The organism is Microthrixaceae bacterium (assembly GCA_023957975.1).
In the GTDB taxonomy this organism is placed as follows: domain Bacteria; phylum Actinomycetota; class Acidimicrobiia; order Acidimicrobiales; family Microtrichaceae; genus JAMLGM01.
Genome location: JAMLGM010000002.1, coordinates 115,344 through 346,029, shown reverse-complemented (window position 1 = coordinate 346,029; position 230,686 = coordinate 115,344). Strand labels below are relative to the sequence as shown.

Here is a 230,686-nt window from a genome sequence, read left to right as displayed (position 1 = left end):
GCCGGTGCGCCCGCTCAGCATCGTGACGGTCGCGTCGCTCGCCGACCTCGGCTATTCGGTCGACCTCAACGGCGCCGATCCGTTCTCGACCGCCCCATCGATGCGAGCGTTCGGCCTCCACGGCGAGCGCCACGACGAAGTCGCCCACGTGGAGTTGTTCAACCCACAAAACCGCCCCTGACCACGAGTCAGGTCGGGCGCACCGCCAGCGTCGAAATGATCCCGCGGTGATCGCTGCCCGGCGTGTCGGTGTCGCGCACCTCAACCGCCCAGGCGCCCTCGCTCAGCAACACGTGATCGAGGCGCATGATCGGCCCCAGCCAGCGCAACGGCACCACCGGCGAGGTCCACGAACGAGACAACCCCTGGCCGAGTTGGCCGTGGGCCTCGGTCAACCCCCGATCGAGCAGACGCCGAAACGGCCCGTGCCACACCGTGCTGTTGAAGTCGCCGGCGAACACCATCGCAAGACCATCGCGCGCCTCCACCTCGCGCCCGACGGCGTCGAGATTGGCCCGCCACTTGTGGCGATCATCTCGATTCTTCGGCGCCTGAATGTGCACCGTATGCACCCGCACCTGAGCGTCGCCCACCTGCACCGTGGCCCACGGAACGCCCATCCTGGCGAGATTCGACACCCCCGAATCGACCACCGGCAACCTGGTCAGCAACATCTCGCCGAAGGGCCTGCCGCGCCAATACACCTCCGTGTCGTACCGCTCGAACACCCCCGCCTCCTCAAGCGCCGCCCGCAGCGGATCGGTCATCTCGTTGAGCACGACCACGTCGGTGTCGACCTCCATGACCTTTGCGGCCATCTCGTCCACCCGTTCGCTTCGATACAGCACGTTCGCGCTGTACATCGTGAACGTGGGGGCGTCGCGCACCCATCCGGGTGCGGTCTCGGCGGTGGCGGCGGGCACACAGAACCACAGGTGCGACACCGCCACGAACGCAGCGACCGCGGCCATGCCCCATCGCCGGCCGAGGACCGCACCGACGAGAATCGGCCACGCCGGAGCCAACAACACCATCTGAAAGCCGGTCAACACCAACGTCGGAGACGGCCGGCTCAACCCGAAGTGAATCCACAGGCTCACCAGCACCATCGGCACGAGGCTCGCCCAGGCGAGCACCCGCACCACCGTCCATGCCCCATCGGGACGCGGCAACACCGCCAACACCGATCCCATCGCCGTCAGCGCTCGACCGGGTCCGACGCCGCGCCAGCCGCGCCAGCCGCGCCAGCCCCGCCAGCCGCGGCGGCACCTCCACCCCCGACGGCATCGATCACCGTCTCGACGAGGCCATCGAGGTCGTGCACCGCGCTTTCGACCACGCGTCCGAACCCGGCCTCGAGCGCCGTCGCCGCGGTGAGCGGTCCGATGGCCACGGCCGTTCGCGGCCACGAGTCGGCGGGCACCCCGGCGACGAACCCCTTCACCGCCGATGACGACGCGAACGCCACCGCGTCGGCACGGGCGATGTCGGCGCGCCGCGAGTCGTCGAGCGTCGCCGGCACCGTGCGGTAGGCGGCGACGACGTCGACCTCCCACCCGGCGTCACGCAACCCCGCCACCGTCACCTCCCGGGCCGTCGCAGCCTGAGCCACCAGCACCCGGCCCCCACCCTCCGGGGCGGGCGGAAACGCCTCGAGCAACCCCTCGGCCACGTACCGCGCCGGGATCAGATCCGGTTCGATCCTCGCCGAGCGAAACACCTCGGCGGTCCCCGGCCCGATCACCGCAACCCCGACCCCGGCGAGGCGACGCACATCGCCGAGCGCGTCGAGCACGCGGGTCGCCCCGTTCGGCGAGGTCACCACCAGCCAGTCGTAGCCGTCGATCCGTTCCAGCGCAGCGGCCAACGCCGATCCCCCATCGGCCGGATCGTGAATCTCGATCGTCGCCACCCCCACGACCGCGGCTCCCGCATCGCTCAACCGTTGCGTGAGACGCGAGGCCTGATGTGCGGCGCGAGTCACCACCACGGTGCGCCCGAACAGCGGACGGTCGGTGAACCAGTCGAGCGCGTCGCCCGCCACGTCGCCCACCACGATCACCGAGGGCGCCGCCAGCTTCTGCTCGGCGATCGTCGCCAGGGTCGCGCGCACCACGCTCTGTTCGGGGCGAGTCCCCCACCGCACCGCCGCCGCAGGGGTGTCCGGGGACAGCCCCCCGGCGAGCAGGCGTTCGGAGATCTGCGCGATGTTCGCAACCCCCATCAACACCACGATCGTCCCGCCGACCTTCGCGATCGATTCCCAGTCGACATCGGTTCGGCCCTTGGTCGGGTCTTCGTGGCCCGTCACCACCGTGAACGACGTCGACGAGTACCGGCGGGTCACCGGGATGCCCGCGTAGGCGGGAGCGGCGATCGCGGACGTGATCCCCGGCACCACCTCGGCGGCGATCCCGGCTTCGCGCAGCACCGCAAGCTCCTCGGCACCTCGGGCGAACACGAACGGGTCCCCGCCCTTGAGACGCACCACCGTGGCGGAGCCGCGACCGTGTTCGACGAGCAGCTGGTTGATCCGATCCTGGCTGACGCTGTGCCCGCCCGATCCGTGCTTGCCGACGTTCACCCGAAGCGCATCCGGCGGGGCGAGATCGAGCAGCGACACCGCCGACAACCGGTCATAGATCACGACATCGGCCCGACGCAGCACCTCGGCCCCGCGAACGGTGAGCAATCCGGGATCACCGGGGCCAGCGCCAACGAGGTAGACGGTCATGATCGTGGGTTTAGCGGAGCTCGACCCGTTGCGACAGCTCGTGCGCCGCGTTTGTGCCCATCTCGACAGGATCTTCACCGACGAGCTCGGTTCGACACACCTCACCCGTTTCGACCGCCAACAGCATCGCCCGGAGGCGCACCGCACCGTCGACGAGCGTTGCGTACGCCCCGGCCGGAAGCTCACAATCGCCGCCGAGGGTCTCGAGAAACGAACGCTCCGCCGTCACACACCTTCGAGTGTCGGCGTGGTCGAGCTGCGCGACCAACGCCGTCAGGTCGGTGTCGTCGGCACGGGTCTCCACCGCCAACGCCGCCTGACCGACCTGCGGAATCATCGTGTCGACCCCCAACCGGTCGACCACCTCGGGGGTTCGGCCCAGCCGATCGAGCGCGGCTGCCGCCACCACGATCGCGTCCACCTCACCCACCTTCGCCAGCCGGGTATCGATGTTGCCGCGAAGCTCGACGAAGCCAAGGTCGGGCCGCAACGCAGCGAGTTGGGCCCGCCGTCGCGCCGAACCCGTCGCCACCGTCGCACCCGCCGCCAGGTCATCGAGGCGAACCCCCACGAGCGCGTCGCGAGGGTCGGCCCGTTCGGGAAGCGCAGCGATGACCAGCCCATCGGGCGTCAACGCCGGGAGATCCTTGGCCGAATGCACCGCCAGATCGGCGCGGCCATCGAGCACCGCCGCCTGCACCTCCTTGACGAACACCCCCTTGCCGCCGATCGCCGACAGTGCGACGTCGAGGCGCCGGTCGCCCTCGGTGCTCACCGTCACCAGCTCGACCTCAGGCAGCAGGCCACGGGCCTCCGCCTGCACCGCCAACAGCTCGGCGACGTGATTCGCCTGCCACAGCGCCAGCGCTGACGCGCGTGTTGCGATGCGGAGGGTAATCGTGTGGGGCAGCCGCATCGACGCTACTCCGACAGGCCGAACAGCTCGCGCAACGTCCCGACGAGACGATCGCCCCGCGGCGATCCCGCCGAACTCTTCAACGCCAGGATCGGCTCGTGCAACAACTTGCCCACCGTCGAGTTCAACAGCGCGTCGACCGCCGCGAGTTGCTCGTCGTCGAGCGAGGCGAACTTGGAGGCGTGGCGATCGCGCTCGGCGGCGACGATCTGTTCGGTCCGCCGACGCAACTCGACGATCAACGGCGCAACCTCTCGTGCGGAGGTCTCCGACAAGAACCGGTCGAGCTGCTCCTCGACGAGCAGGCGCACCGCCGGGATCTCGCGACGTCGCTTCGACAGGCCCTCGGCGGCGAACCGCGACAACGCGTCCATATCGAGCAGTGACACCCCGGGGATCTGCGACACCTCCGGCTCGACATCGCGCGGCATCGCGATGTCGACCAGCAACAATTCCCGTCCCTCGCGAACCGCCATCGCGTCTTCGAGTTCTCGATACGACAGAACGTGACGCGGTGCCGCGGTGGCGAAGAACACCGCGTCGACCGTCGCCAACACCGAATGCAGTTGATCGAGTCCGCCGCTGCGGCTCACCGCCGCGCCCAACTGCGCGCCGCGGCCCGGGGTGCGGTTCAACACGATGATCTCGTCCGCACCGTCGGCGGCCAGGAAGTCGACCACCCCGCGGGCCATCGACCCCGCACCGACCACCGCCGCGGTCCGGCCGGGAAACCCGCCGAGGTGCCGCTCGGCCATGATCACCGAGGCATGGCTCACCGACGTGACGTGACGCGAAATCGCGGTCTCGTTGCGCGCCCGCTTACCGACCTCGACCGCGTTGCGAAACAGCAGGTTCAGCGTCGGACCGACCGAGCCGACCTCCTGAGCCGCCTGCCAGGCGTTTCGCACCTGCCCGAGAATCTCGTGTTCGCCGATCACCACCGAATCGAGGCCGGCAGCGACGTCGAACAGGTGGCGGACCGCGTCGGCATCGTGGGTGACGACGAGCGAATCGACGAACTCCTCGGGCAGCAGGAACGTCACGTCGCTGATGAAGTTGCGCACGTCCTGATAGCCACCATGGAACTTCTCGGCGCTCACCACGATCTCGACGCGGTTACACGTCGACAGGATCACGGCCTCATTGATGTGGTCGCGCTCGACGAGGTCACCGAGATATTTGGCGAGCTGCGCCTCGTCGAACGACAGTCGTTCAAGCAGGGCGAGCGGCGCACTTCGATGTGTTGCTCCGATTGCCACGATGGTGGACACGGCATCACCTGGGCCTTCCTCGGGGTGTCAGGAACCCATGGGGAGTATTGAACACCGTGTCAAGGAGCCGATCAAAACGGTGCCCCGAACGGCTTGGCTGTTCGGCGGTCACGAGTCGGCTGTCACGAGTCGGCGGTGTCGCGACGCTCCTGATAGAAGCTGAGAATCTGCAACTCCACCGCCAGGTCGACTTTTCGCACCTGAACGTCGACCGGGGTGGCGATCGTCGTCGGCGCGAAGTTCAAAATGGAGGTGATGCCCGCCTCGACCATGCGGTCCGCCACGTCTTGGGCCGCAGCCGCCGGCGTGGCGATGATCCCGATACTGATGCCGTGTTCGGCCACCAACGCCGCCAGGTCTTCAACCGGGGAGATCGTGATTCCATAGAGCTCCGTTCCGACCTTGTCCGGGTCGGCGTCCACGAGGGCCGAAATCACAAAGCCCCGGTCGCTGAACCCGCCGTAGTTGGCGAGGGCCTGACCGAGATTTCCCAACCCGACGATCGCACACGGCCAGTCGTGGGTAAGCCCGAGTTGGGCCCGGATGTGGCGCAGCAGGTACTCGACCTCGTAGCCGACCCCGCGGGTGCCGTACGACCCGAAATAACTCAGATCCTTGCGAACCTTGGCAGCGTTGACCCCGGCGAGTTCCGCCAAGCCCTCCGATGACACCGTCGCCATGCCGTCGTCCACCAGTTCCTGCAGACTCCGCAGGTACAGCGGCAGGCGTGACACGGTTGCCTCGGGGATCGAGTGTTCCGACGATCCACCCACGACGCCCAAGCTAGCGATCTCGTGCACGAATTCACAATGTGGCGAGACGCCACGGAACGCCGCCGACGGCGCGAACCTTCAGCGCAGCGCCCGCCGAAGCACCTTTCCGCCGAGGCCGACCGGCACCTCGTCGACGAACCACACCTTGTCCGGGCACTTGTAACGGGCGAGGTGATCCGCGCAGTACGCCACCACCTCGTCCTCCTCGATCGAAGACCCCTTCACCCCCACCACATAGGCCTTCACGGCCTCACCCGAATAGGGGTGAGGAACCCCCACCACCGCACATGCATCGATCGACGGATGGGTGATCAGCACCTCTTCCACCTCGGCCGGATAGACGTTGAACCCCGACACGATGATGAGGTCCTTCACCCGATCGACCAGGTAGATGAAGCCGTCGTCGTCGACGGTCGCCACATCGCCGGTGTGCAACCATCCGTCGGCATCGATCACCGACGCGGTCGCCGCATCGTCGTTCCAATAGCCCTTGAACACGTTCGGCCCGCGAACCAACAGTTCCCCCGGGTCTCCGATCAACACGTCGTCGCCCGACTCGTCGATCAGGCGCACCTCAAGGCCCGGCACCGGCACTCCGACCGACCCGTACGGCGCATCGGTGCCCATGGACGCGGTAACGATCGGCGACGCCTCGGTCAGGCCGTATCCCTCCTGAATCCGCACCCCGAATCGCGCCTCGAACGCCCGTCCGGTCTCCTCCGGTAGGCGCGCCGCGCCCGACACCGCCACCCGAATCGAGTTGAACGAATCCGGCGAAACCCCCCGCATGTTCGCAAAGGCCGACCACATCGTCGGCGGCCCCGTCACCACCGTGACCCCGTGCTTCTCGATCGCTTCGATCGCAGAGACCGGGTCGAACCGCTCGATCAACAGCACCCGGGCGCCGATGGCGAACGCCAGGCCCAACACGACGTTGAGCCCGAAGATGTGAAACATCGGCAAGATGCCGAAGAACACGTCGTCAGCGGTGTAGGCGTTCTCGCGAATCGACAGCGCCTGAGCGATGTTCGACCTCAGATTGCCGTGGGTCAACATGGCGGCCTTCGGGGCGCCGGCCGTCCCGCTGGTGAACACCATCAACGCCACGTCATCGTCGTCGCGTTCGACGATCGGCGCCGGATCCGACTCCGCGAGGTCGTCGAAGGTCAACCCGCCGTCGGGGAGAAACCCACAACCGATGACGACGTCCACCGACGTGAGCGGGTTGTCCTCGGCCTGTTCGAATACCGAGCGTGCCGTCGGCCCCACCACCGCCGCCCGTGCCGACACCGTCGAAAGCTGGGCGACCAACTCGACCGGAGGGCTCAACGGATTGAGCGGCACCGCGATCATGCCGGCCCCGACCGCGGCCAGGTACGACGCGACGAAATAGATGTTGTTGCCGCAGATGATGGCGACCCGATCTCCCGGAACCAACCCCTGCGCAGCCAACCCGCCCCGCACTCCTGCGACCAGCGAACCCAACTCGCCATAGGTCGTCGGGCGACCGCGACTGATCAACGCGACGTTGTCAGGGTCATGACGATCGAAGATGGCTGCAAGGTTCACAGCGCCTCCCCACGGTTCGGGCGTTGTGTCAGGGTAGCGCCCGCGATCGCTCACCTTCGTCGAATGTGTAGTTTCGGTCCGGCGCGGGGCGTTCGACCCAGCCCCGGCGTTCGCGCCTTTCTCAAGGAAATCGACGCCGTGCCCGATCAACCTTGAGACGCCGCCACCCGGGCACGTCGCAACGCTGGGCCATATCGACGATGCATCTGCTTCGACCACGAGTCTCGATACTGATCGCCGCGCTCGCGATCGCCGTTGCCGGCCTCATCCTCGCTCCGGTCCACGCCTCGGCCGCGCCCCGAGCCGTGTTGCAATGGTCCAGCACCGACGAGGAACGATTCGTCTCCAAGATCAACGAGTTGCGCACGTCGCTGGGCCTCGTGCCGTTGAACGTCGATGCGGAACTCACCGAACGTTCGCGGATCTGGTCCGAGACGATGCGTCAGGCCGGTTCGATCTCCCACGACCCCAACCCCGGCACGGCGATGAGCGCCGATTGGAAGACGATCGGCGAAAACGTCGGTGTGGGCGGCGACGTCGACGCCCTGTTCGAAGCGTTCGTGAGGAGCCCTGCCCACTACGCCAACCTCATCAACCCCGAGTGGCGTTTCGTGGGCGTGGGGGTCGTGATGGACGGCGACCGCATGTTCACCACGCATCGATTCATGTCGCTGCGGCCCCCGCCCGCCCCGACTTCACCCGGCGCGTCGCCAGCACCAGGTCGGCGCTCACCGCAACCCGCGCCCGCTCCTGCCCCGGCTCCGGCTCCGGCTCCAGTTCCGGCGCCTGAACCGGTTCCCGCCTCCCCGCCGAACGATCCAGCCTCGGTGCCGCCGCCATCTCCGGTCGAGCCGCGCCGCCTGGAGTTGCTGCTCAGCGCCATCGGCGACGACGTGAACGGTTGAACCTCCGGCCCTCAGCGCGACAGTCCTCAGCGGCAGCCCTCAGCGCGACGGTCCTCAGGGCGCAGTCCTCAGCGCGACACCATCGACAACTGCAGCGCGGTCGCCGCCACCAGCACCGCCAGCAACACGATGATCACGATCGCCGTTCCTTTGCGCATCATCCACCTCCCAGGCGCCGAGTCGGACCGAGTGCAACCGTCGTCGAGGTCGCGGTGCCGTCGTCGGAGATCGGACGCAGCGACACCGCGTCGCCCCTCGACACGACGAGTTCCGTCGAGGCAGAACGCCCGTAGGTCACGAGGCTCAACAGTCCGTCGCTGTCGACGAGCAGCCCGATCGCTCCGTCCGCGAGGTCGGAATAAGTCGAAACGAGCGATACCGTGCGGGCTCCCCGAGTCGTTCGCACCTCGAGCAGGTCGCCGAACTCGGCTACGTCGTCGAGTTCGGCGTTGAGCTGAACGTTGCCGAACCGATCGACCCACAGCGCCTCGGCCTCGAGCACCGGCGTCCCGTCGGCGTCCTGCTCGGTCCGGCTGAGCGGCACCAACCCCGGGGTGAGCGTGGCCGGGTCGACGAGCGTGCCGAGGTCCTCGAATGCCACGCCGGCGCACAGATGCGCCGCCACCGGAGCGAAGATGTCGCGAGCGGCAAAGGTCGTCGCGTCGCTCCGGAGGTGATAGTCGACGTTGTCGAGCACGACCGCCCGCTCCGCGCCACCGATCATGCCCACCGCGGAGGCCAACAACCCGTTGTCGGGACCGACCAGGACCGCAGCGCCACCCGCCACTTCGAGCGCTATTGGCCGCCGATCCGAGCCGACCCCCGGGTCGACGAGCCCGACGATCACCCCCGGGCACAGATACTGCACGCTTCGTGCCAACACGAGGGCTCCGGCCTGGACGTCGCAGGCCTCGATCTCGTGAGTGAGATCGACCACGCCGACACCTGGTGCAAGCTGTCGAACGATCGAATGCAACACCCCGACATACCCGTCGGTGGTGCCCAGGTCGCTCAGCAGGGTCACGGTGTCGTAGCGACTGATCCCTGCGCTCAATGTGCCATCTCCCGCGAGCGTTCGAACGCGGCGTGCACCGCATCGATGAGAGCTGCCCGCACGGCGCGTTGTTCCAGAACCCGCACTCCGGCCGCCGTCGTCCCGCCGGGCGAGGTGACCGCGGCGCGAAGCTCCGAGGGCACCAGGTCGCTTTGAGCCATCAGTTGGGCCGAACCCACCAGGGTCTGAGCGGCGAGGGTCGTGGCCAGGTCGCGGGAAAGCCCTGCCGACACCCCGGCGTCGATCAACGCCTCACCGATCAGGAAGACGTACGCCGGGCCGGAACCCGACAACGCCGTGACCGCATCGAGTTGCGACTCGTCGACCCGAACGACCACCCCGACGGCGCCGAGCAGCCCCACCGCCCAGTCGACGTCTGCATCGGAAGCATGGGTTCCCCCGGCGACGGCCGAGGCGCCCTCGCCGATCAGGGCGGGGGTGTTCGGCATGGCCCGCACCACCGCAACGCCCGGGCCGGCCGCCGCCTCGAGTTGCGCGAGGGTGACCCCCGCGGCGATCGAGAGGATTCTGCCGCCTCCCGCCGCGGCCACCGCCGCCGCAACCGCCGCCGCCCCGGCGGGCTTCACGGCGATGATCGTGCCCGAGGCCGGCCCAATTTCGGTGGAGATCTGCGCACCGGGAAACAGCTCTGCGAGTGCCTCACGACGCTCGGCCACCGCCTCCACGACCCGAACGTCTCCCGGTGCCAGATCGCCGCCGCGAAGGATGCCGCCGATCAGGGCCTCGCCCATCTTTCCGCCGCCGACGATTTGCAGGATGGTCATGCGGTCAGCCTACGCGAGCCGATGCCGGAGGCTGCATGTGGGTGGCGGCGGCGTGTTGGTGGGCGCTGTAAGCGGCGCTCGGAGGTGCATATCGAGGTGGCGAACATTTGTTCTGGATTCATGGGTTTCAGCTTGCAAACCGAACTGTCGTTCGATACCATGAACACATGTTCGAGCACGACAGGGCATCCCAACACACCAACAACGGTGACAGCGACGGTGAACGCGGCGGTGACGGTTGGGGTCTGCTCGACACAGCAACCACCACCGGCAACACCCTCGCCACACAACTCGAACAACTCCTCGACCACGTCCAAACCGGCATCGACACCCTCAACACCACCCCAGGCGACACAACACCGTTCAACGGCTCAAGCGGTGGTCAACGCGAACACATCGCCCGCGAACTGTCCCTCACCGCAGCCCGCCTCAACCACCTCGCCCAACGCCTCCACGTCGCCACCGTCAAAATCGCTCAACACGAAAACGTCCACCTCCACGACCGCATCCCCACCATGAGCCACTGGCTCGCACTACACCACGGCATCGCCCGCCGCGACGCCAACCGGCTCCTACGCGCCACCACCACCATCGAACGATTCGAACAAATCGCCACCGCCTACAACAACGGCACCATCACCCTCGGCCACCTCGACGCCATCTCCAAAATCATCCCCACCCGCTACACCCACCAACAAACCCTCGACGCCATCGAAGCCATCCGCAACGTCGAACAACTCCTCATCGACACCGCCACCCACACCAGCATCAACCGATTCGAACAATTCTGCGACAACGTCCGCGACCGCCTCGACCAAGACGGCCCCAGCGACCCCAACACCGAACCATCCCACATCACCCTGTCCAAAACATTCAACGGACGCTGGCACCTCCACGGCAACCTCACCCCCGACGACGGCGCACTCCTCGCCACCATCCTCCACGACCTCATCAACCGCCAAACCCACACCACCACCAACGAAACCAACGAAACCGACAGCGACAGCTGCAGCGACAGCGGCAGCGGCAGCGGCAGCGCACCCACAGGCGCCAGCCCACCCACCGAACCGGAGCCCGCCGAGCCCGGTGAGCCCGGACCTGAACCCGGACCTGAACCCGGGCCTGAGCCGGCGGAGCCTGACCCCGCCGAGCCCGGTGAGCCCGGACCTGAACCCGGACCTGAACCCGGGCCTGAGCCGGCGGAGCCTGACCCCGCCGAGCCCGAACCGGAACCCGAGCCGGCGGAACCTGCCGAGCCTGAACGCGGGCCCACCATGGCCCAACGCAGAGCCAACGCCCTACGCGACGCCCTCATCACCGCAGCAGGCGCCACCAAACCCGGCCGCGTCGGCACCTACCTCCACATCGACCTCGACAAACTCAACCGCGTCCACGAAGGCCTCACCGCACTGTTCACCCAACGCCACGGCCAACCCGACATCTCCGGACCCACCCACACCGAAACCAACCTCGACATCACCGACGAAACCCTCTGGGCCCTTCTCGCCAACGCAGACATCACCCCCACTTTCACCCGCAACGGCACACCCCTGTCCTACGGACACACCCGCCGCCTCGCCCCCGACATCTTGCGACGCGTCCTGGCCCACCGCGACCGCGGCTGCCGCTTCCCCGGATGCGAACGCCCCACCATCGGCTCCGACCTGCACCACCTCACCCACCACAGCAACGGCGGAACCACCGACCCCAACAACCTCACCCACCTATGCCGCTACCACCACACCCGACACCACACCGGCCACGCCACCATCACCGGCAACCCCAACCAACCACTCCAAGCCACCCGACCCGACAACACCACCATCACCAACACCCCCCGCCACAAAGAGCAAGAGGCCGGGTAGCAAGAGCCCGGGTAGCAAGAGGCCGGAGGGTGCATGCATCGGTCCGCTTCCCCGACGTCCGGCGCCGCACCCTCCGGCCGTGGCGTTACGTTGCCGAACTCCCCGCGGAAAAGCAACCACTTCGTCGCACAAACTTCCACGCCTTCGCTGATCGGCCGGGAGGTCGGCCGGATTGGGAGCGGGTCAGCCCTTGAACTTCGAGCCGAAACCCAGGCGCATGGCCGGCCGAAAGCTCTGCTCGGTCTCCATGTAGGCCGTTCCCAACAGGCGGTCGAGTTCGGCGTCGCAGACATCGTCGTTGTGAATCTCGGCCGTGAGATACACCGCGTCCTCGTTGCCGATTGAGAACTTCATGCCGAACATCCGCAGATTCCGCCTCAGGAGATACTCAAACACCTCGTCGCGGCGCTCCTCGGGCGACGGCATGACGTAGCACTCGATGAACAGCGATCGCTGCCGAAGCATGAACCACACGGTGAACACGCCCTTTTGCTCCCCGAGCGCCCGGATGAACCACAGCGGCTTATCGGGTTCCGGTCGCTCGACCGCAGCGACCCAGTCCTCGTCGATCTGTCGCTGCGCCCAGGCATCGATCGAGGCCGCTATCCGTTCCAACTCTTCGGGGGAACTGGCTGGTCGATCATCATGCATCAGGCCACTCCACACGTCGCCGGGACCTTCGAACTCGACAGGTCTGCGTACACCCGTCGAAGCCGGGCCGCGGTCGTCGACCACGTGAAGCGCCGACCGCGTTCACCCGCCACGATAGACATCCGGCGAAGCCCCGCCGGATCGTCCAGCAGCTCGTCCAGCACACACGCCCACGCGGCGGGGTTCCGGTCGGCCAGGAGGCGCCCGATCTCGCGATCGTCGACCAGCGCCGACAACCCTCCGACGTCGGTCGCGACGATCGGAGTTCCGCACGCGAGCGACTCTGCCGCGACCAAACCGAAGCTCTCCGATCGGCTCGGCACCAACGTCAGATCGGCGGCCCGGTAGTAGGTCGACAACATGTGGTGCGGCTGAGGCGGAGCGAAAATCACCCGCCCGCCCAGGTCGTAGCGACGGATCATCGCATGAACCCGGTCGAGTTCCGCCGCTCCGTCGACCCCGCTCGGGCCTCCGACCACGACCAGGCGGGCCGACCGATTCGCCATCTTCGCCAAGGCCTCCACCGCCACCGTCAGTCCCTTGAGCGGCTGAATGCGACCCACGAACAACAACACCGGGTACTCGCCCAGACCGAGCGCGTACCTGGCGCCACCGCGATCACCGGGAGCAAAGAACGCCCGGTCGACCCCCGGGGGCACGATCTCGATTCGGCTCGGCTCAGCGTCATAGAGCGACAACAGCTGATCGACTTCCACCGGATTCGACGCGCACACCGCATCGGAACAGCCGATGATGCCCCGCTCCGCCTCCTCGCGCTCGGACGATTCAAGATCGCCCGTCGAGCTCTTCACCGCTGCCAGCGTGTGAAACGTCGTGACGAGCGGCAGCTCCAACTCGTGCTTCAGGCGGTGGGCGGCGACTCCACTCAACCAGTAGTTGGCGTGCAGCACCGACGCTCCGACCCGCTCGATGTCGTTTCCGACCCAGTCCGCGAACGAACCGACGACCCCGACGAGATCCTCCTTGGCGAGGTCGAAACGCCCCGCCGGGACGTGCACGACCTCAAAGCCCGGCTCGACGTCGACCCGACGAGGCAGCGAACGGTCCCAGGCGCGCACGTACACCGTGGTGGGAACCCCGCCCTGGGCCAGCGACGCCGCCAGCTCCCGCACGTACACATTCATACCCCCGCTGTCGCCCACGCCTGGTTGCGCGAGCGGCGACGTGTGCATCGAAAGCATCGCCACGGAGGTCACGCAAGCCTCCAACACGCAACGCGCCCGGTTGATTCCCGTCGCGAAATCACCGCTGACGGCCCTACGCCGACCCGGCGGCCTCGTTTTCACGCCGGAACGACTCGTAGATCCGCACGAGGGTCTTCTTCTGTTCCTCGCTGAGCTGCGGATCACGACGGATCTCGGCGGCGAGATCGGGGGTGGTGTCGGGTTCGTCAAGAATCCCGGCGCGCACGTACAACGTCTCGGAACTGATCTCGAGCGCGCGGGCGATCTGCTGAAGGATCTCCGCTGACGGACGCCGCAGACCCCGTTCGATCTGGCTGAGGTACGGGTTCGACACACCAGCGAGTTCGCTCAACTTGCGAAGCGACATCTGACCGACATTTCGCTGCTCGCGAATGAACTCACCGAGGTCATGCCAACGCTTGTCGATCTCGTCCTTCATGGCGTCAACGTTAGAAGATGGGGGCGTCGCGGCCGAACCGAGCCGAGGCGGAGTCACGGCGATGCTCAGTCGGAAAGCAGATCGTCAACCGAGACAACGCCCGAACGGTATCGACCGATGATCTCCTCTTGGACGTCGTCGATGAGCCGGTGCACCTCGCTGCGACGCACCGAAATGTTGCGCTCGAACTCGCCGATCCGCTGGGCGATGTCGTCGAGGGCGTCGATTTCGAACTCGTGCAACTTCGCGAGTTCGATCGCGTTCACCATCTCGTCGAGCGCTGCGATGATCTCATCGGCGAACGGGGCGAGATCGCCTTCACGAACCGGCCGAGGCGATCCGGCGCCCCGGGTCTGTGGCGCCAACACGTCCGGCAGACGTTCGACCAATTCCGCCGCAGCATCGGCGCGGCCCTGCACCCGCGAATGAAACTCGGCCAAGACGATGTCGAGGCGGCCCTGGGCCAAACGCCGGCCGAAGGACAACCCACCCTCAATTTCGGTCAAACGGTCGCGCAAACTGCGCAGTTCCTCGATCGGAAGCGAGGCGAACGACCCCACGTCGGTGGAGTGAACGATCTCGTCGAGTTCGGTGATCACGATGTACTGCTCCTGGGGACCGTCGGTGTCGCTCAACAGATTCTCCATCGGCAGGCCGGGCGAGAACCTGAGGTGACGCGCCGGTGAGAGGTTGCGGGTCTCATGATCGCTACGACGCTAGTGCCGCACACGCCCACACCACGGGAGCCGCGATCAACCACGAATCGAGGCGACGTAACGCCGGGGCCTTCGCCGCCGCACTCGGCAACATCCAGCTTCCCAACCATTGCCCGAGTGGACATGACAACGCCGCGAGCACGACCACGAGGGCCACCGAACCGTCGGAGGTGAACGGATCGGGGTTCATCGTCAGCGTGGAAAACAACACGACGGCCTGACCGGCCAACCCGGCCCACACTCCGGCAAAGCGTCCCCGCAGCGTGGTGCCCAGGAGGAAGTGCCCGCAGTCGTAGACACTCACCACCATGACCAACAGCACCATGGCCATCAGATCGATCCGCTCGAGCTGAACCACCGCGGCACCGCCGAACCCGAGCGGCAACCCCACCCGCAACGTCGCCGATGCCACGACCAGGTTGTTAGCGACCGCTCCACCACTTGCCACCGTCGGCTTGCCCATCGACTCACCCAAGACGACGGCGGCGATCACGGCGACGACGATCGACAGCGCCAACACCCGATTGTTGAACGTCGCGGCACACGGCAGCACGAGCGCGATCAACGCCGCAAGCGGCTGGTTCATCCGCGCCCGCGCCGAACGCCACGCCACCCCCGCCTGCAACGCCCCGAGCGCCCCCAACAGACCAAACAGCAGGGCCAACCCCCACGATCCCGCCAGCGACGCCCCGACCAACAGGCCGAACCAGACAACCCCGAACAGCATCGTCGGGCCCTTCGGCCGTTGACGCACCAGGTAGGTCCGGGCCAACCGGTCGACCAGTGTGGGCACGAAACGAGCGTAGTCCGCGGCCCTGGCCCTACCGTTGCTTCGATGACGCGACTTCTGTTGATCCGACACGGACAATCCGAATGGAACGCCGATGGCCGCTGGCAGGGCCAGGCCAACCCGCCGCTGACCACCCTCGGGCGTCGACAGGCCGCGGAGGCCAGCGCATCGCTCGGTGCGGTCGACGGGATCTTCTCCTCCACCCTGAACCGGGCCCATTCGACCGCGGAGATCATCGCCGCGGAGATCGGGATCGGTCCGGTCATCGCCTTGCCCGGGCTCATCGAACGCCATGCCGGCGAATGGCAGGGGCTCACCCGCTCTCAGATCGAGGCGCAGTTTCCCGGGTACCTCGACGAAAATCGGCGTCCGCCGAGTTGGGAGAGCGACGATTCTCTCGCCGAGCGAGCCTTTGACTCACTCGATCGAATCGTGCGTGCCCTCGCCGAGTTGGGTGCCCGCGGCGAAGAACGCTCCGGGGTCGATGTCGAAGCCATCGTCGTGACCCACGGCGGGTTGGTCTACGAGGTCGAGCGGCGTCTCGGGGCCACCTTCGAGCGGATGGGCAACCTCGACGGCCGTTACGTCAACCATGTCCGCGGCTCGTGGGTCCTCGGCGAGCGCGTCGACCTGTTGCACGGCGTCGACGTCACCATCCCCGACCAGATCTGAGTCAGTGGGCTCCTGCACGGCGAAACGTCCGTCGTCGAGGAGCCCGCGAATCGCTGCGGCCGACTCGGCACCGGTGAGCTCGCTGGCAACGATCCGCTCGACCTGTTCGAGCGTGTCGGCGGCGTCGGCAAGTTCACGCTCGAGGCGCTCGAGGAGTGCTTCGTCGATGATGGGCTGATCCTGCACGTCGCCCAGCGTAGGACACCCCCGAACCGCCCACACCTCTGGGTAGGATCCCGCGAGATGTTCGCCATGTCCGCCGTCGCCGTGTCGGCAGCGCAGTCCGCAACCGACGTCACGACGAGCGACCGATTCTCAGAGTTGGTGACGTTCTTCCTCATCGCGCTCGCGATCGTTGCGCCGTCGACCCTGATCGTGTTTCGGCGCATGAACCGCAAGGGAGCCGGGCTGCGGGGGGAGGAGACCACGGCCGACCCCGCCGACGCCGCGACCGGCACGACGGCCGACACCGCGACAGGCCCCGAGCCCGACCCGGCCGAGGTCGGGTCGGTTATCGCCCTCATCGACCTGGCGGCCGAACGGTTGGGTCCCGGCGAGTCATCGAACATCGAGGTCCCCGAGCCCCTCCTGCTCGACGGCAAGCCCGCACCGCAGGCCATCGCCGACGCGCTCCTCGCCGACGCCGTCGCCAGGCATCGCCTGAGCGCCACCTGGGCTCACCGCGACGGCGTCCGCACCGTCACCCTCACCCGTTGACCTTCAGCCGCCGACCCACCGCGTCACGCCTTCACCGCTGCGGGTCCAGCCTGGTACTGTCGTCGCGCCCCTATGGCGCAGCTGGTTAGCGCAGTGGACTTTTAATCCATTGGTCCTCGGTTCGAATCCGAGTGGGGGCACCGACACACCCGACCATGACGTCCAAGGCTCCCCTCATTCTGTTGCCCCCCTCGGAAGGCAAGTCGGCCGGCGGAACGGGCCCCGCTTTTTCCGAGGCATCGTTGTCATTCGACGAACTCGACCCCCTCCGGGTTCGAGTTGCAGCTGCGCTGAGCGACGCCATGGCCGACGACGCGAAGGCCGCCAAACTGCTCGGGGTCAAGGGCGCGGCGCTCGAAGCGGCACGCACCGCCAACCGCAACGTGATGGTCTCGCCGACGCTACGGGCCGTCGAACGGTACACCGGCGTGCTCTACGACGCCCTCGACTTCGCGACGCTGTCGGCGACGGCGAAACGCCGGGCTGCCAAGCAGGTCATCATCTTTTCGGGTCTCTGGGGCGCGGTCGCCGCAGCCGATCCGATCCCCGACTACAAACTCAAGATGGGCGCCTCGCTCCCAGGGGTCGGAAAGTTGGCAACCACCTGGCGTCAGCCGCTCACCGACGCCCTCGCCCCGGTGGTCGCGGGGCGCACCGTGTGGGACCTGCTCCCCAACGAACACGCGGCGGCCTGGGCGCCGGACCCAGCGTCGATGCGCTCGAGAATCTCGGTGAAGTTCATCGACGAGACGACCGACCGCGCCACCGGCGAGACCAAGCGTTCGGTCGTCAATCACTGGAACAAGCTCCTCAAAGGCGCCCTCGTTCGCCACGTCCTCGACACCCAGCTGTGCGATCACCGCGGGCTCGCCGACTTCGACCACCCGCTCGGTTACCGCTACGACGACTCGCTGACGGTCGAGCGCAAGGGCGTCATGCAGGTGAGCCTCATCGCGCCGCGCTGACCGCGCCGCGCTGACCGGGCTGGCGGCACCGTACGGTTACGATCGACCCCGATGAGTTCCCCCCACCAGCGAGGCATTCTCTCCAGCCTCGACGACATCGACAACGGGCCGTCCAAGCGCAAGCAGTACCCCAAGGTTCCGGCGAATCTCGGCACCGACGTCACCCATCAGGCCACCGGCATCGTCGGCGCGATCGTCGAATACAGCGACAACGTCATCACGATCCGCGACGACTACGGCAAGGACCACCGCTACCGGAACATCCCCGGCAGCTTCCTCGTCGACGGTCGGCCGATCCAACTGAGCCGACCCACCCCCTCGGCAACCGCCGAGCGGCGCATCACCGCATCGGGATCGATCGCCGATCCGCGCAACGCCCCGGCCAAGGTCGCGAAAGCCAGCCGCATCCTCGTCGAGGGAACCCACGACGCCGAACTCGTCGAAAAGGTGTGGGGCGACGATCTGCGGTCGGAGGGCATCATCGTGCAACCCATCGACGGCGTCGACGACCTCGGCGAGATCGTGGCCGCGTTCGGGCCGCGCCCCGGCCGGCGCCTCGGCGTGCTCGTCGATCACCTCGTCGACAACTCCAAGGAGTCCCGAATCGCCGCCAGCGTCGATCATCCCGACGTTTTGATCTGCGGTCACGTGTTCATCGACATCTGGGCCGCGGTCAACCCGCGCCGGATCGGCCTCGAGGCCTGGCCCGACATCGAGCGCGGTACCCCGTGGAAAGAGGGTATCTGCGCTGCCGTCGGGGTCGAAGAGCCGTGGCAGTTCTGGAAGCTGCTGTTGTCAAAGGTGGACAGCTACCGAGACCTCGACCCCAGCTTGGTGGGGGCGGTCGAACAGCTCATCGATTTCGTCGCAGAGCCCGCCGAGCACTGATCCCCGATCAGCTCGCCAACGCCGATCAGCTCGCGCAATCGCTGCTCGCGGGCCTCCTCGTCGCGCTCGAAGCGCTCCTCCCACCGGGGGTCCTCCTGTGGCAACTGGCGATAGGTCGACACCAGCCAGGCGCCGACACAGATCCCCCCGTACACCGCGATCGCAGCCGTCGCATGGAGTTCGAACGGATGCGCCGCGTGACGGGCCAGCGCGATGCCAAAGGGCCACGAAGCCAGTGCGGTCACCGCCACCTGCCGACGTGGAGAGTGGGCCCAGATGCCGAGGTGTTCGGCGACCCAGTCGACCACGAGCGGGATCGGAGCGAGCCACATCACCCACAGGTCCCACCCCTGCGCCAACGCTCCGAACACCGACGCGACAGCGAAGCCGACCGACAATGGATACAGCACGAGGCACCGGCGACACACGTGGCGTCCGGCGATGGTCACGCACTTGTGACGTTCCGATCGATGATGGTGGGCGAGCCACATCGGCGTCTCGAGCCCTACGGCGCGGTCACGTCCCATGGGCTCCCATCGGCACGACGACCGCGGGATTGAGGGCTCAGCCTCGAGCGTTCGGGCGACCGCGCAGCCGATGAGTCGGCTCGGCCATCACCCGGTCATACACCGCGGCGTAGGCGGCGACGTTCACGGCGCTCGTGTACTGCTCGAGCGCACGGGCCTGCCCGGCGGCGGCAAGGCCGTGCCGACGCTGCCCGTCGTCGATCAACGCGCCGATGGCCTCGGCCAACGCCGGTGCATCCCCCGGGGCGACGACGACGCCCACCGCGTCGGAGTCCAACACCTCGCGCACGCTGCCGACGTCGGTGGCGACCACCGCCACCCTGGCGTGCATGGCCTCGAGCAGCGACATGGGCAGGCCTTCGAGGCGCGACGGCAAAACGAACAGATCGAAATCGACCAGCTCCTGTCGGGCGTCGTCGACCCACCCGACCAGCGTGACGAGGTCGCGAATGCCAAGACGATCGATGTGCGCCTCGAGTTCGCCGCGTTGTGGTCCGTCGCCGATCACGACGACCTCGAACGGCGAAAGCGAGCCCCGGTCGAGCAGCGCCACCGCGTCGAACAGAACGTCGAGGCCCTTGACCGGATCGAACCGGGAGATCGCCACGATGCGCACGGGGCTGTCGCTCCCTGCCGGCGCACGGTGGGCCGGCGAGCGGTGTTCGACCACCGGCACCGCGTTCGGGATCACCTCCACGGCCCCCGAAGCCAACCCGACGTCGGCCTCGACCAGTGCCGCGGCCCGACGGCCTACCCCGATGTGCGCATCGAACCTCGGAGCCGAGAACCGCTTGATCCGGCGCGATAACCCCGAACGGACCCCCATCGGAGAGTTTTCGGTGGCGACGACTCGCAGGCCCGGAATCGACAGTGCCACGAGCAGGCCGTACTGACACGAGGATCCCTCGCTCAGATTCGCGTGGAAGATGTCGGGTCGCAGCGCCCGCAGCACTCGGCGCAACTTCACCATCGCCGCGACGTCGCGGCGATCGGTGATCGGCGGCACCAGCACCGTGTTCGCCGACGGTCGCACGGCTGCGATGTGGTCGACGACCGACGCGTCCGACCCGACGATGGTGACCTCGAACCGATCGTCCAACTCGGCGAGCAGCGTGCGTGCCACCGTCTCCGCCCCGCCGATCTGCGCGGCGTCGGTGTAGTAGACGACGGTGCGAACCGAGTCGGTTCCCACCTGGTCACGGCGACGTGGACTGGCACTCATGGAACACTCCGTGATCGGCGGGCGGGGCGCTCGACAGTGTGCCAGAGGAGGCGCCGATTCCGGTGCGCCACGTCCGCGAGCGCGACACTGAGACCATGGCGTTGGCCGCTGAACCCCTCGACGAACGTATCGAATCGATCCTGCGGTGGGCCAAGGCCATCGACCGACGGCGCGCCCACGACCAGTCTGCGCGAATCGGCGCACTCGCCACACTGTGGGCATTGCTCAAATTCCTCGTCCTCGCAGTCGGCGCACCGCTGTGGGTTCCGTTCGCCCTGTTCGTCGCGAACACCCACCACCGGCGAGCCAAGCGAGACATCCGCGAGTTTCCGACCGCCGTGTCGAGCATCTCGCGTGGCCGGACGCCGAGCACCGGCGCCGACGTCGTCGTGCGCCGTCCCCACAGCGAACGCATCGTCATCTTCTCCGACCTGCATCGGTGCGTCCCCGGGCGTCTCGACTGGCCCCGACGCCAGGGCACCAAGTCGCTCTATGCGGAGGTGCTGCGCCGCTACGCCGACGACGGCTGGACCTTGTGCGAGAACGGCGACGTCGAAGACTTCTGGATGGTCGGCGGGTCGACGCTTGGCGCGACCTATGACGCACTGCGGCTCCTCGGAGGGGCGCTCGGCGACGACCGCCTGAGCACCGCGCTCTATCGGCAATACCTGGCCGCGATCATCGACAACAACGACGAGATCTACTCGGTGATCGCATCGCGCTTCGCTGCGGACGGTCGATACCTGCGCACGGTCGGCAACCACGACGACCCGCTGCATCACCACGAGGTCGCCCGAGTGCTCACCGATCGGCTCGGACCGTTCCCGCTGGCCGACTTCATCACCCTCGACGACGAGCACGGCACGATGACGGCGCTCATCGCCCACGGGCACCACACCGACGGCTGGAACGCTCCCGGACGCGACCGCCTGGGCAAGTTCTCGACCTGGTTGGGCAACACGATCATCGACACCCCGGGCCTCACCCTGCCCGAGGGATTGCCGCCCGCCGGGGTTGCCGAACGCCTTCGCGCCGAGGGCCCACGCGATCGCCTCATCGAACTGCACCCGCTCATCGGTGCCACCACCGACTACGACTCGCTCGACGAGGAACTGCTGTTCGCGTCGATGCGCCGCGAACGCCTGCTCGACACATGGCTGATCCTCGGCCACACCCATGTCCCGATGCAGGGGCCCGGCTCACGTTTCGGCGGCCGTTGGGACCGCTACGTGAACGGGGGCAGCGGTATCGGCGAGCGCCTGATCACCGGTATCGAGTGGGACGGATCGCTCGACGACCCGCGCCCGGTCCTCGTCGGTTGGACTCCGGGCGGCACGGGCCAGGGCAGTCCGGAACGGTTCGAGATCGTCCCGACCCGCTAACCGCGTCCGGTGTGACCGAACCCTCCGGTGCCCCGGTCGGTGTCGTCGAGCGAAGCCACTTCCACAAACACCGGACGTTCGACCGCCTGAATCACCAACTGGGCGATGCGCTCTCCGCGCACGACGTGGAACGGTTCGGAGGGGTCGGTGTTGACCAGCACCACCTTCAACTCGCCGCGGTACCCCGAATCGATGAGGCCCGGGGTGTTCAACACGGTCACCCCGTGCTTGAGGGCCAACCCGCTGCGAGGCTGAACGAACCCCGCATACCCGTCGGGAATCGCGATGGCGACGCCGGTCGGCACCAACTCGCGGTGCCCTCCCGGGGCGATGACCACGTCGATGGTCGAACGAAGGTCGACGCCGGCATCGCCAGGCTTCGCCGCCTCAGGCACCTCGATGGACGGGTCGACACGCATCAACGGAATTTCCACGGCGACGACCCTACCCGAGCGCCGGAACGGCGATTCTTAACCGGTGCCGGTAGCCTCCAGCCCATGCTCGTGTGGATGGACCTGGAGATGACCGGACTCGACGACCGAACCGACGTCATCGTGGAGATCGCGACCCTGATCACCGACGACGACCTCAACATCGTCGCCGAAGGACCGGATCTGGTGATCCACCAGCCGCCCGAAGCGCTCGCGAACATGGACAAGGTCGTGCTCAACATGCACACCTCCAGCGGCCTGCTCGACGCCATCCGCTCGTCGGAGATCACCCTCGAACAGGCCGGCGCCGAAACCCTGGCGTTCATCAAGGAACACGCCCCTCAGCCACGCAGCGTTCCGCTGTGCGGCAACTCGATCGGCATGGACCGACGCTTCCTCAACGCCTATCTCCCACAGATCGAGAACCATCTCCACTACCGCTCGGTCGACGTGTCCACCATCAAGGAACTCGCCCGCCGGTGGTATCCCGAGGCGCTCGCGGCGGCGCCACACAAGGCGACCGCCCACCGGGCGATGGACGACATTCGAGAAAGCGTCGCCGAACTGAAGTACTGGCGAGACAACGTTTTCGCCGCGGCAACCGAGCCGAACCTATGACCGAGATCGAGCGCCAGGAGCGGCTCCCGGCATCGGAGGAGGTCACCGCTGTCGCCGAGGGTATCTACCGTCTGCAACTGCCGATCAACCTGCCCGGCCTCGGCCACGTGAACTGTTACGCCCTCGAAGACGAGCGCGGCTTCACCGTCATCGACCCCGGCTTTCCCGACCCGGCAACCGCTGCCGCACTTGAGCAACGCTTCGCACAGATCGGCGCGCCGACCAGCCGGATCCACACGGTCTTTGTCACCCACAGCCACCCCGACCACTTCGGCGGGGCCGGGCGCCTCCGCTACACCAACGAGGCCGACATCGTCGCCCACCGGCATTTCGCCACCCACTTCGACGGCGACGACGACACCGAACTCCAACTCGCCGATGCCGCACCGGGCGCGAGCTTCGAGCAGCTTCGCGGCGCGCTTGAACAGGCGGTGCTCGGCGACGGCCCCATCCCCGACCTCGGAGCGTTGCGCGCCCCGTGGGGCGGTTCGGTTCCGATGCCGAGCCGCGCCGAGATCGAGGTGGTTCGCTCCTGGGATGCCGATACCCGCTGGGGCTTCATCCACAACGAGCCCAACGTCCGGCTCGACCACGACGACGTCATTCGCTTGGGGCGTCGCGAATGGGTGGCGGTGCACACCCCCGGCCATACCGGTGATCACCTGTGCCTGGTCGATCTGGCCGAGGGCATCTTGTTCAGCGGAGATCACGTCCTGCCGACGATCACTCCCCACATCTCCGGCCTGCGTTCCCACACCGACGCCCTCGCCGAATTCTTCAACGCTCTCGATCTCGTGCGCACCCTTCCCGACATCACGCTCACCCTGCCGGCCCACGGGCACCCCTTCACCGACCTGGTCGGCAGGGTCGACGCCATCGAACGTCACCACATCGATCGCCTCGAACGCATCGAACGCATCGGCGCAACCCTCGGCATCGCCACGGTCGAGGCCTTTTCACGCGAGCTGTTCGCCGAACGCTCGTGGGGGTCGATGGCCGAATCGGAGACCTACGCCCACCTCGAACATCTCGTGAATGTCGGCCGGGCAACCCGCCACCACCGCGACGGGTTCCCGGTCTACGAAATCACCGTGTGAGACCGGACTTTTGGAATCTTCTGCGAAATTCGTTTGACGGGTTCCGCAGCGGTGTGGTGCCCTTGACACCGGTTTCGCAGCGAACTCCGCCATACTGGAACCCACATTCAGCCAACGCTGAACCCACCGCTGAACCCACCTCAGGGCCCGAAGGACGCACGGCAATGCGCACCGCAACGAACAACAGCATGACCGGCGAAGCCACGACTTCGTCGCGCGCGCATGTTCGGGTGTCGCATCTCGCCTGCCGTGCTGTGCGCCACGGTTGGCAGTCGGGCACCGCAGCCATCGCCACTCCGGCGACCCGCATTGCCACCTGCGCCGCCTATGCGACCAAGTGCAATCTGTCGGCCCTTGAGGATCACCGCATCGAGTAACGCACTCGACAGCGAAACAAGATTCTCCGAACGGGCCGCCTGGAACACTCCAGCGGCCCGTTCGGCGTTTCACGACACCTTCACCGCAGCCACCGCCCGCCCACTCCCACACCCCTACCAACACCCAGAAGGACATCCCATGTATCCCACCTCGAATCCCCATCTCACCACGCTCACCACGACCACGTCGACCACCTCGACCGCCGGTGCGGCCAAGCGCCGCCACGACGCCCAGCTACGTAGCACCTGACCTGCCAGGGGAACCTGGCGAAAGGATTCGAACCCAAATGTCCGCACTTCCGCTCACCCTCGAACCCGATACCTCCTGGCACCTCGACGCCGCGTGCGCCGCTGCCACCCCGGGTACCGCTCGACTCTTCTTCTCCGATGATCTGTCCGACATCATCGCCGCCAAAACGATCTGCTCCACCTGCCCCGTCATCTCCGAGTGCCTCGACACCGCACTTGCCCGTCAAGAGCAGTGGGGCGTCTGGGGAGGGCAGTTGATCGTCGCCGGAAAGGTCGTGATGACCAAGCGTCGGCGAGGGCGACCCCCGAAGACTCCACGCCCTGAGGACCAGATGCCTCAGATCCCGTTCCCCGAACACCTCCGCCACCTGCAGCCGGCCTGATCTCACCCGCTGCACCTCCGCCACAGTCCACGACCCCACACGCACCGGTGACGCTCGACGAGCCGGAGCAGTTGTGGCGAGGGGTCCCGTCAGACCCCGCCGGACGGTGGCGGATCGGCCAGATCGCGAACCGCCCACGGCTCCCCTCCCGGCCGTGGGCGGTGACGCGTCCGGGCCCGGCACCCGAACGCCGGGTGGCTCCGACACGATTCACAGGTCCGATTCCTCGCTACGAGAACACCCTGGGTACCGTTGATGCGTGACCGCGCCCGACGTTTCACGCCGCCCCCGCTCAACCGTGCGCCTCGTTCTGATCTCGACGATGGTGTCGATGAGCGTCGCGCTCTTGGTGACGTGGGTTTTCGTCGTGCGCCCGGCGGCCCGCGACTCGGCGACCATCTCACCAGCCGATCTCGTCACGAAGCTCGAAACCGGCGTTGCCAAGGTTGGCGAACCGGCTCCGGTGGTGGAGTTGACCACCTTCGACGGCACGACCGTTTCGAGTTCAACCTTCATCGGAAAGCCGACGGTCATCAACTTCTGGGCGTCGACCTGTGTCCCCTGTGTCACCGAGATGCCGATGATCGAATCGGTGTACAACGACCTCGGAGACGAGGTGAATTTCGTCGGAGTCGACGTGTTCGAAGCGGCATCGCTCGGCGCCGAGATGATCGAGCGAACCGGCGTCACCTATCTGCAGACACGCGACGAAACCCACGAGGTGCTCGGCAAATTCGCCGGCACCGCGATGCCCCACACCGTCGTGTTGGATGCCGAAGGCCGGGTGACCGCGATGAAAAGCGCTGCGCTTCGCGACGAGGCCGAGCTGCGAGCCATGATCGACGACGCACGATGAAGCGTCGGCTCACATGAACGGAGCGGCACTCACCTTTGCCTTCTCCGCCGGGATGGTGGCCGCCATCAACCCGTGTGGGTTCGCCCTGTTGCCCGCCTACCTCTCCTATTACCTCGGCCTCGAATCCGCAACGGGCCCCGAATCCGCCGCCACCGGCACCGGCACCGATGCGCCGTCACGGAGCGGACCTCAGCCCGTCATTCGAGCACTCTCGGTCAGCGCCGCAATGACGGCAGGGTTCGTCCTGGTGTTCGGACTCATCGGGGTGGTGTGGACCTCGGTGTCCTCAGCGATCGGACACCGGTTGCCATGGGTCGTGGTCGGGGTCGGGGTCGCGCTCGTCGTCCTCGGGGTAGCGATGCTCTTCGGGTTCGTTCCGGTCGTTCGCATCCCGAAAATGTCCACCTCGTCGGGGTCACAATCGGCGTTGAGCGCCTTCATCTTCGGGGTCAGCTACGGCGTCGCCTCGTTGAGTTGTGCGATCGGCCCGTTCATCGCTGCGGTCACCACCACGTTTCGGCAACACAACCTCCTCGACGGGTTCATGACCCTGTTGATGTACGCACTCGGCATGGGAGTCATCATCGGTGTTCTCACGTTGGCGGTGACCTTCGCCAAAGTCGGAATCATCAACCGGCTGCGCTCACTGATCCCCCACATGACCCGTCTGAGCGGCGTGCTGTTGATCATCTCCGGGTTCGTCGCGATCTACTTCGGCTGGTACGAGGCTCGAATTCTCACCGGAGCCACGCCCGACAACAGCCTCGGGCGTCTGGTGACGTCTTGGCGTGACTGGGTTGCCGAGTTCATTCACAACACCGGCGAAGTACGAATCGGTGTCATCGTCGCCATCGTCGTCCTCGCTGCTTTGAGCATTTCGCTGGTGTTGCGCCACGCGACCCCACCCGAAACCGACGCGGGCGACTCGTCCCCCGCTTCGTGACGATTGATCGGCCCGCTTGGCGCCGGCGCGTGCCACGGGTTCAGACTGGATATTTGATGACACTCGAATTTCGTACCGCCATGCAAGCAGCGTTCCCCGGCTCGATTCCCGCAGCCGACTATCTCGACACCGTTCGGTCGTCGTTGGGGGCGGTCGGATTCGATCCGGAGACCACGTTGCCGCTCGTCAGCATCTGCCGCGACGAACTCACCACGAACTTTTTCGCCCGGGTCCAGGAGCAGTGGGGTCCGGCCTTCACCCTCGCCGGCCTCGGCGGAGTTCCGGCACTGGGCGCGACCGGGTGGGGGGCGGCGTTCGCTCATATTCCGTACACGAGCGGACGCGGAAGCCTGCTGGTGTTCGGACTTCCCCACATCGGCATCGAAGATGACGGCACCGTCGGCATGACCGTGCGCGAGGGGCAGGACTCCCCCACGTCCACCTGCGGCGCACTCACCGCGATCTACGACATGTCACAACGAGGCACCATCCCGAACGAGGTCGACCTCGACGACTTCGAAGCGACCAAGCTCGCCCTGCGCCTCGTCGTCGATGGCCACAAGCCCGACTCGCTCGTCGACCTGACCGTCGCCGCGCTCGACGCGACCGAAGTCGACCTCTGGGCAGCGATCGACGCACAGGAGATCTGGAAGGACCACAACGTCGCGGTCTGTTGCGGCGTGCAGATCCACGGCCACGGCGGCAAGGACTGGGTGTGGCCGCGAAGCATCTCCCTGACCGACGCCACCGGTGAGCGCCGTCAGATCGACGCCTTCACCCCGACCGCCTAACCGACCCCAAGGCTGTCGAGCACCTCTGCGGGCGAGGCAACCGTGCCGATGTAGAAGGTGCCGAACTCGCCGTACTGGGCCGAGGCCTCGTCATACCGCATCGTGTAGACGATCTCCTTGACGTCATCCACATGCACGCAAAACAGGGTGACACCCCACTCGTAGTCGTCGAGGCCGGTGGAGCCCGTGATGAGTTGGGTGACCCGTCCGGCGAAGCTTCGCCCGCTCTTGCCGTGCTCCATCATCAGCCGCATCCGCTCGTCGTAGTCGAGCGCATACCAGTTGGCTCCCACATTTCGACGCTTCGACATCGGATAGAAGCAAAAGACGTCCTTGCCGACGATCGGCAACTGTGGATACAGGCGCGCCTGCTTGGCTTCCTCGGGGACGTGGGTGGCGTACTCGGAGGTTTCGGTGACGGACTGGTAGCTGTCGACGAGATCGAACCCAGCCGCAGCCATCGCCGTTTGGAACGCTCGAATCCGCCACAAATCCCGGGAGAGCACGAGGGTGCACAGGTCGGACTTGTGTCCGAGCATCGACACGGTGACGACTTGGTCGTCGCCCGCTTCAAGCGTGGCGATGGCCTCGAGCGCGGCGTCGGCGTCCGCCAGCGGCGACGACATCCAGAACAGATGAGACACACACAGGCCGACCGAGGGAGTGGAAGGTTCCATAGGCCTTGAGCCTACGTGAGCGCCGCCGCCGGCTCGGTGCGCAGCGTGGGCTGGCCTGGGACGGGCCCCACCTTTAAGTCGAACATTTGTTTTGTTTTTCCTCGTTTTCGCTTGCTGATCGTACTGTTGTTCGATATTCTCGTACCATGTTCGAGCGCGACGGGGCCTCCCAACACAACCCAGATTCGATGAACCCAGATTCGATCCGCCCCGACGAGATCAGCGACCCTTCGGGCGGTTGGGGTCCGCTCGCCGACGCCGTCGGCTCCTGCGATGCACTCACCGCGCAAGCTGCCGACCTTGCCGCCGACGTGTTTGCCTCCCTGCGGATGATGGAGACCGTGAACAGCTCCTTGCCGACGGGATGTCGGGAGTCGATCGCTGCCAAACTTTCCGTCGCCGCTGCCCGGCTCGCCCACGCCGCCCAACGGCTCCACGTCGCCGCGGTCGGGGTCGCCGCATCCGAGCAGGTCCATCATCGCGACGGGGTCACCACCATCGCCTACTGGGTCGCGTTGCACCATGGCCTGACCCGCCGCGACGCTCAACGACTGCTCCGTGCCGGGCTCACCACCGAACGCTACGAGCAGGTACGCGCCTCGTTCGAAGCCGGCGACATCACACTCGGCCACGTCGACGCGATCTCATCGATCATCCCCGACAGGTATACGGGTGAGCGTCTCGACGCAGCCATCGACGCAGTTCGCGACATCGAACCGCTGCTGCTCGGCACCGCATCTCGATGCTCACTCAACCAGTTCGAACGCTTCTGTCGCTCCATCCGCGACCGACTCGACCAGGACGGCCCCAGCGACCCGAACGCGGAACCCTCGCGTATCTCGCTGTCGCGGACGTTCAACGGACGTTGGCACCTCAACGGCGACCTCACCGCCGACGACGGGGCGATCGTGGCAACGATCCTTCACGACCTCATCAACCGGCAGGCCCGCGACAACACCAACGACACGTCGCCCAACAGCACCCCGCCCAACGACACAACGCCCAGCGAAACCACTGCCGGGCCTGAGCACGCGACTGCGGCTGAGCCGGAGGCTGGTGCTGGCGACTCTGGAGCTGGCGAGGCCGGTGCTGGCGAGGCCGAACGCGGACCGACGATGCCCGAACGCAGGGCCTCGGCGTTTCGCGATGCGTTGATCGCCGCTGCCGGAATCACACGACCCGGGCGCGCCGGGGTCTACGTCCACATCGACTTGGACAAGCTCAACCGAGCCGATGAAGGTCTCGCGCGGCTGTTCAGCGAACGACACGGCGAACCCGATGTTTCCGGTCCCGCGCACACCGAAACCAACCTCGACATCACCGACGAGACCCTCTGGGCCCTGCTCGCCGACGCTGATGTCACGCCCACCTTCACCCGAAACGGCACACCACTTTCCTACGGGCAGACGCGTCGCCTCGCCCCCGACATCTTGCGGCGAGTTCTTTCATATCGCGACCGCGGGTGCAGGTTCCCCGGATGCGAACGCGACACGGTTGGCTGCGACGTGCACCACATCGTCCATTTCAACGATGAGGGCCCCACCGACCCCGCCAATCTCACCCATCTCTGCCGGTTCCACCACTCGCTTCACCACCGCGGCGGGGCGGTCATATCGGGCGCCCCGAACGAACGACACCGAGCCGTTAGCCCCGACGGAACGACCATCACCAACACCCCGCACTACCTATGACCTCACAGCGCCATGAGCTCACAGCGCCATGAGCTCGCGCCCGCAACTACCGGGCCGCTGGGTAGACCGTCGCCGTCGCACCCCTCGCAAAGCTGACCAACGTGAGGTTGGCTCGTTCGGCCACCTCCAACGCCAATGAGCTCGCGGCGCCCCCTGCGGCCAGGACCACGAAACCGCCGGCCCACGCCCGTCGTGCCAACTCGAAACCCAACCGCCCCGAAACCCACAGCCCGAGCGGCTCGCCCCCGGCGATGAGCGCAGGAAGCCTGCCGTCGAGCAGCAGCCGACCGACGACCTTGTCGACGGCGTTGCCGAGGTCGATGTCTTCGCGCACCACCAAAACCCGGCCGTCGCGAACACCAAACACCGCCGCCGAGTCGCTTCCATCCGTCTCGGCCAGCAGCGTGCGCTCCCGCTCGGCCCGGTGTTCAATGCGTTCGAGCAGCGCGATGTCGAACGGAGTCGCCACCAGCGGGTCGAGCCGCTCGCTCAGCGACTCGACCGCCCCCGAACCCGAGAGGCCACAACCGTTGGAGTTCTGCTCGGTCGCCGACTCGGTCGCCGGTTCCGGGGCCCACCCGCCGGTGGCCACGCTGACGACGTTGAACCCCGTCTGCACCGCCGAGCCAGTTCCGCAGTAGCGAACCGACTGCACCGCCGCCCCGCCGAGGAGGCCTTCGCCGTGACAGAACCCGACCGCCAATTCGAAGTCGTGGCCGGGGGTGCGCATCGTCGTGGAGACGGGGTGCCCGTCGAGACGGATCTCCATCGGCTCCTCGACGACCACCTGAACGGGCTGGCGCGTCGAGGCCCCGTCGTGGTGTCGCAGCGCCATCGTGCGCACGAAACGTCGTCGAGCCATATTCCCAGCGTACGTCGGTCGCATAACGCGACGGGTCCCCCACGGCACACGCCGTGAGGGACCCGTGAGCGAGGATCGCTGGTGGCTTAGAAGCCCATGCCGCCCATGTCGCCCATGCCACCGCCTGGCATGCTGAGCGCTGCTGGCTCGGGGATGTCGGTGATGACCGCCATCGTCGTGAGGAACAGCGCCGCGATCGAGGCGGCGTTCTGCAGGCCGGAACGGGTCACCTTCGCAGCATCGATGATGCCGGCATCCACCAGGTTGACGTACTCCCCGGTGGCCGCGTTGAGGCCCTCGGCCGGGTTCGACAGGTTGCGCACCGCGTTGACCACGACGCCGCCGTCGAGGCCGGCGTTCTCCGCGATCTGGGTGAGCGGGCCTTCGAGCGCCTTGGCGATGATGCGTGCACCGGTCGCCTCGTCGCCTTCGAGGGACTCGACGACCTTGTTCACGGCTTCCTGGGCACGAAGCAGGGTGACGCCGCCGCCGGCCACCACGCCCTCTTCGATCGCAGCCTTGGTGGTGGACACCGCGTCTTCGATGCGGTGCTTCTTCTCCTTGAGTTCCACCTCGGTCGCCGCGCCGACCTTGAGCACCGCGACACCGCCGCTGAGCTTGGCGAGGCGCTCCTGGAGCTTCTCGCGGTCATAGTCGGAATCGGTGTTGTCGATCTCACCCTTGATCTGAGCGACACGACCGGCGATCTCGTCGGAGTCGCCGGCGCCGGAGATGATGGTGGTCTCGTCCTTGGTGATGACGACTCGTTCGGCCTGGCCGAGCAGGGCGAGATCGGCGGTGTCGAGCTTGAGGCCCACCTCTTCGCTGATGACCTGGCCGCCGGTGAGGATCGCCATGTCGGCGAGCATGGCCTTACGGCGGTCGCCGAAGCCCGGCGCCTTGACGGCAACCGAATTGAAGGTGCCGCGGATCTTGTTGACCACGAGCGTGGCGAGGGCCTCGCCTTCGACGTCCTCGGCGATGATGAGCAACGGCTTGCCGGTCTGCATCACCTTTTCGAGGACGGGAACCAGGTCGCGGATCGCCGAGATCTTCGACGACACGAACAAGATGTAGGGCGACTCGAGCACCGCTTCCATGCGCTCTGCGTCGGTGACCATGTAGGGAGCGATGTAGCCCTTGTCGAAGCGCATGCCTTCGACGAAATCGAGGCCCATACCGAAGGTGTTGGATTCCTCGACGGTGATCACGCCGTCCTTGCCGACCTTGGTGATGGCTTCGGCGATGAGCGCGCCGATCTCGCTGTCGGCCGACGAGATGGAGGCGACCTGGGCGAACTGCTCCTCGGTCTCAACCTCGATAGACACCTCGACGATCTTTTCGACCGCAGCGGCCACGGCGGCCTCGATGCCCCGCTTGACCGACATCGGGTTGGCACCGGCGGCGAGGTTGCGGAGGCCTTCGCGCACCATCGACCAGGCGAGCACCGTCGCTGTCGTGGTGCCGTCGCCAGCGACGTCGTCGGTCTTCTTGGCGACTTCCTTGACGAGCGCGGCGCCCATGTTCTCGAGCGGGTCTTCCAGCTCGATTTCCTTGGCGATCGAAACGCCGTCGTTGGTGATCGTGGGGGCGCCCCACTTCTTGTCGAGCACGACGTTGCGACCCTTGGGGCCAAGCGTGACGCGCACGGCATCCGCGAGCGTGTTCATGCCGGCCTCGAGCTTGCGACGCGCCTCGTCGTCGAACGTGATCTGCTTTGCCATGTCTGCTCAATCCTTGTGGTGATGAGTCGGGAGTGGACGACCGGCGGGCGGATCGAGACCGTGGCCCCGAAATCAGCACTCGACCGGTACGAGTGCTGATTGTTTTAGCACTCGTACCGGTCGAGTGCTAACCACCCCTGCTCCACGCCCGCGCCTCACCCTCAGGATTGGCTCACGACCTCCCGACAACGGCCGATAGGACGACATGAACGACGTGGCCGACTCAACGTCCGACCGATCGTGGGCACGCCTGCTTCGAACACCGACCGGCATGGCGCTGATCGGAGCCGTCGTCCTGGCCGGTGCCAGCCATTTGATCTTCGGCGGGTGGCACTGGGTGCCGATCCCGCTCGCCGTCATCACCGTCGGCCTGTTGGCGGACTGCGTGAGCGGCGCTCGACCGAGCGTCAGCGTGCGCATGTCGGTCGTCACCGTCGCCTCGATCGTGGCCCTTCTCGCCGCGGTCACGATGACCACCGATGACCTGAGTGGCAAGCCGGGTACCGCCGACAGCACAGTCGACGTGGCCCTCGGTCCGGCCGCCACCACCACACCGGAGGCGGCGGTGGAAGCCGCAACCCTCGATCGCGACAGTTGGGAACGGCTCGTCGCGTGCGAATCGGCCCTCGAACAGATCCGCGTCGCGATCTCCTCGACCCCCGGATTCGTCGCGCCCGAGGCCGTCGCCGCAGCCGGCTCCGCAGCCGGCTCCGCAGCCGGCTCCGCAGCCGGCGCCAGCGAAGCGGAGGAGTACTCGGAGCTGCGACTGCGCAGCTGCGAGGTGCGGCTCAGCGCGATCGCCTCGTCACTGCAGCCCTAACACTGCAGCCTCAGCACTGCAGCCCTAACACTGCAGCCTCAGCAGCCGCCGGCGACCGCCGGGATGATCGACACCTCACCGCCGTCGGGCACCTCGGTGTTCACGCCGTCCATGAAACGCACGTCGTCGTCGGACACGAACACGTTGACGAACCGTGCGATGTTGCCGTCCTCGTCGAGGATGCGGGTGGCAAAGCCGGGGTGCGCCGCATCGAGGTTCGCGAGCACCTCGGCGACGGTGGAGCCGTCGACGCTCACCTTGTTCGCACCGCCGGTCAGGGTGCGCAGAGTGGTCGGGATGCGAACGGTAACGCTCATCGTGTGGAATCCTTCGGTGGTGGGCAGCCGTCGATCCTAAAGCGATCGCGGTGACCGTCCCAACCAACCGGGACCGGCCGACATTCCCGCCCTCAGGGCCGGAGCTGATCCGACGCGTCCCGGACCGATCGAATCGGTGGGCGCTCGGCCAGGTTCAGCAGCCGTCGTTCACCATCGGGGGTGACCAACGCCGGATCGTCGTCGGGCAACTCGACGCTGCGGCGCGACAGGAACGTCGCCATCACCTCGGTCGCCTGCAGGCGCAGGTCGAGCAGGTCGTGGTGACGGTGGCGACGCTCACCGAGATCCGCCTGCGCCAGCGCCCCCGGCCCAAAGGTGTCGGCGACATCGAGGATCATCGCGATCTCCACTCCCCACCCCTGCGCGAACGGGACGGCTTCGATCATCGAACGCCGCACCCCCACCTCGCCCGACAGCGGCTGGGCCAGCCAGGCGAGCTCGGAGGCGAGCAACGACATGAGCGGCCGAATGACCAACTCGGTCGTGCGCCCCCCGCCGCCCTCATCCTGGGGACGGTGATAGGTCGCCTTGACCAGCGCTACCTGGGGATCTTCCAACATCGGCTCGACGAGTCCGGCAACCCAGCTCAGGTCGACCGTGCGAACGTCCGCGTCGATCCACACCACCAGCTCGCCGGTGCTCGCCAGCATCGACGCCCACAACACGTTGCCCTTGCCGCGACCCGCCCCGTACCGATCGTGGATCTGCGAAATCGCCACCACGGTCGCACCCGCGGCCTCGGCGAGTCGCGCCGAGTCGTCGGTGGAGCCGTCGTCGATCACGATCAACTCGTCGATGAGGTCACGGGCGTTGTCCTCACGCAACAGCGCCCGGACGACCTCGCCGACCGAATCGGCCTCGTTGCGGCACGGCAGACACACCGACACCCTGGTCTCGCCCTTGCGCGAGATCACTCGGCGCACGACCTCGGCGCGGTCGTGCGAAAGCCGTTGTGGAGCCCCCGTCATCGGAGGGTCCCCGTTCGGCCCGCTGGTAGGGTCGCCGCCATGATGCTTTTCGGTGTCGTCAATTGCTCGTCCGACTCACTGAATACAGATTCGTACGTTCGTGACGAAGCGGAGGCACGTACTCGCATCGACACACTGCTTGTCGACGGCGCACAGGGCGTCGATATCGGCGGACAAGGCAGCACTGATCGTGCGATCCTAGCGGACTGGAAAACCGAGTGGACCCGCGTCGAGCCGGTGATCGCCGCGGCCCTCGAACGCACCAGCGACGTGTCGATCGACAGCTGGCGTCCCGAGGTCGTTCGACGGGCGCTCGAGGCCGGGGCCAACACCATCAACGCCGCCAACGGGATGCAGAACGACACCTTCTGGGAACTGGCGGCCACATTCGAAGCGGCGGTCGTCGTGCCGTTCATGAACGGTCCCAACCCGCTCGAGCTGCGACACGTCGACGGCGACCCGATCGACGCCATGATCGCCTACTTCACCGAACGCCTCGCGACCGCCGATCGTTTCGGGGTGCGCTCACGTTGCCTGCTGGACCCCGGCACGGGTTTCGGACCGCACGGGTGGGAGTGGGAAGACCGTTACCACTACCAGAAGCACGTGTATTCGAACCTCGAACGACTCCGGGTCTTCGACCTGCCGCTGTACATCCCATTGCCGTGGAAGCGCACGGCCCAACACGACGAGCTCCTCGAAATCGTGCTGGCCAGGAGGCCCGACTACGGCCGGGCGCACTATCCCGCGCACATCCGCAGCGTCGAGGCCTCCGTGGTCGGATCCGCCACACCGAACGCCTGAACCGACTCCATGCTCGGACCGCGCCAACACATCACCGACTCGCTCAACACCGAGTTCGCCGCGCTGCGCGAGGAGGTCGGGGTACGCGACGCGTTCCCTGCCGAGGTCCTCGAACTCGCCGCCACCAGAGCGCAGCGGCCGAGCGACTTTTTCGACTCCCACCTCGACCGCCGAGACCTCGAGTTCTCCTCGATCGACCCGCCCGGAGCCCGCGACCTCGACCAGGCATTCCACATCGCCTCCGACGGCGACGGGTTTCGGCTGCACTACGCGGTCGCGGACATGGGTTCGTGGGTCGACCTCGATGATGCAATCGATGTCGAAGCCCGCCAACGCGGCACGACCATCTACTCCCCCGACCGGCGGATCCCCCTCCACCCACCGACGCTCAGCGAGGGAGCGGCGAGTCTGCTCGAAGGAGTCGACCGGCCGGCGATCGTGTGGGATCTCCGCATCGACTCGGCGGGCATCACCACCGCCATCGACGTCGAGCGTTGCCTCGTGCGCAACCGGCGAGCGCTCACGTACGAACACGTGCAGCGCGAACTCGACTCGGGTTCCCCCGATGAGCAGTTCGTCCTCCTCCGTCGCCTCGGCGAGGCGCTGATCGACGCCGAACAAGCCCGCGGCGGAGTCAGCCTCGAACTCCCCGAACAGTCGGTCACCCTCGTCGACGGTCATTACGAACTGCGCTACGACGCCGCGCTCGACGTCGAGTCCTTCAACGCGCAGCTGTCTCTCGCCACCGGGCGGGCCGCGGCGCAACTCATGATCGACGCAGGGTTCGGCATCCTGCGAACCCTTCCCAGAGCAGACCCTTCGGTGTTCGACTCGCTGAGGCTCAGTGCCCGTTCGCTCGGCGCCGATTGGCCCGACTCGATGAGCTATCCCGAGTGGGTGCGCACCCTCAACCCCCGTACCGCCGAAGGCGCCGCCCTCATGAACCTGGCCGGACGGACGCTGCGCGGGTCGAGCTATCTCGCGTTCACCGATGGGCTGTCGAACCTCGACGGCGACCCATACGCCCACGAGCACGCGGCGATCGCCGCTCCGTACGCCCACGTGACCGCTCCACTGCGGCGTCTCGTCGATCGGTTCGCGAACGAGTGCGTGCTCGCCGCAGCCGCCGGCGAGGAGCCGTCGCCGCGACTGCGGGAGGCGATCGGCGAGATCCCCTCGACGATGGGGCGCACCATGCAGGTTGCGTCGCGGGTCACCAAGGCCTCGATCGATCTGGCGGAGGCGGCCGCGATGTTGCATCTGGTCGGCCACACCTTCGATGCGATGGTGATCTCCTCGGCCCGGGGCTCGGCCACGTTGCAGCTGCGGCACCCGGCGGTGATCGCCTCGGTCGACGCCGAGCTACCGATCGGCCACGACGTGCGCGTCCGGCTCGAAGCGGCCTCCCTCGATGGGCCGGTCATGCGTTTTCGCCCGGTCTGAGCTCAGCCGGCCGACACGTGCTCAACCGGCCGACACGTGCTCAGCCGGCCCACACCTCGGGACGCCGATCCGCCCAGGGCTGTGCGACCTCGAGTTCAGCGGCGACGCGCACGGCCAGATCGTCGCGCCCGAACGCAGCGATGAGTTGCGCACCGATCGGCAACCCGCTGCTCGACGGCGTCGCCGGCACCGACATCGCCGGTTGGCCGGTCATGTTGAACGGCATCGTGTTCGCCACGATCGGGGTCGCCCGGAAGATCCCGTTCAACGGGTTGTCCTCGGTCGCGCCGAACTGTCCGAGGGTCGGAGGCAACTCGGGAATCGTCGCGGTCAACAACAGGTCGAACCCCTCGGCCCACCACTGTTCGATCTCACCGCAGCGCTGGCGAAGTCGATGCATCGAGTTGGCGAAGTCGACCCCGCTGATCGCACGCCCCGCCTCGGCCAACGCCCACGTCGCCGGTTCGACCGTTTCGGGGGTGGCGGCCACGCCGGTGAGGGATTCCAGCTCGTCCACCGACTGCGCCGTCCAGACCGGAAACAACCCGAGGAAGTGCCCCGACAGCTCGGCGAAGAACGCTTCGTCGCCGATCTGGCGCGGCGCCGCCTCGGTGACATGGTGGCCCAACGATGCCAACACCTGGGCGGTGCGCTCGATCGAGGCCGCGACCTCGGGGTCGGTGGGGGTTCCGTCGGCGCTCTGGGTCGTGTAGCCGATTCGAAGCTGGCGGTGGGCGACGTTCAACTCGGCCACATAGGGCCGCTCGGGCTGCGGGGCTCCGTAGACCTCGCCGAGGCGCGGGGCGCTGACGGCATCGAGGATCGCTGCGGTGTCGCGCACCGAACGGGTGAGCACCAATCGGGCGACCAGACCTCCCCAGGCCTCGGTTTCGACCGGACCGAGGGGGATGCGACCACGCGTCGGTTTGAGTCCGACGAGGCCGCATTCGCTCGCCGGAATTCGAATCGAGCCGCCGCCATCGCCGGCGTGGCCCACCGCCACCATTCCCGAGGCCACGGCCGCCGCCGACCCGCCCGAGGACCCCCCGGTCGAGTGCGAACGATTCCACGGGTTCCGTGTCGGGCCGTAGGACTCTGGCTCGGTCGTCGGAACCAGGCCGAACTCCGGAGTGTTGGTCTTGGCGATGACGATGAACCCCGCCGCCTGCAGCCGTGCGAACAGTTCGCTCGTCGCGTTGGCCCGATAGCCGTGAAGCCGCAGGTGCTTGGTGCCGGCGTGATACGGCTCGTCGGCCAACGTGCCGTCGAGGTCCTTCAAGACGATCGGAACCCCCGCAAACGGAGCCGTCCGCGACATGTTCGCCGCCTCGCCCAGGGCACGTTCGAACCGCTCATGGATCACCGCGTTCAACGTCGGATTCACCGCTTCGACCGCCTCGATCGCAGCGGTGACCAGCTCCGTCGGCGACACCTCGCGGCGTTTCACGAGACGGGCCTGGTCGGTGGCATCGAGCGCGGCAAACGGGTTCATCGCGGCATCGTAGATCCACCGAGCCAGTCGATGACGGCGTCGGTGATCGCCGCGCCGGTCTCGGTCATCGCGCGCTGGCGCCCCACGGTCTCCACGAGGTCGATGACCTCGACATCGGGGGTGATGGCGCGGGCACGGACGAGCGCGTCGTCGAACACCTCCCCGGCGACGATCAACACCGGGACCCCGGCCTGGGCGGCCCACTGCAGGACGCCACCGACGACCTTGCCATCGAACGAGCCCTCGTCCACGAACCCTTCGCCGGTCACGATCAGGTCGGCGCCGACCAGCGCCTCGTCCAACGCGACCTCCTCGGCGACCACCTCGAATCCGCTCACGAGCGTCGCCCCCACCGCCGCCAGGCCGCCCGCCAGCCCGCCGGCCGCCCCGCTGCCGACCATGTCTCGAACATCGACGCCATACTCGTCGGCGTAGAGGCCGGCGAGGCGTTCCAGGCGCCGTTCGAGCAGCCGTACCTCGGCCGCGCTCGCGCCCTTTTGTGGAGCGAACCGCCTCGCCGCGTCGACGAAGGTGGTCCGCACGTCACACGCGACGGTGAGCTCGACCCCGCTGAGCCGACCGACCAGCAGTTCGCGGACCGCTCCGAAGCCGCCGTCGGTCGTCGCCGACCCGCCGACACACACCACGATGCGTGTCGCTCCCGCCTCGAGCGCGGCGGTGATGAGCTCTCCGACCCCGACGCTCGACGCGGCGACCGCATCGTTTCGGTCGGCCCCACCGACGAGCGCCAATCCGGCCGCCTGGGCCATCTCGATCCAGGCGGTGCGACCGTCGAGGCGCCACCGTGCCGCGACATCGTCTCCGAGCGGCCCCGACACCACCGTCACCCGGTTCGACCCGCCGAGCGCGTCGAGGGTGCCTTCACCACCGTCGGCCAACGGCTTGAGCACCGCCTCGTGACCGCAGGCGACCACGGCCGCCTCGATCGACGCCGCAACCTGCGCTGCGGTCGCTGTCGAGCGGAACTTGTCGGGGGCGATGACGACTCGCATGAGGTCGAACGGCTACCGGTCGACTCAGCCCGCGTCGCCGACGATCAGTTCGTCGCGGTCGCCGCGCCCCATGCGGCGGTGCCCGGATCGAAGTCGGGGCCGATCAACACGATCACCTGTGCTGCGGGGTCCGGGGTCTGAAGGGGTTGGGCGGCGGGCATCAGCGCCGTGCGGTCGGGGCCGAACCCCATCACACCAGCGACGGCAACCCCGTCGGCCTCCATGCCTTCGACGTAATAGATCACCGTGGTCGCCGTCGAGGTCCCGTCGACCGCTGACGCCGCATATCCCAAACCGTTGAAGCGCTCCGCCGTCGCTCCGGCTCGACCCTTCACACTCGAACCGTTGGCCACGACCAACTTGAGTGCTGCCGGCGGGGTGGTCGTCACGGTTTCGACCTCCGGCGTGCTCGTGGTCGTCGCGCCCTGCTGCACCTGGTCCGCCGCCGTGAGATCGTCATCGGAGGAATCCGAACCACCGCCCACGGTGAACAACAGCAAGGCCACCACCACTGCGACGACGACGAGGATCACCCCCAGCTGCGTGGAATTCTGTGGAGTCTGGTGCGCACGTGCCGGGCGGCGTCGCTGCTGAGTCGCCATTCGTACTCCTCGGGGAATCGGCGTCGGACGCAACGGTCAACTGCGTCAAACCCTAGCCGCCGCGGCCCCGTCGACCGGGTCAGTTCGTCGGCCCCAGCGCGATCTCCGCTCCCGCGCTGTCGATCGCAGTGACCGTGCGTCGGTCGCCAGGGGCCCCCGCCAGCGACAACACCGCCAGAACCTCGAAGGCGATCGACGCCGCCTCGGCACCCGGCAGGAACCGGGTGCTCGCGCCGTCGCAGTCTTCGTCGATCAGCCAGTCGCGGGCGACCAGCGCCTTGGTCACGTTGTTGGCCCGCGAGGTGGTCAGATCGACAAAGCGCACCCGCAGATTCACGTTACCAGTCGGGCTGCAGTTGACCACGACGCGGTGCCAGCCCTGCGGAGCGGACACTTCTGCGGTGGTGCTGACCTCGTGTTGGAGTGCGTGGGCGCGGACCGCGACGATGATGTCGGCGGCGATTCCCATCGCGTCGAAGTCGGTCAGGTCGAGGGTTGCGGCGTCGGACGACATGGTTGCAGCCTGACACAGCCGCGACCGAGCGATGGCGACATTCCGGGTCGTTGCGCTCCGGTTTGGCTTCACTGTCAGTGGAGACAATTAGGGTGTCTCCCATGTCATTTAATGCAGACACCGCCGGCGGGCCTCGAGACGGGCTCGTCTGTTATTACGGAGAACCCGAGTGGACCAATGCCAGGTTCACCCTCGTCGATGTCATGGACAATCTCGGCGGAACAGGAGCGTTGGTCATCGCGCGCCAGCAGAACGGATCGGTCGAGACCCGACGCGTCGATTTCGAGGACATCACCGGTCTCGACGAGCTCACCGACGGTATGGATTCTGAGTCCCTCGCCGGGTACCAACGTCTCGAGCTCAGCGTCAACCGCTCGATCTACTGCCAGATCATCTGGCCGCAAGCGTCGACGGAGCGGTTGCTCGCCTCGCTGACCCACTCGAATCGACAGTCACAGACCGTCTGATCCGGAGGCCGGTTCGTCGGCGATCTCCACGAGCGGCTTCGCGGTCGATCGCCGGCTGCGACCCCGCGCGGCTCGGGAAATGATGCGTTCGGCGTCGTCGTCGGGCTGTCCCGTCGCGATTCCCACCGTGACCTCACAGGTCGAGATCCCGGTGCTCAACGAGTGCGGCCCGCACATGGCCGCGGCAATCCGATCAGCGACCTCGACCACGACGTCGCTGTGGGCAACCGGATCCAGGAGGACAGCGAACTCGGCGCCGCCGAGCCGCGACGCACAGTCACCCGCGCGAATCGAGCGGTGAAGCACCTTCGCGCAGCAGCGCAACAGCTGGTCGCCCGCATCGCGTCCCAGCTGATCGGCGAGCTGTTGGAACCCTACGATTTCAAAGCTGATCACCGCGATCTGCGACCCGGTTCGCCGAAAGCGTGCGATGGCCGGGGTCACCCGTTCCGCCAGCAGGTGGCGGTTCGGCAACTCGGTGAGCGCGTCGTGGGTCGCCTGAAAGCTCACCAGTTGCGAGAGTTGGTAGCGATCGGTGATGTCGTGCATCGTGAGCACCGTTCCACCGACGGCCGGGTCGTTCGCGTAGCTGGCAGCGACACATTCCATGCGGCGAATCGTGCCGTTGCCCGCGAGCACTCGCACCACGAACGGATCGCCGATCGCGTTGCGGTCGACGACATCGCGGATTTGGGCTCGGGCGAACTCCCGGTCCTGCGCGTGCACGATGCTCAACGCCCCACCCGGAGCCGTGAACGGCTCGGGATGCCCGAGCATTCGGCCCAGCGACGGGCTCTGCGAGGCAACCTTGCCGTCGGGAGCGATGACGATGACCACGTCCGCGCTGTGTTGGGTCATCACGGCCTGTCGACGCACCAGCGCTTCGAGCGCACTCGCCTCGACCGCGCTCGCGACCACCGATTCCGCCGCTGCGACCGGTTCGCGAACGGGTTCGCCCGGCGCAACGACATCGAGATGCGGATCGAGCGCCGGGTTCAGCCCGTGGTTCGGCCCTGTCGTTGCGGCGAGTTGTCGTTCGCCAGACCAAGCCGCCACCGTCGTTTCGAAATGCGCCTCGACAACCCCGGCGAGATCGCAGAGCGCGATTCGATCGTCGGTGTCGAAGTCGCGGGGGTCGGGGGCGGCGACGGTGACCGCCCCGACGATGCGACCGTCGATTCGCAACAGGCGAGTGGCGAACGAACGGATCGACAACGCGGCGTCGATGAGCCCCGGACGCTGCGCACCCTGAGCGACGCTGGCCTCGGCCGCCTCGACGACCAGCTGTTCGCCTCCCGAACGGACCAACGCGGCGCAGGGAGAACGGTCGAGTTCAAGTTCGCGAACCGAGGTTCCGACGGTCGCCACACACAGCGTTCGGTCCGAGTCGAGCAACTCGACGATCACGACGGGAACCCCCAGGGCGACCGCGGCAAGGCGTGTCAGGCGTTCCATCGTTGGATCGGTCGGGCCGCCCACCGCCTGGAGCTGCCGAACGACTCGCAGCCGTTCGAACTCGTCATCAGAAGTCTGCGCTGTGCTCACATCTCCTTATCGACCGAATCCGAGCCTTTCTGAGCGATCTCCCCGCACCCGCGAATCTCCCCTGCGGTCCACGGGTGGAGGGGCCCTCACCGTCGAGTCAGTAGTTGACCGCGATGCTCAGGCGCTCGCCCACCGCATGAACGTGAGCCGTGTGCACGCCGTCGATAAAGCGATGTACAAGAATCGCCGCCGGCTCATCGGACACCGTCAACGGAGTGGCCGGGTCGAGATCCATAGCGATCGAAAAGGCGGGGCTCGGGCAACTCAGCAACAGCGAGCCGCGCCAGCCGGTCGCCGAGGCACGGTGTACGTGACCGACGAGCACCGTGTCCACGGCGTGGTCATCGACGAGGTCGCCGAGGCGCCCTGCCGAGGCATCGTCGAGCCTCATGGCGTCCATCGCCGCAAGACCGAGCGCGACCGGCGGATGATGCACCACCACGACCGCCATGCGGTCACCGCGCCCGGCCAACGCGACGGCGGTCGCCTCGAGATCGCGCGGGTCGAGCACACCTGAGGGTTCGCCTTCGCAGACCGAGTTGAGCCCGATGATCCTCACCCCGTCGAGGTCGACCACACCGCTACATGGCCCCCATCCGCCGTCATCCTGGGAGAAGCAGTGGTTGACGAGCACCTCCGCGGCGACCTCCGGCACGTCGTGATTGCCCGGGATGGCCAGCCATGGTCGATGGAGCTCGTCGAGAATCTCGATGAGATGGTCATAGGACTCGGCCGCACCGTCGTTTGCCAGGTCGCCGCTCACGATGACCAGGTCGGGCTGGGGGTTCAATGCGTTGACCGTCGAAACCGCTCGCCGCAACGCGGTGGCGGAATCGACGATGCCGTAGAGGAGTTCGCCACGTCGACAGATGTGCGGGTCGGAGATCTGCGCTACGAGCGTCATCGGACCCAGAGTACGCCGTGGCGATCGATCGATTCCGAGTCGGGAAGAACTGCGGGCGCGGATACACTTCCCCCCGGCACCGACCCACCCGCGGCGCCACCCGTTAGCCCGAATAGCTCAGCTGGCCAGAGCAGCTGTCTTGTAAACAGCAGGTCCTCGGTTCGAATCCGAGTTCGGGCTCCTGGTCACCCCTGACCATCGCCATATTTCTCGGGGTTTTGGCCGCATGGTCAGACTCGTGTTCAGACGGTCCCGTCACCGTGTCCCACGGAATCTCACCGACGTCTCACGGATCGGTGAGACACGGAGGACGCGGGATGCGAGGCAGCAAACGAAAAGGCCGACGGCCCGGCACATGGGAACTCCGCGTCGACGCCGGGCGCGACCCGTTGACCGGCAGCCGTCAACAGAAGTCCGTCATGTTCGAGGGCACCTCACGCGAGGCCGACCTCGCGCTGGCGGAACTGATTACAAAGGCCAGCCGGGGCGGCGTGTCAGTCCGGACCCGCACCGTCGCCGACGCTGTCGAAGCCGGGCTACAACAGGCCGAGTTCGAAGGGCTCGAGCCGACCACCGTGCGCAACTACCGGACCGCAGCGAACAACCACGTCCTCCCCGCCCTCGGATCGAAACGCTTGTCGCATCTCACCGCCGAGCACCTCGACCGCTTCTACGGCGCCCTGGTAGAGGCCGGGTACTCCCGCTCCACCGTCCGTGGCTGTCACATCCTCGTGTGCCGTGTCCTTGACCAGGCGCAGCGGTGGGGATGGGTGGCGGTCAACGTCGGACGGGACGCCCGGCCGCGACGTCAAACAGGGCCAAACCCGAAACCGGTCCCGGTCGACGTGATGCTCACGATGCTCGACGCTGCTGCCGGGACGAACCCGACGCTGGCGATGCTGATCGCGCTGGCCGCCGACACCGGCGCCCGGCGGGGTGAGCTGTGTGCGTTGCGGTGGCGGCACGTCGACTTCGACGCGAGAACGCTCCGGATCGAGGCGGCGATCGGCGAGACGAACGTCGTCTACGAGAAGGACACCAAGAACCACCAGCACCGAACCGTCACGCTCTCGGAGTTCGCCGTCGAGTGGCTGCACGAGCACTGGACCCGCCACGCCAAAGCGTGCGCACTCTGCGGCACCGAGCTGGCCGACGACGCGTACGTCCTCGCCCCCGAAACCGGTGGTCTCACGCCGTGGCATCCATCGAACGCCACCCGAGCGTTTGGCCGGCTGCGCGACCGATTGGAGCTACCGACGTGGGTACACCTCCATGGGCTCCGCCACCTCCAGGTCACCCAGCTCCTCGACGCCGGCATCCCGCTGCGTAGCGTCTCCGGTCGAGTCGGTCACCTGAACATGTCGACCACGGGCAACATCTATGCCCACTGGATCCAAGAATCCGACACCCGCTCCGCCCAAGTAGTCGAAGACCGAATCTGGCGACGGTCGGCCGATGGTCAGGGGTGACCATCAGCTCGCGTAAGCGGCGCTTGTAACCTCAAGCGCGTGACCCTGGATCCGCGCTATGACATCATCGGACACGGCTACTCGACCACCCGTCGCGAGGACCCTCGACTGCGTGAGCGCATCGACATCGCCCTCGGCGACAGCCGGACGCTCGTGAATGTCGGCGCGGGGACAGGTTCGTACGAGCCACGCGACCGCCATGTGATCGCAATTGAGCCCAGCGACGTCATGGCAGATCAACGATCAGCCGACCTCGCGCCAGCATTGCGGGGAACCGCAGCCACGCTTCCCCTGCGAGACCTCAGCGTTGATGCAGCGATGGCTGTCCTGACGATTCACCACTGGGATGATCAACAAGAGCGCGGCGTTTGCGAACTCCGCCGCGTTGCCCGTGGCCCGGTCGTCATCGTGACCTACGACCCGGATGTTTGTGCCCAGATGTGGCTGTACCGCGATTACCTCGCCGAAGCCGCAGCACTCGACCGAGCAACATTTCCGCCAATCGACGTGCTCACGAGCTGGCTCGGTGGTTCCGTCTGCGTCGAACCGATCCTCAACTCCCGAGACACGCCCGACTGGACCCTCGGTTCGTTCTGGGCTCACCCTGAACGTGTCCTCGACGGGCGAGCGCGCAGGGCAACATCCGCATTCGCACGTATGGAACCAGCGGTAGTGAACCGTGTCGTTTCTGCTGTCGAGACAGATCTCCGGGACGGAGCGTGGGATCGACGCAACGGCGAGCTTCGCGATCTTGCGGACTACGACGTCGGGATGCGGCTGATCGTCGCAGAGCGCTGACCAGACGCCGGGTCACACCTCGACCACGGGAGCGCGCTGCGCTCGGGTTCGACCCTTATCCGATGAGCTTCGGACGAGTGCCCGCGAATCTTCGACCCACACCCGTGACGCCGGAGCCGGGCTTTCGCCAACCGGGCGAACGTTGCCGGATGCCTCACGAGTTGTGTTCCTCAAGTGCGGTCGGTTCTCCGACCAAGTCGACGGCGACCACAGCTGAACGACCGTGCGACCAACATGTAGCTGTGGTGGCGCCAGGCGGCCACCATCTCCCAGCTCGTTGCGCTTGCGCAACAAGCCAGTCTGTGCCGTCTCCTGACCACCGTGATCACGCCGAGATCGAGCGAGCAACAACGTGCGTCGCCTTCGGGCGCGACGCAGGGCACAATGGAGCGATGACGAAAGGCGAGCAACTCCTTGCGGACATGCGCCGAGCGCGACGCAGCGGCGACCCTCGCCTCGACGACGCCGACCGAGCGATCCTCCGCCGACTCACCTCCGGCGACCTGGCCGATGAGTTCGCCGAGGCGCTCGCTCAGGACCTGGCCGACGACGATCTCCTCGGCGGCACCTCGCCGGACGACAAGTAGCGGTCTTCAAGCCCGTTGATCGTCGTCGACGAATACCTCGCGATCCGCTCACTCGTCGGCGACACGCCGAGCGACCTTCCCGACGACGTCCTCGCCATCACCACCTCGGTCCACTGGCGAATCCTGCAACGCCTCCACTTACCCCGCGGCGGCCAGCTCTCCCAAGCCATGGCGGCGCTCTCCGAGCCCGGCCGTGCGGCCTTCCGCCGACCAGCACCGGAGATCCTCGAGATCCTCGACCCACGACCGCTCCTCGACCAGGCCGCCGAGATCTCAGCGGCCTACGGCGGGACTGGGCTGCTGATCGCCGAGATGCTTACGGCGAGTCTCCACCACGGCCGGACGCTCTGGTACGGCAGCGAACGCAACGTCGGGCGACGAACCCGCGACATCGCCCGGGATCTCGGGATCACCGTCAACGTCGTCACGTAGCGGCCATTCGGTTCGCGCTCTGTCTAGGATCTCGACGTGGCCTCGCCTTCCATTCCCGTCGACCGTGCGAAGGTCGAGGACACACTCCTGACCGAGTTCGACTGGGCGACGGCCGACGGCGCCCACGAGCGATTCAAGCAGCTCCTAAACGAGATGCCCCGTGCGAAAGCGCGATTCGCCGAGGTGCTCGCCGAGCTCAACGACGGCCGCTGAGGCGTGACCCGCCTGCCGGGCCGACGGCCGGGCGGGTACCGTCGAGCCAGTGAGCGATCTGCCCTTCATCGGTGTCGAAGAGCTCGAACGCAATTCGCCTGACGAGAGGCGGGATTCTCTGGGCGATCGTGTCGTCACCGACCTCGACGATCTCCCCGGCGACTTCCGTCACCGCGTCATCGCAACTGCTGAGTCGCTCTGACGCCGGCCGGCGACGTCGGCCTGGACCGCGCCGCGCAGTCTCGAATCGGTGGTCATTCGACGTGGTCAGGAAGTGGCACAGACTGGCTTGTTCCGCAAGCGGAACAAGCTGACGCTTCACGGCGACAGGTACTCGACGGTCTGGACCGCGCCCCGGACAGCTACTTCACCCCACTCCCCCTCAAGGTGGTCCACGTCACCCTCGCTGAACCAGACATCGATCCCACCGAAGTCCCGTTCACCATCGGCGCCGATGGCCGGCCGATCGAGATGCGGGCCCTCGTTCCACCACACCTCGCCCCGTAGGCACCAACGGAGATGCGCGTATGCCCCGTTCTCACCGGGCCGAGGTGGCTCGTAGAACCTCTCGTGGGCGGTCTCGAGAGCGGCATCCAACTCGAAGGCGACATAGGACTCATCGGACTCGATGCTGAGAACGAAGCTGTCGACCAGGCTCACATGCTCGAGTTCCATCACGCCAAGCCTTGCACGCCGTCCGAGCACACGAGTCGCCCCCTCGCTCACCCAAGTGCGCTGATGCACCTACCGCTCTCTGATCTGCACCGCTCCGGTCACGTAGAAGCCGCCCTCAGCGATCTGGGTGATGAACTCCAGCTGTGGGCCCGCCGACTCGGCGGTCCAAATGTGGGCGGCGTCGTACCCGTACCGGAGCTGACTGTTCCAGAGTTCATCGACACCGCTCACGACCTCCTCGATCGTGGCCGTCGCTGCCGGCGAACAGCTCGCCACTATCAAGCGCTCGGCGTGGGGCTGTGTCCTCGCCTCGACGCTGTCCTCGTCGATCGCATCGAGTTGACCGAGCAAGATGAACACGTCCATCTCCATGCCGACGAGGTTGTCGCCGCTGCTGGGGAAGCCCGACTGCATCATTCGCTGGCGCGCCAGACGGAAGTCATCCACGAGGGAGACCGTAGGGGCAGCGTCTCACCATTTGTCTCACCAACGTGGCGGACACCCCCGGATAAGGGCGGTATTGTACGTGAGACGTTGGTGCGAGACCCGTGACGGGACGGACGCTGGCGGCACTTGATGGACATTCGAATCGCGGCTTGTAAACAGCAGGTCCTCGGTTCGAATCCGAGTTCGGGCTCCACACGGATTGCCCTAAGCGGCGGGCCTAGGTCGCGATCCTGAATGTTTCGGGGATCCGCGAATCTCCGTACGTGTGTCGTAATGGGCCGCCATGTGCTGCGAATCGAGTGCACAGGCTCGGGGCGACTGGGTAGCGCTGGACAGCGCCGCTCAGGGCGACGACTCGTCGTCTTCGGGAGAGTCCGGCTCGACGACTGCGTCCTCGGCGACGGAGCCCTTCAGGCCCTTCAGACAGGGCGCTGCCTTGTCTTCCCACAGCCTGGCGCCTTCGTCCCTCTGAGAGCGTCCCGTGCGACGTCGACACCGTTCAGGGTGTGGCGTTGAACGGGTTACGGTCGCGAAGGAGGGCGAGGTAGCGCTCTGCAGGACCTCGGTCCCGAGTCAGCGGGCCCTGTGAAGCCGGCTTTATCCAGCCGGTAGCCAAGTCGACATAGCCGAGATCCAGGATGCCGTCGGTCGGGTTGATCAAGGTTCCGTACAGGAGGTCCTTACCCTTGGACTGCCAGCGGAAACCGACGATCGCCGAGCAGTACAGGCGGCCGAAAAGTCCCAACAGACGTCCTCCCACGACAGGGATCCTCAGCTTGGGGACATCGCGCTGGGCGAGCTTGAGCCCGGTCTGGGTAGCAGAACGCAGCACTACCTCGACCATCTCGTCGTTCGGGTGATCCAGGTGGAGGGTCCCGTCGAGCACATTCTTGAATCCGTACTGCTCTCCATCCTCGTCTCGCAGGTAGATGCGGTGCTTCCCGTAGCGTTTCCACTGGTTGAGGAAAAAGAATCGATTGGCTCGATCGAACAATTCACCTACCTCAACCCCGTCCACCTGCTGCAGCCCAGTCGCTGCCGGCGGCACGGTTCCCGCTGCCGGGAACGCGTCGAGCAGGATCGAGACCATCGAGTCGACCTGTGCGGAGGAGTAGCTCGTACGGCTGGACTGCACCGCTTCGAGGAGGTGCCCGACTCCCAGCACCACGGCCTCGCCTACCGCTTGAGGACCGAACGCTGGCTGGGTGGTGATGACCAGCGCCATGTCGACGGGGCCGTCGCTCCCCAGCGCTGCGCTCACCGCCTCGCGCTGGGCGGCCAACTTCGCGAGAGCCCTGTCCTGGTTCCAGGTGCCGTTGTAGAGCCGGCCGTTGCGAACCGAGAGTTCGCCGTTCCACGCCTTGGCGTCCAGCACGATGACCGACCCGGGGCCGACAACGATGTGGTCGATGTTGCCGCCGGCTGGCATCACCCGGTCGTGCAACATGAACCAGCCCTCGGCGCTCAGCGGGGAGATCGCCTGGGCAACCGCTTCCTCGCCCGCAGCACCCGCGGCCCAATCTTTCGAGACTTTTCGAGCGTTCGTCGCCTTGCGTTCCAGGTGCTCAGCGGCGCGTGCCGCATCCTCGGCCTTCTTGCGAGCCGCGTGACCTGGTTCTCCGTGTTCCATGAGCCCTCCCTATGGGCACGTTAGAAGAACACTGACGAGCCAACTAGCCGGCACATCTGGTGATCAGGCATTCGCGACGCCGCCGCGTGTGGCCGGTGAAGAACGCCCCATGCGCAACCGCCGTGGTGCGGCAGTACGACGAAGACCGCGACCTGCCGCGTTTGGTTCGGTTCGACTACCGGCTGTACCCGGCAGTCGAACAGATCGCCGACAAGGTGTGCGCCGCGATGCAGCTCTACGACGGCAAGCGGTCGAGCCGGGAAAAGGACCTGGTGGACCTGGTCGTGTTGGCCGTTACCCAAGATATCGACGGTGCCGCCCTCGCCCACGAACTCGCGACGGCCCTCGTCGACCCTGCTCTGGACGTCACAGCCAGCGGCTCGGGGTGTCTGCAAATCTACGGTGGCGTACGGCTGGTAAACAGCAGGTCCTCGGTTCGAATCCGAGTTCGGGCTCCGCTGGCACCACCGAATTCAGCGAGGCACCGTGGCTGTCGAACTGCGGTTCAGGCGAAGTACCCCTCGAAGGCGCGCACGATCGATTCGGCGATCCGGTCCTGCCCCTCTGCCGAACGAAGCATGGCGAGGTCGCCGGAGTTGTGCATGTTGCCCGACTCGAGCATCACCACAGGGACACCCGCGAGGTTCAGCGTCCCGAGGTCGCCACGCTGGTTGAGCCCCTGGCGCCCGATGTAGTTCGACGGGCTCAAGCCGCTCGCCACCAACTCGTCACGCAACAACCCTGCAAGCCGTTGGGAGGGCTCGACGATCGCCTCGGTATGGTTCGCCACCACCGCGGGGTGGATGATGTGGAACCCGTGATTCGAGGCGGAGGAGCCATCCGCATGAATCGACACCATGGCGTCGGCACCGTTGGTGGACGCCGTCCGGCCACGTTCGTCCACGCACGGACCCCAGCCGTTGTTGTCGGGACGCGTCAGGATCACCGTCGCCCCACGCGACCGCAACAGAGCCGCGACACGGGTGGCAACCTCCCAGTTGAACTGATGCTCGGCATACCCCGCCGCGGACGTGCCCGTCGTGTTGCACGCCTTCTTGAACCCTCCCGCGTCCACCTGCCGATTGATCTCGGAACTGTGCGACCCGTTCGCGCCGTTGTGGCCGGGATCAACCACGATCACCCGCCCCGCCAACGAACCCGCCGCGCTGGACGTCGACGTCGCCGGCACCGCGGTGGTTGCGGCTGCCGTGGTGCTCGTAGCCAGAACCGTCGTCGTGGTCGTGGTGGAGGTCGCCACGGTCGTCGTGGTGGAGGTCGCCACCGTCGTCGTCGTAGTGGGACTCGAGGTCGTCGTCGCAGTCTCGGCCTCGGTCGAAGCGTTGGACCCACACGCACTCAGCACCGCGACCGCCGCCAGAACCAGGACCGTGCGCTTCAACGGGTCACCGCCAACGCTCGCACCGTCACGAAACCCGCTGAACCCGTTGCCGGTGTGAAGCATGGTTGTCACCGTCGATGCTCGACTTCTTGGTTCCCTTGACCTCGTTGACCTTGCGATCGCTGCCGGTGATCGGTTGGGCATCCACCCGGGTTTCGCGTTCGAAGCTGTGTGACTTGTCGGTGTTTCGGTAGTACCGCCACAAGGTGAAGTACAGGCCTGCACCACCGGCCGGTCCGAGTAGCAACAGCCAACCCGGGTTGCTGTCATCGGATTCGGCGAGGAACCCGGCCAGGTGAGTTGCCAACAGCGTGGCGAAGTGCGCCGTCACGAGGTCGCCACCAGGAACCCGATGACCAGGGACTCCAGCACGGTGCCGACGGTCAGCGCTGCGGCCAACAACCGCGGCTTTGACACCGGCACACTGCCCATCACCTCGCCCGTACGTCCGTTCACCGCGATGTAGTGAACCATGCCCTTGCCGTTCTTCTCGTGGTAATAGGAATAGAGCCACACCGGCAGACACATGGCGAGCCACCGGGTGCCGTGGACCTCGAGGCGTTCGCGTTCCCAACGCACCCCACGGTCATAACGCTCAACACTGCCCTCCACCTGGGACCGGGCAATCGACAACAGCTGGTTTTCGAGGTCCGGGGTGACGTGAACGACGTCGCGGTCGCGCTTTTCCGAGGTGAACCCGTTCAGATAGTTCGCGTTCCACTTCACGGCGTTCTCGGTGTCGAACGGCAGAATCGTATTGATGATGTTGTTGGTGTTCAGCGAGGTGTTCATGTTGGACCGCTCCGAGGACGCCTCGATCGTGAGGTCGTCGACGATGAGGTCGACGTGGCGCTCCACCGCATACACGTCCGCGTCGTAATACGTCTCTTTGTTGTCTCCCGAACCACGGGTGTACCGGCGGGTTTCCACCTCGCCGAACCCGGCGACGTCCGCGCTCATGTTGGCGTCGACCACCATGTAGGGCATGTACACCCCGACCACGTTTTCGGGGGTGAACTCCCGCACGAAGGTCCGGTCCGCAAAGGTCCGGCGTTTCCCTGCGAACTCGGCGATGATCGCAACCGCCTTGTCGTGGGTGATCGTGAACGGCAACACCGCGTCGGGCACCGCGCCGTTGGGTACCTGCTCGTTGATGGTGAGCACGTGGCGGCACCAGTGACACCGCGCGCCCATCTCGACGTCGGTGTTGATCACCACCTCCGCGCCGCAACCACCGCACTTCAACGTGATCGTCGTGTCCGCGGCGGCGTCGATGTCCGCGGCGCCAGACCCCACGACGGTGCCGCGCAACGAGCCGATATCGCCGGTCGCAACCGACTCGTCTAGGCGCGCCTCGGCCCACTCATGTCGACAGAACAGACACATGAGCATGCCGGCCGACGCCCGCAGCTGGATGTCGGTCGAGCCGCAGCGCGGGCACCGGTTCACACCATCGTCGAGTCGCGCGTTCTGCGTGTCGACCGTGGCGTCCTCAACCGGCACGCCGGGCATCCCGGGTATCTCGAGCGGCGCGTTCGGAACTGCCGGTGGCACCGGCGGCGCATAGGGAGGGGGACCCGCGGTCGTGGGCTGAGCGCCAAGTTGACCCGCGGTCCCCTCCGGAGGGGGCATCGATGACATTTCGTGCGCGACCGTCGAGGGCGGCGGAGACTGCGAGGCCTGAGGGCCTACAGCCCGAGCACCTTGTTCTTGGCGGCGTCGTAGTCGTCCTGAGTGATCAGGCCGGCATCGAGCATCTCTTTGAGCTTCGTCAACTTGGCCACCGGATCCTCCTCAGCCGCCGCAGGGGCCGGAGCCGCTACGGGAGCGGGCGCCGCCGGCGGCACCGGAGGCGGTGTGCTTTGGGCCCCGACTCCGGGCACCGGCTGTTGCAGTCCGCCGAGACCCGCTCCGCCTGCGGCAACGCCGAACCCGACCAGGCCTGCCGCTCCGGCATTCTCGCCGGCCGCTTCGAAACCAGCGGCGACCGAGGCCTGCAGGTTCGAATTGCCGCGGGCACCGGACAGCGCGTCGGCACGCTGCACGTTCTTGAGCAGTTCACGGGTGTTCTCGTCGTATTCGATCGCGATGATCGCGGTGGAGATGATCTGCAGGCCGCGCCCGCTCCACTGGTAGTTCTGCTCGACTGCCGCGGAGAGGCTCTGGGCGAACCCGATCGAATCCTGCTGGATCTTGGTGATCCGGTTCCCCTTCGACGGGTCGTTTGTGTACAGCGAGAACGCTGGGGCCAGCGACCCGACGACCTCATTGAAAAGCTGTCCGGCGGCGTCGTTTTCGATATCGGTGAAATCGAACACCTCACCCGGGGCGAGGTACTTGGCCGGCACCCAGGTCTTGAGGAACAGGATCGGATCGACGATCTTGAGGGTGTAGGTGCCGCGGGTGATCGCGCCCACCTGGGCGTTCATGTAGGCGTCGTCCCAGTAGATCTCCGATTGAGTGCCGAAGCGGTTGTTCGGAAGTTCCTTGAGGGTGACGAAATACGCGCGCTGTTCGGTGCCCGGACGGCCACCGAACTTGAATCGCTCCCACGACGTGGTGATCAGCGGGCTCACGATGCCGTTGCCGGCAAAGATCGACTTCGAGTCCTGCGCCTCGCTGTTCCATTCGTAGGCACCGGGTTCGGCAGCAAAGCCGGTGATCGCACCCTGTTCCATGAGCACCAGGCCGTACCCCTCGGGCACGACGATTCGGCTGCCGTTGGTGATGACCCCGTCGGAACCCTTCGTGTTGGAGCCCCGGCCCGCGTTTTGGCCACGCGGCACCGCGGCGAAAAGGGCGGCGGTCGGCGTCAGCCCCTCGGGAACGGTGTAGAAGTCCTTCCACTGATCGGCCATCGTGCCGCCGAGCGCACCGATTGCTGCCTGAATAAGCCCCATGGTCAGATCCCTCTTGTGTTGGTCGCGGATGACAACGTGAGCCTATCGAGCCGTCGTCGAATTTCGACGCCAACTTGGGCGTGATCGGTCGGGTAGCCATCCGCGGACAGCCACCCGACCGGCAAGCCACCAGTGCCGTGGCTAGACCGCGAAACGAAGGATTCCCGCGGCCGCGTCGCCGTCGGGCAGGTCGTCCGAGCGAACGGCGAGCACCCGACCACCAGCGGTGAATACCCGCCGGGCGATCTCGTCGGCGACACCGTGGTTGGTGGCGTCGTCGGCCTCGTCAAAGGTGACAACACCGGCTTCGTCGATGGAGCCCGGAATCGACCGATCCATGTCAACGAGCAGTGTGTCCACCGCTCCCAATGTCGAGAGTCGAGCCAAGTCCGACAGGTCGACCGCGGTGCGGCCTTGCGAACGCATCGCGTCAAACCGTTCAGCGAGTTCAGCGAGTTGATCTGCGTACACCTCATCCAAGATGGTGCGTGCACCATCCGCCAGCTCGGCGTCGGAGGCCGAACTGGGGTTGCTGTGATGACGTTCACCCGCAAGGTGGGGGTAGGTATTCACAGACCGGAACAACGCGGCCATCGGCTGGGAGGCCGCAAGGATCAACGGAAGGGTCGAACCCGACAGGACTCCGCGAATGGCGGTGTCGACCTTGCGGGCGTAAGCCGCTTCCCTCGCCTTGTGGATCTTGTTGCCGTCCGACTCCCACGCATCACGAGGCATCCCGTCGACGCGAACCTCGCGGACCGGCCCCGACGAGGCGAGTTCGAGGAGCCGCACGTCTCCCTGTGAGATGGCGAGCACCCACGCGGCGTGCGGAAAGGTGACCGCACGCATGAGCGGCGTGACATAGAAGCGGTCCGAAACCTCAAGGGCCTCGCTCAAGTGGTTCGGCAAGCGGTGAGTCTCGAAACGCCCGGGTGCCGCGAAGATCGCCAAGCTGTCCGCCTGCTCCAACCAGAAGTCGTCATCGTCGTCGACGAGGTGCAGGAGGTGCTCCTCGATGTCCGCGATGTCGTCGCCCGACGCTCCGGCCGCATGGAGCTGCTCAACGGCTTGCCCCGTGAGATCGCGAAGGCGAAGCCGGTCCTTGGCTGTCTCCTGGGTGACGCGGTGGGTCGGGAGGTAGATCGACACCGCAGGTTCAGCGGTACTGCCGATCAGACGCTCGATCTCGTCACGGGTGGGGATGTCGGTGTGAAGCGCCATGTGGTGGCCTTCCTTTCAAAGTGGAGAGAGGGAACCTTCGCGGGCTGTCGGGGAAGCGGTTGCGCATCGCGCTGCGTGCGCGCTCCCTCGCTGAGAACTCCACCGACAAACAAGCCGTTACGGCTGTCGCCCCGCACCAGCAGTCTTACCCAACGACCGCTCTTTCGCACGCCGGGGGTGCGGCAGTACGTTGCCGCTCAGCCCTCACCATTCAGCCCTCACCTCGGTCGCTGCGAACTCGTGACGGCGCTGCGAGAAACCCGGAACATAAGGAGTACTCGGTTGGCAAACGACCTGGACAAATTGGCCGACGTCTGGGCATGGGTCCGCGACCCTGGAACCGTGCGGGGCTGGATCATCGACGCAAACGACGGGATCATCGCCACCGCCGGAATACTCCAGGGCTTCGCCGGCGCGGGGGCCGGAGACCGCCTGTTGATCTTCACCGCCACCGCAGCGACCATCGCCGGCGGGATCAGCGCGGGCGGCGCGAAATGGGCCGAGGACGCATCCGAACGCGAATCCCAGCGACGGCTCGCCCGGCTGGAACTCGCCGACATCGAACAGAACCCCGAGGGCGAGATCGCGGAACTCACCGCCCACTGGTGTGCCCGCGGCCTCGAACCCGAACTCGCCCACGTCGTCGCCGAACGGCTGACCGCACACGACGCGCTGAGCGCCCAACTCGAGTCGGAGTACGGGTTCGACAAGCCGATGCCAGCCCTCATCCCGGTGCTCTCAGGCCTGGGCACCTGGCTGGCCTTCGTCGGCGGTGCGATGATCCCGTTGCTCATCACCTACTTCGCTCCGTTGAACATCGAAACCTGGGCGATCCTCGGGGCCGTCATCGTCGCCTTGACCCTGACCGCGGTCGCTTCGTCCCGGGCGGCCCACCTCTCTGCCGCCAGCACGCTCGGCCGAAGCCTGATCGTGGGCGCGCTCACGCTCTCCATCAGCTACGTGGCCGCCGAACTTCTCTTGAACTGACCTCGAACGCGTCGATGAGTCGAGTCGGTCGCCGTTCGTCGATGGCGTTGCGGTCACCGCCGACATTTCCAAAGATTCCCGCCGCGTTCCCACTACGCTGTGCCAACCACGGAGCCGGACCGGGTTCGAGGATCGAGGAGAGGGGGACAGCTTGTCGTTACTCGACGTCACCGACATCGGAGTCCAATTCGGCGGGGTGACGGCCCTCGCCGGGCTCTCGTTCACCATCGACGAAGGTCAGATATGCGCGCTCATCGGGCCCAACGGTGCCGGAAAGACCACGCTGTTCAACGTCGTGTCGCGCCTCTATCAACCGTCGGAGGGAACGGTGACCTTCGACGGCACCGACCTGTTGGCTCTGCCGCCGCATCGCATCGCCCGGCTCGGAATCGCCCGCACCTTCCAGAACCTGGCGCTCGTGCCCGGGCTTTCGGTGCTCGACAACGTGATCATCGGAGCGCACCCCCGCACGACCGGCGGGTTCTGGGCGGCAGCACTGCGGTTCCCGGTGGCGGCACAGGAACGCAGAACCCGCGAGGCCGCCATGTCGCTGCTCGCCGACCTGGATCTCGCCAGATTCGCCGACCGCCCCTGCGAAGGCCTCCCATTCGGCACCCTCAAACGCATCGAGATCGCCAGATCCCTCATGTCGCAACCGCGGATCCTGCTGATGGACGAGCCGGCCAGTGGCCTCACCCACGGCGAGGTCGACGAGCTCGGAGGGCTCGTACGGATGATCCGCGACCGCCACAACCTCACGGTGCTGCTCGTCGAACACCACATGGGGATGGTGATGAGCGTCTCGGACAAGGTCGTCGTGATGGAACTCGGACGAAAGATCGCCGAAGGCGACCCGGCCGCGGTCCAAAACGATCCTCGCGTCATCGCTGCCTACCTGGGCGAACCCGTCGCGGGAGGCGAATGATGTCGCTGTTTCAGGTCACCAACCTCGAAGCCGGCTACGGCATCGTCGACGTGCTCTTCGGCCTCGATTTCACCGTCGAAGCCGGCGAGGCGGTCGTCATCCTCGGTGCGAACGGCTCGGGAAAGACCACCACGCTTCGGGCGGTCTCGGGCATGTTGGCGGCCAAGGGTTCCATCCACTTCGCCGGCTCCGAGGTGCTGGGAAAGCGCCCCGATCAACTGCTGTCGCTCGGCATCGCCCACGTGCCCCAAGGCCGTGGAACGATCGTCGACCTCACCGTCGAGGAGAACCTTCGCGTCGGCGCCTACACCCGCACCGACGGCAACGTCGAGGCCGAGATCGCCCGCTGGTACGACGTCTTTCCCCGGCTCGCGGAACGCCGGACCCAACTCGCCGGCTCTATGTCGGGTGGCGAACAGCAGATGCTCGCCATCGCCCGCGCGTTCGTGAGCAACCCAAAGCTGGTGTTGCTCGACGAGCCGTCCCTCGGCCTCGCCCCACTCGTCACCCGAGAGGTGTTCGAACGGGTGGGCGACCTTGTTCGCGAGACCGGCACCGCCGTCCTACTCGTCGAACAGAACGCCAACCTGGCGTTGGACTTCGCCAGCCGCGGCTACGTGCTCGAAGCCGGGCGGATCGTCTCGGCCGGCTCCGCCGACGAGCTTCGAGCCGACGACTCGATTCGCAAGGCGTACCTGGGAGGCTGAGATGGGCCAGTTCATGAACTACCTCTACATCGGCCTCGGCAACGGCGCGATCTACGCCACTCTCGCCGTCGGGCTCGTCGTCATCTACCGGGCGTCGGGGTTGATGAACTTCGCGCAGGGCGAAATGGCGATGTTCACCACCTATTTCGTCTGGATGTTCTCCGATCTCGGGCTGCCCCTGTGGCTGGCGGTGTTGGCCGGCATGGCGGCCGCGTTCCTCCTCGGTGTCGTCACGTTCCAACTCCTCGTGCGACCGATCGGAGACCCGGCACAAAAGCCGCTCGCCGTGGTGATCGTGACCATCGGCATGTTTCTGGCGTTCAGCGCGGCCGCCCTGCTCATCTGGGGTACCGACGATCGTCGCATTCCGACCTTCTGGTCCGGGAGCTTCGGGCTGCTCGGCGGCACCATGCAGTGGCAGAAACTCCTCGCTCTGCTGGTGCTCGCCGCCGAGTCGCTGGTGCTGTTCATCTTGTTCAAACGCACCAAGATCGGGCTTGCGATGCGAGCCGTCGCCTCCAATCCCGAATCGGCCGGGCTCTGCGGGATCCCCGTTTCTCGCATCCTCATGATCGGTTGGGGAATCGCCGCGGCCCTCGGCGCCGTCGCCGGGTCGCTGTGGGCGTCCAATTCGCTGGCCGTCAACGTCAACCTGATGCCGATCGTGCTCATCTACGCGTTCGCCGCGATCATCATCGGCGGTTTCGACTCGATCGCCGGAGCGGTCGTCGGGGGCTTGGCCATCGGAATCGTCACCGATGTCCTCCCCAAGTACCTGTCGGTCTTCGAAAAGATGCCGCTCGCACCCGCGTTGATCGTGATGTTGCTGGTCCTGCTCGTGCGTCCACAAGGGTTGTTCGGCACCAAGAAGGTGAGCCGCGTATGAACGATGCAACGACGACCGCCGCCACGTCGACAAGCAGCGACACGACCTCGGTGTCTCGTTCGAACCCCGCACGAGCGCGTTGGCTCAGCAGCGGGGTCGTGCTCATCGTTTTGTTGATCCTGCCGAACGTGTTGAGTTCGACCTGGACCACCAAGGTCTCGGGTTGGTTTCCGATGGCCATCGCCGCGCTCGCGCTCGCCCTGCTCACCGGCTTCAACGGTCAGATCAGCCTCGGTCACGGGGCCCTCTACGGCGTCGGGGCCTACGCCGCCGGCATCTCCATCAACGAATGGGGCTTCCCTTACCTGGGGGCGATGGTCTTCGCCACGGTCGTGACGTTTTGTGTCGGCATCGTGATCGGGCTTCCGGCGTTGCGGATCAAGGGCATGCACCTCGCCCTCGTCACCGTCACCGTGGCCGTGCTGTTCCCGCAGTTTCTCAACCAGTTCGATTCCATCACCGGCGGCACCACCGGGCTCACCGTCGGTTCCATGCAGCTCAACAACCGTGGGGTCGAGGTGCTGCGCTCGATCGAGTTCACCGCCCCCGAATGGACCGGACTCGCGTCGGATCAATGGCGCTACTACTGGCTGTTGGCCTTCGCCGTGCTCGCTGTCTTCGTCGCACGAAACGTCGTGAACAGTCGAACCGGCCGGGCCATGGTCGCCATCCGCGACAACGAGACTGCGGCCGCGGTGTCGGGCATCAACGTGGCCGCCACCAAGGTGTTCACCTTCGGTCTCAGTTCGGCACTCGCCGGACTCGCGGGTTCGCTGTTCATGTTGCAGCTCGCCACGAACAAGGCCAACCTCGCCTCGGGCTCGTTCGGCCTTCAGCTTTCGCTGTACCTGCTCGTCGCCGTCGTGATCGGCGGCAGCCAGAGCATCGCCGGCCCGCTCATCGGCACCTTCATCATCGTGTTCTTCCGAGATGTGATTCAGCCCGAGTTGCCGAAACGCATCCACGAGATCATGCCGTTGCTGTTCGGCATCTCACTGATCACCACCATGTTCGCCGGCCCCGGGGGTATCGTCGGACAATTCCGTCACGGCGTGCACAAGATCCACGCACGACGGCACAAGAGCTGAACCGCGACACCGTCGCACCAGCAACAACCGTTAGGGAGGAAACCATGATGAAGACGCGTGCTGTTCGTGCAGCTGCGCTCGCCACCACCTTGTCGCTCGTGCTCGCCGGATGCGGTCGAGACGACGATGAGGCGGCCAACGACAGCCCCACCACCGTTGCCGATGGGGAGTCGGGCGGCGAGAACACCGAGTCCGCTGGTTTCATCGACCCAGCGACCGACTGTGCCGCCGACTACAACGCCACCCAGGGCATCAACGGCGACACCATCACCATCGGCAACGTCCGTCCGGAAACCGGCAACTACAGCATCTACGGAACCGTGGCCAAGGGCCTCGAAGCGTTCGTCCAACACGCCAACAGCCAGGGGGGCATCACCGCCGGCGACGGCAAGCAGTACAAGCTGCAGCTCGAAACCGCCGATGACGCCTACGACCCGGCCCTGACCCCCGGCGTCGTCCAGACGCTGGTGGAACAAAAGGGCATCTTCGCGATGGTCGGCCAGATCGGCACCGCAACCAACCTCGCCGTTCGTCAGTACATGAACGACAACTGCGTCCCGTCGGTTGCCCTCGCCACCGGCGCCCGCGACTGGGGGGAGGCGGCCAAGTACCCGTGGTACATCGGCGGGTTGCCGCCCTATGCGACCGAAGCGGTGGCATTCATCGACTACCTCAAGACCGAGAAGCCCGATGCCACCATCGCCCTGCTCTACCAGGACGACGACTACGGCAAGACGTATCAGCAGGCGATCGCTCAAGCGATCGAAGGCACCGATATCACCGTCGTGTCCGAAAAGCCGTACAACCCGCTCAACGAAACCTCACCGGAGTCAAAGGTTGCCGAGCTCGCCACGTCGAACGCGGATGTGTTCTTCGTCGGCCTCGGCGGCACCCCATGCCCGGTCTCGTTGACGAAGGTGCCCGACACCTGGACTCCGATGACGTTCGTGTCGGTGACCTGTTCGGCGAAGACCGCCATGTCGCTGCTCGGCGACAAGGAAGCCTCGATGAACGTCTTCGCTGCTCAACCGGCGCTCGACCCGGCCAACCCCGAACATCAGGCAGACCCGGCGATGCAGGAGGTGTTCGCCGCCGGCCGTGCCATCGGTCTCGACGAAGCCACCCTTGAGGGCGGCATCTTCGCCGTTGGCTGGAACTTCGGTGCGTTGTTCGCACGCGGCCTCGAAAACGCCGAGACCGTCACCCGCCACGACGTCATGAATGCCCTCTGGAGCCTTGAAGACGAGGAGATCGGCATCGCCCTGCCCGGTGCTGTGGCCAATACCAACGGCGCCGAAGATCCGTGGCCCTTCGAGGACATGCGCATCGTTCACCGCGTCGACGGCCTCTGGACGCCGGTCACCGAGGTCATCTCCTACGACGGTAAGGGGAACGAGTTCGGCGGCATCGGCTGACGCCATGCCTGCGGGCCCAGTGCCCTGAACCACCTTTTGGTTGAACGAGGGGGAGGGCCGGATCTGTGATCCGGTCCTCCCCCTCGTTGTTTCGCGACGCCAGCGTCCGGTAGCGTGCTTCGCCGATGTCCGCCAAACGTTTCGCGCTCGGCAGCGTCGCACTCATCTGTCTGTTGCTCGCGGGCTGGTTGGCCACCACCGACGTTCACGTCGATAACGCGACCTGCGGGACCGCCCTGTTGCGTCGGGACCCGCTCGCATCGCTCGTCGTCACCGGCGATATCGTCGAGGATGCTCTGACCGAGGACCGGTTGACCTCGATCTGTGGCCGCAACATCACCCGCCAACGCATCCTCACGGCGATTCCGCTGGCAGTCGGTGTCGCAGCGATCATCACCGGTAGCCGCGAGCGCGCCCTCGACGAGGCCGTCAACGCCCGTTGAGTTCCGCCGCGGTCACCCTTCGGCGTACGGCAGCGGCATCTCGGCAGAGTTCGGCGAGCGCAGCGCGGTTTCGATGATGTCGGCGGCGACCGGGAAGTCGATCGTCACCGTCTCGGCGCTCAACGAGACGATCTGCACGCGAAGGGTCGCGTCCTCGCAGGTCACCGACGGGTACTCGGCGTTGGGCCCGGCTTGAGGGAATCCGATGATGACGTTGCCGCTGAGCACGGCGTTGACCGACAGAATTCCATTCGGTTCCCAGGTCGACCCCTCCGCCCATTCCCCAACAGCGACACGGTCGGCGCACACCAACGAAACATTCGGGTTGCGCTGCGAGACGCCAGAGAGGTTCTCGCTGCGCACCTCGGCAATGATCTGGGCGCGGTCCTTCGGCGAGTGATAGGTGGGTGCGATCTCCAGCACCTCGACTCGTACGCCGCCGGATTCCACCGGCTGTGCGATCAGCCCCGCTTGGGGAACCATGGTCGTCGGCGTCGGGTTGAGATCGGTCGTCGCCGGACCGTCCGACTCTGCGTTGTCTCCCGCGCACCCGGTCGTCACCGCAGCGATCATGAGCCCCGAGGCAACCAGGGCGCAGACCGGCTTCATCACCGTCCTCCCGCCGCACCGGCGGGCCCCTCGGCGCGGGCCTCACTGCCGCGCCGTCGCACCACCTCATAGATCGCCAGGGCCGCCGCCGTCGACACGTTGAGCGAGGACAGTTGCCCTGCAAGCGGAATTGACACCACCTGATCGCAGCGTTCCCGCACGAGCCGCGATAACCCCGCCCCTTCGGCCCCCATCACAAGACACACCGGTTCGGCCCCGAGCGCCACCTCGTGGATCGACACGTCGCCGCCCATGTCGAGGCCCAGAACCCACACCCCTGCTCGCTGCATCTCTTCGATCGCCCTGGGAAGGCCGCCGACCAGCGCCATCGGCACGTGTTCCACCGCTCCGGCCGCGGCCTTGGTCACCGTCGGGGTGACGTGCACCGCTCGATGCTTCGGAAGCACCATGCCGCTCACCCCGGCACACTCGGCGGTGCGGATAATGGCCCCGAGATTGCCGGGGTCGGTGACCCCGTCGACCGCCACGAGAAACGGGGCCATTCCATTCTGGGTCTCGCAGAGCTCCTCGAGGGGTCGCTCCTTGATCGGGTCGGCAACGGCGACGACGCCCTGCGAGGCCTCCGTGCGACTCACGCCATCGAGTTTTTTCTTCGAGACCTCCCGGACGGGGACCCGCAGGTCCTGGGCCAGCTCCACGATGTCGTCGAGAATGTCGGCGCGGTCCATGCCCTCGGCGATGAGGATCTCCTTGGCCTTACGGGTGCCGGCCAGCAGTAGTTCCCGCACGGCGTGTCGGCCCTCGACCTGGGTGCCGCCCAACCCGCGCTGTTCGGGAGCCTTGCGATTCGTCCGCGACCGGTCGCCGCGCTGGGCACCAGATCCACCAAATGCCGGCCCGGCTCCGGCCGATCCGCTACGCGGCGCACCACCGCGACCCCTCCCCGGAGCGCCGGAGCGGCCCGATTTCGCGCCCGCTGCCCGCGAACTGTTGCGCCCTTGGCCTCGCGCCCCACCGGACGCTGCGCCTCGCTTTTTCGGTCCACTCATCGTCGGCCTCTCATCATCGTGTCCGGCGAGTCTGCGTTACCCGTCGGAATCCATCAACAGCGCCGTCGCCATCGCCGCAATTCCCTCGCGTCGACCCAGCCCGCCGATCCCCTCGGCACGGCGCCCCTTCACCGATACCGGTGCGCCGATCACTGCCGACAGGTTCGCCTCCATCTGCGCCTTGTGCGGCGCGAGCTTGGGTGTCTCCGCGATCACCGAACAGTCGATGTTGATCGCCACCTTGCCTTCGGCTGCGACCATCCGCACGACCTCGGCCAACAGCGTCATCGAATCCGCACCTCTCCAGCGCTCATCGGTGTCGGGAAAGTGCGAGCCGATGTCGCCGAGCCCGACGGCACCGAGCAGGGCGTCGGCGCAGGCGTGGGCGACGACGTCGGCATCGCTGTGGCCGTGCAGCGCCCGCTCCCCTTCGAACACGACCCCGCCCATCACCAAGGCCCGCTGCGGGTCGTCGCTGAACCGATGAATGTCGAATCCGTTGCCGACCCGAAGTCCGTCAAGTCCCATTTCCACTCCTGAACCTTCATGTTCCCCGCCGCGGCCCACGCCCAGCTGCTGCGCCGCGACCACAAGATCGACACGTTCGGTGATCTTGAGATTCGTCGACTCACCGTCCACCAACACCACGACACCGCCGTTGGCCTCGACCACCGTCGCGTCATCGGTGGCGTCGATCCCGCCCGCATGAGCGGCCCGCAACGACGACGCACGAAACCCTTGCGGGGTCTGTACGGCAACCAGCTCGTCCCGGTCGACCGTTGAGCCACCACGGCGACGGATCGTGTCGGTCACCGCGATCGCCGGCACCGCCGCGTCCGCGCCGGAGCGGACCGCCTCGATCACCCGGCGAAACAGCGCATCGCCGGCCGCCGGCCGTGCAGCGTCGTGAACCAGCACCACCTCTGCGGTCGACGGCACCGCGGCGAGCCCACGCCGAACCGACTCCGAACGCGTCGAGCCGCCGCCGACGACGACGTCGGCATCGAAGTTGCCCAGATCCATGCCGTCGTTTGAGGTCACCAACACCACGCCGTCGCTGTTTCGTCGCGCCGCGGCAAGCGAGTGATCCACCACCCGCCGGTCTCCGAGGAGCTCGAACTGCTTCGGTGCGCCGAATCGCTGACCGCTCCCGGCGGCGACGACGATGGTCCACACGTCGGTATGCATGACCGGCACAGCCTACCGGCCGAGCGTCGCCCCGTTCTGCGGCCACCGCCGAGTCGACCTCCCCGGCATTGCGCCGATCGTGTGACGAATTTGACTCGATGAGTCCCCGAACCCGGCGAATGTCGATACCGTGGATGCGTGATCGACGCTGAAAAACTGGCATCCATCGGACTGTTCTCCGATCTCGGACCCGATGTTCTCGACCAATTGCTCGCCCAATCCTCCACCCTCCGTCTGGTTCGTGGAGATGTGATCTTTTCCGAGGGCAGCACCGCTGATTCGCTCTACATCGTCGAATCCGGACGCATCGCCATCGGCAACAAATCCTTCGACGGCCGCGAATCCATGGTTGCACTCATGACCGAAGGCGACCTCTTCGGCGAGATGAGCCTGTTCGACGAACTCGGCCGCTCCGCCGAAGCCCGGGCGCTGGAACCCTCGATGGTCGTATCGATTCCCTACCAGCCGTTGATCGACCTGTGGCGTGCTCAGCCCGAGTTGTTGTGGCGGGTGGTCGGGCTGTTGTCGCAGCGGCTCCGCAACATGGACGAAGCGCTGGCAGATTCCTTCTTCCTCGATGTCACCGGCCGCACCGCCAAGCACCTGCTCGAGATGGCCGGCGACCGCGACGAGTTCGAGATTCCGATCACCCAGGAGGAACTCGCCGGCCTGGTCGGAGCATCGCGCGAGCGGGTCAACAAGGCGATCTCGAGCTTCGTTCGGCTCGGTTGGTTGCAGCAGAACGACCGCACCTACCGCATCATCAATCGACGGGAACTCGAAATCCGCTCGATGTAGCGCGTCGACGGCGAACTTCGCGACCCCAGCGTCTCAGACCGGATCGAGAAACGCCTCTGCCCGGGTGAACGCGTCGGCCGCATCCTCGGGTCGATAGTTGTCGCGGGCCGGGTCTTGTGCCCACCCGTGTCCGGCGCCCTCGTACACGACGACCTCGGCCGAGGTCGTCGTGCGCAACTCGTCGATATCGGATTGCGGGCACCACGGATCGTCGGTGCCGAAGATCGCCAGCAACTTCAGTTGTCCCTGCGCGTCCCGGCTCCGCACCGTGTCGATCGCGTCGCCCATGGTGCCGTCGGCCCACCTCTCCGGAAGGCGCACCATCCCGTAGAACGAAGCCGCTCGTTCGAACCGCTCCGACGCGAGACTCTTCATCGCCCACATCCCGCCCATGCAGAACCCCATGACGCCGACACGGTCGAACCCGGTTGCATCAGCGGCGGCCTCGGCGTCGGCCACCTTGTCGGCGTCGACGAACATGGCGGTGCGTTCGAGGCGCTCGGCGACGTCGAGGTGCTGTTCGCCGGGGAACAACTCCGGGCACACGACGACCCACTGGTGCGCATCGGCGAGACGTTGGGCCATCTCGTCAAAGAGCGGCCGGATATCGAACACATCTGCCCACAGCACCAGGCCACCCACCGCGTCACCGCTCGTCGGGCGGGCGAGTTCCGCAGCGATTCCGGTGGACAGGGTGATTCTCATAGGACCTCAGGTGTAGCGATCGAGGATCGACGACTCGGCGATTCTGCCGAGCGCGTCTTTCACGGTGACGGCCCACTGCTCGTCCACCCCGTCGACGGCGCACAGGTCGGCCACCGTCGCTCGCATGAGTTTGTCGAGGGTTCCGAAGTGACCGACGATGGTCTCGGCCATGTCTCCGGGGAGGCGGGGCACCTTGGACACCATGCGGTATCCCCGGGGTGACAGGCTGCCACCGGCGTCTTTCACCCCGAGGTGCAGCGCACTCGCCACCGCGTCGGGTTCGAGGAGTTCTTCCATCTCGAGATCCGACAGCGTTTCCATCGCCTGTTCGAGATTCCAGGTGGCGTCGGGCTCGAAGTAGTCGAGCAGCACCATTCGCCGATCGTCTTCCACTCCCGCCATCAACTCGCGCAACTGCAGCCGGACGAGGCGGCCGTCGGTTCCGAGTTCGACCAGGTACCGCTCGATCTCCTCGGCGATTCGCACGACGATTTCGGTGCGCTGCAGCACCGCGACGACATCACGAACCGTCACGAGATCTTCCACCTCGGCGGTTGCGAGGTTGGCGGCCACCTCGTCGAGGCGGCTCTTGTAGCGCTCGAGCGTCTGAAGCGCCTGGTTGCAACGACCGAGCAGCCCTGGAATCGGTTCGAGTTGGTGCTTGTCGTCGTGGATGTACACGGTCAGCACCGCCATGTCCTCGGACACCGAAATCACGGGAACCCCGATCGAACGGGCGACGCGCTCGGCGGTGCGGTGGCGAGTGCCGGTTTCGGTGGTCGGAGTATTCGGATTGGGAACGAGGTGCACATTCGCTCGGGCAATCCGGCTGGCGTCGGAAGCCAAGATGATGGCCCCGTCGGTCTTTGCCAACTCCGACAATCGCTGGGCGCTGAACGCCGTGTCGAGCAGGAACCCGCCTGAACAGATATTGAGGACCTCTGGCCCGTCTCCGACCACGATGAGCGCGCCCATGGACGCCTTCACCACTCGATCCAGGCCTTCGCGCAACGGTTGGCCCGGTGCCACGATGGCGAGAGCGTCGAGAAGAGCTTTGCTTCGACGGGCTGCCATGGCGGCAGTCTAGTGGCGCGACCCAGCCGCATCGGGCGTGGGTCCGACATGCGGGGCAGTGGCGGCTGTAACCGGGATCATCGTTCCAACCCGAACAGCGAGAGCGCCGCCCCGATCGTCGGCACCCGCGACACCTCGAGCCCGCACGACAACGCAGGGGTTGAGCGGGGCACCACCGCGGTGGTGAACCCAAGGCGTGCCGCCTCGACCAAGCGCCGCTCGATGCCGCCCACCGAACGCAATTCGCCACCGAGACCGACCTCGCCGATGGCGACAAGCCCTGCCGGCAACGGGGTGTTGCGAAACGACGAGACCATCGCCATGCCCAAGCCCAGGTCGGCTCCCGGCTCCATCACCCGAACGCCACCGACCGCCATCGCGTAGGTGTCGAGCGCGATCAACGGAATCCGGAGTCGACGATCGAGCACCGCCAACAGCAACCCCACCCGGCCAGGATCGACCCCGCTCACCGATCGACGAGGATTCCCCGCCGCCCCTTGGACACACAGCGCCTGCAACTCGACCACGAGTGGGCGCTGCCCTTCGAGGGTCGGCACCACGATTGAACCCTCGATTCCGGGGCGTCGATCGGCGAGGAACAACGCGGATGGGTCGACGACGGCATCGAGGCCCTGCTCGCCCATCGAGAACAGGCCCACCTCCTGGGTGGATCCGAAGCGGTGCTTGGTGGCGCGAAGCACCCGCAGCGAGTGATGCCGATCTCCGTCGAAACTCAGCACGGTATCGACGATGTGTTCGAGGACGCGCGGCCCCGCCAACGCGCCCTCCTTCGTGACATGGCCCACCAGTACCACAGCGATGTTTCGCTCCTTCGCAACGGTCACGAGACGGTGTGCGCAATGGCGGACCTGCCCCACCGATCCGGGGGCGGAGGACAATTCGGGGTCGAACACGGTTTGCACCGAGTCGATGACGACGACCGACGGCGAACAGGCGTCGATATGGTCGAGCACGGTCGTCAAGTTCGTTTCGGCGGCGAGGAACATCGAGGGATGCAGCGTGTCCAACCGCTCGGCGCGACGTCGGACCTGCTGGGCCGACTCCTCCGCCGAGACGTACAACACCGTGCGACCACCGCTCGCGGGGCCGTGCAGAACCTGCAACAGCAACGTCGACTTGCCGACCCCGGGTTCGCCTCCCAACACCGTGACCGATCCGGGGACCAACCCACCGCCAAGGACGCGGTCGAACTCGGCGACCTCGGTGGGAAAGGGGACCGCATCGAGTGCGCTGACGTCGGTGATGGGCAGGGCCGGCATCGCCGGAGCCAGCGAGGACGACCGACTCGAGGTCATTCGCTCTTCGACGAGCGTGTTCCATTCACCGCACGCGTCGCAGCGGCCGACCCACTTTGCGACCACGGCACCACACTCGGTGCAGGCGAAGCGGGACTTCTTGGAGTTGCGGGTGAGGACCGGGCTCGATGCCATGTGAGAGAGGTTAGAAACGACCCCTGACACTCGAGGTTCGAGGTGTCCGATCGACGGCCGCCACGGAGCGCCAGTCATCGGGCAGGCTCACACCAACGAGGCCTCGTCGGGCACCGGGTGGTGGCCCGAATACAACGAGTGGCGGCCCGAACACACCCGGGCAATCAGGCACGCGCCGACGATCGCCGCGGTCCCACCGACCCCGAAGTACTCCACTCCCATCGCCGCACAGGCGAGCGGCGCGTTGAGCGCCGAACCGACGGTTGCGACCATTCCGACCGCGGCGAACAACGCGATCGGACCGCCGACCAACGAGGCGATGGCGACACCGGAGGTTGCGCCGATCACACACAGCGGGGTGACCTCACCACCGAGAAATCCCGATCCGACCGTGACCGCGGTGAAGATCAGTTTGAGCAGCCACGACCCTGCGCCCACGTCCTCGCCACCGGCCAGCGAGCGGGCCAACAGGTCGAGCGACAGTCCGTTGTACTGCCGGCTTTGGACCGCGATGCTCAATCCGACGATGACGACCCCTCCGACCAGTGGCCGCAGCGCCGCATTGGGAACCCACCGTTGTAGGAACTCCTTGATCGTCTCGGTGACCCGAAGAAAGAGCCAAGCGATCAGCCCGAACGCCGGGGCCGCGGCGATCACCGCCAGCACCTGCGACGGGGACACACCGCTGAGAATCGGACTCGACTCCGCATGAACTCCGAGCCACGCGACCTCCCGATCGGCGCACCATACGGCAACGGCGCACGCCAGCGCAGCAATAGAGCGACGGCGGTACGACACCGGCGCAACCTCCATCGCGAACACCACCCCGGCGACCGGCACACCGAAGGTCGCCCCGAAGCCCGCCGCTAGCGCGACGATCAGCATCATCCGCCGCGCCTCACCGTCGAAGGAAAGCCGACGTGCCGCGGCGTCGGTCAGGCTCGTCGCGATCTGCAACGCTGCCCCCTCGCGTCCGGCGGATGCACCGAGGAGATGGGAGACCGTGGATCCGCCGAACACGACCGGAGCCGTCGTCGCCGCCACATCGACGTCCTCGCCGCGCATACGGCGCAGCGCGCTCGTCAACCCGCCGGACGACCCCGCAGCGAATCGAGTCTGGATCATCGCCACCGCCGCTCCGCCAAGCGGCAGGAACCACAGCAGCCACCCGTGGCGGTGCTGAACGCCGGTCGCCCACTCCAGCGACGCCAGAAACGCCGCGCTCGCCATGCCGACGACCAACCCGATCGGCACGCCGAGGAGCGCCAGGGTGACCGCATCTCGAATCGGCCCGAATCCGTTCGCCCCCCGAGGGGCGTTGCAGGCGACCGGTTCAGAACCGGTCGGGTCAGAACCCATCGGTGCCATTGGAGCCACGACGGCGTTGTGGACGCCGCAGCGCAGCCACCATGACCACAAGACCGCCGACCATCAACACTGCCGCGCCGATCATCCAGGCCACCACCGACCGGTTGTTCGACCGCGTCGACACCGAGAACGCCTCGTCGATGGGCGCGCCGGTGCCCAACACCTCACCGCTCGCCGCCGTGCCGTCGGTCAGCGTGAACCGCTCGGAGGCCTGAACGCTTCCGGGCATCGACACCTCGAGCACTAACTTCAGCGCCTCCGGGTGTTCCTGCAGCGCCGCAGCGATCTCTTCGGGGGTTCGTCCGAGCGGATAGCCGTCGAGTTGGGCGGCGACTTCGTTGTCGCTGAACTGATCGAGCGACCCCGTGAGCTTCCACCGGCCGCTCAGTTCCAGGGAGGAACCGGCAAAGCCGTTGGCGTGGGTCAGCGTCACGTCCTGGAACGGCCCGTCCGGGCCGGAGACCTCGGCGATGACCCGGGGAAGGTCGTCGGCATTGGCGAACGGCTTCGAAGCGGCGAGGGTGGTGTGTTCACCTTCCGCGTTCGGACCGTCGATCGTCCAGCCGGCGTCGCGAAGGTCGTCGACGGCAAACGCGGTCTCCGGATCCCCGAGCTGGCCGGCCGCCGAAGCGTCGAGATCGACCGTGACGGTGACCGTGCCCGAACCGTCGAGTTCAGCATCGATCGCCACCGTTGCGATGGCCTGGCAGGCGGAACTCAACACCGTCATGGCCCCCACGACGACGGCGACGAGGGTCGAGCGGATCCGGCGCAGGGCAATCACGGCATCACAGCCTACCGGTGAGCCTCTCGGCCTCCGACGACCGCCGATGACACACGATGACACCCGACGAGCGTCGGGAGCCTGAAACGCGACGACGTCGGGTGCGCCGGGCCTTGTCGGCCGTGCACACCCGACGTCGTCGGGACTCGGGAAATTCGGGGTTGGGGGTCGCAGGCTCGACCGGGAGCGCTGCGGCCCGTCTCAGGCTTCGGCGGCCGAATCTCCGCCGGCGGCAGTGACGGCCGGCGGTGCTGGCGGAGCCACCTCGAGCAGATCATCCGCTTCGAGGGTCGGCGGGATGAACCCTTCCTTGCCTGCGAAGGTGAGGATCTGATCGCCCGGGTTCTCCGGATCGTCGGCGACGTCGATGCTGATGATCTGACCGGCGCGGAACTCCTTCCACAGGAGCTTCTCCGACAGCGGATCCTCGACGAGGCGCTGAATCGCACGACGAAGCGGGCGAGCGCCCATCGTCGGGTCGTAGCCGCGGTCGGCGAGGAACAACTTGGCCGGGTCGCTGACCTCGAGGCCCATGCCCTGACCGCTGAGCTGTTCGGCCACGCGAGCGACCATGAAGTCAACGATCTGGATGACCTCGGGCTTGGACAGTTCGCCGAACACGATGGTCTCGTCGATGCGGTTCAGGAACTCGGGGCGGAAGTGCGCCTTGAGCGCCTCGTTGACCTTCGCCTTCATCTTTTCGTAGGAGACGGCCTCGTCGCGCTTGGAGAACCCGACCACGGCCTTGCGAAGATCGGCGGTGCCGAGGTTCGAGGTCATGATCAACACCGTGTTGCGGAAGTCGACCGAACGACCCTGACTGTCGGTCAGACGGCCTTCCTCAAGGATCTGCAGGAGGGTGTTGAACACGTCGGGGTGGGCTTTTTCGATCTCGTCGAACAACACGATCGAGAACGGCTTACGGCGAACGGCCTCGGTGAGCTGACCGCCCTCGTCGTAGCCGACGTAGCCGGGAGGCGAACCGACGAGACGGCTCACCGTGTGCTTTTCCATGTACTCGGACATGTCGAGGGTGATCATCGCCGACTCATCGCCGAAGAGGAACTCCGCGAGCGTCTTGGCGAGCTCGGTCTTACCGACACCCGAGGGGCCGAGGAAGATGAACGAACCGCTGGGACGACGAGGATCCTTGAGTCCGGCGCGAGTGCGGCGAATCGCCTGGCTGACGGCCTTGATGGCCTCGTGTTGGCCGATGACCCGCTTGTGCAGCTCATCTTCCATACGCAGGAGCTTGGCGGTCTCCTCCTCGGTGAGCTTGTAAACCGGAATGCCGGTCCACAGAGACAACACCTCGGCGATGGCCTCCTCGTCGACCTCGTCGAACAGGTCGACTCCGGACGCCTTCATCTCGGCATCCTTCGCGTCCTTGCGGGCGAGGAGTTCCTTTTCCTTGTCTCGCAGGCGACCGGCCTCTTCGAAATCCTGCTTCTCGACGGCTTCCTTCTTCTGCCGGGTGACCTCGGCGATCTCGGCCTCGAGTTCGCGGTAGTCGGGCGGGCTCTGAAGCCGACGAATGCGCAGACGGGCACCTGCCTCGTCGATCAGGTCGATGGCCTTGTCCGGAAGCTGGCGATCGGAGATGTAGCGATCGGCCATGTTGGCGGCCGCGACGAGCGCCTGATCGGTGATCGTGACGCGGTGGTGGTTCTCGTAGCGTTCGCGCAGGCCCTTGAGGATCTCGATGGTGTGAGCCACCGAGGGCTCCTCCACCACGATCTTCTGGAAGCGTCGCTCGAGTGCCGCATCTTTTTCGAGGTACTTGCGGTATTCCTCGAGTGTGGTCGCACCGATGGTCTGCAACTCGCCACGGGCCAGCATCGGCTTGAGGATGCTGGCAGCATCGATCGCGCCTTCCGCGGCGCCCGCACCGACGAGGGTGTGGATCTCGTCGATGAACAAGATGATGTCGCCGCGGGTCTTGATTTCCTTCAGCACCTTCTTGAGGCGCTCCTCGAAATCGCCGCGATAGCGAGAACCGGCGACGAGGGCACCCAGATCGAGGGTGTACAGCTGCTTGTTGAGCAGCGTCTCGGGCACGTTGCCGGCCGCGATCGCCTGGGCGAGGCCCTCGACGATGGCGGTCTTGCCGACACCCGGCTCGCCGACCAGAACGGGGTTGTTCTTGGTGCGGCGGCTGAGCACCTGCATCATCCGTTCGGTTTCCTTCTCGCGCCCGATGACCGGGTCGAGCTTCTTGTCGCGAGCGAGCTGGGTGAAGTTGCGGCCGAACTGATCGAGCACGAGCGAACCGGACGCGTTGTCGCCCGAACCGCCACCGGTCGACGCCTTCTCCCCACCCTGTTGCGGCTGGCCGGATTGACCGGAAGCGCCGGCCGGGCCGGGATAACCGCTCAGCAACTGGATCACCTGCTGGCGCACCCGCGACAGGTCGGCGCCGAGTTTCACCAACACCTGTGCCGCAACGCCCTCACCCTCGCGGATGAGACCGAGCAGGATGTGCTCGGTGCCGATGTAGTTGTGGCCGAGCTGCAACGCCTCTCGCAGCGACAACTCGAGCACCTTCTTGGCACGCGGGGTGAAGGGGATGTGCCCAGACGGCGACGAACCGCCCTGGCCGATGATCTCCTCCACCTGCTGGCGCACGGCCTCAAGCGAAATCGCCAGCGATTCAAGCGCCTTGGCAGCGACGCCCTCACCCTCGTGGATCAGGCCGAGCAGGATGTGCTCGGTGCCGATGTAGTTGTGGTTGAGCAAGCGCGCCTCTTCTTGCGCGAGGACTACGACGCGGCGGGCTCGGTCGGTAAATCGTTCAAACACAGAGTGCCTCCTGCGGACTCTCCGCCAGTCTACCCGGGGACCCTGACATTCAAAGGTGCGGGCGTGGCAAGTGGTTCAACAATCACCTCGCCGCGATTCTTCCGACCCGGGTCGGTTGACCCAAGAAGTTCTCAGCCGAGGCCCGACTCAGCCCCGCCTCCACACGAGACGTGGGGCACAGCCCCTCGCATGGGGCAACGCGCGCCAGACCAACTACCTTGGGCGCCGTGGCTTTGAGCAACCCTCTCGACATCATGCCGACCATGGCTGCCGACCTCGCACGCGTGGAACTCGAACTCGCTGCCTCGGCGAGCTCCGATGACCCCTATCTCACCGAGATCGCCTCGCACCTGATCTCCGCCGGCGGAAAGCGGGTTCGTCCGGGCTTTTGCATCGCCGCGGCCGCCACCTCGCCCAACGACCCGTCGTTCGGCGCCGGCGCATCGGGGGCACACATCGACATCGTGCGCGCCGCGGTGTCGGTCGAATTGGTGCACCTCGGCTCGCTGTACCACGACGACGTGATGGACGATGCGATCATCCGGCGCAACGTCGAATCGGTGAACGCCAAGTGGGGCAACCTCAAGGCCATCCTCGCCGGCGATTTCCTGCTCGCCCGAGCGTCGGAGATCGCGAGTTCGCTCGGAGTCGAGGTCGCCGGGCTGTTGGCCAGCACCATCGCCCGTCTGTGTGAGGGTCAAGTCCTCGAACTGCGTTACACCTACGACACGTTCCGCTCCGAGGCCGACTACCTCTCCTCGATCGACGGCAAGACCGCGGCCCTCCTGGCGACCGCCTGTCGAATCGGGGGCATCGTCGCCGAGTTGCCCGACGCCCAGATCGACGCGCTCACCACGTTCGGCTCGGCATACGGCATGGCGTTTCAGATCGTCGACGACGTGTTGGACCTCGTGGCAACCCCCGAGGAGCTCGGCAAACCCTCCGGCCACGACATGTTGGAGGGCGTCTACACCCTGCCGGTGTTGCGGACCCTGCAGAGCGACAGCGGTCCGGAGTTGCGGCCACTCCTGACCGACTCGATGAGCGACGCCGACCTCGCCACCGCCGTCGCGCTGGTGAAGGAGGCCGGTTGGATTCACGGCGCCATCGACGTCGCTCGCTCGTACGCCAACGATGCGGTGTCGGCGATCGGGTCACTGCCGGAGTCGATGGGGGTCGTGGGATTGCAGGCCGCGACCGCCCACCTCGTCGACTCGGTCGAGTCGCTCGCCGCGCGCTGAGGTCCAAGCGCTACCACGGCCGTTCGGCAACCTCGATTCCGCCGGCGGCCGCGAGCGCGACGAGGTCGGCATGGTCGGCATGGGTCTGGGCGGCATACGCCCGGCTGAAGTCGACGATCGAGCGAGAAAAGGCCGCGCCCTTTCCGATGTAGTCGGCGATATCGCCGGGTTCGCCGCTGCGCGCGTGCGACTTGGCCAACGCCAGGCCGCACAGACGGCTGAACTCCGTGAGCGACCCGGCAATCCGGTCGCCGTCGGGAATGACCTTCATGTCGCGGAACTGCCGGAGGTAGTAGTCGTGGCCACCTGCGCTGAGGTGCCCCAGGAACATGTCGCTGGCGGACTGCATCAACCGCTGACCGACCACCACCCGCTCGCCGTGGCTCGCGAATCGGCTCGGTTCGAGCACATCCTCAAACACCGAGTGCGTGGCTTGTTTGATTTGAAAGAACACCGGAACCCCGCTGTCGCCCTCCATGAGCAACAACCAGACCCGCATTCCGACGCTGCCGACCCCGACCACCTGCCGAACGGCATCGAGGCGTTTGAACCGGGAAATCAGACGTTCCAGATGAGCCGGTATCGACGCCAGATACATCGAATACACCTCCTCAAACCCACCGGCGGCACCGATCGAGTTCGGCGCGACGCGTTGGCGCTTCGGTAGCTCCTCGATGATGCGGCGGCGCCCGTTCACCACTTCGGTGAACTGCTGTACCGCCCCGGCCTGGCTCCGCTTGCGCGCCTGTTTACGAACGACTCGCTCGACCTTCTCGATAGCATCCGGAGCCAGTTCGTCGCGGACGGCGTCGGCATCGATCCGGTCATACCAGACCTCCAACTCCCCCATCTCGGCGTAACGGCCGATTGCCTCGCAGTAGCCCTCAACCGCGGCGGTGACCGCTGCCGCACTCCTGGATTCGGGCAGGCCGACCGAATCGGCGAGCACGAACACGCTCGCGCCGAGACGCTTGAGATCCCACTCGAACGGGCCCGGCAGCGTCTCATCGAAGTCGCGGACGTTGAACAACAACCGTCGTTCCGGTGAGGCCCACAGACCGAAGTTGAGCACGTGTGCATCACCACACATCTGCACCGTCAACCCCGAGTGCGGTCGGGTCGCCAGATCCGAGGCCATGACCGCGGCGGCACCGCGCAGATACGCCCACGGCGACGAGGCCATCCGCGCATAGCGAAGCGGCAGCAGGTCCTGATCCCGTACCGGCTCCTGGGCGCGGAGGCGTTCGATCGCCGGTGCCTGCCGGGCGGCCGGGTCCCACACGCCAAGCCCCTTGCGCGGCGCCCGCTTTCGCGCCGCCCGACCCTCGGACAGATCCGCCCGTCGATGGGCCGCGTCGTCGACGGCCCGGCCATGGAGATCTTCGTTCATGGCAACAGCGTGACGCATCGCCGCCACCAACGCTCGCCGGTAGCATCCACAGACGTTCACCGGACAAAGGCCGATGACCACGAGCGAGGAGGAGCCGGTGACACAGCACGCCTTGGACCCTGACGCCACGGCGGTCGCGACTCGGCGCGTCACGCTGCGAGATCGCATCATCACGATTGTCGCCGGGTTGCTCACGCGAGCGTTCTTCCGTTCCGTCGAAGTCGAAGGGTCGCCACCACCGCCCGGCCCGGTCGTGCTCGCCGCCAGCCATCTGTACGGCTTCGTCGATCCCGTTCTGTTGGTGGCGGAGCTCGGAATCCTGCCTCGTTTCCTGGCCAAGGCAACGCTGTGGGACACCGCAGTCGCGAGGCCGTTGCTGGGGTTCGCCCGCGTCATCCCCGTGCATCGGCGGGCCGACGGCGCAAGTGGGGACGACAACGCATCGATGTTCGCCGACGCGGTGGCCGCACTCGAAGGCGGGTCGATGCTCGCGCTCTTCCCCGAAGGCACCACCCACGACGATCCGTCGATTCGACCGCTGCGCACCGGAGCCGCCCGCATTGCGATCCAGGCTGCGGGGTCAGGGGTGCAGGGAGTGAGCATCGTGCCGGTGGGGGTCACCTACGAAGACAAGGTGGCGGTTCGCGGACGGGCGATCGTCAGCTACGGAACACCGATCGAGGTCCCGAGCGGCGCCCTGCTCGGACCCGACGGGGAACCCCTCCACGAGCAGGTGCGCGAGCTGACCGACCATCTCCAGCGCGAGATTCAGGCATTGACCCCGCACTTCGATACCACCGAGGAGGCACTCGCCCTCGGGGCCGCGGCAACCATGACGTTGCACGAGGAACGCGCCGCACAGACAGCGGTGCCGCTTGCCGAGGTGAATTCGACCGCCCGCCGTTTGGCCCTCGTCGAGCCGGCGCAGCGCAATGCGTTGGTGTCGCTGGTGGCTCGGTACAGAATGCTGCTCGGGTTCGTCGGCATCGATGATGTCGACGTGCAGCGCGGAATCAGCCTGACCGCGCTCGCCCGAAAGATTGCGGTGATCGCGGTCGTCGTGACGTTCCTGTCTCCCGTGGCACTCGCCGGCCTGCTGGCGAACATCGTGCCGGTGGCCCTGGTGTTGATCGCCGGGCTCATCCCGAAAGCTCCGGTTTCGAAGGGCACCATCCGCGTTCTCGTCGCCGCGGTGGCGTTTCCGGCGACCTGGCTCACGCTGGCCTTCGCCGACGCCCGACCCGGAGCGTTCGGCGACCTGTTGCGCAGTATCACCTTGCCGGTGGAGACCCTGTTGGGTTCCGCTCATCACGACCGGCTCGGCGCGGTGGCGAACCTGGTCGTGTTGGTGGCCGTCCCGCTGATGGGCGTTCTCGCGATGTTTGTCGTCGAGCGGATCCGCGTCCTGGTCGACACCATCGTTCGTTGGAGGACGTTCCTCGACCGTCGCGGCCAGATGGACGAGGTGCGCGAGCGACGTCGCGAGGTGGTGGAGCTCACTCGCCGCATGCTCGAGCAGGCGTCGTGAGCGGGCGCCGAGTCGGCCACGAGCCCACCGGTCACATCGCGGCATCGGATTGCGAGCGGTGTCGTCGGGGCCTCGTCGCTCAGCCGGTCAACACCGTGTCCAGCCTCGCGTTCGTCGCCGCGGGTGCGCTTGCCATTCGATCGCTGCGGCGGCGCCAGGCCGACACGCCCGGCGAAACCGCTGTGGGGTGGGCCGCGATGGCGGCAGGGCTCGGAAGCGTCGCGTACCACGGGCCCGGCACCGCGTTCGGCAGATACGTCCACGATGCGTCACTGCTGAACCTGCTCGCTTCGTTGACCTTGGCCGATGGCTCGCGTGCTTCGGGTCGGCCGGTACCGAGGTCGGCACTCGCGATCGTGCCGGTCGTGTCCTCGGTGGCGGCCCACCCGCGAACGTCCATGGGAGCACAGGCGGCGTTCGGCATCGCGGCGGGGGCGGCGGAGGCGGCCCGGGTTGCGACCGAGGACTCGAGTCGGGCGATCCGGGTGAGGGACGTGGCCGAGGCCGTGACCGTCGGGGTCGGGGCGCTCGCTCACGTGTTGGGTCGAAGCGGCGGACCGTGGTGTCGGCCCGACAGCCTCGTGCAGCCGCACGCGCTGTGGCACGTTGCAATGGCGGCGACGGTGTACCTGCGCAGCAGCGCGACCTGAGCAATCGCCGAGCGAGCCATCTCCTGTGCACCGACACCCACCACGGCTCTACACTTCGAACGAGATATTCGACATCGACGTCAATTTTGAGGAAACGCCGATGCAGTCCACGAGGAGGTCCTATGTCGCAGGTCGCGTTCGCCCCCGAGGTGTTCACCTGGCCGTCGGATTCGCCACAACTCATCAGCGGCAAGTGTGATCAGCGCGCCTCGGTGACCTTTCCCAAGCCGAGCTCATGTGCGCGCTGCGGCTCGGTCGACGTCGCCGAGCACCTGTTGGCCCGCACCGGCACGTTGTGGACCTTCACCACCCAGGAGTTCCTGCCCAAGGAGCCCTACGCCGGCGGCGAGACCCCGGAGACCTTCCGCCCCTATGGGGTCGGACTCGTGCAACTCGGCGACGAGGTCCGCGTCGAGGCGCGGCTCACCGAAAGCGACCCGAAGCGTCTGCAGATCGGCATGGAACTCGAACTCGTCATCGTGCCCTTCCGAACCGACCCCGACGGTACGACCGTCATGACCTTCGCCTTCGCTCCCATCGATAAGGAGAACTGAGATGAACGACGTCGCCATCATCGGGGTCGGCCTGCACCCGTTCGGTCGCTTCGGCGCCAAGTCCGCGATCGACATGGGCGCGGACGCGGCGCGGGCCGCGCTCGCCGACGCCGGGGTGGCCTGGTCCGACATCCAGTTCGGTTTCGGCGGCAGCTTCGAGGTCGACAATCCCGACCCCGTGACGAGCCGACTCGGGCTCACCGGCATCCCGTTCATGGACGTCTACAACGGATGCGCCACCGCCGCGACGGCACTGAACCTTGCGGCCGACTCGATTCGATCGGGCCAATACGACATCGGCATCGCGGTCGGCATGGACAAGCACGGCTACGGGGCGTTCACCTCCGACCCGGTCGACTACGCGGCCCCCGAGTGGTACGGCGAGATCGGCCATTTCCTCACGACCAAGTTCTTCGCCATGAAGATCAACCGCTACATGCACGACTACGGGATCAGCCACGAAACCCTGGCCCGGGTCGCCAACAAGGGGTATCGAAACGGCGTGCTGAACCCGAACGCGCTGCGACGTAAAGAGATCAGCGTCGAGGACATCTTGTCGTCGCGCATGTTGAACTACCCGCTGACCCAGTACATGTTCTGCAGTCCCGACGAGGGCGCCGCCGCGGTCATCTTGTGCCGGGCGGATCGGGCGAAGCAGTACACCTCGACGCCGATCTATCTGCGCGCCACGACGCTGAGGACCCGCCGCTACGGCGCCTTCGAGGTGCACGCGAGCTGGGCTGCTGTCGAACAGGACGCGGCACCGACCGTGTACGCATCAAAGGCCGCGTACGAGATCGCCGGAATCGGGCCGGAGGATGTCGACGTCATCCAGTTGCAGGACACCGACGCCGGGGCCGAGGTCATCCACATGGCCGAGAACGGGTTCTGTGCGGATGGTGATCAGGAACGGCTCATCGCCGAGGGTGCGACCGAGATCGGCGGGTCGATGCCCGTGAACACCGATGGTGGGCTCATCGCCAACGGCGAACCGATCGGCGCGTCGGGCCTTCGTCAGGTGTACGAGCTGGTGCAACAGCTCCGCGGCACGGCGGGCGACCGCCAGGTTCCGGGCGACCCGAAGGTCGGATACGCCCAGCTCTACGGCGCTCCCGGCACGGCCGGGGTGTCGATCCTGTCTCGCTGAGGGCCGGCCGAGCGGAGCAGTCGCTAGCGAATCGGTTGAAGCGAGCGCTCGACAGATCGGGCAACGTATTGCGTCGCCACGCGCTGCTGATCGGGATCGAGCGCTGCCCAGATGTTGTCGCCGCTGCAGGCTTCGCCGATCGCACCGGCCACCTCACGAACGAGCGACAACACCTCGTCGACATCGAGTCCGACGCTCTGTGCGAATTTGCGCCAGTGGTTCGGAGTCACCGCCTTCGCCGACCGCGCCCCACCGATGGCCATGGAGAGTCGTTGGTCGACCTCAGGAAAGAGGAATACCGGCACAAGGTCGTACAACGGTGTCATCGCAACCCCATCGGGGCGTAGATACAGCGAGTAGTTCTTGGCGTGGGCATCCGCGTTCCCGACGATGACGTTGAACGCCAACTGGCGGAGGAACTCCGACGTTACGCCACCGCCGGTGTCGATTGTTCGGAGCAGCGAAACGACCTCTCGTGCCGTCACGTCGTACTTGCCTTCCGGCGAACGACCGAGGCTCTGAGCGAGATCCTCCATGTGCACGCGAGCTGCAAGTGGCCCCACAGAGGGCTCACGATCGAACCGCCTCACGACATACGCGCTTTGATCGGCGAAGGTCTCGACACCGGCGGCGGCAACCGACAGCCCGGCCCGCTTCGCCAGGTTCATCGCCGCCGCCTCCGCTGCCTCGATCCCTCGATAGGTGGGGCTCCCTGGCTTCACGATGTGAGTCGATGGCACCGATTCATTCGGCCAATACCAGTCGTCCTCCACGAGCGAGAGTGCGAACTTGCCTTGAGCCCCGGCGAGCAAGAATCGTGCTGGAACGCCGGCCGGTGTCGTGTCGCTGTCATCGCGCTTGATGGCCGCAACCCGTTTCGCGATGTCTTGCTCTGCTGCTGGACTGATTTCCGAAGCGCGCTTGGTCGGCTCCTGGTCTTCGGGCAAGAGAACGAGCCCACCGGCCATATCGCCTCCGGCGGCGTGGATCAGGTCGAACACGCCCGCACTGGCCGCGCCGTAGACCGAGGCCATGCGCGCTCGCGTCCGCTCCTGTTCCGGAAGCAGGTTTGCCAGAAAGTTGAAGGCGGCCTTCTTCTTTGCTGGCCGGTCACGAGGCAACGAGAGAGAAATCGGTGTGGCCGATGCCCCTTCGTCGTAGTCGAACGACACCCCGTCGGCTGCGACGACGAACTGCCCCACATGGCGACCTTCTCGCCAGACTTCGATGCGACCGTTCATGTGATGGCCATATCGGGCAACGCTCTGGGTTCGATGCCAATCGAACGGAGTACCCGTCGCACGTCACCGGGTGCGCGCAGCGGCAGGGCGCGTTCCATCCGGCGCACGACATCGACGTCCACACCCGCCATCGCCGCCAGATCGTCGCAGCTCAGCTCGCGAACGACCCGCTCGGCGTAGCCCACGTCGGCCAGCCTACGCGGGTCCCGCAGGTAGGTCGTGCGCTGACCGAGCAACGCATTGATGCGAACGTCGTCTCCGGCCATGCCCTCGGGCCGCCGAGGCTGTGGGCTCGATTTCGTTACCTCCGCGACACCGAGCCGATCTCCTCCCGCTTCTCGACCGTTAAGCCGACTTACAGGTCAGAGGCCGACCATAAAGAAAGCGCCCAAAACCTTTAAGGTCGATGGGCTGACGTCGTGGACCTCGCGCGATACGAGCCAACGCTGTTCGAAAACGGGCGTCACACAGGCGGCCCGCACGGATACGTCGCGTACTTCCCATCACCCATCCCCCGAGATGTCGAGGCAACCAATACCGCACCCAGCGACGACGTCCAAGAAGTCGTGAACTATGTCAACGCGTTTCATCACGGGGTCGAGCGGTCACACTCGCTGCCGCTAAGCATCCGACTTATCCGGGAGATGCACGCGATCATCCTGGCCGGCGCACGAGGGCAAGAACGGCATCCTGGCGAGTTGCGTACATCGCAGAACTGGATCGGGACGGGAGGGGCAACCCTCGCTGCACCGCTGCTCTACCTCTCCCCCTACCTGGAGGCTCACAGGCAGGCGTACTACGACGCGCTCCAGGGCGTACGCGAACGGGGCGACCTTGAGACGTGGCTCCAGCTCATCCTCGAAGGCATTCGGGTTCAGTCAATCGACGCGGCCACCCGTGCTCAGGAACTGTTGGCGCTACGGGAGCACTACCGCGCGATCTTCGCGGCAAGGAACTCGTCGAGCGTCATCGCCACCATCGACCTTGCGTTCCAGTCTCCGGTCCTCAACGCCGCCATGGTGGAGCACGCGTTGGGGGTCTCGACCGACAGCAATTGCTGCGCTGAACAAGCTCGCTAGCGCAGGCACGCCCAGCGAACTGCCGCCCGGTCCACGCGGCGCTCGCCGCTGGAGTGCAGCGTCGGTCATCGGAATCCTTGCCGCCGATGAACCCGGTGCGCCGGCGTAACCCCCAACCGTACGAGTCGGTGCAACAACTCCGAGTTGCGACCGGTTCAGCACCTCAGGTGAAGCAGGTCGCGAGGAACGCCTCAAATCCTGTGAGGTCGCTCGCCGCCACGAGGTGACCTTCGTCGTTTCGGCCGATATCGAGGGCCGGGCAGAAGAACGAACCCGCCGGGGTGAAGAAGTGCGGCGAGCCGATGACGCCTCGCTCCGCTCCTTCTCGATGATCGCGTTCGGGCGCGCTCAGGTCGGTCGGGTCGTACGCGATCGCATGGGCGGCTGCGATGTCGGCCAAGACAGCCGGATCTGCGATGTTCTCGCCACGTTCGAAGAGCCGGTCGCGCAACTCAAGGCTGACCGCTTCGCCGACCGTCGAATCGACTCCATAGGCGGCGGCCTCGAGCGCGAGCGCCGGCAGCGACGTCGACGGGAACGCCGCCGCGGCGAATCCCACGAACAGGTCCTGGGCGACCTGTGGCCGGATCTCGTCGATCTCGTCGGCGATGAACTCCGGATCCATCGGCGTGGCGTTGACGAGCTCGAGTGGCCACGCCCGGACGTGGAGACGCACGTCACTGCGGCCCATTTCCGCGCGGCGCGCCACGAACCGGTGGAGGCTGATGTGTGCGAACGGACAGCCGACGTCGGCGAACACTTCGATGGTGGTCATGGCAACCTCGTTTCCTCGCGCGTCTCCGCGTGCGAAAGTATACCCCGGAGGGTATGGTCGATCGAGCGGGTCCTGCGCTTCGATACCTGGCTCGATCTGTCGCCCACAGCTGCGGCGGAATTGAGGTTCGTGACGCGCTCCGACAACACCAGAGCCTCACCACATGACCGTCCATGACACGACGCTGTCGCGCCAACAGATCGCCGACGACCAGCACCACCCGCTGTGACCGGGACTTCAACATTGCGGCCTCCCGGGACGGGGCGGAGGTACTCGGCGTGGACATGTACCAGGGCGGTGCGATGCCAGCCGATCACGAAACGACAGCGGCGGAGGAGGGTGGGGACGGCGGCCACGTCGGCCCCCAACCCTGGACCGCCATGACCGACCCGAAACAGTGCGCTCAACTCGAAGATGAGCTGGCCGAGGCCCGCGAGGTCGCCCTGTCGATGCCGAGTCGACGCAGGGCTTCACCGGAGCGAACGATCACGGGCACCGCCACCTCGGCCTGTGCCAGGGAGTCGGCGGGGTGATCGGCGACAGTTCGTTGAGCGCCGAGGAGTGCGCCGAGCGTGGAGGCCGTAAGACCGGCGGCGAGTCCGGGTGGATGATGCACGCGTGGGTCGTGCCCGGATGCAAGAGCCCGTGGGGCGTGTTCAGCGCCGCGACTCCGTTGTTGGACTCGGCGTTGCGTGAAACCTCGGGAGCCGACGGCGGTGCGCGCGCAGGGGTTCGGTGCGCGACCGCTACGGGCTCGACGACCGCCGAAACGAGTAGCGCTGATCGACCATTCGGTTGGATATAACAATATTGTTGCATCCAAGCCAATTCGGCAGATGTAACGGTATTGGTACATGAGGCGATATTCTGGCGATGTAACGGAATTGGTACATCAAGGGGTGCCGATGGTCGAACGTAGCGATCCAGCACGAGTGGTCAGGGTCCGCTCTGAACGCGACCTCGGCTTGGCACTGCGTGAGGCCCGCAGATCGCGGGGACTGACCCAGGCCGACCTGGCGGAACAGATCGGCATCGAACGCGCCTACCTCGCTGCGCTTGAGGCCGGGCGAAGCACCCGCCTGGTGGGTCATCTGCTGCGTTCCTTTCGTCGGTTGGGCGTCAACGTCACGATCTCGTGGGACGTCTCGGATAAACGGTCGGAATCGAACGATGACTGACCACCTTGAGTTGCGACACGGCCCCACGGTCATCGGTGTGCTGGAACGTTCGTCGGGGTCATCGGTCACGTTGCGTTACAGCAACGAGGTACTCGATTCTGTCGAGACCGGCCGCATCGTCGTGTCGTGCTCAGCGCCGGTTCAGCAGGCTCCGGTCAATGTCACGGCGTGGTGCCGCGGCCTACTTCCAGAGGGGCAGCACTTGCACGCTTTGGCAGCGCGAGCCGACGTCGCTGCGTCCGACACCTTCGGCCTCCTGCGACGGTATGGACGCGACATCGCCGGAGCCTTTGAGATCGTGACGGTCGATCCGCCACCCAGGGACCCGGACATTGCGATCTATGGCCCGGGCGAGCTCGATGCGGCGATCCTGAACCTGGAGGATGAACCGCTGGGAATCGCCGACGATTCGGAACTGTCGCTCGCTGGACTGCAGGACAAGATGACCGCTGTTCGGATTGAAGATCGATGGGCTCGCCCGATCCACGGATACCCCTCGACACACATCCTGAAAGTGGATTCGGCGACCCACCGTGGGATCGTGGCAGCAGAGGCCGCGTGCCTCCGCCTGGCGCTCGCCGTCGGACTCACAACGATCGATGCGAGCGTGACTGTCGTGGGCGACCGTGACGTGTTGATCGTGCCGAGATACGACCGCTCGATCGAGCGCAATGGCACGGTCGTGCGGCTACACCAAGAGGATCTCCTTCAGGCACTGGGCGTCAACCCTGCTGATCGGCGAGAAAAGGCGAAGTACCAACATTCATCCTCCGCACCGAGTTGGTGGCATTGCGCCGATCTGTTGGACTCCTACAGCGACAACTGGAACCACGAGGTGAGTCGACTCATCGCTGCGATGACGTTCACGACGGCGATCGGCAACGGCGATTGTCATGCAAAGAACGTCAGCCTGATGATCAACGACGGCACCGTCACGCTTGCCCCGCTCTACGACACGGTACCCACGATGCTGTGGCCTGCACTGCGTGATCGGGCGGCACTGTGGGTCAACGACGTCCGCCGGAATTCGGCGATCACTGGCGCTGATCTTGTCGAGGAGGCCGTCCGGTTTCGTGTGCCTGTGGGCCGGGCGGCGTCTGCAGTCGAAGACACGCTGGAGGAGATGACGGCGAATCTCCGTGTGCTCGATCACGAAGAAGCGTTCGAGGCGATCACGGCGAACATCGACCGGCTGCGTCGATCGCTCTGATTCCGCCTTGCGGGGCGACCCGAGGCCATCGCTTGAGTTCTACTGAACGACACTCGCGGGACTGGCCCACGGCACCCAGCGGCGCGCGACGGCCGGCAGCGATCTTCGCCAACCCCAACAGCGGCGACTATCGCCTCACCGGCACGTGGACCTCCGGTGGAGGCACCGCACTGTCCACGGCGGGCAAATCGGCACTCGGCCTCAGCGACACCACCGAGGCCTCCGGAAAATGGCCCATCACACCCAGCTTGAAGACTGCGCAATCGTTGTAGTCACGAGGAAACGGCTGAAAATCCCACGAGGTGGTGGCATGACCGTTTCGGTCGATATCGAAAACCTCCTCGTTAGGGTACGCATAGACCTGGATTCTGCCGGACGTCCAATTCGTTGCGTCGAGCGGGTACTCGTCGGGGTCGCGGATGCCGTTGAGGTTGTCGTCCCACCACAGTGTGTAGTTGACAGTAATCCTCGTTGTTGGTTCGCCTGTTGTTGGTTCGTCTGGGGTCGCGGAACCCTCAGACCGGTGCACCAGGCCAGCGTTCCAACCAGACGGATCATCATCAGTGACGTGTCGTATCGCCGAGGTGGCGTCATCCCCCAGGATCGAATCGCCCCCAGACTTCGTTGCAGTAAACCCTCCCGGAGGGACAAACCGAAGCCGGTAGCCTTTCGGGTTACCAGCGGCATCGCTTGGCTCCACGTGCAGACCCCACCAGCCACACCGCCGCCAATCACTCCGATCGGCGCGCGACGGCCGGGTTCAGCGTTCGGGGCGGTCGTCGAGGCCGTGGGTGCGGATGAAGCGGCATCGACGAACGGCGAATCGCCATCCGGCCTCGGTGCGCACGAGATCGTCGTCGTAGACCACGCTGCGCAACACGTCGGTGCCCGCCTCGACGAACAGCAGGTTCGAACGCACGCTCGCCCGGTCGTCGCCGACGAGTTCGATGAACGGCTGCCCGCCGAGATGCAGGCCCTTGGGCGCACCCGTCGGGATCTTGCGGATGCCATCGTGGCCAGCAAACACCCGCCCGTACACGTGATACTCGGCATCGTCGGTGAACAGCTCTACCCACGCGTCGACATCGTCGACGTCGAGGTGAAGGTTGTAGTTCGCCAGGAGTCGGCGGATGTTTTCGAGGTCGTCGTGGCGGTGCTCGGTCATGACACGTTGGTCCTTTGGTCGTTCTGGCTTGCTGGTCGTTCTGGCCCGTTGGTCTGTCGGCGTCAGGCCCGCGGCAACCCGAGCAACTGTCGAGCGATGAGGCCGCGCATGATCTCCGACGCCCCGCCGGAGATCGTGAGCGCACGGCCCCACATGAAGTTGTGATGCCACCGAGCCACGAGATCGCCGAGTTCGTCGCCGTAGCTTGCCGTCGCGATCATCGCGAGTGCCGCCTCGGTGAGCGCGACGTCGAGTTCGGTGTACGCGAGCTTCGCGACCGGGCCATCGCTCGGGTGCTCCTCGTCGTCGAAGATGCGCTGCACGGCGTCGCGCACGATCGCCTTCACCCCCTCGACTCGCGCGAGCAGCCGGGCGAGGTCGATGCGCACCTCCGGCTGGTCGATCGGCGCAGTGCCGTCCTCGTAGCGAAGCCCGACCGCCAGGGCCACGAGGTCGTCGAAGAGCCGTTGAAGCTGGATGGCGTTGGCTCCGACAAACGCCCGCTCGGAGGCCAATCCGGCGGTGACCACCCGCCAGCCGTCGTTCAGGTCTCCGAGGACGTGCTCCGGCCCGACGCGCACCTCGTTCAAGAACACCTCGCAGAACTCGGCGTGGCCGGTGATCTCGCAGATCGGACGGATCTCGATGCCGGGCAGGTCCATCGGAATCACGAAGGCGGTGATACCGGCGTGGCGCTGCGCCTCCGGATCGGTACGGGCCAACAGCACACCCATGTCAGCCCACTGGGCGTCGGTGCTCCACGTCTTTTGTCCGCTCACCAACCAACCGTCACCGTCGGCCACCGCCTTCGTGCGAAGCGAGGCGAGGTCGCTGCCGGCATCGGGCTCGCTGAACAACTGGCACCACACGTGACGACCCGAACGAATCGCCGGCAGCAGTTCGGCCTTCTGTGCCTCGGTGCCGTGGGTCAACACCGCATGGCTCGCCAACATCACTTGATCGAGCGGGCGATACGCACCGCCGACAATCAGTTCCTCCATGGCGACGAGGTCGTGCATCGGGTGATGATCCGACGAGCCACCCCACTGCGTCGGCCACCCGCCGCCGAGGACCCCGTGGTCGTACATTTCGGCGAGCCAGGTTCGGATCGCCGCCTCCTCCGCATCGTCGACGGGCACGCGCACCCCTTCTGCACGCATCGGGTGGGCGCTCTGGGAGATGATGTCGCGTACCTCACGCCGGTACGCGGCGAACGAGTCACCGGTCGCGCCTTCAGCGCCGTCAAGCGAGCTATCGGCGTCGCCAAGGCCCAACCCGATCAACGAGGTCAACGCCCGCCGAGGGTTCGCTCCGAGCGCGTTGTTGGCCTGGGCACGTCGCTCGACGAAATGGAGTCCGTACTCCCAGGTGAAGCCGATTCCCCCGGTGAGTTGCACAAGGTCGTGGGCGAGATGCAGCGCGTGGTCGCTCACCGCGACCTCTGCGAGCAGCCCCAACCGCAGCGCCTCGGCCCGGCCCGAAGCGAAGGCGTCGGCAGCCGCGTCGACGAGCAGGCTCATCGCCCGCAGGCTGACCGCATGGTCGACGAGGCGGTGTTGCACCGCCTGGAATGCGCCGATCGGTTTGCCAAACGCGATGCGCTGTGCGGCGTACGCGACGGTGACGTCCAATGCTCGTTCGAGTCCGCCAACGGTGTCCGCAGCGAGAAGCAGGCCAGCCACCGCACCCACCGACGGATCCGATCCAAGCGCGATGCCGGCGTCGAGGTCGGGCACCGACACCTCGCCGATCGAGCGGCTCACGTCGAACGGCGCTACGACCGGTCGAACGGTCCACTGGGCCGGATCATCGAGGAGCACCAGACGCGACCGGCCGAGGTCCTCCAACAACAACGCGCTCGCGATGTCGGCCCCGTGCACCCGGCGGGCCACACCGGCGGCATCGATACGTCCGTAGGCGACGAGCGTGTCGCCCGAGGCGATGCCGGCGAGCACCGACCGAACGCTGTCGAGCGCATCGTCTCCCAAGTCGGTCGAGTCGACCAGCACACGAGACAACATTCTCGAGACAGCGGTCGTCGCAGCGAAGGGCACCGGCGACAACGCCGCGCCGAAATCGCGGGCGATCGCCGCCGCACCGTTCACAAGGTCTTGGCGCTGACCCTCCGCCATGCCACACAGCGTCGAGGCGCCAAGGTCGACCAGTTCGTGCCAGCGCGCCAAGCCGTCCGGGTCCGGTTCATTCAATTGGTCGGTTCCGACGCCGAGCACCGAGCGCACCGCGTTGCGAAACTCGCGGATGTCCTCAGCGCTGACGTCGTTCGCCGACGCACCTGCCGTTGGTTCGCTCACGTCGATCTCCTCCGCAAGATTCACATCGCCCTCGAATCGAACCCGCGACGCACCGATGAGCCGTGAAACCCACGTTGACGGCCGCGTTCACCCCGATATTACTGAAGATTACGACCAAAATTGACTTTGGCGTCAATGTTGGTATTCTGCCGAGTGGAGGCGTGGAGCGTCAAACGAAGTGCTCGCGCCACCTCCCCGAAGGAGCAGCACCACCATGACGGATCAGCCGTTCTTCGACTTCGACAACCACTATTACGAGGCTCCCGACGCCTTCACCCGCTACCAGGACCGTGCGTTTCGCAGCCGGGGTGTGCGGTGGGCCGAGATCGACGGGCGCAAGCGGCTCCTCGTCGGCGGGACGCTCAACTCCTATGTCGCCAACCCCACGTTCGACCCCGTCGCCAAGCCCGGCTCGCTGTTCGACTGGTACCGGGGCAACCCCCATCAACAAAGCATCGTCGAGGCGTTCGGCGAACTCGAACCGCTGCCCGCCGAATACCACGACCGCGACGCCCGCCTCGCCGTCATGGACACCCAGGGCGTCGGCGCCACCCTCATGTTCCCGACCCTCGGCGTGGGCATCGAAGAGGCGCTACGCCACGACTCCGAAGCGGCCGCAGCCGCCTTCACCGCGTTCAACCGCTGGCTCGCAGACGACTGGGGATACAACTACCAAGGTCGCATCTACGCGGTGCCCTATATCCAGATGCTCGACCCCGATGCAGCGGCAGCCGAGTTGCAGCGTGTTATCGACCTCGGCGCCATCGCCGTCAACATTCGCAACGCCCCAGTACCGGTGCCCGGCGGGTACCGTTCGCCGTTCGACCCGGTCTACGACAAGGTCTGGGGATTGGCTGCAGAGGCCGGGATCGTCGTTGCGACCCACGCTGGCAACGACGGCTACGACGCGCTGATCCAGATGTGGGAGCCGGGGGGCGCCGAGAGTTCACTGTTTCGCTCGCCGTTACGAGGGGTGGTCACCAAGGCCCGAGCCGTCAGCGACTTCTACGCGGCAGCGCTGTGTCACAAGGTGTTCGAACGATTCCCGACGTTGCGTCTGGCGAGCGTCGAAAACGGCGCGTCGTGGATTCCCGAACTCCTCCACCGCCTCGACGACGCAGCGAATCGCAATCCCGGCTTCTTCGCCGAGCACCCGGTCGAGGTTTTTCGCCGTCAGGTGTGGGTCACGCCGTTCTGGGAGGACGACGTCAGCGGCCTAGTCGACCACGTCGGAGTCGACCGGCTCCTGCTCGGTTCGGACTGGCCCCACGCCGAAGGAACCCGCGTGCCCGCCGAGTTCATCACCGAAACGTTGGCGGGGCTCGACGCCGCGACCATCGAACGCATCTCGACGAACAACGCGCTCGAGTTGCTGGGCGTGAGCATGCCGTGAGTGCGCACGGCGCTCATATGACCGAGCAGACCTCGCCCGACCCGACGCGGTTCGGCGGCTATGGCGGAGCGACGATCGACACGTTGATCGGGTTCCCCACCGATCCCGATCAGCTCTACGCATCGGTGCGTCAGCGGGTCCGCGACGACGAGTCGAAGACCATGGCGATGCCGGCGAGCTACATGTTCCACGACGTCCCCGAGCTCCACGGCGACCGTTTCGATTCCGTCGCCGTGACCCTCGCGGAGATGGACCGTTTCGGCGTCGAGGTCGGCCTCGTCAGTCTCGGCGCCAACCCCGAGGCGGTCGCCACCGCACTCGAACGCCACCCCGACCGCTTCGTCGCCTCGATCACCCTCGATCCCGACGAAGGCACCGGGGCACTCCGGCGTCTGGTGGATGCCCACGAGCGATACAACCTGCGAGCGGTGTCGTTGTTTCCCCACGGCACGGCGTCGCGTACGCCCATCGACGGTGCACGGATGTTTCCGATCTACGCCAAGTGCGTGGAGCTCGGCCTGCCGGTGTTCATCACGGTCGGAATCGCCGGGCCGCGGGTTCCGTCGGATGCACAAAAGGTCGAACTGCTCGACCGGGTGGTGTACGAGTTTCCCGAGTTGGTCGTCGTCATGCGACACGGTGCCGAGCCATGGGTCGACCTCGCCGTGAAGCTCATGGTCAAGTGGCCGAACCTGCACTACTCCACCTCCGCGTTCGCCCCGAAGCACTACCCCACCGAGATCGTGCAATACGCCAACACCCGCGGCGCCGATCGAATCATGTACGGCGGCTACTTCCCGATGGGCCTCAGCCTCGAACGCATCTTCGGGGAACTGCCAGCGGTCGGGTTTCGCGACGAGGTGTGGCCGAAGTTTCTCTACGGGAACGCCGCCCGGGTTCTCCGCATCGAAGGACCGTCATGACGAACGAGAACGACGAACAGGGCGCGACGCAGCGCTCCACCAGCGAGCGCGACGCCTTCCGTGCCGAGGTCAGGGCCTGGCTCAACGCCAATGCGCCAGCCAAGGGCAGCGCCGAGGACTTCTCGGCGATCCACGTCGTGTCGGCTCCGACCCGCGAGGAGTTCGAGTCGCGCGAACGCCGCGCGCTCGAGGTCACGCGCGCCTGGCAACGGCGCCTCTTCGACGCAGGGTGGGCCGGCAGGTCGTGGCCCGTCGAGTACGGCGGCCAGGGCGCACCGAGTTGGCAAAGCGAGATCATCGCCGAGGAAGCCGCGCAGTTCGGGGTATCGACCAAGATGTTGTCGATCGCCTTGGAGATGGTGCCGCCGGTGCTGTTGCGCTTCGGTACCGACGACCAACGCCTGCGCCACCTTCCCCACATCGTGCGGGGCGACCAGTCGTGGTGTCAGTTGCTGTCCGAGCCCGACGCCGGCAGCGATCTAACCAACGTGCAGACACTCGCCACGCCGACCGATCGCGGCTGGACGATGAACGGCCAAAAGGTCTGGACCTCCGGGGCGGTGAGTGCCGACTACGCCATTCTCATCGCCCGCGCCGACCGGTCGATCGCCGGCCGTGGCGGGTTGAGCTGTTTCGCACTCGACATGAACCAACCCGAGGTCGTTGTGCGACCCCTGCGCCAGATGTCGGGTGGGTATCACTTCAACGAGGTGTTCCTCAACGACGCATTCGTTCCTCACGACGCGTTGATCGGCAACCTCGGCGGTGGCTTCGACGTTTTGCGGGTCATGTTGACGAGCGAACGCTCGGCGATCGGCGGCGGCACGAGCGCACGGTCCTCGACCGCATTGCAACAGCTCGCCCGCGACCTCGGCCTCGACCGCGATCCGATCGTCCGCCAGAACCTCGCCCGAGCGCACACACGCGAGAAGCTCCTCGATCTCGTCGGCGCACGAATCGCGGCGATACCCGCAGGAGCCTCAGTCGCAAAGCTCTCCTACTCCGAACATGCCCGGCTCAGCGCCAACACCGCGCTGGACCTGCTGGGCGCACGAGGAATGGTGACCGACGACGAGCACGCCGAGGCCTTCGCTGACCGCTTCTTGTTCGCCCCCGGACTCCGCCTCGGCGGCGGCACCGACGAGATCCAACGCAACACCATCGCCGAGCGAGGGCTTGGCCTCCCACGCTGACGTTCAGCGTCTACTGCAACAGGTCCTGGAACATCTACTGAAACAAATGTTCCAGTAGGTCAGCGCAACGTCCACGCAGCGCGTGGGTCGCGAGGGCTCTGCCCGTCCCAGTCGACCAGTCCGAGGTCACGAAGCGTTTGCAGATGCCGAGATGCGGTCGGGCGCGCCACCCCGGCGAGGTCGGCCACCTGCCCAGTGCTCAGCGGCCGGCCTTCGAGGCGAAGCACGTCGAGAATCTGGCGGGCAGCCTTGCTCAGGCTTGCGCGGACTGTCTCGTCGAGGGCGTCTGCAGCAGACAGTACGAGGCGGACCGATCCACTGCCTTGGGTGTAGATCGGGTCGGCGAGGCCGAGCATCCGCATGTCGGCGAAGATGCGTCGAATGCCCTCGCCGAGTTCACGGGCAATTCCAAGGTCGGAGCACACGCGAACGATACGGGGATTGCGGGCATAGCGGCTGATCGACAACGGTTCGGACGGATCGGCGAGACCCGGAAAGCGGCCCGGGTTCTCGATCTCAATGCGATTCGGGAAGATCTCGACACGAACGTGGTCTCCGGCCATGGAGTACGAGCGATGGAGCACCGCGTTGACGAGTCCTTCGAGCCAGACATCCCGAGGAATGATCGAGCGTGGTTCGAATCGGCCGCTACGAGCGAGTGCCTCCACCTTCGGCACCCATCGTTCGATCACTTCTGCGGCCTGACTGATCTGCTCCGGGATTGAACCAACACATCGGGTGTCACCGCCTTCATACAGCGACATCGCCGACCCGGTACCACGACGAACGGCCGCGTATCGCAGCACACGCACTGAGGCGCTCGGAAACAGTGATTGAGGACGCTCCGCAAAGAGCAGCCATCCGGCGACCGTCAAACGACCGTCACGGGTCAGGAGATCGCGGGCAGCAAGCATGTCTCTGGGCGTCTGTGAACCAATCGACGTCTGATAAGCACCGACCTGGTTCTGGTCGAGGTCATCGACGTGGGCCTCGACAGCGGTTCCGTCGAAGGGGGTGCTGCCTCGATCGAACTCCAGCTCTCGGCGTTGCGAATAGCCGAGCTTTCGCGACTCGTCGCCCACTCGGAGATAGACGTCTCCCTTGGTCGTCTCGTGGACATGCTCGCCGGGATCGATTCGAAACACGAGCACCACCCGACCGTCCGAGACCTCAAACTCGGTCGCGGTACACCGCACGACAGGGGACGTAAAGTCCTGCGCCGCCTGTCGCAACGCGTTGATATGGGGTGCTGCGACTCCATCGACAACGCCGTCGTGAATGCCAACAGCGACGTAGCCGCCCTCGGCATTCGCCATCGCTATCAACGGAACTGCAAGGTCTCGCGCGCTGATGCGACCTGCCTTGCGTTCGAACCACTGATCCTCGGGCAAGACGCTCAGCCGCTCCGCCGCCTCGTCTGGGGGAAGGGCAAGCGCACGGTCGACATCGCCAGGAACCATGGATCTACTGTAACATTTTTACAGTAGGTTTCAGTATCAGCCGTCGAACTGTCACGCGTCCGAAACGCTGGTCGCCGGCTGCGTGACGTTGCAGGTCTCGAACTCCGAAGAACCGACCGGGTAGTGGATCGTCTTGCGCTCGGCCAACAGTTCCTTGCACTCAGCGAAGGTCCTGTAGCCGTAATGGTACGAACTGAGCGAGGGCTTGGCCAGCCGCGTTGGGGTTCAGCGTCTACCACAACACGAACGCCCTACTGCAACAAATGTTCCGGTACGTCAGCGCAACGTCCACGCAGCGCGTGGGTCACGACGGACAGCGCTACGGCAGCAATTCATCATCGGCTGCAGCATCGCTATAACTATCCAACGGTTCGTCGCCACCAATCTCTCGCCGCTGTCCGAGCCTCAGTCATCGTCGGAGTCCAGATAGCGGCAGAAGTAGATGTCCTTGAGGCCCAGGACCCGTTGCCGAGCATTGCCGCTCCATTCGCTATCGAGACGAGCACGGGACAGCTCCACGATACAACTGGTCAATCCTTCGTAGAAGTACTGCGCAGTCGAAATCTGGCGAAGACTTGCTACGAGCGTCGACGGACGCGAGTTCACTTCTCAGGCTACATCCTTTGGAGTAGCGCAACACCAGCGATTCAATCGACGGATCGTCGTGGTGTAGCACTCGACCCCACGTCATGAACGCCGCCTCGTTGCCATCGGCATCCCGTCCGATCAACCCCACAATCTCATCTATCATCCCGAAAACTCTCCAAGTCTACACGAGAGAGATTCTCCTGTTGGGGCACTCTCACTCCTGACCGAATGGCGGTGTCAATGGATCTGCAGCCGATTCCTGTCGCTGGAACTCAGCCCTCCATGTCGGATCCCAATCGATACCAAATACTCGATTCTCTTTCCTGAGCCGGCTGATCACGGCCGAGAGCACCTCTGGGCGATCAGCGACGTCGGACATGCGTCCCGCGAATACAGAATTGATATCCGCTTCACTATGGGCGCACCGGACTGATGCACGGAATAGTTCATATTTATATATATATCGTTTGGATTGCCGAACAGCGACACCTCTAGATGTCTGCCGTAGTTGTCCGATCCAGCGATTGCTGTCCCGAGGGAATCATTACCAGCGCGCTCAGCCGCTGCCTGCCTCATTGAAACGATTGCAAGTGATTCCCACTCACGCTGACAGCGTTCTCTCATTCTAGGTCGCCTTCAGTCGGCGGTCGACGAATCGAATGGTGCATACACCAATCACACTGAGCGCCATGCCACCGACAACACCGATTGAGACGTCGATCCAGCTAATATAGCCATCGGCTCTGAGCCATACGAAACCACCGACGACCGCGCAACCTTGAGCGACAAGTACCATTCCCACTACCCACGTTACGATCCTCGCAAATGCCCCGACTACGGAATCCATGATCTACAGACCGCCAGTGGCACGACTCCCCCTGGCCAAGGCCCCATCAATTGACCACGCAAGGAATGTTCCAAAGGCTACTTTGAATATCCGATCCACCCCATTTGCGTCCTTATATCTGAAAAGATACCGGACCGGTGCGATCCCATACCCGCCGTCGGGCGTAACAATATCAGCCAGGTATATCTCTTCCATGGATCTCAATCCAACTATAAAGAACCTGTTTCCGGTGCTGAATGCAGTGTTCCTTCGCCAGCCGGTTACAGCACGATCTGGCACCCAGTCTACCATTATAGACCCAAGGGCACCAGCAGCTTCCTTGCAATTTAGCTCCCCGTTCCACCGCAGAACCATCCATCTGGCACATCAATTGTTGTGGACTTTTGCCTTGCGAAGTCTTCACTATGTACATTCAAATCGACCATCAGGTCCAGGCTCAACGTAATCGCCGAACTCATCAATATATGCGTGCCTACCATCAAACGCGTTTACCGGAACTACAACGCTCACGTAGGAACGCGAGTACGATACTGATCCAACTTCCTGTCTCACTAGCGTTACAATCACTTCTTGAGCACCATCGATAAACGCAGCGTCAACTGGGGAGCTCCACGAGATAATTGGATTCAGCACTCCGTCGCCGCCATTACCGTCAAGTTCGCCGATTGACCACGGACTATCCCATTCTGGATCTAGTCCGCTTTCTAGTTTCATATTTGCGACCCTTATTTCGTCAATGTTTTGGTCGTCCACCCGGAGTACGGCGACCTTTTGCGCCTTGGGTCCACATGAAGCAACTCTTAGATTGAGACCAGAGTCGCCATACACGATTTCGAGGTACGTACCCCCTGCTTCAAGTTGATGGCCTGATACACAAGAAGCAGAAGATAGCGAGAGAATTCCGATGCATACTGCCTCCCAGCAGCGTCGACTTTTCATGGATACGAGATAGTCGATTGTATGCGCTGACATAGGCTCCGCTCATAGAGATGGGTTCCCATCTCAGTTCGACTGATTGACGCATAGTTTGAAGGAACACGCGTCCCGCGATCCCAAGTATATGCACCGTACGCGAACGCGCATGACGTTCTGTGGAACGTGGCCGATGGACCTGGTGTGGTCGGATCGCCCGTCTTCAACGGATTATATATTGCCTGAGTGAACTTCTTTCTTGTGGCAGAGATGTAGAGGTATTGACTCCAGTATCGTCGTGTCTTTGGATCATAAACTGTTATCTTGACCTGCCACCTCTGAGTATACGTGGTCCATTCCAATGGAGTGAGCAGCGAGCCCCGCGAGTCGCCAGTATCGCCGCGGAATACGAGAGATCCCGGGACTTCCGAGATCTGATATCGCCATCGATTCTTGTCTTTCGTCCCTCGCCCATCTAGGTCGTTGCCGTTGATTGGGTCGGTGACGTAGAGGTAGTCGTTGGGTGTTCCGCCTTCGATGGGGTCGATGGTGAGGAATCGTCCGAGTGTTGGCTGGTAGGGGCGGGCGCCCATCTCGATGGTGGCTTGGATACCGGTTTCGTGTTCGAGTGGTCGTTGGGCCTGCCCATGCCAGCCGTAGTCAAAGTTCCCAGCACTGTTATCGATGCTGGTAACTCCCAACGGGTTACCGAACGGGTCATAGGCTCCGATCGTGCCGGTTTGCACACCCGCTGTCGTACACGTCAACACCAAATCCCCGTGCGTGTTGCCATGAGACCACACATCACCACCTGATGGCCGCCACGTATACAACCCGCCACCAGCCAGGCCCACGGTGATCTCAGTGACCGTCCCGGCAGCGTTCAACGTGACCGCACTGGAATCACCAGCACCGGTGTACGCCTGTTTCGACACCACCGTCCCGTTCACCTTCCGCGAGACGATCCGATCAGCGGCATCACGGCTGTACTCCACCGTCGTGGAACCGTTCACCGTTTTCAGATGCCGGTTCGCGCCATCGAAACTCATCACGTCACCACCAACCGTGGTCGTGTTGCCATGAGCGTCGTACACGAACCCGCCTGTGTACGGGTTGGTACCGCTGCTCTTCGCGACCTTTCGGATCCGGTCCGCGTAGTCGTAGCAGTACACACTCGACACCGTACCCCCAGATGTCGTCAACGTTTCCTCAACCCGGTTGCTGTTCTTCCCCGCCACACTCGACCCACCCGTCACACCGTTGCAAGTCGTCGTGTAGTTCGACCCCGAGTACGCGAACCGATACGTCCCCGACACGTTCGCCGATCCGGCCACGTCACGTTCCCACCAGTCCGTCAACCGACCGGCAGCGTCATACACATAGTTCGGGTTGCCCGGCCTCGGGTCGACCCCGTTGACGCTACGGTCCACAACCCGGCCGGTCTTATCGCGGGTCACGACATCGCTATACAACGTGGAAGCACCCTTGGTGTGGGTGACCGATACCGGCCGGTTGAAACCGTCGAAACCGTTCGTTGTCCGAACCCCGTTCAAGAAATCGCTGTAGTCGTTACGTCCCACCGTGTCGTAATGCAACGTCGACAGTGTCGACCATGACGACGGCGCCGCGAACGCGACCGTGGGGGTGAGTGTGGTCGTGTTGTATCCCGTGATCGTCGCCGCTGTGTTCGACCAGCGTTGCGTCGCCATCGCGTTCACCCCGGTGCCGGTCGTGTTGTAGGTCGCGCTTGAACGTTCGATCACCGCACCCGAGGAGGCGTGAAACACCGTCACCAACGACACCCGCCCAACGGTGTCACGCACATCGGTCACGCGACCCAATAGATCGACACGGGTGCTGATCGTGCCGACAGGATCGGTCACGGTCGACAACATCGGGTCCCCGCCCACCGCATAGACGCTGGTGACGGTGCGTTCCGGATAGCTCGACGGGCCACTACCTGTCGGGAAGGGTTCGGGGTTCAGCGTCGACGGGTTCACGAACTTCCACTGCTGATTCGTCCAACCCGTGATACATGACGACACCGACGCGGCTGCGCCTTCGCTGCCGTTGAAATCCGCGATCTGCAAACACTTCCCCGACGCCTGGTTGATCAACTGGTAACCATTCGACGCTGCGACGGCTTTCCAGTACTGCAGCGACGACGCCGCACAGGTTTGTTGGGTCACCGACGCTGCGTCGCTGGTCCCAGTCGCGCCGACACACATCGACGAGTGCGACGGCCGAATCGTGAACCACGTGCCGTCGACATCGACATAGTTGAAAATCTCCGATGGCTGACCGGAGGTGAAACATCCGTACTGCTCGACCACTTCACCATTGGTTGCAGTGCCGTTTCGTACGTTCATGCAATACCCGGAATGCTGGGCAATGCTGCGCGTCCCAGACGGCGGCAGATTGCCCGCAGTACCAGGCGCGGTCGCGGACGCCGGAGAGGTCGTGACGGTCGCTCGGCCGCGACTGTCATAGGCGACACATGACCATTTCGTATCGGTCGACACCCGTGAAGCCACAACACGGCCGGCCGCATCAACGATCTGTTCACGCAGCAGCCCGCCGGTACCGCCCGATGTGGTCGGATCGGCGGCCCGTGACGTTTTCGCGAACCCGCGTTGAGCGACCGGGGTGACGCTCACACCGCTGCCCGCACACGACGGCGCCGATGGTGTTTCGCTCGCCCCGTAGTAGGTGTACGTGTTCGTCGACGACGACCCCGCCGCCAGGCTGCGGCTGGTACGGCGCATGTACTGGCCGGTCGCACCACGCGCCTCCCAACCGGTCGTGTCGGTGAGGTTCAACCCCGCAGGGTCGACGCTCACCGTTGTCGGTTTCGCTCCAACCGGATCGCTGTACCCGGTTGTCGTCGTCACCCCGTCAGCGCCGACGGTGGAAGTCACCAAACCCAAATCGGGTTTCAGACTCGCTGCAGGGATCACCGCCCACGAACCACCCGGCGCGAGCCACTCGACACTCGCCGAAGCGTTACCGGTGTTCTCTTTCACTTCGATCACGATGCGATGCCACCCGGCACCAAACGTTTGTGGGTCGCCCGTGACGGTGACCGACGGTTGGTCCCAACCCGACACCACAACCTTGTCGTCGACAATCACGCGTACCCCGTCATCAGCAGTGCCGCGGAACCGCCACGACCCCGCTGTCGCCAAGTTCACCAAACCACTCAGGCGCCCCGACCAGTTATCGGCGCCAACCGAGCTATCCGGCGAACCCGCACCCCAGTTCCACGACGCCGAGGTCGACTGCAACGAATGCGCTTTCGGAGCGCCAACGAACGCAGGCCGCACCGGATAGGTCATAAACGGGCCGGCCGCGTTGTCGTCGAACCACGCCGCCGCAAGACCGTTCAACCCGCCGTCGTAGGTTGTCGTCGTCGCCGCAACATTGCCGGTTTCGGTTGCGAGCGGCAACGGGCTGTTCGTCTGAAACTTCGCGACCGGCGCAGGACCGTACGTGCCCACCGGCCGCGACAAGTTGTTGAACACCACCGCACTGTCATAGACCGTCGAGGTCCGCATCGCCACCGCGGTACCCGACATCGTGTCCACATAGGACACCCGATCCGACGCCCCGTCATACGCGGTGACCGTCACGAACCCCGCGGTATCGGTTGATTCGCGGGTCCGGAACGAGTCGTCGAAACGAACCTTCTTCGCGTACCCGTTCGGCTGAGACAACCCCGACACCGACAACCGGGTCTCACCCCACTGGCCAAAAGCCTGACCCGTCGCCGCCGCCGTATAGGTGAGCGTCGAGGACTGTTGGGTCGCGCCCGCAGTCGCGGCCGGCGCGGTCACCCCACTCGCCCGACCCGAACCGTCATAGGCAATCACCCATTTCACCGCGTCACCATCGGAACGTTTCCCCGCGGACACCGCGTCGAGGTCGGCACCGGGTCACGCACCTTGATGATCCGATTCGACGAGTCGTACGCGAAATCGGTGGTCACATCCCCAGGGGTCACCAGCCGAGACAACCGTGCCGAAGCGTCATAGAACAGTTTCGTCTGACGACCATCCGGAGACGTCACCGAACACAACTTCGATGGGGCACTCACGAACCCCGAGGGAACACTCGGACAGTTCGCGTCGCCGCCGTAACGCAACACGCTCTGACTTCCGGTCACCGGATCAACCATCGCGGTGAGTTTCACCGGAGCACCGGACCACTGAAACTGAGTCGCCGCGGGTTGACGGTCATCAACCGCGCTCACCGCGGACTGCAACTGACCCGACGCCGAAAACTTGTACGACGTCCCGGCATCGTCCATCACCGAAATCTCACTCGTGGTCGGATCGACCCGCACCACCGTGCCGTCACCACCAGGGCCGACATACGCGCCCGTGTCGGACTTGCGGTACTCCGTGGCCGAACCATCAACCCCACGCAACATCACACCACTATCGGTCTTGATCGCACCCTGAACCGCGACCTCACCCGCCGACAACGTCCAGTTCGGACCCAACACATCGAGATCCGGTGACAGCCACGACGACGGCACCGCAACCGTCGAGTTATCCGGCTTCGTTACCCGCAACTGTGCCGTCGCCGCGCCAGTGTGCTCGTAGTAGTCAACAACGATCGATTTTGTTTCACCCGCCCCAAACACCACTGCGGTACCGCCATTCGAACAATTAAACGTCGCGGACTGATGCTGCCACTTGTTCAGCACCACCACACCGTTGATCGTGATCTTCACCCCATCATCAAACGTCCCGCCAAAGCAGTAGGTGCCCGCGACACCAGGTGTCACGTACCCCGACCACGTGACACGGAAATCATCCATCGCGTCCATCGTCGTCACCGGAGAACCCGACCCCCACGCGAAATCAACCGTCGGGTCCAACCGGTCAACAAACAACGCGCCCGACCCGTTCCACACATCGATCTCAGCGCCGAACAACGGATATTTCCCACCGTAATAACGGCCCCGCAACCCGCGATCGTTCGTTGCTTGCGAGTTGTACACCAACGACAACGACTGCTCACCACCGACCGTCGCATACGAATGCGTCGACGCGCCGATCACCACGTTGCCGTTGATCACATTCACACCCACCGGGCCGAGTTGCTCGACCGGGAACGGCCCCGACACACCCAACCGGCGATTCACCGTGAACTTGCGGACCTCCGAACACCGCGGAAAACGATCGATCCCACCCCCACCGATCGCCGCGACCGCCCAATAATACGACGCACCATCGTTCAACAACCCCGCCGGGACCACAGCAGAGGTCGCCGAACCGTACCCACTCGACCACACACGCGTCGCGCCGGCACTACACCCCGACAGCTCAAACGCGTCACCCGGCGTCGTCGCAGGCTTGTTGCCCATCAACACCACCTCATAATTCGGTGGGTTCTCGCCCGCATCAGGATCAGTGCTCGCGCCCCATGACAACGTTGGCGTCAACGACGTGATCGTCGCGTCCCCAACCGGAGCCGTCAACGCCGGCACCGTCGACTGGCGATCCCACCACACCCGCAACGTCGGCAACACCGCATGAAACGTGTACCCCGGTGTCGTGTCGATCTTCACGCCAAACACCGCGTTCGGCGTCTGCGAATCCACCCACGGCCGCAAGAGTTGCGACACCTCCGTCCACGCCGTCGAGGGATGCGCACCCAAAAACGCGTACTGCGGACCGTTCAACGTCATGCCATAGTTCCGACACAACGTCGGCGATACACCCATCCACGTCCCAGCAAACGACCAAGCATTCGCGTGACACGCACCAGCCGCAGAAGCGTTCGGCGACGAGGGATAATAGCCATTATAGAAAATCGTGGACGGATTACTGTTGAACACCCCCACCGGCAACGGGTACTGCACCGTATCAAACTGGATATCCGAATACCGCACCCGCGCACCCGGATTACTCGTCCAAATCGTCGAATAATCGTAGTACACGCCGAAACGCCACTCGTCAGTCGCGCCCCACTGCGGCATCCCATCGCCCAACAACGGATATTGGGACGTCCCAATCGAGTTTCCCTGAGCACTATACGACGCCCAGCCGCCACCTGATGACGGCGACAGATTCACCGTCGGATCAATCACCAACGGAAACGACTCCTCGCTCAACGACTCAACCCACGCCCCGTCGAGCTCCACACCAATACGACGCGACGTCGCCTCCTCCGCCCGCTCCCTGCCAACAATGCGTTCCTCCGCCCCAAAATCGACACCCAAACGGCCATGCGCCTTCGACAACACCGCACCGGACGCATCAAACACCCGCACCGGCTCGATCGACACCTTCGGACCCGGCTCCGACGCCGCCACATCGCCGTCACCATCCCAATCCAACCGCAAACCGCCCTCCAGCATCGGATCACCAACCAGACGGCCACTCGAGGTCCACTCCGTCGCGAACACCCCAGCGCCCCTCAACGCCTCAACCGACCCGACGTGAAAGTCCTCCTTCACCGCAGACGCCGACACCCGATACGAAACATCGACCCCCGGCCACACGTTGCGATACCACACCACCATCCCATCGGCCTTGTCACGCTCCGGCAACACCCTCGCGTCGGCCCCGTCAACGAACCGGGCACTGAACCGCTTGCCCTCAATCTCATAGACCAAGCCATCACCCACCGAACCGAACGTCACCGACCAACCAACACCATCGGTACGCAACCCACCCTTGCGATCCCCATCCTCGACAATCCGCACATTCACACGCTGCCACGCCCCCTTCGCGTCCCGATACCACTTCGGCACCAACGACACATCCGTCACCATCGAGCCGTCCTCCAACACGAACGTCTCGGTTGCCTCACTGCGCCGCTCCACCACCTCACGAACCCGCTTCAACTCGCGCACGCCCCCACCATCAGCCGCACGTCCCACCAAACCTCCAGCATCCGACCCGTCCGAACCGGCGAACTCCGCGTCGAAATCCCGCGGCTCAGACTCCAACGCGCCCGGATCCCCCACCACACCAGCCTCCACCGGCAACACGCCAGCAGACTCCTCCCGGTCGGCCCGGCCCTCCGACTGCGCCCCCGCCTCGCGAACCACACCAACATCAACCGCCAACAGCCCCAACACCATCGCCACACCGACAACACGAACGCTACGAGACAACATCCCCCACGAATCGACCCCACCCCACCAACAACAAGCCAACCCGGCACAATTACCCACGCCCCCAGACATCGGGTCGGAGCCGGCCCCGGTGCAGACCTGATCAGAGCTGATCGGCTCCAGCCGGAATCGTTCGGCCGGGCGGCGTCGGGGCCGGGTAGGTTGAGCGCATGGAACTCGGAATCTTCGACGCCGTTGCCAGTAACGCGGGGACGATCGATGCGCTCGTCGCCTCAGCCGCCGCCACCCACGACGACGGCTTCGCATCGTGGTGGCTGCCGCAGATCTTCGGGTTCGAGTCGTTGTCGGTGCACGCCATCGTCGGTCGCGAGGTGCCGGAGCTGAAGCTCGGCACCGCCGTGGTTCCCACCTACCCGCGCCATCCGGTCACGATGGCGCAACTGGCGCTCACCGCCCAGTCGGCCGCGGCCGGGGCCACCGGTGCCAATCGGCTCACGCTCGGCATCGGGCTCAGCCATCAGATGGTCATCGAAAACATGTTCGGCCTGTCGTTCGACCGGCCGGCCCACCACATGTCGGAATACCTCGATGTCCTCATGCCGCTGTTGGAGACCCATTCGGTATCGGCCCACGGTGAAACGATCTCCACCTCGGTCGGCCTCACGGTGCCCGACGGAATCGTCGCGCCCGATGTCGTCGTTGCCGCGCTCGGCCCCGCCATGTTGCGAATCGCCGGGACGAAGACGCAGGGAACGGTCACCTGGATGACCGGCCCCGCCACCCTCGAGTCCCACATCGTTCCGTCGATCCGCGCTGCCGCCACCGAGGCCGGCCGCCCCGCACCCCGAGTCGTCGCGGCGCTTCCGGTGTTGGTCACCGACGACGAGGCGGCAGGCCGCGCCACGGTCGGGTCGGTGTTTGAGATCTACGGGTTCCTGCCGAGCTATCGCGCGATGCTCGACCGCGAAGGTGTTGAAGGCCCGGCCGACGTCGCCATCGTCGGCACCGAGGATGAGGTGGCATCGAAGATCCGTGCGCTCGACGGCATCGGCGTCACCGATTTCGTCGCCGTCGAGTTCGCCACCCCCGGTTCTCGCGACGCTCAACGCACCCGCGAACTGCTGCGCTCACTGCTGTGAGCGCACCGGAAGACGAACGCCCGAAGTCCCAGAGCGGATCGCCGACAAGCGATGAACGAATCGGTCTCACTGCGGGCGTCGCTGCGTATGTGATCTGGGGTGCGTTTCCGATCTTCTTCCATTCGCTCGAACCGACCTCGGCGCTCGAGATCCTCGCCCATCGCATCGTGTGGACCGGGGTGTTTCTCGCCATCGTGTTGCAGATCACCGGGCGGTGGGGGTGGGTCGGCGAACTTCGCGCCGACCCAGCGAAGCTACGTCGGGCATGGCTTGCTGGACTGCTGATCTCCATCAACTGGCTCACCTACGTCTGGGCGGTCGGTGCTGATCGTGTACTCGACGCTTCGCTCGGCTACTTCATCAACCCGCTGCTGTCGGTGGTTCTCGGCGTGGCGTTGCTCGGCGAGGGCATCCGGCGTCTCCAGGTCCTCGCCCTCACGATCGGAGCGGTAGCGGTGGTCGTCTTGAGCGTCGGCTACGGCGAATTCCCGATCGTCGGCATCGTGTTGGCGCTGTCATTCGGGTTCTACGGCTACCTCAAGAAGGGCATGGAACTCGACGGGCTCGCATCCCTGGCGGCGGAGACCTCCATCGTGTGGCCGATCGCGGTCATCGGCCTGGCCGTCGCGTTCGCGACCGGGTCGTCCACGTTCGGACACGACAACGTCGGGCTCAACCTCCGACTCCTCGCCGCCGGACCGATCACCGCGGTCCCCCTCGCCCTCTTCGGCGTGGCGGCACCACGGCTCACACTCGTGACCGTCGGCATCTTGCAGTACATCACCCCGATGGCGCAGTTTTTCCTCGGCTGGTGGGTGTTCCACGAGGAAATGCCGCCCGAGCGCCTCGCCGGATTCGCGCTCGTGTGGCTCGCCCTCGTCATCCTCACCGCAGACGCCGTCGCGACGATCCGCCGCAACCGCAGCGTCCGACCCGACGCCGCAGCTACTTCGGCTCGCGGGGAAGGCCGAGCACCCGCTCGCCGATGATGTTGCGCTGAATCTCGTCGGTGCCGCCTCCGAGGCGACCGCCCGGAGCGCTCCCCACCAACTTGGTCCACGCAAAGGTGCCCCACTCCCCCGTATCCGCGCACAGCTTCGGACCGAGCACCTCGGCCGCATAGTCGGCGGTGGCCAACAGGTTGAGGGTGTTCGCCAGCTTCAACACGCTGAGCTCAGGGCCGGGCAGGCGACCGGCCTTGATCGCCGCCGCGCCGCGTTTGCCCGTGTAGGACGCGACGCGATTGCCGATGTAGAGCTTCATCAACTTGTCGCGAACGATCGGGTCATCCGCCTTGCCCATCACCCGCGTCAACTCGATGAGTCGTTCGAACGGACCCGGGCCGCGGCCCAGTCCCATGCCCGAACCGATCGAGCTGCGCTCGTTCATCAGCGTGGTCGTAGCCACCTTCCAGCCTTCGCCCACCTCGCCCAGACGGTGGCTGTCGGGCACCCGCACCTCGGTGAAGAACACCTCGTTGAACCCCGCTCCCCCGGTCATCTGACGCAGCGGACGAACCTCGACACCGGGTGCGGTCATGTCGACGAGGAAGGCCGTGAGCCCCGCGTGTTTCGGGGCATCGGGGTCGTGGCGACAGATGATCTCGCCGATCTGCGCGTGCTGAGCGTTGGAGGTCCACACCTTCTGTCCGGTGATCAGCCAGTCGTCGCCGTCGCGCACCGCGCGGGCCTGCACGTTCGCCAGGTCCGAGCCCGCCTCGGGCTCGCTGAAAAGCTGACAGCAGATGAGTTCGCCGCGATGGATGGGCGCCAGGTACTGCGCGGCGATCTCCGGGCGGGCATGCGCGGCGATCGTCGGCCCGACGATGCCGAGGGCGATCATGAAGATCGACTGATCGGCAACCTCATAGCCCGATTCGAGCCCGCGGTAGATCCGCAGGTGCTCGCCGGTAAGGCCGGCTCCACCCTGATCGACGGGGCCCGTCAACCAGCCGAACCCGGCGTTCCATCGGGTCGCCGCCCACTCCTTGGCCGCGGCGATGGCGAGGGCCTCGGTTTCGGGGTCGGGCTCCTCGACGATGCCGACGAAGTCGTCGCCGACCCCCCACTCGAAGGGACCGTCGGCCACCTTCGGCGTCGCGTGGGCGTCGAGAAACGCCAACGCCGCGGATCGGAACTCGTCGAGATCGGCGGGGGGAACCGGAGGGTGCACCACGAGGTCGGCCCGCTGCGGGCGCGAACCCCCAGACGGTGGCCGCGGCGTCGAGATGGCATCCCCCCGGTGTTCCATGTGCGCAGTCTTGCACACTATTGACGCGCCGCCAATAACTTGACCCGTTTCCCGATAACCAGTGGTCGTGATCACGACCACTGGTTATCGGGAAACGGGCCTGTGAGCGCGGATTCGGCACGTCTGCACGCACCTGCCATCACCCCCGCTCACACCACTACTTTTCGAGTCACCTCGAACCGGAATAGGGTGCCGTATGTCACTGTTTCGGATTCAGACTCCGGGATCGATTGCGGCGGGGATTTCAGCATTCGCCATCCTCGTCGGTGCCGGAACCTGGCGGGCGACCCACGCCGACCCGGTCGAAGTCGAGGTACTCGGCGAGACCACCGAACGAGGCTCTGCCTCCGACGCCGATACCTCCGACGCAACAACCGCCGAGACCGCCGACCTCAGCGAGCAGGACAGCGACCACACCCCTGATACCGGCCTACAGAACGCCGACACGACCACCACGCTCGCCAACACCCCACCGCCCGAACCGTCGACCATCGCGGTGCAGCCCAGCGAGCGCCTCCAGCTCACCGTGACCCTGACCGCGATTCCCGCGGCGGCCGACGCCGGGTCGGCCGTGGCCGAATGTGTCGAGGCCACCCATGCGGATCTACTCGCGACCACCCCGTTCGGCACCTACCAACAGGGCTCGCCATTGACCTTCGCCGACAACGCCGAAATCGGCCTCGACGTCTTCCTGCCACCGAAGGTCGCCGGACCCGACGGAGCGCCGGCCGACAGCACTCCCGAGGAACTGACCCCCTACGTCGTGGTCGCCTCCGCGAGCAACCTCACGTCGATGACCATCGAGGACGCGGCCGGCGCCACCACCGTCGTCAACGCCGAGTACAACGCGACCGTGCGAGCCAACGTCGCCGTCTTCGCCACCGAGTACGCACCGTTCGACACCATCGCCGGAATCTTCCTCAGCGAGCCCGCAGCGGCGATCACCTTCACCCTCGACGACGCTCGAACGGTCCGGGTTGTGACACCTGCGGGCGGATCGCTGTCCGGGTCGATCCCCCACGTCGTGGTGCTCGCCGATGCCACGACCGCCCCGACCCGCAGCGTCCGCGCCGAACAGGCCGGCGTGTGTGCCGCGGCGTCGGCCTGAAGCTTCGCCCTTGCGGCGTCGGCCCCGCGACGCGGCCCCTGCAACGCCGCCCCGCTGCCGCCGATTAGCGGTCGCGCAGTGAGCGCACCCACTCGGCCTGCAACGCCAGACCCTCGGCGGGCAGCACCGACGGCTCCCACCCGAGTTGCCCGCGGGCCTTGTCGCTCTGAGCTACCGTGCGGCGCTGATCGCCCGCACGGCCTTCCTCGAAACGGATCCGTGGCTCGACGCCGAGGGCGTCGCCCAACAACTCGACGGCCTCGAGCAACGTGATCTCGCGGCCACCGCCGATGTTGTAGATCTCCCCCGTGGGGGCCTGACGCGCCGCGGCGATGGTGCCCTCGACGATGTCGCTCACGTAGGTGTTGCTGCGGCTCTGCAAGCCGTCGCCGAACACCACGATCTCCTCGCCGTCGATGAGGCGTTCACAAAAGATCCGGTAGGCCATGTCCGGACGTTGGCGAGGACCGTAGACCGAGAAGTACCGAAGGATCGTCAACGGAAGTCCACGGCTCATGCCATAGGCCCGCAGCAGGTGCTCGCCCGCGAGTTTCGTCACCCCGTACGGAGAGATGGGCAGCGTCTCGCTCGTCTCGGGGCCGGTCGCGTCCGCGCCGTACACCGACGACGTCGACGCCTGCACCAGGTGCCCGACGCCGGTCGCCAGCATCGCATCGGCGATCCGCTGCACCGCACGGAGGTTGTTCGACTCGTACTGATCGAACTCCTCCCAGCTTCGAACCAGGCCGGGCGAGGCGGCCAGATTGATCACAACATCGACCCCGTCGAACAACGGCGCCAGGTCGTCGCTACGAAGATCGGCCTCCACGAAGCGGAAGTTCGGAACCTGCCGCAGCGCCTCAAGGTTCGACTCCTTGGCGTCACGCTCGTAGTAATCGGTGAAACAGTCGACCCCGATGACCTCGTCGCACAGGTGGACGAGGCGCTCTGAGAGATGCGAACCGATGAACCCCGCGGCTCCCGTCACCACCACACGCTTCATCGCTTCACCATCGGGTTCATTCGTCATCATCTCCAGCTCTGCCACCGACGCGTCCATCGCACGCCCGCTGTGCGAGGCCGAAACCGTGTCGGCCCAGCGGCGGTGGGTCTGTGAAGCGTACCCGCGTCGGGACGATCCGCCACTCGCCACAACCGCTCAGCGAGACGCCGCACCCATGGCCGGCACGATCGACTCGGCAATGGCGACCAGCGTCTCGCTCAACATCGCACGAAGCTGCTCATCGTTGAGCCGTCCGTCGCGCAGCCACGCGTCCGATGCGACCGAGGCAAAGGCCGCATAGGCGTGCAGCGCGGCGCGCAGCGAATCACGATCGAGCGTCTCCGGGAACGGCAATTCGTCGATCATCCGCTCGACGAGCGACGTGCGCGCAACCTCCATCACGTCGTCGATATCGCTTTCCGCGAACCCCACCGATGCCCCCGGCCACAGCCCTCCCGCGGCACGCAGCGTCGACATCCACAACCCGACGCACGCGTCGAACAACTCGCGAAGGTCCGCAAAGGATCCGGCCGGAACGATGTCCACCCCCGCCGGAATCGACACCGCCCGTTCCAGCACGGCGAGATACAGGTTGCGCTTCGAACCGAAGTAGTGATGCAGCAGCCCGCGGGTGACCCCCGCCTCGCTCGCCACCGTGTCGAGCGACACCTCGGAGTAGGGCTGCTCGCGAAACACCCGCGATGCCTCCTGCAGGATCAACTCACGTCGACGCTGCGGATCCAGCCGAGTGCGAGTCGAGTTGGACACGCAGCGAGCATAGGGACTTCACCACCCCGGCGACGTCACAACACCTCGCGTCAGCGTTCTTCGCGCTCATAGGCAACGCCCAACGCCGCCGGCGCCCCGACCCGCTGACGCGACCACCCGGCCGACACCGCCACCAGCACGACGATAGTGACGAGGTACGGCAGCGAGCTGAGGAGCTGTGGAGCCACCTTCACGCCGCGGGTCTGCAACACGAAGTTCAACGAGGTGAGTCCACCGAACAGATAGGCACCGGCGAGGGTCAGATCCGGCCGCCAGAACCCGAAGATCACCAAGGCGATCGCGATCCAACCCATGCCGCCGGTGATCCCGTCGCTCCAGGAGGTGTTGATCGCCAGCGACACATACGCGCCGCCCAGTCCCGCCAACGCTCCCCCGACGAGGGTGTGGACATAGCGGTACTTGGTGACGCTGATGCCCGCAGCATCGGCGGTCTGGGGCGATTCGCCGACCGCGCGCAGGTGCAGGCCGGGCCGGGTGCGAAACAGGTACCACGAACTCACGCCCACGAGCACCCACGACAGGTACGTGAGGATGTTCTGGTCGAACAGGATGGGACCGACCACGGCCAGGTCGCCCAGGCCGAACAGGTCGAGCTTGTTGAACTGCACCGGAGCCTTGCCGAGGTCCCAGATCTTGGCCAGGTAGGAACTCAACCCCGCGCTTCCGGCGAGGATGGTCAACGCCAGTCCGGACACCGTCTGGTTCACCCGCAACGTGATCGTGGCGAACGCGTGCAGCAGCGCACCGAGCGCCGCAGCGAACATCGCCGCGAACAGCGCCAAGGTGAGCACCCACCACGCTGGGCCGCTCGCGTTGGCCGCGACCGCCGCGGCCGACACGGCGCCGAGCAACATCATGCCCTCCGTGCCGAGGTTCAACACCCCCGAACGTTCAGCGAACACGCCGCCGAGCGCCGCGAAGTACAGCGGCGTTCCGTAAAACACCGCAGCGGTGAGCACGACGACCAGAAGGTTGTTGTTCACTCGTCGCCTCCGTCACCCATCGCTCCGGCGACCGCCGCACGCGCCCGGCCCAGGTTTCGGATCCGGTACCGAGCGAGGACCTCGCCGCCGAGCGAGAAGAACAAGATGAGTCCCTGCAGCGTCCCGACGAGACCCGCGGGAAAGTCGGGACCTTGCAACGCCCGACCAGCGTTGTTGAGCCCACCGAGCAGAATCGCCACAAAGACGACGGCGATCGGGTTCAAGCGGGCGAGCGCTGCGACGACGATGCCGGTGTATCCGTACCCCGCAGCCGAGAGCCCCTTGGGGTCGAGCATGTGTCGCACGTCGCCGACGTCGGCCGCGCCGCCGATTCCCGCGAATGCTCCCGAAAGCGCCATCACCGCCACCACCTTTCGCTTCGTGCGCATTCCCGCGTAGCGCGCCGCCCGGGGCGCCTCGCCGATGACGTCGACCTCGAAGCCGTAGCGGGTCTTGCGATACAGCACCCAGGTGACCACGGCGAGCACCACGCCGAGCCAGAACCCAAACGGAATGTCCACCGAACCGATGTGGCTGAAGGGCCACCAGGCATCCGCGTGAATCTTGCGGCCCTGCGGAAACTGTTTGCCGGACCCTTCGAGGAGGCGCCACGTCGATTCGGAGTTGAAGATCAGGTAGTACGCGAGGTTCGTGGCGATGTAGTTCAACATCAGCGACACGATGATCTCGTTGGTGTTGAACCACGCCTTCAACGCGCCAACGATCGCCGCCCACGCGGCGCCGGCCGCAGCGCCGAACACCACCATGAGCGCTATGGCGCCGGGACCCAGCGCCTCGCCGGTCTGCAACCCGACCCACGCCGCCGCGATGGCACCCACGATGAATTGTCCCTCGCCACCGATGTTGAACACGCCCATGCGAAACGCCGCCGCGGCGCAGAGCCCACAAAACAACAGGGGTGTCGCCGCGATCATCGTGGCCGACATCGCACCGTCGGAGGTGAACCCCCGTTCGACGATGCGCGAGAACGTGTCGATGGGGTCCTTGCCGGTGGCGACCAACAACAGCGACCCTGCGACCACCGACGAGATGATCGAAATCACCGGAACGCCGAGCGCTAGCCAACGCGGGGTCTCGACGCGTCGCTCGAGTCGAATCACAAGACCCCCTCGCCGGAGGTCGCGGCGACCGCCTCGGCACCCGAACGGCCGCCCATCATGAGTCCGATTTCGGTGACGTCGGTCGCGCCACGCAGCTGTTCGCCGATGATGCGCCCCTCGAACATCACCAGAACGCGATCGGCCAGGCCGATCGCCTCCTCGAGATCCTCGGTCATCAACAACACGCCGACCCCGTCGCGCGCGGCGTCCAACAGCAGTTCGCGCACCACCTCGATCGCCCCGACATCGAGCCCACGCGTGGGAGAGGCAGCGATCAGGACCTTGGGTCGGGCGCTGAACTCCCTGGCCAACAGCACCTTTTGCACGTTGCCACCCGACAGCAACCGGGTCGAGGTCGTCGTCGCCGGAGCCTTCACCCCGAACCGTTCCACGAGGGCTTCGGCCGATGAGCGGACCACCTTGCGGTTGAGAAACGGCCCGACCGCGACCGGCCGGTGCCGATAGGACTTCAACACGAGGTTGTCCTCGATCGACGCCGACGCGGCCAGCCCGACATGGAGGCGGTCCTCAGGAACGTAGGACACGCCGAGCGCCATGGGCTCGCGGGGGTCACGTCCGGCGGTCTCGGTCCCATCGACGAACACAGCCCCGGCGTTTCTGGGTCGGGTGGCGGCGATCGCTTCGGCGAGTTCACGTTGACCGTTACCCGCCACGCCGACGACGGCGACGATCTCGCCGGCGTGCAGTTGGAACGAAACGCCCCGCAGCGACTCCTGTCCCCGGTCGTCGTCGGCATGCAGATCGCGCACCTCGAGCACGACGTGATCAACGTCGACCTCCGCCCGTTCGGATTCGTCCTCGGTGCTGAAGACTACGTCGCGGCCGACCATGAGACGGGCGAGGTCGCGCGAGGTGACATCGGAGACGTTCACCGTTGCGACACTGGTGCCGTCCCGCAACACCGTGACCCGATCGGACACCTCGGTCACCTCGTCGAGCTTGTGGGAGATGAAGATGATCGAACGGCCTTCATCGGCCATGCGACGCAGCGTATGAAACAGCACCTGCGCCTCCGGTGGCGTCAGCACCGCCGTCGGTTCGTCGAGCACCAGGATCCGTGCCTCGTGTTGCAGCGCCTTGAGGATCTCCACCCGCTGCTGCTCTCCCACCGACAGCTGCCAGATCTTGGCGGTCGGGTCGACGACGAGCCCGTAGCGCTGTCCGAGCTCACGCACCCGGTCCTCAAGCTTGCGACGTCGAAGCGGCCCGTGGAGGCCGAGCGCGATGTTCTCGGCGACCGTCATCGTTTCGACGAGGCGAAAGTGTTGATGCACCATGCCGATGCCGCGCTCGATCGCGTCCCGCGGCGACGAGATGACCGTCGGCTCGCCGTACAGCGACATCGTTCCGGCGTCTGGTTGGTAAATGCCGGTGAGGACATTCGACAGGGTCGACTTGCCAGCACCGTTTTCGCCCAACAGCGCGTGGATCTCACCGACGGCGAGGTCGAAGTCGACGTCGTGGTTCGCTACCACGCCGCCGGGGAATCGCTTGGTGATCCCCCGCATCGACACCGCCGGCGCCGTCGAGGACTCAGCCCCGACGGCACCCGCTGTTGGACGGTCGGCCACCTGTCAGCTCGACGGGATCGTTCCGATGACGCCCTTGACGAACCACATGACGCTCATCTGATCGGCGTGGCTCATCACCTCGCCCTCCGGAATCTTGAGTTCGCCGTCCTGGTCGTAGATCGGCCCGGCGGTCTCGTCGAAGGTTCCGGCGATGTACTCGTCGCGCTTTTCCATGATCTTGGCCTGGGTCTCGGCGCTCACCCGCTTGCCGAACGGGGCGATGTCGGTCAGGCCATCGGCGATGTTGCCGTAGTAGTCGCCCGGTTCCCAGGTCCCGTCGATCAATTTCTGGACCTGCCCGATGTAATAGTCGCCCCAGTGATACAGCGCCGCGGTCAGCCAGATGTCGGGGAAGTTCTCCGACTGATCCGCGTCGTAACCCGTCCAGGCCACCCCAGCGGCCTGCGCGGCCTCGCCCGGGGCCGGACCGTCGCCGCCGTTGGCGATCACGTCGGCACCGTCCGCGATCAACGACTCCGCGGCCTTGCGCTCGGTCTCGGGATCGAACCAGGAGTTGGTCCACACGACCTTCACCTGCGCGTCCGGGTTCATCGCCTGTGCGCCGAGGGTGTAGGCGTTGATGTGACGGATCACCTCCGGGATCGGGAAGGGCGCAACGAAACCGATCAGGTTGGACGTGGTCTCGGCGCCCGCGGCCATGCCGGTGAGATAGAGCGACTGTTCGCCCGCTCCGAAATAGATACCCATGTTGTCGAGCGGCTCGATCCCCGTCGCGTGTTCGAACGCGATGTCGGGGTTCGCTTCAGACGCCGGGATGAGCGACTCGCCGAACCCGAAGGACGCACCGAAGATGAGGTCGTATCCGTCCTTGACCAGGTCGGCGACCACCTGGTCGGCCTGGGGACCGTCGGCGACGCTTTCCTTGTACGTGGTCTCGACCTTGTCACCGAAGTGCTCCTCGACGGCGAGACGTCCCTCGTTGTGCGCCGTCGACCAGCCGCCGTCGTTGATCGGCCCGGGGAGAATCCAGGCCACCTTCACCACGTCGTCGGAGCCGGCCTGGCCGGTCGAGGATCCTGAATCCGTGTCGTCCGAGCCGGAATCGTCCGACTTGCCACATGCGCTGGCAAGCAGCGAACCCGCCAAAAGAGCGGCGATCCATGCATTTCGCTTCACTGTTCGAGCCTTTCGTGTCAGCCGGTGATCCCGGTCGAACAGGGTCGATTCTGGTACCTGAACGAAACGCGCCGCAAAGGATCGCGTTACACGCGTGTAAAACCGTTGTTCGGGCGTCGTCGACCTCCCGGGCCCCGGCCCGGCTTTCACTTCCGCCCGAACCTCAGCCCCAACCCCACCTGCGCTCATGAACATCGGCCCACTCGTTTTCGATACTCCCGTGGTGCTGGCCCCGATGGCCGGCGTCACCAACGCGCCGTTTCGCCGGTTGTGCCGCCGCCACGGCGCCGGGTTGTACGTCAGCGAGATGATCACCGCCCGCGCCTATGTCGAGGGCAATGCGAAGACGATGCGCCTCGCTCATTTCGACGAGGACGAACCCATCCGCAGCATCCAGCTGTACGGGATCGACGCCCACCACGTCGGCGAGGCGGTTCGCAAACTGATCGACTCCTCTCATGTCGACCACATCGACCTGAACTTCGGGTGCCCCGCCCCGAAGGTCACACGCAACGGCGGCGGTTCCGCACTGCCGGTGCGCCATCGGCTGCTGCGCGACATCGTGCGCGCCGCAGTGCAAGCGACGGGTTCGAGCGGCGTGCCGGTGACCGCCAAGTTCCGGATGGGCATCGACGACGGCCACCTGAACTTTCTGCGCACCGGCAGGATCTGTGAGGACGAAGGGTGCTCCGCGGTCGCCCTGCACGCCCGCACGACCGAGCAGCTGTACTCCGGAGATGCCCGCTGGGACGCGATCGGCGAGCTGAAGGCCTCGATCACCTCGATTCCCGTATTGGGCAACGGCGACATCTGGGAGGCCGCCGACGCCGTGGCGATGATGCGGCGCACCGGCTGCGACGGCGTCGTGATCGGGAGGGGATGTCTTGGACGACCGTGGTTGTTTCGCGATCTCGCCGCAGCACTCGGCGGTTCGCCGATACCGGAGGCGCCCACCTTCGGCGAGGTCGTCGACATGATGCTCGAGCATCTCGACCTGTTGATCGATTGGGCCGGGCCGTGGATTGGCGTTCGGGAGTTCCGCAAACACACCGGCTGGTACCTGAAGGGGTACGCGACCGGCGGCGATGTACGGCGCGAACTCAATCAACTCGAAAGCCGCGAACAACTCGCCGACACCCTCGGGCGCTTCGACCGTTCGTCGACGATGAGTTCCGAGGGCCGCCGCGCGAAGCGCGGCCATGTGGGCGGTCCGCGGGCGGTGTCGCTGCCGGATCGCTGGTTCGACAACGAGGACGCGATCGACGCCCTGGCGGCCGACGCCGAGTCGATCAGTTCGGGAGGGTGACGATGGACCCTGCACCCACCGCCGGCCGTGGTGCCGGGCGTCGGTTGATCCTCGCTTCGGCCTCGCCGCGGCGCAGCGAACTGCTGGCGGGCGCCGGTTACGAATTCGACATTGTCGCTGCCGATATCGACGAGACCCCGTTCGAGTACGAGAAGCCCGAGGCCTACGTGGAGCGGCTGGCGGCAGCCAAGGCGGCTGCGGTCGCCGCACAGCACCCCGATGCCGTGGTCGTGGGAGCCGACACGATCGTGGTGCTGGGAAACGAATTGGTCGGCAAGCCTCGCGACGATGCCGACGCGGCGGCGATCCTGCGACGGCTGTCCGGCGCCGCCCATCACGTCCTCACCGGCATCGCCGTCGCGTCACCGACGCTGAACACGGCGCTCTCGGTCGAGTCCGCGGTGTGGTTCCGCGAACTCGACGACGACGAGATCGACGCCTACGTGGCCACCGGCGAACCCCTGGACAAGGCCGGCGCCTACGCGATTCAGGGCGGAGGTGCCGACTTCGTGTCCGAGATCGAGGGTGCGTGGGACAACATCGTCGGCCTCCCCGTGAGCTGGCTCGAGGGGCTGCTGCTCCCGGCAGGCGTCACGCCGCGCTGACGATCCCTACCGGACCCGTCGGCTCAGCGCTGAACCGTCACCTGCTTCACGACGAACCGGTAGTTCACCGCGGCGTCGATTCCGACGGCGGTGAAGGTCACCAGCGTGGGCTTCGTCGGCCGGAGCCGCGCGGGAATCGCGATGCACATGAGCGCCGGACGGTCGGGGGAAACGCCGCCCACCGGGCTCTTCACCTCCGTTCCCCGAAGGTTGATGGACAGCGCGTAGATCGTCGGCTCGTCACTCGTCACGTAGCTGCAGACCTGGCCCGCAGCGCCGAACGTCATCGGGTCGCTGTGCCAGACCGCGAGATTCGGAGGTGTCGTGTCACCCGCAGCGCCCGGATTGGTCGCCGGCGGTGGCCCTGGTTGCGGCAGGTCCGGTGCGGCGGCGCCGGGCGTCGGGCTCACCGTGAACCGTGTCGACAGCAGCTGGCGAGACGCGCCCGCCCGGTTGTTGATCATCGTGCGGAACTGCGCGCCGGTCATGGTCGCCGACGCGGTGACTCCGACGAGTTTCACCGTCGCACGCTCAGCTCGTCCGGAGGCCCCGAGGTTGCCGGACAGTTCAACTCGGGTTACGGCACCGATCGACCCGCGACCGGCGTTTTCCACCCAGGCGCCCAACTCGGTAGCGGTGAAGGTTCGTGTCCAGCGCGAGTTCTTGTTCGCAGCCACGGCGTCGAACGGGTCCGCCGCGGCGATCAGATAGGGCAACGACGACGCCCAGACATAGTCGGAACGCTCGCTGAAGCCGCCGTTGGACGAGGAGTAGTACGTCTGAGCGACGGCGGCGCCATGGGTCAGCACCCTGCCCGAGGTTGCGTCCACCGCCGCCTTCCAGTTCGCCCCGTACGACGATCCATCGGTCACCGAGGTACCCACATACGCCTGGTCGACGGTGGTCGAGTACAGGTCGAACTCGGCGTTCTTCGGAGCGGCCAACGCCCGCGCCGCGTAGCTGCGCCCGGCGATCGCCTGGGCCTTGAGCGCCTCGAGTGGCCAACTCGCCGGCATCTCGCCGAGCCCGTAGAGGTACTGATCCATCGACAGGTCGCGAACGATCATCCGCAACCCGACCCCGTTCGGCGACACATCGAGGCGGCCGAACCGATAGCTCCGTCCGGTGGCCGCGACGCGAATCGACTCGTCGCCGGCCGAGGAGAAGTACACATGTTGCGCCCCCGGAAACGTGAGTGTTCCTCCGACGTTGGGTGCGACCACCTGTACCTGCACCGACGCGCCGTTACGACGTACCGCGAGACGTTCGTTCGGCCCGGCGATCACGCTGGAGGCACCCGATTCGGCGGTGATGACGATGTTGCCGGTCGGGTTCGTCAGCTCCGTCGCCTGCGCATCACCGATGTGAACCCGGATATTGCCCAACGACCTCGGCTCGATCGCAGTGCCCGGATAGTAGGCGTCGAGGATCTGCGCCACGTCGTGACCCGCCAGCGCGCGCCCGTAGGCCCCGTACTGGCTCATCCCGACACCGTGGCCGTATCCGCCGCCCGACACGGTGAAGGTTGCGTCCGGCGCCGGCACCTCCGGTTGGCAGCCAAGCGCCGAAACCAGCGCTGCGCACACCACCAGGACGACGACACGTCGAGGGTTCCTCAGCATGTGATCGAGGGTACGCAGCATCGTCGAAATTCCACGCCCCGCAGTGCCTTTGAACCACCAAGGTGAGCCGATCGACTCCGCCGCACCGCCGCGCTGGCCTACGCGGCGCCCAGATCACCTGCAACAATCGACCCATGCCACAGCGACCCCTGAACCGACCGCCGCGCCGAGCACCGCGTCGACCGGCGCGGCGTGCCCCAGGCGCCGTGGGTCCACTCACGCTGCCCGGCTACGGCATGAACCACAACGACGAGTTCTGGTTCTCGTGGAGCCCACAACGCAAGTTCCGATTCGCCCGCACGATGGTGGTGCTCTTCATCGTCGTTGCGCTGCTCGCTCGGTGCGCCCTGGGCGGGGACGGCGGCGAGGGTGGGAGCGACGGCGCATCGACCACCACGACGCCAACCGCGAGCACCACCACCCTGTCTCCGACCCCGACCTCGGTCGGCGCAGTCGACGTGGCCACCAAACTCCCCGCCGCTCGTTACATTTCGAGCGTCGCCCGCGCTGGGGGCAAGGTGATGATCGTGGCCGGCCTGGACGAAAAGAAGAACTCCACCGACACCATCTGGCTGTTCGACCCCGAGGCCGGGACCATCGCCGACGTCGGCAAGTTCGCCGCTCCGGTTCATGCCGCCGCGGCGGCGCCGCTGGGCGATCGCGCCCTCATCATGGGCGGGGCCAAGGGCGATTCGGTCTACAGCACGGTGTACGCGGTGGATGCCGACGGCAACGTTGAAGGAATCGGCAACCTTCCCGCTGCGCGCGCCGGGGCGACGGCGGTCACCTCACCGGACGGGTCGACCGTGTTCGTGGTCGGCGGCTATGACGGCAAGACCGGATCGACCGAGGTGCTCCGCACGACCGATGGCGTCAACTTCACTGCCATCGCCACGTTGAATCACGTCGTGCGGTATCCGGCGGTCACCGTGCTCGACGACACGCTGTGGGTGGTCGGCGGCGAGTACGACAACGCGCTGTCCGCTGCGATTCAGCGCATCGACCTCACCACTGGCGCCGTCACCGACCTGCCCGAACTCGGCACGCCGGTGTCTCGTGCCAACGCGTTCACCGTGGGCAACTCGGTGTTCGTCGCCGGCGGCCGAACCGCCGGCGGTGGGTCATCGGCCATTTTGCGTTTCGAGCCCTACAACGGCGGATTCGTTGTCGCCGGCAACCTGCCGACGCCACGCTACGACGCCGGGATCGTCGTCGAGGCCAACCGCGCCTGGCTGATCGGCGGCAGCACCCCGCAGGCGTCGACCGACATCGTCGAACTCACCGCCTCCTAGCGATGTCCCTACAATGAGGGGTTCCCGAGTGTCGAGCCCCCTTCGAGGCCAGCGGTCATGATCCAGTTTCGTTACATCGGAACCGACGAGTTCGCCCAGGTCGGCGCCGAACTTCTCGCCGAGCGCATCGACGAGGCGGTCGCCGAACGCGGCGTGTGCCACCTCGCCGTTTCCGGTGGTCGCGCACCGTGGGAGCTGTTCGGGGTCCTCGGCAGACGAGACCTGAAGTGGACCCAGGTGCACATCTGGCAGGTCGACGAGCGGGTAGCTCCCGACCGCGACGTCGATCGCAACAGTGTCGGGCTCAAGACCTCCCTGCTCGCGCTCGCACCAGTGCCGGAGTCGAACATCCACTGGATGGACGTGACCTCCGACGACCTTGAGTCAGCCGCCGCAGCGTACGCCGAAGAACTCGACCGGGTCTGTGGCGGCGTCCTCGACATCGTGCACCTCGGCCTTGGCGCGGATGGCAACACCGCGAGCTGGTCACCCGGCGATCCGGTAAGCGATGTCGACGATGCCGACGTGGCGATCAGCGCCGAATTCAACGGATTCGTCCGCATGACCCTCACCCCCCGATGCGTGAATCGGGCGCGGGGGCGCATCTTTCTCGTCACCGGTGGCGACAAGGAACGGGCGATCGACGAGCTCACCAACGGCGGCGACATCCCCGCCGCGAAGGTGACCCCGGCGGCCACGGTCGCGATCGTCGCCCTTCCGGCACCGCTACACGAGGATCTCGACTGAACGAGCGCGCGGCGCCGCGTCGAACGGTCCTGCTCGGGCGGTCCTGCTCGGGCGGCCATGCTCGGGCGGTAATCCACTACCGGTACGGACGCGAGCGCGGCGACGTCCCATTCGTGATAAACAAACCAACAGGCCGGTTTTAAAGACCCCCGGCAGGAACGACGAGATCGCCGTGGCCGAGACCTCGAGACGAACACAACAAGACCGCAGCGCCGCAACCCAGCGCGCCCTGCTCGACGCGACGATCGAGTGCCTCGTCGAATACGGCTATGCGGGCACGACCACGCGCCTGGTCGCCGAACGAGCACAGGTCTCCCGCGGTGCACAAACCCACCACTACCCGACCAAACGCGACCTCGTCGTCGCCGCGGTCGAGCGGCTCTTCGACGAACAGGCGCGACATTTCACCAGCGCGTTCGATCAGGTCGACCCCACGGTGCGGACCCTTGAACATGCGGTCGAGGCGTTGTGGGAGATCGCGACCGGACCGGCCTACGCGGCCGTCCTCGAAGTGCTCGTCGCCGCACGAACCGACGAGGAATTGCGTGTCGTGGTCCACGGGGTGGCCGCCGCGCTCGAAACCACCGTGGTGGACCTGTTGATGTGGTTCGCCCCGGCGATCACCGACCGCGACATCGCCCGCCGCCTCGTCGGGCTGGTGTTCACCCTCGTTCAGGGCGGGGCCGTCTCGCGCCTCGGCGGGTTCGGACAACCCGACGAAGTCATCCGGCTGGCCACCTCCATGATCGACGTCGCCCTCGCGGCGGTCATCGCCCCAACCACGGAGCCGACAGCGCCGTCGGAAGCGCTGTCGACCACCGTCGCCACGACACCACACCGCGATACCCAACCCACCCGCACGAACCTCTCGGAGGACCGGCCGTGACCATCCTTGACCCACCCATCGCAACCGAGATCACGTCCGCCGGACCCGAGGTCGGATCCACGAATCCGTCGGCTCACCGCCAGATTCCTGTGCGGCATCTCCACACCGACCCCACCGCCGTCGAGTCGGGCTGGCTCGTCCCCGACGACCCGATCTTCAGCCACCTCCTCGCCACGCTGTCGGCGGTGTTTCCCAACGGCGAGGACTTCTTCGTCGCCGCCGTGCGTCGGCACCGCGACGCGGTCGGCGATAATCCGACGCTCAAGGCGCAGGTCAAGGGGTTCATCGGGCAGGAGGCCATGCACGGCCGAGCGCACCGACAGCTCAACGCCAGGCTCGCCGAACTCGGATACCACACGGTTCGCGCCGATCACCTCATCGAGGTCATCGTCGCCCGGATCCTTCAGGCACCGCCCCGGACGCTCGCCATCGCGGCGACCGCCGCCGCCGAGCATTACACGGGCCTGCTCGCCGAGTCGGTGCTCGGCCACGAGCCGACCCGCAAGATCCTGTTCGGACATTCCGCGGTCGAGCCGCTGATCTGTTGGCATGCGCTCGAGGAGCTCGAACACAAGAACGTCGCCTTCGACGTCATGGACGCCGCGGGCGCCGGATACCCCACCCGGGCGCTCGGCTTCGGCGTCACCACCACCGTGCTGGCCGGCTACGTCGCGGCCGAGTGGGCCCGGGCGGTGTTCGAGGATCGTCACCGCATCACCCGAGCACACCGGCGCCGGTTCCGATCCAACCTCGCCCGCCAACGCCTCCTCAGCTGGTGGTTCCTGCGGCGGGCGTTCATGTACCTGCGACCGGGCTTTCACCCCGACGACACCGGAACCGACCAACTCGTCGAGACGTGGCGATATCGCCTCTCGCAGATCGCCACGGTTCCCGAAACGAAGGCGGCCCGTTCGTGAGTGCCGCCGACCCGCCCACGACCTGCGCGCCCGCGGGCATCGACGCGCTCGACGACCCGATTTTTCAGCTCGATGGGTGGGCGCAACACGGAGCCCCATTCGATTGGTTCGCCGCCCGTCGTCTCGAATCGCCCGTCTACGCCCATGCGCGCAATCCGCACGCGGGGGCCGGCGCGCCGCAGGTGTGGTCGGTGCTCGTCCACACCAACGTCGTGCAACTCGGTCGCTGCCCGGACGTTCTCTCCTCCGACTAGGAACGCGGCGGCGCGACCGGGCTCGGGGTGGGGCACGAACTTCAAGCGGTCAATGACCGAACGATCGACAGCGTCGGCGTCTCACGGGAGATGGTCGTGGCGGCATCGAAGCATCTCTTGACCTTGGACCCACCCGAGCACACCTCCTATCGCAAGATCGTGAACCGAGGGTTCACACCACGCCAGATCGGCCTTCTCGAGTCGACGGTGCGCGAACTCCTCAACGACCTGCTCGATCAGCACACCACCCGCGAGGCCTTCGATTTCACCACCGAGGTTTCGATGCCGCTGCCGGTCAACATCATCGCCCGGATGATCGGTTCGCCCGCAGAATCTGACGCCCTGCTCCTGCGATGGAGCAATGAGGCCATCGCGTCGACCGACCTCGAGTACTCGGCCGGCGAGATGTCCCAACTCGGAGCGGTCATGTCGCTCATCGGCCACTTCAACACGTTGCGCGTCGAACGCGAGGCGGTCCCGAGCGACGATCTCATCTCGTTGCTGCTCGATGCGGAGGTCGACGGGGAGTCGCTCACCGATACCCGCCTCATGTTGTTCCTCATCTTGTTGACCGCCGCCGGAAACGAGACCACCAGAACCGCGTTCAGCCATGCGGTCGTCGAATTCGCGAATCACCCCGACGAGTGGCAGCGGCTGCGCGAACACCCCGAGCTCATCCGCTCGGCGGTCGAGGAGATCGTGCGATATTCGTCACCGGTGCTGTACTTCCGCCGCAATGCGGTCGAAGACCTCGATATCGCCGGGCACCACGTCTCCGCCGGCGACATCGTAGCCCTGTGGTACGCCTCGGCAAATCGTGATCCGGCGGTCTTCGACGACCCCGATCGCTTCGACATCGGACGCGACCCCAATCCGCACGTCTCCTTCGGCGGAGGTGGCCCCCACTTCTGTCTCGGGGCGTCGCTCGCCCGCCTCGAAATCCGAGTGCTCCTCGAAACGCTCGTTGAACGCTACGAACACATCGAACTCGCGGGGCCGATCGAGCGGATGCGGTCGAATTTCCTTCACGGAATCAAGCATCTGCCGGTCGTCCTTCGTTGAACGACAGGTAGATCACTGTCGCCGAATCGCACCTGCGCTCGGCGCGGATCTAGCGTTGACCCATGGCCGACTTCGACTTTTCCGAGCTGCTTCCGCTCGGCGACGATCCCACCCCGTACAGGCTCATCAGCACCGAGGGTGTCAGCACCTTCGAGGCGAACGGCAACACGTTCCTTCAGGTCGAACCCGAGGCGTTGACCCTGCTCACCCAGACCGCCATGCGCGACATCGCGCATCTGTTGCGGCCCGGACACCTCCAGCAGCTCCGCAACATCTGCGACGACCCGGAAGCGAGCGCGAACGATTACTTCGTCGCCCTCGAGCTGCTCAAGAACGCCAACATCGCGGCAGGCGGGGTGTTGCCCTCGTGTCAGGACACCGGCACCGCGATCGTCAAGGGCAAGAAGGGACAGTTCGTGATCGTCAACGGCGGCCACGACGAGCAACACCTGGCCCGCGGCGTGTTCAACACGTATCAGACCTCCAACCTTCGCTACAGCCAGATGGCGCCGCTGAACATGTGGGACGAGGTCAACACCGGCAACAACCTGCCAGCGGAGATCAAGATCTCCTCCATCGACGGCAACGCCTACAAGTTCCTGTTCATGGCCAAAGGTGGCGGCTCCGCCAACAAGAGCTACCTGTTCCAGGAGACCAAGGCGTTGCTCAACCCCAAGAGCCTCGCTGCGTTCCTCGACAAGAACCTGCGCAACATCGGCACCTCAGCCTGTCCGCCCTATCACCTCGCCATCGTCGTCGGCGGAACCTCGGCGGAGTTCGCGCTCGAGACCGCCAAGTTGGCCTCCGCCCGGTACCTCGATTCTCTGCCGACCGAAGGGTCCAAGCTCGGCCACGGGTTCCGCGACCTCGACATGGAACAAGAGGTCCTCGAGATCACCCGCAATTTCGGCATCGGTGCCCAGTTCGGCGGCAAGTACTTCTGCCACGACGTCCGCGTCATCCGGCTCCCCCGCCACGGCGCCTCGTGCCCCGTGGCCGTGGCGGTGTCGTGTTCGGCCGACCGCCAGGCGCTCGCCAAGATCACCACCGAGGGGATCTTCCTCGAGCAGCTCGAAACCGACCCGGCGCACTACCTGCCCGACCCGCACGAAGGCCAGATCGGCGGCGAGGTCGTGTCGATCGACCTCAACCGCACCATGGACGAGATCCGCCAGGAGCTGTCGAAGTACCCGGTCAAGACCCGCCTGTCGCTCACCGGAACCCTGGTGGTCGCCCGCGACATCGCACACGCCAAGATCGCCGAACGCCTCGACGCCGGCGAACCGATGCCGCAGTACCTGCGCGATCACGCGGTGTACTACGCCGGACCGGCCAAGACCCCCGAAGGGATGGCCTCGGGGTCATTCGGCCCGACGACCGCAGGCCGGATGGATTCCTACGTCGACAAGTTCCAGGCGGCCGGTGGCAGCTTTGTGATGTTGGCCAAGGGCAACCGCAGCCAACAGGTCACCGACGCGTGCCAGGCCCACGGCGGGTTCTACCTCGGCTCGATCGGTGGCCCGGCCGCACGCCTCGCCAAGGACTCGATCCGCAAGGTCGAGGTTCTCGACTATGAGGAACTCGGCATGGAGGCCGTGTGGCGCATCGAGGTGGAGGATTTCCCCGCCTTCATCGTCGTCGATGACAAGGGCAACGACTTCTTCGCCGACGTTTCCACCCCGGTGACGCTCAAGTAGGCATCGCCCGGGAATCTTCGGCGACCGGCCCCGAAATCGCCGCCACGCCCGCAGGCGCGGGCGTGGCGCGGTCAGTCGGTGCTGAAGCGGGCGGCCGGTCCATCGGCCCGAGTCGATTCCGACTCGCCCAGAAACGCCCCCGGCACCGGTGGAGGCGTCATCGACGCTGACGAGGCACTGGACGCAGCCGAATCGTCGGTCGCCGCCTTGCGCTCGTCGAGTTCCGAACCGTCTGCCTCATCGGTCGTCGCGACCACGTCGTCGCCCACCTCATGAGCGACGGAATCGGCCTCGGCTTCAGCATCCCCGTCGGCCTGGGGGGCGTCGGCCTCGGTTTGGGGCGCGTCGACACCACCCTTGAGCGTCTCCACCGCACCGTCGAGGTGGTCCTCGAGCGACCGCAGGCCATCGTGATACCGCCCGATGACCGCGGTGAGCGAGGCCAACTCCTCGAACAACTCGGCACGGCGCGCCTCCCATGCTGCCGCCTCACCGCGCACGCGGTCTCGCTCCTCACCGAACTCGGCCTCGGCCTGTTCGCGGCCCTGGCGGATGATCAGCGTCCGCTGGCGCTGGGCATCGGCCACGAGCTCCTCGGAGCGGGTGCGGGCGTCCGCGATAATCGCGTCGGCGGTCTGTTGGGCGTAGCGAAGCGTCTTCGACGCGCCGAGGTATTCGGGCTCGATCGTCTCGACGCTCGGACGTGAGGACAGTTCGTCGATCGAATCCTGAAGGCTGGCGATCTGCGACCTCAACGCGTCGAGTTCGGCGCTCGCCGCGGCCACCGCGGTTGGCGCCGCGGCCACCTCGGTCGGCTCCGAGACCGTCGCCGAGGCGTCGGACGTCGACGCATCGGAGGCCGATGAATCCGAGGCCACCGTCTCGAACTCAACCACCCCGGCCGCCAGCTCTTCGCCGGACGCGTCAGAAGGTGCCCTGTCCGAAGGTGCCGGATCCGAAGGTGCCGCGTCAGACGACGATGTGTCGGACGATGCGGTGTCGGGAGATGCGGTGTCGGGAGATTCAACGTCGCGCCCGTCGGCGGTGGGAGGGTCCTCGGGAATCGCCGTGAAGCGACCGGGTGGCGCTGTCGGTGGTGCCAGATCAGCGATCCCAGCAGATCCCGCGCCGGCCGAGGTCGGCGCCGACACTCCTTGTGCACGGCGCGCTGCGTCGCTGAACACCGGTGCCGAAATGGGCGAATCGGAGCCCGGTGCTGCGGGTTGGTTGGGCGAGGCCGAGTCGGATGGGTCGACGGTCGGCTGGTCTGAGGCTCGCTGGGCCGGGGGTTGGAAGGGGTTCACCCGCGCCGGCGGAGGCGAGGCCTTCACACCCTTCGCCTTTTCCGCGCGTGCCTCGTCGCGACCCAATCGCCCACTCCATGCCATCTTGTTTCTCCCAGCTGACCACAAATGCTGAAATGGAATGTACCGAGATACTCGGCCCGAGCCAAGATCTGATCTCTCGGGATCGCTCCTCGGGCACCCGGTCACCAGAGCGCAACGGTGACCTGGTCGAGCAGCAACCGTCCACGGTCGGTCGCCGCCAACAGCGCCCCGTCGATGTCGACCAGCGCATCGTCGCTCAGGCGTGCCAGTTCGCTGCGACGCACATCGCGAGGGTCGACGCCGCTTCGGCGAGTCACCTCGTCGAGATCGACCCCGTCCACCCGTCGAAGCCCGCACATCAGCAGGTCGCGCATCAGGTCTTCGCCATGCACATGTTCGACGGAGCCGCCGCCGTCGCTTCGGGCGTCGCGATCCGACTCGATGACCATGAGCGGCGACCTGGCGACGCGCCACCGATCGAGTGTCGGATTGGTCCAGCGGATCAACGAACCGTCGTCACAGCACACGACCCCCGACGCCGAGGGGCCGATGCCGAGCGACGGCGCCACCGCCCAGTACGCCTGATTGTGGAGGCAACGCGCTTGCGGTCGCGCATAGTTCGACACCTCGTAGCGTTCGAACCCGGCGGCACCCAGCAGATCGGCAGCGGCGCTCAACGCCTCAGCGGCACCCCCGTCATCGACGCGAACCCCGTCCATCGCGAAGGGTGTTCCCGGCTCGATCGTCAACGCGTACACCGAGATGTGTTGTGCCCCGGTGGCGACCGCCCGGCGCACATCCGCCGACACGTCTTGACCCGCGGTCGGCATCATCAGGTCTACCGAGGTCACCTGCGCCGCGGCGAGGGCCCACTCGATACAGGCCAACGCGTCGGCACCGCTATGGGTGCGGCCGAGGCGCCGCAGCACCTCATCGTCGAAACTCTGGGCGCCGATGCTGAGCCGGGTGAATCCGAGTTCGACCCAGTGGCGCACCCGCGACGCGGTTGCGGTCGAGGGGTGCACCTCGAGGGTGGCCTCGCGGCGCGGGCGACCCAGGTGCCGTTCGACCATCTCACACAGTCGGGCCAGTTCCGCCGTTCGAAGATACGACGGCGTTCCGCCACCCACATACAGGGTGTCGAGATCGACCGGCACCACCGCCACGATCTCGGCGAGTTCCTCCTCGAGCCGATCGAGGTAGGCCGCCACATCACCGGCCTCGCGCACCTTCACATGGAAGCTGCAAAACGGGCAGATCGACGCACAAAACGGAACGTGCACGTACGCATGACGAACGGGTACCGCAGACAGCACCCCACCCACCGTAGGGCCACACTGCACCGGCTTCAGCCCACGGATCGACCTGCGGGATCGATCTGCGAATCAGCTGGCCGACGCGTCCGTGGCGTCGCCGGGGTTCGCGCCGTCGGCGTTGCCATCGCCGAGGGCGTCGCCGTCGCCGAGGGCCTCCTCCTCGCGGAGGCGGATCGGGCCGTACAGCTCCGGTTTGAAGCCGACCTTGGGGCCGTAGTACTCGCGGAAGAGATCCATGTCGGCGACGAGGTCGCCGCTCGGATGCACCGTCGGTCCGATCTCGACCACACGGGTCTTCGTATCGATCGAACACATCACGATCGGCACCCCCGCGCCCTGAGCGATGCGGTAGAAGCCCGACTTCCAGTATTCGGTGAGACTGCGGGTCCCCTCCGGAGGGATCGCGAGATACAGCCGTGGGGTCTGTTCGAAGCGTTCGACCATTTGGCCGACCAGGCCCTGGGGCGCCGTGCGATCGACCGGGATTCCGCCGGTGGCGGTGAAGAACTTACCGAGGATCGGCTTTTCGAACAGGGTGTGCTTGCCCATCCACGACAGTTCCATGCCCCGGGACCACGCCATGAGCATCATGAGGACGTAATCGATGTTGGCGGTGTGTGGCCCCGCGGTGATCACACAACTGAACTCCGGGCGCTCCCCCACGGGCGTCCAGCGCCACAGCTTGAGGATCAGCTTCGAAAACTTCGCTTTGAACGACACGTCCGAACCCTACCCGTTCGGCCGATTCGATTCGCAGAACCTCAGCCGCGGCTGCGACCCAGCCCGAACGCGGCGCGCCACCCCAGCGCTGCGGCCGGCACCGCGAGCGCCAACGAAGCCGCCATGAACGAAACGCCGACCTCGTCGCGGACCGTGACCACGGTGACCGCGTCGGCGGTGTCGGCGGCCGCCGACATCTTCACCCACCTCGTGTCGCCATCGTCGCCGTTGAGGCTCGCCAGCGTGCCGGCGCCCAACACGACATCGCGCACACCGAACAGTCGAATCCACCCGAGCGCCGCCGCCGAGGGCTCACTGCGATCGAATCCGGTGAGTACTCGCGGGCGCAGCAGACACAGAAGACCGAACAGGGTGCGTCCGGCGGCGATCAGACGTGCGGTGGTGCGATGGTCCATGGACGAATGCTCCCACACGCCAACCCGAAGCGTGCGGATCCGCGCAACACAGCGCCGTCGACCATGGTCCGCGGCCTCGACCGAATCAGGGGCGGCGACGACAGCGGATCACTGGGATGTCGCGGTCGGTACGGGCCTGATACGTCTCAAAATCCTGGTACATCGCCACCAGCCGGGGCCACAGTTCGGCCTTGTCCTGCGGCGATACCTGCGCTGCGGTGTAGTCGCCGGCAACCGACCCGATCTGAATGGTCACCTCGGGATCTGCCTTCAGGTTCAGATACCAGTTCGGGTTGCCGGGAAACCCACCCTTGGAAGCGACCAGGACGATGTCGTCGCCGTCGGCCAGGTAGAGCAACGGAGTGGTTCTCGCCTCGCCGGAGACCCGGCCGATCGTGGTGAGCAGACACACCGGGGCGCCCCGTAGGAACCGGCCACCGATACGTCCATTCGTGCGCCGGTACAGCGCCGTGGTGAGCTTCGACATCCGCTTGATGACCGCGTCGCCACGGCGAACCTGGGCCTCGGTGTACGGCTTGGGGGACTTGGCTGCCATGGCCGAGGAACCTACTGCCCTGTCTGCGCGGGTTGGTCGACGCCGGCGCCGCCGTCCACCACGAGCGCGTGTCCGACCACGAACGACGCACCGGGGGAACACAGAAACGCCACCGCAGCGGCGACCTCCGCCGGCGTCGCGGCGCGTCGCAGCGGGCCTGCCGATGCCCCGTCGAGTTCATCGTGGCCGGCCGTCGAGGTCGCAACCGCGCAGATCGCCACCGCGTTCACGGTGACTCCACGCCCGGCCGCTCCGGTCGCCGATTTTGTGGTGAGCGCCAACAGCTCTCGGTGATCGCGGTCGGCGATGTTGACCACTCGCCCATAACGCGCCGGGGCCATCGCGTCGAGCGCCGCGCCCGTCAGGTTGAACGCCGCGGTGAGGTCTCGGCGTCGGTCCTTCGACTCTGCGACGTTCACGACGATGTCGATACCACCCCACTGGTCGACCACCCGTTGGATCAGCAGTGACGCGACCCGGGGGTCGACGACATCGCCGACGAAACCCGCGACGGGATACCCCTCGGCAGTGAGTTCGTCGACCCGATCCGCGACGCGGTCACCCGTTGCGCCGAGGATGACCGAGGCTCCACGCGAGGCCAACTCCAACGCGACCGCGGCCGCGATGCTTCCCGCGCTGTCGGCACCGGAGACCACGGCGATCTGGCCCAACAACTCGCCAGCGGCGCGCAGCGGCGGCCGTGACCGCGGCACCTCCGCGCCGGCAGCCGGGTCCGCGTTCGAATCCGTACTCGTCATCGACGATTCCTACCCTTCGGCCGACCGAGGTTCGACCAGCGCATCGACGGCCTCGCGAAACGCCGCGGTGTGGGCCTCGACGTCGGACGCGGTGTGCGCCGGGCTCATCAGCGCCATGTTGTGAAAAGGCGTCAGCAACACCCCGCGGTTGAGCGCGTGCAGGTGGAGGTAGGCCTCCAGATCCTCGTCCACGGCGGCAGCCGCATCGCGCCCATTGCGGGGCGGCGGGCAGAACCAGTACTCGCTTCGACACCCGAGGCGGTTGACACTCCACGCCAACCCGGCGCCGTCGATGACCGACTGCACACCGTCGCTCCAGGCCTGGGCCAGCGGAATCATCCGGGCGAAATCCTCACCGCGCAGGGTACTCGACAGGGTGGCGCGGATCGCAGCCAAGGCGAGCGCGTTGCCGGTCAGGGTTCCGCCGACCCCTGCGGTGTCGATGGTGTGATCCCCGAGAACCGGACCGAGCCGCTCGGCGATCTCCGCGCTCATCCCGTAGGCCGCCGCTGGCACACCGCCGGCGATGGCCTTACCGATGACGAAGAAGTCGGGCCGCAGATCCCATTCGCGGGTTGCGCCGCCCGGTCCGACACACAGCGTGTGGGTCTCGTCGATCACCAACAGCGTGCCGGTGCGGTCGCAGATCTCGCGTAACGCCTCGTGGTATCCGGGGTCGGGCAGGACGATGCCGATGTTGGTGAGCGCCGGTTCGGCCAACACGGCGGCCACGTCGCCGGGGGCGAGCGCGGCCTCGAGCGCATCGAGATCGTTGAACTCGACGACCTTGGTGGTGTCCGACACCGGCACCGGTGAACCGATCGTTCCCGGCCTTGTGACGACCCGGCCCTGGTCGTCGAGCACCGCGAAGGTCTCGTCGACGGTGCCGTGATAGCACCAGTTGAACACGAGCACTTTCGGGCGGCCGGTGAGATGGCGGGCGAATCTCAGCACGAACCGGTTGGCGTCGGTGGCGGTCATCGCCATCTGCCACGAGGCAAGCCCGAACCGGCGGGCCAACTCGTCGCCCACCCAGGCGGCGTCGGGGCTCGGCAGCATCGTGGTGATGCCGCGACGCGCCTGCCGCTCGATCGCGTCGGCGACCTGGGCGAGTCCGTGGCCGGTCATCGCCCCGGTATCACCGAGGCAGAAGTCCACATACGAATGACCGTCGATGTCGACGAACCGCGCTCCGCTCGCCTCGTCGACGATGATCGGAAACGCTCCCGGCCATCTCGTCATCCATGCCATCGGCACGCCGGCGAGCAACGATGACCCGCCCGCCGCAACCGCGGCGGCCTTCGGATGGGTCTCGATGAAGCGCTGTTCCTCGCTGGCAAGGCGCCGAGCGAGCACCGATCGGTCGATGACGGTCATCGCGAAAGCCTACGCCTTGGCCGAACCGCTCATCAGGGTGTTTGCACCTCGTCGCGAACGGCGTCGACCCCGCCCGCCGGCTTCTCCACCGAAACCTCGGCCACGATGTCGCCGGAGGTCGGCACCCGCGCTGCTGGCGGCACCAGCGTGTCGAGCGCAGCGAGCGCGACCTCGATCTGGTCGTCGGCGGGCTCCCGGGTCGTGAAGCGCTGCAACATCAACCCCGGCGCGGCGAGCACCGCCGCGAGCCGAGTGTGATGGGAGGTACCCCCGGCGCGCAGGATCTCATAGGCGACGCCGACGACCACCGGGGTCATCAGAATTCGGCTGAGGACGAGCCACGCTGCGGGAAGCGAACCCACGAGCGCGAAGGCCAGTATCGAGATGACGAAGATCAGCAGGAAGAAGTCGGTGCCACATCGAGGGTGGCGGACACTGAACTCCCGTGCCGGAGCGATCCCTCGCGCCACGCCGTGTTCGTGCGCCGCGATCACCATGTGTTCCGCCCCGTGATACTCAAGGGTCCGGCGAATGCCCGGCAGCTGCGACAACATCGCTAGGTACCCCACGAACAGCGCGAGGCGCACGAGCCCCTCGACGATCACGGCGCCGATTCCATCGCCGACGACGGAGTGCAACATGGCCGCCACCCACAACGGCACGATGAGGAACGCGGCGACCACCCCGGTCACCACCGCGGCGACGATGGCCCGCTCGCGCAGCGTCGGTCCGGGCGAGGCCCCGCCTGAGGCAGCACTGCCCGAGGCCGCGGGTTCGGAGTTGTCACGAGACCACCGCATCGCTCCCATCCCGATGCGCAGCGAATCGATCAGGGCCCCAATTCCTCTCACCAGTGGAATGCGCCGGGCGCGGCCGAGTGCCGGCTCGCTCCGTTGCAGGGTGGTCGCGATCGTTCCATCCGCACGGCGACAGGCGGCGGCCCACTGCTCGCCCCGGCGCACCATGACGCCTTCGATGAGGGCCTGACCACCGACGAGATCCTGCGACATGGCGCCCACGGTACCGAGGGATCGCCTGAACTCCACCGGTCAGGCGAGGCTCCACCCCGGCAGCAGGCCGAAGGTCCCCCTCGGGCACGAATGTTTGTGTCGCCGGCGAGTTCTCGGGGAGAATGAGCGCCGTGAAGGTCGTCATCGTCTACGAAAGCCGTACGGGCAACACCGAGCGCGCCGCCCGTGTGATCGGCACCGAGATCCGCAACGCAGGCCACGAGGTGTCGGTGTTTCCCACCAAGGGCATCAACCTCGAAGCCCTCGCCGAGTCGGATCTCGTCGTCATCGGCACCTGGACCGACGGCCTCATCATCGCCGGGCACCGTCCCGGCGGGGCCGGCAACATCGCACGGCACCTTCCCGAGATCTGGGACAAGCCGGTGTACACCTTCGTCACCTATGCGGTGCGGCCCGGCAACGTGTTGCGCGGGTTCCGGCGCCTCCTCGAGTCGAAGGGCGCGAAGGTGCTCGGGGGCCTCGAATTGGGCCGCCGCCACCTCGACAGCGACGCGATCGACTTCGCCGAACAGGTGCTGCGCGACTCCAAGTCGCTTCAGAGCGCCTGACGTCGCCCCACACCTGACCGGTTCGATGAGGACTGGGCGCGCTAGCGGGTCACATCCGACCCACTAGCGCGCCCAGCCCTCGCGTTTGGCGCCGGCGTCGAACCGGCGGCACGGGCGCGCCTCGCTCACCCGGCTGGCCATCGGGTCGCCCCGGTGGCCACGGCGGAGGGCAACGGTGCGTTCGGCGAGGTGAACTCATCCGCGATCGGGGTCCCGGCGACGACTCGCAGCGGGACCACCCCTGCCCAGAGGTCGCTCAACTCGTCGGGGTCCGGAAGGTCGACTTCGTCGTCGACCGGCCCGCCGTCGCGAACCTTGACCGACAATTCGACAAGGGGGAACTCGATCACCATCGTCTGGCGTTGTTCGGGGCGGTTCGCCCGCCGGGCCTCCTCGACACGACCCGGCATCAGGTGCTCCATGATGACGTCGAAGGCGTCCATCGCCGCGTCGTCACGCAGCCGGCGTGCGGTGCCGAGGGCCACCACACAGCGGTAGTTGACCGAGTGGTGGAAGTGGCTGCGGGCGAGCACCAGCCCGTCGAGCTTCGTTACGGTCACGCATGCGCTGACCCCGGCGTCGAGGGCCCTCATGATGCGGGTGGCCACCGACCCGTGCAGGAACAACGAGTCTCCCCGACGCCCGTACACCATCGGAATGACGAAGGGCTGAGCGTCGAGCACAAACCCGACGTTGGCCACCACGTCGTCGTCGAGGATCGCGTAGGCCTCCTCGCGGTCCAGTCGCGCCCGCTTGGCGTTGCGGATGGTCGTCGCCGGCGTGGGCGAGATCACCTTGGATCCAACCTCTGGAGTCGGCGGCGTCGAGTCGGTCGAGGCTGCGGTCGTCGGTGAGGTCGGCGGTGGCGTGGGCGGCGGGGTTTCGGCCATGGACCCATGGTCCCGCAGCGCGACCGCCCGCGTCGCTGTAATTTCGTGAGCACTCGTTGTCCAAAGGGGGGCTTCGAGGACGACCAGGAGGTTGCCATGCTCGGCACGATGATGGATTTCCCGCTGGCCCTGCCGCACCTGTTCCAGCGCGCAGAACAGCTCTTTGCGAAAAAGGAGATCATCACCAGCTCTCCGAAGGGCATCGAGCGGACCACCTATGGGGAGTGGGCCGACCGCAGCCGCCGCCTCGGCTCGGCGCTCGACACCCTCGGGATCTCACCCGGCGGACGGGTGGGCACCTTCGGCTGGAACACCGCCCGCCACCTCGAGTTGTACTTCGCGGTCCCGTGTTCCGGCCGGGTGTGCCACACGATCAACCTTCGGCTGTTCCCCGAACAGCTGCTGTTCATCGTGAATCACGCCGAGGACGAGGTGCTCTTCATCGACAACTCGATCGCTCCGTTGGCCTGGCCCGCACTCGAACATTTCAAGACCGTCAAACACGTCGTCGTCATGAACGACACGGGCGCACCGATTCCAACCGAGGCACCCAACGGCATCGTCGTGCACGACTACGAGGAACTCATCGCGAACGAGTCCCCGATGCAGTGGAACATCACCGACGAGAACACTGCGGCCGCGATGATGTACACCTCCGGCACCACCGGCAACCCGAAGGGCGTCGTCTACACCCACCGCTCGATCGTGCTGCACACCTTTGCCGCGATGATGGCCGACGTGGTCGGGATGCGAGAGTCCGACGTCGTGTTGCCCGTGGTGCCGATGTTTCATGCCAACGCCTGGGGCCTCGCTCACGCCGCCGTCGCCACCGGTGCGACGCTCATCATGCCCGGCCCGGATCTGACCCCGCCGAGCCTCGTGAAGCTGATGGAGGACTACCGCGTCACGCTCGCTGCCGGTGTTCCCACGATCTGGATGGGTGTGCTCAACGCCATCGACGGACACGACGTCAGTTCGTTGCGGCTCATCCCGTGCGGCGGCTCCGCGGTGCCGCCGGCGTTGTCGGAGGGGTTCCGGGCCAAGATCGGCCTGCCGATCTTCCAGGCCTGGGGCATGACCGAAACTTCGCCGGTGGCGGCCGCGACGTTGATCAAGTCCTACCTGGAGGACACCCCGGAACTCCGGGCCACCGTCGGTCTCGTCGTACCCGGGGTCGAGTTCCGGGTGACCGAACCGAACACCATCGACGAGTTGCCGTGGGACGGCGAGAGCCGCGGCGAGCTGCAGGTCCGCGGGCCGTGGGTGACCGGCACCTACTACAACGACCCGCGCTCGGCGGAGTCGTTCACCACCGACGGTTGGCTGCGCACCGGCGACGTGGCGACGGTGGATTCCGAGGGCTACATCCGCCTCGTCGACCGCACGAAGGACCTGGTGAAATCCGGAGGTGAGTGGATCAGCTCGGTCGACCTCGAAAACGAGATCATGGCCCACCCCGATGTCGTGGAGGCCGCGGTGATCGGCATCGCCCACCCGAAATGGGACGAGCGACCCCTGGCCTGTGTCGTGTTGGCCGAGGGGTCGGAACTCACCGAGGCAGAGCTGCTGGAATGGCTCACCCCCAGGGTGGCCAAGTGGTGGCTTCCCGACGGCGTGGAGTTCATCGACGAGGTGCCCAAGACCTCGGTCGGGAAGTTCTCGAAGAAAGACCTTCGCGATCGTTTCGCCGACTTCCGCTGGCCCGAGAGCTGACGGATTTCAGGTTCGCCGAATTCTCACACAACCGACATATGGAGGACGGCCACAGACTGTTATGGTCGCCCTCCATATGGGTCGGCCCAAACTCCTCATTATCGCCGCGGCGTGTTTCGCGGCCGCTGTCTCGACCACGTCGATAACGGCCGTGCCGGCCTCAGCGTCGCTCTCCGGGCAACGACAACTCGAGCCACAGCCCGCCGAGACGACCGTACCGATCAGCCCCGCCGGGTCTGAGGACCGTGGGCAGCCGAACCCTACCGACGCGGTTGCCGACGCGGGTATCGACGTGGCGGCGACCGTCGGGTTGAACAACCGCTACGGCACCAACAATCCGCTGCCGGTCCGCATCGAGGTCACCTCCGACCGCTCACGCCAGGTCGAGGTGGTCGTCGAGTCCAACGTCGGCGACACCGCCTATCGACTCGATCTGAACCGTGATGCGACTGCGTTCATCGACCACGTCGGGCTCACGATCGGCCTGCCGACAGCGATCGTCGTACGCGAGGACGGGCGCCGAATCGCCCGGGTACCGCTACAGCCCATGAAGGCCTCGGGCAGCCTCGTCGGAGTCACTTCGAACCTCGCTCCCGACACCGCTCAGACGATCGACCTGTTCGACAACACCTTCAGCGCCACCATCGACCGGGTGGACGCAGAGTGGCTCAAACGACCGGCGGCGCTCGAACACCTCGGGGAACTCGTCGTGTCCACGGCAGAACTCGACGGCTTCGACGACGGTCTCAAGCGGCGGATCGGGCACTGGGTGTGGGCGGGTGGCCGCCTCGTGATCGACGGGGTCGCTCCCGCTCACGACCCCGTGTTCGACCAACCGATCGACGCCACCGAGGCCCAACGAGGCGCAGGGCAGATCCGCTTCGTCGGCGACGCCGCGGTGCGGGGCGATTGGCGCAACGTCGTACAGCCACAGCTCGACACCGGCACGGCGATCGGGCCGGAGGACCAATGGTTCGGCGACGTCGGCAACGACCTCAGCTGGCGCGGACTCATCGAGACCGAACGAGCCTCCACCTCGACGCTGCTCGGACTGCTCGCACTTTCGATGCTCCTCATCGGCCCAGCGCTGTGGTTCGTGCTGCGCAAGACAGGCCGACCCCAGTTCATGTGGTTCGCCGCGCCGTTGTTGGCCCTCGCGATCGGCGGCCTGGTGGTGATGATCGGCCGCGGCAACCTCGACGTGGCGCGACCCGTGATCTATGGGCGCCAAAGCGTCTCGCCGCTCGGGTCGACCCACGCGGCGATCACGGCCACCGCCGGGACTGCGCAGACCCGTCTGCCGCAGGGGTGGAACGTCACCGGGTCATCGAACTCGGTGGTGGTGGACGGCGACAAGGTCACCACCCGGGGCGAGGGCACCGGTTGGGAACCCCTCGTCGCCGGCAGCTTCGAGTTGGACGAGACCTCCCCGATCACCCTGGTCGTCACCCCTGCGGAGGGCACACTGGTTCACGTCGCCGTCACCAACCACACCGATTCTCCGTTGGTCGCCGCGGAGGTGTCGGGTTTCGGACGCAGTCGATCGTTCGACCGTGTCCGCCCCGGCGAAACGGTCACCCTCGATTTCGAAACCGCCCAGGACATCGATGCCTGGGCAAAGCCCTTCGGCTGGGGGCTTGCGACGAGCGACTGCGCCATGATGTGCGACTCCAACGTGAATTTCGGCGGGTTCCCCATCATCGACAACATGGTCACGAACGGAGTCGTACGAGTCGCCGGGTACCTGGCCGATGACGACGACACCTTTGGCCAGGACCGTTCGCGACTCGATGTCGTGGCCGCGACTGCAACGGTGAGCGGCTGGAGCGGGCCGGTCGACCCCGACGCCGCCCACGCAGCGTTCATCGTGGAGCCCCTCGGCGGCACCCGGGACGGCTGGAGCGCCTATCGCATCACCGCCAACGCGTCGGTCGCCACGGCGCGTTGCTCGATCGCCGACTTCGTCGACGACGTCGCCATCTGGGACGAGGAGAACCCGCACTGGGCGGCAATACCCTTCGGGGTGGAGGGCCTGTCGGAGCGCTACGTCGACCCGATCGGTGTGCGCACCTACGACCTGGGAGCGGCCGAACCGGGCTGGCAACGCATCATCCGATTCCGTGCGGGTGAGTTTCAGATTCAGTCGAGTTCGAATCACATCTTGTGCGGGGTGCAGCCATGACCGAAGCGCCGATTTCCCCCGCTGAAGCCGGACGCTCCGGCATCGCCATCCGCACCGAGTCGCTCACGAAGACCTACGGCACGAACCGTGCGCTCGACTCGTTGAGCGTCCAGATCGAATCCGGGACGGTCTGTGGGCTCATCGGGCCGAACGGCGCCGGCAAGTCGACGCTCATGTCGATCCTCGCGACGCTGCTTCGTCCGACCTCGGGATCCGCGGAGATCTTCGGGATCCCCCTCACCGACACCGAGGCGATCCGTCCGATCATCGGCTATGTCCCCGACGTGTTGGGCATGTATTCCGGGCTGACCGTGCAGGAGTACCTCGACTTCTTCGCCGAGGCGTACCGGCTCCCCCGCGACACTCGAGGTGCCACGATCGAGGGCCTCCTGGAACTCGTCGACCTGAGTTCGAAGCGCTACGCCGACGTCAACACCCTCTCGCGCGGCATGAAGCAGCGCATCGGCCTCGCCCGTGGGCTCATCCATCAGCCACGACTGTTGATCCTCGACGAGCCCGCCTCCGGGCTCGATCCGCGGGCTCGAATCGAGCTGCGCGACATCATCAATCACCTGCGCGAACTCGGCATGACCGTGCTCATCAGTTCGCACATCCTCGGCGAGCTGGAGGAGATGTGCACCCACGGGTTGATCGTCGAACAAGGCCGACTCGTCGGATTCGAGTCGCTCGCTGACGAACCCACCCGATCGGTCGAGGTACGGCTCCTCGACGGCTCGACGAAGCGCTTCGAGGTGCCCGACCTCGCCGCACAACGCGACCTCATTCGAAGCCTCATCCACGAGGGTTTCGAGGTGGTCGCCGTCACCGAGGTGTCGACTCGGCTCGAAGACCGGTTCCTCCGTCTCACCGAAGGGCAGGTCAACTGATGCGGTCGCTGCTGTCCAACCCCTTGATGCGACTGGAGTACCTCCGACGCTTCCGAACCGCCACCGCGGCGTGGACGATCCCCTTGCTTGCGATACTTCCGATCATCGGCGTGTCGCTGATCTACGGCGTGTCCAACACGGCATCAGGGTTCATGGCCTTCGACTCGATGGGTAACGAGATCCCGACCGCAGATCTCAACTTTCCCACGAACCTTCAGGCCACCTCGCAGATCGACATCGGTGGGGTGAGCCTCCTGATCGGAACCGCGAGCGTGCTGACGGCTCTGCTCGGGTTGCTGGTGCCGGCGATCGTCGGAGCGTCGATTGCCGGCGAACGGCAGGGCGACACGTTGCAGCCGCTGCAGCTCACCCGGATCCGGCCGATCGACATCGTCATCGGCAAGCTGGTCGGCTCGCTCGGATACGTCCTGTTCCTCCTGGTGTGCCTCGCGCCGATCCTGGTCGTTCCCTACCTCGCCGGTGGTTTGTCGGTGTCGACGATCGCCTTGACCTACCTCGTACTCGTCGCGTTCGCCGTTGAACTCGGGTCCGTGTCGATCCTCGCCAGCAGCAGAGCACGTCGACCCGTCACCGCGGTGATCATGGCGTTGATCGCGAATGTGGCGCTCGTCGCCGGCCCGTGGATCGTCGCAGGGATGATCGAAATAGCGCGATTCGATTCCGGCCCCATCGAGCCTCAGGTCTCGCGGGTGGTCTGGTTGTCGCCCATCACCCTGTTCAGCATCGTCGGCCGGGTCGGCGACACCGAGTTGCCCGGCTGGTGGACGACGACGGACCAGATCGCGACCGTGGTGTGCTGGGCCGCCGTGATCACCGTTTCGATCGTGTTGGCGAGGCGCGGAGTTCGCGCCCCGGTCGACAAGGACCGATGACTCCCGAGGCACTGCTCGCCGCGGCCGGCCGCCGGGTTCGTCTCGTTCGAGTCGGGCGAGCGCTGATGGCAGCCGCTCCTTTCGTGGCCTGCGCGCTGGTGGTCGGGTTGGCGATCGCATGGTGGGTGCCGTGGGGTTGGCTTCCGCTCGCGGTGTGGGTCGGTGCCGCAGCCACACTGTTGTGGGTCGCGTTCTCCGCGTGGCACGCGGCACTCGATCCGGCCTCGGTCGCGGCGATCGCCGATGCACACCTCGATTCCCACGATGCGCTCGGGGCATACCTCCAGTTCGCAGGAGCGGGCTCGCTCGGGAGTCTGGGGGCCGACAGCCCGTTCCTCGAGCCGATTCGTCTTCGGGCCGAACGAACGGCCGAGGGGTCGAACGCTGCAACCGCCGTACCCACCTCGCTTGTCGGAGACCATCGCAGCATCACGCGTCGATCGTCGATCGTGCTCCTGCTCGTCGTGGCCGCGGTGGCGTTGATGCTCGGCGAGAGCCCTGCCGATCGCCACCGCGTCCAGGCCGCCGAGGACGCCGCAGCAGTGGAACGGGCCCGGGGCGTGCTCGAGGAGCGCGCCGAAGCGTTCCCCGAGGGGTCCGAGACCCGCGAGAGACTCGAGGAACTGGCGGCGTCGCTCGACGCGCGCTCGCTGGAGGACTCGCTCGAAGCAATCGCCGCGCTGGAGGCCGAACTGAACGCCACGGTCGGCCGTGGGCTGGACTCCGCGATGGCGGCAACCGACGGCTTGAACGCGTCGCTGCAAGCTCAGCCGCTGCCAGGGGCCAACCCATCGCAAAGCGCCGCCGAGCAACTGGCTGCTGCTGGCGCGGCAGCGGCCTCGATGTCGGCCGATGAACGAGCTGAGTTGGCCGAGCGCCTCGAACGGCTGGCGGCAACCCAGGTCGCCGCCCCCGAGGTCGCCGCTGCGCTGCGAGACGCCGCCGCGGCTGCGGCATCGGGTGACCCGTCCGCGATGTCTGGCGCACTCGGGGCGGCGAGCGAGGCGGTGGCGAGCAACACCGAGTCGCTGGCGACCCGCGCCGCGGCACGGGCGGGGGCCAGCGCGACGTCCGCGGCGAGGGCCGCCGCTGCCAACCCCGCCCAAGGTCAGGGACAGGGCCAAGGACAAGGACAAGGCCAAGGACAAGGCCAAGGACAAGGCCAAGGCCAGGGACAGGGCCAGGGCCAAGGACAAGGACAAGGCCAGGGCCAAGGTCAAGGTCAAGGTCAAGGTCAAGGTCAAGGTCAAGGTCAAGGTCAAGGTCAAGGTCAAGGTCAAGGGCAGGGGCAAGGCCAAGGACAGGGACAGGGCCAAGGACAGGGGCAAGGCCAAGGCCAAGGACAGGGCTCCGGCGGACAGGGCGGCGGCACGAACGCACAGTCGGGAACCTCCAACTCCACCAATCGACCAGGTTCCGGTCGGGGCGACGGCACGAGCGCTCAGGGCGAACAGGCCCCGACGGCGTTCGTGCCCAACGCGCAGGGAACCTCCGCGGACGACGGACCCCAGAGCGGCAGCGGCGGATCGCTCGGCGAACAGGTCGGCACCGGCCAGGCCCCGTCCCAGCGCGGAGGCGCATCGGTGCCATTGTCCGAAGCCATGGCCCGCTACCACGAACAAGCCACCCGTGCCTTGGACGACCCCTCGACCCCTCCCGGAACCCGCGCCCTCATCGCCGGATACCTCGACCGCCTCGCGGCCGGCGCATGAACCGGCGACCCAATCCACCCGTACCGATCCCGACCACCGCAACACCAATCCGTACCCAAGGAGCCCCGTGCAACCCGAACGTTTCGCCGAACTCACCGAGGCCCTCGCGAACGAGGTCGCCACGGTCATCGTCGGTCAACGCGACCTGGTGCGCGACGCACTGGTCTGCCTGGTCACCGAAGGACATCTCCTCATCGAGGGTGTGCCGGGCCTGGGCAAGACCCAACTCGTCACCGCACTGGCCGCCGCCGCCGGCCTCGACTGGAAGCGGGTGCAGTTCACCCCCGACCTCATGCCTGCCGACATCGTCGGCACCCAGGTGCTCGTCACCTCCGATACCGGCGCACGCAGCTTCTCGTTCCAGCCTGGGCCCGTGTTCTGCAGCCTGCTGCTGGCCGACGAGATCAACCGCGCCACCCCCAAGACCCAGTCGGCCCTTCTCGAGGCGATGCAGGAGCGGCGGGTGACCGCCGGCGGCGAGACCCGACCGCTGCCGCGCCCGTTCCTGGTGCTGGCGACGCAGAACCCGATCGAACAGGAGGGCACCTACCCGCTTCCCGAAGCCCAGCTCGACCGGTTCCTGTTGAAGGCCGAGGTCGGCATGCCGACCGCAGCCGAACTCACCCAGATCATCGAGCGCACGACCGGCTCCCATCAGGCCACACCCCGCCCCGTGACCACCCCGGGTGAGGTCTCCGAGATGATCGCGTTGACGCGTTCGGTTCCGGTGCCTGAGGCGGTGGTTCGCTTCGCCGCCACCATCGTGGTGGCCACCCATCCCAACAGCGAGGGTGCCCCCGATGCCGTACGCCGTTACGTCGAGGCCGGGTCGAGCCCCCGCGGCGCACAGGCCTTGATCCTCGCGGCGAAGGCGGTCGCGCTGATGGACGGCCGGCCGTCGGTGAGCTCGGATGACATTCGATCGGTCGCACAGCCCGCGCTTCGCCACCGCGTCGCCCTGGGCTACGACGCGATCAACGACGACGTCGCCGTGTCGAGCGTGATCGATGCGGTGGTCGAATCGGCCGCCACGGTGGCGTTGTAGGCGTCGCGGTCGGCATCGCGAACGGCGAGAGCAGGGTTCGACGTGTTGGAACGAGACGAGCGCAGGCGGCTCGAACGTTTGGCGGTGCGGCTCGATCGGCGCGTCGGAGCAGGGTTTTCCGGCTCACACCGGTCCAGCCAACGCGGGCGATCCCTCGACTTTGCCGATTGGCGCGACTACCTCCCCGGCGACGACGTCCGCTCCATCGACGTTCAGGCATGGGCACGCCTCGACCAGGTTGTCATCCGCCTGTTCGAAGCCGACGTCGACCTGTCGGCCCAGTTGCTGTTGGACACCTCCGGGTCGATGGCCGGCGCCGCTGGCGACCGGTCGGATGCCGGCAGCATTGGGCGAACCAAGTTCCTCCAGGCACAACGGGTCGCCGCGGCGATCGGCATCATCTTGTTGACCCGCAACGAGTCGATCTCGCTGACCACCTTCGACGACCGCGTCGCCGCCCGCTACCACTCGCGAACGGCGGCCGCGAAGTTTCTCGCCCACCTCGAACGGCTCAGCGCAGCCGGGCCGACGCCACTCGCCGACAGAGCAAACGCCATCGTGACCCGACGCCCGCGCCGCGGACTCATGGTGGTGATCTCCGACTTCCTGACCGACGAGTGGGAACTCGCGCTCGGGCGGTTGGCGGCGCGTGGCGAACCGGTGTTGGCCATCTGCATCACCGACCCCGCCGACGACGCCCCCGATCTGGCCGGTGAGGTACAGCTCCTCGACATCGAGACCGCCGTGCGGATCAACGTCGACGCCTCCCCCGAGGTGGTCGCCACCTTCACCGAACGCCGGGCAGCGCGTCGCGACGCACTGCGGCGACGGGTGCTACGCCGCGGCGGCCGGTTCATCGAAATCGATGCGGGCGCCGACCTGTTCGGCGAGGTCACCCCCGCCCTGTTGAAATCGGGGCTCTTCACATGACCTTCGCGAATCCGTGGTGGCTCCTCGGCCTCGCCGCGATGGTGCCCGTCGTCGTGTTGCACATCCTGCGTTCACAACGCAGCGAGGTGTCGGTGTCCTCCGTGCTCGACTGGGAAGACCTCGATCGCCCCACCACCGCGACCCGCCCGTGGCAACGGTTGCGGTGGTCGGTTCCCTTGCTCTTGCAGTTACTCGTGGTCGCGCTGGTGTCGCTGTCCCTCGCCGGGTTGTCGCGGGACACGGGCAAGATGTCGGCCGAGCACCTCGTCGTCATCGTCGACACGAGCGCGTCGATGGCTGCGACCGACGGCTCCCCCATCCGACTCGACGATGCCAGGGCGGTCGTGCGCGACCTTCTCGACGACCTCGGGGTGTCGACGACCGTTTCGGTCATCGACGGCGGCGCCCCGGCGTCCATCGTCGCCACCGATGCCTCCCCAGCGGAGATCTCGCGGCGCCTCGACGGGCTTCGCGCCCGCGAGGGCGGATTCGACACCGAGGCCGCCACCTCGCTCGCAGCATCGCTCGACCGACCCGACCGGTCGACCGAGTTCGCGCTTGTCTCCGACGGCCGAATCCCCGCCGAATCGTTGCGGCTCTTCCCTCGGGGCACGCGCTATCTGCCCGTCGGCACCTCGGACCGCAACGTCGGCATCACCAATGTCGTGACGAGCCGGGCCGGACAGCAACTCCACGTGCAGGCGACCCTGACGAACGCGTCGCGGCGGTCGGTGGCCGCCACCGCACGATTCGACGTCGACGGGCACACCGCCGACACCACCTCGGTCGAGGTGCCGGCCGGGGGCAGTGCCGAGGTCGCCGCCACCGTCGACGATGGCTCACGCGTCGAGGTCCTGCTCGTCGAACACGACCTCTTGCGACTCGACGACCACGCCTATGCGGTCGCTCCCGACGAAGCGGTCGTCCAGGTCGCGGTCGTCGGCCCGCCGTCGCTGTTCCTCGACGCAGTGCTCGACGCATCGCCCGGGCTCGAAGCGGTGCCGATGACCGAGGTCGAGGCGCTCGCGCCCGGCGGACTCGCGTCGGTCGACGTGGCGGTGTTCAACCAGGTGGCCGTACCCAACGACATCGCGGTGCCGTACCTGGCGATCGCCGCGCCGGCGGGCACCGGGGCGGTCACGGTCGGGCCTGCCGTCGAGAACCCGATCGCCACGCTGGTGCGTGGCGACACCGACGTGATGGCCGATCTCGACCTTCGCGAGTTCGCCGCCGCTCAGGCGCAGACGCTGAACGCACCCGCCGCGACGACCCTGGTCGGCGACGAGCACACCCCGCTCATCGTGTCGGGCCGCGACGGCGACGTCGCCTTCGTCTACCTCGGCTTCACACTCGAAGCCTCGAATTTCGGCCTCCTGCCCGCCTTTCCCGTGTTCGTCGACCGAGCCCTCGCGACCCTCGGCCAGACGCAATTGGTCTCCGGATCGCTACGCCCGGGCGACCGGCTGCCCGTCACCGGCGCGGGTGAGGGCACGCTGGTCTCCCCATCGGGAACCGAAATCCCGGTTGTCGCCGGCTCTGCCACCCCGGTGCTCGACCGCACCGGATTCTGGACCGTGCGTTTCGAGGGACAACCCGAACGGCTCGTCGTGGTCAACCCCGCACCGAGCGAAACCTCCCTCGCGCCGCGCTCCGACCTCGGGCTTCCGGGCGGGCGGCCGCTCGCCGAGGCCGACTCCGTGCCGGTTCTGCGCTCGCTCAAGACCTGGCTCGGTCTCGCGGCCATCGCGGCCATCGCTGCCGAGTGGTGGTTCTCGCGCCGCCGTCGCGGCGTGACCAGATCGCAGTGGCGATGGGCCGAGCGTGCTCGCCTCGCGGTAGGTGCCTTGCTGGTCCTCGGGCTCGTGTTGCCCTCGATTCCGTTGCCGAGCCGACGCGTCGCCGTGGTCGTCGTCGCGGATGTGTCGGCCTCACTCGGCTCGAGCACCGACGCCGTCGAGTCGGTCGTCGCCGAGGTGTTCGGTGCACGTGGCCGCAACGATGTCGCCGCGGTGGTGGCGGTCGACGCCAACGCCCACATCGATGCGTCGCTGTCGACGGACTGGAAGAAGCTCTCCACGACCCGCGACCCACAGGCCACCGACCTGGCGGGCGGGTTGCGGGTCGCCGGCGCGCTCGTTCCCACCGATCGGGCTTCGCGCATCGTCGTCATCTCCGACGGCCGCCCCACGACCGGTGACGCGACGTCGGAAATCGATCGGCTCCGCGACGCCGACATCCCCGTCGATGTCGTCACCGTCGAACCGATGACCCCCGAGGACCTCGCCGTGGTGTCGGTCGACGTTGCCTCGCGAGTCCGCACCGGTGACCGGGTCGACGTGGCCGTTTCCATCGAGGCGACCACGCCACAGCAGGCGTCGGTGGAGTTGCGTGCGAACGACGAGATCGTGGGCACCAAGGTCGTCGATGCCCCCGCCGGGCGAAGCGAGGTGCGCTTCGAGGTCGCAGTGCCCGAGGCCACGTCGATTCGCTGGCGGGCCACGGTGGCGGGGCCGGCCAACGGTCGCGTCGAAAACGACCGGGCCGGGGCGTCGACCCGGATCGAAGGCGTGCCGAATGTGTTGGTCGTCGAGGGTTTCGAGGGCTCCGGTTCCGCGATTTCGGCGGCATTGGGCGCGGCGGGCAACAACGTGTCGGTGCTGGCGGCGACTGCGTTGAGTTCGATCTCGCAACTCGCCACCGTCGATATCGTCGTGTTGGCCGATGTCGCCGCGAAGGATTTCAGCCGCGCTCAAATGACCATCGTCGACCAGGCGGTACGGGAACTCGGCGTCGGGTTGTTGGCGGTCGGCGGGACCAACTCGTTTTCCGCCGCCGACTACCTGGGCAGCGATCTCGAAGCGTTGTTACCGGTGACCAGCGAGGCGAAGGACCCCAAACGTCGTTCACGCCTCGCCCAGGTGTTCGCCGTCGACACCTCCGGATCGATGGGGGCCTGCCACTGTGCCGACGACGCTGACGGCGACAACTCGCGTCTCGAGGGCGGCGTCCGCAAGACCGACATCGCCCACGAAGCCATCGAGTTGGCCCTTGGCGAGTTCCGCCCCGACGACCAGGCCGGCGTCTTGGGGCTCGACTCGTCGTTTCGTTGGCTCGCTCCCCTCGCTCCCGTCGGCGATGCGGCCGACCTCGGCAAGGCGATCGGCGGACTGGCCCCCGATTCGGCCGGATCGGGGACGAAGTTGGGCAGCGCGCTGGACGAGGCCGCCGCGGCGCTCCGCAACTCCGACACGGGGCTGCGTCACGTCGTGTTGTTCACCGACGGCTTCGTCGACCAGGGCCAATTCACCAAGCTCGAGGCCGATGCCGCGGCGCTGCGCGAGGAGGGCATCACCGTGTCGGTGTTCGGCACCGGGGAGGGCGCGGCACGCCAGCTCCAGTCGATCGCGACGGCGGGTGGCGGGCGCTTCTACGCAGGTCGTGACCTCAAGGAGTTGCCGGATCTGCTGTTGGAGGAGACCAAGGTCGTCGCCCGCCAACTGATCGTCGAAGGCGAATTCGTTCCCGAGCGCACCTCGAACGCGGCGATCGTGTCACGCCTCGACGCCGCACCCGTCCTGCGGGGGTACCTCGCGACGACCGAACGTCCGACCGCGACGGTGCACTTGCGCATCGGCGAGGACCGCGATCCGCTGCTGGCGACCTGGCAGGTCGGGCTCGGGCGCACCGCGGCGTGGACCAGCGACGGCGGAACGCGCTGGGCGGCCGGGTGGAGCGGTTGGGACGGTGCCGTGACGTTCTGGAGCGACCTGGTCCGTTCGCTCGCTCCGCAGCCGGCCGGCGAGGTGTCGATGCGTTTCGGCGAACGTGAGACGATGCTGGTCGCCACCTTTGGCGACGATGTGCCCGACGGGGCGACGGTGAACGCGACCGTCACCTCCCCCGACGGCACGGCCCAGGTGGTCACGATGCGGCGGATCGACCAACGCACCTTCGAGGCCGAGGCCCCCACTGGACCTGCTGGCAGCTATACCGCTGCGGTGACCGCCGAGGTGCGCGGATCGGCCGTCGGCTCGATGAGCGCCGTTGCGGAGCGGGGATTCTCCGACGAATTCCTGGCGCGCTCCGCCGATCACGACTGGATGCAGACGCTGTCGAGCTCGACGGGTGGACGCGGCGAGATCGCCGCCTCGGCGGCGTTCGAACGCACCGGGACCCGCAAGGGTGAACGCGACCTCGACCTGCGATGGATGATGCTCCTGCTGGGGCTCATCGGCTGGATCGCGGCCATCGCGATCGGCCGTCTCCGGTTCCGCACCGGGGCACTCGCCATCGTGCGGGCAACGGATCGCGCCAAGGCCGTCCCGGGTCTCGACGCCGTCGGAGCGCGGCGGGCACGCGCAGCAAAGGACCGGGCGAGCGCGATTGAAGGCTCGGCCGAGCGCGCTCAGGCTACGTCGGCGCCGGACACGTCGGCGCCGGCCGGGCCTCAAACCGCACCGCCGTCACCGTCAACAGCCTCGGAGACACCGGCACCAACGTCGGAGCCCTCGGCCGAGTCGAGTTCGCTCGACGCACTGCTGGAGGCGAAGCGCCGCCGCTCCCGCGGGTCCTGAACCCGGCCAGATCACCCGGGATGTTCTGACCGGCCGCGCCGCCAACGCAGCGCCGAAACCACCGCCCCGGCGGCGACGAGCCCACCACCGACCCACACGGCTCCGAGTCCTGGGTGCCGACGGACCTCGACGCGAACCCGGTCGGCGTCGACGTACAGCACGACCACCTCGGTCTCACCCCGCCAGTCGCTGCGCCGCGCCGGACGCGCGCGGGTTCGGTCGAGATCCAGGTACTGCACGACGCTCGGTGTGAACAACCGACCGTCGACCATGACGTCGACGTCCACACTGCGCTGACCGGACCCGTCGCCCCCGACTGCCTCCCCGTCAGTAACGCGCTGCTCACCGATCGACACGGAGCGACCGTCGATCTCAACGGCCGACTCCATCGTCGATCCGGTCTCGATCGACGCCGTCGCCGATGAGTCGAATAGCGACGCGACGACGCCCACGGCAAACACGAGAACTCCGAGATGCGCCACGAGCCCACCGACTCCGACCCGACGCCGAATACCCCACACGGTCACCCCGGCCACCAACGCGACCCCGGCGGGGATCAGCGCTCGCCCCACCGTCGGGCCGTGCAGCGCTGCGGGTGGGGTGCGGGTTCCGAGCCAGGCCGCGGCGACCTCGGCGGCGACAACGACGAACGCGATCCATGCTCCGACGAGCGGCACGATCACCGACTCTGCCCGCGTCGAGCGTGGCGTGTGCGGCACAGGTTCGCGACGTCGCTCGGCACGCCAAACGGCGACGCTCACGACGAGCGCCCAGGTCGCGACCAAGGCCGCCGGTGCCGCGCTCGGGGCGAAGGAATGCACCGACGACGCCAGTCCCGACCGGGCGACCGCTACGCCCACGAGCACGGAGATCAGCCCCGCCGCACGCCACCGGTGCGCACGCTGCCAGTTCGCCGACCTCTCGCCGTCGCTGCGGCGTCCCGGCAGGTGCGCCGCTGCGGCCAGCAGTGCGATCGGGGCGAGCGCGGTGTTCTCCACCGGGTCCCACGCCCACCAGCCGCCCCACCCGAGTTCGTCGTGTGCCCACCACGCGCCGAGCATCGTCGCGATCACGAACACCGCCAGCGCGGCCAGCCCGAAACGTCGGGCGCGGCGCTGCGGGCCCGTCAACGCTGCGACGACCGCCAGCGAGTGCGCGAGGTACAGCACCGGAGGATGAATGCTCATCATCGGGTGTTCGAGGACCGGGTTCAGGCCCGCCCCGATCGCCGAGGTGCCGTCGGCCAGGCCGAACGGACTCGCCGGGCCCAACAAGACGAACGCCGCACTCATCGACGCGACTGCGATCCCACGCCGCCAACCCACGGCCGCCGGCCCCCCGGTTGCCGAGATGGCGGCCGTTGCGAGCAGTGCTACCCACAACAGCAACGACCCCTCTGGGCTCGCCCACGTCGCCGACCAGCGCAGCCATGCCGGTGCGGTCGACCGGCTGAAGCGATCGACGAGATCAAGGCTGAGGTCGCTCATGGCGAAGCGATTCATCAGCCATGCGAGCGTCGACCACCACGCCACGATCGTTGCGGCGGCCACTCGCCGATCGGCTGGACGAACAGCCAGCGCAGCACTCGCCGCGGCAGCGACCACCAGCCCCACGACGCCGACGAGATTCACCCCGGCAAGCCTACGCGCCTGGCCTCCCGCACCTCACCTTGCGCGGCTCGCCTCGCGCGTCGACAAGCCGCAAGCCAGGGGCGTCGCTGTCAGCGGGAGACCGACGCGAGCGCGGCGTCGATCAGATCCTCAGCGGCGACCACCCGCGAGACGATCCCCTGGCCTCGCAACTCGATGGCGCCGACGCGTTGAAGGTCGGCCATCTCCGCAGCGTGATCGGCATCGCGACGAACGATCAGCGACGCCGCCTCCGGAGCGATCGGGGCGATCCATGCATCGGGTGCCGCGATGATTTCATCCGCGGCCAGCCAGGTCATCGCCGCCCCGCCGGTACCTTGGCCGGCGACCAACGCCACGGTCGGCACGGTCAGGCGGCTCATCGTGTCGAGCGATTTGGCGATCTCACCGGCGAACCCCTCGCGTTCCTGCTCGCCGCCGATCATGGCGCCTGCGGTGTCGATCACCGCGACGACCGGCAGCCGCAGTTCCTCGGCGAGGGCCATCGCCCGCAGTGCTGTCCGCAGGCCGGCGGCCCGAGGCCGAGCTCCCGGATCGCGGTGACCGATCACCATCAGTGGGCGGCCGTCGACCCGGGCGATGGCGCACAACACCGCATCGTCGACGGCGCCACCGCGATCGCCACGTACCTCGAGATGATGATCCGCTCGCTTCAACAGTTGTGCCACGACATCGAGTCGTCCACCGGACCGCGAGGCCTGGACCGCGGCCCATCCGCTCGGACCATCGGTGACCTCGTCGGGATAGTTCACGCGTGCCGACTCGCCGCCGACACTCGATTCGGCCACGACCGAACCGGATCCCGCGTCCCACGCCTCGTCGCGATCGAGCGCAGCGAGTGCGTTGGCCAGCTCCGAACGGATCAGCTCCGGGGCCACCACGGCGTCGACCAGCCCGTTGGCGAACAGTCCTTCCGCGGTCTGCGACGATGCCGGTTCGATGGGTTCACCCAAGGCCGCCGCCACCCGCGGGCCGGTGAATCCAATGGTCGCGCCCGGCTCGGCCCACGTGATCGTGGCGAGTGATCCCCACGACGCAAACACACCACCCGTGGTCGGATCGGCCAGGTAGACGATGAGCGGAACCCCGGCAGAGCGGACCCGACGGGCGGCCCGCGCTGCACCGACCATCTGCATGAATGCCCGAGTGCCCTCCTGCATGCGCGCCCCGCCGGAGTTGGCGAGTGCGAACACCGGCGTCTCGTCGCGGGCAGCTGCGTCGAACGCGTCGACCAACCGCTTCCCCGCCGCGATCGACAGCGTCCCCGCCGCGACCTCGAAACGGGACCACACGAACATGACGCGTCGGCCTTCGACGCGGATCCACGCCGCGGCAACCGACTCGTCGTCACCCAAGAGCGGCTGTTCGGATCCGGGATCGGCGATCAACCCGATCCAGTTCACGTCACGGCGCATGGGTTCACGCTACAGACCGAGTGCCGGAACCACCGCTTCGATGAGGGTGGGTCCGTCGGTCGCGAGGCCCGAACGCAACGCCGTGACGAACTCCTCGGCGGTGGTCGCACGGGAGGCATCCACCCCCAGGCCCCGGGCCAGCGCCACGAAGTCGAGTTCGGGTCCGGTGAGGTCCAACATGCGCTTGGCCTGCTCGCCACCGGCCTCGGCTCCGACCCGGCTGAGCTCCATGTTCAGCACCGCGTAGGAGGAGTTCTTCAGGATCACCGTCGTCACGTTGAGGTTCTCGCGGGCCTGGGTCCACAGCGCCTGGAGGGTGTACATCGCCGATCCGTCGGCCTCGAGGCTCAGCACCGGGCGATCCGGACAGGCCACCGCGGCACCGGTTGCCGTCGGGATGCCGAATCCGATGGCGCCACCCGGCAGGCAGAGCCAGTCATGGCGTGGAGCGCCAGCGGTCGCGCCCGGGATGAACAGTCCGGAGGTGTTGGCCTCGTCGACGACGATCGCTCCCTCTGGCAGCAACGCTCCGATGGCCGCAGCGACGCTTTCGGAGGTGAGTTCCCCGGTCGGCAGGTCGGGACGCGACGGCTCGGCCACCTCGACCTCGACCGGCGCGTCGAGGTGCGCGGCGAGCGCTTCGAGCAGTTCGGCCGGGTCGTGTTCGCGCGACACCACCGTCACCACGCAGTCGTCGGGGGTCAGCACCGACGCCTTGTCCGGGTAGGCGAAAAAGGACACGGGTGCGGCGGCGTCGATGGCGACGAGTCGGGTGGCGCCGGCGAGTTGCATCTGCGCGAACTCGGCGAGGTAGGCAATCCGGTCGAGCGGCGGCAGCCCGGCCCCACGCTCCTCGCGGGCGGGGAAGGTCTCGGCAAACACCCGCGCACCGGTCGCCGCGGCCACACGGGCACCGGCCACGCGAGGAGCGGCGCGCAACGCACGGCCGCCCAGCAACAACACCGCACCGGGCTCCGACAGCGCAGCGGCCAACTCGGCGAGCAACGCCTCGTCCACCGGCTTGGGGGCCGCGGGGACGACGGGCGACACAGGCCCGGGGGCCGGAAGCCAGCACACGTCTGCCGGTAACGCGAGGGTCACGACCTGGTTCGGCGAGGCCAACGACTGCGCCACCGCATCGGCGGCGTCCCCGGCGACCTGATCGGGTGTCGTCGAGCGAATCACGGCGCCCGAACACGCCCCAGCCACGGCATCCATGTCCGATTCGAGCGGGGCGTCGTACTGCTTGTGGTAGGTCGCGTGGTCGCCGACGATGTTGACCATCGGCACCCCGGCACGGCGAGCGTTGTGGAGGTTCGCAAAGCCGTTGCCGAGCCCCGGGCCGAGATGCAACAGGGTTGCGGCGGGCTTGTCGGCCATACGTGCATACCCGTCGGCAGCACCGGTCGCGCCGCCCTCGAACAGGCACAGCATCGCCGTCATACCCTCGACCTCGTCGAGTGCCGCGACGAAGTGCATCTCGGAGGTGCCGGGGTTGGTGAAACACACCTCGACCCCGGCGTCGACGAGGGTCTGGATGAGTGCGCGTGCGCCGTTCATGTGATGCTCCTGCGGCTGGAAAGACTGGAAGGACTGGAATGGCGGCTGTTGGTGCCGTCGATTAGAAGACGGCGCCCGGGTTGAGGATGCCGTTGGGATCGAATGCTGCCTTGATGCGGCGTTGCAACTCGAGCTTGGCCGGGTCTTCGAGTTCGAGGTAGTAGCCGCGCTTTTCGGTGCCGATGCCGTGCTCTCCCGAAATGGCGCCGCCGAGGTCCATGCCGGCCCGGTAGAGCTGCATCATCACCGAGGTGCGGACCTCGGGGTCGGCCTGAAACACGCCGAGGTGCACGTTGCCGTCACCTGCGTGGCCGCACCCGGCGATCCACGTCGCGGTCTCCCCCGCGATGCGCTGGACCGCCTCCATGAACTCCGGGATCGTCGCACGGGGCACCACGATGTCGACCACGTCGTTGGCACCACTGGCCTTGGCGAGCCAGAACGCCTTCTCGCGGGCCTCGATGAGCTGCGTCGCCGCCCCTGCGGGCAACACGTATGCGTCCATCGCACCGAGGTCGCTGAGCAACATGCCGAGCGCATGAAGGTCGGCTTCGAGGCGGTCGTCATGGGAGTTCTCGAGGACGACCACCAGATACGCGAGCGCCGAGGTCTTCACCTCCTCGGGGATGCCGAGGTCGAGGTCGCCCGATGCGGTCATCGCCGCCATGGTCAACAGGTCGATGTATTCGAGGATCTGTGGCCCGAGGCCCGAATCGATGACGCGGGGCACGGCCTTGGTGACGTCTTCCAGTGTGGCGAACGGGGCCAGGATCGTCGCGGCGTGGGCAAGGCGAGGATGCAACTTCAGGGTGGCTTCGGTGACCAACGCGAGCGTGCCCTCCGACCCGATGATGAGCTGGGTGAGGTCGTACCCCGTCGAGACCTTCACGATCTTGCCTCCGGATCGGATCACCTCGCCGGTCGGCAGCGCGGCCTGGACGCCGAGCACGTGATGGCGCGTCACCCCGTACTTCACCGCCCGCATTCCACCGGCGTTGGTGTTCACGTTGCCGCCGAGGCTGGCCGAGTACTCGCCGGGAAACACCGGATAGACGAGGCCGAGCGGGGCGAGTGCCGTATCGAGTTGGTCGAGGGTCACGCCCGGCTGCACGACCGCTGCGTGGTTCTCGGTGTCGATCTCGAGGATGTTGTTCATCCGCTCGAAGCTGACAACGATGCCGCCGGAACGCGGGATGCACGAGCCCGACAGGCCGGTTCCGGCCCCTCGGGCGGTGACGGGGATCTTGTGCTCGTCCGCATAGGCGAGCACCGCGGCCACCTGCTCGGGGGTCTCTGGGAACACCACGGCATCGGGTCGACCCCATTGCGCGTTGAGCGCCTCATCGTGGCTGTAGTCGTCCCCCGCATCGGCGCCGGACTTGGCGGCGCCAGCGCCGACGATCTCCGCGAGTGCCTGAATCAGATCTGCCACGAAACCCCCTCATCGACGAGCCTCTTTTCTAGCAAACGGCGTCAACGCAAGGAATCGCGGGCCGCCGGCGCCCGGCCCCATGGGTAGCGTGGTTCCATGACCACCGAAGCCCTCACCACGCTCACCGCCGGGATGGCGATTCTCGCTGGCGGCGACCGCGTCATTCGCGTCACCCCCGAACTCGCTGCGGCATGGCAACCCGGCGATCGCCTCACCGTCGCCGGCGACGCCGTGTTGCACATTCCTGCAGCGGAGGCCGAGATCGCCGGACGTGCCGTCGGTGCTGCTGTCGATGCGTTCGCAAGGATGGGCGCCGTCAGCGACGAGCAGATCACCGCGTTCTTCGAGGCGTTCGCCCGGCGGCTCGGCGACGACGCCGCCTTCGCTCCGATCGCCGAGGCCAACGCCGCCGATGTCGAGGCCGCGAAGGTCAAGGGACGTTCGACCACTCGCCTGGTGCTCTCGGACACGATGCGAGCCGACATGGCCGAGGGGCTCCGCTCGTGGGCGGCGGCGCCCTCTGGTCGCGGATCGGTGCTCGAGACCGTGCAACACGAGGGCTGGCAGGTCGAGTTGCGGCGCGCCGGACTCGGCGTCGTCGGGTTCGTGTTCGAAGGTCGCCCCAATGTCTTCGCCGATGCCTGCGGGGTCATCCGATCGGGCAACACCGTGGTCTTTCGCATCGGTTCCGACGCGCTCGGCACCGCGAAGGCGATCGTTTCCCACGCACTCAACCCTGCGCTTGCCGAGGCGGGGTTGCCCGAGGGCGCGGCGTCGCTCGTCGAGTCCGCCGCGCACGCGGCGGGCTGGGCGATGTTCGCCGACCCTCGCCTGGGACTGGCGGTGGCGCGCGGCTCGGGGCCGGCGGTCGCACAGTTGGGAACGGTCGCCCGCGAGGCCGGCAACCCGGTGAGCCTGCACGGCACCGGCGGCGCCTGGATGGTTGCCGACTCCACCGCAGACGCCGGTGCATTGTCGCAGGCGGTGTTGCATTCCCTCGATCGCAAGGTGTGCAACACCCTCAATGTCGCCGCCGTCGTGAAGGACCGGGCCGAAGAACTCGTCCCCGCGGTGCTGTCCTCGTTGCGCTCCGCGGCCGAGCGTCGGGGCACCAACCCGAAGCTGCATGTCGCCCCCGGCGCCGAGGACTATGTCGATGCCGTGTGGTTCGAGACCACCGCCATCACGCGAGCGGAGGGCGCCGTCGAGGAGCCAGGCGCCGAGCCGATCGCCCTCGGCTCGCTCGGCACCGAGTGGGAATGGGAGGAGTCGCCCGAGATCTCCCTCGTCGTCGTCGACTCGACCGACGAGGCCATCGAGTTGTTCAACGCCCACTCGCCCCACTTCGTCGTTTCGCTCATCAGCTCCGACGACAGCGAACAGGATCGCTTCTACGAATTGATCGACGCGCCCTTTGTCGGCAACGGGTTCACCCGCTGGGTGGATGGTCAGTACGCGCTCGGCAAACCCGAACTCGGACTGTCGAACTGGGAGGCGGGGCGCCTGTTCGGCCGCGGCGGCGTCTTGAGCGGCGACTCCGTCTATGCCGTGCGCACCCGGGTCACCCAGAGCGACCCGAGCGTCCACCGGTAGGCGGCTCGGGCCGACGACACTGGCCGACGACACTGGCCGACCCGAGCCATCGCCAACGACACAGGAGCGCGAACCGGCGCGCGTCAACGGCCCGCGGATGCGGGTGAGTCACCAAAGACGAGTACCCGGAACTCGCTCGCCGGTTCATTGGCGTATCGGTGGTTGGGGTGGTTTGGTCGGGGTGAGTGAGAGTTGCCCGACTGTGGGGCGCCCGGCCCTCGTCGCTCCGCCGGTTCGGCTGCTCCGGCCCGAGTTGCGGCCTGTGTTTGACCGGCGGGCGTCGTGGGGTCGGTACATGCGGGTGTCGGGGGTGGCGGCCATGCGGTCGTAGCGGCGGCGGATGGTGGCGATCGCGTCAGCGAGATCGACGGTTCCGCCGCGGACTTTCACCTTCGGTCGGGCCGGTGGTTCGGGTTGGGTGTTGAGTTCTTCGGGGAGGGGGCCTTGGCGTTGTACGCCGTGTTGTTGTCCCCAGATCGTGATCCCGCAGGGGTGGGTGTAGAGGGTCCATCCGTCGGTGGTGATGTGCATGGCCCATCCGACGCGGTGTACGAGTCCGTGGTGGTGTGGGCACAGACACGCCAGGTTGTTGACCGCGGTTGCGCCGCCGTTGCGGTGATGGCGGACGTGGTGGGCTTCGGTGTGGTGGGCGGGTGCTTCGCAGCCGGGGAAACAACACCCCCCGTCGCGTGCGGCGAGTGCGGCGCGTTGAGCATCGGTCGCCAACCGGACGCTATGGCCAACATCGAGCGGTTGGCCCAACGAGTCCAACAGCACGGCACGTAGTTCTGGGTCACACATCATCCGTTCGATCACGTCCGCGGTGAGTGGATCACCCGTAGGCGAATACGCGCGTGGTTTACCGTGTTCGTCGGCCTGCAAGATGATGGTGACTTCGGCGGTTCCTGGCCGGTAGTTACCCGACAGGGTGAACTGGGTGCCGAACCGGCACAGGTCCATCAACGCTTTCGCCCGTAGTTGGGATTCTGATGTCGTCGGTGACCGGTCGAACTGTTCAGCGTCGTTGCGGACCTGTTTGCGGTGACGTGCGGTGGCGTCGGTGATGGCCTGGCGTACAACCTCCGCGTAGTCGCCGAAGAACTCTCCGACGATTTCCACACCGATGACACCGTCGGGGCCGTGGATGTCGCGCAGGTCGAGCCAGGACTCTTCTGCTGGTGGGGCGGGTTCGGTGCCGTCGGTGTCGACGAGGCGTGCCAACGCGGCGATGACTTTCTCCCATTTCGCGAACGTCAAATGTTCCGCGAGGTCCAGCATTGGTCCGGCGTTGTCGGACCAGGTGGGTTCGATCCTCGGGTTCGACCACCGTCCGATCACGACCAGGTGATCAAACCCCGCAACACCGGAGCGGAGCCGGTCCAACACGTCGGGTCGATACCGGCGCCGCACCGCCCGAGCCACCGACACCCGTCGCGCCGCGGTCACCCCGGAACAACGAGCGGTCTTCGACACCCACGCTTTGGTGGACAGGCCTTCGACGATGTCGGTCATCCCAACAGCGTCCAGTTCGCCCAACACGTCGATCATGTGTAGATCCAAACGGCGTTGCAGCTCGAACAGGACCGTCACATCGTCGATCCCGGAACCCAGGTTATTCAGTTCGCTGTCGAAGCCCTCGAACATGCGTTTGATACTAAACGGAACCCCCGACAACGAAGCCCCGAGACGCCGAGAATCCTCGAGAATTCTCGAGAATCGCTGGAAATCAAAGCCAGGCACCCCAGCAACAGCGGCCAGAGCGGCCAACAACGGTCAATCCTGCACCAGCGAGGGGCCTCGTCAGCTCAGCTGCTCGACCCCGAAGTCACCGCCTTGCTCGGCAATCTGGGCACCAATAACTCCCAGGCGTCGTGCGGACACACACGTTGTCGAGGCGTCGTCGAGAAGTTCGACGTTGCTTCCGCCCTCGACCTCGATTGCAGCGAGCACCGAATCAAGTGCCGCAAGATCATCGGGTGTGGCGATCAGGCAGTCGGTCTCCGCGGAGGTTGCGTCGGTGACCGACAATCCCCGACGAAGGGCCGACTGCCGCCAAGCCCCGCGGCGCTCGGCAGACGCACAGGCCGATTCGATCAGCGCAGGGGCGTCCACGACCGGGCCAAGGAACGCCGGTGCGCTCCGAAACGCCGTGTCGAGACACGCCAACTCAGTGTCGTCGGCCCCGTCGAGCCGCCGGGAGGCGAGGTACTCCGGGAGTATCTCGTCGATGACCTGAGCATCGAGCGCCTCCCCGTTGGCCGCGGCGAGCACATTCAACTGGTCTGCGCTGGCGCAGTCGCCAGCAAGCTGCGCCAGCACCTGTGCCTCGACCGCCGTACTGGTCGTGAGCGACATGGAGATGACGACCGGCGACGTTGCCCCTTCGTAGTGCAACAGCACACTCGACGGTGTCGGGTCGCCCGGCGCCGAGATCGCCGGCGCCGAGATCAGGTCGGCGTGGATGGGGCTTGCGAGGAGACAGGAAATCTCCTCGTCGGTGAATCCCAACTCAGCGTAGAAATCGCCGTCGGATACGTCCTCGTCGCCCTCCAAACCCGACTCCACATCTGGCTCCACGCCCGGCTCTGAACCGGATGTGGACGTCGTCGTGGGCATGACGAACTCGGTCGTCGAAGCAGGAACCCCCGCGTCGTCATCGCCGCCGCATGCCGTCGCCATTGCGCAGACGAACACCGCCGACAAAGCGACTGCAGACACCCGGACCGCCGGCGAACCCGACCCCAACCGCGGACCCATCACAGCTTGCGGATCAATTCGACCCGCTGCTCCGAGGCGTTCGCATCCGCGCCCTTGTCGTCGAGCAGTTGCAGGCGATCGCGTTCGGCCGCCTCCTTCGCCGCCTGCAGATCACCGCGCTCGAGCGCGCGCTCAACGCCGTGTTCGACGATGAACTCCGCCCATTCGACGAGCGTGTCGACCATCTCGTCCTCCGGCACAACCGCGACGTTGGTACCTCGCACGAACAGGTGACCACGCTTGTTGCCCGCAGCGATGCCGATATCGGCGTCGCGGGCCTCACCCGGACCGTTCACAACGCAGCCCATCACCGCAACCTGCAGCGGAATCTGGCGATCGCCGAACGCCCGTTGTGCCGCCTCTGCCACCGCGATCACGTCGACCTCGGCACGGCCACAACTCGGGCAGGCGATGAGGTCGACGTTCTTGCGCTCACGCAACCCCAGCGCCTCGAGCAGTTGGCGGCCGGCACGGGCCTCCTCCACCGGATCGGCGGTGAGCGAATAGCGGATCGTGTCGCCGATGCCCTCCGCGAGCAACGTGGCGATCCCCGCCGTCGCCTTCAGCAGCCCGCTACTTCCGGGCCCCGCCTCGGTCACGCCGAGATGCAGCGGGTAGTCGCAGGCGTCGGCCAGCATGCGGTATGCGGCGATCATCAGCGGAACATTCGACGCCTTCACCGAGATCTTCACGTCATCGAAGCCGACCTCCTCGAAGTAGCGAAGCTCGGTCATCGCCGACTCGACCATCGCCTCGGGGGTGACCTTGCCGCCGTACTTCTCATACAGATCCGGGTCGAGCGAACCCCCGTTCACCCCGATACGGATGGGCACGCCCCGGTCACGACATTCGGCCGCCACCAACTTGATGTGTTCGGGCTTGCGGATGTTGCCCGGGTTCAACCGAAGGCAGGCCACTCCGGCCTCGAGCGCAGCGAGTGCCATCTTGTATTGGTGATGGATGTCGGCGACGATCGGCACCGGGCTGCGCGGCACGATGCGGGCCAGCCCCTCGGCCGCCTCCTGTTCGTTGCAGGTACAGCGCACGATGTCGCAGCCGGCAGCCGCGAGGGCGTAGATCTGCTGCAGCGTGCCATCGACATCCGCAGTCTTTGTGGTCGTCATCGACTGCACCGAAATCGGCGCGCCACCACCGACCGGCACCTTGCCGACCATCACCTGGCGGGTATTGCGACGGGGGAACGAGATCGAACCGGCTTCCATGGGACTGAACCTACCGAGTCTGAACGACGATCATGACCCAGCGGCTCAAATCTGCACCGGATCTGCAATATCGAGATAGATGGCCATCAGCCCGATCGCCGCCATGATGATCACCACACCTGTCGCGACCGGCATGATCTTGGCGTAGTCGGCGAGATACCGACGACCGTCGCGACGCAACAACTCCCGGATCTTTTCGTAGGTGCCGATCAGGACATGGCCGCCGTCGAACGGGGGCAGCGGGATCAGGTTGAAGATGCCGATCGCCATGTTGAGCAGGGCGAGGAACTGCAACAGCGGGCCGAGCCCATCCTCGGTGAGCTGGGAACCGAGACCCACCGCGCCGACGATGGAGACCATGCGGTTTGCGTCGTCCTCCATGGTCCGCTCGGCCTGCGTGCGATTCGGCGCCGGTTCGTCGCGGGTCGATTCCCCGCTCGGGGTCGTGGTGAACACGCGCTCGACGAAGCCCCACACGTTCGACGGGCGAAAGAAGTTCCACACGCCCACCACCGAGGCCTTGGCCACCTCGCCGAACCACTCGAAGGACTTCGGAACAGCTGCGATGGGCGAGTACTTCACGATCGTACGCTCCTCCCCCACTCCGAAGAACCCGACCTGCTTGGTGACTCCGACGCGCGATCCAAAGTTCACCGTCGACTCACTCGCCGCGCCTTGAGCATCGACCTGACCGAAGGTGACCTCGGTGGTCGGCACGAGCGTTTCGTCCTCCAGCGCTGCCACGACATCGGCCGACTTCTCCACGGGGCGCCCGTTCACCGACGTGATCTGTGCACCGTCGACAATGCCGGCGCTCGCCGCACCGCTAAGAGGCCGCACCGACACGATCGGCTCACCTTCTTCGCCGCTGAAGACCTGAAACTCGTTGCCGTTGAGACCCACGACCGCGAAACGCGACGTCACCTGAACCTCGAGCGGGATGTTTTCACCGTCGCGCTCGACCACCACCTCGACTCGGCGGTCGGGGTTGGCTCGTGCCTCTGCCGACATGGCAGCCCAAGAATCGACGCTCACGCCTCCGAACTCGACCACCTTGTCGCCAAGCCGCACCCCGGCACGTTCAGCCGCGCTCCCCGGAGAGATGTTGTCGACCATCCAGTTCGACGGATCGCCGAGGCCGATGAACACGAGCGACGATCCGATCAGCAACAGGGCCATGATGAAGTGCATCGCCGAACCAGCGACCGCCACGCCCATGCGCTGCCAATACCCCTTCTGGCGGTAGGTTCGGTCCTCGTCACCGGGAGCGACCTCCTCGATGTTGGCCATTCCGATGATCTTCACATACGCCCCGGCAGGAATGGCTTTGAGCCCGTATTCGACATCACCGCGGCGAAACGAAGCGATGCGAGGACCGAACCCGATCATGAACTCGGTGACCTTCATGTCAGCACGCCGCGCCATCACGAAGTGGCCGAGCTCATGGAAGAAGATCATCACGATGACGGCGCCGATGAGCAGCAGCGTGCGCCAGCCCTGCCAGATGCCCACCGCTGCCAACAGGGCGACGAGAATCGACAGCCGGCTCCAACGCACGTACGGCTTGCCAATTTCGGCGCGTTCGCCGCGCACACCGCTGCGGCCGAGATCGTCGGGATCGACCGCTGCGGCAGCGGCCGCGGCAGCAACCGGTTCGGTGCCAACCGGTTCGGTGCCAACCGGTTCGGTGCCAGCCGGTTCGGTGCCCGCATTATCCGTGTGGTCGATCGGAGTCGTCATGAGGGAACCTCGGCGTTGAGAAGCAATGACTCGGCGTGACGGCGGGCCTCGCGGTCCGCATGCAGAACGGCTTCGACGCTGTCGGCCGCGAGCCCGTCCCAGGCATCGAGTGCGGCCGCGTTGAGCGCCGCGATGTCGACCCAGCGGACTCGCCCCGCCAGGAACGCGTCGACCACCACCTCGTTCGCCGCGGAGAACCAGGCTGGAGCGGTGCCGCCGGCGCGTCCGGCGTCGAAGGCAAGACCAAGGCACGGGAACGCCTCGAGGTCGGGCGGGTCGAAACGCAGCTCGAGCGGCTGTGTCCAGTCGATTTCGCCGAAGGCGGTCGGGAGCCGATCGGGCCAGGCCAGCGCATATCCGATCGGCAGGTGCATCGTCGGGTTCGACAGCTGGGCGATCGTTGAACCGTCGCTGAACGTCGCCATCGAGTGGACGATCGAACTCGGATGCACCACGACGTCGATGTGGTCGTAGTCGATGCCGAACAGTTCGTGGGCCTCGATCACCTCAAGGCCCTTGTTCACCAGCGTGGAGGAGTCGACGGTGATCTTCGGGCCCATCGACCAGGTCGGATGCGCGAGCGCCTCTTGCACCGTCACCGACTCGAGTTCGCGAAGCGATCGCCCTCGAAACGGCCCGCCCGAGGCGGTGAGCACGATTCGCTTGAGGCGAGGGCCGCCAGCACCTTGTGCTCCGGAGCGAAGACATTGGTGGATCGCGCAATGCTCGGAGTCGACCGGGATCAGCTCGGCGCCCGGGGTTGCACGCAGCGGTTGCACGACCGGGCCTGCGGCGATCAACGACTCCTTGTTGGCGAGTCCGAGGCGCTTGCCGGCGCCCAGCACCTCCATGGTCACGCCGAGACCGGCGAATCCGACCACCCCGTTGATCGTGACATCGGCCGCCGTGGACACCTCCGCAAGCGAATCCGGGCCGGCGACCAGTTCGATCCCTGGATCGAGTCGCTCCTTGAGTTCCGCGGCCTTGGCGTCGTCAGCAAGAGCGACGACGCGTGGACGAACCGTGTTGGCCTGTTTGGCCAAGAGATCGAGATTGCCGCCGAACGCCCCGAGCGAATCGACCTGAAACCGCTGCGGATCGGTTGCGATGACCTCAAGGGTCTGGGTCCCGATCGAACCGGTCGACCCCATCACTGCAATCGTCGTCATGATCCCCGCATCGTATCGCCGAGTACGGACACTCTGGCCGCTGGCTCCTGAGCACCGTGTCAGCCCGCGCCTGCCACCCCGGACCCGTTCTCCGATAACCAGTGGTCGTGATCACGACCACTGGTTATCGGAGAACGCCGGCTGGAACGGCCGGCGGGCGCGGCTGGCGGGCAGGCTCGCCTCGACTCACCCGCGGGCGAGCCGTGATCAGCCCGTGATCAGCCCGTGATCAGCCCGTGATGAGTCCGTGATCAAGCCGTGATCAGAACAGGGGCGGTGTGCCCAGCTCGAGCAGCCGCGCCATGAAGTAGGCCGTCGGCAGCACGAACAACAGCGCATCGAAGCGGTCGAGGACACCGCCGTGGCCGGGCAACAGGCTCCCCATGTCCTTGACGCCGAGATCTCGCTTGAGCGCAGACTCACACATGTCGCCGACCGGCGCCATCAACGCACAGATGAGGGTGAATCCGATCGCGGTCTTGGCATCGACGCCGACCGGGTCCCATTCGCTCAGCCAGAGCACCAGGAACGGCAGCACCACCGCGACCGCAACACCGCCGAACAGCCCCTCTTGGGTCTTGTTCGGGCTCGTCGCCGACAGCGGCGTGCGGCCGAAGGACTTGCCGATGAAGTACGCGCCGACGTCGTAGCTCACCGTCACCATCACCGCAGCGATGATCACGCCGATGCCCTGATTGGTGGTCTTGTCGGTCTCGACCAGCCGGGCCTGACCCAACAGCAGCGTCGCGAAACTGCCCAGACCGCCGATGTAGGCGACGCCCAGCAGGGTCGTGCCGAGGTTACGCACCATGTGCTTTCCCGGTTGCGCGAACGTGTACCACGCGAAGCCGACGATGACGGTCAAGGCCGCGATGATCGGATACGCATACGTGCGCTGCCACAACGGGGCAAGGGCCAGCCCAGCAACGGCGACCACCCCCACGATCCCCGAGGCCCGAATCCCCGCCTCGTTCACCGACTCGAAAAACTCCTTCGCACACAGGGCGAGCACCACGGTGATGAGAATCGTGGTCGGCAGAGCACCGGCGCTGAAACAGAGCACGCCGATGACGACCAGTGCCACACCGACGCCGACAGCCAGCGGCAGGTTTCGCTCACCATCACCGGAATCGGCCCCCCGTGCGACCCGACGCTGCGCCCCCTGACGCGACCCGGCCGGTCGCTGTTGACGTTGACGCTGGGCCGAAGGGTCGGCCTCTGACGGCCGGCGACGAACCGGTCGCGCCGGCGCTGCAGCGAAGTCATCATCCCCGCGACCATCGGTGCTGCGGCCGTCGGTAACGAACTGGCCGTCGTCGAGATCGTCATCGCCGAGATCGCCGGCCCCGAAGTCGTCGAGGTCACCGTCGAACGGTGCAGCGGCCGGAGTCGGCGTCGGATCGTCCGGCACGCCGATCCGCACGAGCGGACGTTGCGACCGAGCATCAGCCGCGGGATCGGACTCCCCGGCGCCCGCACCCACGGCGGTCGCCGTCGTTCGCCCGGCCCCATCCTCGAGATACTCGTCGTCGAGATAGTCGTCATCGAGATAATCGTCATCGAGTTCGGCTTCGGGGTCCTCGACGAAGTCCGTGGTGTCGGGATGGCCGAGGTCCTCGTCGTCGAAGCCGATCGGAATCGCTCGATGCTCGCCGGTCAATGCGACCCGTTCCTCCTCCGACACGAGTTCTGCGAAGCCCCCTTGTTCGTCGAAGTGATGCTCGGTGTCCCGCCAGCGAGGTTGGTCGGCGAGGTCGGCCCAGCGGGCGTCAGAGTCCTCGCCCAGCACGACCTGAGGAACCTGTCCGGTCGGCGGGTCGGAGTAGTGCGGCAGCTCGAACGCGTGCTCCGGGTTCACCGGCTCAGCGTCGACCGTCTGATGGACGCGGGTGGCGTCGCCGCCAGTACCACCTACAGCCGGATTCGGGTCACCGAAATCGATCGGCTCGTCATCGGAGAAGTCGACCTGTCCGTAGTCGGTGTCGATCATCCCGTCGTAGCCCCGGCGCGCCGCGGAGCCGGCGAGGTCCTCGACATCGAGCTCATCGATTTCGTCCGGGCCCGACGTCGCACCGTAGGCAGAACTCGAACCGTTCGCAGCGTCGTCCTCGTCGGCCCAACGCGGCCCGTCAGCAGCACGACCGACGGCCTGTCCGGCCTCCTGCGCGCCGATGATGCGCACCCCTTCGGTGGGCAGCCGTTGAGAGGTGCGGACCTGCTCTTCCTCGTCGAAACCATCCGATGCCATCAGCCCTCCATCAATTCGACGGTCTTGGTCTCCAGCGCAACATCGATCTCGGCCTCGAAGGTCTTCGTCGACTTGTCGACCGCATCCTCGCCCCGGCGCAGTTCGTCCTCGGTGATCTCACCGTCCTTCTGAAGCGCATCGAGGTCTTTGCGGGCGTCGCGTCGCGCCGCCCGGACCTGGGTTTTCGCGTCCTCGGCCTTGGTCTTGGCCATCTTCACGAACTCCTTGCGCCGCTCTTCGGTCAACGCTGGGAACGCCAAGCGAATCTGCACACCGTCGTTGGACGGGTTCAGGCCGAGGTTCGATTCGCGAATTGCCCGCTCGATGGCGTTCAGCGATCCCTTGTCGAACGGGCTCACCACCAACAGGCGGGCCTCGGGTACCGAGAACGATGCGAGCTGTTGCAGCGGGGTCATCGCGCCGTAGTAATCGACCTGGATCCGCTCGACGAGGCCCGGGTTCGCCCGTCCGCTGCGGATCGAGGCGAACTCACTTCGCGCATGGGCAACCGCCTTGGACATCCGTGCTTCCGCGTCCTCACGCACCGCGGCAAGAAACTCTTCACTCATGCGCCACAGCCTGACACACTCGCGCCCTTCGGCGGTGACAAGCGCTGATCGCCTGATCGACCCCCGACAACTCCACCCGCTGCGGCCAGCCAGGCGGACTGCACCCGGGGTCAGGAAACGAGCGTGCCGATCTTTTCGCCGCAGAGGATGCGGCTGATCAGTTGCTCGCCGAGCAGATCAAACACCACGATCGGCAACTCGTTGTCCATGCACAAGGTGATGGCGGTGGAATCCATCACCTTGAGGCCACGGTTGAGCACCTCGATGTAGCTGACCTCGCTGAGCAGTTCGGCCTGATCGTTGGTGCGGGGGTCGTCGGTGTAGACGCCGTCGGTGCCGTTCTTGCCCATCAGGATCGCTCCGGCATCGATCTCCACCGCTCGCAGCGCGGCGGTGGTATCGGTCGTGAAGAACGGGTTGCCGGTGCCTCCGGCGAAGATGACGACGCGGCCCTTTTCCAGGTGCCGGATCGCTCGGCGGCGGATGTAGGGCTCGGCGACCTGACTCATGTGGATGGCCGACTGAACCCGGGTCGGTTGGCCGAGCCGCTCGAGGGTCTCCTGGAGCGCCAACGCGTTCATGACCGTCGCCAGCATGCCCATGTAATCGGCCTGAGCCCGATCCATGCCTGCGCCGGCGCCGGTCATGCCGCGCCAAATGTTGCCGCCGCCGACGACGACGGCGATATCGACCTCCATCGACGCCTTCACGTCGATGATGGCCTGTGCGAGCTCAGCGACGATGCCGCCGTCGATACCGAAGCCGGCGTCGCCGGCGAAGGCTTCGCCCGACAGCTTCAGCAGAACCCGGTTCCAGCGTGGGGTGACGGCGGCTTCGCTCACGGGATCAACCGATGGAGGCGAGCGCGAAGCGGACGATACTGCCCTGACCGAGACGATCCTGGACCGTCTCTTTGTCTCCGAACATGCCCTGTTCCGGCAGGACCCGTTCGGCGTACCACGAGCTCACGCGGCCCTCGACAATCTTGGGGATCGCCTGTTCCGGCTTGCCCTCTTTGCGGGTCAGCTCTTCGAATCCTTCGCGTGCGGTTTCGACGAGCGCCGGGTCGATCTCGTCACGAGACAGCGCCTGGGGCTTGGCGAACGCGATGTGCAACGCGATCTCGTGAGCCAGTTCCTCATCGGCACCCGAAATCTCGACGAGCACGCCCACGGTGCCGCGGCCGTCCTGTTCGTGGGTGTAGGAGTCCAACACGTTGCCCTCGGCGGCCTCGTAGCGGGCCACCTTGCCGAGTTCGATGTTTTCCTTCTTCGAGATCTTGAGGTCCTCGAGTTCGGATCGAAGGGTCTCGACCGCGGCCTCGCCATCCGCGAGCACCGCGGCGGCGAGCTTGCCCACGAGGGCCACGAAGTCTTCGGACTTCGCCGAGAAATCGGTTTCGGCCTTGAGCTCGACGAGCGCCGCAGTGTTGCCGTCGCGGGCGATGGCCACGGCACCCTGGTTGTTCTCGCGATCTTCGAGCGTCGCGACCTTCGTCAGCCCCTTCTCCCGAAGCAGGCGCGCGGCCTTTTGGGCGTCGCCGTCGGCCTCGGTGAGGGCCTTCTTCGCATCCATCATCCCGGCGCCGGTCGCGTCGCGCAGCGCCTTCACGTCCTTGGCGGTGAAATCAGCCATGACTCTCCTGAACTTTGTGTTGTCGTCTCGTTGTGTGTGGGGGAAGGAGATCTCGTCGATCTCGCAGATCAGGCCTCGGCCTGCTCGCCGGCATCGGCGGCAGCTTCGGTGGCGGCCTCCGCCGGTGCCTCTGCAGCAGGCGCCTCTGCAGCGGTCGCCTCTGCGGCGGCCTCGGTCGAGGCTTCCTTGGCCGCAACGACGCGGGCCTCGCGCTCGGCAGCGGCAGCGGCGGCCTGACGGCGGGCCTCGGCCTGCTCGCGGGCCTTCGCCGCGTCCTCTTCCGGGGTGCGCGGCATCACGACGGGCTGACCGGTGCGTGCGGCACGGATCTGACGACCCTCCTCGACGGCGTCCGCGATGACCCGGGCCATGAGATCGCCGGCGCGGATCGCGTCATCATTGCCGGGGATGACGTACTGGATGACGTCGGGGTCGCAGTTGGTGTCGACCACCGCGACGATCGGAATACCGAGCTTGTTCGCCTCGGTCACCGCGATGTCTTCCTTCTTGGTGTCGAGGATGAACACCGCATCGGGCGCCTTGTCGAGGTGGCGCATGCCGCCGAGGTTGCGCTCGAGCTTGACGAGTTCACGGCTCAGCAGCAGCGCTTCCTTCTTCGGCATGGACTCGAACTCCCCCGAGTCGCGCATGCGCTGGTATTCCTTCATCTTGGCGATGCGCTTGGAGATCGTCTCGAAGTTGGTCAACATGCCGCCGAGCCAGCGCTGGTTCACATACGGCATGCCGCACTTGTTCGCCCAACCCTCGACCGATTCCTGGGCCTGGCGCTTGGTGCCGACGAACAAGATGGTGCCGCCATCGGCGGTGAGGTCGCGCACGTAGGTGTACGCCTGTGCCAGGCGTTCCATCGTGATGCGCAGATCGATGATGTAGATGCCGTTCTGCTCGCCGTGGATGAAGCGCTGCATCTTCGGGTTCCAGCGCCGGGTCTGGTGGCCGAAATGCACACCGGCGTCGATGAGCTGCTTCATGGTGATGACTGCGGTCATGAAAGGTCCCTTCGGTTGGCGGCCAGGACGCGGCACACCACGACGGTGCGACCGGGGATGCGCCCTGGTGCTGATTGAGTAGTAGGTACGGGAAGGTGTACGAGCGCGGCAGCGTGGCCGCGCCGAGGTGCCATCATAGTCCCCGCGGCGCCCCCACCTTCGAATCCGCTTCGACCTGCCGGCGAATCCGGGCGGTGATTCACCTCGGAGGAACGGGCACCAGGCGCGCCGTCATGCGCACCCGGGCGATGAACGGCTCGGGATCGAGGTAGGTGTCGCCGTCGCGAATGGTGAGCCCCACCCGCCCCGCACTCGTACCGAGGCGTTGGCCGGCGATCACCTGCTCCCCCGCTGCGACGTCGATGCTCGCCATCGGCCCGACCGTCGAACGCAGGCCGGCGGGGTACCCGGCGGTCGCGGTCTCGACGCCGGTGTGCATGACCGTGACCCATACCGCACCCGCAACCGGACCTGCGAAGGTCACGACCCCGTCACCGATGGCGCTCACCACCGATCCGGCGGGGGTTTCGAAGGAGATGCCCCGATTTCCGGGCCCGTAACGCCCCGCATCGTGGTCGAAACGTTCGACGATCGGCGCCTCGGTCGGCGCAAGGAAGATCGGCGTGATGACCTGGGCGAGCAGGACCAGGACGATGCCCACGGCTCGGCGGCGGTGGCCGAAACGGCGGGATTGCAGCATCTGATCGAACACGGGACTCCTTCGCAGCGAAGATTCGATGGTTGCGAGGAGGTCTGCCTCCGAGTGCCCGACGGGCGGTGACGATTGTGGGGTGTGACCCGGATTCAGTCGGTGTGATCGAACAGAGCGAGCAGGTCGGAGCGTTCGAACATGCGCGCCGTTTCGCGAGCGGTCGGCGTCCCGAGGTCGGGGTTCGCTCCGGCCGAAATCAAGACCTCCACGACGTCGGAGAATCCCTTGAACGTCGCCCCGGCGACCGGAACCTGCCCCTTCGCGTTCGGCGCGTTGACCTCCGCGCCGCGGGCGATGAGCGCCACCACCGTGTCGGCGTGGCCGTGGTAGGCGGCGAGCATCAACAACGTGTCGCCGGTGGCCCCGGCGAGATCGACCGGAGCCCCGGCGTCGACGTAGGCCGCGAGCAATTCGGTCTCACCGCGGCGTGCGGCGTCGAACAACTTCTGGGCCAATGCCACCACCGCGACATCGGATGGCTCGTCGGATGGTTCGGTCGTCGGGTCGGACGGGGCGTCGGTCATCGGGCGAGACCGTATCAGCCTCGGGGATCGCGAACTCAGCCGTGATCGCGCTCCAGGTTCGACAACCTGGTCCGAAGTTGGATCATCGCCTTGGTGTGGATCTGACACACCCGCGACTCGGTGACGCCGAGCACGCGACCGATCTCGTTCAACGTGAGATTCTCGTAGTAATAGAGCGTCAGGACGACCTTTTCGCGCTCTGGCATCCCGTTGATCGCCTGGCTGAGTAGTTGGCGGGTCTCGGCAACCTCGAACACACCGGTGGGTCCCGCGGCCGAATCCGCAATGGTGTCGCCAAGGGTGATGGCCTCACCGCGTTCGCTGCCCACCGAGAGAATCTCATCGAGCGCCGCCATGCCGGTCACCGAGATCTGTGACAACACCTGTTTGAACTGCTCGTCGGTCCAACCGAGCTCGGCGGCGACCTCCTCCTCACTCGGGGAACGCCCCTCGCGGGCTTCGAGTTTGGCGAAGGCCTTTTCGACCGCGCGCACCTTCGAACGCACGGAGCGAGGCACCCAGTCGATCGAACGCAGCTCGTCGAGGATGGCGCCCTTGATGCGGCTCATCGCGTAGGTCTCGAACTTGAAGCCGCGCTCTGGTTCGAACTTGTCGATCGCATCGATGAGGCCGAACATCCCGTAGCTCACGAGGTCGGCCTGTTCGACGTTCTGGGGCAACCCCACTGCAACACGGCCCGCCACGAACTTCACCAGCGGTGAGTAGTTGAGGATCAACGCATCGCGAAGCCCGGGATCACGGGTGTCTGCGTATCGAGCCCACACGGCATTGATATCGGTGTCAACGGTGATCGTTGGCTTTCCTTGCATGCGTCAGGCCCTCGGATGAGTCGTGTCGTACACCGTTCGCAGCCGCTCCTTGGACACATGGGTGTAGATCTGGGTGGTTGCCAGATCCGAGTGCCCGAGCAGCTCTTGAACGACTCTTAGATCGGCACCGCCGTCCAAAAGATGAGTCGCGAAAGAATGGCGCAACGTGTGGGGGTGAGTGGGAACCGGCGAGCGTCGATCGAGAATTCGCTGAGCGTCTCGCGGGGTGAGCCGTCGACCTCGGTTGTTGACGAACAACGCGCCTCGGTCGACCGCTTCGGTCGAGGTGTGGCCATCTCGTGCGCGGAGGTGGCGGTGTAGGGCATCGACGGCTGGCGTGGAGATCGGAACGCGTCGTTGTTTGGCGCCCTTTCCCCAGACAGTGACGGCCCGCTGAGCCAGGTCGATGTCGTCGGGGCCCAGCCCGCAGAGCTCACTGACCCGCAACCCGGAGCCGTACAGCAGCTCGAGGATCGCGTCGTCGCGGGCCTGCTTGGCCGGGTCGTCGCTTCGGTGGGGCGACTCGGCGGATTCGTCGAGCATCTGGTGCAGCTGGTCGGCGCTGAGGACCCGGGGCAGCTTTTTGTCACCACGCGGTGCCGAAATATTCGAGGTCGGGTCGACCTCGATGCGACCCTGTCGGGCCATCCAGCCGTAGTAGCGACGCAACGATGCGAGGCGGCGACGAACCGTCGCCGGTGATTTCGCGGAGGCGGCGACGCCGTGACCGGCCTGCTCGGCGAGATACCGCCGCACCAACAGGCGATCCACCGACTCCGGAGCGTCGCTGCCGGCTTCGCCCGCCCACTGCGCAAAGGCCGCCATGTCGCGGACGTATGCGCCGCGGGTCGACGCTGCCACCGACAACAACGATCGCTCAAATGCGTCGAGGTCCCAGGCCATGCAGACACGGTACACCTGACATCGCTCTGCGTGCACGACCGTTCACTCTTCGCGCGAACCGCGGTGAAACCCGGCGGTTACCGGGGTGCGCCGTCAAGGCCGCGGGCGTGGCGCTTGCGATCCGGGCTGTGTTTGCGGCCGCGGCTGTGGCTGGGGCTGTGGCTGCGATGGTGGCTGCGGCTGCAGCTGTGGCTGCGCCAAACCTTGGGACTCGACCGCAGCGTCGCGTTGCGGGCGCCCCGTCGGGGTGTCCTCGAACGCAGAACGCACCGCCTCGAGTTCGTCGGAAATCGACGACACCATCGTCTCGACCGACTCGAATTCGTCGGGAGCCACCGAGGAAATCGACAACTCGATCCCCGCGGCAACCACCTCGTCGAGGCGAGCGTTGAGAAACTCGAGGCGCTCGACGCTGGCATTGATGGTCGCGTCCATACGCTGAGCAGCTGCGATCTGTGACTGCAGCGATCGGATCGTCGCCTCGGTCGTCGCCGACATCACCCCGCTGCTCGCCTTCGCCCCCACCCGATCGAGATCGCGCTGTGCAGCCGCCGTGTCGATGCGCGCCCGCGCTCTGAGTAGCTCCTCTCCCGCCCGAGCGACGTTGTACACCTCGCCCACCGACGCCTCGATCCGTGCGCCGAGCGCCATCAACCGGTCGCGCATGGGGCCGGCCCTGGCCCAGCGACTCGTCTCCAGAAACTGATCGCGAGCGGCTTGGGCATCGAGCACCAGGTGCCGCCACGGTTCGGTGAGACCGTCGACGTCGAAGCGATCGCGCTCTGGACGGCGCGGAATCGCCGTAGCCACCCGCGCGCCCCACCCCGCCAGGGCGCCGACCACGGCGCCGACGATGCTCCAAACGCCCCCGCCACCGGCGAGGATGCCGGCGCTGGCCCCCGCTCCGGCCGCGAGGATGCCCGAGGAGGAGGTCATCGCCCGAGCCACCGCCGGGGCGTAGAAGCGGTCGCGAAACGCGGGCATCAGAAGTTGCTCACCACCTGCTCGAAGACCTTTGAGATCGTCGACGCATCCTTCGCGTTGTAGGCGGCGCCTGCCGAAGCCGACGCGATCTGGTTGAGGACGTCGGTTTGTGCACCCTGGCCGTAGCCGACGGTGAACATGCGAATCGGTCGGGCCAACTCGCCCGTACTGGATGCCCGCAACGACTCCACGAGCTCGTTCAACTGGCGACGGTCGTCGCTATCGTCTCCGTCCTCGTTGGCCCCATCGGTCAACAAGATGACGGCATTGATCTTGGTCGGGTCATAGCCCTGCTGCATCTCGTCGTAGGCCGCCTTGGCCACGGTGTAGAGGGGGGTTCCGGCGACGGGGACCAACGAGCGGATCGACGAGCGGAGTCGTTCGGCGTTGGCGGCGATGGCCTCGATGGGCTGCAGGTCTTGAAAGTCGAGGTCCTCGTTCGGTCCGAGCCCCGTGCTGAAGATTCGCAACCCCACCTCGTCGCCGGGATTGAAATCGCCCAGCGCGCCGATGACCGCGTCCTTGGCCAACTCGAGCTTCGTGTCGCCATCGCCCCCATCCACCGAGTCGCCCATTGAACCGGACACGTCCAACACGATGAGCACCCGCGCCTGCTTGCGATTCGCCGCCCACAGGTCCAACAGGTCGACCATCACCGACGGCGCGGGCACCTCGAGCAGTGTGGAGGGTTGTGCCGGGTCGACGCCGTTGTCCGCCACGATCGGCGCACCGAGGGCCACCGCAGGGTTCGCGGGACGGAACCCGTAGTCGAGGACTCGCCGCTGATTGTCGGCTTGGAGCACGAACTCGGTGAACTGCTCGGCGCCGTCGCGTTCCGCGTCGCTCACCCACTCCGCGTCGAGGATGTAAAAGGGGCTGTCGGAGTACAGCGTGCCCTCGGTCGGGTAGATCGACACGAGTTTCACGTTCGGTTCCCTGGGGGTCTCCCCTGCGCTCAAGACGCCGTCGGGGTTGCCGCTGTTGTAGTCGATGACCGACTTTTCCTCGACCGCGACCGCCGACGCATAGGTCAACGAGGTGCCGCGACGGTCGGCGGCAAACCAGTTGTTCAGGAAGGTCATCGTGATGTCGCCGTAGTGGACGACCGAACTCTCGATCTGACGGGAGAACTCCAACACCGCGGGATTGTTGAGGTCCTCGGTGCTCAGCCCACCGGTCTTTCCTGCCGCGGCGTAGGTCTGGGCGATGAGGGCGGAAATGCCGGAGGTGGAAAAGTTCGGGTTCGTCTTACCCAACCGGAACGCACCCCACTCGGGGTGGCCGTGAGCCGCCCAACCCTCGGGGTCGGTGGCGAGGCGGGCGAGGTCGGCCCACCCGATCGGGGTGTCGGGGTAGCCCAGCGCCTCGGCCATCGGTTCGGGCATGGCGATGACGAGCGGCGTCAACATCAGCGGTTCAGCGTCGGCCGGGGCCATGGCCGGCTGGCCTCGGTCGGCCAGCTTCTGGTTGAGCACCGCACCCCAGGACGCGGCGGCCGGAGACCAGATGACCGGACGCGGACCGTCCTCGTCTTCATCCCAGCCCTCGGCCAGGCGGGTCGCCGCACCACCGGAGGCCTTCGACACGGGCCGCACGAAGATGCACGTTCCGTCCGCAACGGTGTTCTTCTGCCCGTTGAACGTGCTCGCCAGATCCTTCAACAGGTCGATTTTCTCGGAGGACACCGCGACATCGACCGCGACGCAATCGCCGGGATCCTCGAGATCCGACCCCGACGACATCGAGCCGTCGCCGTCGTCGCCGAAGCAGCCGGCGAGCAGCAGCGTCGTTGCGGCGATCGCCATCAGAACCGCCGAACGGCCGTGGTATCGCGACCCGCCGTCCGCGGGTTGGCTTGAGCGCTGGAGAAATCGTCGGATCATGGCCGGGTCCATTTCGTGATCACAGGGTCGAGGATATGGGCCGGGGTCAGCCCGTCGTTCGCGGTGTCGTTGGCGGGGTCGTCATCGGGGTTGCCCCACTGCTGGCGGCGCGCCAGCTCGGAGATCCTCTCGGTGGAAATCCGTTTGAGCACCTCGCGGCGCGCCTCAGCGCTCGAGGCCACAAGTACGACCGAAACCGACGCTGCGGGGGTTGGGGTGAGGACGGTGAGATCCCCCTGACGACCGAGCGCCCCGAGGCGCATCGTCGCACTGGTCACCACGACCGCCCCATAGGAGCCGCCCGCAGTCAAGATGCTGTCCAGCGGCGACCGCCGTGATCGACCTGCTCCGTCGCGCAGCGCCAGAAGCCGAGTGGAGAAAAGTTCGTCGATATCGAGAATGTCGTAATTGCTCAGCGGGGGGTCGAGCGAGGCGAACCATCCATCGACGAGTGCTCCAATTGCCGCGACCCCGTCGGTCGTCTCCGGCGAAGCCACCCCGATCGTCAATGCACCTTCATCGACTGCATCGACCAGACAGCCCCAGGTGGGAACTGCTCCACATCTCCCCCGCACCACGTCGGTCCATCTACCCAGTGCGACCGCGACTTCGACCGGGCGACTCGCCAGTCGCTCGTCGGCACCGTCAAACACCGTCGAACGACCGGCCTCGGCGAGTCGCGCCTCGGCAAGGCCGGGCCAGGGCGTGGCCGTGAGCCAGGCGTGGGGCGGATCGGCCGACGCGTAACGCTCGATGGTCTTCGATGGCGTCTCCACCACGACGGTGACCCGCTTCGGGTCGAGTTCCTTCTCGACGGCCGCACACAGTTCGGCAAGGTCCTCGGCACATGCGAGGTCGAAGGCTCCGTCACCACGCCCGCTGCCCGACCCTCTCGAACCCGACGTGCCGTCATCGTCTCCTGGCCGCACGAACCAAATCGCCAGGGTCACCATGGCGATGGCGATGGCCACGGCGGCCAGGCGCCCGATCGCCGCCTTCATCGGGTATCGCCGTGCGCAACGGCGGGTGCGACGGCGGGTGCGCAGCACGCCGGGGGCCGAGGATTCACGTGCTCAGGCTACCCAGTCTCTGCCCAGTCCGGCAGCGCACATCACCTCCTCCGCTCGATCCACCCGTCGGAGTCGACGACCGCCCCGCTGCGCAGCAGCTGTTGAACCGCGAGTGTGACCTCCCCCAACGACAGCGCCGAACAGCGAATCGCCAGCATCTCGATGCTGGCCGGCTCCCAACCGAGCGCGTCGAGGACGTCGAGTTCCGTCGCACTCAACGCTGCCGGTGCGGAGGAAGGCCCGTGGCCGACGGCCGAGTGGTTCCCGGCTCCCGACCCGGCCTCCGGAGCTGCGATGTCGTGGCCTCGTCTCGATGCTCCCTGGTGACCGACACTCGGCGTCGTCTGGCCCAGAACGTCGAGCACGTCGTCCACACCGAGACATGGCGCGCAGCCATCGGCGATCAGACGGTTCGTGCCGGTGGCGTTGTGAGAACGGATCGAGCCGGGAACGGCGAGCACCGGAACCCCGCGCTCTCCGGCGATGCCGGCCGTGATGAGCGACCCCCCGCTCGATCTGCTCTCCACGACGACCAGCACGTCGCACAACGCCACCAGGATGCGGTTGCGGGCAGGGAAGCGCCAAGGCGCCGGTGCCGTTCCCAGGGGGTATTCGCTGCACAGCGCCCCGACCGACGAGACCCGCTCATAGAGGTCGGTGTTTCGCTGCGGGTAGGCAACATCCAGGCCGGTGCCCACCACCCCGATCGGCGCCGCCGCCCCAGTCGGCGCCCCAGCCGCCGCCACTCGACCCGGCTCGGACGATCCCAGGCGCGAGAGTGCGCCCCGATGCGCTGCGGCGTCGATTCCCGCCGCGAGGCCCGACACCACGGCGACCCCTCGCCTGGTCAGCTCGGCCGCAAGTTCGCTTGCGATCTCGGCACCCAGCCGACTCGCACGGCGGGTGCCGACGATGCCGACCCGGGGCGACTCCTGACCCACCGGACTTCCCAACCACGCGAGTACTGCGGGAACGTGTGGGTCTCCGATGTCGATCGACGGGTGAGCAGCCGTCCCGTGGCGAGTCAGCGTCACGCCGAACTCGACGTGACGACGCGCCTGGGCGCGAACCTCTTCGACCGCGGCAGAACTCAGATGCCGGGCCCACGTGGCTCGATGCTCCTGCCGCACCCGAAAAGACGGGGGCCCGCCGCCGATCAGCCGTTGCCACTCTGCCTCGAGCCCGCCTTGCGCCTCGATCTGCCACATGGTTCCAGCGCCGATGCCGTCGAGCGCACTCAGCCCGATCCACGCCTCGAACAACTCGTGGGTGGCAGTCGCCGCGCTCACACTCACACTCACATCCGCACCCACACTCACACTCACACCCGCACCCGCACCCGCACCCGGCCCGGGCTGAGTGCTCGCCATCAGCAGCTCGCGCGGCGACGCCGACCCGTTGTCGCTCACGACATCACCGCCGCTTCACCGAATCGCAGATCCGCTCGCAGCGAGAGCGCGTGTGCGATCACTCCCGCATCGAGTGTGCCGTCGCCACCGCGAAGATCGTCGAGGGTGAGCCCGACCGATTTGATCCGCCGAAGCCCACGGCCCGACAGCCTTCCCGAGGCCAGCGCATCGTCGAGCAATTCGCGCGCCGGAGCCTCCAATCCGACGAGCCGGTCCAACTCGGTCGAGCTCAAGAGCCGATTGACCCGAGCCCCGCGCCGAGCCGAGCGTTCGCGCACCTTGGCAACTCGCTCGGCGACCTCGACGGTCGGCTCGCCACGCTCGACCGACAGCAGGTCGATGGTGTCGGTCGGCTCGACGCGCAGGCGTAGATCGAACCGGTCGAGCAGCGGCCCCGACAACCGCCGTGAGTATCGGTTGAGCGCCGCAGGGGTGCAGCGACACTCTTGGCGTCGAGCCCCGGCGAACCCGCACGGGCACGGATTCATGGCCGCAATCAGCTGAAACGACGCGGGCATGGCCGCCGACGCATGGGCGCGGCTGATGTGGATGACTCCCGATTCGAGGGGCTGGCGCAGCGCGTCGAGTGCCACGGCGCTGAACTCGCCGAGCTCGTCGAGAAACAACACACCGTTGTGGGCGAGGCTGATCTCGCCCGGACGCAGCGCGTGCGACCCTCCGCCGACGAGTGCAACATTCGACACCGTGTGATGCGGCGCTCGAAAGGGCGGCATCTCGATGAGGCCGTTGGCGGGGAGTGTTTCGCCGGCCGCACTGTGGACGGTGGTCACGTCGATCGCCTCATCCGCGCTGAGCCGGCCGAGCACTCCGGGCATGCGCTCGGCCAACATCGTCTTGCCGCTCCCTGGCGGGCCGACATACAGCAGGTGATGGCCACCAGCAGCCGCCACCTCGAGTGCGAACCGGGCAAAGCGATTGCCTCGCACGTCGGCCAGGTCGGGAGGCGGCGGGGTCGGGTCGGGCTCCATCGGCCCAGGAACACCCCACGGCGAGTCACCCTTCAGACAGGCGACCACCTCGCCCAAGGACTCCGCGGTGAGAACTCGGTGGCGCGAAAGCACCTGAGCTTCGCGGGCGTTGCGTGGCGGCACGACGAGCTCGGGGGTCTCGATGCACGCGGCCAGAGGGACGACCCCCACGATCTGCCGCAGCGTTCCGTCGAGGCCGAGTTCGCCCAGAAAGGCCATCGAGTCGTCGCCGCATTCGGGGTTGGGGACCTGCTTGGTCGCCCGCAGAAATCCGACGGCGATCGCGAGATCGAGGCCCGAACCGACCTTGCGAATCGCGGAAGGGGCAAGGTTCACCGTGACGCGAAACTCGCCCCACTTGAACCCGCTGGTGATGACCGCGGCGCGAACCCGGTCTCGGGCCTCGCGACACGAGGCGTCCGGAAGCCCGACGATGTTCAGCCCAGGGATTCCGTTGCTGACGTGAACCTCGACTCGAACCGGCGAGCCCCGCACGCCCAAAAGGGTCGCCGCCTGCACTGTTGCCAACATCGCTGCCTCCAGCGGCCCGAGCCTGGGCCGAGATTCGTGAACGTGAGGCAGCGAAGCTGCGAGTCGGGGCCGACACCGTCCCCGATGAGATGACGACCGAAGCGTATCGCCGACCCATGACACTCAGAATGGACGTGTCCTCGATCGGGTCGGTCTGACCGGTCCTATGACTGGCTCACCCCTCGGCGCTGTCGAGGCCGAGTTCGCTGCGCACCTCGGCGAGCAGTGCAGCGAGTCGCGCCACCTCGGATTCCAAGGCCTCGATGCGAGCAGCCTGTTCTGTGGCCAACTGCGACGCTGCACCGCGTGCCGCTCCGGCGCCGCCGCCTGGCCGATCGCCGCCCTCACCGGCCGAGATGAGCGGAGTTCCGTGAAAGGTGTGCGTCCAGCGGTCCTCGCGTTGGCCGACCTGGCGGTCGAGCCGCACGACCCATCCTTCGGGTCGATCCGCCAGGCGTTGCAGCGTGGTGGCCGCCTGTTCAAGCGACTCAATCCCGCCATAGCGCTCCGAACGCGACTTCAGTTCCGGAACCGTCTGGGCGCCGCGCAACAACAACAATCCGACGATCGCGGTCTCCTGCGGGTCGAGTCCCCACGCCTCATCGACCACGTGTCGGTACTTGGTCACCGCACGACCGGTCGCCATGTGGACGAACCGGACGAGCCCCATCGCCTTCAACTCCGCGACGACCCGTTCGACCTGGCGCTGGTCGTAGTTCACCACGGGGTCGCGCGAGGTGCTCTGGTTGCACGCACGCATCAACGCGTTCGCCGTCAGCGGGTAGTCGTCGGGGGTGGTGCGCGATTTCTCGATCAGGCTGCCGAGCACACGAGCCTGCTCCTCGGTCAGCATCCCGGCGGTCTCATCACCGCCCCCGGCGCCGTTCTCTGCTGCCGGATCGTCGGGGGTCGAAAGGTCGCTCATGTCCGCACAATACTGGGGGTCCTATCGCTGCGAGGGCACCGAGGTTCACCATGGGGTTCAACCCGCACCACAAGTACAAACGCCGCCCGATCGATGTCTGGCTCATCGTCGCCGCCGTGGCGATCGCCGTCGCCGCGGTGGCCTGGGCCTTGCTCGGCACCGGAATCTGACGCCGCGCCGGCAGGGTTGCCGCGCTGGAAGGGTTGGCGCTGACCCGGGCCCCGCTCAGAACGCACCCTCGATCACACGCACTCCATACCCGTGCGGTGATCGATCGACGACCGCAACGTCGAAGCGGATCGAACACGGCCCGCCATCGCGTTGAGCGAGGTAACGCACCGTCGCGGCACGGATCTTGTACTGCTTCGACCGGGTCACCGCCTCGGCCGCCGATCCGAATCGAGCCGACGATCGGGTCTTGACCTCGCACACCACGACGCAGGCGACTCCGCGTTCGTCGATGCGATGGGCGACGATGTCGAGTTCGCCCTCGCGGCAGTGCCAGTTCCGAGCCTCGATTTCGTATCCCGCCCTCAGATACCAATTGGCCGCGACGGTTTCTCCATCGCGGCCAATCGTTGAACGTTGTGTCGACATGTCTCCCCTTGCCTCGTTGTCGGCGTCGTGTCGATCGCCGGACCTGGCCGGGGAACAACACGGGAGGAGAAGTCGTTGTCACGCCATCGCCATCTCCGAGGCGGGTGACGTCGCCACCTGTTGTGAGGTGGCCACAGGATTGCGCTTAGCGCTTTTCCTTGATCTTGGCCGCCTTACCGACGCGGTCGCGCAGGTAGTAGAGCTTCGCCCGTCGCACATCGCCGCGGGTGAAGACCTCGATCTTCGCGATCGTCGGCGAGTGAACCGGAAACGTTCGCTCGACGCCCACGCCGAAGCTCACCTTGCGAACGGTGAAGGTCTCGTTGATTCCGCCACCTTGACGACGGATGACGGCGCCCTGGAACACCTGGACACGCTCACGAGTGCCTTCGACGACTCGCACGTGCACCTTCAGGGTGTCGCCCGGGGCAAAGTCGGGTACGTCGTCTCGCATGCTCTTCTGGTCGACAACGTCGGTCGGCTTCATGGCGCGGTAGCTCCTGCGGGGATGTTTCGAACTGGGGCGCGCCTGCGGGCGCACAGGGATGAGAGCCTACTCGTCCACGGCTCTCGGCACCAAGACCGAGCCCCGACCCCGACGAAGCGACGCAGAGCATCGCGTTCAGGAGGCGGATTCACCCGTGGGAAGGCCGAGGAGATCATAGCCGTGGTCGGCCAACAACGCGCGGTCCTGATCGCTCAACGCGGCGCCGGCGATCAGATCGGGCCGCCTGCGCAACGTCTTGGCGAGCGCCTCAGCCCGTCGCCACCGCTCGATGCGGCCGTGATCGCCGCTTCTCAACACCGCCGGCACCGACCACCCGTGAAACTCCGCGGGCCTGGTGTAGTGGGGATACTCCAAGAGCCCCGAGGAAAACGACTCGTCGAGGCCCGACTCGGCATTGCCCATCACGCCGGGCACGAGTCGCGTCACCGCCTCGATCATCACCAGCGCCGCCACCTCGCCACCGTTGAGGACGTAGTCGCCGATCGACACCTCACCGTCGCACAGGTGGTCGATCACGCGCTGATCCACGCCCTCGTATCGCCCACACAGCAGCGAGAAGCCCTCGCCTCCGGCCAACTCCTCGGCCATCTCCTGGTCGAAGCGCCGCCCCGACGGGGACAGATACAGCAACGGACGGGGCGCGTCGGCCGCCTCCACCGCAGCGAAGATCGGCCCCGGGGTCATCACCATCCCGGCACCTCCGCCGAACGGCGCATCGTCGGTGGTCTTGTGACGGTCTGGGGCGTGATCGCGCAGGTCGTAGGCCCGCAGGTCGACGAGACCGTTGCCGCGGGCTTTGCCGAGCAGCGAGTGTTCGGCGAACCCGCGGATCATCTCGGGAAAGATGCTGAACACATCGATGCGCATCACGGATGCCTACAGGTCGAAAAGACCGTCGGGAACCTCGACGCGCACGACTCGGCGCTCACTACCACCGCCATCGCCACCATCGGCGCCGTCGCCACCATCACCGCCGTCGGCCCGTTCGACGTCGCCGACGATGAAGACCATCGGAACCAATACGTCGCCGTCGAGCACCAACAGGTCGCTCGCCGGGTTCGCTTGGACTGCACGAACCACGCCCCGGTCGATACCGTCGGCGTCGACCACGTGGGCGCCGATCAGGTCGTGGACGAACAGCGCACTCGGATCGTCGATCGCCTCGGCCGACAACACGGTGCCCTGCAGTTCCTCGGCTGCGGTGCGGCCCGCAACCCCCTCGAACTGGACGATCCAACGATTCTGGTGTGGGCGCGACGAAACCACGGTGAGCACACCGCGGTTCGTCTGCAACTGTGATCCTGGAGCGACACGTTCGAGCCGATCGGAGATCAGTCGAACGCTCACCTCACCCCGCAGCCCGTGGGCCTTGCCGATCCGGCCGACCTCCAGCAGTGCCATGGGATGTCGTCGTTGCTCAGTCGACGAATTCGACGTCGACGTCCTCGCCGTCGATCGCCGCAGCGGCACGGCCCAGCGCGCGAATGGCGTTCGCGACGCGGCCGCGGCGGCCGATGACCCGGCCCATGTCGCCCTCGCCCACTTCGATGTTGATTCGGGCGGGATCGCGGTCAGTGTCGGTGGAGACCCGCACGACGTCGGGATGATCGACGATCGCGGTCACCACGTGACGCACGACGTCTTCAGCGCGTTCGCTCACCTCGGTGCCGCTCATTTCGACTTGGAGGCCTGGAACTCGTCCCAGACGCCCGAGATCTTCAGAAGCTTCTCGACGCGCTCGCTCGGCTGGGCGCCGTTGCGAAGCCACTTGACAGCCTTTTCGTTGTCGAGGGCGATGGCGGAGGGCTCACGGCGCGGATCGTAGGTGCCGACGATCTCGATGAAGCGCCCGTCGCGTGGCGAGCGGGCATCGGCGGCGACGATTCGGTAGGTGGGCTGCTTCTTTTTGCCCATGCGCATGAGGCGGAGACGGACTGCCACAGTTTCTCTCTTATCTTCAGTCGAGGTGCCGCGGGGAATGCGAACAAGCGCGGCGATGGAACATTGTGATCGGTGATCGGGGTACCGGGCAACTCCCGCTGCCCGGACACGGGGAACGATCCTAGGCCATGGCGGCACCCGAGTGGGCCACCCGAGGCCGAAAAGACCGGGTCGGGGTACCCCTCCGGTCGTCGGGACGCAGACTCAGGAGTCGCGCCCGAAGTCGAGACCCGGAAGGTCGATGCCGGCCCTTTCGAGTTCTGCCGCGAGCGGGTCGACCCCCGGCATCCGCATCCCCTGACCGAGCGGCATCGTGCCCTTCGCACTCACGCGACTCGGGTTGCCGCCCTTACCCTTGCGCTTGGCCCCCTTCTTCATCTTCTTGGCCTTGCGCTTCGAGAAGCGGTCCATGTTGCCCATCTGCTGCATCATGCGCCGCATCTCTTTGAACTGCGTGATGAGCTGTTGGACCTCGGTCGGGTTGGTGCCGGAGCCCCTCGCGATGCGCTGGCGTCGACTCGTATCGATCACGTCGGGGTTGGCGCGTTCCTCGATGGTCATCGACCGGATGATCGCCTCGACGCGGCCGACCTCCTTATCGCCGATCTCGATGTCGCGGACCTCTTTGGGAATGCCCGGCAACATGCCGATGATCGACGACAGCGACCCCATCTTGCGCAGCGCGTTGAGCTGTTCGACGAAGTCGTCGAAGGTGAACGTGCCGGCCATGAGGCGTTCGGCGGCGATCTCGGACTGTTCCTGATCGAAGACCTCCTCGGCCTTTTCGATGAGGGTGAGCATGTCGCCCATGCCGAGGATGCGGCTGGCGAGTCGATCGGGGTGGAAGCTGTCGAAGTCGTCGAGCTTCTCACCGGTCGACGCGAAGGCGATCGGCTTGCCGACGACCTCCTTCACCGACAGCGCGGCGCCGCCGCGTGCGTCGCCGTCGAGCTTGGTGAGGATGACGCCGTCGAGTTCGAGCGTCTCGTTGAAATGCTCGGCGACGGTGACCGCATCCTGGCCCAACATGGCGTCGATGACCAGGAACGTGTAGTCGGGGTCGACCGCGTCGGAAATCTCGCGGACCTGGGCCATCAACTCCTCGTCGATGGCGAGACGACCGGCGGTGTCGACGATGACCACGTCGCGGCCCAGGCGGCGCGCCTCGGCGATGGCCCCCTGGGCGACGGCGACCGGATCGGTCGGCTCGGAGTAGACCGGCACGTCGATCTGTTGGGCGAGCACCCGGAGCTGTTCGACCGCGGCAGGCCGTTGCAGGTCGGCGCCGACGAGAATCGGGTTGCGACCCTGGGCCTTGAACCAGCGGGCGAGCTTCGCCGAGTTCGTCGTCTTGCCCGAACCCTGCAGGCCGGCCATCAGCACCACGGTGGGCGGCTTCGACGAGAACGTGATCTTCATCGTCTCGCCGCCGAGGGTATTGATGAGTTCCTCGTTGACGATCTTGATGATCTGCTGGGCCGAGGTCAGCGCCTCGTGGACCTCGGTGCCGACCGCGCGTTCACGGATCCGGTTCTGGAGGCTGCGGACGACCTTGATGTTGACGTCCGCCTCGAGGAGGGCGACACGAATCTCGCGCAGGACCTCTTCCACCTGATCGGCGCTGAGGTGTCCACTGTTGCGGAGACGCTTGAAGATCCCCTCGAATCGATCTGACAGTGCTTCAAACATGGCGTGATCAGCCTACGTGACTCGGTGCGAGATCCGGTGACTCCGTGCGGGGCGCACCGACCCGGTGCGGGTCAGTCCTCCGCGAACAGGGCGTCGACGAACTGATCCGCGTCGAAGTCGACGAGGTCCTGGGCGCTTTCGCCGAGTCCGACGAGTTTGACCGGGATTCCCAGCTGGCTCTGAATGGCGAACACGATGCCGCCCTTCGCCGAGCCGTCGAGCTTGGTGAGCACCACTCCGGTGAGGTCGACCGCGTCGGTGAACTGCTGAGCCTGGATGAGCCCGTTCTGGCCGGTGGTCGCGTCGAGCACCAACAGCACCTCGGTCACCGAACCGGCGCCCTTGTCGGCCACTCGACGCACCTTGCCGAGCTCGTCCATCAGGTTCGACTTGGTGTGGAGACGACCGGCGGTGTCCGCGAGCACGAACTCGCTGCCCTGCGCGGCGGCCTTGGCCACGCCGTCGAAGATGACCGAGCTCGGATCCGACCCTTCGGCACCGCGCACGATATCGGCGCCACAGCGCTGCGCCCACGTATCGAGCTGCTCGGCTGCGGCGGCGCGGAAGGTGTCGCCGGCCGCCATGACGACGCTGCGGCCCTCATCGGTGAGTCGCTTGCCCACCTTGCCGATCGTGGTGGTCTTACCCACGCCGTTGACGCCGACGAACAACCAGATCGTGGGCCCCTCGGCGCTCTCGGCCAGCTCGATCGACGGACCCCGCAGGCGTGACTTCATCTCGTCCTTGACCGCGTCGATGAGTTCGTCCGAGGTGGTCAACCCGTTCGCCTTCACCGTCGCCCGCACCGATTCGAGCAGCTCGGTCGCTGGCCCGATGCCGACATCGGCACGCAACAGCGCCTCCTCGAGGTCGTCCCAGGTGTCCTGGTCGATCGTCGAGCGTCCGCGGATGGAACCGAGCGCACCGCTGAATGCGCTGCGGGCCCGGGCGAGGCGGTCGCGGAAGGTCGGCTTGTCGACGACGACCTCGGGTTCGATCAGCCCCGGCTCGACCACGGTGGCATCGAGACCCGAAACGTCGGCCGGCGCCTCCACCCCGTCGTCGAGCAACGGACCGGTGTCGCCGATGCGTTCCATCTCGGTGTCGATCGCCGAACCGAAGGCGTCCTGTGCGGTCTCGGAGGCATCGACCGCTGTCGCCGGCAGGGTGGGTTCCTGGGTCTGGTCCGGGATCAACGAGCCGCCGACGTCGCCGGGCTTGCGGTTGGTGAGACCGACGAAGGCGACCGACGCAACCGCGATCAGCAGGACCGCTATCAGGATCAGAAACAACACGGTGTTCATGGCGTAGAGACTAGGTGAGCCGCCACGACGCCGAATCGGCGAACCGACCGAGCGCCCGGAGCCACGACACCTCTGAGTCGCATCTCAGCGCAGAAACCCCACTCGCGCTCGGCTTCGCCGTACCCTTCCACCTGGCGTCGCCAGGTGTGGCGCCAACCGGGTCGGCCCGCGGGACGGCGTAGCGCATCGGCATCCTCACCACAGCCGGCCCCGAAGAGAGATCGACCAGGAGAGCCCATGTCCACGACCGACGCCCTGTCATCCGACGATCCGGCGGCACCACCCCGCAACACCTCCACCCCCCATGAGATGCTGGAACGTCTCCTGTTCGAGATGCGCAAGGTCGTGGTCGGCCAGGAGCGGGCGATCGAGCGGATGATCGTGTGTCTCGTCGCCAACGGTCACTGCCTGTTGGAAAGCGTCCCGGGCCTCGCCAAAACCCTGTCGGTGGAGACGATGGCCCGCTCCGTCGGCGGCACGTTCAACCGGATCCAGTTCACCCCCGACCTGTTGCCCTCCGACATCGTCGGCACCCGGATCTTTCGCGCCTCCACCGAGGAGTTCGATGTCGAACTCGGTCCGGTTTTCGCCAACTTCCTCCTCGCCGATGAGATCAACCGAGCGCCAGCGAAGGTGCAGAGCGCGCTGCTCGAGGTGATGGCGGAACGCCACGTGACGATCGGCGGCCAGACCTACCCGGCCCCGGACCCGTTCCTCGTGTTGGCCACCCAGAACCCGATCGAGAACGAGGGGGTCTATCCCCTCCCCGAGGCCCAGCGCGACCGGTTCCTCATGAAGATCGTCCTCGGATATCCGAGCCCGACCGAGGAACTCGAGATCGTGAACCGCATGGGGGTGTCGCCGCCCGAGACCCACGAGGTGCTGGCGCTGGCTGATGTGGCCACCCTGCAACGGCACGCCGAGGCGGTCTATTGCGACCGGGCCGTGCTGGAGTACGCCGTCAACCTCGTGTTCGCGACGCGTACACCGCAGAACTACGGCCTGGCCGACCTCGCACCGTTCATCGAGTTCGGAGCCAGCCCTCGAGCCAGCCTCGGCCTGGTTCGTGCCGGTCGGGCGATGGCGTTGATGCGCGGCCGCGACTACGCGGTGCCACAGGACATCTACGACGTCGCCCCCGAGATCCTGCGCCACCGACTGGTGTTGACCTACGAGGCGCTCGCAGCCGAGGTCGACTCCGAAACCGTGCTGGCACGGATCCTGTCCTCGGTCCCCGCTGCGGCGGTGCAACCGGTTCACGCGCGGGCCGCCACGACCCCGCCGACGAACCCGTACGCTCCGACCCAGCCCTCCGTCGCGGCGCCCTCGCACGCCGCCACCGCCGCCACCGCCGCCCCAGGGGTCGGGTCTGGGGTCGGGTCCGGAGCGATCCCCCCGGCGGCTCCCGCATCGTCGCCGACGACGCCGATTCCGCCGACCTACCTGTAGAACCGAATCGTCGCGACCGTGGCCAAGCGCACCAACGCCAACACCATCACCCCGCCCGAGGGCGGATCGCTCGCCGATGCCGTCGCGAGCGATCGACGTTCCGCCGAGGTGTTGCGCCGACTCGAGATGTCGATCACCCGACGGCTCGACGGCATCTTGCACGGCGACCACCGCGGGCTGGTTCCCGGACACGGCTCAGAACCGGGAGAGGCCCGCGTCTACGCGCCGGGCGACGACGTTCGACGGATCGACTGGACGGTCACCGCTCGAACCGCCCAGACCCACATCCGTGAGACGATCGCCGATCGGGAACTCGAAACGTGGATCGTCGCCGACCGTTCCGCCAGCCTCGACTTCGGCACGGCGGAGTGGGAGAAGCGCGACCTGGCGTTGGCCGCCGCAGCCGGGGTCGGCTTCCTGACCGCCCGCTCCGGAAACCGCGTGGGCGCGGTGATCTCCACCGCAGACCGCGCCGTCACCATCCCCGCACGACAGGGCCGCAAGCATCTGATGTCGATTCTCCAGCGGGTCGATGCGTCGCCGCGAGATGCCACAACCACCCGCATCGGGCTGCTGCTCAAGCAGGCGACCGCAGTCGCGCGGCGGCGAGCGCTCGTGGTGGTGATCTCCGATTGGCTGGATGAGCCTGAGCACTGGCGGCACCAGTTGGCCACCCTCGCGGTGCGCCACGAAGTCCTCGCCGTGGAGGTCATCGACCCCCGCGAACTCGAATTGCCCGACGTCGGCGTCGTCACCCTGCACGACACCGAGACCGGGCGACTGCGCGAGGTCGACACCTCGTCGCGGCGACTGCGCGCCGACTATGCCCGCGTCGCCGCCGAACAGCGTCGCGCTATCGCTGCGGCCATCACCTCGTCGGGGGCCCACCATCTCCGGTTACGCACCGACGAGGACTGGCTGTTGGCCCTCGCCCAATTCGTTGCGTCGAACCGGCGCCACCTAACGATGGGCGGGCGGTAGCACCCGCCATGATCGCCGCCGCGCTGAAACCCCCACTGGAACTCGCACTGGAATTCGCCCTGGGACTCGCCCCAGAACTCGCCCCGGGAAGGAACTGAGGAAACACCGATGGATTGGAAGTTTCTCGATGCCCAGCGCCTGTGGTGGCTGGTGGCCGTCGCTGCGCTCGTCGTCGGCTACATCGCGGTGCAGTTTCGTCGTCGGCGAAGCGCCGTGCGGTTCAGCAACGTCAACCTGATCGACAAGATCGCACCGAAGAGCCCCGGCTGGAAACGCCACCTCGTCGCGGCGTTGCACCTGTGTGCGCTCGCCGTGCTCGTCACCGCCTATGCCCGACCGCAGAACGAACAGCGGGTGCCCCGGGAACGGACCACGATCATCTTGGCGATCGACACGTCGCTGTCGATGTACGCCACCGACGTCGACCCGTCGCGCATCGAATCGGCCAAGTCCGCCGCCGTCGATTTCGTCGAGTCGGTTCCTGCCAACCTGCAGCTCGGGGTGGTGAGTTTCAACGGCAGCACCTCCTTGTTGGTGCCGCCGACGACCAACCGTCGCCAGGCGGTGACCGCGATCGACGGTTTGGAACTCGGCGAGGGAACCGCGATCGGCGATGCCGTAAACACCTCACTGAAGGCCATCGCCTCGGTGCCTGCCGACAGCGACGGCGAACGCCCGCCGGCGGTCATCGTATTGCTCTCCGACGGGATGACCACCGTCGGCACGCCCACCGAGGATGCGATTCAGCCGGCGCTCGACGCCGGCGTGCCCGTCTACACCATCGCCTTTGGCACCGCCGACGGATACGTCGAGGTCGACGACGGAACGGGAACGGGCAACACCGAGATCGTGCCGGTCCCGGTCGACACCGACGCCCTCGGGAACCTCGCCGAACAGACCCACGGACAGTTCTTCGAAGCCGCCTCCACCAAGGACCTCACCAAGGTCTACGAGGAGTTGGGCAGCTCGATCGGTTACGACATCGAACGGGTCGAGATCACCGCGAAGGTCCTCGGCTGGGGCCTCGGGTTGCTCGCGTTGTCGAGCGTGCTGTCGCTGTGGTGGTACCAGCGCCTGCCGTAGTCGGCTGGTCGGCCCTGAGCATTTCGGGCTCGTCTGGTTCATCGGGCGTTCGTGGTTCCCGAAGATCTGGCCCACCCGGCTTCAGTGTCAGGGGTCGCGTTTAGAGTCATACACATGTTCGAGGGCTTCGACAGCGACCTGAATAACCTGGGTTCCGGGATCGACGATGTTGCGGTGTTGTTCGAACTGCAACGCCGTTTGGATCTGCACATGATCGACGTGGTGGGCGAGTTGGATGCTGTTGGGATGACCGACGTCGTCGAGGGCCTGTCCACCAAAGCGTGGGTGTCCAAGACCGCTCGTTGTTCCGGTGTGACCGCCGCCCGACGCGTTTCGGTCGCTCGGGCGGTACGACGCCGGTATCGACCCGAGGTATTGGACCGCCTGCGGTCGGGTGTCGTGGGGTTTGATCACCTGGTCGTGATCGGACGGTGGTCGAACCCGCGGATCGAACCCACCTGGTCCGACAACGCCGGGCCCATGTTGGATTTGGCGGAGCATTTGACGTTCGCGAAATGGGAAAAGGTCATCGCCGCGTTGGCACGACTCGTCGACACCGACGGCACCGAACCCGCCCCACCTGCAGAGGAGTCCTGGCTCGACCTGCGCGACATCCACGGCCCCGACGGTGTCATCGGTGTAGAGATCGTCGGAGAGTTCTTCGGCGACTACGCCGAGGTCGTCCGCCAAGCCATCACCGACGCCACCAACCGTCACCGCAAAGCTGTCCGCAACGACGCCGAACAATTCGACCGGTCACCGACGACATCAGAATCGCAGTTGCGGGCTAAAGCGTTGATGGACCTGTGCCGGTTCGGCACCCAGTTCACCCTGTCGGGCAACTACCGGCCAGGAACCGCCGAAGTCACAGTGATTCTGCAACACGACGAACACGGCCAACCACGCGCGTATTCGCCTACCGGTGATCCACTCACCGCGGACGTGATCGAACGGATGATGTGCGACCCAGAACTCCGCGCCGTCCTGTTGGACAGCCTGGGCCAACCGTTGGATGTCGGCCACTCCGTGCGGTTGGCGACCGACGCTCAACGCGCCGCACTCGCCGCCCGGGATGGGGGGTGTTGTTTCCCCGGCTGTGAAGCACCGGTCCAACAGACCGAAGCCCACCATGTTCGCCATCACCGCAACGGCGGCGCCACCGCGGTGAACAACCTGGCGTGTCTGTGCCGACACCACCACGGCCTGGTGCACCGCGTCGGATGGGCCATGCACATCACCACCGACGGATGGACCCTCTACACCCACCCCTGTGGCATCACGATCTGGGGACAACAACACGGGGTACAACGCCAAGGCCCCATCCCCGAAGAACTCGCCACCCAACCCGAACCACCGGCCCGACCGAAGGTGAAAGTCCGCGGCGGAACCGTCGATTTGGCCGACGCGATCGCCACCATCCGACACCGCTACGACCGCATGGCCGCCACCCCCAACACCCGCATGTACCGACCCCACGACGCCCGCACCCACCGAAACTCGGGCAGGAGCAGCCGAACCGGTGGAGCGACGAGGGCCGGGCGCCCCACAGTCGGGCAACTCTCCCTCACCCCGACCAAACCACCCCAACCACCGATACGCCAATGAACCGGCGATTGCGACTCCTCAGGACAAGCCCGGACAAGCCCGGACCTGCCCAGCCGTCTGAACCTCCAACTCTCGGTCCACAACGCAACTGCGTGGGCATCGGCGCGCCCCTAAAGCGAGCGGGTGCTCAGGCACGGCACCATGGGTCGGGCCAGATACAGTTGGCCCCTATGAAGCGACTCATCGGTGCGCTCGCGGTGGCCGCAATCTTGTTCACAACGGGATGCGGGGGTGACGACGACTCCTTCCCCGAGGACGAGTTCGTCAAGCAGGTCACCGCAAACGGGGTCACTGAAGACGTCGCTCGATGCACCTACGACGGCATCCGCGACGACGCCGACATCATGGCCGAGCTGCGACGAACCGGCGGCCCGAACGATCAGATCTCCGACGCCGCGGCCCGCACGATGTCGAGAACCATCGCGGCATGTCTCCTCGGCCTGGAGCTCGATGAGGACGGCCAACCCATTTCCGCCGTGACCACGACCACCGCCTCGCCGTCGAAATCGACAACCACCGAACCCGCGGGCGAATCGCGAGCCACGACGACCGCACGCGACGGGGCCACCTCTGAGACGGGTCGAACCACGACCACGCGCGCCTCGGACCGAACGACCACCTCGCTCGGAACTCGCTCGGGCAACTGAGGCCGCCACTGCGAACGCCGCGGCGCATCCAGGACCATCCGCGTCCCCGCCGCGGTCCCCGCCGCTGTCCCCGCCGCCGGTACCGCACTCAACGCACAGTTCAGGAGCGTGCGGCGCCGACCTTCTCGCTGAGAACCTTCGAGGACCCGCCGGGCTCCATCGTCACGCCGTAGAGCACATCTGCGGCCTCCATCGTGCGCTTCTGGTGACTCACGATGATCAACTGTGCGGTCGAACGGAACTCGGCCACGAGCGACAGGAACCGGTGCAGGTTCACGTCGTCGAGCGCCGCCTCCACCTCGTCCATCACGTAGAACGGCGAAGGGCGGCTACGGAACACCGCAAACAGATACGCCAACGCCACCAGCGAGCGCTCACCGCCGGACAACAGCGACAGCTTGCGGACGTTCTTACCCGAGGGCCGCGCCTCGATCTCGATGCCGGTGCTCAGCAGGTCGTTCGGGTCGGTCAGCGTCAACCCACCCTGGCCGCCGGGGAACAACAGCTCGAACAGTTCCTTGAAGTTCATCGCCACATCCGCATACGCGGCGGCGAACACGTTGACGATCTCCTCGTCGATCGCCCGGATCACCTTCGTGAGTTCCTTGCGGGTCGAGCGGATGTCTTCGAGCTGGCTCTCGAGGAACTGATGGCGCTCCTGGAGCGCCTCGAACTCCTGCAGCGCGAGCGGGTTGATCGGCCCCATCAACTTGAGGTCGCGTTCGAGTTCACGCAGGCGGGCCTGCGGGGTCACTCCGTCGGGGAGTTCGGGGCACTCGGCGCGAATCGCTACCTCGGGCTCAGCATCGAGTTCGGTGCGGACCTGCTCGGTCGCGGCCTCGAGCCTCATGCGGGTCTCGGCGTCCGCGATCTCGGCCCGCTGCATCCGCTCGCGGTTCTCCTCCAGTTCTCGTTCGGCCCCGGCGCGGGACCGGCGAAGATCCTCGAGCGTGGCGGTCACCGCACGGGTCTTTTCGGACTGTCTCCGCCGGGCATCTCGCAACACCGCCAGGCCGGCTTCGACCTCGACGAGACGATCGGCGACAAAGGCGACGAGCACGTCGGTGACCTCGGCGCGGGCGTCGAGTTGCAGGCGGCGCTGTTCGGCAGCGAGGCGCTCGGCCTGGTTGCGGCTCAAGCGCTCGTCCACCTGCGCGATGCGCTCGGTGAGGAAGCGCTTACGATCCGCGAGACCCTTCACCTTGACCTGCACGTCGGTGCGCAGCGCTCCGACCCGCGAGGCCTTCGCCTCGAGCTCTCGCCGCGCCTCGGCCATCTTCCGGGCCCGCTCGGACATCTCCGCCTCGACCGCCTCGAGCGCTGGCAGCCGCTGTTCGAGTTCGGTGCGCCGCGCCGATTCGCGCTCGATGCGCTCGGAGAGGTCGGCGAGGTGCTGGTCGACCGTCGCCATCTCTCGTTCGGACTCGACCCGGTCGCGTTCGGTACGCCGGAGCGCATCGGCCAGGCTGCGCACCCGCGAGGTGTTCTGGTCGTCGGCCTTTTCGGCATCGTTGGCGTCGCGACGCAACTGGGCCAGACGTTCCTTGGCGAGTTTCAACTCAGCCGCGGTCTGTTCGGCCGCCTCGCGTGCGGTGCCAAGGTGCTCCTGCGCCTCGACCAGCGCCGCGCCGGTAGCCCCGGTTCCGGTTTGGCCGACCCGCCAACCGGTACGGCCGAAGCGGTCGCCACTTCGACTCACGATCGTCGCGTCCGGATGTGCCAGCGCTGCGTCGAGGGCAGCGGTCCAGTCGCCGTCGACGACCACCACCCCGCTCAACAGCGCGTCGAGCAGCGGCTCCACATCCGGGCTCAGCCCCTTGACGTGTTGACGCAACGCCTCGCCGATTCCGGCGGACACCTCGGCGCCGCGGGTCTGACTCACCGCCTGGGTAATGGCCAGAACCGCTCCGGACAACGTGTTGTTGTTCAGCGCCGCCAACGCCGCACGCCCGGTGGTGCCGTCGGCTACGACCACCGCGCTCAGCGCCTCGCCCGCCGCCGCCTCGAATGCGCTCTGCCACCCTTCGTCGACCTCGACGATGTCGAGCAGGGTGCCCACGACCCCATCGAGTCCGGCGAGGTGCTTCGCACCGGCCTTCTTACGGGCGTCGTCGAGGGCGAGGGACAATGCCTCGGCCCGTGCGGTCCAGCTGTGCAGTTCGGCCGACGCGTTCGCGGCGCGCTCCTCGACCTCGACGATCGCTGACTCCGCCTCGGCCCGTTCTCGTTCGGTCCGCTCGGCGCTCGTCCCGAACTGTGCAACGTTCGCCTCCGCCTCGGCGTGCTGGGTGACGAGGCGTTGCGACTCGTCGACGATGCGCTCGAGCTTGGTGCGGGCGCTCTCGCGTTGGGTGTTGAGCCGGCGGCTGTCGGCCTCGGTGCGCTCCATGGTGGCGCGCAACGCTGCGAGTTCGCCTCGGATCTCCGCAGCCTCGCTCGGCGGCGGAGCAACACCGTCGCCCCAGTCGGACTCGAATTCGCGGCGGGCCTCGGCCAACTCCACTTCGGCGGCCTCGAGCGCGGCCGTGTTGGAGATGGCCGCCGCCTCATCGGCGACCACCTGGGCCAACTCACCCGTCAACTGTGCGTGTTCGGCTTCGAGGGTCGCCACGACCGCCTGATCGACAAACGCGTTGCGATCGCGTTCGATGCCACGGCGCCGCTCGATCAGCAACGACTGCATCCCCTTGGCGCGTTCACGCAACGACTCGTAGCGAACGAGCGCATCGCCGAAGTCGTCGCCGCCCATCGCCGACAGTTGCGCCTCGGTCGCGAGAATCTCGGCGTCGAGGCCGGCGAGGCGGCGCCGAATTTCGCGGTCGGTGGTGCGAAGCTCGTTCTGAGTGCGGGTCGACTCCTGCAACTGCTGGCGGAGCCGAAACAGTTCGCGACCCACGAGGTGCAACCGCAACGCCGTCAACTCGGTGATCACCGCTTCGTGGCGGCGGGCCGCATCGGCCTGGCGTTCGAGCGGACGAAGCTGGCGGCGCACCTCGCGCAACAGGTCCTGGATGCGCAACAGGTTGCCCTCGGTGGCGTTGAGGCGCCGTTCGGACTTCTCCTTGCGACGCCGGAATTTCAACACCCCGGCCGCCTCCTCGATGATGAGGCGCCGGTCCTCCGGCTTGGCGTTCAGCACCGCATCGATCTGACCCTGGCTGATGATGACGTGTTGTTGGCGCCCGACCCCCGAGTCGCTCAGAAGCTCCTGAATGTCGAGCAATCGACACGACACGCCGTTGATCTGGTATTCGCTGTCACCCGAACGAAACAGGGTGCGGGTGATGGTGACCTCGTTGAACTCGATCGGCAGGGTGGCCGAGGTGTTGTCGATCGTGAGGCTGACCTCGGCGCGACCGAGAGCCGGCCGTTTCGCCGACCCGGCGAAAATGACGTCATCCATCTTCTGGGAACGCACCGCAGAGGGCGCCTGGGCACCGAGCACCCAGCCGATCGCATCGACCACGTTCGACTTGCCGGAACCGTTGGGGCCGACCACGACGGTGACCCCGGGTTCGAGTTGAAGCGAGGCCACATCAGCAAAGGACTTGAAGCCCCTGATCTGCAGCGTCTTGAGGAACACGAAGCGAGCCTACAGCGACGACCTGAGCCGCTCAGACCTGGGTCTGCTCGCAGAAATACGTGTAGGCGCCTTGGAACTTCGCCTTCACGATCGGGCCGCGGGCACGAGGGCTCATTTCGCCGTCGCGATGGTGAACGTTGATGAATTCGTTGTACGACCCGGCCTCGCCGTGGAGGTTGACCCAGCCGTCCGGCCCGACCGAGGCACCGCCGTGTTTGATCGAATCGTGCACGATCTCGACCGCAGCACGGCTGAGGCGACGAAGTTCCTGGGTCGACAGCCCCTCGGGGGTGCGGTCGTAGCGCAGGCCCGACTCGAAGAGGATCTCATCGGAGTACATCGGTCCGATGCCGACGAGGAACGTCGGGTCCATCAGTATCGCCTTCAGCTTGGCGTTGCGTCGTAGCAGCTGCTCACCGAACTTGGTCCACGGGATCGCCTCCTCCACCAGGTCGAAGCCGATCTCGCCGACCACGTCGGCCACCTCGTCCTCGCCGACGACGAAAAACTCACACGACTTCTTCGGGTCGAGCAGGCGCAGCTGCCCACCCTGGGTGAACGTGATGTTCACCGCAAGACCCGGCTGCGGGGCGTCTTTGGCCTGGTTTCGCCGAAGCCCGGCGCCGGCACCGAGCGAAATCATCGCCTTCTCCCCCGAATCGAGCCCGAGGACGATCCAGGTTCCCTTGCGGCTCACCGAATCGATCTTGTGTCCGTCGAGGCGGGCCAGCAGCGACTTCTTCGTTCCGCCGCGTTTGGTGGTCTGAGTTCCGGTGATCTCCACCGACTTGATCTTCTTGCCGGTGACCTCTTTGTCGAGGTCTCGCCGAAGGATCTCCAGCTCGGGCAGCTCAGGCATGCTCATCGTTCAGTTTCCCTTCGTCGACCAGTCGTTTCAGGGCAGCGGTCGCAGCTGCTTGTTCGGCGTCCTTTTTCGTGCGGCCGAGCCCCTCGCCCCACACCGTCGCCGCCGCTCCGGTGGCTACGGCAACATCGAAATCTGCGGGATCGATCTCGGCGGGCACGAGCCGTACCCGTGCCTGGAAGTCGAGGGCGTGCTCGGGTCCGCTACCCCACACTTCGTAGTGGGGAACCGCCTCGAGGCCGTGGGCGGTGAGTTCCTGAAGCTTCGACTTCGCGTCGCCGAGATCGCCACCGGCTTCGATTCGTTCGATATCGCCGGACAACCAGCGCGTCGTCACCTCGGTGGCCACGTCGAGACCACCGTCGAGGTAGACGGCCCCGAGTACCGCCTCGGTGGCATCGGCGAGGATCGAATCCTTGTCGGCGCCACCGGTGGAGGCCTCTCCCCGACCGAGCCGGATGACCCCACCCAGATCGACCCGGCGGGCCGCTCCGGCGAGGGTTCGGGTGTTGACCAGGGCGGCGCGGCGCTGGGCCAGCACCCCCTCGGGCAGCGGCGGTTCGGCGGAAAAGAGCCGGTCGGTGATGACCAATTGCAACACCGCATCGCCCAAGAACTCGAGTCGCTCGTTGCTGGGCACCCCGCCGTTCTCGGCGCACCACGACCGGTGCAACAGGGCGGCTTCGAGCAGGTCGGGCGAACCGAACACGTACCCGAGCTGCTCGCTCAGCGCCTCGAGCCGGGCGGCGCGCCCCCCGTCAGCCAAGTCGCGCGACGACATAGTCGACCGCGTCACTGACGAGTTCGATGTCGTCGAACTCGTCGGTCTCAAAGTCGGATACGGTGCGCTCCCCGAACTCGCTGATCAACGCCTCAACCAGTTGGTACTGGGCGATCGAGTCGGCATGAAGGTCTTCGACGAGGGAGTCCGACTCGGAGACCGAGCCCGGGTCGATCTCGAGGATCTCACCCAGCAGGTCCTGCACGATTTCCAACACCCGGGACCGGTCGAGGGGAGCGGAATGCGTATGCGTTTCGGCTGGCATCGACGATCTCCTCTACGGCGGTGTGCTCGGACGGGAAACACCGTGGTGCGGTCCGCCTCGTCGCCTCAACGCGCCGCGCCACCGGGTGTGACGGGCGGAATGTTATCGCGCCGGTGCCACCTGGGGTGGGGATTTGGATCAGTCGACCTCGATCGCCTGACGACCGTGGTACCACCCGCAGTTACCGCACACGACGTGGGGCAACTTGGTGATGTTGCAGCGCGGGCAGACACTCTGCGGCGGAGCGGACAGCTTCCAGGCGGACGCACGGCGCATGCGGGTCTTCGCCTTCGACATCTTCTTCTTTGGGACGGCCATCGTCGTTCCTGTGCAATCTGGGGAGGGACTTGTCAACCGCGCGCACCACCCGCATCCGCGGCGGGTGCACACAGGGGCCAAAGCATAGTCCACCGTCAGTGCCGTGTCCGAATCCTCACCGTTCCGGCGCTGTCACCGTGACCAGAGGTCGCCGCGGGGTTGGTCGAGCGCGCCCTACCGGTCGAGGCGGAGGTCGTCGAGGGCCGCCCAGCGCGGGTCTTTGGGCGAAACGGATCCCTCGTCGTCATCGGCGACCAGAACCGGCAATTCCTCGGGTATCGGACCCTCACAGGTCGCAGAGCACAACGGGTTCTGCGGCAGCGACAGCAGCACCTGTTCACGAACCATCGGTTCGAGGTCGATCTGGTCGTGTTCGATCGGGTAGGTCTCCCCCTCGACCGGGCGGTCCTCGAAGACCTCCTCGCAATCGAGCACAAGCTCACCGACCACCAAGCCGAGGCAGCGTCGACACTCCCCCTGCCAGGTTGTCGTGATCGTGCCGGCAGCGGTCACCCCGCCCGACACCGACTCCAGCGTCAGATCGATCGACAGCGGCGAGTCCTCGGCGACGCGAGCGCTCGACAATTCCAACCCGGCGAGTTCGACCTCGGCGGTGACGTCGCGGGTCGAACCCGGCACGCGCCGAACGTCCACCACGTTGATCAGCAACGGGTTCCCGGCAACCATGTCAGCGACCTACCGTCATGTCAGCGACCTACCGTGACCTACCGTTCGTCGCCGACTCAGTCGACTTCCTGGTCGAAGAACGCGGCCGCATCGGAATCGGCGTCGTCAGTGTAGATGCCGACCTGAGGACGCGGCGCCTCCGACTCCGAGATCGTCACAGCGAGCTTGCGCCGTCCCGCCGCCACCTGTTTGGACAGCCGGTCGAGCACCACCTCGAAGCTCGCGAGCTTCTGGTCGCAGTAGTCCTCCGCTTCGCGCCGCATCCGGCGCGCCTCGGCGTCGGCCTCGTCGCGAATCCGCTCGGCGCGCAGATGCGCCTGTTTGGTGATCTCGCGCTGTTCGACCATGTGGGCCACCCGCGTCTTCGCGTCGTTGATGAGGTTGGCACGGTCGCGATTGGCACGCTCGAGCACCTCCTCGCGCTCTTTCAGCAGCCAACTCGCCGCGCGCAACTCATCGGGCAGTCCGGCGAGCAGGTCGTCGAGGATGTCGAGCATCTCGTCACGGTGCACCATCACCGACGATGACATCGGCATCGCGCGTGCGACCTCCACCATCTCGATGAGTTGGCGGATCAGGCCCTCGGTCCGAAAGGCGTCGTTGCCCTCCGCCGTGAGTTCGTCGAGTTCTTCTTCGATCGGCTTAGTCATTGACGTACTTTCCACTCAACCGCCGATTGACCGGCTCGGGAACCATCGAGGTCACATCGCCGCCGAACCGGGCGATCTCACGGATGAGTTTCGATGCCAGGAACGAATGCGACGAGGTGGTCGGGATGAACAGGGTATCGACGCCGGAGATCCGGCGATTCATCTGGGCCATCTGCAGTTCGGATTCGAAATCCGACACCGCCCGCAGACCCTTCACGATGAAGTCGGCTCCCTTTTGCTTGGCCAGGTCGACCACCAGGGAGCTGAAGAGGGTGACTTCGACATTCGGCAGGTGAGCGAAGGATTCCTCGATCATCGCCTGACGTTCCTCGAGCGTGAACAGCGGAGCGCCCTTTTGTGGGTTGCGCACCGCGGCGACGATCACACGGTCGAACAGTCGCGCTGCGGTCTCCACGATCTCGACGTGTCCGTTGTGCACGGGATCGAACGACCCCGGGTAGAGAACGACGGTCACAGGGGTTGCTCCTCGAATTGGTCTTGCACGGATTGAAGGGTCACGGGCTGAACGGGTGCGGGATGAACGGTCACGACGGGGCTTGCGCTGATGGGGTGCTTCGCCACTCGGCGATCCTCACCACCGTAGTTCCGTAGCTGCGATCCCTCACGACATCCCAAGGCTTCGGAACACTAACGGGTCGATCGGATTCGATCACGACCACGCGACCGCGAATCGTCGCCAGCAGGTCGTCCCAGGCGTCGAACACATACGGCGGATCCAACACGACGAGGTCCCAGGGCAGCGCTGGCTGCGGACGGGCCAGAAACGACTCGAGGCGTTGCGGCACCACCGTGGCCCGATCGGTGAATCCGGTGGCGGCGAGGTTGGCATGGATGGTGGCGACGGCTCGACGATCGGCCTCGACGAAGGTGACGTGACGTGCGCCGCGGGACAACGCCTCGATCCCCATCGCCCCCGACCCGGCGAACCCGTCCAGCACCGTGGCATCCGCGAGGGCATCGAGGCTGTTGAGGGCGTTGAACACCGCCTCGCGGACCCGATCCGAGGTCGGTCGAGTGGTGCGGCCGGGCGGGGTTTGCAGGCTGCGCCCGCGCGCTGTTCCGGCGACCACTCTCATCGGGCGCCGACGTTAGCCGCCCACACCCCGCCAGGTGGTCGGGGTCGGGGCCGGGCGGCGGTCAGCCCTTGAGCAGGAACGCCTCGTCGTCCTCCTCCAGGAACAGGTCGAGTTCGCCCACCAACGCTTCGAGCGCAATCGCCGCGGCCGGATCTGGCGAGTCGACCAGTTCGAACGCGACCTCCCGGGCGATCCGCACCCACTCCCGGTCGCGGCGAAGCGACGCGAGCCGCAGATCGTTACGACCCTTTTGGCGCTCCCCCATGATCGTGCCCTCCCCGCGCAGGTCGAGGTCGACCTCGGCCAACTCGAATCCGTCGGTGGTGCGAACCATCGCCTCGAGCCGCTCGATGCCATCAGGGCTCGGCTCCGCCGCCACGAGCACGCAGTGGCTCGCCGCCGCGCCACGCCCCACGCGGCCACGAAGCTGGTGAAGCTGGGCGATACCGAAACGGTCGGCATCGAGGATGACCATGACCGTCGCATTGGGAACGTCGACGCCGACCTCGATCACCGTCGTGGCCACCAGGACATCGAGATCTCCGCGACGAAACGCCGACATCGTGGCCTCCTTGTCCTCGGCGGGCATGCGGCCGTGCAACAGGCCGAGGCGAAGACCGGCGAGGTCGACCGCGCCGAGCCGCTCGAAGGTCTCGGTCGCCGACGACACCTCGAGCTTCTCGGACTCCTCGATCAGCGGGCACACCACATAGGCCTGACGTCCGGCCTCGACCTCCCGACGCACCAGGTCCCAGGCCGCATCGACGTCGGGATCGGTTCGCGCCCAGGTCGTGGCGATCGGGGTACGCCCCGGCGGGAGTTCGTCGAGCACGCTCACGTCGAGGTCGCCATAGACCGTCATCGCCGCGGTGCGCGGGATCGGCGTCGCGGTCATCACCAGAACGTCGGGGGCGGAACCGTCTGCGTTCGCCTCACGCAACGCGGCACGCTGTTCCACCCCGAAACGATGCTGCTCGTCGATCACCACCGCGCCGAGCGACCGGAACGTGACCGCCTCCTGGATGAGCGCATGAGTGCCGACGGCAATGTCGATCTCCCCCGCCGCGAGATCGGCGATGATCCGGCGCCGCTCCGCCGCGGTCACCCGCTTCGACAACAACGCGATGCGAAGCTCCCGGTCCTCGAACAGCGATCCGGACCCGGCCGGAACCTGCAACCCCTCGAGGTCGCGGCGCAACCCGATCGCATGCTGTTCGGCGAGCACCTCGGTCGGGGCCATCAACGCCGCCTGATGTCCGCCCTCCACCGCGGTCAGCAGGGTTGCGATCGCCACCACGGTCTTGCCGGCACCCACGTCACCCTGCAGCAGGCGATGCATCGGCGCCGGCTTGGCCAGGTCGCGGGAGATCTCGCCGATCGCCCGCTCCTGAGCACCGGTCAGCCCGAACGCGAGCCGGTCTCGATAGCGCCGCAACAACTCGCCGTCGACCTCGTGGCGGATCCCCACGGCGGTGGCTTCGAGCTCGCGCTTTTGCCGAACCAGGGCGAGTTGGATGCGCAACAACTCATCGAACACCAGCCGCTTTCGCGCAGCAACAGTCTCGGCCATCGACTGCGGAAGGTGGATCCCCCAGAACGCGTCGCGCCGACTCAGCAGGTCGAACCGGTCGAGCAGCGCCTCCGGCATCGGATCGGCGATGCCGCGCTGTTCACAACGATGCAGAATCTGTTCGATCATGCCGGCCAGGTCCCAGGTCGAGATCCCGGCCTTTTCGTGTTGCGGATACACGGGCAGAATCCGCCCGGTGCGGTCGCCGACCAGATCGACGACCGGGTTGGTCATCTGACGCTGGTTCCGAAACACCTCGACCTTGCCGTAGAACACCGCGTTCGTTCCGACGGCGAGTTGTTTCTCCCGCCAACGCTGGTTGAAGAACGACACGCGCATGACGTCGGAGCCGTCCGACACCTTCGCGTTCACCATGACCCGGTTGCCGCGCACCCGCTGCGAGCCGATCTCGGTGACCCGACCGAGCACCATCGCCTCATCGCCCGGCGCCATCTCGCGAATCGCCGCTTGGCGGGTCCGGTCGAGGTGTCGGCGCGGATAGTGCATCAACAGATCCAACAGCGACCGGAACCCGCTGGCGTGCAACGCCTGCAGCTTCTTCGGCCCGACACGAGCCAGGCGGTCGACCGGCATCGCCGCCAGGTCGTGCAGCGTGATCGGCGGGGCAGCCGCGTGGGCGGTCGGCGGGGTGGTCGGGCGCTCAGCCACGCGTGTCGTCGACCGCGATGTTGTAGGGGCGACCGACCCCGATCGCCGCCTCGATGACGGGGCCGATGTCGTCGGTGGCGATCGACGCCCACACTGCGCCGTCGTCGGCGAACCCGGTGGTGACCTCGTCGCCCAGCGCCCGCCACGCCGCGGTCAGGTGCGCCAACATCTCCTCGGCAGAACGCGGCGTCCCGACGCGCTCCGGCACCGCCAAACGAAGGCTCACCACGTAGCGGAACCGCTCCGATTCCGACAGCTCAGGGTCGAGGTTCTCCACGAACTCCCACTCCGGAACCTCGGGGTCTTCGCCGTGCACCGTCGCCACCAGTGCGTCCAACACCACGACGAACGCCGCCGCTCCAGCGTCGACGACACCCGCCTCGGCGAGCGGGGGCCACAGATCGGTGGTGGCCTCGAGTGCGTCGAGCGCATCCTCGGCGACTGCGAGCACCAGATCCGCCATGCCGATGCCCTCATCGGCAAGGCGAAGCGCCGTGCGCGCCGCAACCGTCGCAACGCTCGGGATTCCTCCTGGCCGCTCCTCGCCGACGACGTCGACGAGCCGTTCGACCCCAACCTCGAATCCCATGGCCAGGCGGGTGGGATCGAGCGCGTCGGTATTTCGGCACAGCTCGCCCAGCCCGGCGAGAAACTCCGCGACCATGTTGCCGGCCGTCCCGACGGCGTCCGCCCGCGCTCCCTCGAGCAGCGAGGCCAACCCGGTCAGGGTCTCTCCCGCGGTCAGCCGGGCCACGAGTGCCTCCAGCGTGGCAGCCACGTTCGAGCCGGCGTTGCCACCCTCGATGCCCTCGAGTTGGTCCAGGTGATCGAGGTGATCGATCCCCGGGGCATGGGCGCGGGCCGACACCGCAGCGGCCCGAAGAAACTCCGAGACGTCGTCGGATCGAAGTTGGCGGAGCGGTTCCATCTCGACGAACCTATCCGAGCATTGAGGCCCGTGGCTTCGTGCCCACCCGGCAACGGTGCTAACGTCTGCGGAGCGTTCGGACTCTCGCGCCGGCGCACCACTCGACGCATCCGACCTACCCGGCGGGCGCATCATCCCCTCATTTCGTGAAGATCAGGAATCCACCATGTCCTCCGTCTGCGACATCTGCGCAAAGAAGCCCGGCTTCGGCATGAGCCTCAGCCACTCCCACCGCCGCAACAAGCGCCGCTGGAATCCGAACATTCAGCGCGTGCGCGCCGTGGTGAACGGCTCACCCAAGCGGGTCAACGTGTGCACCGGCTGCCTCAAGTCCGGCAAGGTGCAAAAGCCCGTCGCCCGCCAGATTCCCTGAGTCACTGCGATGCAGGGCGTCATCAAGTCCTACGATCCCGGCACCGACGACGGGACGATCGTGGGCGACACCGACTTCGTTTCCTATGACCTCGCACCGGGCGCTGTCGCCGCTGCCGGCCTGCGTTTCGTTCGCCAGGGGCAGCGCCTGTTGTTCACCGTGAATGACGACGGCCTCGCCGCCGACCTGCGTTTCGGGTCCGAGGTCGACATGGGCACGCCCGGGTTCTTCGAGTCGCTGCCGAGCGCTGAGCCCGTCGCCGACGAGACCTGACAATCGATCACCGAAACGGGGCCCTACGGCCCTGTTTTCTTTTTCCCGCCCGGTTCGACGGGTCATGTGACCTTTCCCACTGGGCCCAAATGCGGGTTGCACAGACGTGCTCTCCGCGGTAAGTCCAACGAACGACATCGCCACCAGCGAATCCGGAGGAAACATGCCAGGCACGACCAATAACCAGAAGCTGCTCGACTGGGTCGAGCACTGGCGATCCATCTTCGAACCGGATGACGTCTACTGGTGCGATGGGACCGCCGAGGAATACGACCGGATGTGTCAGGAACTCGTCGACGCCGGCGTGTTCGAACGCCTCGATGACGCCAAGCGCCCCAACAGCTACCTGGCGCTGTCCGACCCGGGAGACGTCGCCCGTGTCGAGGACCGCACCTTCATCTCCTCCGAGTTGGAAATCGATGCCGGCCCGACGAACCACTGGCGCAACCCCGACGAGCTTCGTGCCGAGATGCTCGAGCTCTACAAGGGGGTCATGAAGGGCCGCACGATGTACGTCGTGCCGTTTTCGATGGGCCCGCTCGGCTCCCCCATCGCCCACATCGGTGTGCAGCTCACCGATTCCGCCTACGCGGCGGTGAACATGCGGATCATGACCCGCATGGGCCAACGAGCCCTCGACGTCTTGGGAGAGACCGGCGAATGGGTGCCGTGCCTGCACTCGGTCGGCTACCCGCTCGAGTTGGCCGACGGCACCACCCGTGACGACGTCCGCTGGCCGTCCAACGACACCAAATACATCAGCCACTTCCCCGAGACCCGCGAGATCTGGTCCTACGGTTCCGGCTACGGGGGCAACGCCCTGCTGGGCAAGAAGTGCTTCGCCCTGCGCATCGCCTCGACCATGGCCCGCGACGAGGGCTGGATGGCCGAGCACATGCTGATTCTCGGCATCACCCCGCCCAATGGCGAAAAGAAGTACATCGCGGCCGCGTTCCCGTCGGCCTGCGGAAAGACCAACATGGCCATGCTCATCCCGACGCTGCCGGGGTACAAGGTCGAAACCGTCGGAGACGACATCGCCTGGATGAAGTTCGGCGAAGACGGTCGTCTGTATGCCATCAACCCCGAGGCCGGGTTCTTCGGTGTGGCACCGGGCACCAACGACGAGACCAACTCCAACGCCATGGCCTCGATCTACGGCAACTCGATCTTCACCAACGTCGCCAAGACCGACGACGGCGACGTCTGGTGGGAGGAGATGACCCCCGAACCGCCGGCACACCTCATCGACTGGAAGGGCAACGACTGGACCCCGGCCTCCGACACCCCGGCCGCCCATCCCAACGCCCGCTTCACCGCTCCGGCCTCACAGTGCCCGGTCATCGCCCCCGAGTGGGAAGACCCAGCCGGCGTGCCGATCTCGGCGATCCTGTTCGGTGGCCGCCGCGCCACCAACGTGCCGCTGGTGACCGAGGCCCGAGACTGGCAACACGGCGTGTTCCTCGGCTCGATCATGTCCTCGGAAAAGACGGCTGCGGCCGCCGGAACCGTCGGCGAGGTTCGCTTCGACCCGTTCGCGATGTTGCCGTTCATGGGCTACAACGTCGGCGACTACATCAAGCACTGGCTTGAGATCGGCGAGGGCGCCGATGCCGAGAAGCTTCCGAAGATGTTCTGGGTCAACTGGTTCCGCAAGGACTCCGACGGCAAGTTCATGTGGCCGGGCTACGGCGACAACAGCCGTGTCCTCAAGTGGGTGCTCGAACGCCTCGATGGTTCCGCCGACGCGACCGAGACCGCTATCGGCAACGTGCCGACCGTCGACGCGATCGACCGGACCGGCCTCGACATCGACGACGAGATGATGGCGAAGATCCTCGAGGTCGACAACGACGCGTGGCGCCAGGAGGTCCCACTCGTGGAGGGCCATTTCGCATTCATCGGAGAGCGCCTGCCGACCGAGATGCGCGACGAACTCGCCGACCTCGAAAAGCGTCTCGCCAACTAGGCACCTGCCTGTACCTGCCTGTACCTGCCCGGCGGTTGCCGGCTCCTGCCTGTTCTCCGATAACCAGTGGTCGTGATCACGACCACTGGTTATCGGAGAACGGCATTCTTGGGGCGGTTTTGGGGCGGTTTTTGGGGCGGTTCTGGGGCCGGATCAGTGCAGGATCATCGCCCGGATCCCCAAGCCCATGAGGAACCATCCGCCGAGTCCGTACAGCAGGTACAGATACGAACGCACCGAGGTCCGGCTGTATCCGAACAGGATCAACACGGTGAAGGGCAGCAGGAACCCGTAGAACGTGTGCATGCTCGGCGGCTCCACCCCGTCGACCGCCATCAGCCAGACGCCGAAAGCCATCTGCGGGAAGATCAAGACCTGCGACGCGACGACGAACCACCACAACGCCCGCCGACGCAGCGCGGCAAGCCAGTGCGCACCGAGCGCCCACGACCCGACCAACCCATTGGCCACCACGACCGCCCACGCCAGGTCCCCATGCAGGTCTTGAACGCTCACCGTGTCAGCCTACCGACGACAGCAACGTAGGCTTGGCCGACGATGCGACACGCGCAGTTCCACATCGCGGATATCCAACTCGGCACCCGCTCGCTCCCCCTGCGTTATGGCACCCTCCAGGTCGTCGATCGCGAGGGAACGATCGACTGGGAACTCGTCTTGCACACCATCGACCCCGAACCGGTCGCCCAGGCGATTCATCTTCTGGCGTTTCGCTCGATCACCGGGGTCGAGGAATCCGGTGCACTCACCCTCACTCCAATGCAGGGTGAGGCGGCGCTCGTGCGTTGGGTCGACAACAGCCTGGTGTTTCGAGGAGCCGGTCTGCTCGACGGATTCGACGAATCGCAGTTCGGCTAACCGAGCGACCGGGTTCTGTAGGTACATTCTGCGGCCATAGCCACCGCGATTACCTACAGAACGGGCAATCGGAGCGGCGACCGGGTTCAGGTGAACAGATCGGTGAGATACGCCTCGCCTGCGCCCCGGGGCCGGGACCGGTCGATGAACCACTCGGTGCCGAACGCCAGTGCGAAATCGTCATCCGACAGCGTCAGGAAGAAGTGGTCCTCGCCGATCTGGCTGGCGTGGCAACGCATTGCCGCCCGCTTTGTCGCCGTCAGTGCCTGCACATCGATCGAATGGGTGATCTCCGCATCGGGCATTCCCATCTGGAAACTGTCGGGGTCGATCTCGGGGAGTTGTTCGAGTTCCTCGGCCGTGGCGGTGTCGCGTCGGGCGAGGAACGCCTCGATCATCCGGTCTCGGTTGATGGTCATCTCATAGACACGTGGCGTTCCGGCCAACTCCGCCGCCCGATAGCCCACCCGGTGCACCTGGATGTGATCCGGGTGACCGTAGTTTCCGTTGGGGTCATAGGCCACCAAAACGTCCGCCTCCTCGTCGCGCAGGATCGCTGCCAGACGCGATGCCGCGTCATCGACGTCGGCTCCCCAGAAGCTGTACGGGGCGTCGTTTTCGGGGGTCCCGATCATGCCCGAATCGATGTAGCCGAGAAACTCGATCCGCTGCACGCCGAGCACCTCGGCCGACGCGAACGTCTCGGCGACCCGGTGGATGCCGAGTTGCCCGCCGGAGACCACGACACCGGGGACGACCTCGCCGTGCTCACCCCGGGTGGCGACCACCAGCACCACCCGGTGACCGTCCGCCGCCGCCTTTGCCATCGTGCCGCCCGAGCCGATGCACTCGTCGTCGGGATGGGCGTGGAAGAAGACGATCGTGGCCACTCAGGCCACCGTGCCGCTCTCGCGCAGCGACTCGATCTCGGCGGAATCGAGGCCGAGCCAGTCTTCGAGAATCTCATCGCTGTGTTGGCCGGCATGGGCGGGCGGACGCTGGACCGCTCCGGGCGTCGCACTGAACCGGGGCGCCGGTGCCGGCTGGGTGATGCCGTTGAGCTCGATGAACGTGCCTCGCTCGACGTTGTGCGGGTGCCGGGTCGCCTCGTCCATCGACAGCACCGGGGCGAAACAGATGTCGGTGCCCTCCATGACCTCCGACCATTCGTCACGGGTCCTGGTCTTGAAGATCGCGGCGAGGCGCTCCTTCATCGCACCCCATTGGGAAGCGTCGTTCTGGTCCGGCAACTCCTCGCCCTCAAGGCCGGTGTGATGCAGCAGTTCCGCATAGAACTGGGGCTCGATCGAGCCGATCGACACCCACTTTCCGTCGGCACACTCGTAGGTGTCGTAGTAGTGCGTGCCGGTGTCCAACATGTTGGTGCCAGGGCGATCGGAGTTCCAGATTCCCATGGCCTTGAACGCCCAGATCATGCTCATGAGCGAGGCCGCCCCGTCGACCATCGCCGCGTCGACGACCTGGCCGCTGCCGGTGGTGCGAGCCGACAGCAGGCCACACACCATGCCGAAGGCCAACAACATGCCGCCGCCGCCGAAATCTCCGATCAGGTTGATGGGCGGTGTGGGCTGGGCACCGTCGCGGCGAAGGCTGTCGAGCACCCCGGCGAGGGCGATGTAGTTGATGTCGTGGCCGGCCGTGTGCGCATAGGGACCTTCCTGACCCCAACCGGTCATCCGGCCGAACACCAGCCTGGGGTTTCGGGCCGCGACGACGTCGGGACCGAAGCCGAGCCGCTCGGCGACCCCCGGGCGGAACCCTTCGATCAGGCCGTCCGCGTTCTCGCAGAGCCGCAGCAGGGTCTCGACGCCCTCGGGCGACTTGAGGTCGAGCCCGATCGAGCGACGGCCTCGATTGAGTGAATCCCCCGGCGGAAGGGCCGGGTCGCCGCCACGGACCTGAGCCGCCCGGTCGACACGAATCACGTCCGCGCCCATGTCGGCCAGCATCATGGCCGTGTACGGACCCGGCCCGATTCCTGCGACCTCGATGATCCTGATGCCGTCGAGCGGTCCCATGGTGTCCTCCCCTGTCGTTGCACGGTGCGTGCACGGTGCGTGCACGGTGCGTGCACGGTGCGTGCACGGTGCGTGCCGGTGCACGGCGAAATGTGTCCCGACGTTACGCGCTCACCACGACCGCGGCGAACCATCGACCACGTCGTGAGAACCTGGCTCCGGGTGAGGATGCGAGCGGCGGCTTCCGAGCGGTGACCCCCGATCGCCGGCGTCCGATCGCCGGATTCCGCGTGCCGGGCCGGTAGCTTCGAAGGTCATGACATTTCGAGTCTTCGCTCCCGGTCGGGTGAACCTGATCGGCGACCACACCGACTATCTCGGGGGGTTGGTGTTGCCCTTCGCCATCCAACTCGGCGTGACCGTGGAGGTCGACGCCTGCGAAGCCCGCATCGAGCTGCTCAGCGACGCCGAGGCCGGGGTCCTACGCCTCGATCTCCCGATCGACCCCAACGACAGCGTCGCGGAGATCACGCCGGCGTGGGGCCGCTACGTCGCCGGTGCGGCCCAGGCGATCGGGGCGACGACCGGCATCACCGGAACCATCTCGTCGACACTGCCGCTCGGGGCCGGACTCTCGTCATCGGCCGCACTGTCGGTGGGCGTGGCGGCGGCGTTCAAAACGGCGGCCGGCCAGGAGTGGGACCGGCGCGAGCTCGCACTCGCCGCCCAACGAGGCGAGCAGGCCTCCACCGGGGTTCCGTGCGGAATCATGGATCAGTTGGCGATCGCCTGCGGGGCGGCCGGGGCCGCCGTACGGATCGATTGCCACGACCTCGCCACCCGTCTCGTCGCGGTGCCGGAGGATGCCACGATCCGCGTGATCCACTCCGGTCAGAGCCGCGAGCTCGCGACCTCCGAGTATGCGCGACGCCGCCGACAATGTGAGGCAGCCGAACGCATCGTCGGCCCGCTGCGCAAGGCCACGCTCGACGATCTCGCCCCGCTCGCCGAACGCGCGGACCACGACCACGACCACGACCACGACACGTTGCTGCGCCGTGCCCGCCATGTCGTGACCGAGAACGCACGGGTCGACGAGGTCATCGACGCCTTCGGACGCGGCGACCTCGAGGGCGCCGGCGACGCCTTGTGGCGCGGCCACCGCAGCCTGGCCGAGGACTTCGACACCTCGACCCCCGTCGTCGACGACCTCATCGCCCACCTGCGCGCCACCGACGGCGTGTACGGTGCGCGGATGACCGGCGCTGGCTTCGGCGGTTGCGTGGTTGCGCTGTGCCGCGCCGGACTCGACCCGACCCCCGACGGACTCGCGAGCTGGGAGGTTCGCCCCAACGAGGGAGTTCGGCTCTTGGGCTGAGCCGGCTCTTGAACTGAGCCGGCACCGGACTGAGCCGGCCCCGGCCGGGTTCCGGCTACTCGCCGAGCAACGCCCGCTTCTGAGTTTCGAACTGCTCCTCGGTGAGCACGCCGCGATCGCGCAGCTCGGCCAGCTTGTGGAGCTGTTCGGCGACGCTCAGCACCGCCGTCGGCTGAGGGATCCCCGAGGCGGCTGCCGAGGCCGCTGCCGCCTCGCGCGCCTCGACCCCGATGCGGTCGTACTTGCGGTTCTCGTTCTCCTCGATCTGTCGATAGATCATGTTCTGCACCTGAACCGGATTGCTCACGTCGGAGAAGTTCTGGCGCGAACCCTCACCTGCGGACTCGATGGCGATATCGCCGGCTCCGAGGATCCGTTCGAACACGGTCTGGGAGAACAAGACGGTGTTGATGCGCTCGAGTGGGATCTCGATTCCCGACTTCTTGAGCACGCCAGATCGATAGATGCAGCGATCGGTCGTGATGACGAAGTGGGTGGCGCGCCACTGAATGAACCGAACGAGGAAGTTCAGGAACGCCGCCGCCACCAACAACCCGACGATCACACGCACGGGTTGTTGCCAGCGCGATCCGTCCTCGAAGTCGTAGACCAGTGCCCAGATCCCGAGCGCAGAGGCGACGACCAACAACAGCGCCCTCGGTGTCAGATACCACCAGTGGGGGGACCGGTCGATGACGATCTGTTCGTTCTCGTGAAGGTGCGATCGAGGAAAGGCCACGTGCCCACGATACTGTCGGCGGTGCTCGGTAGGGTCGTACCCGATGGATCTAGAGGTACCGACCCTGCCCGACGACGCCGACGGCAACGACCCCACACTGCTCACCGCGACGCGCGATCGGCTGCTCGGCGGGCTCAACCCGAACCAACGAGCCGCGGTGCTCAGCGACGCTGCGGTGCTGCGCATCATCGCCGGCGCCGGTTCGGGAAAGACCCGCGTTCTCACCCGTCGAATCGCTCGGCGCGTCGCCGACACCGAGGTCGACCCGCGCCGAGTTCTCGCCGTCACCTTCACCCGCAAGGCCGCAGCGGAGCTGCGCAACCGCATCGACCACCTCGGCTTGCGCGGCGGAATAAACGCCGGAACCTTCCATTCCATTGCCTACTCGCAGCTGCGCAGCCGCTGGGAGGAGCGCGGCATCGCTCCCCCAGCGCTGCTCGACCGCAAGTTCGGGCTCGTGGCGTCGCTGTTGCCCCGAGATCACGCCCGTTCGGCCACCCTGCCCCTCGACGTGATCTCCGAGATCGAATGGGCGAAGGCCCGAATGATTCCCGCGTCCGACTACGCGGCGCAGGCAACCGCTGCAGCACGGCGCCTGCCGATCGACGCGACGGCGATCGCCGATCTTTATCAGCGGTACGAACAGGAGAAGTTGGCGCGCCGCATGGTCGACTTCGACGACATCTTGCGTCTCGCCACCCGCGACCTCGAGGCCGACGCCGAGTACGCAGCCGCGAGACGGTGGCGCTTCCGACACCTGTTCGTCGACGAGTTCCAGGACGTGAACCCCTTGCAGTTCCGCCTGTTGCAAGCGTGGGTCGGCGGCGTGCCCGACCTGTGCGTCGTCGGCGACCCCAACCAGGCGATCTATGCGTGGAACGGCGCTGACTCCCGCTACCTCGACGATTTCGAAACGCTCTTTCCGGGCGCCCAGACCATCGACCTCTCCGACAATTACCGCTCGACCCCCCAGATCCTCGGTCTGGCCAACACCGTGCTCACCCTCGCGCCGTCGCGCCGCTTCGACCTGCAGCCCAATCGCCCCGACGGCGCAGTTCCGACGATCGCTTCCTACGACTCCGAAACCGCGGAGGCTCAGGGGGTCGCCCGAGCGGCACGTGACGCTCACCGCCCAGGCGACCGGTGGGGAGATCAGGCGGTGCTCGTGCGCACAAATGCCCAGCTCGCCGTGTTCGAGGAGGCGTTTTCGAAAGCGCGGATCCCCTTCCGCAGCCGGGGCAAGGGGCGCTTCCTCGACCAGCCAGAAATCAAATCGGCGCTGTCGCGGCTCAAACGCTCGGGCGGGCAGTTGTCCACGCGGTTGAGCGATCTCGATGAGGCGCTCGCCTCAGGCGCAGACCTGGACGGTGAGCGACTCGCAGAGGACCGCTTGGCCAATGTCGCCGAACTGGTGCGCCTCGGTCGGGAGTATCTCGACCTCGAACCGGGCGGTGACGTGGCGGGGTTCGGTTCGTTCCTGCGCACCTCGCTTCGCAGCGACGACGGAACCGGCGGCACCGACGCGGTCGAGCTGGCGACGTTCCACGCGGCCAAGGGCCTTGAGTGGCCGACGGTGTACGTGTGCGGGCTCGAAAAAGGGCTCGTCCCCATCCACTACGCCGAGACCTCCGAGTCGGTCGCGGAGGAGATTCGCCTCTTCTACGTCGCGGTCACGCGAGCCGAGCGTCACCTCCGGCTGTCGTGGTGCGAGAAGCGTTCCTTCGGTTCCCGCGTCCAGTCGCGCGAGCGTTCACCGCTGCTCGACACCGTCGAACTCGCCATCGAACTGCTCCGCGAGAACACGCGCCCGGTCGACTTGCAGGCATCGATCGCAGCACTTGGAGCACAGCGCGCCAGGCTGCGCAGCACCGACGGCGGGCCACGGCCTCAACGCTCTCGCCGCGGCGCAGCGCTCGACGATCTGAGCGCCGAGGAGCGAAAGCTGATGGACGAACTCAGGGCCTGGCGTAAAGACCTCGCACGCCTCGCCAACGCGCCGGCGTTCACCATCTTCAGCGACCAGACGCTCATCGAAATCGTTCGCACCGCGCCGTCCAACCGTCGCGAGTTGCTGGCAGTGAACGGGGTCGGGCCGGTCAAGGTCGAACGCTACGGCGACGACCTGCTGCGCATCATCGCCTCACACGGCTGACCGGAACGACGCTGCGCTCAAGCGCCGCGTTCGCGCCGCGCCCGGGTCATGTCGGCACGAACCTCCATGAGCGCAGCGAACACCTCCGGGTCGGGCGCGATGAACAATCCGGTCGCGTCCGCGGTGAGCCGATCTCCCGCATACATCTCGCCGCGAACGAAGATCTTGCGGCCGTCGATGCGATCCAACCATGCCTCGATGCGCAAGGGCGTCATCAGCGGTGTGGGCGAGCGGTAATTCACCGACAGGTTCGCGGTCATCCCCTGCACCCCCGACATCGACTGTGCCGCACCGAGCACTTCATCGAACGCCGCGGCGATGTAGCCGCCGTGCACACAACTCGGAGGCCCTTCGAAGGCCGCCCCGAAGGTTGCCGAGGCGATCACGCGGGCGCCTTCGTAGTACATCGACAGCGGCGGAGACATCGGGTTGGCCAAGCCGATCAGCGGGCTGTGGTCGAACTGCGCCCACGCTTCGGGATCGCCGGCCTCGACCAACGCCTGGCGCTCGGCCAGGGTCAACCCGGCGGTGGCGACCTCGGCGTGGCCCACGTAATCGGAACCCACCGGCTCGCGACGTAGCGATTCGACCACGGCTTCCAACGCCGCTGCGGCCTCGTCGAGACGGGCGCTCGTCGCGTCGGTGATGCTCATCGTCTCGATCATCTCTCGACCCACCGCGGCGAGGCGACGGATCGCGACTCGGCGCTGCGTCTCGGGCAGTCCATGCAGACCGTCGACCCGAGGGCTGTGGGCCACCTCGGTCGAGCCATCGGCGTTGGGCTGTGACGCCGTCATCGTGGTTCCCCCGTCGGAACTACGACGTCGAACAATCCCAGAACCGGCGCATGGTCGGAGGGCTTGGCGCCCTTGCGGGCATTGCGATCGACGAGGTCGGCCCGACACAACTGCGCCAACGCGGTGCTCGACATCAGATAGTCGATACGCAGTCCACGCCGTTTGTGAAAGTCCCCGTTGCGGTAGTCCCAGTAGCTGAAAAGGTCGCCGGCGTCGCCGTAGCGCTGACGGAACGTGTCGACGAGTCCCCACTCGACGACGTTTTCGAGGGCGTCGCGCTCGAGTTGGCTGACGTGGGTCATCCCGGCGAAGCGCGATTCGTCCCACACGTCGAGCGAGGTCGGGCAGATGTTCCAGTCGCCAAGCACCACCAACAGCTCGTCGGGGGTGTGATGTCGATCGAGGTGTTCGCGCAGGCGTCCGAGCCAATCGAGTTTGTAGCGGTAGTGATCGTGGTCGAGTTCTCGTCCGTTCGGAACGTACACCGACGCGACCCGCACCCCCGCACAGGTCGCCCAGATGATGCGCGAGTCCGGATCGGGGTCGTCGCGCCCGTCATCGAATCCGCTGACCACATCGTCGATACCGACCCTGGAAAGAATCGCCACCCCGTTCCAACGCCCAAACCCGTGGTGCACCGATTCGTACCCGAGCGCACTGAATGCCATGTGTGGGAACTGTGCGTCGGACATCTTCGTTTCCTGAAGGCACAACACATCGGGTTGCACCGTGGAGATCCACTCCTCGACACGGGGCATCCGGGCGTTCAGCGAGTTCACATTCCACGTGGCAATCAACACGCCGCGAACCTTACCCGTTGGAGTTTTTCGCGCCGCATTTCCCGGCCGGCGCGACGTGACAAACACCCACGGAGCCACCACCGCCCGGGGGAACCGAACGGTTAGGCTCATCGTTGATGTCTGACGATCAAAATTCGACGCGTCCGTTGGGTCCGAACACCTGGTTGGTCGACGAGATGTACGAGCAGTACCTCGCCAACCCCACCTCCGTGAGCGCTACATGGCAGGAGTTCTTCGCCGACTACCGGCCACCGGGCGCGGCGCCGTCGCCGGTCGTGAGCCATGACACCACCGACACCGCGCCGTCACCGGCCGCGCCGTCACCGGCCGCGCCGTCACCGGCCGCGCCGTCACCGACCGCGCCGTCACCGGCCGCGCCAGCACCAGCCTCCCCTGCTGGTGCAGCCGCCGCGGCGGGCGCTGCCGCCCCGGCACCGTCGACACCTGCGCCTGCTCCTGCCCCCGAGGGCGAACCGATCCGAGGCGTCGCCGCCAAGATCGCCCAGAACATGCAGGCATCGCTCGAGGTCCCGACCGCGACCAGTTTCCGCGAGGTTCCGGCCCGACTCCTCGAGGTCAACCGCAACGTCATCAACGGCTATCTCGGCCGGACCCGGGGCGGCAAGGTCAGCTTCACCCACATCATCGGATTCGCCATCGTGCGCGCCATCACCGATCACCTCCCGCAGATGAACAACGCGTTCCTCGAGGGCCCGGATGGCAAACCCCGCCTGCTGAAGGACCGTCCGGTCAATCTCGGCCTGGCGATCGATCAGGAAAAGAAGGACGGCACCCGTTCGCTCATCGTGCCGGTGATCAAGCACGCCGACACCATGGACTTCCAGACGTTCGTGAACTCCTACGACGAACTGGTCCGCAAGGCGTCGTCGAACAAGTTGGCGGTCGAAGACTTCGCCGGAGCGACGATCACGCTCACCAACCCGGGCACGATCGGCACCGAGCGTTCGGTTCCCCGCCTCATGCCCGGACAGGGCGCCATCATCGGGGTCGGGTCGCTCACCTACCCGACCGGGTTTGCCGCGGCGGATCCTCGCACGATCGCGGATCTCGGCATCTCGAAGGTCATGACGATCAGTTCGACCTATGACCACCGCATCATTCAGGGTGCCGAGTCCGGACTGTTCCTGAAAAAGGTCAACGAGTTGCTCCTCGGCCAGGAGGGGTTCTATGAGAGCCTCTTCGCCTCCATCGGCGTGCCCTACACCGCCGTGCACTGGAACCGAGACGACAACCCGGCCGACCGCGAGCAGGGCGCCATCGAAAAGCAGATGAAGGTGGCCAACCTCATCAACATGTACCGGGTACGCGGCCACCTGATCGCCGATCTCGATCCGCTCGCGGCCGAACCACCACAGATGCACCCCGAACTCGACCCGGCGTTCTACGGGCTCACGATCTGGGACCTCGAGCGCGAATTCCTCACCGGGTTCAACTCGGGGGTGTATGCGCCGGTGGGCGGCCTCGAACGCATGAAGCTCGGCGACATCCTCGGCGTGTTGCGCGATGCGTACTGCCGCACGATCGGCATCGAGTACACACACATCACCTCCACCGACGAAAAGCGCTGGATTCAGCAACAGGTCGAGGGGGCCAAGCAGACCCTCGAACCCGACGAGCAGCGCCACATCCTCAACACCCTCAACGCGGCCGAGGCGCTCGAAAAGTTCCTGGCCACCAAGTGGATGGGCCAGAAGCGCTTCGGACTCGAGGGAGCCGAATCGACCATCGCCATCCTCGACGCGATCCTCGACAGCGCAGCCGACCGCGAGATGTCGGGTGCCGTGTTGGGTATGGCGCACCGCGGGCGACTCAACGTGCTCGTCAACATCGTCGGCAAGAGTTACACGAAGCTGTTCAAGGAGTTCGAGGGCCACGTCGACCCCGACTCCATCCAGGGTTCGGGCGACGTGAAGTATCACCTCGGCCAACACGGCACCTTCACCGCCCGGTCCGGACGCACGATTCCGGTCGAGTTGGCAGCGAACCCGAGCCATCTCGAAACGGTGAACCCGATCGTGGAGGGCATGGCCCGCGCCAAGATGGACGCCATCCCCGAGGGCGAGGGAGCGGTGCGCTTCCCGGTGTTGCCGATCCTGTTGCACGGCGACGCCGCGTTTGCCGGCCAGGGTGTGGTGGCCGAAACCCTGAATCTCTCCCTCATCAAGGGTTACAAGGTCGGCGGCACGATCCACGTCATCATCAACAATCAACTCGGCTTCACCACCGACCCGTCGGCTGCGCGCAGTTCGGAATACTGCACCGACGTGGCCAAGACCGTTCAGGCGCCGATCTTCCACGTCAACGGCGACGACCCCGAGGCCTGCGTGCGCGTGGCGCGCTTGGCGTTGCGGTATCGCCAGCAGTTCAACAAGGACGTCGTGATCGACATGGTGTGCTATCGGCGCCACGGCCACAACGAGGGCGACGACCCGAGCTACACCCAGCCGCTCATGTATCGCTCGATCGACGCCCGTCGCAGCGTGCGCAAGGTGTACACCGAAAGCCTGGTCCGCCGCGGCGATATCTCGATCGAGGAGGCCGAGGTCTTCCTGGCCGACTTCAACGAGCGCCTGCAGTCGGCACTCGAAGAAACACGTCAGTCCGCACCGGTCGGCGAGGTGATCGCCAAGCCCCACCCACCGGCCAAGGGGGTGCTGCCTGCGGCGGAGACCGCTGTGTCGGCGGAGATGCTCGACCGCGTCTACGAGGCGTTGTCCTCACATCCCGATGGATTCACGGTTCACCCGAAGCTGGCCAAGCAATTTGAGACCCGAACCAAGATGTATCGCGACGGTGAGGTCGATTGGGCCCTCGGAGAAGCATTCGCGTTCGGCACGACACTGCTCGAGGGAACCTCGATTCGTCTGACCGGCCAGGACAGCCGCCGCGGCACTTTCAGCCACCGCCACTCCACCCTCGTCGACAACCACAACGGCGACGAGTTCGTTCCGCTGTCGCTGCTCACCTCCGACACGACCAAGCTGTGGATCTACGACTCCCTGCTCAGCGAGTACGCGGTGTTGGGCTTCGAGTACGGGTACTCGGTGACCAACCCGGCGGCGCTGGTCATGTGGGAGGCCCAGTTCGGCGACTTCATGAACGGGGCACAGATCGTCATCGATCAATACATCACCTCCGCAGAAGACAAGTGGAACCAGACCTCCGGGTTGGTCATGTTGTTGCCCCACGGCTACGAGGGGCAGGGACCGGAGCACTCCTCGGCCCGTATCGAACGGTTCATGTCCCTGGCTGCCGAGGACAACATTCAGATCGCCAACCCGACGACGGCCGCACAGTTCTTCCACCTGCTGCGTCGCCAGATGCACCGCGAGGTGCGCAAGCCGCTCATCGTGTTCACCCCGAAGTCGGGCATCCGCGCGAAGAACTATCGCAGCCCGGTTTCCGATTTCACCGCGGGTACGTTCCGCGAGCTGATCGGCGACGCTTCGCCGATCGACCCGAACTCGGTCACCCGTTTGGTGCTCGCGAGCGGCAAGGTCGGCCACGAGGCGGCAGCACGGCGCGACGCGCTCGGGGCGAACGCCGCGGTCGCGCGCGTCGAGCAACTCTTCCCTTGGCCCTATGCCGCCATCAAGGAGGAGCTTGCCCGCTACCCCAACTGCACCGAGATCGTGTGGCTGCAGGAGGAACCCGAGAACATGGGCCCCTGGAACGGGATCAAGGGCCGGCTCTTCGAGGCTCACGGCAACCAGTACGAGATCCGCCGCATCAGCCGCTCCGAGGGCGGATCACCGGCGACTGGCAAGGCGGCGATCCACGCCCAGGAACAACACGAGATCCTCGACAAGGCCTTCGCTCCGCTCGCTCAGCGCGAACTGAGCCAGTTCCACTGAGCCGGTTCCACGCCCCGCCGTTCTGTAGGTAATTCCCGTCGCCATAGCGACATGGATTACCTACAGAACTCGCAACGAAACGCCCATCACCGCTTCAAGGTCGTCGATCGCCATTGCGGGGTCGACGACCTTGATCGTCGTCATGCCGAGTTCGCGCGCCGGCTTGAGATTGATTCCGAGGTCGTCGAGAAACACGACCCTCGAGGGCTCCACCTGCGCGACCTCGCACGCGATCTCATAGAAACGCCGTTCCGGCTTTCGCACCCCCACCGCCGAGCTCTCGATGATGTGGTCGAAGTATCCGAGCACTTCGGTGAACATATCAACACCATCAGTGCCGATACCGGAACCACCGGACCGCTCGTCGAAGCCGGCCGCGCTCATCGACACGACGTTGTTGGTCAACATCGCCGTCGTCGCAATCTGCTGGCACCGCCCCACGACCTCCACCATCTCCGGGCGCAGCTCTCCGTCGAGACAGCGCAACACTTCAACACCGTCGATGTCGAAACCCAGCTCCCGACCCTCCGCTTCAAAGCGCTCGATGAACTCCTCGACACTCAACTCGTTGCGTTCAAACTGCGCCCAGGCGTTCGCATCGGGGTTGGTGGCGTTGATCGTTCTGACCGCATTCGGTGGAAGACCAGCGCGTTGCTCATAGACTGAGAACGCTTCAAACGGAGAGGAAAGCACGACACCGCCGAAGTCGAAAAACACTGCGTCGAAATCCACCGCCTGCACCCTAGGTCGCGACGGTCCGCAGTATTCACTTCACGACCTGCTTCACTTAGTACCTGTCATGACCGAGACCACACTCGTTGTTGACGGATCGAACATCGCCACCGAAGGCCGATCCGTCCCCAGCCTCCAACAACTCGACGAAGCCGTCACCGCGTTCATCGCCGAACGGCCCCACGATGTCGTCATCGTGGTCGTCGACGCGACGTTCGGTCACCGGATCGATCCTTCCGAACTCCCGCGTTTCGAAGAGGCCGTCCTCGACGGCGAACTCGTCACCCCGCCGGCCGGGGCCATCGGTCGCGGCGACGCGTTCATCCTGCAGATCGCGGATCGTGCCGGTGCCAACGTGTTCTCCAACGATTCGTTCCAGGAGTTCCACGGCACCTACGACTGGCTTTTCGAACCCGGTCGCCTGGTGGGCGGAAAGCCGGTGCCGCCGATCGGTTGGGTCTTCATCGACCGAACCCCCGTGCGCGGGCCGACGAGCCGGCGAGCGGTTCGCGAGTCGAAGCAGAAGGCGGCCAAGAAGTCCGCGGCTTCAAATGAGTCGTCGCGACGTCGCCAGGCATCGCCGGATGCGAGTGGACCGCCTCCGGTACCGACCACTCCCCCGCCCGGCCAACGCCGCGCTGCCAAGACCAGCGCCGCCAAGACCAGCGCCGCCGAGCCCAGCGCCACCAAGCCCGGCGCCACCAAGTCCACGACCAGGACCAAGTCCGACAGCACGGCGTCGGCGACGGCAACCACTCCGGCCAGGACACCCGATCGGACGAAGTCCAGTCGGCCTCCGGTCAACGAACCACTTCCGTTCCTCAACTTCGTCACCGAGTATTCGCTCGGCGACGTCGTCACCGGAGAGGTCGTGGAGTTCAGCTCGCACGGTGCGTACGTGCTGGTGGGTGACACCCGCTGCTACGTGCCGGTCAAGTCGTTGGGGTCACCCCCGCCACGGTCAGCACGCGATGTGTTGACCCTCGGCGAGGTTCGCTCCTTCGAGGTGCAACGCTTCGATACCGCTCATCGCGGGGTCGATCTCGGGTTGCATCACGCCGACGGTTCCGAATCCTCGGATCCTGCGGTCGTCGAGAAGTCGGCGACCAACGGCGAAGCGCCGCGTTCCAACGCGTCGTCAACCAATGACCAGCAAGCAACCGACGAACACGCCGAGGAGGCAACGTTGGCTACGAAGGCCCCGGCCAAAAAGGCGCCCGCTAAGAAGGCGCCGGCCACCAAGACCACCGCCAAGAAGGCTCCAGCCAAGGCGCCGGCAAAGAAGGCACCCGCCAAGAAGGCACCTGCCTCCAAGGCCCCAGCCTCCAAGGCTCCAAGCGCGTCCAAGGCTGCGCCCGCAAAGAAGGCACCCGCCAAGGCACCAGCCAAGAAGGCTCCAAGCGCGTCCAAGGCTGCGCCCGCAAAGAAGGCACCCGCCAAGGCACCAGCCAAGAAGGCACCAGCCAAGACTGCGCCCGCTAAGAAGGCCTCAGCCAAGAAGGCCCCAGCCAAGGCTGCTGCCAAGAAGGCGCCCGCCAAGGCTGCGGCAAAGAAGGCGCCCGCCAAGGCTGCGGCAAAGAAGGCGCCCGCCAAGGCTGCGGCAAAGAAGGCGCCCGCGAAGAAGGCGCCCGCCAAGGCTGCGGCAAAGGCCCCCGCCAAGAAGGCACCTGCGGCAAAGGCCCCCGCCAAGAAGGCACCTGCGGCAAAGGCCCCTGCCAAGAAGGCACCTGCGGCAAAGGCCCCTGCCAAAAAGGCCCCGGCCAAGAAGGCCCCGGCTAAGAAGGCCTCGACCAAGTGACCTAGGCCGCCGGCGAAAGCCAGCACGAGTTCGATCGAAGGGAGCGGTTCGGCCGCTCCCTTCGTCGTTTTCACCGAAGGCACCAGCGACATCGGTCACATACACGGATGCTCTGGGTCGGACGGCTCAACACCGGCCGACTTGTGCCGATTCGAGTGGCGTTGAATTTCCCACCATCGAATTGAACGCCGCGACGCGCCCGTCCACCCGACGGTGCGCCGCAGCGGCCTCCACTCGGTACGAAAGAGGACCTGATGCCAACCCCATCTCGTTTCGAACCCAACGATGCTATCGAACCCATCGTTCCTGTCGAGCCCGCCAAGGGACCAAAGCGCCGGGCCCGACGCGGATCGTTCGTCGCGAAGCTGGCGGCGATGGCCACAGTGTGCATGGCCATCGCACCCCTGCCCATGGCCGCCGCCGCCGGAGCCGCAACCCCGCTGCTCACGACCAAGACGGTGAACAAGGCGACCGCGCAGCCGGGTGAACTGCTGACCTACAGCATCAACTTCACGTGTTCGAACAACGACGAGTCCGGCGAGGGTTGCGACGGTGCGGCGTTCAGCGATCCGCTGCCGACGTTCACCAACGTGTACGGCGAGACGGTGCCCCTCGAGTTCGTGAGCGCGAACTTTCCGTCGGGGGTCTGGAGCACCGGCTCCTCCCTCGACACCTCGGTCCCCAACGCACCGCGGGTCGTGGCCACCGCCGGCACCTGGGCGGCTGGCACCTCCGGCGTGATCACGATCGTGGCGCGGATTCCGGCCAATCAGATTCCCGCCGGCTCGCAGACCCTGTCCAACACCGCCACCGCGACGCTCGGCGCCAACGTCTCGACCAGCCCGACCGCAACGACCACGGTGACGGGGTCGACTCCGAACTGGACGGTCTTTAAGACGGGACCGGCCGCCAACGGCACCACGCTTCGCCGCGACTATGGCTACACCTGGAATGTTTCGGTGTGTGCCGTCGACGCGTTCAGCGCCGTGTGGAACGAGTACACGATCATCGACACCGTCCCGGCCGGCTTCACCGTCACCTCCGTTAAACACGGCGGTGTGTACCTCGACGACAACGTTGCTCCGGATCCCGCCGACCTGGTTTCCGATGGTGCCGGAACCATCACGTGGACCTTCGATGCCTCCCATCGACCGCCGCTCGGCTCCGACGGCTGTTTCCGCATGAAGGTGAACGGCCGGTTCGATTCGAGTCACCCCTCAAACACCCCGGGGGCGGCCAAGGCGAACACCGTCACGGGTGAGGGCTCCTACGGGGGCGGGGTTCCTGGAGTTCCGCTCGGCACCGCATCGACGAACCACGTCCTGGCCACCCCCGGCTTCTGGGGTGCCAGCACCTCGAAGTCCTTCCGCGACGCCTCCGGCTCCTCCAACTACTACGTGACCGACGGCGACACCGGCCGGTACCAGTTCAGCGCCACGATCGACAGCGACTACCCCCTCGACCGGGTCGTGTTGTCCGACGGCTCCTGGACCTTCGCCGACGGCGATATCGCGCCCGACCGCTCCGGCGGAGGGTTCCCCGACAGCTTCACCCCCACCTCGATCACCCCCGGCACGTGGAACCTCGCAATCCCCGCGACGATCGAAACCTCCGCCGATGGGATCACCTGGGTGACCGCCGCGAGCGGCGTCGCCAGCGGCGCTGCGGCCATCGCCTGGCCGAACCCGGCCCATCGCCACGTCCGTTGGGTGTGGGATGAGTCGACCGACTTCTCGGGAGTGTTCAGCACCACCGGCCAGCGCGTTGTCGGCACCATCGGAACGCCGGCCGCAACCGACTACGGCCGATACACCAACACCTCGACCCTCGAGGTGAGCCCGCGCGATCAGGCGCTTCGCACCGCCACCTCGTCGGCGCCGTACTTCCTCGAGTCACCACTGCCTCACCCCGGTATCGCCAAGACCGTCAGCCGCACGACCATGCAACCCGGCGACCAGGCGACCTATACCATCACCGCGTCCAACTCCGCCGACGCGACCGGTTCGCTCCAGCAGCCGATCGTGACCGACTGTGTGCCGGCACACTTCACCGTGGTCTCCACCACCTCAACCGGATGGACCCCGTCGGTGGATCCGACCTGCAACGCCGGCGAAACCCCGTTGGCCTTCCAATGGTCGGGCACCCTCACCCCAGGTCAGAGCGCCACTGCCATCACCATCACCGTCAAGGCACACGACCACACCGACGGTACGCCGATCCCCTACACCTCGGCATCGGTCAAACACATCAACACCGCCCGCATCGCCCCGGGATCCGGCGGCAGCTTCCGTCACTGCGTGCAGGGCCCGTGCGCAGCCTCTCGGGAGGTCACCGTCTCGCCGACCATTCAGCTCGACAGCAGCAAGTGCGTGAGCGGCCGACTCGACGGCGGCATCTTCCGACCGACCCCGCGGTGCACGAGCGGTGAGGCCGCACAAGCCCCGGCGCTCACCACACCCGGCGGCATCATCGACTACCGCCTGAGCCTTCGCAACGTCGGCAACGTCGACGCCAACAACGTCACGTTCATCGACATCTTACCCCGCGTCGGCGACACGGCGGTCATCACCGGTACGCCGTTGAACCAACGGCGCACCGAATACCGGCCGCTCCTGGTCGACGAAATCGATGTGCCCGCGGGCTGGACGGTCGAATACTCGACCTCGGCCAACCCATGTCGTGCAGAGGTCGGCGGTCCGAGCACCGGTTGCGACACCCCCGCCTGGACCTCGACCCCCGATCCGCTGGCGTTGTCCACCTACCGATCGGTGCGGTTCTCCTACGCCGGCACCCTGCACTTCGGCGACGACGCCACCTTCGAATGGCGCATGCGCGCCCCGGTCGTCGACGCCTCCTACGACCGGGACGGCACCGACGCAGACGACCCTCAGGAGTTCCTGGCGGTGTGTGACCCGCTGGTCGCCTACACCGATGACAGCCATTGTCCCCGAGCGGTGAACTCCTTCGCCTATGGGGCCGATGCGGACATCGATCCGTCCCTTAAGCCCGGACGTCTCTACGCCGAGCCGCCTCAGGTGGAGGTTCGGGTCATGGCCGATCCCTCCGACAACGCCATCGGCGACCGCGTCTGGTTCGACAGCGATTTCGACGGCGTCCAGGACGACGGTGAATCCGGCGTTTCCGACGCTCGAGTCGAATTGCTCGACAGCGTCGGCAACGTGGTTGGCCTGACCTTCACCGACGCGGACGGCCGCTACCTGTTCACCACCGCTACCGACAGCAACGGTGACGAAATCTCGGTTGCCAACGGCGACTACCGGGTGCGTTTCTACCCGCCCACCGGCTACCTCGTGTCGCCCGCCAACGCAACCGGCGATCCGACCGGCGCCGACGAGGGGTCGGCGAACACCGACGACGACTCCGACGTGGACCGCACCCCGTCGGGCACCAACACCAACGGCGCCTATCACGACACGGCACTGGTCCACCTCGGCGGCAACGAGACCGACCGAACCTGGGACATGGGCCTGTGGCGCGCGACCCCCGGTATCGCCATCGACAAGGTCACGAAGGACTCGGCCTGGCCCGACAGCGAGGCGGGTGACGACGTGTCGGTCATCGCCGCTCGACCGGTCACGTGGACCTACCGGGTGACCAACACCGGAAACAGCCGACTCGAAGACATCACGATCTTCGATGACGGCGGCAGCGCGGTGCCCGCAGACGGGTTCTCGGTGACGAGTTGTGCCATCACCGACGGCGGACACAACGCCGACGGTCTGACCTCCTCGGCCACCGCCCCGATCTCGTTGAACCGTGGCGCGACCATGGTCTGCACCGCCACCGGCACCGCCGGATCGTCGCGCTATGAGAACACCGCGACCGTGACCGGCACCCCGGTGACCGATTCGGGCGACCCGGTCGGCCAGCCGACCTACTACCCGGTGCCCGCCACGGTCACCGATGACGACACGTCCTCCTACGACGTCGACCGCTACGACCTGGCGCTCGCCAAGGTGCCCGGCGTGGTCAATCTGGCCACCGGCGAGACGACCTTCACGATCACCGTCGCCAACCAGGGAACCCTCGACAGCGGCAACTACTCGGTCACCGACTGGCTGCCTACCGGCCTGGAATTCGTGTCCGCCAGCCCGAACCCGTCTGCTGAAAGCGGCGACTCGACCGTCGGCCACGAACTGCGCTGGGACCTGAGCGGCTTGACTCCCGGAGGTTCACGCACGATCACCGTGGACGCGAAGATCGTCGATTACCTCGCCGGACCGTTCCGCAACGTGGCCGAGATCAGCGCGGATGGCGCGGCCGACGTCGTCACCGGCGGCGTGTCGACCCCGACCGCGGACGTCGACTCGACGCCCGACGCCAACCCGATGAACGACGGCGCCTACGGGCCCGTCGGTGGCTCGCCGGCCATCGACAACTCCTCGATCGCCGATGTCGGCACCGGGGCCGACGCCCCGCCGCTCGGCGAGGACGACGCCGACATCGCCGACCTCGTCCCCGGCGTGGTCTATGACCTTGGGCTCGCCAAGGTGGCTTCGGTCGTCCCGCCGACCCTCGAGGATGCAGCGACCATCACCTGGTCGATCACCGTGGCGAACCAGGGCAACGTCCCCTCGGGGAACTTCACCGTGACCGACCACCTTCCGGCTGGCCTCGCCGTAAGCGATCCGAGCACCGGCGTGGTCACCAACGGCGACGGAACCACCACGGTGACCCTCGCCGGCACCAATCTGGCGCCGGGGGCGACTCGGACCTGGACGATCACCACGACCGTGACCGAACCCGGGCTGCGGCCGTTCCGCAACATCGCGGAGATCAGCGCCGATTCGGCCCAGGCCCTCTATGGCGTCGACGACATCGACTCCACGCCGGACCTCGATCCGAACAACGACGGAGATTACGGGCCCATCGGCAACGTGGACCCCGCCGTCGACAACATCGACGTGGCCGAGGCGGGAGTCGCAGATGACCCCGAGGACGACGCCGACGTCGCCGAGGTGACCTTCCCGGTCACCTACGACCTGGCGCTGTCCAAGACCGTCGATCGGGCGGTCGTCAACCCCGCCGACACCGTGACCTATTCGGTGACGGTGCAGAACCAAGGCATGTTGCCCTCACGGGAATTCACCGTCGAAGACCTCGTCCCCGAGGGCATGTCGGTGGTGCCCGGCTCGGTTTCGCACGACGGCGTGACCTCCGGAGGCGTCGTCGAGTGGACGATCGACAACCTGAACCCGGGGCAGTCCCTCGTGGTCACCTTCTCCACGAAGATCGTCGACCTGACCAAGCGTCCGTACCGCAACGTCGCCGAGATCACCTCCGATTCGGCAGCCACGTGGGACATCGACGGTGACGTCGTGGCCGACATCGACTCGACCCCCGACAACGACCCCACCAACGACGGCGACTACGGCCCGGTCGGCAACTCCGACCCTGCCGTGGACAACGCCTCGATCGCGGATGCCGGGCTCGGGGCCGACCCCGAGGATGATGCCGACGTCGCCGATGTCGGCGTCGAGGTCCGCTACGACCTCGCGCTCATCAAGACGGTCGATTCGCCGACCGTCGCCTACGACGGGACCGCTGTGTTCACCATCGCCGCGCGCAACCAGGGCAACGTGGCCTCCGGGCCATTCACGGTGACCGACCTCGTTCCCACCGGGCTCGACGTCGTGGCCGCCAGCCACGGCGGCATCGTGTCCGGCGACGGGCGCATCGTCACCTGGAGCGACCTCGACAGCATCGAGCCCGGGGCAACCGCGACCGTCACCGTCTCGGTGAAGGTGGGCGACATCACCACCCGCCCGTGGCGCAACGTCGCCGAGATCACCGAAGACGGCTCGGATGCCTATTCCACCGTCGATCAGCCAATCGCCGACATCGACTCGGTGCCCGGCGACCCGGAGGGAAGCGACGCCGACAACGTCAGCTTCGACCAGGCCGGTGAAGGCGACGACGTCGGCTTCGACGACGAGGATGTTGCGGATCTCACCGTCGAGGTCGTCTATGACCTCGAGATCGCCAAGCGCCTCGTGCCAGGCCAGACCTACCGAGCCGGTGGAACGGTCCTCTACGAGATCACCGTCGCCAACGAGGGCAATGTCTCGTCTGGGCCGGTCAGCTTCGTCGACGTGTTGCCGAAGGGTCTCGAGTTCGTGTCGGCCAGCCACGGTGGCGTGTTCACCGACTCGGGCGGCGACAACGCCGGAGTCGTGACCTGGACCGACGTTGAGTCGATCCTGCCGGGCAAGGCGCTCGTGGTGACGGTGACGACCACCCTCGCCGACGCGACCTTGAAGCAGTACCGCAACTGGGCCCAGATCACCGCCGACGGAGCCGAAGGCTACTCGACTCCGTCGTCCAAGGTGACCGACGTCGATTCGGCTCCCAACAACGGCGATGTCGGCGTGCTCGGTGAGGACGACACGGCGGACGCCTCGATCCCGGTGGACGAGATCGTGAAGTCCGACAGCACCGAACGTGGCTCGCAGGTGCCTGAGCGCCTCGGGTTCACCGGGTCGACCACCGGCGTGTTGGTGGCGCTCGCCGCCGCCTTCATCGGTGCCGGTGTGGCGATCACCATCGCTCAACGCCGCCGCCGCACCGCCTGACCCCGCTTCCCCCGAACCCGAACCGCTTCCCCGAGCCCGCGCCCTCAAGCCCGTTCTCCGATAACCAGTGGTCGTGATCACGACCACTGGTTATCGGAGAACCGGTGGGGCGAGTCGCCAGGAGAAGCGGCGGGGCGCGATCAGGGGCGCGACACCCAGGGGCTCGAACGCAGATGAAAGCGCCGTGGCGCGTCGACCGCACGGGTGATCCCGATGCGGGGCGTCACCGCGATGTCGCCGGCTTCGGGACCGGCCCCGGGCGCGTGCCGGTGCAGCGTCAGCGGAGCCGTCGCCAGGTCGTGGCCGCTGAGGTCGAGGTCGATGCCGAGCGCGGAACCCACCTTGCCGGGACCGTTGCTGAGTTCGTGGCCCACCAGGCCCCGCGGTCCCCGACGCCGGCGCATCTCCTCGATTCCGGCGATCGGTTCGACCGCTCGAACGAGCACACCCGAACCGACTCCGGCAACGCCGCACACGATGTTGAGGCAACGGTGGATGCCATAGTTCAAGTACACGTACGCGTGGCCGGCGGACAGAAACATCGCCGCGTTGCGCGGCGTCGGTCCACGAAAGCAGTGGCTCGCGGGGTCGGTTTCGTCGTAGGCCTCGGTCTCGACGATGCGCGCCCGCAGTGCCACCTCGCCGTCGGGGGTCTCGACGACGCGCTCGAGTTCGCACCCCAACAGCCGGCGAGCCGCGGTCTCAGCGTCGACCGCCAACCAGCCCCAGCGGTCGCACTCCCCGTCGACCCCGCGTCCCCCACCCGTTTCCCGATAACCAGTGGTCGTGATCACGACCACTGGTTATCACAGAACCTGTCGTGGGCATCGATCAGCCCAGCACGCTCGACTCCAGACGGGCGTAGCTCGCTTCCATGCCGTCGACCATCCCCGTGGCGAGGATCGCGTCGCGGAGTTCTACCGACGGATAGGTGATCACCGTGGACAGCACCGTGCCGTCCGCGCATGCGGTGAGCGTCATCTCGTTTCGGGTCGAGGGACCGTCGGAACCGATCATCGCCTCGGTGGTCGTCACACGGTGAGGAGCCGCCACTTCGAGCACCTCCCCGGTGAATCCGAACCGATTCGAGCCGTCCGGCATCGCCCACTCGTAGCGGTAGGTGTCGCCGACCTCGGCACCCACCTCGCACACCGGCATTTCCCACCCGTCGGGACCGAGCATCCAACGTCGCAGCAATGCGGGATCGTGGTGTGCGGCCCATACCTGGTCGACACTGCCGCGAATGACGCGACTGACGCGGACCTGCAGGTCGTTGAGGATCGTCAAATCCGTGTCGGCTCCAGCGGCGTACCTCGTCAGGTCGGCGACCACGTCGTCGATCTGGCCCATCGCAGCGCGCAACCCCTCGTCCATCCCCATCGCGAGCAGCTGTTCGAGTTCGTCGATCGAGTTGTACGAGGTCGTGGTCACCAGACGTGAGCCGCCCTCGACAGACTCGAAGGCGAACACCATGCGACACATCGGCAGGTCACGATTCGGCGAACCGTCGGGCAGGGCGAACCCATCGAGCACCGTGAAACTGTTCGGCCCGTCGACCTCGATCCATTCCCAGTAGCCCCGCGACTCGTCGCCTTCGGGGCCGACCATGCAGTACTCACTTCGGCCGCCCGGGTACACGTCGTGGCGGCGAAACGTCGCCGGGTAGGTGGGCGGACCCCAGAATTTCTCGATCTGACGCGGATCGGTGTAGGCGTCCCAGAGTCGTTGAACCGGGACGGCAAACTCGGCGACCACTTGAAGGGTGAGGGCTTCAGGATCGCTGGTAACGGAGATGACGGGCATGGCTGGCTCCTTGAGGTGACGTGAAACGTGGTGGATGGGTGGTGAATCCGGCGAGCCGGATGGCGAACTCCCCGTATGAGGAGTTCACGGTTCCTCCGCCAGGAGGGCATCGAGGCGATCGATCCGGCCGCGCCAGATGCGCTCGAACTCGGCGAGCAGCGACCTGGCTCGGGCGACCATTTCGGGATTTCCCGTCACGAGACGTTGGCGACCGTGGGCCGACTTGATCACCAGGCCGGCGCGCTCGAGCACCGCGACGTGTTTCTGGACGGCCGCGAAGCTCATGTCATAGGACTCCGCGAGGTCCGACACCGATGCCTCCCCTCGCAGCGTTCGCCGCAGGATGTCGCGTCGCGTCGCGTCGGCCAGCGCTCGAAAGATGCGATCGACCTCGTCATCGCTCAGTTCCGGAACCCCGACCCGATGTACAACCATATGGTTGCATATTGCGCCAGCCGGGACCACCTGTCAACCACGCGACTGACCGAAGTCCGGGTGACCGCCGTCCGGGCGAACCGGCCGAATCTCAGGTCTGGCGCTCGAGTTGGCCCGTCGCCGTGAGCCACCGCTCGAATTGCACGGTCGCAAAAGGCGGCACCGAAGCCAAGAGTCCGAACACGAAGGTGCGCGTCGACCACCGCAGGGTCGTGCCCGCCCACAGGACCGCCGCGACATAGCAGAACACGACCACCCCGTGGATCGGACCGAATATCTCGACTCCCCGTTCGCCAACATCGGTCAGGTACTTCAGGAACATGCCGACCAGCAGACCCGCCCAGGTGAGCGCTTCGACGAACGCCGCAACCCGAAAGACGCGCGCCGCCACCGGCAGCGCCGTGCGCTCGTCGCGCGGCGCTCCGGGACCGGGCACCGCCGAAGCGTCGGGCACCTCATCGGGGCGGGTCGGCACCTTCGCCAGAATCCACCAGATGCCAAAGGCACCGCTGACGGCGATCACCCCGCGCAACCACCATGCGTCCACCCCGAGCGCCACGCTCAGGAGGCAGGCCACGACGATGGACGTCACCGCAATCTGTTTGGCCCGCAGCGGCATCCCGAGCCCAGCGCGGTAGTCGCGCACCAACGATCCGACCCCGGGCAGGTTCAACAGCCAGGCCTCAAGCCGGGGGCTGCTCTTGGAAAAACACCACGCGGCGGCGACCATGAACACCGTGGTCGGCATGCCCGGAACCACGACTCCCACCGCACCGAGCCCGACCGAGACGAACCCCGCCACAATCCACAACATGCGCACTACGGGGTTGGCCATCGTGCCAAGAGGCTACCTGCGCTGAGCGGCGGGGGCCTACGCTCGCCGCCATGGGTGAACTAGCGGTCGACCTGACCGACGTCGTCAAAACTTTCGGATCGGTGCGTGCGCTCGACCAACTCACACTGCAGGTCCACCACGGGGAGGTTCATGGCTTTCTCGGACCCAACGGATCCGGCAAGTCGACGGCGATCCGCGTGCTCCTGGGCCTGTTGCGCCACGACGGCGGCACCGCACGACTATTCGGCGGCGATCCGTGGGCCGATGCCGCTGAGCTGCACCGGCGCATCGCCTATGTACCGGGCGATGTGAACCTGTGGCCGGGGCTCAGCGGGGGCGAGGTCATCGACATGCTGGGGCGGATGCGCGGTGGCGGCGACAAGGCGAAACGCGACACGCTGATCGAGAGGTTCCACCTCGACCCGAGGAGAAAGACGCGCACCTACTCAAAGGGCAACCGTCAAAAGGTTGCCCTGATCGCAGCGTTCTCCACCGACGCGGAACTGTTCTTGTTCGACGAACCCACGTCGGGGCTCGACCCACTCATGGAGGCGGAGTTTCGCGACTGTGTCGCCGAAGTCACCGCACGTGGCGCCACCGTGTTGTTGTCCAGCCACATCCTCGGCGAGGTCGAACGCCTGTGTAACCGCGTCACGATCATCAACGAGGGCCGCACCGTAAGGTCCGGCACCCTCGACGAGTTGCGTGTCCTCACCCACACCACGGTGACCGCCACGCTGGCCTCACCCAGCGCCGACCCCGGCGACCTCGTCGCCGCGCACACGGTCAAAGTCGACGGGAACCGGATCGAGTTCAGCGTCGATAGCGAAGCCCTCGACACCACGCTTCGCAGACTCGCGGACCTCGGGGTGACATCGATCAGTGCGACTCCGCCGACGCTCGAAGAGTTGTTCTTGGACCTCTACCGTCGGCCACACCGCCAATGACGGGCTTTCGCCAAGTGGTCGCCCTGATACTTCGACGCGACCGCGTCTGGCTACCTGCGTGGATCGTTGGCAACGTCACCCTCACCGCGGTCACTGCCGCCGCTGTGCAATCGACGCTTGCGACGCCCGAGGCGTTGGCGTCCTATGAGAACACCGTCTACGGCTCGGCAGCCACACTGCTCATGGCCGGACGCGGGGTGGCCCTCGATACCGTCGGCGGTGTCACGGTCAATGAAACGAGCTTTGCCGCCATCCTCCTCGTAGCGTTGATGACGTTGTTCGGTGTAGTGCGCCACACCCGTGCCGACGAAGAGGCGGGGAGAACCGAACTCGTCCGCGCCGGCGCCATTGGACGCGACGCCCCCATCGCGGCCGCCCTCGCCGTCCTCGCCGCGGCGTCGACCCTCACCGCGGTGCTGACGTCCATCGT

Annotated in this window: 210 protein-coding genes and 2 tRNA genes (2 of these 212 only partly in view); 87 read left to right on the top strand and 125 right to left on the bottom strand. The window is 66.5% G+C overall.

Annotation, left to right across the window (positions count from 1 at the left end):
- Positions 1-181, top strand: the 3' end of a protein-coding gene (locus M9952_04310; protein MCO5312145.1) for a hypothetical protein. Its footprint begins 986 nt before the window's first position; 181 of the gene's 1,167 nt are visible here — the last part of the coding sequence; its start codon lies beyond the left edge, outside the window; it ends in the stop codon at positions 179-181.
- A gap of 7 nt (positions 182-188) precedes the next feature.
- On the opposite strand, the gene M9952_04305 is transcribed toward M9952_04310, so the two are convergent.
- The 6 genes from M9952_04305 to M9952_04280 form a co-directional block, all read right to left on the bottom strand.
- Complete coding sequence (locus M9952_04305; GenBank protein MCO5312144.1) at positions 189-1,193, bottom strand: endonuclease/exonuclease/phosphatase family protein; 1,005 nt, start codon at positions 1,191-1,193, stop codon at positions 189-191.
- Between the two features lie 5 nt (positions 1,194-1,198).
- A complete protein-coding gene (cobA, locus tag M9952_04300) occupies positions 1,199-2,734 on the bottom strand; it encodes a uroporphyrinogen-III C-methyltransferase (GenBank protein ID MCO5312143.1) in 1,536 nt (511 codons plus the stop codon).
- Positions 2,735-2,744: 10 nt separating this feature from the next.
- On the bottom strand, positions 2,745-3,650 hold the full coding sequence (gene hemC / locus M9952_04295) for a hydroxymethylbilane synthase (GenBank protein MCO5312142.1): 906 nt from the start codon (positions 3,648-3,650) through the stop codon (positions 2,745-2,747).
- Positions 3,651-3,655: 5 nt separating this feature from the next.
- A complete protein-coding gene (hemA, locus tag M9952_04290; GenBank protein MCO5312141.1) occupies positions 3,656-4,921 on the bottom strand; it encodes a glutamyl-tRNA reductase in 1,266 nt (421 codons plus the stop codon).
- Between the two features lie 122 nt (positions 4,922-5,043).
- Complete coding sequence (locus M9952_04285) at positions 5,044-5,694, bottom strand: redox-sensing transcriptional repressor Rex (GenBank protein MCO5312140.1); 651 nt, start codon at positions 5,692-5,694, stop codon at positions 5,044-5,046.
- Between the two features lie 78 nt (positions 5,695-5,772).
- Complete coding sequence (locus M9952_04280; protein MCO5312139.1) at positions 5,773-7,263, bottom strand: long-chain fatty acid--CoA ligase; 1,491 nt, start codon at positions 7,261-7,263, stop codon at positions 5,773-5,775.
- 200 nt (positions 7,264-7,463) lie between these two features.
- Between M9952_04280 and M9952_04275 the strand changes: the two genes are divergently transcribed.
- On the top strand, positions 7,464-8,168 hold the full coding sequence (locus tag M9952_04275; GenBank protein ID MCO5312138.1) for a CAP domain-containing protein: 705 nt from the start codon (positions 7,464-7,466) through the stop codon (positions 8,166-8,168).
- Between the two features lie 157 nt (positions 8,169-8,325).
- Here the strand turns inward: M9952_04275 and M9952_04270 are convergent, their stop codons facing one another.
- On the bottom strand, positions 8,326-9,222 hold the full coding sequence (locus M9952_04270; GenBank protein MCO5312137.1) for an SAM-dependent chlorinase/fluorinase: 897 nt from the start codon (positions 9,220-9,222) through the stop codon (positions 8,326-8,328).
- Entirely contained in the window at positions 9,219-10,007 is a 789-nt protein-coding gene (gene proC, locus M9952_04265) for a pyrroline-5-carboxylate reductase (GenBank protein MCO5312136.1), read from the bottom strand. The genes M9952_04270 and proC overlap by 4 nt, the downstream gene beginning before the upstream one ends.
- Before the next feature lie 167 nt (positions 10,008-10,174).
- On the opposite strand from proC, the gene M9952_04260 reads away from it, so the two are divergent.
- Complete coding sequence (locus M9952_04260; protein ID MCO5312135.1) at positions 10,175-11,872, top strand: HNH endonuclease; 1,698 nt, start codon at positions 10,175-10,177, stop codon at positions 11,870-11,872.
- A gap of 183 nt (positions 11,873-12,055) precedes the next feature.
- Here the strand turns inward: M9952_04260 and M9952_04255 are convergent, their stop codons facing one another.
- The 5 genes from M9952_04255 to M9952_04235 all read right to left on the bottom strand — a co-directional run bounded on the left by M9952_04255 (position 12,056) and on the right by M9952_04235 (position 15,676).
- A complete protein-coding gene (locus M9952_04255; protein ID MCO5312134.1) occupies positions 12,056-12,523 on the bottom strand; it encodes a YbjN domain-containing protein in 468 nt (155 codons plus the stop codon).
- Positions 12,523-13,740 (bottom strand): glycosyltransferase, encoded by a 1,218-nt coding sequence (locus M9952_04250; GenBank protein MCO5312133.1) that lies wholly within the window; start codon positions 13,738-13,740, stop codon positions 12,523-12,525. The genes M9952_04255 and M9952_04250 overlap by 1 nt, the downstream gene beginning before the upstream one ends.
- A gap of 61 nt (positions 13,741-13,801) precedes the next feature.
- Entirely contained in the window at positions 13,802-14,167 is a 366-nt protein-coding gene (locus M9952_04245) for a helix-turn-helix domain-containing protein (protein ID MCO5312132.1), read from the bottom strand.
- A 65-nt stretch (positions 14,168-14,232) separates the two neighbouring features.
- A complete protein-coding gene (locus M9952_04240) occupies positions 14,233-14,802 on the bottom strand; it encodes a hypothetical protein (protein MCO5312131.1) in 570 nt (189 codons plus the stop codon).
- Positions 14,803-14,875: 73 nt separating this feature from the next.
- On the bottom strand, positions 14,876-15,676 hold the full coding sequence (locus M9952_04235) for a hypothetical protein (protein MCO5312130.1): 801 nt from the start codon (positions 15,674-15,676) through the stop codon (positions 14,876-14,878).
- Between the two features lie 42 nt (positions 15,677-15,718).
- On the opposite strand from M9952_04235, the gene M9952_04230 reads away from it, so the two are divergent.
- The 5 genes from M9952_04230 to M9952_04210 all read left to right on the top strand — a co-directional run bounded on the left by M9952_04230 (position 15,719) and on the right by M9952_04210 (position 18,915).
- Positions 15,719-16,345, top strand: a complete 627-nt coding sequence (locus tag M9952_04230; protein ID MCO5312129.1) for a histidine phosphatase family protein — start codon at positions 15,719-15,721, stop codon at positions 16,343-16,345.
- A gap of 243 nt (positions 16,346-16,588) precedes the next feature.
- A complete protein-coding gene (locus M9952_04225; protein MCO5312128.1) occupies positions 16,589-17,062 on the top strand; it encodes a hypothetical protein in 474 nt (157 codons plus the stop codon).
- A 66-nt stretch (positions 17,063-17,128) separates the two neighbouring features.
- A tRNA-Lys gene (locus M9952_04220) sits at positions 17,129-17,202 on the top strand.
- Positions 17,203-17,217: 15 nt separating this feature from the next.
- A complete protein-coding gene (yaaA, locus tag M9952_04215; protein MCO5312127.1) occupies positions 17,218-18,027 on the top strand; it encodes a peroxide stress protein YaaA in 810 nt (269 codons plus the stop codon).
- A 51-nt stretch (positions 18,028-18,078) separates the two neighbouring features.
- On the top strand, positions 18,079-18,915 hold the full coding sequence (locus tag M9952_04210) for a DUF3097 domain-containing protein (GenBank protein MCO5312126.1): 837 nt from the start codon (positions 18,079-18,081) through the stop codon (positions 18,913-18,915).
- Here the strand turns inward: M9952_04210 and M9952_04205 are convergent.
- Both M9952_04205 and M9952_04200 read right to left on the bottom strand, forming a co-directional pair.
- Positions 18,837-19,442 (bottom strand): hypothetical protein, encoded by a 606-nt coding sequence (locus M9952_04205; GenBank protein MCO5312125.1) that lies wholly within the window; start codon positions 19,440-19,442, stop codon positions 18,837-18,839. The two genes, M9952_04210 and M9952_04205, sit on opposite strands and share 79 nt — an antisense overlap.
- 37 nt (positions 19,443-19,479) lie before the next feature.
- Positions 19,480-20,664 carry a glycosyltransferase gene (locus M9952_04200; protein MCO5312124.1) on the bottom strand — a complete coding sequence of 395 codons (1,185 nt, stop codon included), beginning with the start codon at positions 20,662-20,664 and terminating at the stop codon, positions 19,480-19,482.
- A 95-nt stretch (positions 20,665-20,759) separates the two neighbouring features.
- Between M9952_04200 and M9952_04195 the strand changes: the two genes are divergently transcribed.
- Positions 20,760-22,046 (top strand): hypothetical protein, encoded by a 1,287-nt coding sequence (locus tag M9952_04195; protein ID MCO5312123.1) that lies wholly within the window; start codon positions 20,760-20,762, stop codon positions 22,044-22,046.
- On the opposite strand, the gene dut is transcribed toward M9952_04195, so the two are convergent.
- Positions 22,043-22,480, bottom strand: a complete 438-nt coding sequence (gene dut, locus M9952_04190; protein ID MCO5312122.1) for a dUTP diphosphatase — start codon at positions 22,478-22,480, stop codon at positions 22,043-22,045. The two genes, M9952_04195 and dut, sit on opposite strands and share 4 nt — an antisense overlap.
- A 63-nt stretch (positions 22,481-22,543) precedes the next feature.
- On the opposite strand from dut, the gene orn reads away from it, so the two are divergent.
- The 8 genes from orn (at position 22,544) to M9952_04150 (ending at position 27,791) form a co-directional block, all read left to right on the top strand.
- On the top strand, positions 22,544-23,095 hold the full coding sequence (gene orn / locus M9952_04185) for an oligoribonuclease (protein ID MCO5312121.1): 552 nt from the start codon (positions 22,544-22,546) through the stop codon (positions 23,093-23,095).
- Positions 23,092-24,192, top strand: a complete 1,101-nt coding sequence (locus M9952_04180) for an MBL fold metallo-hydrolase (protein ID MCO5312120.1) — start codon at positions 23,092-23,094, stop codon at positions 24,190-24,192. The genes orn and M9952_04180 overlap by 4 nt, the downstream gene beginning before the upstream one ends.
- Positions 24,193-24,356: 164 nt before the next feature.
- On the top strand, positions 24,357-24,569 hold the full coding sequence (locus M9952_04175) for a hypothetical protein (GenBank protein MCO5312119.1): 213 nt from the start codon (positions 24,357-24,359) through the stop codon (positions 24,567-24,569).
- The gene (locus M9952_04170) at positions 24,547-24,819 is read left to right on the top strand and encodes a hypothetical protein (protein MCO5312118.1); all 273 of its coding nucleotides are present in this window, start codon (positions 24,547-24,549) and stop codon (positions 24,817-24,819) included. Before M9952_04175 ends, M9952_04170 begins: the two co-directional genes overlap by 23 nt.
- Positions 24,820-24,856: 37 nt before the next feature.
- Complete coding sequence (locus M9952_04165) at positions 24,857-25,201, top strand: WhiB family transcriptional regulator (GenBank protein ID MCO5312117.1); 345 nt, start codon at positions 24,857-24,859, stop codon at positions 25,199-25,201.
- A 259-nt stretch (positions 25,202-25,460) separates the two neighbouring features.
- Positions 25,461-26,057 carry a TlpA family protein disulfide reductase gene (locus tag M9952_04160; GenBank protein ID MCO5312116.1) on the top strand — a complete coding sequence of 199 codons (597 nt, stop codon included), beginning with the start codon at positions 25,461-25,463 and terminating at the stop codon, positions 26,055-26,057.
- Positions 26,058-26,070: 13 nt separating this feature from the next.
- The gene (locus tag M9952_04155; GenBank protein ID MCO5312115.1) at positions 26,071-27,000 is read left to right on the top strand and encodes a hypothetical protein; all 930 of its coding nucleotides are present in this window, start codon (positions 26,071-26,073) and stop codon (positions 26,998-27,000) included.
- A gap of 56 nt (positions 27,001-27,056) precedes the next feature.
- Positions 27,057-27,791 (top strand): hypothetical protein, encoded by a 735-nt coding sequence (locus M9952_04150; GenBank protein ID MCO5312114.1) that lies wholly within the window; start codon positions 27,057-27,059, stop codon positions 27,789-27,791.
- Here the strand turns inward: M9952_04150 and M9952_04145 are convergent.
- Positions 27,788-28,468, bottom strand: a complete 681-nt coding sequence (locus M9952_04145) for a chlorite dismutase family protein (GenBank protein MCO5312113.1) — start codon at positions 28,466-28,468, stop codon at positions 27,788-27,790. The two genes, M9952_04150 and M9952_04145, sit on opposite strands and share 4 nt — an antisense overlap.
- A gap of 146 nt (positions 28,469-28,614) precedes the next feature.
- Here M9952_04145 and M9952_04140 point away from each other — a divergent pair, with 146 nt between their 5' ends.
- Positions 28,615-30,159: an HNH endonuclease gene (locus M9952_04140; protein MCO5312112.1), complete on the top strand. Its 1,545-nt coding sequence runs from the start codon at positions 28,615-28,617 to the stop codon at positions 30,157-30,159.
- A gap of 46 nt (positions 30,160-30,205) precedes the next feature.
- On the opposite strand, the gene M9952_04135 is transcribed toward M9952_04140, so the two are convergent.
- Complete coding sequence (locus M9952_04135) at positions 30,206-31,021, bottom strand: formate dehydrogenase accessory sulfurtransferase FdhD (protein ID MCO5312111.1); 816 nt, start codon at positions 31,019-31,021, stop codon at positions 30,206-30,208.
- Between the two features lie 86 nt (positions 31,022-31,107).
- Positions 31,108-32,745, bottom strand: a complete 1,638-nt coding sequence (gene groL, locus M9952_04130) for a chaperonin GroEL (GenBank protein ID MCO5312110.1) — start codon at positions 32,743-32,745, stop codon at positions 31,108-31,110.
- 214 nt (positions 32,746-32,959) lie between these two features.
- Here groL and M9952_04125 point away from each other — a divergent pair, with 214 nt between their 5' ends.
- Entirely contained in the window at positions 32,960-33,565 is a 606-nt protein-coding gene (locus tag M9952_04125) for a hypothetical protein (GenBank protein MCO5312109.1), read from the top strand.
- Between the two features lie 38 nt (positions 33,566-33,603).
- On the opposite strand, the gene M9952_04120 is transcribed toward M9952_04125, so the two are convergent.
- Together M9952_04120 and M9952_04115 are read right to left on the bottom strand one after the other, a co-directional pair.
- Entirely contained in the window at positions 33,604-33,882 is a 279-nt protein-coding gene (locus M9952_04120) for a MoaD/ThiS family protein (GenBank protein MCO5312108.1), read from the bottom strand.
- Between the two features lie 92 nt (positions 33,883-33,974).
- A complete protein-coding gene (locus M9952_04115) occupies positions 33,975-34,871 on the bottom strand; it encodes a glucosyl-3-phosphoglycerate synthase (GenBank protein MCO5312107.1) in 897 nt (298 codons plus the stop codon).
- A gap of 39 nt (positions 34,872-34,910) precedes the next feature.
- Between M9952_04115 and M9952_04110 the strand changes: the two genes are divergently transcribed.
- Complete coding sequence (locus tag M9952_04110) at positions 34,911-35,675, top strand: dihydropteroate synthase (GenBank protein MCO5312106.1); 765 nt, start codon at positions 34,911-34,913, stop codon at positions 35,673-35,675.
- 9 nt (positions 35,676-35,684) lie between these two features.
- Positions 35,685-37,118: an RNB domain-containing ribonuclease gene (locus tag M9952_04105; protein ID MCO5312105.1), complete on the top strand. Its 1,434-nt coding sequence runs from the start codon at positions 35,685-35,687 to the stop codon at positions 37,116-37,118.
- Positions 37,119-37,158: 40 nt separating this feature from the next.
- On the opposite strand, the gene M9952_04100 is transcribed toward M9952_04105, so the two are convergent.
- The 4 genes from M9952_04100 to M9952_04085 all read right to left on the bottom strand — a co-directional run bounded on the left by M9952_04100 (position 37,159) and on the right by M9952_04085 (position 40,739).
- Positions 37,159-38,610: an amidase gene (locus M9952_04100; GenBank protein MCO5312104.1), complete on the bottom strand. Its 1,452-nt coding sequence runs from the start codon at positions 38,608-38,610 to the stop codon at positions 37,159-37,161.
- On the bottom strand, positions 38,607-39,623 hold the full coding sequence (locus tag M9952_04095; protein ID MCO5312103.1) for a glycerate kinase: 1,017 nt from the start codon (positions 39,621-39,623) through the stop codon (positions 38,607-38,609). The genes M9952_04100 and M9952_04095 overlap by 4 nt, the downstream gene beginning before the upstream one ends.
- A gap of 44 nt (positions 39,624-39,667) precedes the next feature.
- Positions 39,668-40,225, bottom strand: coding sequence for a LytR C-terminal domain-containing protein (locus M9952_04090; GenBank protein ID MCO5312102.1), 558 nt, complete (start codon positions 40,223-40,225; stop codon positions 39,668-39,670).
- A 79-nt stretch (positions 40,226-40,304) separates the two neighbouring features.
- Positions 40,305-40,739: a hypothetical protein gene (locus M9952_04085; GenBank protein ID MCO5312101.1), complete on the bottom strand. Its 435-nt coding sequence runs from the start codon at positions 40,737-40,739 to the stop codon at positions 40,305-40,307.
- Positions 40,740-40,840: 101 nt separating this feature from the next.
- On the opposite strand from M9952_04085, the gene M9952_04080 reads away from it, so the two are divergent.
- Positions 40,841-41,206, top strand: coding sequence for a hypothetical protein (locus tag M9952_04080; GenBank protein MCO5312100.1), 366 nt, complete (start codon positions 40,841-40,843; stop codon positions 41,204-41,206).
- On the opposite strand, the gene M9952_04075 is transcribed toward M9952_04080, so the two are convergent.
- Together M9952_04075 and M9952_04070 are read right to left on the bottom strand one after the other, a co-directional pair.
- Positions 41,192-42,751, bottom strand: a complete 1,560-nt coding sequence (locus M9952_04075; GenBank protein ID MCO5312099.1) for a diguanylate cyclase — start codon at positions 42,749-42,751, stop codon at positions 41,192-41,194. The genes M9952_04080 and M9952_04075 overlap by 15 nt on opposite strands.
- Positions 42,752-42,848: 97 nt before the next feature.
- Positions 42,849-43,655: a metallophosphoesterase gene (locus M9952_04070; protein MCO5312098.1), complete on the bottom strand. Its 807-nt coding sequence runs from the start codon at positions 43,653-43,655 to the stop codon at positions 42,849-42,851.
- A gap of 106 nt (positions 43,656-43,761) precedes the next feature.
- On the opposite strand from M9952_04070, the gene M9952_04065 reads away from it, so the two are divergent.
- From M9952_04065 to M9952_04035, 7 genes are all read left to right on the top strand, one after another.
- Positions 43,762-43,835, top strand: a tRNA-Thr gene (locus M9952_04065).
- A gap of 137 nt (positions 43,836-43,972) precedes the next feature.
- A complete protein-coding gene (locus M9952_04060) occupies positions 43,973-45,124 on the top strand; it encodes a site-specific integrase (protein ID MCO5312097.1) in 1,152 nt (383 codons plus the stop codon).
- 39 nt (positions 45,125-45,163) lie between these two features.
- The gene (locus M9952_04055; GenBank protein MCO5312096.1) at positions 45,164-45,922 is read left to right on the top strand and encodes a class I SAM-dependent methyltransferase; all 759 of its coding nucleotides are present in this window, start codon (positions 45,164-45,166) and stop codon (positions 45,920-45,922) included.
- A 392-nt stretch (positions 45,923-46,314) separates the two neighbouring features.
- Entirely contained in the window at positions 46,315-46,509 is a 195-nt protein-coding gene (locus tag M9952_04050; GenBank protein MCO5312095.1) for a hypothetical protein, read from the top strand.
- Between the two features lie 15 nt (positions 46,510-46,524).
- The gene (locus tag M9952_04045; GenBank protein ID MCO5312094.1) at positions 46,525-46,941 is read left to right on the top strand and encodes a hypothetical protein; all 417 of its coding nucleotides are present in this window, start codon (positions 46,525-46,527) and stop codon (positions 46,939-46,941) included.
- A gap of 36 nt (positions 46,942-46,977) precedes the next feature.
- The gene (locus M9952_04040; protein MCO5312093.1) at positions 46,978-47,154 is read left to right on the top strand and encodes a hypothetical protein; all 177 of its coding nucleotides are present in this window, start codon (positions 46,978-46,980) and stop codon (positions 47,152-47,154) included.
- 49 nt (positions 47,155-47,203) lie between these two features.
- Positions 47,204-47,356 (top strand): hypothetical protein, encoded by a 153-nt coding sequence (locus M9952_04035; GenBank protein MCO5312092.1) that lies wholly within the window; start codon positions 47,204-47,206, stop codon positions 47,354-47,356.
- Positions 47,357-47,472: 116 nt separating this feature from the next.
- Here M9952_04035 and M9952_04030 read toward each other — a convergent pair whose 3' ends face one another.
- From M9952_04030 to M9952_03995, 8 genes are all read right to left on the bottom strand, one after another.
- The gene (locus tag M9952_04030; GenBank protein ID MCO5312091.1) at positions 47,473-47,829 is read right to left on the bottom strand and encodes a hypothetical protein; all 357 of its coding nucleotides are present in this window, start codon (positions 47,827-47,829) and stop codon (positions 47,473-47,475) included.
- A gap of 69 nt (positions 47,830-47,898) precedes the next feature.
- Complete coding sequence (locus tag M9952_04025) at positions 47,899-48,276, bottom strand: hypothetical protein (protein ID MCO5312090.1); 378 nt, start codon at positions 48,274-48,276, stop codon at positions 47,899-47,901.
- 499 nt (positions 48,277-48,775) lie between these two features.
- Positions 48,776-49,906 (bottom strand): NERD domain-containing protein, encoded by a 1,131-nt coding sequence (locus tag M9952_04020; GenBank protein ID MCO5312089.1) that lies wholly within the window; start codon positions 49,904-49,906, stop codon positions 48,776-48,778.
- Positions 49,907-50,411: 505 nt separating this feature from the next.
- Positions 50,412-51,368: an N-acetylmuramoyl-L-alanine amidase gene (locus M9952_04015; GenBank protein MCO5312088.1), complete on the bottom strand. Its 957-nt coding sequence runs from the start codon at positions 51,366-51,368 to the stop codon at positions 50,412-50,414.
- Positions 51,331-51,636, bottom strand: a complete 306-nt coding sequence (locus tag M9952_04010; protein ID MCO5312087.1) for a hypothetical protein — start codon at positions 51,634-51,636, stop codon at positions 51,331-51,333. The genes M9952_04015 and M9952_04010 overlap by 38 nt, the downstream gene beginning before the upstream one ends.
- A complete protein-coding gene (locus M9952_04005) occupies positions 51,633-52,817 on the bottom strand; it encodes a hypothetical protein (protein ID MCO5312086.1) in 1,185 nt (394 codons plus the stop codon). Before M9952_04005 ends, M9952_04010 begins: the two co-directional genes overlap by 4 nt.
- Positions 52,818-52,993: 176 nt before the next feature.
- A complete protein-coding gene (locus tag M9952_04000) occupies positions 52,994-54,205 on the bottom strand; it encodes an SPFH domain-containing protein (protein ID MCO5312085.1) in 1,212 nt (403 codons plus the stop codon).
- Between the two features lie 141 nt (positions 54,206-54,346).
- Positions 54,347-55,426 carry a hypothetical protein gene (locus M9952_03995; GenBank protein ID MCO5312084.1) on the bottom strand — a complete coding sequence of 360 codons (1,080 nt, stop codon included), beginning with the start codon at positions 55,424-55,426 and terminating at the stop codon, positions 54,347-54,349.
- 282 nt (positions 55,427-55,708) lie between these two features.
- On the opposite strand from M9952_03995, the gene M9952_03990 reads away from it, so the two are divergent.
- From M9952_03990 to M9952_03960, 7 genes are all read left to right on the top strand, one after another.
- Positions 55,709-56,413: a VIT1/CCC1 transporter family protein gene (locus tag M9952_03990; protein ID MCO5312083.1), complete on the top strand. Its 705-nt coding sequence runs from the start codon at positions 55,709-55,711 to the stop codon at positions 56,411-56,413.
- A 151-nt stretch (positions 56,414-56,564) separates the two neighbouring features.
- Positions 56,565-57,338, top strand: a complete 774-nt coding sequence (locus M9952_03985; GenBank protein MCO5312082.1) for an ABC transporter ATP-binding protein — start codon at positions 56,565-56,567, stop codon at positions 57,336-57,338.
- Positions 57,338-58,045 carry an ABC transporter ATP-binding protein gene (locus tag M9952_03980; GenBank protein MCO5312081.1) on the top strand — a complete coding sequence of 236 codons (708 nt, stop codon included), beginning with the start codon at positions 57,338-57,340 and terminating at the stop codon, positions 58,043-58,045. The genes M9952_03985 and M9952_03980 overlap by 1 nt, the downstream gene beginning before the upstream one ends.
- A gap of 1 nt (position 58,046) precedes the next feature.
- The gene (locus M9952_03975) at positions 58,047-58,931 is read left to right on the top strand and encodes a branched-chain amino acid ABC transporter permease (GenBank protein MCO5312080.1); all 885 of its coding nucleotides are present in this window, start codon (positions 58,047-58,049) and stop codon (positions 58,929-58,931) included.
- Positions 58,928-60,019: a branched-chain amino acid ABC transporter permease gene (locus M9952_03970; GenBank protein MCO5312079.1), complete on the top strand. Its 1,092-nt coding sequence runs from the start codon at positions 58,928-58,930 to the stop codon at positions 60,017-60,019. Before M9952_03975 ends, M9952_03970 begins: the two co-directional genes overlap by 4 nt.
- 44 nt (positions 60,020-60,063) lie before the next feature.
- Positions 60,064-61,434, top strand: coding sequence for an ABC transporter substrate-binding protein (locus M9952_03965; GenBank protein ID MCO5312078.1), 1,371 nt, complete (start codon positions 60,064-60,066; stop codon positions 61,432-61,434).
- A 125-nt stretch (positions 61,435-61,559) separates the two neighbouring features.
- The gene (locus tag M9952_03960) at positions 61,560-61,877 is read left to right on the top strand and encodes a hypothetical protein (protein ID MCO5312077.1); all 318 of its coding nucleotides are present in this window, start codon (positions 61,560-61,562) and stop codon (positions 61,875-61,877) included.
- A gap of 12 nt (positions 61,878-61,889) precedes the next feature.
- On the opposite strand, the gene M9952_03955 is transcribed toward M9952_03960, so the two are convergent.
- The 3 genes from M9952_03955 to ispF are packed head-to-tail and all read right to left on the bottom strand — an operon-like array spanning position 61,890 to position 64,684.
- Positions 61,890-62,486, bottom strand: a complete 597-nt coding sequence (locus tag M9952_03955; GenBank protein ID MCO5312076.1) for a hypothetical protein — start codon at positions 62,484-62,486, stop codon at positions 61,890-61,892.
- Complete coding sequence (gene rlmB / locus M9952_03950; GenBank protein MCO5312075.1) at positions 62,486-63,496, bottom strand: 23S rRNA (guanosine(2251)-2'-O)-methyltransferase RlmB; 1,011 nt, start codon at positions 63,494-63,496, stop codon at positions 62,486-62,488. The genes M9952_03955 and rlmB overlap by 1 nt, the downstream gene beginning before the upstream one ends.
- 36 nt (positions 63,497-63,532) lie before the next feature.
- Positions 63,533-64,684, bottom strand: a complete 1,152-nt coding sequence (gene ispF, locus M9952_03945) for a 2-C-methyl-D-erythritol 2,4-cyclodiphosphate synthase (GenBank protein MCO5312074.1) — start codon at positions 64,682-64,684, stop codon at positions 63,533-63,535.
- Positions 64,685-64,822: 138 nt separating this feature from the next.
- Between ispF and M9952_03940 the strand changes: the two genes are divergently transcribed.
- Complete coding sequence (locus M9952_03940) at positions 64,823-65,482, top strand: Crp/Fnr family transcriptional regulator (protein ID MCO5312073.1); 660 nt, start codon at positions 64,823-64,825, stop codon at positions 65,480-65,482.
- A gap of 33 nt (positions 65,483-65,515) precedes the next feature.
- On the opposite strand, the gene M9952_03935 is transcribed toward M9952_03940, so the two are convergent.
- From M9952_03935 to M9952_03910, 6 genes are all read right to left on the bottom strand, one after another.
- Complete coding sequence (locus tag M9952_03935) at positions 65,516-66,187, bottom strand: dienelactone hydrolase family protein (GenBank protein MCO5312072.1); 672 nt, start codon at positions 66,185-66,187, stop codon at positions 65,516-65,518.
- Between the two features lie 6 nt (positions 66,188-66,193).
- Positions 66,194-67,261 carry a DNA integrity scanning diadenylate cyclase DisA gene (gene disA, locus M9952_03930; GenBank protein ID MCO5312071.1) on the bottom strand — a complete coding sequence of 356 codons (1,068 nt, stop codon included), beginning with the start codon at positions 67,259-67,261 and terminating at the stop codon, positions 66,194-66,196.
- A 77-nt stretch (positions 67,262-67,338) separates the two neighbouring features.
- A complete protein-coding gene (gene radA / locus M9952_03925; protein MCO5312070.1) occupies positions 67,339-68,712 on the bottom strand; it encodes a DNA repair protein RadA in 1,374 nt (457 codons plus the stop codon).
- An 87-nt stretch (positions 68,713-68,799) separates the two neighbouring features.
- Positions 68,800-70,071 carry a chloride channel protein gene (locus M9952_03920; protein MCO5312069.1) on the bottom strand — a complete coding sequence of 424 codons (1,272 nt, stop codon included), beginning with the start codon at positions 70,069-70,071 and terminating at the stop codon, positions 68,800-68,802.
- A complete protein-coding gene (locus tag M9952_03915) occupies positions 70,061-70,864 on the bottom strand; it encodes a hypothetical protein (protein ID MCO5312068.1) in 804 nt (267 codons plus the stop codon). Before M9952_03915 ends, M9952_03920 begins: the two co-directional genes overlap by 11 nt.
- A 201-nt stretch (positions 70,865-71,065) precedes the next feature.
- Entirely contained in the window at positions 71,066-73,663 is a 2,598-nt protein-coding gene (locus M9952_03910; GenBank protein ID MCO5312067.1) for an ATP-dependent Clp protease ATP-binding subunit, read from the bottom strand.
- 263 nt (positions 73,664-73,926) lie between these two features.
- Here M9952_03910 and M9952_03905 point away from each other — a divergent pair, with 263 nt between their 5' ends.
- Entirely contained in the window at positions 73,927-74,904 is a 978-nt protein-coding gene (locus M9952_03905) for a polyprenyl synthetase family protein (GenBank protein MCO5312066.1), read from the top strand.
- 10 nt (positions 74,905-74,914) lie between these two features.
- On the opposite strand, the gene M9952_03900 is transcribed toward M9952_03905, so the two are convergent.
- Positions 74,915-76,294 (bottom strand): DUF2252 domain-containing protein, encoded by a 1,380-nt coding sequence (locus M9952_03900; protein MCO5312065.1) that lies wholly within the window; start codon positions 76,292-76,294, stop codon positions 74,915-74,917.
- Between the two features lie 97 nt (positions 76,295-76,391).
- On the opposite strand from M9952_03900, the gene M9952_03895 reads away from it, so the two are divergent.
- The 4 genes from M9952_03895 (at position 76,392) to M9952_03880 (ending at position 80,173) form a co-directional block, all read left to right on the top strand.
- Entirely contained in the window at positions 76,392-77,822 is a 1,431-nt protein-coding gene (locus tag M9952_03895) for a 1-acyl-sn-glycerol-3-phosphate acyltransferase (GenBank protein ID MCO5312064.1), read from the top strand.
- Complete coding sequence (locus tag M9952_03890; protein MCO5312063.1) at positions 77,819-78,472, top strand: ceramidase; 654 nt, start codon at positions 77,819-77,821, stop codon at positions 78,470-78,472. Before M9952_03895 ends, M9952_03890 begins: the two co-directional genes overlap by 4 nt.
- Before the next feature lie 122 nt (positions 78,473-78,594).
- Positions 78,595-79,026, top strand: coding sequence for an OB-fold domain-containing protein (locus M9952_03885; protein ID MCO5312062.1), 432 nt, complete (start codon positions 78,595-78,597; stop codon positions 79,024-79,026).
- A 1-nt stretch (position 79,027) separates the two neighbouring features.
- Positions 79,028-80,173 (top strand): thiolase family protein, encoded by a 1,146-nt coding sequence (locus tag M9952_03880; GenBank protein MCO5312061.1) that lies wholly within the window; start codon positions 79,028-79,030, stop codon positions 80,171-80,173.
- A gap of 23 nt (positions 80,174-80,196) precedes the next feature.
- On the opposite strand, the gene M9952_03875 is transcribed toward M9952_03880, so the two are convergent.
- Positions 80,197-81,414 carry a HipA domain-containing protein gene (locus M9952_03875; GenBank protein ID MCO5312060.1) on the bottom strand — a complete coding sequence of 406 codons (1,218 nt, stop codon included), beginning with the start codon at positions 81,412-81,414 and terminating at the stop codon, positions 80,197-80,199.
- Entirely contained in the window at positions 81,411-81,680 is a 270-nt protein-coding gene (locus tag M9952_03870) for a hypothetical protein (GenBank protein ID MCO5312059.1), read from the bottom strand. Before M9952_03870 ends, M9952_03875 begins: the two co-directional genes overlap by 4 nt.
- A 153-nt stretch (positions 81,681-81,833) precedes the next feature.
- On the opposite strand from M9952_03870, the gene M9952_03865 reads away from it, so the two are divergent.
- Complete coding sequence (locus tag M9952_03865; protein MCO5312058.1) at positions 81,834-82,493, top strand: hypothetical protein; 660 nt, start codon at positions 81,834-81,836, stop codon at positions 82,491-82,493.
- A 163-nt stretch (positions 82,494-82,656) separates the two neighbouring features.
- Here the strand turns inward: M9952_03865 and M9952_03860 are convergent, their stop codons facing one another.
- Complete coding sequence (locus M9952_03860) at positions 82,657-83,268, bottom strand: DsbA family protein (protein ID MCO5312057.1); 612 nt, start codon at positions 83,266-83,268, stop codon at positions 82,657-82,659.
- A gap of 278 nt (positions 83,269-83,546) precedes the next feature.
- Between M9952_03860 and M9952_03855 the strand changes: the two genes are divergently transcribed.
- The 3 genes from M9952_03855 (at position 83,547) to M9952_03845 (ending at position 85,656) form a co-directional block, all read left to right on the top strand.
- Positions 83,547-83,801 carry a hypothetical protein gene (locus M9952_03855; GenBank protein MCO5312056.1) on the top strand — a complete coding sequence of 85 codons (255 nt, stop codon included), beginning with the start codon at positions 83,547-83,549 and terminating at the stop codon, positions 83,799-83,801.
- A gap of 372 nt (positions 83,802-84,173) precedes the next feature.
- Entirely contained in the window at positions 84,174-84,446 is a 273-nt protein-coding gene (locus tag M9952_03850; protein MCO5312055.1) for a helix-turn-helix domain-containing protein, read from the top strand.
- Complete coding sequence (locus M9952_03845) at positions 84,439-85,656, top strand: HipA domain-containing protein (GenBank protein MCO5312054.1); 1,218 nt, start codon at positions 84,439-84,441, stop codon at positions 85,654-85,656. The genes M9952_03850 and M9952_03845 overlap by 8 nt, the downstream gene beginning before the upstream one ends.
- A gap of 127 nt (positions 85,657-85,783) precedes the next feature.
- On the opposite strand, the gene M9952_03840 is transcribed toward M9952_03845, so the two are convergent.
- The 3 genes from M9952_03840 to M9952_03830 form a co-directional block, all read right to left on the bottom strand.
- Entirely contained in the window at positions 85,784-86,356 is a 573-nt protein-coding gene (locus M9952_03840) for a hypothetical protein (protein ID MCO5312053.1), read from the bottom strand.
- 60 nt (positions 86,357-86,416) lie between these two features.
- Positions 86,417-86,821, bottom strand: coding sequence for a nuclear transport factor 2 family protein (locus M9952_03835; protein MCO5312052.1), 405 nt, complete (start codon positions 86,819-86,821; stop codon positions 86,417-86,419).
- Positions 86,822-86,883: 62 nt separating this feature from the next.
- Positions 86,884-89,133: an acyl-CoA dehydrogenase family protein gene (locus M9952_03830; GenBank protein MCO5312051.1), complete on the bottom strand. Its 2,250-nt coding sequence runs from the start codon at positions 89,131-89,133 to the stop codon at positions 86,884-86,886.
- Positions 89,134-89,347: 214 nt separating this feature from the next.
- Here M9952_03830 and M9952_03825 point away from each other — a divergent pair, with 214 nt between their 5' ends.
- From M9952_03825 to M9952_03815, 3 genes are read left to right on the top strand one after another with little or no spacing between them, the layout of a single operon-like run.
- Positions 89,348-90,526, top strand: a complete 1,179-nt coding sequence (locus M9952_03825) for an amidohydrolase (protein ID MCO5312050.1) — start codon at positions 89,348-89,350, stop codon at positions 90,524-90,526.
- A gap of 17 nt (positions 90,527-90,543) precedes the next feature.
- The gene (locus M9952_03820; GenBank protein MCO5312049.1) at positions 90,544-91,449 is read left to right on the top strand and encodes an amidohydrolase family protein; all 906 of its coding nucleotides are present in this window, start codon (positions 90,544-90,546) and stop codon (positions 91,447-91,449) included.
- Positions 91,446-92,642, top strand: a complete 1,197-nt coding sequence (locus tag M9952_03815) for an acyl-CoA dehydrogenase family protein (GenBank protein MCO5312048.1) — start codon at positions 91,446-91,448, stop codon at positions 92,640-92,642. Before M9952_03820 ends, M9952_03815 begins: the two co-directional genes overlap by 4 nt.
- Positions 92,643-92,701: 59 nt before the next feature.
- Here M9952_03815 and M9952_03810 read toward each other — a convergent pair whose 3' ends face one another.
- The 3 genes from M9952_03810 to M9952_03800 form a co-directional block, all read right to left on the bottom strand.
- Positions 92,702-94,102, bottom strand: a complete 1,401-nt coding sequence (locus M9952_03810) for a putative DNA binding domain-containing protein (GenBank protein MCO5312047.1) — start codon at positions 94,100-94,102, stop codon at positions 92,702-92,704.
- 2,370 nt (positions 94,103-96,472) lie between these two features.
- Positions 96,473-100,327, bottom strand: coding sequence for a ricin-type beta-trefoil lectin domain protein (locus tag M9952_03805; GenBank protein ID MCO5312046.1), 3,855 nt, complete (start codon positions 100,325-100,327; stop codon positions 96,473-96,475).
- Positions 100,324-103,581 (bottom strand): PA14 domain-containing protein, encoded by a 3,258-nt coding sequence (locus tag M9952_03800; protein ID MCO5312045.1) that lies wholly within the window; start codon positions 103,579-103,581, stop codon positions 100,324-100,326. The genes M9952_03805 and M9952_03800 overlap by 4 nt, the downstream gene beginning before the upstream one ends.
- A gap of 167 nt (positions 103,582-103,748) precedes the next feature.
- Here M9952_03800 and M9952_03795 point away from each other — a divergent pair, with 167 nt between their 5' ends.
- On the top strand, positions 103,749-104,678 hold the full coding sequence (locus tag M9952_03795) for a TIGR03564 family F420-dependent LLM class oxidoreductase (GenBank protein MCO5312044.1): 930 nt from the start codon (positions 103,749-103,751) through the stop codon (positions 104,676-104,678).
- A complete protein-coding gene (gene rarD / locus M9952_03790) occupies positions 104,675-105,667 on the top strand; it encodes an EamA family transporter RarD (protein MCO5312043.1) in 993 nt (330 codons plus the stop codon). Before M9952_03795 ends, rarD begins: the two co-directional genes overlap by 4 nt.
- Here the strand turns inward: rarD and M9952_03785 are convergent.
- A complete protein-coding gene (locus M9952_03785; GenBank protein MCO5312042.1) occupies positions 105,624-106,928 on the bottom strand; it encodes an acyl-CoA dehydrogenase family protein in 1,305 nt (434 codons plus the stop codon). The genes rarD and M9952_03785 overlap by 44 nt on opposite strands.
- Positions 106,929-107,124: 196 nt before the next feature.
- Here M9952_03785 and M9952_03780 point away from each other — a divergent pair, with 196 nt between their 5' ends.
- The gene (locus M9952_03780) at positions 107,125-108,036 is read left to right on the top strand and encodes a hypothetical protein (protein ID MCO5312041.1); all 912 of its coding nucleotides are present in this window, start codon (positions 107,125-107,127) and stop codon (positions 108,034-108,036) included.
- A gap of 64 nt (positions 108,037-108,100) precedes the next feature.
- Here the strand turns inward: M9952_03780 and M9952_03775 are convergent, their stop codons facing one another.
- From M9952_03775 to M9952_03750, 6 genes are all read right to left on the bottom strand, one after another.
- On the bottom strand, positions 108,101-109,084 hold the full coding sequence (locus M9952_03775; GenBank protein MCO5312040.1) for an NAD-dependent epimerase/dehydratase family protein: 984 nt from the start codon (positions 109,082-109,084) through the stop codon (positions 108,101-108,103).
- Positions 109,085-109,195: 111 nt separating this feature from the next.
- Positions 109,196-109,807: a TetR/AcrR family transcriptional regulator gene (locus tag M9952_03770; GenBank protein ID MCO5312039.1), complete on the bottom strand. Its 612-nt coding sequence runs from the start codon at positions 109,805-109,807 to the stop codon at positions 109,196-109,198.
- A 50-nt stretch (positions 109,808-109,857) separates the two neighbouring features.
- On the bottom strand, positions 109,858-110,811 hold the full coding sequence (locus tag M9952_03765; GenBank protein MCO5312038.1) for an ABC transporter permease: 954 nt from the start codon (positions 110,809-110,811) through the stop codon (positions 109,858-109,860).
- Positions 110,808-111,932, bottom strand: coding sequence for an ABC transporter permease (locus tag M9952_03760; GenBank protein ID MCO5312037.1), 1,125 nt, complete (start codon positions 111,930-111,932; stop codon positions 110,808-110,810). The genes M9952_03765 and M9952_03760 overlap by 4 nt, the downstream gene beginning before the upstream one ends.
- Positions 111,929-113,524, bottom strand: a complete 1,596-nt coding sequence (locus M9952_03755; GenBank protein MCO5312036.1) for an ABC transporter ATP-binding protein — start codon at positions 113,522-113,524, stop codon at positions 111,929-111,931. The genes M9952_03760 and M9952_03755 overlap by 4 nt, the downstream gene beginning before the upstream one ends.
- A gap of 3 nt (positions 113,525-113,527) precedes the next feature.
- Positions 113,528-114,661 (bottom strand): BMP family ABC transporter substrate-binding protein, encoded by a 1,134-nt coding sequence (locus tag M9952_03750; protein ID MCO5312035.1) that lies wholly within the window; start codon positions 114,659-114,661, stop codon positions 113,528-113,530.
- Between the two features lie 187 nt (positions 114,662-114,848).
- On the opposite strand from M9952_03750, the gene dusB reads away from it, so the two are divergent.
- Entirely contained in the window at positions 114,849-115,967 is a 1,119-nt protein-coding gene (gene dusB, locus M9952_03745) for a tRNA dihydrouridine synthase DusB (protein ID MCO5312034.1), read from the top strand.
- Between the two features lie 2 nt (positions 115,968-115,969).
- Positions 115,970-116,572: a Maf family protein gene (locus M9952_03740; protein ID MCO5312033.1), complete on the top strand. Its 603-nt coding sequence runs from the start codon at positions 115,970-115,972 to the stop codon at positions 116,570-116,572.
- Between the two features lie 23 nt (positions 116,573-116,595).
- On the opposite strand, the gene M9952_03735 is transcribed toward M9952_03740, so the two are convergent.
- The gene (locus M9952_03735) at positions 116,596-118,194 is read right to left on the bottom strand and encodes a SpoIID/LytB domain-containing protein (protein ID MCO5312032.1); all 1,599 of its coding nucleotides are present in this window, start codon (positions 118,192-118,194) and stop codon (positions 116,596-116,598) included.
- 206 nt (positions 118,195-118,400) lie between these two features.
- Between M9952_03735 and M9952_03730 the strand changes: the two genes are divergently transcribed.
- From M9952_03730 to M9952_03700, 7 genes are all read left to right on the top strand, one after another.
- Positions 118,401-119,486, top strand: a complete 1,086-nt coding sequence (locus M9952_03730) for a hypothetical protein (GenBank protein MCO5312031.1) — start codon at positions 118,401-118,403, stop codon at positions 119,484-119,486.
- A gap of 57 nt (positions 119,487-119,543) precedes the next feature.
- Entirely contained in the window at positions 119,544-120,233 is a 690-nt protein-coding gene (gene pgl, locus M9952_03725) for a 6-phosphogluconolactonase (GenBank protein ID MCO5312030.1), read from the top strand.
- A gap of 172 nt (positions 120,234-120,405) precedes the next feature.
- Positions 120,406-121,119 (top strand): TetR/AcrR family transcriptional regulator, encoded by a 714-nt coding sequence (locus M9952_03720; GenBank protein ID MCO5312029.1) that lies wholly within the window; start codon positions 120,406-120,408, stop codon positions 121,117-121,119.
- The gene (locus M9952_03715) at positions 121,116-122,036 is read left to right on the top strand and encodes a metal-dependent hydrolase (GenBank protein MCO5312028.1); all 921 of its coding nucleotides are present in this window, start codon (positions 121,116-121,118) and stop codon (positions 122,034-122,036) included. Before M9952_03720 ends, M9952_03715 begins: the two co-directional genes overlap by 4 nt.
- Positions 122,033-122,290 (top strand): hypothetical protein, encoded by a 258-nt coding sequence (locus M9952_03710; GenBank protein MCO5312027.1) that lies wholly within the window; start codon positions 122,033-122,035, stop codon positions 122,288-122,290. The genes M9952_03715 and M9952_03710 overlap by 4 nt, the downstream gene beginning before the upstream one ends.
- Positions 122,291-122,317: 27 nt before the next feature.
- Positions 122,318-123,352, top strand: a complete 1,035-nt coding sequence (locus M9952_03705) for a cytochrome P450 (GenBank protein ID MCO5312026.1) — start codon at positions 122,318-122,320, stop codon at positions 123,350-123,352.
- Positions 123,353-123,414: 62 nt separating this feature from the next.
- Positions 123,415-125,049, top strand: coding sequence for a fumarate hydratase (locus M9952_03700; GenBank protein MCO5312025.1), 1,635 nt, complete (start codon positions 123,415-123,417; stop codon positions 125,047-125,049).
- A 71-nt stretch (positions 125,050-125,120) separates the two neighbouring features.
- On the opposite strand, the gene M9952_03695 is transcribed toward M9952_03700, so the two are convergent.
- From M9952_03695 to M9952_03660, 8 genes are all read right to left on the bottom strand, one after another.
- Positions 125,121-126,437, bottom strand: coding sequence for a hypothetical protein (locus tag M9952_03695; GenBank protein MCO5312024.1), 1,317 nt, complete (start codon positions 126,435-126,437; stop codon positions 125,121-125,123).
- A gap of 101 nt (positions 126,438-126,538) precedes the next feature.
- A complete protein-coding gene (locus M9952_03690; GenBank protein MCO5312023.1) occupies positions 126,539-127,693 on the bottom strand; it encodes a coproporphyrinogen III oxidase family protein in 1,155 nt (384 codons plus the stop codon).
- Between the two features lie 69 nt (positions 127,694-127,762).
- A complete protein-coding gene (locus M9952_03685; GenBank protein ID MCO5312022.1) occupies positions 127,763-128,413 on the bottom strand; it encodes a 1-acyl-sn-glycerol-3-phosphate acyltransferase in 651 nt (216 codons plus the stop codon).
- A gap of 41 nt (positions 128,414-128,454) precedes the next feature.
- Positions 128,455-128,829: a DUF4267 domain-containing protein gene (locus tag M9952_03680; protein ID MCO5312021.1), complete on the bottom strand. Its 375-nt coding sequence runs from the start codon at positions 128,827-128,829 to the stop codon at positions 128,455-128,457.
- Positions 128,830-128,914: 85 nt separating this feature from the next.
- Positions 128,915-129,385: a nitroreductase family deazaflavin-dependent oxidoreductase gene (locus tag M9952_03675; GenBank protein MCO5312020.1), complete on the bottom strand. Its 471-nt coding sequence runs from the start codon at positions 129,383-129,385 to the stop codon at positions 128,915-128,917.
- 11 nt (positions 129,386-129,396) lie between these two features.
- Entirely contained in the window at positions 129,397-130,143 is a 747-nt protein-coding gene (locus M9952_03670; protein ID MCO5312019.1) for an SDR family oxidoreductase, read from the bottom strand.
- Positions 130,144-130,152: 9 nt separating this feature from the next.
- On the bottom strand, positions 130,153-131,520 hold the full coding sequence (locus M9952_03665; GenBank protein MCO5312018.1) for an aspartate aminotransferase family protein: 1,368 nt from the start codon (positions 131,518-131,520) through the stop codon (positions 130,153-130,155).
- A 32-nt stretch (positions 131,521-131,552) separates the two neighbouring features.
- On the bottom strand, positions 131,553-132,530 hold the full coding sequence (locus M9952_03660) for a DUF1385 domain-containing protein (GenBank protein MCO5312017.1): 978 nt from the start codon (positions 132,528-132,530) through the stop codon (positions 131,553-131,555).
- 131 nt (positions 132,531-132,661) lie between these two features.
- On the opposite strand from M9952_03660, the gene M9952_03655 reads away from it, so the two are divergent.
- Positions 132,662-133,099 (top strand): flavodoxin family protein, encoded by a 438-nt coding sequence (locus M9952_03655; protein MCO5312016.1) that lies wholly within the window; start codon positions 132,662-132,664, stop codon positions 133,097-133,099.
- A 125-nt stretch (positions 133,100-133,224) separates the two neighbouring features.
- On the opposite strand, the gene M9952_03650 is transcribed toward M9952_03655, so the two are convergent.
- Positions 133,225-133,989 (bottom strand): pyridoxamine 5'-phosphate oxidase family protein, encoded by a 765-nt coding sequence (locus M9952_03650; GenBank protein MCO5312015.1) that lies wholly within the window; start codon positions 133,987-133,989, stop codon positions 133,225-133,227.
- Positions 133,990-134,085: 96 nt separating this feature from the next.
- Between M9952_03650 and M9952_03645 the strand changes: the two genes are divergently transcribed.
- The 8 genes from M9952_03645 to M9952_03610 all read left to right on the top strand — a co-directional run bounded on the left by M9952_03645 (position 134,086) and on the right by M9952_03610 (position 147,925).
- On the top strand, positions 134,086-135,702 hold the full coding sequence (locus tag M9952_03645) for a long-chain fatty acid--CoA ligase (GenBank protein ID MCO5312014.1): 1,617 nt from the start codon (positions 134,086-134,088) through the stop codon (positions 135,700-135,702).
- Between the two features lie 76 nt (positions 135,703-135,778).
- Positions 135,779-137,884, top strand: coding sequence for a hypothetical protein (locus tag M9952_03640; protein ID MCO5312013.1), 2,106 nt, complete (start codon positions 135,779-135,781; stop codon positions 137,882-137,884).
- A complete protein-coding gene (locus tag M9952_03635; protein ID MCO5312012.1) occupies positions 137,881-138,771 on the top strand; it encodes an ABC transporter ATP-binding protein in 891 nt (296 codons plus the stop codon). The genes M9952_03640 and M9952_03635 overlap by 4 nt, the downstream gene beginning before the upstream one ends.
- A complete protein-coding gene (locus M9952_03630; protein ID MCO5312011.1) occupies positions 138,771-139,664 on the top strand; it encodes a hypothetical protein in 894 nt (297 codons plus the stop codon). Before M9952_03635 ends, M9952_03630 begins: the two co-directional genes overlap by 1 nt.
- Positions 139,661-141,376 (top strand): hypothetical protein, encoded by a 1,716-nt coding sequence (locus M9952_03625; GenBank protein MCO5312010.1) that lies wholly within the window; start codon positions 139,661-139,663, stop codon positions 141,374-141,376. The genes M9952_03630 and M9952_03625 overlap by 4 nt, the downstream gene beginning before the upstream one ends.
- Before the next feature lie 67 nt (positions 141,377-141,443).
- Positions 141,444-142,421: an AAA family ATPase gene (locus tag M9952_03620; GenBank protein ID MCO5312009.1), complete on the top strand. Its 978-nt coding sequence runs from the start codon at positions 141,444-141,446 to the stop codon at positions 142,419-142,421.
- Positions 142,422-142,463: 42 nt separating this feature from the next.
- Positions 142,464-143,351, top strand: a complete 888-nt coding sequence (locus M9952_03615) for a DUF58 domain-containing protein (GenBank protein ID MCO5312008.1) — start codon at positions 142,464-142,466, stop codon at positions 143,349-143,351.
- A complete protein-coding gene (locus tag M9952_03610; GenBank protein MCO5312007.1) occupies positions 143,348-147,925 on the top strand; it encodes a VWA domain-containing protein in 4,578 nt (1,525 codons plus the stop codon). Before M9952_03615 ends, M9952_03610 begins: the two co-directional genes overlap by 4 nt.
- A gap of 11 nt (positions 147,926-147,936) precedes the next feature.
- Here M9952_03610 and ccsA read toward each other — a convergent pair whose 3' ends face one another.
- From ccsA to M9952_03590, 4 genes are all read right to left on the bottom strand, one after another.
- Positions 147,937-149,556, bottom strand: coding sequence for a cytochrome c biogenesis protein CcsA (ccsA, locus tag M9952_03605; protein ID MCO5312006.1), 1,620 nt, complete (start codon positions 149,554-149,556; stop codon positions 147,937-147,939).
- Between the two features lie 89 nt (positions 149,557-149,645).
- A complete protein-coding gene (locus M9952_03600) occupies positions 149,646-150,989 on the bottom strand; it encodes a hypothetical protein (GenBank protein MCO5312005.1) in 1,344 nt (447 codons plus the stop codon).
- Between the two features lie 9 nt (positions 150,990-150,998).
- On the bottom strand, positions 150,999-152,549 hold the full coding sequence (locus M9952_03595) for an acetolactate synthase large subunit (protein ID MCO5312004.1): 1,551 nt from the start codon (positions 152,547-152,549) through the stop codon (positions 150,999-151,001).
- Between the two features lie 61 nt (positions 152,550-152,610).
- Entirely contained in the window at positions 152,611-153,981 is a 1,371-nt protein-coding gene (locus tag M9952_03590) for an FAD-binding oxidoreductase (protein MCO5312003.1), read from the bottom strand.
- 96 nt (positions 153,982-154,077) lie between these two features.
- Here M9952_03590 and M9952_03585 point away from each other — a divergent pair, with 96 nt between their 5' ends.
- On the top strand, positions 154,078-155,574 hold the full coding sequence (locus M9952_03585) for an aldehyde dehydrogenase family protein (GenBank protein MCO5312002.1): 1,497 nt from the start codon (positions 154,078-154,080) through the stop codon (positions 155,572-155,574).
- A 144-nt stretch (positions 155,575-155,718) separates the two neighbouring features.
- On the opposite strand, the gene M9952_03580 is transcribed toward M9952_03585, so the two are convergent.
- The 28 genes from M9952_03580 to ftsY form a co-directional block, all read right to left on the bottom strand.
- A complete protein-coding gene (locus M9952_03580) occupies positions 155,719-157,218 on the bottom strand; it encodes a DUF222 domain-containing protein (protein ID MCO5312001.1) in 1,500 nt (499 codons plus the stop codon).
- 156 nt (positions 157,219-157,374) lie between these two features.
- Positions 157,375-158,139 carry a hypothetical protein gene (locus tag M9952_03575; GenBank protein ID MCO5312000.1) on the bottom strand — a complete coding sequence of 255 codons (765 nt, stop codon included), beginning with the start codon at positions 158,137-158,139 and terminating at the stop codon, positions 157,375-157,377.
- Positions 158,140-158,330: 191 nt separating this feature from the next.
- A complete protein-coding gene (ispG, locus tag M9952_03570) occupies positions 158,331-159,554 on the bottom strand; it encodes a flavodoxin-dependent (E)-4-hydroxy-3-methylbut-2-enyl-diphosphate synthase (protein ID MCO5311999.1) in 1,224 nt (407 codons plus the stop codon).
- Positions 159,555-159,599: 45 nt separating this feature from the next.
- A complete protein-coding gene (locus tag M9952_03565) occupies positions 159,600-161,294 on the bottom strand; it encodes a site-2 protease family protein (GenBank protein ID MCO5311998.1) in 1,695 nt (564 codons plus the stop codon).
- Positions 161,291-162,463 (bottom strand): 1-deoxy-D-xylulose-5-phosphate reductoisomerase, encoded by a 1,173-nt coding sequence (gene dxr / locus M9952_03560; GenBank protein ID MCO5311997.1) that lies wholly within the window; start codon positions 162,461-162,463, stop codon positions 161,291-161,293. Before dxr ends, M9952_03565 begins: the two co-directional genes overlap by 4 nt.
- A 262-nt stretch (positions 162,464-162,725) precedes the next feature.
- Complete coding sequence (locus tag M9952_03555; GenBank protein ID MCO5311996.1) at positions 162,726-164,711, bottom strand: phosphatidate cytidylyltransferase; 1,986 nt, start codon at positions 164,709-164,711, stop codon at positions 162,726-162,728.
- Complete coding sequence (frr, locus tag M9952_03550; GenBank protein MCO5311995.1) at positions 164,711-165,280, bottom strand: ribosome recycling factor; 570 nt, start codon at positions 165,278-165,280, stop codon at positions 164,711-164,713. Before frr ends, M9952_03555 begins: the two co-directional genes overlap by 1 nt.
- A gap of 110 nt (positions 165,281-165,390) precedes the next feature.
- Positions 165,391-166,122 (bottom strand): UMP kinase, encoded by a 732-nt coding sequence (pyrH, locus tag M9952_03545; protein MCO5311994.1) that lies wholly within the window; start codon positions 166,120-166,122, stop codon positions 165,391-165,393.
- A 4-nt stretch (positions 166,123-166,126) separates the two neighbouring features.
- Positions 166,127-166,915, bottom strand: a complete 789-nt coding sequence (gene tsf / locus M9952_03540; protein ID MCO5311993.1) for a translation elongation factor Ts — start codon at positions 166,913-166,915, stop codon at positions 166,127-166,129.
- Between the two features lie 68 nt (positions 166,916-166,983).
- Positions 166,984-167,925: a 30S ribosomal protein S2 gene (rpsB, locus tag M9952_03535; GenBank protein MCO5311992.1), complete on the bottom strand. Its 942-nt coding sequence runs from the start codon at positions 167,923-167,925 to the stop codon at positions 166,984-166,986.
- A 199-nt stretch (positions 167,926-168,124) separates the two neighbouring features.
- Positions 168,125-168,637, bottom strand: a complete 513-nt coding sequence (locus M9952_03530) for a peptidoglycan DD-metalloendopeptidase family protein (GenBank protein ID MCO5311991.1) — start codon at positions 168,635-168,637, stop codon at positions 168,125-168,127.
- Between the two features lie 92 nt (positions 168,638-168,729).
- A complete protein-coding gene (locus M9952_03525) occupies positions 168,730-169,161 on the bottom strand; it encodes an ankyrin repeat domain-containing protein (GenBank protein MCO5311990.1) in 432 nt (143 codons plus the stop codon).
- Between the two features lie 35 nt (positions 169,162-169,196).
- Entirely contained in the window at positions 169,197-169,991 is a 795-nt protein-coding gene (gene whiG / locus M9952_03520) for an RNA polymerase sigma factor WhiG (GenBank protein MCO5311989.1), read from the bottom strand.
- A 3-nt stretch (positions 169,992-169,994) separates the two neighbouring features.
- Positions 169,995-170,816 (bottom strand): tyrosine-type recombinase/integrase, encoded by an 822-nt coding sequence (locus tag M9952_03515; protein MCO5311988.1) that lies wholly within the window; start codon positions 170,814-170,816, stop codon positions 169,995-169,997.
- A gap of 171 nt (positions 170,817-170,987) precedes the next feature.
- Complete coding sequence (locus M9952_03510; protein MCO5311987.1) at positions 170,988-171,878, bottom strand: hypothetical protein; 891 nt, start codon at positions 171,876-171,878, stop codon at positions 170,988-170,990.
- Positions 171,878-173,761 (bottom strand): substrate-binding and VWA domain-containing protein, encoded by a 1,884-nt coding sequence (locus M9952_03505; protein ID MCO5311986.1) that lies wholly within the window; start codon positions 173,759-173,761, stop codon positions 171,878-171,880. Before M9952_03505 ends, M9952_03510 begins: the two co-directional genes overlap by 1 nt.
- Positions 173,758-174,762 carry a hypothetical protein gene (locus tag M9952_03500; GenBank protein MCO5311985.1) on the bottom strand — a complete coding sequence of 335 codons (1,005 nt, stop codon included), beginning with the start codon at positions 174,760-174,762 and terminating at the stop codon, positions 173,758-173,760. The genes M9952_03505 and M9952_03500 overlap by 4 nt, the downstream gene beginning before the upstream one ends.
- A gap of 110 nt (positions 174,763-174,872) precedes the next feature.
- The gene (locus M9952_03495) at positions 174,873-176,240 is read right to left on the bottom strand and encodes a DNA-protecting protein DprA (GenBank protein ID MCO5311984.1); all 1,368 of its coding nucleotides are present in this window, start codon (positions 176,238-176,240) and stop codon (positions 174,873-174,875) included.
- Positions 176,237-177,760 carry a YifB family Mg chelatase-like AAA ATPase gene (locus M9952_03490; GenBank protein ID MCO5311983.1) on the bottom strand — a complete coding sequence of 508 codons (1,524 nt, stop codon included), beginning with the start codon at positions 177,758-177,760 and terminating at the stop codon, positions 176,237-176,239. Before M9952_03490 ends, M9952_03495 begins: the two co-directional genes overlap by 4 nt.
- Positions 177,761-177,935: 175 nt before the next feature.
- Entirely contained in the window at positions 177,936-178,685 is a 750-nt protein-coding gene (locus M9952_03485; GenBank protein ID MCO5311982.1) for a YceH family protein, read from the bottom strand.
- Positions 178,686-178,910: 225 nt separating this feature from the next.
- A complete protein-coding gene (locus M9952_03480; protein MCO5311981.1) occupies positions 178,911-179,282 on the bottom strand; it encodes a YraN family protein in 372 nt (123 codons plus the stop codon).
- Positions 179,283-179,427: 145 nt separating this feature from the next.
- Positions 179,428-179,769 carry a 50S ribosomal protein L19 gene (rplS, locus tag M9952_03475; GenBank protein MCO5311980.1) on the bottom strand — a complete coding sequence of 114 codons (342 nt, stop codon included), beginning with the start codon at positions 179,767-179,769 and terminating at the stop codon, positions 179,428-179,430.
- A gap of 135 nt (positions 179,770-179,904) precedes the next feature.
- Complete coding sequence (trmD, locus tag M9952_03470; GenBank protein MCO5311979.1) at positions 179,905-180,657, bottom strand: tRNA (guanosine(37)-N1)-methyltransferase TrmD; 753 nt, start codon at positions 180,655-180,657, stop codon at positions 179,905-179,907.
- A gap of 9 nt (positions 180,658-180,666) precedes the next feature.
- The gene (gene rimM, locus M9952_03465) at positions 180,667-181,191 is read right to left on the bottom strand and encodes a ribosome maturation factor RimM (GenBank protein ID MCO5311978.1); all 525 of its coding nucleotides are present in this window, start codon (positions 181,189-181,191) and stop codon (positions 180,667-180,669) included.
- A 16-nt stretch (positions 181,192-181,207) separates the two neighbouring features.
- On the bottom strand, positions 181,208-181,465 hold the full coding sequence (locus M9952_03460; GenBank protein ID MCO5311977.1) for a KH domain-containing protein: 258 nt from the start codon (positions 181,463-181,465) through the stop codon (positions 181,208-181,210).
- Complete coding sequence (gene rpsP, locus M9952_03455) at positions 181,462-181,731, bottom strand: 30S ribosomal protein S16 (protein ID MCO5311976.1); 270 nt, start codon at positions 181,729-181,731, stop codon at positions 181,462-181,464. Before rpsP ends, M9952_03460 begins: the two co-directional genes overlap by 4 nt.
- A 204-nt stretch (positions 181,732-181,935) precedes the next feature.
- A complete protein-coding gene (gene ffh / locus M9952_03450; protein ID MCO5311975.1) occupies positions 181,936-183,420 on the bottom strand; it encodes a signal recognition particle protein in 1,485 nt (494 codons plus the stop codon).
- Between the two features lie 71 nt (positions 183,421-183,491).
- The gene (gene ftsY, locus M9952_03445; protein MCO5311974.1) at positions 183,492-184,724 is read right to left on the bottom strand and encodes a signal recognition particle-docking protein FtsY; all 1,233 of its coding nucleotides are present in this window, start codon (positions 184,722-184,724) and stop codon (positions 183,492-183,494) included.
- 237 nt (positions 184,725-184,961) lie between these two features.
- Between ftsY and M9952_03440 the strand changes: the two genes are divergently transcribed.
- The 5 genes from M9952_03440 (at position 184,962) to M9952_03420 (ending at position 190,489) form a co-directional block, all read left to right on the top strand.
- A complete protein-coding gene (locus M9952_03440) occupies positions 184,962-186,173 on the top strand; it encodes an AAA family ATPase (GenBank protein MCO5311973.1) in 1,212 nt (403 codons plus the stop codon).
- An 18-nt stretch (positions 186,174-186,191) separates the two neighbouring features.
- Complete coding sequence (locus M9952_03435; protein ID MCO5311972.1) at positions 186,192-187,154, top strand: DUF58 domain-containing protein; 963 nt, start codon at positions 186,192-186,194, stop codon at positions 187,152-187,154.
- 108 nt (positions 187,155-187,262) lie between these two features.
- Positions 187,263-188,237, top strand: coding sequence for a VWA domain-containing protein (locus tag M9952_03430; GenBank protein ID MCO5311971.1), 975 nt, complete (start codon positions 187,263-187,265; stop codon positions 188,235-188,237).
- Positions 188,238-188,351: 114 nt separating this feature from the next.
- The gene (locus tag M9952_03425) at positions 188,352-189,842 is read left to right on the top strand and encodes an HNH endonuclease (GenBank protein ID MCO5311970.1); all 1,491 of its coding nucleotides are present in this window, start codon (positions 188,352-188,354) and stop codon (positions 189,840-189,842) included.
- A gap of 170 nt (positions 189,843-190,012) precedes the next feature.
- The gene (locus tag M9952_03420) at positions 190,013-190,489 is read left to right on the top strand and encodes a hypothetical protein (GenBank protein ID MCO5311969.1); all 477 of its coding nucleotides are present in this window, start codon (positions 190,013-190,015) and stop codon (positions 190,487-190,489) included.
- 100 nt (positions 190,490-190,589) lie between these two features.
- On the opposite strand, the gene smc is transcribed toward M9952_03420, so the two are convergent.
- The 11 genes from smc to M9952_03365 all read right to left on the bottom strand — a co-directional run bounded on the left by smc (position 190,590) and on the right by M9952_03365 (position 201,902).
- A complete protein-coding gene (gene smc / locus M9952_03415; GenBank protein ID MCO5311968.1) occupies positions 190,590-194,072 on the bottom strand; it encodes a chromosome segregation protein SMC in 3,483 nt (1,160 codons plus the stop codon).
- Positions 194,073-194,103: 31 nt separating this feature from the next.
- Positions 194,104-194,937, bottom strand: coding sequence for a hypothetical protein (locus M9952_03410; protein MCO5311967.1), 834 nt, complete (start codon positions 194,935-194,937; stop codon positions 194,104-194,106).
- A complete protein-coding gene (gene rnc, locus M9952_03405) occupies positions 194,924-195,718 on the bottom strand; it encodes a ribonuclease III (protein ID MCO5311966.1) in 795 nt (264 codons plus the stop codon). Before rnc ends, M9952_03410 begins: the two co-directional genes overlap by 14 nt.
- Entirely contained in the window at positions 195,696-195,983 is a 288-nt protein-coding gene (locus tag M9952_03400) for a phosphopantetheine-binding protein (protein ID MCO5311965.1), read from the bottom strand. Before M9952_03400 ends, rnc begins: the two co-directional genes overlap by 23 nt.
- Before the next feature lie 138 nt (positions 195,984-196,121).
- Entirely contained in the window at positions 196,122-196,301 is a 180-nt protein-coding gene (gene rpmF / locus M9952_03395; protein MCO5311964.1) for a 50S ribosomal protein L32, read from the bottom strand.
- A 174-nt stretch (positions 196,302-196,475) separates the two neighbouring features.
- Complete coding sequence (locus M9952_03390) at positions 196,476-196,988, bottom strand: DUF177 domain-containing protein (protein ID MCO5311963.1); 513 nt, start codon at positions 196,986-196,988, stop codon at positions 196,476-196,478.
- 56 nt (positions 196,989-197,044) lie between these two features.
- On the bottom strand, positions 197,045-197,638 hold the full coding sequence (locus M9952_03385; protein MCO5311962.1) for a hypothetical protein: 594 nt from the start codon (positions 197,636-197,638) through the stop codon (positions 197,045-197,047).
- Positions 197,631-198,113 (bottom strand): pantetheine-phosphate adenylyltransferase, encoded by a 483-nt coding sequence (gene coaD, locus M9952_03380; GenBank protein MCO5311961.1) that lies wholly within the window; start codon positions 198,111-198,113, stop codon positions 197,631-197,633. Before coaD ends, M9952_03385 begins: the two co-directional genes overlap by 8 nt.
- 70 nt (positions 198,114-198,183) lie before the next feature.
- Complete coding sequence (rsmD, locus tag M9952_03375) at positions 198,184-198,735, bottom strand: 16S rRNA (guanine(966)-N(2))-methyltransferase RsmD (protein ID MCO5311960.1); 552 nt, start codon at positions 198,733-198,735, stop codon at positions 198,184-198,186.
- 61 nt (positions 198,736-198,796) lie between these two features.
- Complete coding sequence (gene recG, locus M9952_03370) at positions 198,797-200,974, bottom strand: ATP-dependent DNA helicase RecG (protein ID MCO5311959.1); 2,178 nt, start codon at positions 200,972-200,974, stop codon at positions 198,797-198,799.
- Positions 200,967-201,902, bottom strand: a complete 936-nt coding sequence (locus tag M9952_03365; GenBank protein ID MCO5311958.1) for a DAK2 domain-containing protein — start codon at positions 201,900-201,902, stop codon at positions 200,967-200,969. The genes recG and M9952_03365 overlap by 8 nt, the downstream gene beginning before the upstream one ends.
- Before the next feature lie 211 nt (positions 201,903-202,113).
- Here M9952_03365 and rpmB point away from each other — a divergent pair, with 211 nt between their 5' ends.
- The 3 genes from rpmB (at position 202,114) to M9952_03350 (ending at position 204,517) form a co-directional block, all read left to right on the top strand.
- Positions 202,114-202,275, top strand: a complete 162-nt coding sequence (rpmB, locus tag M9952_03360) for a 50S ribosomal protein L28 (protein MCO5311957.1) — start codon at positions 202,114-202,116, stop codon at positions 202,273-202,275.
- 9 nt (positions 202,276-202,284) lie between these two features.
- Positions 202,285-202,548 (top strand): hypothetical protein, encoded by a 264-nt coding sequence (locus tag M9952_03355; GenBank protein ID MCO5311956.1) that lies wholly within the window; start codon positions 202,285-202,287, stop codon positions 202,546-202,548.
- A 163-nt stretch (positions 202,549-202,711) separates the two neighbouring features.
- Positions 202,712-204,517 carry a phosphoenolpyruvate carboxykinase (GTP) gene (locus M9952_03350; protein ID MCO5311955.1) on the top strand — a complete coding sequence of 602 codons (1,806 nt, stop codon included), beginning with the start codon at positions 202,712-202,714 and terminating at the stop codon, positions 204,515-204,517.
- A gap of 153 nt (positions 204,518-204,670) precedes the next feature.
- Here the strand turns inward: M9952_03350 and M9952_03345 are convergent, their stop codons facing one another.
- Positions 204,671-205,033 (bottom strand): hypothetical protein, encoded by a 363-nt coding sequence (locus tag M9952_03345; protein MCO5311954.1) that lies wholly within the window; start codon positions 205,031-205,033, stop codon positions 204,671-204,673.
- Between the two features lie 42 nt (positions 205,034-205,075).
- Here M9952_03345 and M9952_03340 point away from each other — a divergent pair, with 42 nt between their 5' ends.
- The gene (locus M9952_03340; GenBank protein MCO5311953.1) at positions 205,076-205,393 is read left to right on the top strand and encodes a hypothetical protein; all 318 of its coding nucleotides are present in this window, start codon (positions 205,076-205,078) and stop codon (positions 205,391-205,393) included.
- An 86-nt stretch (positions 205,394-205,479) separates the two neighbouring features.
- On the opposite strand, the gene M9952_03335 is transcribed toward M9952_03340, so the two are convergent.
- A complete protein-coding gene (locus M9952_03335; GenBank protein ID MCO5311952.1) occupies positions 205,480-206,283 on the bottom strand; it encodes a PIG-L family deacetylase in 804 nt (267 codons plus the stop codon).
- Positions 206,284-207,432 carry a CoA transferase gene (locus tag M9952_03330; protein ID MCO5311951.1) on the bottom strand — a complete coding sequence of 383 codons (1,149 nt, stop codon included), beginning with the start codon at positions 207,430-207,432 and terminating at the stop codon, positions 206,284-206,286.
- A gap of 256 nt (positions 207,433-207,688) precedes the next feature.
- On the opposite strand from M9952_03330, the gene M9952_03325 reads away from it, so the two are divergent.
- Positions 207,689-208,750, top strand: a complete 1,062-nt coding sequence (locus tag M9952_03325; GenBank protein ID MCO5311950.1) for a hypothetical protein — start codon at positions 207,689-207,691, stop codon at positions 208,748-208,750.
- 55 nt (positions 208,751-208,805) lie between these two features.
- Here M9952_03325 and M9952_03320 read toward each other — a convergent pair whose 3' ends face one another.
- Positions 208,806-209,489 (bottom strand): PH domain-containing protein, encoded by a 684-nt coding sequence (locus M9952_03320; protein ID MCO5311949.1) that lies wholly within the window; start codon positions 209,487-209,489, stop codon positions 208,806-208,808.
- A 43-nt stretch (positions 209,490-209,532) separates the two neighbouring features.
- On the opposite strand from M9952_03320, the gene M9952_03315 reads away from it, so the two are divergent.
- Positions 209,533-211,641, top strand: a complete 2,109-nt coding sequence (locus tag M9952_03315; GenBank protein ID MCO5311948.1) for an ATP-dependent DNA helicase UvrD2 — start codon at positions 209,533-209,535, stop codon at positions 211,639-211,641.
- 17 nt (positions 211,642-211,658) lie between these two features.
- Here M9952_03315 and M9952_03310 read toward each other — a convergent pair whose 3' ends face one another.
- Together M9952_03310 and M9952_03305 are read right to left on the bottom strand one after the other, a co-directional pair.
- Positions 211,659-212,438 (bottom strand): PaaI family thioesterase, encoded by a 780-nt coding sequence (locus M9952_03310; GenBank protein ID MCO5311947.1) that lies wholly within the window; start codon positions 212,436-212,438, stop codon positions 211,659-211,661.
- Positions 212,435-213,238 carry an exodeoxyribonuclease III gene (locus M9952_03305; protein MCO5311946.1) on the bottom strand — a complete coding sequence of 268 codons (804 nt, stop codon included), beginning with the start codon at positions 213,236-213,238 and terminating at the stop codon, positions 212,435-212,437. The genes M9952_03310 and M9952_03305 overlap by 4 nt, the downstream gene beginning before the upstream one ends.
- A 116-nt stretch (positions 213,239-213,354) precedes the next feature.
- Here M9952_03305 and M9952_03300 point away from each other — a divergent pair, with 116 nt between their 5' ends.
- Positions 213,355-217,113 (top strand): multifunctional oxoglutarate decarboxylase/oxoglutarate dehydrogenase thiamine pyrophosphate-binding subunit/dihydrolipoyllysine-residue succinyltransferase subunit, encoded by a 3,759-nt coding sequence (locus M9952_03300; GenBank protein MCO5311945.1) that lies wholly within the window; start codon positions 213,355-213,357, stop codon positions 217,111-217,113.
- Positions 217,114-217,173: 60 nt separating this feature from the next.
- On the opposite strand, the gene M9952_03295 is transcribed toward M9952_03300, so the two are convergent.
- On the bottom strand, positions 217,174-217,845 hold the full coding sequence (locus M9952_03295; protein ID MCO5311944.1) for an HAD-IA family hydrolase: 672 nt from the start codon (positions 217,843-217,845) through the stop codon (positions 217,174-217,176).
- Positions 217,846-217,912: 67 nt separating this feature from the next.
- Here M9952_03295 and M9952_03290 point away from each other — a divergent pair, with 67 nt between their 5' ends.
- Together M9952_03290 and M9952_03285 are read left to right on the top strand one after the other, a co-directional pair.
- Positions 217,913-219,643, top strand: coding sequence for a S1 RNA-binding domain-containing protein (locus M9952_03290; protein ID MCO5311943.1), 1,731 nt, complete (start codon positions 217,913-217,915; stop codon positions 219,641-219,643).
- Positions 219,644-219,897: 254 nt separating this feature from the next.
- Positions 219,898-226,236: a hypothetical protein gene (locus M9952_03285; GenBank protein ID MCO5311942.1), complete on the top strand. Its 6,339-nt coding sequence runs from the start codon at positions 219,898-219,900 to the stop codon at positions 226,234-226,236.
- A 140-nt stretch (positions 226,237-226,376) separates the two neighbouring features.
- Here M9952_03285 and M9952_03280 read toward each other — a convergent pair whose 3' ends face one another.
- The 4 genes from M9952_03280 to M9952_03265 all read right to left on the bottom strand — a co-directional run bounded on the left by M9952_03280 (position 226,377) and on the right by M9952_03265 (position 229,309).
- Positions 226,377-227,030, bottom strand: a complete 654-nt coding sequence (locus tag M9952_03280) for a DNA-3-methyladenine glycosylase (GenBank protein ID MCO5311941.1) — start codon at positions 227,028-227,030, stop codon at positions 226,377-226,379.
- A 37-nt stretch (positions 227,031-227,067) separates the two neighbouring features.
- Positions 227,068-228,039, bottom strand: a complete 972-nt coding sequence (locus M9952_03275) for an SRPBCC domain-containing protein (protein MCO5311940.1) — start codon at positions 228,037-228,039, stop codon at positions 227,068-227,070.
- A gap of 84 nt (positions 228,040-228,123) precedes the next feature.
- Positions 228,124-228,474 carry a metalloregulator ArsR/SmtB family transcription factor gene (locus tag M9952_03270; protein ID MCO5311939.1) on the bottom strand — a complete coding sequence of 117 codons (351 nt, stop codon included), beginning with the start codon at positions 228,472-228,474 and terminating at the stop codon, positions 228,124-228,126.
- Positions 228,475-228,565: 91 nt separating this feature from the next.
- Entirely contained in the window at positions 228,566-229,309 is a 744-nt protein-coding gene (locus M9952_03265; protein MCO5311938.1) for a DUF454 family protein, read from the bottom strand.
- Positions 229,310-229,359: 50 nt separating this feature from the next.
- Here M9952_03265 and M9952_03260 point away from each other — a divergent pair, with 50 nt between their 5' ends.
- Positions 229,360-230,256: an ABC transporter ATP-binding protein gene (locus M9952_03260; protein MCO5311937.1), complete on the top strand. Its 897-nt coding sequence runs from the start codon at positions 229,360-229,362 to the stop codon at positions 230,254-230,256.
- A protein-coding gene (locus tag M9952_03255; protein MCO5311936.1) for a hypothetical protein crosses the window boundary here: on the top strand, positions 230,253-230,686 show its start. Its footprint extends 1,153 nt past the window's final position; the window shows 434 of its 1,587 coding nt (coding positions 1-434); it begins with the start codon at positions 230,253-230,255; the stop codon falls past the right edge of the window. Before M9952_03260 ends, M9952_03255 begins: the two co-directional genes overlap by 4 nt.

Coding starts and splice junctions, on each gene's coding strand:
- M9952_04305 (MCO5312144.1), bottom strand. CDS start 1,193: ATGGGATCGGTGTTGGCGGTGTTGCCGCGTCCCGATGGGGCATGGACG.
- cobA (MCO5312143.1), bottom strand. CDS start 2,734: ATGACCGTCTACCTCGTTGGCGCTGGCCCCGGTGATCCCGGATTGCTC.
- hemC (MCO5312142.1), bottom strand. CDS start 3,650: ATGCGGCTGCCCCACACGATTACCCTCCGCATCGCAACACGCGCGTCA.
- M9952_04275 (MCO5312138.1), top strand. CDS start 7,464: ATGCATCTGCTTCGACCACGAGTCTCGATACTGATCGCCGCGCTCGCG.
- proC (MCO5312136.1), bottom strand. CDS start 10,007: ATGACCATCCTGCAAATCGTCGGCGGCGGAAAGATGGGCGAGGCCCTG.
- M9952_04260 (MCO5312135.1), top strand. CDS start 10,175: ATGTTCGAGCACGACAGGGCATCCCAACACACCAACAACGGTGACAGC.
- M9952_04255 (MCO5312134.1), bottom strand. CDS start 12,523: ATGCATGATGATCGACCAGCCAGTTCCCCCGAAGAGTTGGAACGGATA.
- M9952_04245 (MCO5312132.1), bottom strand. CDS start 14,167: ATGAAGGACGAGATCGACAAGCGTTGGCATGACCTCGGTGAGTTCATT.
- M9952_04230 (MCO5312129.1), top strand. CDS start 15,719: ATGACGCGACTTCTGTTGATCCGACACGGACAATCCGAATGGAACGCC.
- M9952_04225 (MCO5312128.1), top strand. CDS start 16,589: ATGTTCGCCATGTCCGCCGTCGCCGTGTCGGCAGCGCAGTCCGCAACC.
- yaaA (MCO5312127.1), top strand. CDS start 17,218: ATGACGTCCAAGGCTCCCCTCATTCTGTTGCCCCCCTCGGAAGGCAAG.
- M9952_04210 (MCO5312126.1), top strand. CDS start 18,079: ATGAGTTCCCCCCACCAGCGAGGCATTCTCTCCAGCCTCGACGACATC.
- M9952_04205 (MCO5312125.1), bottom strand. CDS start 19,442: ATGGGACGTGACCGCGCCGTAGGGCTCGAGACGCCGATGTGGCTCGCC.
- M9952_04200 (MCO5312124.1), bottom strand. CDS start 20,664: ATGAGTGCCAGTCCACGTCGCCGTGACCAGGTGGGAACCGACTCGGTT.
- M9952_04195 (MCO5312123.1), top strand. CDS start 20,760: ATGGCGTTGGCCGCTGAACCCCTCGACGAACGTATCGAATCGATCCTG.
- orn (MCO5312121.1), top strand. CDS start 22,544: ATGCTCGTGTGGATGGACCTGGAGATGACCGGACTCGACGACCGAACC.
- M9952_04180 (MCO5312120.1), top strand. CDS start 23,092: ATGACCGAGATCGAGCGCCAGGAGCGGCTCCCGGCATCGGAGGAGGTC.
- M9952_04175 (MCO5312119.1), top strand. CDS start 24,357: ATGCGCACCGCAACGAACAACAGCATGACCGGCGAAGCCACGACTTCG.
- M9952_04165 (MCO5312117.1), top strand. CDS start 24,857: ATGTCCGCACTTCCGCTCACCCTCGAACCCGATACCTCCTGGCACCTC.
- M9952_04155 (MCO5312115.1), top strand. CDS start 26,071: ATGAACGGAGCGGCACTCACCTTTGCCTTCTCCGCCGGGATGGTGGCC.
- M9952_04150 (MCO5312114.1), top strand. CDS start 27,057: ATGACACTCGAATTTCGTACCGCCATGCAAGCAGCGTTCCCCGGCTCG.
- M9952_04145 (MCO5312113.1), bottom strand. CDS start 28,468: ATGGAACCTTCCACTCCCTCGGTCGGCCTGTGTGTGTCTCATCTGTTC.
- M9952_04140 (MCO5312112.1), top strand. CDS start 28,615: ATGTTCGAGCGCGACGGGGCCTCCCAACACAACCCAGATTCGATGAAC.
- M9952_04135 (MCO5312111.1), bottom strand. CDS start 31,021: ATGGCTCGACGACGTTTCGTGCGCACGATGGCGCTGCGACACCACGAC.
- groL (MCO5312110.1), bottom strand. CDS start 32,745: ATGGCAAAGCAGATCACGTTCGACGACGAGGCGCGTCGCAAGCTCGAG.
- M9952_04120 (MCO5312108.1), bottom strand. CDS start 33,882: ATGAGCGTTACCGTTCGCATCCCGACCACTCTGCGCACCCTGACCGGC.
- M9952_04115 (MCO5312107.1), bottom strand. CDS start 34,871: ATGACGGGGGCTCCACAACGGCTTTCGCACGACCGCGCCGAGGTCGTG.
- M9952_04110 (MCO5312106.1), top strand. CDS start 34,911: ATGATGCTTTTCGGTGTCGTCAATTGCTCGTCCGACTCACTGAATACA.
- M9952_04105 (MCO5312105.1), top strand. CDS start 35,685: ATGCTCGGACCGCGCCAACACATCACCGACTCGCTCAACACCGAGTTC.
- M9952_04100 (MCO5312104.1), bottom strand. CDS start 38,610: ATGAACCCGTTTGCCGCGCTCGATGCCACCGACCAGGCCCGTCTCGTG.
- M9952_04095 (MCO5312103.1), bottom strand. CDS start 39,623: ATGCGAGTCGTCATCGCCCCCGACAAGTTCCGCTCGACAGCGACCGCA.
- M9952_04090 (MCO5312102.1), bottom strand. CDS start 40,225: ATGGCGACTCAGCAGCGACGCCGCCCGGCACGTGCGCACCAGACTCCA.
- M9952_04085 (MCO5312101.1), bottom strand. CDS start 40,739: ATGTCGTCCGACGCCGCAACCCTCGACCTGACCGACTTCGACGCGATG.
- M9952_04080 (MCO5312100.1), top strand. CDS start 40,841: ATGTCATTTAATGCAGACACCGCCGGCGGGCCTCGAGACGGGCTCGTC.
- M9952_04070 (MCO5312098.1), bottom strand. CDS start 43,655: ATGACGCTCGTAGCGCAGATCTCCGACCCGCACATCTGTCGACGTGGC.
- M9952_04060 (MCO5312097.1), top strand. CDS start 43,973: ATGCGAGGCAGCAAACGAAAAGGCCGACGGCCCGGCACATGGGAACTC.
- M9952_04050 (MCO5312095.1), top strand. CDS start 46,315: ATGACGAAAGGCGAGCAACTCCTTGCGGACATGCGCCGAGCGCGACGC.
- M9952_04030 (MCO5312091.1), bottom strand. CDS start 47,829: ATGGAACTCGAGCATGTGAGCCTGGTCGACAGCTTCGTTCTCAGCATC.
- M9952_04020 (MCO5312089.1), bottom strand. CDS start 49,906: ATGGAACACGGAGAACCAGGTCACGCGGCTCGCAAGAAGGCCGAGGAT.
- M9952_04015 (MCO5312088.1), bottom strand. CDS start 51,368: ATGCTTCACACCGGCAACGGGTTCAGCGGGTTTCGTGACGGTGCGAGC.
- M9952_04005 (MCO5312086.1), bottom strand. CDS start 52,817: ATGCCCGGCGTGCCGGTTGAGGACGCCACGGTCGACACGCAGAACGCG.
- M9952_04000 (MCO5312085.1), bottom strand. CDS start 54,205: ATGGGGCTTATTCAGGCAGCAATCGGTGCGCTCGGCGGCACGATGGCC.
- M9952_03995 (MCO5312084.1), bottom strand. CDS start 55,426: ATGGCGCTTCACACCGACATCCCCACCCGTGACGAGATCGAGCGTCTG.
- M9952_03980 (MCO5312081.1), top strand. CDS start 57,338: ATGTCGCTGTTTCAGGTCACCAACCTCGAAGCCGGCTACGGCATCGTC.
- M9952_03975 (MCO5312080.1), top strand. CDS start 58,047: ATGGGCCAGTTCATGAACTACCTCTACATCGGCCTCGGCAACGGCGCG.
- M9952_03970 (MCO5312079.1), top strand. CDS start 58,928: ATGAACGATGCAACGACGACCGCCGCCACGTCGACAAGCAGCGACACG.
- M9952_03965 (MCO5312078.1), top strand. CDS start 60,064: ATGATGAAGACGCGTGCTGTTCGTGCAGCTGCGCTCGCCACCACCTTG.
- M9952_03960 (MCO5312077.1), top strand. CDS start 61,560: ATGTCCGCCAAACGTTTCGCGCTCGGCAGCGTCGCACTCATCTGTCTG.
- M9952_03955 (MCO5312076.1), bottom strand. CDS start 62,486: ATGAAGCCGGTCTGCGCCCTGGTTGCCTCGGGGCTCATGATCGCTGCG.
- rlmB (MCO5312075.1), bottom strand. CDS start 63,496: ATGAGTGGACCGAAAAAGCGAGGCGCAGCGTCCGGTGGGGCGCGAGGC.
- ispF (MCO5312074.1), bottom strand. CDS start 64,684: ATGCATACCGACGTGTGGACCATCGTCGTCGCCGCCGGGAGCGGTCAG.
- M9952_03935 (MCO5312072.1), bottom strand. CDS start 66,187: ATGAGAATCACCCTGTCCACCGGAATCGCTGCGGAACTCGCCCGCCCG.
- disA (MCO5312071.1), bottom strand. CDS start 67,261: ATGGCAGCCCGTCGAAGCAAAGCTCTTCTCGACGCTCTCGCCATCGTG.
- radA (MCO5312070.1), bottom strand. CDS start 68,712: ATGGCATCGAGCCCGGTCCTCACCCGCAACTCCAAGAAGTCCCGCTTC.
- M9952_03920 (MCO5312069.1), bottom strand. CDS start 70,071: ATGGGTTCTGACCCGACCGGTTCTGAACCGGTCGCCTGCAACGCCCCT.
- M9952_03905 (MCO5312066.1), top strand. CDS start 73,927: ATGGCTGCCGACCTCGCACGCGTGGAACTCGAACTCGCTGCCTCGGCG.
- M9952_03900 (MCO5312065.1), bottom strand. CDS start 76,294: ATGAACGAAGATCTCCATGGCCGGGCCGTCGACGACGCGGCCCATCGA.
- M9952_03885 (MCO5312062.1), top strand. CDS start 78,595: ATGTCGCAGGTCGCGTTCGCCCCCGAGGTGTTCACCTGGCCGTCGGAT.
- M9952_03880 (MCO5312061.1), top strand. CDS start 79,028: ATGAACGACGTCGCCATCATCGGGGTCGGCCTGCACCCGTTCGGTCGC.
- M9952_03875 (MCO5312060.1), bottom strand. CDS start 81,414: ATGAACGGTCGCATCGAAGTCTGGCGAGAAGGTCGCCATGTGGGGCAG.
- M9952_03870 (MCO5312059.1), bottom strand. CDS start 81,680: ATGGCCGGAGACGACGTTCGCATCAATGCGTTGCTCGGTCAGCGCACG.
- M9952_03860 (MCO5312057.1), bottom strand. CDS start 83,268: ATGACCACCATCGAAGTGTTCGCCGACGTCGGCTGTCCGTTCGCACAC.
- M9952_03850 (MCO5312055.1), top strand. CDS start 84,174: ATGGTCGAACGTAGCGATCCAGCACGAGTGGTCAGGGTCCGCTCTGAA.
- M9952_03845 (MCO5312054.1), top strand. CDS start 84,439: ATGACTGACCACCTTGAGTTGCGACACGGCCCCACGGTCATCGGTGTG.
- M9952_03835 (MCO5312052.1), bottom strand. CDS start 86,821: ATGACCGAGCACCGCCACGACGACCTCGAAAACATCCGCCGACTCCTG.
- M9952_03825 (MCO5312050.1), top strand. CDS start 89,348: ATGACGGATCAGCCGTTCTTCGACTTCGACAACCACTATTACGAGGCT.
- M9952_03820 (MCO5312049.1), top strand. CDS start 90,544: ATGACCGAGCAGACCTCGCCCGACCCGACGCGGTTCGGCGGCTATGGC.
- M9952_03815 (MCO5312048.1), top strand. CDS start 91,446: ATGACGAACGAGAACGACGAACAGGGCGCGACGCAGCGCTCCACCAGC.
- M9952_03810 (MCO5312047.1), bottom strand. CDS start 94,102: ATGGTTCCTGGCGATGTCGACCGTGCGCTTGCCCTTCCCCCAGACGAG.
- M9952_03800 (MCO5312045.1), bottom strand. CDS start 103,581: ATGTTGTCTCGTAGCGTTCGTGTTGTCGGTGTGGCGATGGTGTTGGGG.
- M9952_03795 (MCO5312044.1), top strand. CDS start 103,749: ATGGAACTCGGAATCTTCGACGCCGTTGCCAGTAACGCGGGGACGATC.
- M9952_03785 (MCO5312042.1), bottom strand. CDS start 106,928: ATGGAACACCGGGGGGATGCCATCTCGACGCCGCGGCCACCGTCTGGG.
- M9952_03780 (MCO5312041.1), top strand. CDS start 107,125: ATGTCACTGTTTCGGATTCAGACTCCGGGATCGATTGCGGCGGGGATT.
- dusB (MCO5312034.1), top strand. CDS start 114,849: ATGAACATCGGCCCACTCGTTTTCGATACTCCCGTGGTGCTGGCCCCG.
- M9952_03740 (MCO5312033.1), top strand. CDS start 115,970: ATGGACCCTGCACCCACCGCCGGCCGTGGTGCCGGGCGTCGGTTGATC.
- M9952_03735 (MCO5312032.1), bottom strand. CDS start 118,194: ATGCTGAGGAACCCTCGACGTGTCGTCGTCCTGGTGGTGTGCGCAGCG.
- pgl (MCO5312030.1), top strand. CDS start 119,544: ATGATCCAGTTTCGTTACATCGGAACCGACGAGTTCGCCCAGGTCGGC.
- M9952_03700 (MCO5312025.1), top strand. CDS start 123,415: ATGGCCGACTTCGACTTTTCCGAGCTGCTTCCGCTCGGCGACGATCCC.
- M9952_03695 (MCO5312024.1), bottom strand. CDS start 126,437: ATGGCATGGAGTGGGCGATTGGGTCGCGACGAGGCACGCGCGGAAAAG.
- M9952_03680 (MCO5312021.1), bottom strand. CDS start 128,829: ATGGACCATCGCACCACCGCACGTCTGATCGCCGCCGGACGCACCCTG.
- M9952_03675 (MCO5312020.1), bottom strand. CDS start 129,385: ATGGCAGCCAAGTCCCCCAAGCCGTACACCGAGGCCCAGGTTCGCCGT.
- M9952_03670 (MCO5312019.1), bottom strand. CDS start 130,143: ATGACGAGTACGGATTCGAACGCGGACCCGGCTGCCGGCGCGGAGGTG.
- M9952_03665 (MCO5312018.1), bottom strand. CDS start 131,520: ATGACCGTCATCGACCGATCGGTGCTCGCTCGGCGCCTTGCCAGCGAG.
- M9952_03660 (MCO5312017.1), bottom strand. CDS start 132,530: ATGTCGCAGGATCTCGTCGGTGGTCAGGCCCTCATCGAAGGCGTCATG.
- M9952_03650 (MCO5312015.1), bottom strand. CDS start 133,989: ATGGCCGAAACCCCGCCGCCCACGCCACCGCCGACCTCACCGACGACC.
- M9952_03645 (MCO5312014.1), top strand. CDS start 134,086: ATGCTCGGCACGATGATGGATTTCCCGCTGGCCCTGCCGCACCTGTTC.
- M9952_03640 (MCO5312013.1), top strand. CDS start 135,779: ATGGGTCGGCCCAAACTCCTCATTATCGCCGCGGCGTGTTTCGCGGCC.
- M9952_03635 (MCO5312012.1), top strand. CDS start 137,881: ATGACCGAAGCGCCGATTTCCCCCGCTGAAGCCGGACGCTCCGGCATC.
- M9952_03630 (MCO5312011.1), top strand. CDS start 138,771: ATGCGGTCGCTGCTGTCCAACCCCTTGATGCGACTGGAGTACCTCCGA.
- M9952_03625 (MCO5312010.1), top strand. CDS start 139,661: ATGACTCCCGAGGCACTGCTCGCCGCGGCCGGCCGCCGGGTTCGTCTC.
- M9952_03610 (MCO5312007.1), top strand. CDS start 143,348: ATGACCTTCGCGAATCCGTGGTGGCTCCTCGGCCTCGCCGCGATGGTG.
- M9952_03600 (MCO5312005.1), bottom strand. CDS start 150,989: ATGCGCCGTGACGTGAACTGGATCGGGTTGATCGCCGATCCCGGATCC.
- M9952_03595 (MCO5312004.1), bottom strand. CDS start 152,549: ATGAACGGCGCACGCGCACTCATCCAGACCCTCGTCGACGCCGGGGTC.
- M9952_03585 (MCO5312002.1), top strand. CDS start 154,078: ATGACCACCGAAGCCCTCACCACGCTCACCGCCGGGATGGCGATTCTC.
- M9952_03580 (MCO5312001.1), bottom strand. CDS start 157,218: ATGTTCGAGGGCTTCGACAGCGAACTGAATAACCTGGGTTCCGGGATC.
- ispG (MCO5311999.1), bottom strand. CDS start 159,554: ATGGAAGCCGGTTCGATCTCGTTCCCCCGTCGCAATACCCGCCAGGTG.
- M9952_03565 (MCO5311998.1), bottom strand. CDS start 161,294: ATGACGACTCCGATCGACCACACGGATAATGCGGGCACCGAACCGGCT.
- dxr (MCO5311997.1), bottom strand. CDS start 162,463: ATGACGACGATTGCAGTGATGGGGTCGACCGGTTCGATCGGGACCCAG.
- M9952_03555 (MCO5311996.1), bottom strand. CDS start 164,711: ATGGCATCGGATGGTTTCGACGAGGAAGAGCAGGTCCGCACCTCTCAA.
- frr (MCO5311995.1), bottom strand. CDS start 165,280: ATGAGTGAAGAGTTTCTTGCCGCGGTGCGTGAGGACGCGGAAGCACGG.
- tsf (MCO5311993.1), bottom strand. CDS start 166,915: ATGGCTGATTTCACCGCCAAGGACGTGAAGGCGCTGCGCGACGCGACC.
- rpsB (MCO5311992.1), bottom strand. CDS start 167,925: ATGACCGCAGTCATCACCATGAAGCAGCTCATCGACGCCGGTGTGCAT.
- M9952_03525 (MCO5311990.1), bottom strand. CDS start 169,161: ATGACCGACGCCCCGTCCGACCCGACGACCGAACCATCCGACGAGCCA.
- whiG (MCO5311989.1), bottom strand. CDS start 169,991: ATGCAAGGAAAGCCAACGATCACCGTTGACACCGATATCAATGCCGTG.
- M9952_03515 (MCO5311988.1), bottom strand. CDS start 170,816: ATGGCGGCCTTTGCGCAGTGGGCGGGCGAAGCCGGCAGCGACGCTCCG.
- M9952_03510 (MCO5311987.1), bottom strand. CDS start 171,878: ATGCCCGCGTTTCGCGACCGCTTCTACGCCCCGGCGGTGGCTCGGGCG.
- M9952_03505 (MCO5311986.1), bottom strand. CDS start 173,761: ATGATCCGACGATTTCTCCAGCGCTCAAGCCAACCCGCGGACGGCGGG.
- M9952_03500 (MCO5311985.1), bottom strand. CDS start 174,762: ATGAAGGCGGCGATCGGGCGCCTGGCCGCCGTGGCCATCGCCATCGCC.
- M9952_03490 (MCO5311983.1), bottom strand. CDS start 177,760: ATGTTGGCAACAGTGCAGGCGGCGACCCTTTTGGGCGTGCGGGGCTCG.
- M9952_03485 (MCO5311982.1), bottom strand. CDS start 178,685: ATGAGCGACCTTTCGACCCCCGACGATCCGGCAGCAGAGAACGGCGCC.
- M9952_03480 (MCO5311981.1), bottom strand. CDS start 179,282: ATGTCGACACAACGTTCAACGATTGGCCGCGATGGAGAAACCGTCGCG.
- rplS (MCO5311980.1), bottom strand. CDS start 179,769: ATGAAGCCGACCGACGTTGTCGACCAGAAGAGCATGCGAGACGACGTA.
- trmD (MCO5311979.1), bottom strand. CDS start 180,657: ATGCGCATCGATGTGTTCAGCATCTTTCCCGAGATGATCCGCGGGTTC.
- rimM (MCO5311978.1), bottom strand. CDS start 181,191: ATGGCACTGCTGGAGGTCGGCCGGATCGGCAAGGCCCACGGGCTGCGG.
- M9952_03460 (MCO5311977.1), bottom strand. CDS start 181,465: ATGAGCGGCACCGAGGTGAGCGAACGCGCTGAAGACGTCGTGCGTCAC.
- ffh (MCO5311975.1), bottom strand. CDS start 183,420: ATGTTTGAAGCACTGTCAGATCGATTCGAGGGGATCTTCAAGCGTCTC.
- ftsY (MCO5311974.1), bottom strand. CDS start 184,724: ATGAACACCGTGTTGTTTCTGATCCTGATAGCGGTCCTGCTGATCGCG.
- M9952_03440 (MCO5311973.1), top strand. CDS start 184,962: ATGTCCACGACCGACGCCCTGTCATCCGACGATCCGGCGGCACCACCC.
- M9952_03430 (MCO5311971.1), top strand. CDS start 187,263: ATGGATTGGAAGTTTCTCGATGCCCAGCGCCTGTGGTGGCTGGTGGCC.
- M9952_03425 (MCO5311970.1), top strand. CDS start 188,352: ATGTTCGAGGGCTTCGACAGCGACCTGAATAACCTGGGTTCCGGGATC.
- M9952_03420 (MCO5311969.1), top strand. CDS start 190,013: ATGAAGCGACTCATCGGTGCGCTCGCGGTGGCCGCAATCTTGTTCACA.
- M9952_03410 (MCO5311967.1), bottom strand. CDS start 194,937: ATGAGCATGCCTGAGCTGCCCGAGCTGGAGATCCTTCGGCGAGACCTC.
- rnc (MCO5311966.1), bottom strand. CDS start 195,718: ATGTCGTCGCGCGACTTGGCTGACGGGGGGCGCGCCGCCCGGCTCGAG.
- M9952_03400 (MCO5311965.1), bottom strand. CDS start 195,983: ATGCCAGCCGAAACGCATACGCATTCCGCTCCCCTCGACCGGTCCCGG.
- rpmF (MCO5311964.1), bottom strand. CDS start 196,301: ATGGCCGTCCCAAAGAAGAAGATGTCGAAGGCGAAGACCCGCATGCGC.
- M9952_03390 (MCO5311963.1), bottom strand. CDS start 196,988: ATGGTTGCCGGGAACCCGTTGCTGATCAACGTGGTGGACGTTCGGCGC.
- M9952_03385 (MCO5311962.1), bottom strand. CDS start 197,638: ATGACTAAGCCGATCGAAGAAGAACTCGACGAACTCACGGCGGAGGGC.
- rsmD (MCO5311960.1), bottom strand. CDS start 198,735: ATGAGAGTGGTCGCCGGAACAGCGCGCGGGCGCAGCCTGCAAACCCCG.
- M9952_03365 (MCO5311958.1), bottom strand. CDS start 201,902: ATGGAACCGCTCCGCCAACTTCGATCCGACGACGTCTCGGAGTTTCTT.
- rpmB (MCO5311957.1), top strand. CDS start 202,114: ATGAGCCTCAGCCACTCCCACCGCCGCAACAAGCGCCGCTGGAATCCG.
- M9952_03355 (MCO5311956.1), top strand. CDS start 202,285: ATGCAGGGCGTCATCAAGTCCTACGATCCCGGCACCGACGACGGGACG.
- M9952_03350 (MCO5311955.1), top strand. CDS start 202,712: ATGCCAGGCACGACCAATAACCAGAAGCTGCTCGACTGGGTCGAGCAC.
- M9952_03340 (MCO5311953.1), top strand. CDS start 205,076: ATGCGACACGCGCAGTTCCACATCGCGGATATCCAACTCGGCACCCGC.
- M9952_03330 (MCO5311951.1), bottom strand. CDS start 207,432: ATGGGACCGCTCGACGGCATCAGGATCATCGAGGTCGCAGGAATCGGG.
- M9952_03325 (MCO5311950.1), top strand. CDS start 207,689: ATGACATTTCGAGTCTTCGCTCCCGGTCGGGTGAACCTGATCGGCGAC.
- M9952_03315 (MCO5311948.1), top strand. CDS start 209,533: ATGGATCTAGAGGTACCGACCCTGCCCGACGACGCCGACGGCAACGAC.
- M9952_03310 (MCO5311947.1), bottom strand. CDS start 212,438: ATGACGGCGTCACAGCCCAACGCCGATGGCTCGACCGAGGTGGCCCAC.
- M9952_03300 (MCO5311945.1), top strand. CDS start 213,355: ATGTCTGACGATCAAAATTCGACGCGTCCGTTGGGTCCGAACACCTGG.
- M9952_03290 (MCO5311943.1), top strand. CDS start 217,913: ATGACCGAGACCACACTCGTTGTTGACGGATCGAACATCGCCACCGAA.
- M9952_03285 (MCO5311942.1), top strand. CDS start 219,898: ATGCCAACCCCATCTCGTTTCGAACCCAACGATGCTATCGAACCCATC.
- M9952_03275 (MCO5311940.1), bottom strand. CDS start 228,039: ATGCCCGTCATCTCCGTTACCAGCGATCCTGAAGCCCTCACCCTTCAA.
- M9952_03270 (MCO5311939.1), bottom strand. CDS start 228,474: ATGGTTGTACATCGGGTCGGGGTTCCGGAACTGAGCGATGACGAGGTC.
- M9952_03265 (MCO5311938.1), bottom strand. CDS start 229,309: ATGGCCAACCCCGTAGTGCGCATGTTGTGGATTGTGGCGGGGTTCGTC.
- M9952_03260 (MCO5311937.1), top strand. CDS start 229,360: ATGGGTGAACTAGCGGTCGACCTGACCGACGTCGTCAAAACTTTCGGA.